Genomic DNA, 230,686 nt, shown 5'->3' with positions numbered 1-230,686 from the left:
TATTGCCGCTTCGTATGTGGCATACCAAGGCTCGAGGCAGAGCACCTCGTCGCCAGCTCCGGCAACGGTCATCAGGGCGGCGAAAAGAGCATTTTGTGCTCCACCGAATACAATGGCTTGTGCTGCACTCCAATCACGCCCATCGAACCGTTTTTGCGCGGCAGCAATGCTGCGACGAAGGCCCGGCGTGCCCGGAACCGGAGCGTAGTGCGTCCGACCGCCTCGGATGCTTTGAATGGCAGCTTCAGATATCCTCGTCGGCGTGTCGAACGAGGTATCCCCAAGGCAGAGGCTGACGACGTCTTCGCCTCGATCTACAGCATCCGCCGCCGCGTCCGCGATCGCCCAGCCTGCCGCTCCTTCACTGGCAATGGCCCGAGTGTGCTCCGAAAACCGTGGCAGCTCCTGATCAGTGTTAGTTCGCCGCAATGTTTCCATCGTTGCCTCCTCCCGAAAGCGCTGTGTGAGATAGTTACGCATCACTTTCCGAGTTGAAGGTAGATGCTTTTTGTTGTCAGGAATCCGTCGAGTTGTTCCGGTCCCATGTCCTTGCCAAAGCCCGAAGCTCCCACCCCACCGAATGGCATGGTCGGATCCAGCAGCCCATGTGCATTGATGTAAATGTTCCCGGCTTTGAGCCGCCGGGACAGCTGCACTGTTTCGTCGACATTGTCGGAATAGACAGCGGCAGCCAGCCCATAGATGCTCGCATTGGCCTTTTCCACCGCCTCATCAAAGGTCTCAAATCGTGCAACGCCCAGAACGGCGCCGAAGATTTCTTCGCGGAAAATTCCCATTCCTTCGGAGCATTCAGCGAAGATCGTCGGACGAAGAATGCCGTCCTCGCGACCCGTTCCGCCTGGCCCTTCGCCTGTAACGAGTAATGCGCCTTCCAAATGTGCGCTCTTGATATGCTCCAGGACGCGGCCCCGATGCGCCGCCGAGACGAGTGGGGTGATCCTGGAGATCGGATCCAAACCAGAACCAATTGCCAAACTCTCTGCACCATCCTTCAGCTTCTCGACCAATTCGTCGTGGACGCTGGCATGGGCATAGACGCGCGATTCCGCGTCGCAGACCTGGCCGGAATTCATGAATATTCCTGACAAAATTGCGTTCGCTGCGTTATCCAGGTTCGCCTGCCTCGTCACGATCACAGGCGATTTACCTCCGAGCTCAAGCGTCAGGCGCTTCATCGTATCGAGCGCGGTTTTCCCAACCGCCGTTCCCACGGCTGTCGAACCTGTAAACGAAAGTTTGTCGATACCCGGGTGGGCGGCCAACGCCTGGCCGATGATATGCCCAAAGCCATTTACGACGTTGATAACGCCGTCAGGAAAACCAACCTTGGTCGCGAGTTGGGCGACCCTCATTGCCGAGAGAGGCGTGAGCTCCGACGGTTTGCAGACGACCGTGCATCCGCAAGCAAGCGCGGCCGCAAGTTTCCACGAGAGGATCTGCAGTGGGAAATTCCACGGGATGATTGCCGCCACAACCCCGACCGGCTCCTTGATGGTGTAGGTCAGCGTCTCGCCAGGTAGGGAGACTGCGCTCGCTGTCCTGCCATCCAGCTTGCTTGTCCAGCCTGCAAAATAGTCGAAATTTGCGATCGAGCCGAAAACGTCGATCGACCTCGCGTCGGAAATCGCTTTCCCAACGTCGATGGTTTCCAGATGGGCCAGGAAATCTGCGTCGGCGTCGATCGCTTCAGCCAATCGCAGGATAAGCTTCTGTCGTTCCAGCGCCGGCATTCTGCCCCAATGGCCGTTGAGAGCCTTGCGGGACGAACGCACCGCGCGATCGACAACTTCAGCATTTCCGCTTGCCATTCCCGTCAATCTTTGACGAGTGAACGGTTCGATGACATCGATGACTTCGGCGGCTGAATCAACTTCCTTGCCGTCGATGAAATGGCCTATCGGACGGCAGACGAAGGAAATGACTTCGGACGGGACGGAGAACCGATTGAAGTAGCTGCCAATGTCCTGGTTCATGCTTTTGCTCTCTTACCTCCATCGGTGACGCATCGAAGAGCGCCTGCCGGCTATGGTGATCCTCAAAGATCCGACGCGCCGAAATCACCCAAGGTGGCGGTTCGGCTGGAAGCCGATCGAGCACCCCCTCGTCCCGTCCTGAGCTTTTGGTCTACGGGAAGCCCGGCTTCGCCGCATCGCTGCGCAGGAGAGGCCGAGACTCACCTGGCCTTGTTTAGATCACCGGGGGAAGTTCGAAATTATGTTGCACCAAACGAAGGTTTGATGATTGCGAACGTCAAAGCCTTCACGATGGCCATTGCCGCGACGAGAGCCGAATTGAGGACACTTCCGCAAATGGCACCCATTCCGCCACGCTTACCAGGCCTCGATCATCGGCTACGAAATACTCAAGCAGATGTATTGATGTTGATGTAGTCGTCGGCTCCGTATTTCGAGCCCTCCCGTCCCATCCCCGATTGCTTCACGCCGCCAAACGGAGCGACCTCGGTCGAGATCAGACCTGTGTTGATACCACCATCCCAGTTTCGGCAACGCGGAATATACGTGCGACATCTCGCGAGTAGAAATAGCCGGCAAGACCGAACTCGGTCTTGTTTGCCATCGCTACGACCTCCTCCTCTGTCTCGAAGGAGAACAGCGGAGCAAGGGGACCAAAGGTTTCCTCCGCCGCAACCTTCATCTTGGAGGTGACACCGAGGAGTACGGTCGGCGAGAAAAACTGTTTGCCCTGTTCACCGCTTGTCCCGCCTGTCGCTATATGCGCGCCGTGCGACAGCGCATCCTGCAGATGCTCATTGACCTTGTTGACTGCATTTTCATCGATCAGAGGGCCGATCTGTGCCCCTTCAGCAAAGCCATTGCCGACCTTCAGGTTGCGCACCCGGCCTGCGAGTTTCGACGCAAACTCCTCGTAGACTCCCGACTGCACATAGATGCGGTTTGCGCAGACGCAGGTCTGGCCCGCATTGCGGAATTTGGCAACGACCGCCCCTTCCACGGCCGCGTCGATATCGGCGTCGTTGAAAACGATGAACGGTGCATTGCCGCCAAGCTCAAGGCTGAGCTTCTTGATCTGGTCCGCACCTTGCCTCATCAGGATCCGTCCGACATTCGTCGAGCCTGTAAACGAGATCTTTCGAACTTTGTCGCTTGCGCAGAGCACCGAACCAACCATTGCTGCGTTGGTGGATGTGACGATGTTCAGCACGCCCGCCGGGATACCGGCCCTCTCCGCAAGTACCCCAAGGGCGAGCGCCGACAATGGTGTCTGCGCGGCCGGCTTGGCGACCACCGAACATCCCACCGCCAAAGCGGGCGCAAGTTTCCGGGCGAGCATCGCGCTTGGAAAGTTCCAGGGCGTAATTGCTCCAACCACACCAACCGGACTCTTCAGCACGAAAATGCGCTTGTCAGCCTGATGGCCGGGAATGACATCGCCGTAAATCCGTTTTGCTTCCTCGGCGAACCATTCGATGTAGGACGCCCCATAGAGAATTTCGGTCCGGGCTTCTTGCAGGGGCTTGCCCATTTCCGCGGTCAGAATGATCGCAAGATCTTCGACATTTTGAACGACGAGATCATACAGCTTTCGAAGGTATGATGCTCGCTCCTTTCCGGTCAGCTTCGCCCACTTCTTCTGTGCTTCGTGCGCGGCATCGATTGCCTCCCGGAGCTCCAGTTCGCCCATATCTGGGACTGAAAGGATGTGTTCGCCGGTGGCGGGTCGGTCACGGCGAAGACGGATCCTTCCCTGGCACCCACCCAGCGCCCGCCCACAAACGCCTTGTTTACCAGGAGAGTGTCGTCTTTCAATTTGGATGCAAGGTCGGAATTGGTCATGTAACTCCTCATAGTGCCGGTGGCTTTGCCTGGGACTGGTCCTGGCTTTGGCCGTGCTCGCTCCATCGGCCGAGGGCAGCATTGTGACGTCGCAGAGTGACTGCCGGGCGCCGCGGCGTCATTCGCTACCAGCCCACACTTGGCCGGCGGCTTGACGCTCACCTTCGGCGACACCGCAGGCTGTTTTCAGCAGACGGTCCAGATCGCTTTCGGCTCACCGCCAGATCGCAACGAGCACGTCCCACCGATCCCAGCTGCGATCCAATCGATGCCAAAAACGGAGATGACGCGCGATGAAACCCGCCTTCTCGGGGAATGTCGCAAAGCAGCTCTGGACGCGTATGAATTATTGGTGCGAGCAACGACCGAATCGGGTCCAGTCACGAGCTCCATTCTATTTGGGTTTTTATTGGCAACCATGAAGGTACAGCGGCTATCCCCTTGTCGTGGCTTCCACAAAAGAACGCACTCTGGAATTTTGAGACGCGTTGAAGAAGCAGTCGGGCGGCGTAAGCTCGACGATCTCCCCCATATCCATGAAGACGATCTGGTCGGCGATCTGCCTCGCAAATCGCATCTCATGCGTGACGATCATCATCGACATCCCTTCGTCGGCAAGACCCAGCATGACGTCGAGCACTTCGTTCACCAGTTCCGGATCGAGCGCCGAGGTCGGCTCGTCGAAGAGCATCACGGCAGGCTGCATCGTCAAAGCACGGGCGATTGCCACGCGTTGCTGCTGACCTCCTGATAGCTGAGACGGATACTTGTCCTTCAGTTGCTCCACGCGCACCTTTCTCAACTGCGCCATGGCAATTTCCTCCGCAGCAGCCCGTGTCATCTTCCTTACGCGCCGCGGGGCCAGGATGAGGTTTTCCATGACGGTCAGATGCGGGAAAAGATTGAATTGCTGGAAGACCATTCCGACGTCGCCGGCGAGTTGCCTTGCGTTCGCACAATCGGGATCGAGATCATGACCCGCTACCCTGATTGAGCCTGCGGATCTTCGCTCAAGACCGACGATGCAGCGTACAAGGGTCGACTTGCCCGATCCCGACGGACCGCAGACGACGAACCGTTTTCCGGCCGGCATCTGCAAGGTGATTGCGGTCAAAACCGGGTGTTGGCCAAATCGCTTGGACACTCCGGCGACATCGATCGCCGGATCGGTTGTGTGTCGTTCGGAATCCATGCTCTTGCTCCGAATGCTCATGGCTTCTTCGGAGAGATATCCATGCCAAAATACTTCTGGCTCAGTGTTTTGAACTCGCCGGAGTCCTGTACCGCCTTCAGGCCCGAAGCAAGCGCGGATGCCGTAGCCTTTTCGTTCTGGCGAATTCCAATGCCTGGGCCGATGCCGAAATGCTTGGTGTCCGACAGCGCCGGTCCGATAAACTCAAACTCCTTTCCTTCAGGCTTCTTCAAAAATCCCTCGGAGAGGGCGATCGCGTTGTCAAGGACGAGTTCGACGCGGTCGGCCGACAAGTCAAGAAGAGCATTGTCCAGGCTCGGATAGCTCGTGATTTTTGCTGTTGTCCCTGCAACGTCGCGAACGTAACTCTCGCTGATCGTTCCCGACGCTACACCGATGGTTCTGCCCTTAAGCCCCGCCGGGGTGACATCGGCAGACGATCCAGATTTGCCAACGAAGCGAGGCGGATCGACGTAATAGGGCCCGACGAACGTGATGACTTTCTTGCGTTCGTCGGTGATGTTCATCGAGGCGATGATCGCATCGATCTTCTTTGCCTTGAGTGCAGGAATAAGACCGTCGAACGCGATGGCGGTAAATGTGCAATTCAGCTTGGCCGCCTTGCAGATTGCATAACCGAGATCGACTTCGAACCCTTGCGGCTGGCCATTCGCGTCGACAAAATTGAAGGGAGGAAAGGCACCCTCCGTTCCGATTTTCACGTCTTGCTGTGCGTAAGCCGAGTTGACCGAACATACAGCCGCAAAGACGGCTGCCGTCGTAAGACGCTTCCAATTCATTGGTTCCTCCCAGAGGGGTATCGTTCGAATTTCATTGTCGACAGTCGGCAATCTATCGATGCGAAGATATCTGTCAATGGCTGTTCGGCAGATGCCGCCGAAACCGGCGATCGAGGACATTCCAGCTCAACCTGAGCACCTCAACGCAGCAGATGTAGATAAGCCCCGCCCAAAGATATGGGCTTAGTTCAAAGCTCCGCGCATAGACCAATCTGGCGGAACCCATCAGGTCATAGACGGCGACGATGGAGGCGACGGCGCTCGCCTTTACAAGAAGAACGAGTTCATTGCCGAGCGGTCTCACCGCGACGACCATCGCTTGCGGAATCAAGATGTCGACAAACGTGTTGTAGGGGGACAAACCGAGGGTCTGCGCCGCTTCGGTTTGCCCGCGCGCGACCAAGTTTATGGCGCCGCGGTAAATCTGGGCTTGATAGGCTGCGGTGTTCAGCGAAAACGTCAAGATCGTGCAGAAGAAGGGGTCTGCGAAGAGCCACCAGAGGCCGACATGGTCCAGGGCTGTGCGGAACTGGCCGCTTCCATAGTAGACCAGGAAAAGCTGTGCGAGCAGCGGCGTACCGCGGAAGAAGAGCAGGTATGAACTGGCTATGAGACGGATGGATGCACGACCACTGAGAAGCGCCATCGTCAGCGGAATCGCCGCAAGGAACCCCAGAAAGGCGGACACGGCCACGATCTTCAGGGTGACGGCAAAACCGGCCAGAAGCTGAGGGGCAAAATCGGGCAGGAACAAATTCAAGACGCGCTCCTGGCATATCCGCGAGAGAACCGTGCCTCGAGTACACCTGCGGTGCGTTCCGAGACCGTGGTCAACAGGAGATAGATGATGCAGGCGGCCCCGTAGAACGCGAACGGTTGCTTGGTGCTCGATACCGCCAGGCTGGTCGTCCGCATGAGGTCATTGAGCGCGATGATCGAGACCAATGATGTATCTTTCAACAATACAATCCACGTATTCGACAGGCCAGGCATCGCCGCCCGCAGCATCTGAGGTGCGATGACATCCTTGAATGTCTGAAAGCGATTAAGGCCGATCACCTGCGCGGCCTCGGCCTGGCCGCTGGCGATGGAGTTCAGCGCAGACCGGAAGACTTCCGCGGAGAAGGCTCCGAAAACGAGAGCCAGGGAGAATACGCCCGCTGCAAACGGGCTGATCTCGCCAAAGCCGTCAATCCCGATTTCGTCTGCGAACTGATTGAGCAGTTCCTGCGCTCCATAGTAGATCACGATCAGCGTCAGAAGCTCCGGCAAGCCGCGGAAGACTGTCGAGTAGACCGCCGCAACGGACCGCAGGCAAAGACTTTCCGACCTTGATGCCAAGGCCAGCACCAATCCAAGCAAGAGCCCTACCGGAAGCGTCGCAAGTGCCAGCCCAACGGTCAAAACCGTCCCCGACGCGATCTGTCCAGCCCAGTCCAATCTGAAACCTCATCTCACACGTCGCCGATATCTAGCATGGCGAACCTATTGTCCACTGTCGACAATATGGCTCTCAAACCCTTGTTTGAAAGTTTGACATCATGTGCCGTCCGATTGGGGTCTACTGGGAGCCCAAGTCTGGGGAACGTTCGTCTCGGCGGTTGGATGTATTGCAAGGACATATCGGCTTGCCTGGCTCACCTCTCATACTCCGCGGAATGCACAATGTTGGCGCGGCGGCCAACGGCATCCTCCCATTTGCCGGCTGACGGCGACGGCGGCTTCATCCTTCGGGCTAAGTCGCCGTCGCAGCCACTGGAACCAAAGGTCGAATGAAGGATGCCCTCCACAGACGCTATCGAGATCCTATCCAAGCTGGTGGGATTTAAGTCGCTATCGGGTCAATCCAACCACGACATCGCGGACTATGTCGAAACGTTCGCCAGATCCCTGGGGGCGACCATCCAAAGGTTCCCCTCAGCCGATGGCACCCGAACCAGCCTGCTCATGACGCTCGGACCAATGGTTCCGGGCGGAATTGTCCTGTCGGGCCATATGGACGTGGTTCCCGCGGGGAACCAGCCCTGGACTTCCGACCCATTCGCGTTGCGGCAGGCGGATAAACGCCTCTACGGGCGTGGTGCGGTGGACATGAAAGGCTTCCTCGCCCTTGCCCTCTCGCTTGCCGCGACCATGCCCATTGCCGAGCTCACCAAGCCGCTCCACCTTGCGTTTTCTTATGACGAAGAAATCTCCTGTGAAGGGGTAAAACCGATCGTGCGCCATATCGCCAAGTCGGTTCCGAAGCCTCTCGCGGTCATCGTCGGCGAACCCACCGAAATGCAGGTTGTAGGCGCGCACAAAGGCGCGCTCGATTGGACGATCGAGGTTCTCGGCAAGGCGGCCCACTCAAGTCTTCCGCATCTGGGCGCGAATGCCATTCACGCGGCCGCCCGCCTGGTTTGCGAGGTGGAGGAGATTGCCAGGGAGCTTGAGAAGCAGCCGTCACCGAATGCCGAGCTCTACGACGTGCCGCATCCCACTGTCACTGTCGGAGTCATCGAAGGAGGCACCGCTGGAAACGTCATCCCAGCGCGGTGCAGCTTCCAGATGGAGGCCCGAACAGTGGAGCAGGGCCAGGCTGCAACTATCCTTGCCCGGATTTCAAACCTTGCGCGCGATGTTGTGCTTCCTGGGCTGTGCGCGACTGCTCCCGGTTGTGAGATCAAGATCACGGAGCGTTTCGATATTCCGCCACTTGTCAGAGAGGCCTCCAGTGTTGCGGAACAGCTCGTCAGCCGCTTCAGTTCCTCGCCGGATGTGAAGGCCGTGTCGTATGCAACCGAAGCCGGCTTCTTCCAGGCCGCGGGGCTTTCCACAGTGGTCTTTGGGCCAGGGAGCATATCACAGGCTCATCAGGTCGACGAGTTTATCGACAAAGAGCAATTCAGGGAGGGAGAAAGAGTGCTGGCGCTGATCGCCAAAACCCTCTTCTGACGTGGTTCAATTCGCCTCCTGGTTTGCAAGTTGCCGCGACTCGCTGAGGAGATCATCTCGAAACGTCGAGACGAGGACAGAGGGAGCGTTGCTCTCCCGAGACACGATGTACACCGGCCAATCCACGCTGAATCGTTCCGGATTGATCTTTCGCAGTATGCCCAGGTCAACCCATGCCGCAGAGTACTGATCCGGAAGATAGCCGATATGGAGACCCGTCAAGATGAATTCGAGGGTCGCTTCGACGTGCATCGAAACGACGGTTGAGTTCCAATTGGTTTCAACCATTTCCTGTTGCCGCGTTACAAACCCTCGCCGGACGAAATCGACTTGACGAAGGTCATCATCGCTAAGCGCACTTGCCGAACGATCGAAAAGTGGATGCTTCGAACCACAGTAAAGCGATATTCTTTCGGAGTAGGCCTGCTCATACTTCAAGCCATTCAGCGGGCTTCGGCTTCCGGTAAGACCAAGATCGCAACGACCGTCATAGACACCCCGCTCGACATCGTTGGACGGCACAACATTCATGGTTATCTCAACGCCATTCGAACGCTCTCGAAATCGCCGAAGCGCACCAACCAAGGGGTTCAGCCGATCGCTGGCTATGTTTTCCATCTGCCATATCGTCAGTTCGCCCATGAGTTGCCCCTTGGAACCGGCAACCGTTGTTCTGAAACTGTTGATCTCGCTAAAGAGCCGCAGGGTGGCCTCATACACAACCTGTCCCTGTGGCGTCAGCGAGAACCCGCTAGGACCGCGAACACAAAGCTTCAGGCCAAAGCGCGTCTCCAAATCTGCTATGTGGATTGAGATCGTTGATCGACCCAGACCTAGCGTTTCCTCTGCGGCCGCGAAACCATTGCATTCGGTCACCGCCTTGAAGACCCGAAGGAGCCGGATATCAACCTTGTCCAGGGGTGGGATTTCTACGCGCATACTCCGCCTTTCGACCGTGCCTCCGCCGTTTCAGGATAATCCCGCACGACTTGATGGGGTGATGCCAGCCCCATAAATCACAGTTATCGCGAGAGGACCATTTCGCATTGACTAGATCGGACTTATGTGAGACGAAATATTGTCGACAGAAGACAGTCGTCAAAAAACAGCGATGGGGAACGTCAATGAAACTGCTTAAGGGACTCGCTCTCGCGGGCGTAATCGCCATGTCTGCAAGCTGGAACGCCGCTGATGCGGCGGAAAAAATTTCGGTCGCGCACTCGACCTGGATCGGTTACGGCGCGCTCTACATCGCCAAGGAAAAGGGCTTCTTTGAAAAGGCAGGACTGGATGTAAACCTGCAGATCATCGAGGCATCTTCAGACGCCATCGCCGCAATGCAGGGCGGTCAGATCAACATCGTCGCCTCGACGATGGACAACTTCGCGCTGTTTACCGGAAATGGAGCTGACCTCGAGGTTCTGACCGCGCTCGACGAGTCGGCCGGCGGCGACGGAATTGTCGCGAAGAAAGAGATAGCTACCGTCGCCGACCTGAAGGGCAAATCAGTCGGTGTCCAGAAAGGCTCGGTCTCGCAGTTCCTTCTCGCGCAGGCGCTTAACAAGGCCGGATTGAAGCTCGAAGACGTCCATGTCATCGACATGAAGTCGGGTGACGCCGGCGCAGCGTTCGTTGCGGGGAGCGTCGATGCAGCCGTGACGTGGCAGCCCTGGCTTTCCAAGGCCGCAGCCACCGACTTCGGCAAAATTCTGGCCGACACCAGCACGATGCCCGGCCTGATCGTCGACGCGCTCGCCGCGAAGTCAGACTATGCCAACGGGCACAAGACGGAGATGAAGGCTTTCGTCGACGCCTACTTCGAAGGCATCGCTTTCATGGGGACGAACCCGGCAGAGGCGCATGAGATCATTGCTCGAAATCTGAAAATGAGCACCGAGACACTCGAGGGCACGCTGAAGGACGTTCGCTTCTTTACCAAACAGGACAACGTGGCGTTCTTCTCCGGCGATCGCAGCCCGGCCTTTGCACTCGTGTCCCAGGCGGGCGGGTTCTATCAGAAAATCGGCGTGCTGCGCTCGACGCCGGACGCGGCAAAGGTCGTCGGCATCGCCGGCGAACTGGCAAAGTGAGCTTGGAGGGACGATGCGGACTTCCCAAGCGCTTCCAATGAAAAGCGAACTCAAAACGGCGGGCGTCTCTGAGATACGCCCAGGCTTCCTCACCAAGGTGCGGACATATTTGAGACCAAGGGCAATCCTGCCTGCAAGCGAGCGGATGACGATTTCCGTCGTTGGCGTACTGGCCTTTTTTCTGCTGTGGTTGCTTGTCACCGAGGCCGGTTGGATTCAACCCTTCTTCCTTCCCAGCCCCATCGCAGTCGCCAGTCGTCTGGCCAACATGGTCGTGAGCGGTGGCTATTTGGAGGATGTCTGGGCAAGCTCTTACCGTGTATTCGGCGGATTTTTTATCGCGGCGGTAGTGGCCGTGCCGATCGGCATCCTCATCGGGAATTTCCCGTTCTTCCGTTCGCTTCTCGAGCCGTTGCTCAGCACCGCGCGCTATTTGCCTGCAACGGCCTTCGTGCCGCTGATGATCATCTGGCTTGGGATCAACGAATCGCAGAAAATCTCGATCGTCTTCATGGGCACGTTCTTCCCGCTCGCCCTGTTCATCGCGAGCATTTCGGAAGGCGTCTCAAGTGACCTTATGAACAGTGCCTACTCGCTTGGAGCGAGTTCGCGACAGGTGTTTTTCAAGGTTCTGCTGCCCGCCTGCGTTCCGGCAATCGTGGATGCGCTGCGCATTACGGCGGGCATCGCCTGGACCTATGTCATCGTTGCGGAACTCGTCGGAGCAGACAAGGGAATGGGGATCGCCATCCTGCAATCCCAGCGCTTTCTTCTGACGGATCAGGTCATCGCCGGCATCGTGGCCGTCGGCATCCTGGGCGTCTTGACCGACCTCGCATTCCGCTATGCGCACCGCAAGTTTTTCCCCTACATTTACTGAGGACCACCATGACACGCGTTCTTGTCGACAACGTCAGCGTGGAATTCGCTCGGCATCGGGAAGCTCCGCAGATAGCGCTGACGAATACCAATCTGGAAATCGAGCAAGGCGAGTTCGTCTGCCTTCTCGGGCCATCCGGATGCGGAAAATCCACTTTGCTCAATGTTGTGGGCGGGCTGGTGGAAGCTTCGACTGGATCGATCAAGGTCGATGGACGACCCGTTGCCCAACCGGGCCCGGATCGCGGAATGGTCTTCCAGAACTATTCGCTCTATCCTTGGCTTACAGTGAGACAGAACATCGAGTTCGGCCCGAAACTAAATCGCTGGCCGAAGGCCAAGGTCTCTCAAATCGCCAATGAACTCATTGAGATTGTGGGTCTCAAGGAATACGCGGACCAGTTTCCAAAAGTCCTGTCGGGCGGCATGAAGCAACGCGTGGCGATCGCCCGCGCGCTGGCGATGGAGCCTGGCGTTCTGTTGATGGATGAGCCGTTCGGGGCGCTCGACGCGCAGACGCGCTCTCGGATGCAGGAACTGCTGCTCGACATCTGGTCTCGTAAGCGGACCACCGTGATCTTCGTGACCCATGACATCGAGGAAGCCGTCTATCTCGCGGATCGCGTGCTGGTCATGAGCGCACGCCCCGGCAGGATCATCGAAGACTTCAGGATTGAACTGCCGAGGCCGCGGGTCCCCGACATCGTCGCGAGCGAGGAATTCACCCGTTACCGCAAACACATGCTCCACCTGCTGAGGCATTGACGCGCTGATCTCAATTTGCGGCCGCTTGACCCCACTGGCCGACAAGAAAGGAATGAAATGTCGAACGAATTCAATCCCGTAGATTCATCCGTAACCCCGCGATACGCCGAGATCGCAACGTTCATGCGCGCCGCCCGGTCGGAAATTTCGCCTTCCATCGACATCGCTCTGGTCGGTGTCCCCCTGGATCTCGGTGCGACGTATCGGTCTGGTGCGAGACAGGGACCGGCGGGCGTTCGCGAAGCCTCGCGCCTGATCCGACAGGTCAATCCGACCACCGGCGTCGCGCCATACCGCATCGCGAATATCGCCGATATCGGCGACGCGCCAACCCATCCACTCAGCGTCGAGAAAAGCGTCGAGCACATCGAACAGTTCTTCCAGCGCGTCCACGAAGCTGGTGCCGTTCCGATCTCAGTGGGCGGAGACCACACGGTCCCGCTTCCAATTGTCAGGGCGATCGCGAAGGACGGCCCGGTCGGCCTGATCCAGATCGACTCGCATTCCGATACCTTCGACGAATTCATGGGAACGAAGTACAACCACGCCACCTTCGTCCGTCGTGCGGTGGAAGAAGGCCTTCTTGATCCCAAGCGGATCGTCCAGATCGGTCTGCGAGGCACCCGCTACGGCGACGACGACATCGTCTATGGTGGTCAGGTCGGCATCCGAATGATCACGATGGACGAGTACGAGACGATGGGCCGCGCAGCGGTCATCGAGGAGATCAAACGCGTAATCGGCGCCGGCCGGACTTACTTCTCGATCGACATCGACGGTCTGGACCCGAAGGACGCACCCGGCACGGGTGTCCCTGAGCCAGGCGGCATCATGATGCGGGACGCCCAAATGGTCCTGCGGTCGCTCAATGGCATCGATTTGATCGGCGGTGACATCTGCGAAGTCGTGCCGTCGCTGGATCCGACCGGGATCACCTGTATCAACGCCGCGAACCTGATGTTCGAGCTCACGTGCCTGGCGGCGGTAGCCCACTTGAACCGCACGACGAAACAGGCCTGATCGGCCCGAACAGAACAAACGTAAGGGAGGACATCATGTCAGGCCAAGCCGCGTTGCGCGAACTCGCAAACAAGTACTTCGACGCGCTGTATTTCGGGAAGGCGGACCTCTTCGCTGAGGTGTTTCATCCCGCAGCGATGCTCTACTGCTTCACGGAAGCGGAACCCGTAATCATGGGCGTAGACAAGTACCTCGAGATCGTGCGGGGCCGTGTTTCACCGGCTTCCCGCAACGATCCGAGGCGAGACGAGGTCGTTGCAATCGAGATCGCCAGCCTCACGACAGCTCATCTTCGGGTCAAGGAGATTTTCATTCCGAAGAACTTCGTGGACGAACTGACCTGCGTCAAAACCGCCGCCGGATGGAAGATCGTCTCGAAGGTTTGGCACTTCACTTTGGATGCGCAATGATTGCGAGAATGGAATAGCAAAATGACATCCGTGAACGACAAGGAACTTCACACAAGTGCCGAAATTTTCGACGCCTTCATCGAGCGGTCCTGGCGGTCGAATGCTGAGCGGCAGAAGGCGAAAGGCGCTGAATTCGTCATCGGCAAACGCGAAGGCGTTTACATGTGGGACATCGAAGGCAAGCGGCGTCTGATCGACTGCGGCACCGGCGGCGGCGTGCACGCCTTGGGACATCGCCATCCAGAGATCCTGGCTGCGCTGCGGCAGGCTCTCGACGACGGCCGGGACACCGGGCTTTGGTCGGTACCCAATGCCAAATATTTGGAACTCCAGGACAAGCTGGCGGCGCTCGCGCCCAAGGCCCATCTGAATCGGAGCGTGATTACGCTTTGCTCCACTCTTTCGGTCGATCTGGCCACAATGTTCGCGTTCCGCGTGACCAAGCGCCAGAAGATGCTTGCCTACAGATATGGATATCACGGCCATACAGGATTCGCGGCTATCGTCACGGGCTCGCCCGAAGAAGGGATCATCGACCACTATAATCTTCCCTCGCACGCGAACTTTCTCGAGCGGTTCGGCGATATCGAGGAACTCGACCGGCTTCTTACCTCCGAGATCGCGGCCTTCATCATCGAGCCGATGGACTACGAGACCTTCGAGGCGGCTTCCAAGGACTACTTCACCCAGGCGTCCCGCCTTTGCAAAGAGCGCGGAGTGTTGTTCGTCGTGGACGAAACACGCACCGGTTTGGGTCGATCGGGGACACTGTGGGCTTCGGAGCAGTATGACATCGATCCGGACATGATGATCACCGGCAAGGGCTTGTCGGGGGGCCTGTATCCAGCGAGTGCCGTATTGATGCGGGCGGAGATCTACGAGCAGTGCATGAATCAGCATCGGTTCGCGTATATCTCCAGCCTCGGCGGCAACGAGATTAGCTGTGTTGTCGCGGCGAAGGTGCTTGACGTCGCCTCCAGTCCGGCTTTGTTGGAGAACGTCCGCAAAGTTGGAGCGTACCTCCACAACGCCTTCCAAGCGCTCTGCTCGAAACACTCCGACGTTCTCAAGGGCGTTACATCCTTCGGGCTCGCCGTCTCGGTTCAAGTTGCCAACCGGGATGTGGGGCGTGAACTCTACAGGAAGATTCTCGCCGATGGCGTTTTATGCCACAGCGTCGCGGAGATCGATCCGCCCGGTCTGAAGTTCTTTCCTCCACTGGTGCTTACCGAAGCGGAGGCAGACCAGATCGTTGATGCTCTCGACCGCGCTGGCTCTTCACTGCGCAAGTCTGTGAAGTCTGCCGCGTAATCCGCCCACCCTCCCTGGCGAAGAGCCGGGGAGGTTCTCCACACTGGAAAACGGAGCGAATCAGTACTGTGCACGGTTTCGTATTCTTTTTCCGCAAGTTCCGCTAAGTTGCCTGCGCTGATGCTGGACCGAATTCGGTAGGCTGCGCCAACCATGAAGAGAGGCCCACCATGGGTGTCGTGAAACAAGATGAAACCAACGGTTTGGTGATCCAGCGTAATTCGGTTGCTGACCAGGTGTACTTCGACCTCCGTGCCAAACTTCTTTCAGGACAGATCGCCCAGGGGGAGCGCATCGTCGAAGCCAGCATCGCCAAATCTCTCGGCATCAGCCGCGCGCCGATCCGCGAAGCCGTCAACCGCCTGACCGAAGCCGGGCTTCTTGAGAGCCGCACCCATTACGGGACCTCGGTCATCCAGATGAGTGCGGAGAAAATTCGCGAATTGTATGTCGTGAGGAATGCCATCGAGGCGTTGGCGATCAGGGCGGTGGCCGAGCGCCATACTTCCGAAGACATCAAGAAGCTGCGCAAGCTCATCAAAACGATGTCGAATTTTGCGAAGAATCGCGATTTGCCTGGCTTGGTCGACGCAGAACTCGAATTCCACGAAGCTCTCTGGCGGATGGCCAAGAACCCGTACATCGAAAAGGTCGCCGGACTTCTGTTCGACCATCTTCGCCTCGCGCTTACGATCGACAATGCCGGTTACAAGAACCTCATGGACGTGGCGCAGGAGCACGAGCCTCTCGTGCAAGCGATAGAAAGCGGCGACCCAGATAAGGCGGCCGCAGCGCTCGCTGAGCACATAATGACTTCACTGGACGCCTTTGCTTCCACGAAATAGGTCAACGCGGCCGCACGGCAGCATCACGAGTTCAGCCCAAAACTTCCCCGTAATCCCGACATGAGGCCGTTCCTAAAGGCCGAAAATGTCGACAGTAGACAGAAGAGTACTTCATCATGCTCAGAAATTCAGTTGGTGCTGCTATTGACGAAGCGATCGACACTCCTGCGCTTATCGCGGCTTGCCAGAAGGTGGTACGGATCGAGAGCCTCACCGGCCAGGAGGCGAATGTCGCGAAGTTCGTCGCCGAAAAGATGATCGAGCTTTCCTTTGACGACGTGAAAATCGATGCGAACGGAAATGTCATCGGGACGGTTTTCGGTGACGGGACCGGGCCATCCGTCATGATCAACGGCCACATCGATCACGTCCCCGTTGGCGCTATGCAGAATCCGTTCTCCGGTGAGCTCGTGGACGCTTCCCGTTGGGGCGAAAGCGGTCAGGCCATTTTCGGCCGTGGATCGTGTGACATGAAGTGCAACGTCATGTCGGCCGTGTATGCGGTGGGTGCCCTGCAGCGCAGCGGCCTGAAGCCGGGCGGCGATGTGATCGTTGTCGCCGACGTCGAGGAAGAGACCGACTCTCCCAAGGGTGTGAAGTCCGTTATCGAAGGAGGCATTCGCGCGGACTACGGAATCTCCGTGGAATCGACGAGGGGACAGGTCTATCTCGGTCATCGCGGCAAGCTGGAGTTCGAGGTCTGCTTCCATGGGCGAACCTCCCACGCGTCGGAGCCGTCGAACGGCGTCAATGCGATCTACCTTTCGATGGCGTTCATCGGTGCTCTGGAGCAATACGCGTCAACACTGCCCGAAGACGACCTTCTTGGTCCTGCCACGGTTGTCGTGACCGGCATGCATTCCTTCCCGGACAATGGGACCGCCGTCGTACCAGACCTCGTGAAGATGAGGGTAGACCGTCGCTACATTCGGGGGAGGATGAAGAGAGCTGCCTTTCGGAAATCAGTCAAATCCTGACGGCTGCATACGGAGAAACCGATGGGGTCAAGTGGAGTGCGGAAGTCACCAACCACTATCCGTTGATGTTCACCCCACAAACCAGCCTGGTGGCTCAGGCTGCCATCGTCGCGGCGCTCGACGTCGACGACACCGCCCCGGCAATCTCGGCCTGGCGTTTCGGTGTGAACGGCACGTTCATGAACGCGGCCGGCATCCCCACGATCGGTCTTGGCCCCGGCGACGAGAAATGGGCGCACACACCGGAGGAACACATCGGGACGGCAGACCTCGTCAATTCCGCGCGCAAGATTGCCAGGACCGTCATGGCTCTGACCAAAGGCGGGGAGGCCTGATATGGGTGACGACAAGCAAGTCGTCGAGACGACGGTGGCCGACGCCATCCTTCGTCTCATGGAATCCTATGGGATCGACACGATTTTCTCCATTCCCGGAGTCCACACCGTCGACTTCTATAAATCTCTACCCGAACGGCGGATCAGGCACGTCACGCCTCGGCATGAGCAGGGTGGCGCGTTTATGGCGTACGGCTACGCGTTCGCGACCGGCCGGCCGGCTGCGTGCATGCTCATAACCGGCCCCGGCGTGCTCAATGCTGCCACCGGTATTGCCGAAGCCTATTCGGACTCCATTCCGGTGTTCGTGATCGCCGCGAACAACTTGCGCGGAGAAATCGGAGTGGGTCGCGGCGCCCTGCACGAGACCAAGTCGCAGTCCGCAGTCCAAGAGCAGATTGCTGCTTTCACGCATACTTTGCTCGAGCCTTCAAACATCGAGGAGGTTTTCCACCGGGCCATGTCGTCGATGGAGGTGTCGCGTCCGCGGCCGGCCTTGATCGAAGTTCCGAGAGACCTCCTCAGTTCGAAGGTGGCGGTGCCCGTTGAGCAAGCTCTCCAACTGTATAGGCCCGGGCCGCACCCGGATGTGATCAGCCGAGTCTCCTCGATGCTGGTGGGCGCCAAGCGCCCCATCATGATCGTCGGCGGAGGCGCTCGCAGCGCGAGCCGAGAAGTCCTGGCGCTCGCGGAGGAACTTGGCATTCCCGTGGTGACGACGAACACCGGTAAGGGAATCCTGCCGGAAACCCATCCCCTTTCCCTCGGCTCAAGCCTTCCTTTCCCTCCGATGCATCGCGCAATCGAGGATGCCGACGTCGTGCTGGCAGTCGGAACAGAACTCAGTGAGACGGATCTGCTCTACACCTGCAAGAGTTACCGGATAAATGGCGCGCTAATCAGGATCGACATCGATCCGCGGCAGTTGACCATGAACTATCTCCCACGCGTCGCCATGCTCTCCGACGCCAAGGTCGCGCTCCAGGCGATAATCGACGGATGCGGCGATGGCGACGCGGATCAGAGAGAAATCGCTCGGCGACGGGTCGCGGACATCCGGACGTCGGTGGAGAAAGACGCCGGTTGGTCCTCGGAGTCTCACAAGCACAAGCCGATCTTGGGAGCCATAGCGGCAGCGCTTGATCCGAATGCCGTCATCTGCGCCGACTCCACTCAACTTGCTTACACAGGCAATCATTTCTTCCCCTCGAAAGAGCCTGGCACATGGCTGTTCCCGAACGGGTACGGCACGCTCGGAAGCGCCCTTCCAGCCGCTATCGGAGCGAAGATTGGCTGCCCGGATCGTCAGGTGGTCGCGATCGTCGGCGACGGCAGCTTCCTCTACACGATCGAGGAACTCACCTCAGCAGTTGAGAATGAAGTCAGCCTTCCCGTTATTCTCTGGAACAACCGAGCATATGGCGAAATACGAGATGCCATGATTGCGTCGGACATCCCCACGGTGGGCGTAGATCTCTACACGCCCGACTTCCAGATGATTGCGACGGGTTTCGGATGCCATGCCGTTCAAATTGAATCACTCATACAGCTCACCCATGAACTCAAGGAAGCTTTCAAAAGAAACAGACCGACCCTGCTCCAGATAGACAATGACGCGGCAATGTTTTCAGGCGCAGGCGTGTCATGAACAACGAGACCCTTGAGGCTGGACTTCGGCAGGTCGTGGGCGAGTCGAATGTCATTGCCGGGCCGCCAGGTGGCCCAGCGCTTGTCGTCAGACCCGGGACCACCAAGGCAGTGGCGGAGTGCCTGAAGCTCTTTCATGAGCAACAGGCTCCAGTGGTTACGCTGGGCGGGCTCACCGGGCTCGTGCATGGCACCCACACCCCATCGCACTACTTCGGAATTTCCACCGAGAGGCTAAATCGGATCGAGAGCTTCGACCCGAGCACGCGCCTGGTTGTGGTGGGGCAGGAACGAAGTTGGAGGCGGTCCATGATTTCGCTGCGGACCACGATCTACGATATGGGGTCGATCTCGGCGCTCGGGGTAGCTGCACCATCGGCGGAAATATCGCCACGAACGCGGGCGGGAACTCCGTCATCCGCTTCGGCATGACCCGATCCAACGTTGTCGGCATTGAGGTGGTCCTTTCCGATGGGGCGATACTTACCGATCTGCGGGGTTTGCCTAAGAACAACGCAGGTTACGACCTGAAGCAGATATTCATCGGCTCCGAGGGAACTCTGGGTGTTGTGACCAAAGCGTTGCTGAAGCTCAGCCGTCGACCGGCCGGCACGGCAAGTGTTCTGTTGGCACTCAACCACCTGAACAGCGCCCTCGTGGTGATGGAGGCACTAGAGCGTGCCTGCTGCCATTCTTTATTGGCGTTGGAAATCATGTGGAACCGCTATTTCGAGAAAGTGAGCACCGCACTGTCGGCAGAGACGCCTCCGCTTCCACCGGGTCATCCCGTTTATTTGCTCGCCCAGGTCGAGGGCATGGATAGCAGCGAACAGGCAGTCGACAGTTTGGTCGGAGCTTTGGAGGGCATCGACGACATTATCGACAGCGCGTTGGCGACAACACCGGTCCAGGAGCGCCGTCTCTGGTCGATCCGTGATGGGTCCGATGTCATCGAGCGAGCCCATAAACATGTGCTTTCCTTCGACGTCAGCATGCGGCCACATAAGTATGCCGCTTACATCGCAGACGTCGAAGCGCGCCTCAAAGCCCGAATATCAGACGCCGTCGCCTACTATTTTGGGCATCTCGCGGACGGCAACATTCATTTCATGATCGGACACGACGGGTCTTTGTCCGACGCGACACGCCTTATCGAGGAATGCGTCTATGACGCCTTGGCGTCGTACGAACCGTCTTCGATTTCTGCCGAACATGGGATCGGCCGAGAGAAGGCGGCCCATCTTTGGCGATCGCGATCAACGGCCGAAATCGCAGCGATGAACCGCATCCGCGCTGCTCTCGATCCTGCAGGAATTCTAAACCCGCATATATCGTACGAACCCAAGTCTCTTGATGCTCAATACGCATCAGCTCGTTAACGGGAGCAACAGCGTACAATATGCGCGCTACAGCCTGATATTTTTCCCGGCACAACGTGCGGACTTCATCTTTTGGATCTGCTCATCCCCCAGTCGTGAGGCAATGAATGTCGAGCAGGTTGGATGCCCTAACGGATTGTGACGAAGCGCGTCCGACTGGCCGCCGGGCGCAGCATTCCTGGTCGTACGTTGGCGGCAAGAGACGCATCACTCTCAATTTCCGAATCAGGTTCCATGAGGACCTTGCCAAGTCAGTCGCTGCTGGCTGGGACACCAACGTTGCCAGTCGACCGGTAATCAACATACAGATGCGGCGCCAGCATCGCCCGGCGACATCGTTCAGGGTAAGGCCGATTTATCGAGACCCGGCCAAGCCCGGGCTGAGCTTAGCATCGGCATGCTGCTCATTTGCAGGTCGACAGCCCAAGATATTGATCCCATTCGCGTTTTGCAGGATCGTCGGGAATGCATCCATATTTTACATAGGTCGTGCGCAGAGGCAGGGATTGCTTTGATGAAACGAGGAACAACACCAATGTAAACATCCCACAAACAGCCCCCGCGAGGGCCACATACCAAAGCCTGCCCGGAACCCTCTGAGGACTAGCCACGCTTATACCTGGTGAAACCATGGTTGTCGGAGCTTGGCCGCGGTTGAATTGACATTCATCGTCGGACCGGTCTCGCTGAAAAGCTTCAGAATGGAACTCATGCCAATGATGTCGGCCACAAAGAAAAGCTTCCATGTCGAACTTAACCGGGGCAGCACGAAGATACCTAGATCGTACGTTCAAAATGCGCATCCCATGTCTCAAGTCGTCCAGCAATCAATTATCGGCGGACGCACAGGCGGCATCTTGTCTACGCTCACCCCAAATTTTCTAAAGTGATTTGAATGAAACGATGGTTTGACAGCATCAAACTTGGATATGCTTGATGAACGGGAGCTCAACCGTTCTCGCTTGGACGGGCGGCCGACGATCGAACTGAGTGAGAACGACTCATGCCGGCGACTTCGGCCAATTCTCCACCGTCAGCGCCTCCGCATAGGCCGCTCTGATAAGCGCGACGGCCGGCCCGAGGCGGCTTGCATGGCTGTCGGTGATTCCCGAGCGCGTGGATGCCTGCACCGTGGCGACCTGTCAGCAGCCAGTAGTGCATCTCACGAATAAGCTGGTTCTGCAGGATTGGGATTGACGCCGGACGATCGAGTAGTTTCATCAAACGCAATGCCAAAACCAGGGCGCCCGGACCAATCACATTGCCGAGAAAGAATCACGCTGTCCGGGAATAAAAAGCCGCTTGCCCTGGTCCTCCATGCATGAGCTGCTGATTGACCTTGAAGGGACGCCGCACTGCAAACCCACACATTGCCGAGCACGACGGTATCGGTCGACGCGTTCCAGGACCTCTGGAAGGCGATAGGTCGGCCGCCTGCGGCCGGCTGGCTCACCTGTCTGCCGAAGGTGCTGCCGCGGTCGGGATCGGGAAAGCTGAGGTGCCGCGCATGCGAAATGGGTCGTGAATTCGGCAATGCTTGTGCTCGAGAAGCATCCATCTGGATGCATGTTTGCGGTCCAGTGCGTGATTGACACCGATGCGACGTTTGCCCTCACATTCAACGCAGTTGGCGACCCGGGATGTTTCCTCTGGGTTCGATCGCAACGCAGAACCATTCTCGCCCCATGAGCACTCAAGGCGAGGCGCATGTGACGGTGTACCGATGCTAAGCAGCAATGCGCGAGCCGACCGCTTCGGCGAAGTGGTAATGCCCCATCTCGCCGACGCGCTTTCGCTCGCCCGCTGGCTGACCGGCAATGCCACCGACGCCGAGGATGTCGTGCAGGACGCCTGCATGAAGGCACACGCCAACATCGCAAGCTATGCCGGCGGCAATGCACGTGCCTGGCTGCTCACCATCGTTCGCAACTCGTGTTACACATGGCTGGCGCGCAATCGCCCGCGCAGCATCGTCTCGGTGGGCGACCTCGGTGATCTCGACGAGGTGAGCGCCGCTCACGCAGTCGATCCGACTGAGAGCGAAAGCCCGGAGGCGAGCCTGATTGCCAGGGCAGACGTGGCGGCCCTGGAGGCGGCGATCGCCGCTCTGCCGCAACCCTTTCGAGAAACGCTCGTGCTGCGCGACGTCAATGGCCTAGCCTACCGCGATATCGCAGCCATGCTGGGCGTGCCGATGGGCACGGTGATGTCGCGGCTGGCGCGGGCGCGTGGCCTGCTGATCTCTGACCTTGGGAGGGCGCAATGAGTGCGCACAACGATGGATTGCCCGAGGACGCCGCAGGCATGAACCTGATGCTGCACGCGCTGATAGATGGCGAGCTTGACGCCGCCGCGGCCATGGCTGTCGAGCGGCGCATCGCGGCCGATCCCAAGCTGGCGGCCGAACATGCCCGCATCATGGTCTTGCAAGGGGCTGTGGCCAGGCTTCCGAAGCCCCAGGTGAGCGACGAGTTCAGCGCGCGCATTGCAGCCATGGCAGCATCCGGCAGCGTCGAGGTGCTGCGGCCCAGAGCGCCGATACGGGCGAAGTCCGCTCGAACGTGGTGGTCGGCGCGCAACTTCGGATCATTCGACTGGCGCACCATGGCGGCCTCGATCATGATCAGCGCTGTTCTGGCCAGCGGCGCGACGCAATGGGCGATGCAGCCTAGCGTAGCCGATAGCTTTGCCGCAGGCGTGGCCAGCGGCCACCAACGCAGCCTGCTGGCGACCAGCCCCGTCGATGTAGTCTCGTCGGACCGGCACACCGTAAAGCCATGGCTCGATGCAAGGCTCGGCCTTTCGCCGCCGGCTCCTGATATGGTGAAAGACGGATTTGCGCTCATCGGTGGCAGGGTCGAGGTCATTGGCGGCCGGGCAGTGCCGGCGCTGGTTTATCGCCACCGCGAGCATTTGATCACCCTTGTCGCCGAGCCGCAAAATGCCGGGGCGGTGACCGACCCCGTCGATCTCTCGGAGGGCGGCTTCTCGCTGGTGCAATGGAGCGACGGCGCCTTCTCCTACTGGGCGATTTCCGACATGGAGCGGCCGGAGCTCGACGACTTCGTGGCGCGCTTCCGCGCCGCGGTCGTCCCCGGCTGATAACCGACCGTCGGCACTCCAACCGATATCGAGTGCCGACCTGCGCTAGCCTTGACGTTCCTGCCCGGGTGACAGACCACGGCAGCATGGCGCCGACGTCGAACGCGTCCTCGTGCAGCGTCGGCTCCAGTTCGGGGCGGACGCCGGCCCCTGTTTTCGGGAAATCTCAAAAGAATTTCGCGCCGCCCGGGAATAAAGGGATGTCCTGATGGGTCTTGTTGTTAGCGGGGCCAATTTCCCGGCACGCACCCAAGAAACGAAAAAAGGATCTACCGAAATGACCAAGCTCGCTCTCAGCGTGGCTGCCATGCTGCTTGCCTCAACCGCTGCCTTTGCCGGCAGCGACCATGGCGGCAACAACTCCAATCAGCCGGTCGCTACCGTTGACACCAATGCCACTGCTTCCATTTCCCCTCCCCGCGCCAAGCCGGCGTCGACACCATGGTGACGACCGGGCCGCGCCAGGGGTCGGTTCAGGACATCATCACCAGGCACAACAACGACGGCATCTGGGGCCGCTGAAGGCACCCTTCCGAACATCTTCTCTTACCACTCACGATGGAGAGCCAAACCTTTGGCTCTCCATCATCACCCCATAAGGCTGCAGGAGATCACCTATGTTCATGATGACACGTCGCACGTTGCTTGGAACCACGCTCGCCGCGACCGCCTTCGGTCTGGCCGGCAAGCTGGAATTCACCCGTCCCGCCTTCGCCGAAACGTCGGTCGAGCCGACCGTCGGCTTCTACAAATACAAGGTCGGTGATATCGAGGTCACCGCCATCTATGACGGCATCTGGCGCAAGCCGCACGACCCGGCCTTCATCAAGGATGTTTCCGTCGAGGACACCAAGGCAGCGCTTGCCAAGGCCGGCCTGACGACAGACTTCATGCCCATCCCGCTCACCGTCATCGTCCTCAAGATGAACGGCAGGCTGATCATGATGGATGCCGGATCGGGCGTCGGCCAATGGCAGACCAATGCCACCCATCTGCCGGCCAACATGGCCGCCGCCGGCATCGACTATAAGACGATCGACACCATCATGATCTCGCATTTCCACCCCGACCATGTCTGGGGCCTGATGGAAAAGGGGACCGATGCACCGGTGTTCCCCAATGCCGAGCTGATCGTCAACGCCACGGAATACAATTGGTGGACCGACCCCAGCCGGCTGGCCAAGCTGCCGGAAGGCCGCAAGCCGGCGGGCAAGCGCATCGCCGAAAACTTTCCGAAATGGAAGAACTGGAAGCTGGTCAATGACGGCGCCGAAGTCGCACCCGGCATCCAGATCATCGCTGCGCCCGGCCACACGCCGGGACATTCGGTCTACCTCGCCAACTCCGGCAAGGAACAGCTGATGATCTCGGCCGACACCATGTATGTGCCCGCCCTTCTGGCGCCGCATCCGGAGTGGCAGGGCAGTTACGACCAGGACGGGCCGATGGCGATCACCACGCGGCACAAGCTGATCGATCGCGTGATCGCCGACAACATCCGGATCTCGGGTTCGCATTTCCCGTTCCCCGGCACCGGCGTCTTCGTGAAAGACGGCAATGCCTATGGTTTCACCCCAGTTCAGATTTGAGCGCGAGCTCCCAACCCAAGCGAGAAAGATGATGAAGCAATCCTATCTGGGCAAGCACGCCCTGTTTGGCCTGCTCGGCGCCATTGCCGTGCTGACCGTCGTTCCCGTGGCCACTATCATGCCGGCCTATGCGGTCGACGACCTCGAAGGCACCGATGCACCCGACCTCACCGCCGTCCAGGCCAAGATCGCCGTCAAGGACTACAAGGGCGCGCTGGCCGATCTGCGTGATCTCGCGCAGGACAACCAGCAGGCCGACGTCTACAACCTGCTCGGCTTCACGCTGCGCAAGACGGGCGATTTCACCACGGCGCTGACCTACTACAACAAGGCGCTCGAGCTGAAGCCCGACCACAAGGCCGCCCGCGAATATCTGGGCGAACTCTATGTAGAGACCGGCGACATGGCCAAGGCCAACGAGCAGTTGGCGTCGCTGCAGAAGCTGTGTCCCGCCGGCTGTGAAGAACTCGAAGACCTCCACAAGGCCATCGACACCAAGGTGACAAAGTAAACCAGGCAGGTGCTGCAAGGCGCCTGCCCCTTTCCCATTGCCTGGAGCCCATCGTGACAACGACACAAACCGCCTGGAAACCACATCTCACCGACTTGACCCTGCTGACGGGTCGCCTGCTGCTCTCATTGCTCTTCGTGCATGAAGGCCTGGAGCTGGCGACGCATTTCGCCGGTGCAGCCAAGGCGATGACGGCGCTCGGCGTCAGCCTGCCGCTTTTAATAGCCACCATAGCGCTGCAGCTGGGAGCTGGCTTTTCGGTCGGCCTTGGTCTGCAGACGCGTCTGGGCGCGGTGGCGCTCGGACTGTTCTGTTTGGCAACGGCAGCTTTGTTCCACACCAATTTCGCCAACCAGAACGAATTGCTGCATCTCGAAAAGGATCTCGCCATAGCGGGCGGCATGTTCGTCCTGGCCGTAGCCGGCGCCGGGGCGATATCTCTCGATAGGGTGCTGAACGGCCTCGTGAAGCGCCGGCAACAGGACAGAGAGACGGTTGCGGCGCTCATAGCGGCCGGTAGGCCTCTCTCGGTGGGCGAAATCAAGCTTCCATTCTAAACCGGCCAACACGCCGGGCATCATACAACCCGCCCGCCCGGTCGGCGCCCGCAAACTGCCTCGGGGGGTGACGCAAGCCGTTCCTGGCGTGTCCTCCATTTTACGTCCGCTTATCGGCGCGGATAGTAATGCCCAGGAAGGACCTGCGACGATTCCGATCAGCAAGCCTCTTAATCGTTGTTGCAGTCGGCGATCTGCAGAGGTTCAAGGCATCCGTTGTTTGAATTACGTGCTCCCGCGCCGCGGATCATTCGCGGTTCTGGTATGCCAGAAGGCCAAGCATCGCGAGCGTCACTTTTCCGAGATTTGCATGGCTGTCAGAAAACGACACGTACCAACCCGCTCAAGATGATCCATATGCGCCGCGATGATAGATCAACGCTGGGCCAGGCTCTCCGCTCACCACATGTCGGACGGTGCCGAGGATCAGCGCATGGCTGTGACGAATGATGGTGTCCTCGACCGTGCAGTCTACCGCGGCAAGCGCACCTTCGAGTGCCAGTGCGCCGCTTGCAAGGGTGGACCAGCGCGCACCCTCGTAGCGCGCCTGCCCCTTGAGGCCGCCTCGGCCGGCAAAACGGTCGGCAATCGCGATCTGGTCGGCGCGTAGCACATTCACGCAGAAGTGCCCATGCCGGCTGATGGCTGCCCATGTCGACGAGCTCAGGTTGATGCTGACGACCATCACCTCCGGTTCGACCGACAAGGAATGGGCGGTGGTAATTGTTGCGCCCGTCCGCTCGTCGCCGATGCCTGCGGTGACCACGGACACGGCTCCGGCCAGGTGTCGCATCGCAAATTTCAGGGGGATCCGGGTTTCATCCGGCAGAATGCGTTCGGTTAGTGTCATCTGGATAGCCTCATCGTGTTTGCATCTTCACGACGCCCTGCGACGCAACGCCGTCTGGTAACCCAACCATTGGTGAATTTCAGTGGCGATGCTCTCGGCATGGGCGGTGACTTCAGGGATGCCCATCAGCTCGCCGACGCTGCCGCGCGCCAGGGGTCCGCTGATGAAAATATTGTCGGCCGGGTGACCTGACGCATCGACCGCGCGGCCGTGGCTGTCGGTGTCGAGACCAAGGCCGGTTGGGTCAAGACGGACCAGGCCCAGATGTCCAAGGGCGGCAATCGCCGTGTTGGTGCGAAGAATGTCGGCATGCGCCGGCCCGGTCGTCACGATCACGCTGTCGAACGTCTCGACGATGAGGTCGTGTCGGCGCCTTGACCGCTGCGTGACGCGGATATGCCCGTCGGCCTCATCGGCCTCGACAATCGATGCGGCGCGATAAGCGAGCGTCCCCTCGGCAAGGCGGCGATCCAGCACGACTGCTACCTGTGGCGCGATGCGGAAACGATGTACATCCCAGAGCGCGCGAAGATGGCGCACCACGCGGCGCTGCTCGGCGAGCGGCAAGGCCTGCCAGATCAACTGCCCCTGACGCCGGACAGCGTCGAGGACCGGATACCAGTCTCCGCCCTGTCGCCTCGCTGCCGCGATCGTGGCCCGGATGTGCCCGAGCAGCACCGTGGCGCTGCATAAAGGCAGGCTGGTGAAGTCGCCTATCGGGTCGCCCTGCGTCGCGGCCTGCACATGCGAGCGGTAGCCATGGCGCGACAGTGCCGTGATACGGCCGCGATGACCTCTACGGTCGAGGGTTGCAATGACGTCGGCCGAGGTCAGACCGGTGCCAACAATGAGAACACGGTCGTCGCGGCCGATCGCCTGCAGCCGTTCGAGATCGTAGGGATTGGCCACCAATCCGGCGACTGAGACCACGCTGCGCAGCGGCGCCGGGAGGGCCGGCAATGGATGCGTCGCCGCGATCACCACAGCATCGGCGGAAAGCGTTGCGCCATCGGACAGGACGAGCCGGTAGCCCTCGCCACTGCGCTCGACCCAAGCAACTTCGGCCCTGACATGGCGGATCGCCTTGCTTTGCAGGAAGGGCTGCAAGTGGGATTCGACATAGCGGCCGAAGACCCGACGCTGCGGGTAGATCGCGCCGCTGGCGGCGATGGCCTGCGTATCGTCCAGAATGGCGCCGGTCTGCTCCAGCCAGTCGGAAAAATGGCCCTCCTCACCTGAGATCAGCGTCATCCTGGACGCCCGCACGTTGATGCGGTGCGAGGGATCGGCCGTCGAATAGGCCAGACCATAGCCGAGCGCCTCGCGCGGTTCGACGACCCCTATATCGGCTGCATCGGCGGGCAGCAGCCGCGCCAGGTGAAACGCGGTTGCGGCGCCGGAAAAGCCGCCGCCAATGATGGCGACCGTCAGTTTCCCAGCCCTGCGGGAAGCGCTCAAGACTGGCTCGCGCGCAGCGCCGATGGTCGATGATCTCCGGCCACCGTTTCGCCGAACGGTCCCATGTTCACCGTCGTCGGCCGGGTCGAGATTTCGTGATCGAGCGGCAGCAGCGGCAGCACCAGTTCGCCGAAGCGATAGGCTTCCTCCAGATGCGGATAGCCGGACAGGATGAAGGTATCGATGCCAATCCTTCGGTATTCGTCGATCCGTTCCGCCACGGTCGCCGCATCACCGACCAAGGCGGTGCCGGCGCCGCCGCGCACAAGGCCAACGCCGGCCCAAAGGTTCGGGCTGATTTCGAGCTTGTCGCGGCTGCCGCCATGCAACCGGCTCATGCGCGACTGACCGACGGAGTCCATGCGGGCAAAAACCTTTTGCGCCTCGGCGATCGTCTTGTCGTCGAGGCGGCTGATCAGCCGGTCGGCATCGGCCCAGGCCTCGTCATTGGTCTCGCGAACGATGACATGCAATCGGATGCCGAAGCTCACTTCGCGGCCGGCCTTTTCGGCAAGGCCGCGCACATGCTCGACCTTGGCGGCGACGTCCGCCGGCGGCTCGCCCCAGGTGAGGTATTTGTCGATCTGCTCGGCGGCGACCGCATTGGCCGCGTCCGACGAGCCGCCGAAATAGAGCGGCGGGTGCGGCGTCTGCACCGGCGGGAACAGCAACCTGCCATCTTCGATGTGGAAATGCTTGCCTTCGAAGGCTACGGTTTCGCCGCTGAGCACGGCCTTGTAGATGTCGAGGAATTCCCGCGTCACCTCATAGCGCTCGTCATGGCTGAGGAATATGCCATCGCCCTTGTTCTCGACCGGATCGCCGCCCGTGACCACGTTGATCAGCAAGCGCCCGCCCGAAATGCGGTCGAGCGTCGAGGTCATGCGCGCGGCGAGCGTCGGCGACTGCAGCCCTGGACGGACCGCAACGAGAAAGCGAAGTCGTTGCGTCAGCGGCGCCAACGCCGACGCCACCACCCAGCTGTCTTCGCAACTGCGCCCGGTCGGCAGCAGCGCGCCATAATAGCCGATGGCGTCGGCCGCCTTGGCGACCTGAGTGAGATAGGGCAGGTCGACCGCCCTGCCGCCCTCGGAGGTGCCGAGATAGCGGCTGTCGCCATGGGTGGGCAAGAACCACAGGACCTTGATCCTGTCGGGGGTGGCAGTGCTCATGAATAGTCCTTTGTGACTTTACGGCGTTCCCGCTCAGCTCCAGGCGTGGAGGGGCGGGTTGACCTCGTTCAGGTAATAGTTGCCGAGGATCGCGTATTTCCAGCGGACGGGATCGTGCAGGGTGTGGGTGCGCGCATTGCGCCAGTGGCGGTCGAGATTGTGCTCGGCCAGCGTGGATCGCGTGCCGGCGAGTTCGAACAGTTTGTTGGTGGCGGTGATGGCGATCTCGGTGGTGAGGATCTTGGATTCGGCGACCGTGATCTGCGCCTCCGCGACCGTCTTCTCGTTAGGATCGGCCACGGCGCGGTCGACCGCAAGGCCGGCCTTTTCCAGAATAGCCTCGGCCGCATTGGCGCGCAGGCGAAGGTCGCCGATCGCCTGGATCGTATAGGGATCCTGCCAGGCATTATCGACGCCGCTGTCGATCCACGCGCGCGACCTGGTGCGCACGAAGCTGACCGTCTCGTCGATCGCCGCCTTGGCGATGCCGAGATCGACCGCCGCCTGGATGATCTGGAAGATGGGTCCGTCGGCTGTCGGTTTGTCGTACCCCTTGTAGCCGGGGACGAGATGCGTCTTCGCCACCTTCACATTGTCGAGCAGGACCGTGCCGGAGAGCGTCGTCTTCTGGCCGAAGCTCGACCAGTCATCGATGACGGTCAGTCCGGGCGCGCCGCGATCGGCGATGGCATACCAGGCGCGCCCCTCGTCATCGAGCGCCACAATCGGCACCAGATGGGCGAGCAGGGCGCCGCTTGAATAGAATTTCTGGCCGTTGACCACGACATGGTCACCGGCATCGACGAACTTGGTCTCGAAGTCGGCGGCACGCTTGGAGCCGAACTCGGAAAACGCGTTGCCAAAGCGCGTGCCGGACAGTGCCTCGGCGAAGAGCAGCTTTTTCTGCGCCTCGTCCGAAACCGTGCGGATGGCGGCGACCACGCCGAGATGGTTTTGCGGAATCTGGCCAAGCGAGGGATCAGCCGCCGAGATGATGGTGATCACCTTCGACAGCGTCACATAGGAAACCTCCGGCCCGCCATAGGCCTTCGGCACATTGATCGACCACAAGCCGCTCTGCGAAAATGCATCCAGCTCTTCCTTCGGCCAGATGCGCTCGCGATCCCGCTTCGAGGCTTCCCTGGTGAATTCAATGGCAAGTTTTTCGGCGATGGCGATCGCCTCGGCATCGGTCTTGATGATATGCGCCTTGGCCGAGGGGCGCTCGACCGGAGGCACGGCGACGCGCGCGTCGGACGGCTGCTTGGATTGGATGGTCATGCTGCTGTCTCCTGGGGAAAGTGTTGCAATGGGAGCGGCGCGCCGCCGAGATAATAGGTCTTGATGTCGTCGCGCTGGCGCAGGTCGGCAGCCGACCCTTCCAGCACGCTTTTTCCGTTTTCGAGCACGGTGGCACGATCAGCATATTTCAGCGCCACCGCCGAATTCTGCTCGGCGACAAGGATCGAAAGATCTTCGTCCCGATTGAGCCGCTTCAAGGCGCTGAAGATCTCGTCGACGATCAGCGGCGCGAGCCCCATCGAGGGCTCGTCGAGCACGAAGAGTTTCGGCCGCGACATCAGTCCGCGACCGATCGCCGTCATCTGCTGCTCGCCGCCGGAGGTGAGGCCGGACCGCGTGCGCCGTTTCTCGAGAAGCCTCGGAAACAGCGCGTAGACACGCTCAAGGTCGGCCTTCACGCCAACGCGCGAGGATGAACGCCCGAGCGCCCCGGTCAGAAGGTTCTCCTCGACCGTCAGCGAGCGGAAACAGTGCCGGCCCTCGAGAACCTGGACCAGGCCCTTGCGGACAAGGTGCGAGGGGCTTGCCCTTGAAACATCCTCGCCATCGAAAATGATCCGGCCGGCGGTAACGGCGCCGCGCTCTGCCGGCAGAAGATTGGATGCGGCTCGCAACAACGTCGTCTTGCCGGCGCCATTTGAGCCGAGCAGCGCAACGATCTCGCCCTTGCCGACCGAGAGGTCAACGCCATGCAAAGCGGCGATGGCGCCATTGTAGACGGCCTCGACGCGGCTGACCGACAGGATCGGATTTTCCGGGCTGGACATCGATAACTCCGCTGCGAAGATGGATGGCACGGCCGGCCCGCGGGCCGGCCGTGAGCTCTTCAAACTCAGTTGCTGACCACCGCATCGGCGTCTTCGGCCGTGCGGATCTTGAGGCCCTTTTCCTTGGCATAGGCCTCGGACGACTTCTCGATGATCGGGCGCAGCAGCTTCCAGTCCGGCGCGATCCAGTCGGACACGACGTTCCACTTCTTGCCGTCCCACTGCTGGAAGGTCACGTAGCCATCACCTTCGTGATTGTCCCAGGAGACGTTGATCGAGTGGAACAGGTCCTTGGCACCGAGCGCCTCGACGCGCGCCGGGTCGAGCTTGAGGTGTTCGAAGCCCCAGCGGACCTCATCGCCGGTCAGCGTGCGATTGCCGAATTTGGCCTGCGCGATGCGGATGGCTTCGACATTGAGGATGCCGTTGACGATGCCGAGATTGTGGTAGACCGAGCCGATGCGGCTCTTGTCCTCGAGATTGCCCTTGCCGGCGTCGTAGACCGTCTTGACGATCTCCTTGACGACCGGGTAGTCGGCGCCAGACGCCTGGGTGGTGATGGCGGTGTAGCCCGTGGCGGCGTCGCCGGCGGGGATGACGTCCTCTTCAGAGTTGGACCAGACATTGCCGACGATGTGATCGGCCGGGAAGCCGGTCTTCTGCGCGGTCTTCAGCGCAACCGGGTTCATCACGCCCCAGCCGCGCAGCACGACATAGTCGGGACGATCGCGACGGATCGTCAGCCACTGTGCCTGCTGCTCGTTGCCGGGGTGCGGGACCTCGATCTGCGACAGTTCGAAACCGTATTTCTGCGACAGCAGCTCATATATCGGGATCGTCTCCTTGCCGTAGGGCGAGCCGTGATAGAGCACGACGATCTTCTTGCCCTTGAGCTTGTCGAGGCCGCCTTCCTTGGAGGCGATGTAGTTCACGATGCCCGATGTTTCGCTGTAGGGGTTGAGCAGCAGCGGGAAGACGTAAGGGAATACCCGGCCGTCGGTGGTGTCGGTGCGGCCGTGATTGATGGTGATAAGCGGCACCTTGTCGTCGGTGATGCGGTCGATCATGGCGTAGGCGATGCCGACCGAGAGCGGGTTCCAGGCGGCGATGCCGGGATTGCTCTTCAACCGTTCGTAGACCTCGACGCCCTTCTCGACCTCATACTGGGTTTCGCCCTCGCTCCAGGTCAGCTTGACGCCATTGACGCCGCCGTCGCGGATGTTGATCAGGTTGAGATAGTCGATGAAGCCGCCGAAGAAGCCGGTGCCGCCCGCGGCATAGGGGCCGACGCGGTAGCTCTGCAGCGGGAAATATTGTTCGTCGGCATGGACGGCTGTCGCGCCGAGCACGAAAGCGGTGGCGATCGCCGCTTTCTTGAGGTGACTGAAGAAGGTCATGAGTTGCGTCTCCTGAGGTTTTGGGTCCGTGAGAGAATGTCGAGCGGCGCTCAGCTGGACCTTGAGCCGATCCGTCGTTTCAGGCGGTCGACGAGGGCCGACAGCCCGTTCGGTTCCGCGATGAGGAATATGATGATGAGGGCGCCAAGCACGATGCGCTGGCTCATATCGAGCACACCAGAATCGAACAGGCCGCCGAACACGAAGGCGCCGAGCCGAGACAGAACGAGCGGGAAGACGACGATGAATGCGGCGCCCAGAAACGCACCGCGTATCGAAGCCAGCCCGCCGATGATGATGATGAACAGGATCTGAAACGAGCGGTCGAGATTGAAGCCGGCCGGCTCGACCGTGCGCAGATAGGTGAAGGCCCACAGCACGCCGGCGACGCCGATGATGAAGGATGAGATGGCGAAGGCCAGCAGCTTGGTCCGCAGCACCGGCACGCCAATGACGCGCGCGGCGGTTTCATTGTCGCGCACGGCAATGAAGTTGCGGCCGGTCGCGCTGTTGACCAGCCGCCAAACCAGCGCCGTCAGCACGATGACGGTGGTGACGGAAAGTAAATAGCGTCCGGCGGCACCGTCGAGCGAAAACCCGGCGACGGCAAGGTGCGGCGCGGAAATCACCCCGGACGGATTGTCGTTGGAGAACCAGCCGAACTTGGTCAGCGCCCACTGCACGAAGAACTGAGCGGCGAGCGTCGAGACGGCGAGATAGAAGCCCCGCAGGCGCAGGCTCGGCAACCCGAAGATGACGCCGATGCCGGCGGCCGAAATCCCGGCCAGGATCATGGTCGCAGCCAGCGGCAGTCCTTCGACTCGCAGGTTGAAATTGTATGCGGCGAAGGCGCCTACCGCCATGAAAGCGGAGGAGCCAAGCGAAAGCTGGCCGCAATAGCCGGTCAAGAGGTTGAGGCCGACTGCCGCCAGGCTGAGCGCAAGGAACGGCAGCAGGATCGCCTCGACCAGATAGCTCGACGCAAAGGCCGGGACCAGGCCGTAGACGACGACGATCGCCACGGCCGGCAAAGCTAATTTCCGGGCGAACCTCAGCCAGTCGATTGGAGCCCTTGCGGCATCGAGCGCTTGCACGGCCATCGGTCAGACCCTTTCGACGATTTTCTGGCCAAACAGGCCGGAGGGGCGCACCAGTAGGACAACCAGCGCCAGCGCATAGGCGAACCAGCCTTCGATGCCGCCGCCGACGAAGGGTCCGAGATAGACCTCAGCGAGCTTTTCGCTGGCGCCGATGATGAGGCCGCCGACGATGGCGCCAAGGATGGAATCGAAGCCGCCAAGCACCAGCACCGGCAGCGCCTTCAACACGATCAGCGATAGCGAGAACTGGACGCCGAGGCGTGCGCCCCACAGCAGTCCCGCGACCAGCGCCACGAAGCCTGCAGCCGTCCACACCGTTCCCCAGATCCGCGGCAGCCGCAGCCCGACGGCAAGTGCCGCGAACTGATCGTCGGCGACGGCGCGAAAAGCCAGCCCGATCCGCGTCCAGTAGAAGAATGCGCTCAAGCCGGCCACCATCGCCGCGGCAATGCCGGCCGCGAGCAGATCGAAGGACGAGATGAGGATGCCGCCGACCTCGAAAGGCGTGTCGTCGATGCCGAGATCGAGCCCGTGCACCTGCGTTCCCCAGATCAGCTGGGCTGCACCCTCGATGATGTAGGACAGGCCAAGCGTGGCCATGAACAGCGTCATCGGCGAGCGGTTGACCAGCGGCCTGAGCACGGTTCGCTCGATGGTGAAACCGAGCGCGACCATGACCGCAAAGGTGATCAGCAGCGCAAGCGCAAACGGGATGCCGCGTTCGACCAGGCTGACAAAGGTGAGTGCCGCAAACAGCACCATCGACCCTTGCGCGAAGTTCAGCACACCCGACGTCTTGTAGATCAGCACGAAGCCGATGGCGACGAGCGAATACATGACTCCCGACAACAGGCCGCCGACCAGCACTTCGACAACGAAGAGAAAATCATAGTAGCTCATCAGATGCCCTCGCCATCCTCGCCCTCGGCGGCGCCGAGATAGGCCCGGATCACGTCCGGATCGGCGCGCACTTCGGCCGGCGTGCCGTCGGCGATCTTGCGGCCGTAATCGAGCACGGCGACGCGGTCGGACAGGCCCATGACGACCCCGATGTCGTGCTCGATCAGGATGATGGTGACGCCATGCCGGTCGCGCGCGGCGCGCACGAACGCGGCCATCTCGGCTTTCTCGGTCGCCGTCATGCCGGCCATCGGTTCGTCGAGCAGCAGGATCTTCGGCTCGGCAACCAGCGCTCGCGCCAGTTCGACCCGCTTCTGCAAGCCGTAGGGCAGCGTCGCGACCAGCTGATCGGCGACCGTTTCCAGATGCAGGAAGGCGATTGTCTGGTTGACCTTTTCGGCTATGCCCGCATCTTCGCGCCGGGCGCGTGGCAGACCCGCAATATGTTCGACGAAGCTGGCGCGCCTGGTGTGGACGCGGCCGGACGCGATGTTGTCGCGCACCGAAAGCCCGGGAAAGAGCGCCAGGTTCTGGAAGGTGCGCGCGACGCCCAGACGTGCCAGACGGCTCGCCGGCACACGGGAGAATGACTGGCCGGCGATCGCGATCTTGCCGTGGTCGGCGTGATAGAGGCCGCTGATGATGTTGATCAGCGAGGATTTGCCTGCGCCGTTGGGGCCGATCACGGCGCGGATTTCGCCGCTCTTGACCTCGAGGTCGACATCGCTCAGCGCCGTGACACCGCCAAAGGAAATGCCTACCCTGCTCAGGGCCAGGATTGCATCGAACTTTGCCGACAAGCGCGCCGGGCGCGCCTCCTCGACGGAAGCAGCGACAGCAGGAATGCCGGAAATTTCGGGCGCACGCTCGTATGCGGCTGCTCCCAGCGAAGCACCAATCATGACACGTTCCTGATTTTTGAAGGAGTGCGCGGTCCGAAGGCCGCGCCCTGACCTATTCGGCGGCGACAAGCTCCCTGTCGCGCGCCGCTTCCAATTCGCGCACCAGCGGGATGATGCGCTTGCCGAAGAACTCGACCTCTTCCTGGAAATGCAGGAAGCCGAGCAGGATCAGGTCGGCGCCGGCGTCCTTCAGCTTGAGGATGCGTTCGGCGATCTGTTCCGGCGTGCCAATCAGATTGCTGCGGAAGCCGTCATTGTATTGCACCAGATCCTCAAGGGACGATTTCGCCCAGTTGCCCTCGCCTTCCGGCGAGGCCTTGCCGGCGTTCTTGACCTGATCGGCGAAGCCCTGCACCGCTTCGGGATTGGCCTTGGCGACGATCTCGTCCAGCACCGCGCGCGCTTCTGCCTCGGTTTCGCGAGCAATGGCAAAGGCGTTGACGCCGATCTTCACCCTGTGGCCATTGGCCTTCGCCTTGGCCTGGATGTCGTCGACCTGCTTCCTGATCTCCTCGGGCGTGTTGCCGTTGGTGAAATACCAGTCGGACACCCGCGAAGCCATGTCACGCGCGGCGCGCGACGAGCCGCCCTGGAAGATCTCGGGCTGCGGATCGATCGGCTTAGGCTTCATCGAGTAGTTGGTGAAGCGATAGAAATCGCCCTTCAGCGTGAAATTGTCCTCGGTCCAGATGCCACGCAACGCGCGGATAAATTCCTCCGAACGGCGATAACGCTCGTCATGGTCGAGCCAAAGTTCGCCGATGGCGGCGAACTCGCCGCGGAACCAGCCGCTGACGACGTTGACGGCCACGCGGCCATTGGTCAGGTGGTTGATGGTGGCGATCTGCTTGGCGGCCAGCGCCGGGTTCCATGGACCGGGCAAGACGGCCGCAATCACTTTCAGCGTCGTGGTCGCGGCCAGCAGTGCGTGGCTGAACGACACGGATTCATGCTGGTTGTCGGCGCCGTAGCCGGCGGTGAAGCGGATCTGGCTCAGTGCGTAGTCGAAGCCGTTGGCCTCTGCGATCTGGGCGAGCTTGCGGTTGTAGTCGATGTCCCAACCGGTCCGCTGCTCGATGTTGGAGATGACCAGGCCGCCGGAGACGTTCGGAACCCAGTAGGCGAATTTCAGGCCGTCGGAATGAGACGTCATGTCGTTGTTCCCTTTTTGGTTGGCTCAGCCGACGCGCGCTGCGGCGGCCGTTGCACGATTGGAATTGAGCAGTGAAACCGCTTCGGATGCGGCCCGTGAAATGCGTTCGCGTATCGCCTCGCCGACGATTTCGGCGCCGATGAAATCGTCGGGCGCGCCATAGACGCCGGTCGGTACGGTGACGGCGCCGAAAAAGCCGAATAATGGCCGCAACTGATGTTCGAGAACCAGGCCATGGTATGGACTTCCGCCTGTCGCCGCGAGAAGCACGGTCCTGCCGGCGAGCGCGCGATAGTCGACGAGGTCGAACAGGTGCTTGAGGGCGCCGGTGTAGGAAGCCCGATAGACAGGCGTTCCGACCACGAGCAGATCGGCCTTCTCGACACGCTGGATAATCGCTTCGCCGGACGCGCCGAGGGCGCCACGGGACAGTCCGACAAAAAGCGAAGGCGCCGCCTCGGTGATTTCGATCAGGCCCGTGTCTGCCGGGACGCGCAGCGCCACGTCCTTGACCAGCGCGTTCACCACCGCGGTTGTGCGTGATGGCGTGCTTACGCCGCCGGATATTCCGAGAACCGATAGCCTTGCCAACTCATCAATCTCCCAGACCCTGCATGCGCATCGGTCATTTCCAAACCGGGGCAGACGATATTCGACAAAATCTATAGAGATAAGGAACGACGTTTCGATTTTTCGCCTTTGGCGAGAAAAATCCGGTTCTGCTAATGTGCGGTAGCAACGTCCATCTGGCGATGGCCGGGAAGGATCAAAACGGCTCGCAGTCATCTATCGACATTTTTGAAAGCGCCGATGCCTTTGGGCAATAAGGTTCGTTGCCATGATGCCTGGCGTCGCCGTCGCGCAATACTACGAAGTGGATTCCCTTGCCGGCGACATCACCAGTTTCTGGGTGCCCAATCGGGATTGTCTCTTTCCATGGTGCGCGACATTGGCTTTAGGATTAGCCGCAGCGACAGTTGGGACACACGCATCCTTGTGGACGCCTCGAGTGCGACAACGTCCAGCAGCGCTGGACGGCTGGACGGCGCCAGTTGCTCGCGATCGACACGGGCAAGCTCTATGGCGGGCGTGGGGATTTCCTGCCGGTGGCCGAGGCGATAGCCCAGCAGATCGTCCATCTCGGTAAGTCGACGAGATCGTCACCGCCTATCACCCACGGCGTCAATGACGGCCCAGGGATCTGGTGGGCTTTTCTGCTGGGTCAGGTGTTGAATGTGGGCCGATCGTACGGTCCGCGATCAATCCGCCGCAGCTCGGCGGCCTTGACCACCCGTTGCAGCCCGCCGACGTCACGAAATGACGGACGGGCACCAGGAAGTCCCACGGGTTGCCTCTTCACGCCAGCACGCCTGTGCCACCGTCGCTGCCTAAGAGGCGGCGACGGTGGCCGCTTGAAGCAGAACCCGCGCGCCGGTAACCGCGTGGGCAGGCTCCACATATTCCGCCTCGTTGTGGCTCAGCCCGTCACGGCACGGCACAAAGATCATCACGGCAGGCGCCACCCGGGCGAGGAACAGCGCGTCATGGAATGCACCCGAGATCATCTGTTTGTGCGGCAGCTTTAGGCTATTGGCGGCCTCCTCGACGGTTTTGACCATATCGGGAGAGAATGCCGCCCCCGGCATGTCGAACGACCGACTGATCGTTACCGTGCAATGCTGAGCTTCTGCCTCCGCCGCGCACACCTGGCGCAGTTCTGCTTCGATGGCATCGAGCCGCTCTACCCGCGGATGCCTGATATCGACGGCGAAGACCACAGACTGCGGTATGGCGTTGATCGATCCCGGCTGGGCGGTCACCCGGCCCACCGTCAGCCTTGCCCTGCTGTCGAACGGCATGATCGTCGTCTGGAGCCTGTGAATCGCGGCAACAGCCGCGACCATCGGATCCCTACGGTAGGCGAGGCCGGTTGTACCGGCGTGACCGGCGGCGCCCTCAAAGCAGACCTCCAGCCAGCGCGTACCTTGCACGGCTGTGACGATACCGATCGGCAACCGCTCCTTTTCCAGCGATGGTCCCTGTTCGATATGCAGCTCGATGTAGCCGGATATCGGCATGCCGAGGGGGCGAAGGGTTGCCTCTGGCAAGGCGGAGATCGTTGCCCCGAGCTCCTCTGCGAGGGACGCACCGTCGCTACCGACTATGGACCGCCATGCGCAAATGTCGGCTCCGGTGAAGGCCATGGAGCCCATGACACCCGGCGTAAACCGGCTGCCCTCTTCATTGGCCCAGGCGACGACCTCGATCGGCATCCGAGTCTCGGCCCTCGCGTCCTCCAGCGCTTCGAGCGCCTCGAAGGCGGAAAGCGTGCCCAGCGCTCCATCGAAGCGCCCGCCGGTCGGCTGGCTGTCGAGGTGGCTGCCGATCAGCAGCGGCGGCAGGGTGGCATCCGTGCCCTCGCGGCGGATGAAAAGGTTTGCCATGGCGTCCTGGAAAACCGCGAAGCCGCGCGCGAGCGCCAATTCCGCCAACAGGCGCCGGGCGCCGCGATCCTCGATGCTGAACGCCTGTCGGTTTACGCCACCGGCTGGCGTCGCGCCGATCCGGGCGAAGGCATCGAGCCGGCCCAGCAGCCGCTCGCCGTCGATCTCCGGCACTGAAGTCACCGCTTGAGGCCGCGGATGAAGGCCTTTACCCGTTGCGGATCGACCTGATTCCACCACACTCCATCATGTTTCAGCGAGCTGGCGACAATGACGCCGTCGACGATGTCCAAGATATCGTTGGCGTTGTCGGGTGTCACCCCGCTGCCGACAAGCGTCGGCAGTCCGGCGGCGTCCTTGATCATCCTGATGTAGCTGAGGTCGGCGGCGTGGCCAGTGCGCTGGCCGGTGGCGATCACCGCGTCGGCATCGAAGAACACGAGGTCCTTGACCTGCTCCTCGATCGGCCGGTCGCCGACGATCGCATGGGCGCCATGCTTGACATGCGCGTCGGCGAAGATGCGGATGCCGTTGGCCCGAAGTTTAGCGCGGAAACGCATGGCGCGCGCCGCTTCGCCTTCGATAAGGCCCTCATTGGCGACATAGGCGTTGGCCCATTGGTTGACGCGCACGAAGGCTGCACCGGAGGCACTGGCGATCGACAGCGCGGGAATGGAGGCATTGGCAAGCACATTGATGCCGATCGGCCGGCCGAGTTCGCGGCGGATGCGGTCGGAGACGACGGACATATAGGCTGAAGTCTCCGGCCCAATGTCATCCGGCTTAGCAAAAGGCACGTCGCCGTGGTTTTCGACGATCACGCCGTCGCAACCGCCATGCAGATAGGCTTTCGCATCGTCGAGGCCGCGTTGATATATGGCCTCGACCGCCTCGCCATCGTAGCGCGGCGCACCCGGCAAGGGTGCAAGGTGAACAACGCCGATCACCACCTTGCTCCTGCCGAAGATCGACTGCAGCACATCATCCGCGACCTGGCCAATGGGTTTGGAGTTAGGGGAATTTGTCATGCGGTTTTCGCTTCCGTCGTTTCCATAAGCACTTTCATTTCCCGTCTGTCGGGGCAGGAACCGAGGGTGCCGGCGCGCCCGACCGAGATGGCTGCGGCGCGGACCGCAATCCGCGCTGCCGCGGGGAGCTCCATGCCGGCCGCAAGGCAACCAGCGAGGCAACCGCAAAAGACGTCGCCCGCGCCGCTGGTGTCTAGCACGGCCACCCTGGGCGCCGCGATCCGGTCGATCCGTCCTTCGCCATCGGCGACAAGGCAGCCGAGTGCGCCAAGCGTCACGATGGCAGCGCCGGCGCCCTGACGGATCAAGTCGCGGGCCGCCATGGCAGGGTCGCCAGCCCCGGTCAGTTGCGCCGCTTCGCCCGCGTTGGCGATGACGACGCTGACGTCGCTCAAGCCCGGTGTGTGGTCGGCCGCAAGCGGGCTCGGATTGAAGATCGTCATCGCTCCCGCGCCGCGCGCCACCTTCAGGCAAGTGGCCGTCATATCCGGAGCCAGATTGCCCTGAAATACCACGATATCGCCGCGTTCGATCGCTCGGGTAAAACCGCTGTCGGCCATAGGATTGTACGCGGCGGCGCAACTGGCTCCGGTGACGATCAGGTTCTCGCCCCGCGCATCGACCATGATCGTTGACCGATCGCTGGGCAGTGGCAGCACCGCCAGATGGCTGGCATCGAGATCGCGGCTCAACTGCTCTGCGATCCAGGCTCCGGCGGGATCGTTGCCGATCGCGGCACGGAAGCGAACATCGGCTCCGGTGCGCGCCGCGGCCACCGCCTGGTTCGCACCCTTGCCGCCAAGTCCTTCAGCATGTTCCGATGCGTTCAGCGTCTCGCCTGCCGCCGGAAACCGGTCCAACCGAAAGGTTGTATCGACGCAAACATTGCCGACGACATGGACGCGCATGGCTAATCCCTGGCCGTTGCCCAGCCTAGCATCTGTTCGAACAACGTCTTGTAGCCATTCCAGGCGATGAAGCCCGGCGGCAGCCAGTGCGGGCCGACATCCGACGTCCAGGCGACGGTGCGGCCCTGGCCATATTTGCCGGTCACCAGCAGCGGCAGCGAACGGTAGTCGGAAGAGACGGTGGCGAGAACTTCCGCGCCGTCCTTGACCGTGACCTCGTTGAAGCCAAGCAGGATTGGCCAATCCTTGCCGAGGCCCTTGAGGATCGGATGGGTCTGCGGGCCAACGACGACCGGCGCATAGCCTTCTGGAACCTCGACACGGTCGTCCACCGGCAGGCAGATGACCGGCAAAACGTCCTCAACCGGCGTCTTGTGATAGCGCGCGCCGCCATTGATGCCCTGAAAGCTGTAATAGCCGCCGAACATCAACAGGCCGCCGCCATTGCCGACATAGTCGCGCAACAGGCGCAGCCGGTTCGGCGTCGGTTTGGAGTGGATCCAGGTATCGGGGTGAAGCAGCAGCGTGTTGGCCCCAAGATCGGAGAGCACGACCGCGTCATAGGCCGAAAGCGCTTCCATGGTCTGCGGGAAGTTCCGCTGTGCCTCATGCGCCGGCATGAAGGTGACGTCGAACAGGCTGTCCTTCAGCGCGGCCAGCAACTCATCGGCACCGGTGTGATATGTCACGGTGGGAAACTGATCGAAGCCTTTGATGTGGGTCGCGGTCGAGACCCAGGACTCGCCTGCGAGAAGAACCTTCTTCCTGGACATGTAGTCTCCCTATCTTGTTTTGGAGCCGCGGCTCAGAGGCCCTCGGCGAACACAGTCTTTGGATTGTCGATGAGCATCGTGTCGATTGCCGACTGCTCGACACCATGGCGTTTCAGTCTCGGCACGAAATGCTTGAGGATGAAGCCGTAGCCGAAACCGCCGAAGCGGGTCAGCATGATCTTGAGAAAGACGTCCTGCGACAGCAGAATCCTGTCGAGCAGTCCCATATCGATCAGCGAGCGGATCGCCCGCGCATTCTGCTCGTCGGACGGCGACTGCGCATCCTGGTCGGCATAGTAGAAATCCATGCCGATCATGTCGTATTCCAGGAAGGCGCCACGCGCGGCGAGGCTTTGCTGGTAGGCAAGATCGTTGTGGCTGGGGTTCATGTGGCAAAGCACCGTATGCCGGAGATCGGCGCCTTCTGCCTCGACCACGTCAAGCACATCATGCGCCAGCCGCTCCCAGCCGGGCAGATGAATCGTCAGCGGCACGCCGGTCATCTTGGCCGCACGGGCGGAGGCCCGCAGCGACTTGCGCTCCTCGTCGGTAAAATCCTTGCTGACGCCAACCTCACCGATAATGCCGGCAATGATTTCGGGCTGCGCCGACCCGCCGCCTACATCATTGACGAGGAATTCGGTGACGTCGTCAATGTCCATCGCTTTCAGCCAGACGGGATGGGTGTGCTGCAGGTAGAAGCCCGTCCCCATGACGATCCGCAGTCCAGAGGCGCGGGCGATGCGCGCCAGCTTCACCGGATCGCGGCCAATGCCAATGTTGGTCGCATCCACCACGGTATGGCCGCCGAGCGCCCGGTATTTCGCCAACTCCGAAAGGGCTAGGTCGCTGTCGTCGAGCGAGACGTTGTCGTGGTTCATGTAGGGGTTCATCCGCAACTCGCCGATGATCTCCATGCTGACCGGCTGCTCGGCGATCTTCTTCTCGTCGGGATGGCAAGGGCATTTCCACGACGTCGCGCCATCGAGCAGTATGTGTTCATGCATCAGCGTCACGCCCATATCGGCGATCGCAACCGGGCCAGTAACGGTCATCACCGTGCCGGAGCGAACACCGATCGGTGCCCGTTCCCTTGGCTTGTCGTCGAACAGATGATCCATGTCAGCGGCTCCGCGTTACGCCCTTGAACAGCCGGAAATTCAGCCAGATGGCAACGAGGATGATTGTGCCGGTAACGATCGGCGTCAGGAAGGGCGACATATGCGCAAGGATCAAGCCGTTGCCGATGACCGCGACGGTCAACCCGCCGAGCACAGTGCCGATGATCGTACCGCGCCCGCCGAACAGACTGGTGCCGCCAAGCACCACGGCGGCGATGACATCGAGCTCGAAACCCTGGCCGGCATTCGACGAGCCGGAACCGAGCCGGGCTGCGAGGATGATGCCGGCCACCGCCGCCGCCATGCCCGACAGGATGTAGACGAAGAGCGTCATGAAGCGCGTATCGACACCGGCTCGGCGCACGGCCTCTGTATTGGCGCCGATGCCGGTGACATAGCGGCCGAACGGCGTCTGGTTGAAGGCGAGATAGGCAATGATCAGCACGACAAGGGCGAGCAGCGCCGGTACCGGCACGCCGAGAAACCAGGCCCTGCCGATGTTGACGAAGAAGCTGGTCGGTTCGACCGGGATCGAATAGCCGCCGGTGATCAGCAACGCCACGCCGCGGATGACGGAGAGCCCGGCAAGGGTAACGATGAAGGGCGGTATCCGCTCGTAGGCGATGAAGAAGCCGTGCAAGGCGCCGATCGCAGCACCAAGCGCCAGCATGGCGATGACGACCAGCGGCCATGGCAGGTCGGCCTGCAGGAAAACCGCCGACAGCGTTGCCGTCAGCGCCAGCACGGAGCCGACCGAGAGGTCGATGCCGCCGGTGGTGATGACGAAGGTCATCGCGGCCGCAACGATCAGCAGCGGCGCCGACTGGCGCGCGATGTTGAGCAGATTGGGCGTCGTCAGGAAGGAACCGGTGATCAGCGAGAAGACCACGCAGACGACGATGAAGAACAGCGCAATCGAGACGACGCTGCCATTGGCTAACGCCACATCCTTCCACGTGCTGTTGTGAGCGCGTTTGGGCGAGGCGCCAACACCGGCGGAGGTAACGTTCATGGTTGGACCCCCTCATCGCGGCTTGCGCGGGCCGAGCGCGCGGTGAATTTGCGGCCGACGATCAGGTTGACGACCTCCTCGATGCTGGTCTCGCCGATCTTGCGCTCGGCGACATTGCGGCCTTCGTACATGACCTGGATACGATCGCAGACCAGGAACAGGTCCTGCAGGCGATGGGTGATGAGGATGACGCTGACACCACGGGCGCTGACGGCGCGGATGAGTTCCAGAACCGCCTCGACTTCCGCCACCGCAAGGGCGGCCGTCGGCTCGTCCATGATCAGCACCGAGGGGTCGAAAGAAGCGGCGCGGCCGATGGCGATCGACTGGCGCTGGCCGCCGGAGAGGTTTTCGACCTTGAGCTTGGTATCGGCAATGACGATGCCGAGCCGGTCGAGCATCTGGCGCGTCTCGCCATGCATGCGCTTGTTGTCGAGAAAGGGGACGCCGAGAACGCGGCGACGCGGTTCGCGGCCGAGGAAGAGATTGCCCGCCACATCCACCGTGTCGCAGAGCGAAAGGTCCTGGTAGACCATCTCCACCCGTGCGGCGCGGGCATCGGCCGGCGACGAGAAAGACACCGCCTTGCCATCGATCTCGATGGTGCCGGCATCAGGAATTACCGCACCGGACAGGACCTTGCTCAAGGTGGATTTGCCGGCGCCATTGTCGCCGACCAGGCCGAGCACTTCGCCAGGCTTCAGGTTCAGCGAGACATCGTCCAGCGTCTGGATAGGGCCGTACCGTTTGGAAATACCGGTCATCCTGACGCGGTAGGTCTCGCCATCGCTCATCATGGTTCCAATTCTCTGGGCGCGACATGTTCAATCGGTCGCCGGGCTGCGCAGGCAACCCTCGGGTCAATGCGCAGCCCAGCGGTCCGGGGAGGATACTACTTGAACATGTCCTTGAACTGGCCGACATTTTCCTTGGTCACGATGGTGATCGGAACGTTGATGATCGGGTCGATCTTCTCGCCCTTCTTGAGCTTGACGAAAGCTTCGATGGCAGCCTTGCCTTCACCGGCCGGATCCTGCTGGACGACAGCGACCACCCAGCCCTCTTCGAGACCCTGCACCGCCGACTTGGTCAGGTCCCAGCCGAACACCTTGACGTCGCCCGTACGGGCCTGGCTGGAGACGGCGGAAACCGCGCCGAGCAGAGCCGGCTCGCCGGTCGCGTAAAGCGTCGTCATGTCAGGATTGGCGGTCATCAGGTTTTCGGAGGCGGACAGGGCGACGTCCTGGACGTTCTGGCCGTCGACCGTGTCGAGGAAGGTGACCTTCTGGCCGCTGTCGGTGACAGCCTTCTTGAAGCCGTCGAGGCGCTGGTTCTGGATAAACGAATTGAGCGCGCCAACGACGCCGATCTTGGCGGTGCCGCTCAGCTTAGTCTTCACGTATTCGGCGTAGAACTTGCCGATATCCTCGCCTGCCTTGGTGTTGTCAACGCCGACGAAGGCGACGTTGTCGCCATTTGGGATCTGCGCGTCAATAGCAATGACCGGAATGCCGGCGGCTTTGGCCGCGGTGATGGCCGGCTTCACGCCGTTGACATCGATGGCGACGAGAATGATGCCGTCGACCTTCTGGGTGATGTAGTTCTCGATGGCGTCGTTCTGCGCGCTCGGTACATTGTTGGCGTTGAAGATGACGAGGTCGACGCCGGCAGCCTTTGCGGCAGCCGTTGCGCCGTCATTGATCTGGTTGAAGAACAGGGCCTGCTGGTTGATGGTCACCAGCGCATAGGTCTCGGCCATGGCGGAAGCAGAGCCGAGGGCGAGGGTCATGGCGATGGCTGCGGCGCAGCCTGAAAGGATCTTGGTAAGACGCATTCCGGTTCCCCTTGGTTTTCTCGAAAAGGCCCTTGATCGGGCTCAACTGGCGCTTGAGCGCAGAGCATATTTCAAGATGCTTGATTTCTTGTCAAGTGACTTGAATTGGCATCAACGAAGAGAAATGAGGGGCTCGCCCGATCAGAATGTCGCCGGCGTGTTGACCCAGAAAATGCTGGCGCGTTCGTCGCCGACATTGCGGTACCAGTGCGGCAGTTCGGAATTGAAGACGAAGGAATCGCCGGCCGACAGGCGAAACGTCTTTTCGCCGACCATCAATTCGATCGCACCTTCCAGGAGGTAGCCGACTTCCTCGCCAGCGTGCTGGATCGGGCCGGCGCTCTCACCTCCCGCCTCGATGTGATGGATGTTGCACTGCAGGAGATGGCCGGGCGAATACGGAATGACGCGCTCGAGCGAAATGCCTTCGCCGCGCCGAAGCGGATCGAGCGCGATCAACGGCCGCGATCCAGCCCGAAAGACGATGCCTTCCTCACCATCGGATTCCTCGAACATCCAGCCAATGTTGGTGCCAAGCACCTCGACAAGCCGGTGCAGCATGGGAAGCGAGGGCGAGACCTTGCCGTTCTCGACCTTGGAAAGCAGGCTTTCAGAGCAGTTCGCGGCGGCAGCTAGCGCCTTCAAGGTCAGCCCACGCGTCTGCCGGGAGAGTTTCAACCGTATGCCGAGCCGCAGAAGGCTGGTGGCGGTCGAGCGCTCGTCGCCGCCCTTGCTGTTTTGGGTGTCCATCTTGTTCATTTGGGGACGCGAACATCTCCGCTGGTTGGGCTGACTCGTAAAACTGATCCCAGGCGTTGTCCATCCTGTGAAAAACGGACGATGCATCCAATCGACTCGGCTGGGCTTTTCAAAACCATCATCCCCGACCAAACGCTACGACGCCTTCGGCGCATTTGCGAGTAACTGCCCGGAAGAATTATTCCTCTCAAGCCTCTTGGCTGGAAAGGGCTTTCGCAAGTTCAACAACAACGCGCAAAGCCCGTATTGGCTCACATCCAAACAATCGCACATAGTGCTCCCGCGCCATCTCGGTCGCGTTTTCGCATCTTGGGTGTGTGCGGCGCGTCTCGGCGAAGGGCTATGGAGAATTCGTATTTCGTTCCTTCGCCGCCTTGAATGAGACCAAGGATTTCATGGGTGTCAGAAAACGACACGTACCAACCCGCTCACGGAAATCCATAGGCGCCGTGATGATAGATCGGTGCCGGACTGGGCTCTCCGCTCACCACATGCCGGACGCTGCCGAGGATCAGCGCATGGCTGTGGCGAACTATGGTATCCTCGACGGTGCAATCGACCTCGGCAAGCGCACCTTCGAGCGCCAATGCGCCGCTTGCAAGGGTGGACCAGCGTGCACCCTCGTAGCGAGCCTGCCCCTTGAGGCCGCCTCGACCAGCAAAACGGTCGGCAATCGCGATCTGATCTGCGCGCAGCACATTCACGCAGAAGTGCCGATGCCGGTTGATGGCTGCCCATGTCGAGGAGCTCAGGTTGATGCTGACGACCATCACCTCCGGTTCGACCGACAAGGAATGGGCGGTGGTAATTGGACCTTCAAGGATGACGCCGAAGCGCTGGCAATCGCCAACGACACGCTGTACGGCCTCGGCGCCGGTGTCTGGACACGCGACAGCAACCGCGCCTACCGGTTCGGCCGCGCGATCCAGGCTGGCCGCGTCTGGACCAACTGCTACCACGCCTACCCCGCGCATGCGGCCTTCGGCGGCTACAAGCAGTCCGGCATCGGCCGTGAGACGCACAAGATGATGCTCGACCACTACCAGCAGACCAAGAACATGCTGGTCAGCTACAGCCCGAAGAAGCTGGGCTTCTTCTGATCGCGGCTTTGACTTACAGGCGCGGCTCCGCGAGGGGCCGCGCCACAGGCTGGAAATCGGAAAACACAATGCAGGCTAAGGTCGCGGCGGCACCGGCAGCCCTTGAACTGATCGCGCAGATCGTTGCCGAGCACGGTCCGGTGCTGTTCCATCAGTCCGAGCAAGGAAGGCGCCGCTGCAATCTCTACCTTCCAACGATGATCCTCAATCTCCTCATCGCACTCGTCATAAGTCTGACGGTTTTGATCCGCACGTTTGGTCTGATCGCGTCACGCACGCGACGGGACACCTGGTCGCGCGGTTTCGCATGCACGGACGCGGCAGCCGTATCGCCGCCATAATCAGCGTGGTGATGGGGCTCTTTGCCGTTATGACCGCGGATGTCTGGCTCTGGGCTGGCCTCTACCGGTTGCTTGATATCTTCGCTGATTTCGAACTGGGCTCTATTTTTCGACCATTACCTTTTCGACCGTCCACTACGGCGACATCGTGCCCGCCCATGCGTGGCGTGTCCTGGCGGCGCTGGAGGGCGTAAACGGGTTCTTGCTGATCGGCTGGTCGACCGCCTATCTGATCGCGGCAGGTACCCGCATCGGCCCGTTCAAGGCCGGCGAACATTTCTGACAGGAGCCAATGCTCAGACCGCCGCCGAATGCCTGGCTTTGCCGGTTTCGAAATATTTGTCGAACTTTGCCGCGATGCTTCTGACAAAGGGCCGACTTTCCGCCGGCACGACGAAACTGTCGCCATCAAGCTCAAGCAATCGCGCAGGATCGCGGAGGGCTGTGGAACTCGCCTTGACGAGAAGTCTTTGGCCGGCTTCGCCAAAGCGCTCCACCAGATCGAGCGCCGAGAAGCAGAAATCGCACATCAGGCGCTCTATGATCCAGCCGCGAACCCGGTCGTCATCGGAAAGCGCGATACCGCGGACCGCGGCCAGCCCGCCGTCCGCGACCATGCGCCCATATTCAGCGGTCGAAGGCATGTTCTGTGCATAGCCTTGCCGAAATTGGCTGACGGACGATGGGCCAAGGCCGATCAAGGTTTCGCAGCGATCCTCGGTATAGCCCTGAAAGTTCCGGTGCAAAGTCCCGGCGCTGGCCGCAAGCGCCAACGCGTCGCCCGGTTTGGCGAAATGGTCGAGCCCGATTGCCTCGTATCCCTGGTTCACGATCGCCCGTGCTGCCAGTTGCGACTGGGCAAATCGCTCCGCGGGACCCGGCAACCAGGCCTCGTCGATCATCGTCTGATGTTTCTTGAACCACGGTACATGCGCATAGCCAAACAGTGCGATCCGATCCGGTTCCAGGGTCAGTGCCTGCGTAACCGTGGAAGCGACGCTTTCCCTGGTCTGGTGCGGCAGACCGTAAAGCAGGTCCAGATTGACCGATTCGACGCCGCGCGAACGAACGCCGTCGACGACAGTCTTGGTCTGCAGGAAGCTCTGCTCGCGGTTGATCGCCTTCTGCACCTTCGGATCGAAATCCTGGACGCCGAGGCTCGCACGGGTCATGCCGATTTCTGCAAGCGCATCGAGGCGGGCATCGTCGATATCGTTGGGTTCGATTTCAACGCTGATCGTGGCGCTGGGAAGAAAGCCGAAGCCCTTGCGCAGGGCGGTTCCCAGCGCCACCATATCTTCGGGCTTGAGCATCGTCGGCGAACCACCGCCGAAATGGACGGCACGCACACGACCTTTGCCTGCAACAAGACCGGCGACGGTAGCGATCTCGGCATGCAGTGAGCGGAGATAGATCGTCACCGGTTCGTAATGGCGTGTCTGCTTGGTATGGCAGGCACAAAACCAGCAAAGCTTGTCGCAGTATGGGATGTGCAGATAGAGCGAGATTTCGTCGCCCTCGTTGAGCGCTTGCAGCCAGCCACCACAAACGGCAGCATCAACGCCTGGATGGAAATGCGGCGCGGTCGGATAGCTGGTGTAGCGTGGAACGTTCTCACCGAGCCTGGCAACTAATTCTGGCCGCATGTCGCTATCCGATCCCCTTTGCATGGCGCGACACTGATCACATTGGGCGCGAGCGGCCTTGATTTCGGTCAAGGCCGCCCGCGGACAAACTGCCGCAAGGTTCTTTTGTGCGCCAATGCTACCTTCTGGACAGATGGAATCTCTCGGACGATGAAGATGACCGTGCGCCAAGACGTTCACAGTTCCAGCATTCCAGTGCTTTGCCAGTCTTGCGAGGCACGGCACCGCGGCGTTTGCGGTGCGCTCGATCCCGACCAATTGGTAAGCCTGGCCAAAACCTCATCGAGGCATACCGTTGAACCGGGCACAGAACTGATTGGCGACGCCGAGACCGTCGACAGCTATTCGAACGTGCTTTCCGGCGTTGTGAAGCTGACCAAGAGCCTTTCGGACGGACGCCAGCAGATTGTCGGCCTCCAGTTCGCCCCCGATTTTCTGGGCAGGCCCTTCAAGGTGGAAAGCGCGATCAACGCTGAAGCCGCAACCGCGGTTTCCGTGTGTTCGTTTCCAAAGGCCGCCATCGAGCGGATGATGAAGGAATCTCCGGAAATCGAGCATCGTCTGCTCAAACAAGCGCTCAACGAACTCGACGAAGCCCGCGACTGGATGGTGACGCTCGGGCGCAAGAGTGCTTCGGAAAAGGTGGCGAGCTTTCTCCTGATGATCGCCAGGAACATCGATCCCACGCTGGACCCGGCGGCGCAGTCGACGACCTTCGACCTGCCTTTGACCCGCGCCGCTATCGCCGATTTTCTCGGCTTGACGATCGAGACGGTCAGCCGCCAACTGACCAGGCTGCGAACAGACAGCGTGATCCGGATCGACAATAATCGGCGCGTGACGGTGGACAACATGGGCCGGCTGGAACGCCGCTCCGGCGCCTAACCGCCATCGACCCCGATCATCGGCAAGACGTGCTCGCGTTCGAAGGCGATATGCCGGCGCAAACTTTCGAAGAAGCCGCGCAGCATGAAGCCGACAGCCTCGGCATTCTCAACACTCTCGCCATGGCCGATCGCTAACAGATTTTCAGTCACTTCGCCGGCAAAGCATTCATCCTCCACGTGTTCGGCGCGCAGTCGACGAGTTGAAGCAAGGTTGGCATCCCTGCCGGTCAAAACAGCCTCGTAGGCCGGAAAGATCACCGTCTCCTCATATTGATGAATGTTGCGCAACAGCGGAACGATCGCGTTTGCCGCAGCCAGGCATGCCAGGCTATCGACCCTGGGCAGGGTGTCGGCTATTTTTTCCAAGGCATCGCAGAGCTGCAGCTTTTCCAGATGCGCACGTTTCATGAGCGCAACCGGGACTGCTTCTCTGCCAGATCGAACTATCGGCATCGATCTGTCGCGGCTCGTTTCGAACAGCGACGATCGCAGCTCCCTCTCCCTGTTCAATGACAGCCTCCCGATCCTTTGCAAATCCAACGCTGCCCAATCCAAAATCAAATGGCTTTGACATGGATCAAGGCGCCAGCCGCGTGACTGCTGGATTGGTGTCAGGCGGATTGACGTCCGCGCACAGGAATCCGAAGTCGGGGACAGGTCATGAAGTTCGGCACGCAAGTCTTCGCTTTGGCCCTTTTTACCTTTGCCGCCCTGGTGGCCGCCGGTTTCGGAGTGGACGAGCCCTTCCGGCAGCATATGTGGGTGCTGTTTCTTGTGCTGCTCGGTTTTGTCGCCATCCTCCTCCGCAACACGAGTTTCGAAGCTGCCGCTCCGATCGACCCGTCCGCCTACATGGATGGTCCAATCCGCTACGGCGCCATCGCCACCATGTTCTGGGGTGTGGTTGGCATGCTGGTCGGGGTGGTCATCGCGCTGCAGCTTGCCTATCCCGATCTCAACATCCAGCCCTGGTTCAACTTCGGCCGCTTGCGGCCTCTGCACACCTCGGGCGTCGTCTTCGCCTTCGGCGGCAACGCGTTGCTTTGCACGTCTCTCTATGTCGTCCAACGCACATGCCGCGCCCGGCTGTTCGGTGGCGATCTCGCCTGGTTCGTGTTCTGGGGCTACCAGCTCTTCATCGTCATGGCCGCGACCGGTTATCTGCTCGGCATCACCGAGAGCCGCGAATATGCGGAACCCGAATGGTATGTCGACATCTGGCTGACCATCGTCTGGGTCGCCTACCTGATCCTGTTTCTGGGCACCATCCTGAAGCGCAAGGAACCGCACATCTACGTCGCCAACTGGTTCTACCTTTCCTTCATCGTGACCATCGCGATGCTGCATGTGATCAACAACCTATCGATGCCGGCCTCCTTTCTCGGCTCCAAGAGCTATTCTGCATTTTCCGGAGTTCAGGACGCCCTGACGCAATGGTGGTACGGCCACAATGCCGTCGGGTTCTTCCTCACAGCCGGCTTCCTCGGCATGATGTATTATTTCGTGCCCAAGCAGGCCAACCGGCCGGTCTATTCCTACCGCCTGTCGATCGTCCATTTCTGGGCAATCATCTTCCTCTACATCTGGGCCGGGCCCCATCACCTGCACTACACCGCCCTGCCCGATTGGGCGCAGACGCTCGGCATGGTGTTCTCGATCATGCTGTGGATGCCGTCATGGGGCGGCATGATCAACGGCCTGATGACGCTGTCGGGCGCCTGGGACAAGCTGCGCACCGATCCCATCATCCGCATGATGGTGATAGCCATCGCCTTCTACGGCATGTCGACCTTCGAAGGCCCGATGATGTCGATCAAGACGGTCAACTCGCTGTCGCATTATACCGACTGGACCATTGGCCACGTCCATTCCGGCGCACTCGGCTGGGTCGGCATGATCTCGTTTGGCGCAATCTACTTCATGGTGCCGAGACTCTGGAACCGTGAACGCCTCTATTCGCTCAGGCTCGTCACCTGGCATTTCTGGCTGGCGACGCTCGGCATCGTCGTCTACGCCGCGGTGATGTGGGTGTCCGGCATCATGCAGGGCCTGATGTGGCGCGAATACGACGAACAGGGCTTCCTGGTCTACTCCTTCGCCGAAACCGTGGCAGCCATGCATCCTTACTACATCATGCGTGCCATCGGCGGCGCCATGTATCTGGCCGGCGCCCTGCTCATGGCCTGGAACATCGCCATGACCATCCTCGGCTACCAGCGCGAAGAAGAACCTATGCCGGGCGCCCTGCCCGTCCTGCAGCCTGCCGAATAAGGAGCCAGACAATGGGCTTGATGGACAAACACGCGCTGATCGAGAAGAATGCCACGCTTCTGCTCATCGGTTCGCTTCTCGTGGTCACCGTGGGCGGTATCGTCGAGATCGCACCGCTCTTCTATCTCGATAATACGATCGAGAAGGTGGAAGGCATGCGGCCTTACTCGCCGCTCGAACTTGCTGGTCGAAACATCTATGTCCGCGAGGGCTGCTACCTCTGCCACAGCCAGATGATCCGCCCGTTCCGCGACGAGGTCGAGCGCTACGGCCACTACAGCCTGGCGGCCGAGTCGATGTACGACCACCCCTTCCAGTGGGGATCGAAGCGCACCGGACCTGATCTCGCCCGCGTCGGCGACCGCTATTCCAACCTGTGGCACGTGGATCACCTGACAGATCCACGGTCCGTGGTGCCGGAATCGATCATGCCGAGCTATGCCTTCCTGAAGGACAAGCCGATCGCGGTGAAGGACTTCTCGACGCATCTGGTCGCCAACAGGCGCGTCGGCGTCCCCTACTCCGACGACATGATCGCTAACGCCAATGCCGATTTGATGGCGCAGGCTGATCCCAACGCCGACACATCCGGCCTCGAGGCCCGCTACCCCAAGGCTAAGATCGGCGACTTCGACGGCAACCCGCAACAGGTCACCGAGATGGACGCGCTGGTCGCCTATCTCCAGATGCTCGGCACGTTGGTCGATTTCAAGAACTACGACGAAGCAGCCGGCTACCGCTGAGGAGGTTTGTCCATGGATTACAATTTGATGCGGGAGTTCGCTGACAGCTGGGGTCTGGTCGCCATGGCGCTGTTTTTTGTCGGCGCAATCATCTTTGCCCTGCGCCCCGGCAGCCGCAAGCTGGCCGACGAAGCTGCCCGGATTCCCCTTGAGGACGAGTGATCATGAGCGAGGAGCACATCGATGAAATCTCTGGTGTTTCAACCACCGGTCATGAGTGGGACGGCATCCGGGAGCTCAACAACCCGCTTCCGCGCTGGTGGGTCTGGACGTTCTACATCACCATAGTCTGGGCGATCGGGTACACGATCGTCTATCCGGCATGGCCTCTGCTGCACACGGCGACCAAGGGTGTGCTCGGCTATTCCAGCCGCAGCGATGTCGGGAACGAGTTGTCCAAGGCTGAAGCAGCCAAGGGCAAATATGTCGCCGCGATAGAAGCGAAAAGTGTTTCGGAGATCGCGGCGGACGACACGCTGCGCGAATTCGCCGTCGCCGCCGGCGGTGCCGCGTTCAAGCTCAACTGCGTCCAGTGCCATGGCTCCGGCGCCCAGGGCTCCAAGGGCTTCCCCAACCTCAACGACGACGACTGGCTGTGGGCGGCAAGGCGGACCAGATCCAGCAGACGGTTACACATGGCATTCGCTTCGCCTCCGATCCGGATACGCGCCTGTCCGAAATGCCGGCCTTTGGCGACATCATCACTGCCGATCAGATCAAACAGGTCAGCGCCTATATTGCCAGCCTGTCCCAAACCGTCAGCGATCAGGTGTTGGTGGCGCCCGGCGCCAAGGTCTTTGCCGAAAACTGCGTGGCCTGTCATGGCGACAATGCAAAGGGCAACAAGGAACTCGGCGCTCCTGATCTGACCGACGCCATCTGGCTCTACGGATCGGGCGAAGCCGCCATCGCCGCCCAGGTAACCGCACCGAAACAGGGCGTGATGCCGGCCTGGGGCGCGCGCCTGGGCGAAACCAGGGTCAAGGAACTTGCGGTTTACGTGCATTCGCTTGGCGGTGGGGAATAGGAACGGGGGCCTATTCCCTGCCCTTCACCGTCCAAGCGACGAGGCCCGGCTCTGCCGGGCCTCGATCTGTTTGCGTGTACCCGGCGATTGACCTGCATCAACGCGGCGCCATCCGGTCGGCGGCACAATCCGATCCACGCTGCATTTCGCTGACCTGACTGCACCAGCCAGGACATTTACCCCGGCGAAATCACGAGTTGCGCGACGGGAGAAACCAGTGCTGGACAATACGCAGGTAGAACGGCTCGAGGCTGAGGCGGTCAACTCCGCCAAGGTGCGCCAGCCAATGTATGCCGCGCGCAGGAAGATCTTCCCGAAGCGGGCCTCGGGCAGCTTTCGCCGATTTAAATGGATCGTGATGGCGATCACGCTGGGCATCTACTATCTGACGCCGTGGCTGCGCTGGGATCGGGGTCCGTTTGCCCCCGACCAGGCGGTGCTGCTTGATGTCGCCAACCGGCGCTTCTATTTCTTCTTCATCGAGATATGGCCCCAGGAATTCTACTATGTCGCCGGCCTTCTGGTCATGGCCGGCGTCGGTCTTTTCCTGATCACGTCAACCGTCGGCCGTGCATGGTGTGGCTACACATGCCCACAGACCGTATGGGTCGATCTGTTCCTGGTCGTCGAGCGCGCGATCGAGGGCGACCGCAACGCGCGCATGCGGCTCGATGCCGGTCCATGGACCACCCGCAAGCTCGTGCTGCGGGCATCGAAACACGTCATCTGGCTGGTCATAGCCGCAGCGACTGGTGGCGCATGGATCTTCTATTTCGCCGATGCGCCGACGCTGGTCGGCGAACTCTTCACCGGCACGGCAGCGCCTGTCGCCTACATCACCGTCGCGGTTCTGACGGCGACGACCTACACGTTTGGCGGGCTGATGCGCGAACAGGTCTGCACCTATATGTGCCCTTGGCCGCGCATCCAGGCAGCCATGCTCGACGAGAGCTCGCTCACCGTCACCTACAATGACTGGCGCGGCGAACCGCGCACCCGTCACGCCAAGAAGGTTCTTGCCGCAGGGCATCCCGTCGGCGATTGCGTCGACTGCAATGCCTGTGTCGCCGTCTGTCCGATGGGGATCGACATACGCGACGGTCAGCAACTCGAATGCATCACCTGCGCGCTCTGCATCGATGCCTGCGACGGCGTCATGGATAAACTCGGCAAGGAGCGAGGACTGATCTCCTACGCGACGCTCTCCGACTACAACGCCAACATGATGCTGGCCACCGCCGGCGGCGCCAGCTCGGTCGATCCGTCGCTGGTCAGGACGGATGACGGCGTGTTTTCGGACAGGGTGGCGCATTTCCATATCCACAAGATCTTTCGGCCACGAACCTATGTCTACATGGCCATGTGGTCGCTGATCGGGCTGGGCCTGCTCTTTTCGCTGCTGACGCGCGACCGGCTCGAAATCAATGTCCTGCACGACCGCAACCCGCAATTCGTGACGCTCTCGGACGGCTCGATCCGCAATGGCTATACCGTCAAGCTCTTGAACATGATCCCCGAACCGAGAACGATTATCGTCACCCTCGGGGTTTGCCAGGCGCGGAGATGAGCATCGTTGGCGTCGACCTCCCCGCCGATCGCTCCTTTGCGGTCCAGGTCGAACCCGACCGGCTGAAGATGCTGAAGGTTTTCGTGCGCCTGCCCGCCGATCAGATTAATCGCCAGGCGCAGACCTTCACATTCCGCGTCGAAGACAAGGTCAGCTTCGAGTCCAACGAATACACCGCCACCTTCAATGCGCCGGAGATCGCCAGATGAACGCCACCACGCGAAAACCCCGCGAGTTCACCGGCAGGCACATGTTGGCCACCGTCCTTGCCTTTTTCGGCGTGGTCATCGCGGTCAATCTCACGATGGCGACGCTTGCCAACACAAGCTGGACCGGCCTTGTCGTCGAAAATACCTATGTGGCGAGCCAGCAATTCAACAAGAAGGCCGAGGAAGGCCGTGCGCAGGCAGCGCTTGGCTGGACCGGCCAGTTGACCATCGCATGGGGCGAAGTCCGCTATCGCATCATCGACGCCGCGGGCAAACCGGTTTCCCTGCATGGCGTGAAGGTGCTGTTTCGCCATCCGGCTTACGAGAAAGAGGATGAGTCCGTCACGCTCGCCCTGGTCTCTGGCCAGGAGTTTGCAGCACAACACGTGCCAAGGGATGGTGTCTGGATCATCGAAATAGACGCCGATGCCGGCCTGGCAAAACCTTATCGCGACGTGCGCAGGGTCATGATTTCCCAAGGGGTGCTGAAATGAGCTGCTGCGCGCCGGGCGCTGAAATGGCGCTGGATCTGGTCAGCCCCGCTTCGGTCCTGCCGTCAAGCCAGGAGGTCAGGCTGGCGAGCCGGTCGCTGGGCGATGACCTTCATCAGACCGACCTGTCGGTACCGACGGTTCACTGCGGCGCCTGCATCCAGATGATCGAGACCGCGTTGGGAAAGCTCAATCACGTCCAGGCCGCCCGCGTCAACCTTTCAACGAAGCGGGTCTCGGTCCAGTGGCGCGGCGATGAGGTTCCACCATTGGTCGCAGTGCTCGGGCGCCTGGGCTACCAGGCACATCTGTTCGAAGCCGACACCGATGCGAAGGACAGGACGTTATCGGAGCTCATCCGCGCCGTCGCCGTTGCCGGCTTTGCGGCGGGCAACATCATGCTGCTCTCGGTGTCGGTCTGGTCCGGCGCCGAGGGCGCCACCCGCGACCTGTTCCACTGGGTCTCCGCGCTGATCGCCATTCCCGCCCTTGCCTTCGCCGGCGGTATCTTCTTCAAGTCGGCGTGGACTGCGCTGCGCCACGGCCGCATGAATATGGACGTGCCGATCGCTGTCGGCGTGTCGCTGGCCTACGCCATGAGCCTCTATGAGACGATCACCCATGGCGACCACGCCTATTTCGACGCGTCGGTATCGCTGCTGTTCTTCCAGTTGATCGGCCGCACGCTCGATCACGTGATGCGCGAGCGCGCCCGCACCGCGGTGAAGAGTCTGTCGCAGTTGGCCGCGCGCGGCGCCATGGTGTTGCGCGGCGACGGCGCACGCGACTATTTGCCGGTTGGCGAGATCGAACCAGGGATGCAGTTGCTTATTGCAGCCGGCGAAAGAATCCCTGTCGACGGCAGGATTGCGCGCGGGACATCCGACGTCGACTGCTCCCTGGTCTCCGGCGAGAGCACGCCCAGAAGCGTGGCGCCAGAAGATACTGTGCAGGCCGGCGTGCTCAACCTTACCGGTCCGCTGACGATCGAGGCCACAGCCGCCGCGAAGGATTCGTTCCTGGCAGAAATGGTTCGGCTGATGGAAGCCGCGGAGGGCGGTCGCGCCCACTATCGCCGGATCGCCGATCGTGTTTCAGCGCTCTATGCCCCGGTGGTTCATCTCACCGCCTTCGCGACATTCCTAGGCTGGATGGCGGTGACTGGCGACTGGCACCGGGCGATCACCATCGCTATTGCCGTTCTGATCATCACATGCCCATGTGCGCTCGGCCTCGCCGTGCCGATCGTCCAGGTGGTCGCGGCGCGGCGCCTGTTCGACCACGGCATCATGGTCAAGGATGGGTCGGCCATGGAGCGCCTGGCTACGGTCGATACGGCTGTGTTCGACAAGACCGGCACGCTCACGCTCGGACAGCCCCGGCTCGTCAACGCGGCCTCGATCGATCCGGCAATGTTGATGATTGCGGCCACCATGGCCGCACATTCGCGTCATCCGTTTTCAAAGGCCATCTCCGGTTTTGCCACTTCTAGCGGGCAACTCACATTCGATACCGTCAGCGAGCATGCAGGGTTCGGAATCGAAGCCACCCACGCCGGGACCACCTGGCGACTGGGTCGGCGCGGATGGGCGGGATGGAAAGCCCGGACCGGTGGCGAAGGCAAGCATGGCTATGGCGGAACGGTTTTGACCAGGAATGGGCTGATTGTTGCTACCGTCGCCTTCGAGGATGCGCTGCGTGCCGACGCCAGGGCTGCCGTCCAGCAATTGAACGACGCTGGAATAGCGGTGGAAATGCTGTCAGGCGATACCGCCCATGCCTGCCAGGATGTTGCGAAAATGCTGGGTGTCGGCGACTTCGTTCCGTGTCTGCTGCCATCCGGCAAGGTTGAACGCATCGAGTCCCTTAGACGCGATGGACATAAGGTCTTGATGGTCGGCGATGGCCTCAATGACACGCCGGCGCTGAGCGCGGCCCATGTCTCGATCGCACCGGCCACCGCCGCCGACATTGGCCGCAATGCAGCCGACTTCGTTTTCCTGCGCGAAAGCCTCATGGCGGTTCCGCTGGCGCTGGACGTTTCGCGCAACGCGGGAAACCTGATCCGCCAGAACATCGCGATCGCCATCGTCTACAATGCTGTCGCCGTGCCGATCGCCATTCTCGGGCACGTCACGCCATTGATAGCGGCGATTGCCATGTCGGCGTCATCGCTGCTTGTCATTGGCAATGCAATGCGTTTGCGGCGTTCCATGCCAGGTTCGCCGGCGAAAGTGGTTCGGACCTCCAGAGGATCCGGCGTCAACGAATTCTCGCGATCCTCATGACGACCCCTGCCTACCTCATCCCGGTCGCCCTCTTCCTTGGCGCGCTAGGCCTGGGCGGGTTCCTGTGGGCGTTGAGAAGCGGCCAGTACGATGATCTCGATGGCGCTGCGGAGCGCATTCTAATCGACCGCGACGACGGCGCGGAGAATGCTCCTCGCTCCAAGTGACTCAGATCAAAGCGCTGCGGGTCGGGATGTCCCATCGTCGGCCGACGTAAGATCAGGAGGGTAAGGATGCTAGCCGAAGCCATCATGACGAAAGCAGTCATCACGACGGATGCGAACGCGACGATCGCCGAAGCGGCCGAGCTCATGCTTTCAAACAAAGTCAGCTGCCTCCCGGTAACCGACAGCGACGGTGCCCTCGTTGGAATTGTAAGCAAAAGCGACTTCTTGCGCCGAGAAGAACTTGGGACCCAGCGTGTGCGTCCGCGCTGGCTGGAGTTTGATCTTGGCCCGGGCACAGTCGCCGAAGACTATGCGCGCTCGAACGGACGGATCATCCATGAGGTGATGACCACAGCCGTCATTTCGGCGTCTCCAGGCGCCTCAATTGCACAGATTGTCAACTTGATGATGCAACACCGCATCAACAATGTGCCGATTGTCGATCGGGACAGGGTCGTCGGCATCATCACGCGAACTGATTTGCTGCCTGTCCTGATCCGCGCCATGCCGAAACAGGGCACCACGCCACCCGATGACGACCTGATCCGCAAGGCCGTACTTGCCGAGCTGCAGGGACAATCGTGGGGCGGCGGTGACTTGATTGATGTAAGGGTCAGCGACGGCGTCGTCGAACTGACCGGGGCGATTGTCGACGAGCGTCAACGGAAAGCCGCGATCGTTGCGGCGGAGAACGTTGCCGGCGTCGGACAAGTCAAGGACAGCCTCTTCCTCCGTACAGATCCGCTCTCGGTGATGGTTTCATAGCTGCGGAAAAAAGCGGGGACGCCAAGCAGCGTCCCTTGGCGTTCTGCTCCCTTCCCACATCACTTAGACATGAGGCTGTCGGCGAGTTCCTCCAGCGTATAGCGCCCGTCATGGTTGGCGAGCACGCTGTCGGCAGCGAAGACGCCCGTCCATCGCCAAGCTCGAAACCGAGCGGGACTTGCTCGACCATTCTTGACGCACAAGATTGCCGCAGTCGAGGCTGTTTGTTGCTCCAATTAACACTCACCAATTTGCGCCAGCGCAAAGAAACGCTGCGTCAGGTCAGTTAGCTTCTGCTCATCCGCAACGGTTGAGATAGGAGATTGATATGATCACGCGACGCGAAGCCCTCTTCGGAGCAGCGATTGGCGCTGCCGCCGTGGCGGCACTGCCCGCACTGTCGGCAACGGTGACGAAAGCAGACATTCGAGGACTTCCCCGCGACAAGGTCAAGCTCGTGGCACCGCCTTTTGTGCATCCGCACGACCAGATCGCCAAAGGCGGTCCGAAGATCGTCGAATTCACCATCACGATCGAGGAGAAACCGATGGTCATCGACGCCGACGGGACGCAGCTCAATGCAATGACTTATAACGGCTCGATCCCGGGCCCGCTGATGGTCGTCCACCAAGACGATTATGTCGAGCTGACGCTCATCAATCCCGACACCAACTCGCTAGCCCACAACATCGATTTTCACGCAGCGACGGGTGCGCTGGGCGGCGGCGCCCTCACCTTGATCAATCCCGGCGAACAGGTGACGCTGCGCTTCAAGGCAACCCGAACGGGAACTTTCGTCTATCACTGTGCTCCCGGCGGACCGATGATCCCGTGGCACGTCGTCTCCGGCATGAATGGCGCCATCATGGTGCTGCCGCGCGACGGGCTCAGGAACGACAAGGGCGAGCCGGTCAAATACGACAAGATCTTCTATATCGGCGAGAGCGACTTCTATATTCCGCGCGATGAGAAGGGCAATTACAAGAGCTATGAATCGGCAGGCGACGGCTACGACGACATCGTCAAGGTCATGCGCGGGCTGATCCCGACGCATGTGGTGTTCAACGGCAGGGCCGGTTCGCTGACCGGCGACAACGCCATGAAGGCGAAGGTCGGCGAGACCGTGTTGATCGTCCATTCGCAGGCCAACCGCGATACGCGGCCGCATCTCATCGGTGGACACGGTGACTATGTCTGGGAACAAGGAAAATTCGCCAATCCGCCGGCCAAGGATCTGGAAACCTGGTTCATCCGCGGCGGCTCGGCAGGCTCGGCGCTCTATACGTTCCTGCAGCCCGGTGTCTACGCTTACGTCAACCACAATCTGATCGAAGCTGTGGAACTCGGGGCGACCGCTCACTTCATGGTGGAGGGCGAATGGGATGACGACCTGATGACGCAGGTCGAGGCGCCTAAACCCATCGCCACCAACTGACGGCACTCCAATTTGCCCGGACAGCGTCGCTGTCCGGGCATGGACAAAAGCCATGTCACCTCTCATCGTCAAGGTTGTCTCGGTCGCCATGGCGGCTGCATCGGTTCCGATGGGCTTGTCTGCCATCGGCCGGAACGGACATCGACAGTCCTACCCTGCCGCCACGACAGTTACCCTGGTCCCCGGTTCGATCACATATCCCCTGCCGGGCGAGTTCCTGAGGAATGGGCGCCCGCAAGCAAATCCGCGGCTCAGCCGACAGTTCAATAAACCTATCGAAATCATGACCTATCAGGTCAGCGCGTCAGACTATGCGAGCTGTGTGGCGGCTGGCGGCTGTCAGCCGGCACAGGAGACGCACGCGATCGCGCCCGATGCTCCCGCTACCGGAGTGAGCTATCTCGACGCCAATGCCTACGCCCAATGGTATTCGAAGGCGATAGGCGACGACTGGCGGCTGCCATCCGATGAGGAGTGGGCGTTTGCCGCGGCCGAGCGGTTTGCAGGGGAATTTGAGGGTGTCGAAAACGATACCAACAATCCCGCCAGGCGTTGGCTCACCAGCTACAAGGCCGAGGTGGACCTCAATCGCAAACCGGACCCCTTGCCCAGGAGCCGTGGCTCCTTTGGTGTGAATTCCTTAGGCCTCGCCGACTTTTCCGGCAACGTCTGGGAGTGGACTTCGACCTGCTATGTCCGCACCACGTTGGCTGCGGACGGGACCGATGTCGTGAGTTCGGTCGACAATTGCGGCGTCCACGTCCTTGAAGGGCTTCACAGGGCGTACATGTCGAACTTCGTCGGCGACGGGAAAAGCGGTGGCTGCGCCGTCGGAACCCCTCCCGACAACCTGGGGTTCAGGCTGGTCCGGGACTCGTCGGGCTGGGCGAACGATGTTCTCACCCATTTGGGCGTAATCTGACGGGAAACTCCCGTCAGATTCTGGCAACCCGATGTGCCTGCGTTGGCGGCGATTTGTTTGACAGGCCAGACCTATCGGCGGGGCGACAGCATCCGCCTAAGTGTGCCATCGCGAAGCCAGTACTGATGGAACAGTGCCGCGAAGGCATGGACGGAAATCAGGACCATAAATACTGGCTTGTTGAGCGAATGGATGTCGCCCCATGGGTCACCAACGTAGAAGGCGAGAAGTCCCACAATGGGCGTTGCGAGCAAGAGCAGATAGAAAAGGCCGTGCGAGATCCGCGCGGCGACCTGCATCCAGCCAGTGCCGCCTTCCGCACGCATGGGAGCACCCGTTACCAAGCGCATTATCAGCCGGACCGTGACGAGGGCCAGGATCGAAACCCCAACCCAGTAGTGGGTAGAGCCCAATGTCTGGTCGACTGGGGAGACGAGGGTTCCATCTTCGGCCGCGTCAACCACGTTCGTCATGCTCTCGCCAAAGAACAGCTGGAATAACACCAGCACTGCTATGATCCAATGAAGCGCAATTTGATAAGCTGAATATCCAAATCTGGTTTCTGCCATTTTGATTCCTCTTGCAATTCGAACAGCCTCGCAGTCGCGATACTGAATAACGAGGGACCTTGGCGTTATTCGGCTCAAATGCTCCCGGAATTGCGGCCGAAAGCTTACAGATTTGTAAGGCGCCAGGCGATGCGCAGCCGTAAGGGAATGGCGGCGCTATCCCGCCTTCGCTTGGCATGGAGTAGCCGTCAAACGGCATGAGCCTTCGGCGTCGTCAATGCGACGCCGTAAGTCAGAAGGAAGCCGGCGTATGCCAGTACCCATGCAGCACCGGCGAGATTAATGATGGCCTCATCGGGGACAAAAACGCCAAGGACGCGCGACAAGGCTGCGACCAGAATAGCTGCAAAGACAAAAGTTGTTAGTCGTCCAGCCCGCAATTGCCGGCCGGTATGTCCGAGCGTCGCTCGGGCCATTACGGCGAGCGTCATCGACCCGATCGCGCCGGCGCCCAACGCGTGGAGCCCAGCTGCGACCGGCACGATGCCAGGAAAAAAGAACGACGCCGAAAGCAGGGCAAGACCGAGCGGTACGAAGGCATAAGCCACGTGAAGGATGAGCACGAGCGGGTCCCGGAATGTGCGGTCGCCTGCCCACCGCGACACACGCCACGCTTGGCAGATTGCGGCGACGGCCATGAGCATCCCTGAGGCGCTGTTGCCGGGGGCGAACGTCCATGCTCCGAGGGCGATCGCCGAGATGGCTATCGAGGCGACGTCAAAACGGTCGAACGGCGCAGGCAGCCGCCCAGGATTTTCGCGGACGAGCCAGTTGCGGGTGAAGCTTGGAATGATGCGCCCCCCGATCAGTGAAATGAGCATGATCGCCGCGGCCATGCCGAGCCTTCGGCTGACGTCCGATGTGCCGTGAAGGTGCGCCTCGATGTGGAAGGCGCCGTTGGCGCCGGCCAGGACGGCAAGCGGCAGCAGCACCTTGAGATTGCGCCAGTTCCGCCCCGCGACGATTTCGCGTGCCGCCGCAGCACTGACCGCAAGCAGAAAAGAACCGTCGATCAACGCGGCTGCTTGCCAGCCAATATCGGCCGAGAAGAAGACAGCGGCACGACCGGCGAGCCACAGGACAACCAGCGCCAGCAGCGGCAGGCCTTGCACCGGCACCCGGCCGGTCCAGTTCGGGATGGCGGTCAGCAAGAACCCGGTAACGATCGCCGGCAGATAGCCGAACAACATTTCATGGATGTGCCAGTCGACCGGGAGAAACGCACTGTGGGCATCGAGTTCGCCGGCATAGATCGGCAGCCAAAGCAGAACGGACAGCGCAGCATACAGCGACCCGAGCAAAAAGAAGGGCCTGAACCCATAGGAAAGAAGTGCAGGCCCGGCGTAGGCCCGCAGGCGTGGAATTCCCATGATTTGTATCTCCAAATGAACAGCGCCGGATGAACCGCCGCCCTCGGTCCGTCCGGCCCGTGCCCGCCCTTTATGCGGCAGGCATGCCTGTATCGATTGCTCTCAGTTGGCAGGAACCTGGGTGAACAGGTCGGCGAACACCGTTTTTGCCTTCCCGGGATGCTTTACCGCCTTGGCGGTATCGAGATTGACCGGCTTGCCGACAACGATCAGCGCGACCATCCCCATGCCGTAGTGAGGCGCGCATTTGACGCCGTAGACACCCTCCTTTGTCAGCGTGACGGTGATTTCCTCGCTGGGCTTTCCCTTGAAAGGCTCAGCGCCATCCGGAAGCATGCCCTTGATCGACTCGGCGTCGTGGGTCTTGTCGGTCGGCACGAACTTGACGGTGTCGCCGGGCGCCGCCTTGACGAAAGCTGGCTGGAAAACCATGGCGCCTTTTTCGCCCTTGTTGAGCATTTGCACCACGTGCTCTTCCGCGCTGGCACCGCCGGCGAGCGCGAGGATCGAGATTGCGGCAGCGAGGATGGAGAGTTTCATCGGTTTGTCCTTGTTTCGTCTTCCCGGCGTTGCGCCGTTCCATGCCATTTAGCCTGATGCGGCCCAGGACAATTTGCGCTGGCGCAAACTCGGGATAAGAAAGGTCTTCCGCAAGACTGATGCGGAACCATAGAGCCGTGAGGGATCCGCTTGGCCGCGCTGGACCGATCGCTGATTTCGCCGCTGCCGCTCTTTCAGGGGCTGGCGCCGGACGAGCAGAGCGAGATCCTGCGAAATGCACGATCGTCTCGCTATGCCAAAGACTCAACGATCTTCGCGCAGGAAGCCGAAGCCCATTCCTTCTTCGTGCTGATCGCCGGGCACATACGGGTGGTCCGCACCACGCCGGACGGACAGCAGGTCATCGCCAGATACATCAGCGAAGGCGAGATCTTTGGCGTCGCCGCAGCCCTTGGCCGGACGACCTATCCCGCAAGTGCCGTCGCGGCTGTCGACTGCGTGGTGCTGGCCTGGCCCAACGCCCTGTGGCCTGATCTGTCCCGACGCTTCCCCGTGTTTGGGGCAGCCACCTACAAGACGGTTGGAAGCAGGCTGGAGGAGACGCAGACGCGGGTGGTGGAGATGTCCACGGAACAGGTGGAGCAGCGGGTTGCGCATGCGCTTCTGCGGCTGGTGAACCAGACCGGCCGAAAAACGGACAGCGGCATCGAAATCGATTTCCCGATTTCGAGGCAGGACATTGCCGAGATGACGGGAACGACGCTGCACACCGTCAGCCGGCTGCTCAGCAAATGGGAAGAGAACGGAATAATTGTCAGCGGGCGCCAGAGGGTCACGGTCAAAGATGCGCATCGCCTTGTGGTTCTGGCCGAGAACCGGGAAAAGGACTGACCGTCATCGTTCACCTCGAATGGCCAATTCGAGTTCGACCAGAAAGTCGCCCTCATCGACTTGATGTTCCCGGCACGCCTCGGTCACCGTATGGAAAGTGCCTATCGGACAGCCGACGCAGAGCATCTTGTGTCTCAACACCACAGCGACCGTTGCCGGCCATTTCCTCATGATTTCGTCGACGACCATATCGGGGTTGATCGAGCTGCACTGTTTCATGATGACGTCTCCGCGATTTGCGAAGCCCTCTTCATAAATCCGGCTCGGACTGCCTTCGTTGCGCTTACGCAATTTAGAAATGATTCAGATCAAGGCACAGCTCGCGCGGCCTCGATATGGATAGGAGTAACCATATGAGGAGGTTGGCATGCAAGCCGAAGCCATTATGAGCAAGCCGGTCGTCGGCATAGACCCGACCGCATCGATCGCCGACGCTGCCTGGTTGATGCTCACCAAAAAGATTAGCGGCTTTCCCGTCATTCGCGGCGACGGCACCCTGGTCGGGATCGTCAGCGAGGGCGATTTCCTGCGTCGCGGGGAACTGGGCACGCAGCGCAAGCGCTCACGCTGGCTGCAGTTTCTGGTCAGCCCCGGAACGGCCGCCGATGAATATGTCCACGCCAATGGGCGACGGGTTGAGGAGGTGATGTCACAAGATGTCGTCACGGCATTCCCCACCGCATCGCTCGACGAGGTCGTCGAGCTCATGACGCGTCACCATGTCAAACGCATCCCTGTCATCGACACCGGGAAAGTCGTCGGCATCATCACCCGCTCTGATCTTCTGCGGGCATTGATTAGCGCCCTTCCGGCTGCAGCCGCTGCAGCCATCGATGACGAACAGATCCGGCAGAACATCATGGCCGAGCTAGGGACACAGAAATGGGCTGGCAAGGACATGGTCAACGTGACTGTGAACAATGGCATGGTGAAACTGGGCGGGGCCATCTTCGACGAACGCGCGCGCCGGGCAGCCATTGTTGCGGCCGAAAACGTCGCCGGCGTCAAAGCTGTCGAGGATGGTCTCTTCTGCGCCGATCCAGTGTCCGTCCTCCTTGTTTCGTAGCAAGCGGCCGTGCCAGCTGATTTCAAGGTTGCATCCACGATAGGCCCGCTTTTCGCCCAGGCTTCGCCGCGTTCAGATCGTGACTAGAAGTATCAATGGCCGAAGGAGCAACAGGGCGAATGCAACGAGCGCCGCGCCCGCAATTCTTTCTGTCTTTTTGTTGCCTCCGCTGAAGCGCCGGCCAAGCAAAAGCCACACCGATCCGGTGGCAGCTGTTATCACCAGAAGCACAACCCAGAAGATCCCCAGAGCGCGCGGTTCGATGTTCATCGGCACGATAGCCAGGCAATAGATAAAGGCCTTCGGGTTCAGGGCACTGGTCACCGCAACAGAAATGGCGTCGCCATTTTTGGAAACGTTGATCCGCGCGCTGGTTATCAGATGCAGTCCAAGAACTACAAGCCATCCGGCTGCTACCAGCCTAAGTATTTGAATGGCCTCGGGTGACATGAAGGGGCGCAGGGAAAACCAGCACGCGGATGAGATCCCGTATCCGCATGCCTGAGCGGCCAAAAGCTTGACCACTTTCTCTCGCTTGACCGCCCCCGCCATCAAAAGAGCGTTGGTAGGCCCTGGTGCGACAAAGAGCACAAATGCTTCGAGAAAAAGTAAGTTGTCCAAGCTGCCTGGTCCTGTGGAATGCAGACTTATCAACCGCAAAAACTTGGTTTGCGTTGGCCCTCGTCAAAACACGGACGGCACGACCTCTCGTCGAGGCTGCCTGCTCGATGCCCTAGCGTTGCCCGGCCGCATGCTGCAGTCGAGCGATCAGGTCGCTGTTGCGGCAATAGTCTGGCGGGTTCTCGGATTGCTCATGTTCGTCGAGCCAGGTTGAGCATTCATCCTGGTGCCCGCAGGAACGGCAGCGGTCCACCGCCCGATTGGTGACTGCCGCATGGTCTGCCACGACTTTCAGATGTCTGTCGACCCCGAGCGACCGCATCATTCGACCCATTAGCGCCGTTCTGGCGTCGACCGAAATCAGGTAATCGAGAAAGGTCATGTTGATCACTCCTGCCTACCGGTCATCCTTGCCGCCGTTGGCGGCGGGTGGCGTTGATCTCGATCAACAGGCGGCATCATTGCCAACCCTGGGCCGTGACGGGGAGCATGAAGCCAAACGGAATGGCAGGTGGTCGAAGACGTCCGCTGACCGGCAGGCCGGTTGCTCGGGCCAGGTCTAGATCTGGCCGTTGTTCGCTTCGGAAAACAAATGAACGCAGCCGCTGCGTCGTGGGCACCCCCACCTTGAACATGTTGCTAGCACCGTCGCGGTGTCCCGAGGCTGAGGGTCTCCAGGCGCGCCGCAGGAGGTAACCTGCTCCGGCCGAGACAGGTTGCTGGTCAACTTCTCCTTCAATACGACATGAAACGGCTGATGCCGCTCTCTTCGATGAGCGTGCGAGTGACACCGCCAAATGCCCATTCCCGCAAGCGGCTATGGCCATAGGCGCCCGAGACGATCAGGTCCGCATGGATCGAGCGCGCGAAACTCAGCAACCGGTCGCCATCAGCCTTGCAGGCGATCAGCTCGGTTCGCGCCTTGATGCCATGGTGGTCAAGGAAAACGGCGACATCGTCGAGGCTGTCTCGACTGGTTTCGTTGCGGCTGGTGTCTATCGTGGCGACGATAACGTCGCTGGCCTTTTCCAGAAAAGGCAGTGCATCGGCTACCGCACGCCGTGCCTCCCTGGTGTCCTTCCAGGCAACCAGCACGGTTTTTGCGCGGATATGTTCCATATTACCTGCCGTGACCAAGACTGGCCGGCCGGCACCGAGCGTGAGGCTGCCGATATCAACAGCACGAAAGACATTGTCTCCATCGCCGCAGCCGGTGACGATAAGGTCGGCCGCCCTGGCCACAACGCTGAGGAACCGGGTCGGACTGCAGACGGACTGTGCCCATTCGCTTGTAACGGAAACCGGCACCATTCTTTCGAACACTGCACGCAATTCGGCGAGCCGCTTTTCGATCTCAGTTCGTTGGATCTGCATGATCTCACCTTCGTAGACCATCCCTTCGCCTGTCGCGACCAAAGGTGGGACATCGGCTGCCGCCAAGCCAACAAGATGCGCTCCAAATCGCTTGGCAAGTTCGATACCCACCTGAACAATGGGCGCAGGAGCCGCATCGATGGCGAGGTTCACGATGATTGACTTGTAGGCCATTGCGGGTGCCTTTCACTGGAGCGGCGCTATGCGTGATGGGTCGCATGCGCCAGCGCCCGATGCCTTGATGCACGTCAAAGACCCGCCAATTGCGCCCGCCAACTAAATCTCTTGCGGAAACGTGTCTCGATCTGTTTTGCCTGTGCGACGAGAAGTGATAGTTAGCCCGGTAGCACCATCTCGAACCTGGGAATTTGATTTGATCAAAGACGAAGCGCTCAGCTTATCGCCCGCTGGGACGACGCTGAAAGCCCTCTTGTCGCGGATGTTCGATCAGGCTCCGGGCTTCATCGCGCTCATGCGCGAGCCGGGTCACGTTTTCGAACTGACCAATGCCGCCTACCAGCGGTTGATCGGCAACAGGCAGGTGATTGGAAAGTCAGTCAGGGAAGCCTTTGCCGAGTTCGAAGGAGATGAGTTTTTCGGACATCTGGACCAGGTCTACACGACCGGCGAGCCATACAGAGGCCAGGGCGTAAAGGTCGGCCTTCGCAACAAGGCCGACGGGCCGCTCGAAGAGCGCATCCTTGATTTCGTCTATCAGCCCATCAAGTCCGACGATGGCCGTATCACCGCGATCTTCATCGAAGGCACGGATGTCAGCGAACTCTCCTTTGCAAACGCAGCTCTTCGGCTGCGTGAGGACCATTTGCGATCGATCCTGGCAACAGTGCCGGATGCAATGGTCGTCATCGATGAGCAAGGCGGGATCCAATCCTTCAGCACAGCCGCCGAAACATTGTTTGGCTATCAGTCAGGTGAGGTCATTGGCCAAAACGTGAAAATGCTGATGCCCCCGCCCTACCGCGACGAGCATGATGCCTATCTGCTTCGCTACCTGACCACCGGAGAGCGCCGGATTATCGGGCTCGGGCGCACCGTCACCGGGATGCGCAAGGATGGTTCGACCTTCCCGATGGAGCTTTCCGTCGGCGAGATGCATCCGGGAACCGGACGCTTCTTTACCGGCTTTTGCCGCGACCTGACCGAACGCCATCGGGCAGAAGCTAGAATCCAGGAGCAGCAGCAGGAGCTTCTCCATATGGCGCGGTTTACAGCACTTGGCGAAATGGCCTCGACCCTTGCTCACGAGATCAATCAGCCGCTGACGGCCATCACCAACTATCTGAAGGGCAGTCGTCGGCTGCTCGAGAAAAGCACCGAAGAGAATGCGCCCATCCTGCGGGATGCCGTGGAAAAGGCCGCTGAGCAGGCGCTGCGGGCTGGAAACGTCATTCGCCATCTCAGAGACTTCGTTGCAAGAGGCGAAAGCGAGCGTCAGGTCGAACGGCTGCCGGCGCTCATCGAAGAGGCCTCGTCGCTGGCCCTGGTCGGGGCAAGGGAGATAAATGTCCTTGTCAGCTACAAGCTCGATCCTGCTGCCGAACTGGTGTTAACCGATCGCATCCAGATCCAGCAGGTTCTGCTAAACCTAATGCGCAATGCTGTCGAAGCCATGCAAGACGCGCCGCGACGCGAACTGCTGGTCACGACTATTGCGCGCGCCGACGGGATGGCGGAGGTGAGCGTCATCGACACCGGGGCCGGTCTCGCGCCGGAGATTTCCGCCCAACTGTTCCAGCCATTCGTCACCACCAAAAAGCAGGGCATGGGCGTCGGCCTGTCTATTTGCCGCACCATAGTTGAATCGCATGGCGGTCACATATGGGCCGAGGCAATGCCGGCCGGCGGGACCGCTTTCAGGTTTACATTGCGCATCGTCGATAAGGATGAGGTCACCAATGGCCGCTAATGATCTGGTGCACGTGGTCGACGATGACCTGGACGTCCGCAAGTCGCTTGGATTTCTGTTGGGCACGGCAGACTTTGCGGTCCGCCTGTATGATTCCGCCACGGCCTTCCTGTCGACGGCGTCTGGCAGTCTCGAGGGCTGCATCGTCACCGATGTGCGCATGCCGGGCATAGACGGCATCGAGTTTCTGCGCCAGCTCAGAGCAGGCGGGCATGGAATTCCGGTCATCGTCATGACGGGCCATGCGGATGTGGCGCTAGCCGTTCAGGCAATGAAGGAAGGCGCTTGCGATTTCATCGAGAAGCCATTCGACGATGAAATGTTGATCGAGGCGATCCGCTCAGCGTTGGCCAACCGCAACCAGGTCAATGCATCCCACCCTCAGTCCGCGGATATTCGCGGGCGTCTGTCGACGTTGACAGATCGTGAGCGCCAGGTGCTGGACGGGCTTGTGTCGGGTTTGCCGAACAAGACGATCGCCTATGACCTTGGAATCAGCCCACGCACTGTTGAGATCCATCGCGCCAATGTCATGAGCAAGATGGGCGCCGGCAGTCTGTCACATCTTGTGCGCATGGCGTTGATCGTTGAATCCAAGCCCTAGGGATGGTCTCCAAAGGGATTGCCGTCGCGAGTTGGCACCCGGTGAGGCTCCCAGTCGCGCCAGTGGGTCGGACGGATGTCGACCCATGCGCCGGTGGCGACGTTCCTCCAGCCGTCCAGCTGCTTCCTGCAGGGAAACACGAGCGCATGCTCACCGTCCTCGTCGAAGACGGCCAGTTTGAGGTTGCGCCCAAACGGAGCGGTGAGGATTGGTTTCCACATCTCCTCATGATCCGCAGAAGCGCCAGCTCGCGCCTTGATCTGAATCATTTTCCGCAATTGCCGAATGCGCGAATGTTCGCTTTGCCGCCGTGAGCCAAGGCGAAAGCACCCGCATGGTCATGGTTCAACGCGGCAAGGCAAACAACACCTTGCGCTGGCTGTGAGAAATAGGAGATGGCTCCGATGATGGTCCGCACACTTTCTGCCTTGGAATGTACGAGATTGCTGACGGCCAATCGCGTTGGCCGGCTCGCATGCGCAAAGAATGGGCGGCCCTACATCGTGCCCCTGTACTACGCGCATGCGGACAATCACCTCTATGTATTTTCCATGCCGGGCAAGAAGATCGAATGGATGCGAGCCAATCCGCTGGTATCCGTCCAGGTTGATGAGCGCGGCCAAGGGCGAGGATGGCGAAGCGTTGTTGTCGATGGCCGCTATGAGGAACTGCCGGACCAACTTGGCCACAAGCGCGAGCGCGACCACGCATGGTCGGTGTTGAGCAAGCACGCTGACTGGTGGGAGCCCGGCGCCCTCAAGCCGGTCACACCTCCGGTGTCGGACAGCGCGCCCCACGTTTTCTTCCGTATCTTGATCGAGCAGGTGTCGGGCCGCGAAGCAAGTGAATAGGTGTTTTTACTGCGGCGGCCTGCGAAAGCGATGGCTGGCCCGGTGTAGGAGCAGCGGTTCTAGGTAGTTTCCCGTAGGGACATAACCGAATTTCGGCGCCGGCCGATTCACGCCATGCTGTGTAACGGATCAACCGGGAAAACAGCCATGTACGCCTACACCGCCTCCAGAATTTCGCTGCCGTCACGATCTACCCTGCCCAACCTGCCTGAGGCTTTCGAGCGCGCACCGCTGCAACCACTCAGCTTCTATTCCGCAGGTGCGGAAATCTACGCCCAGGGCGAGAAGGCCGGAGCCTTCTACCAGGTGGAGTTCGGCGCTGTCCGCGTCTATCGCCTGCTTGCTGACGGCCGCCGGCAGATCAGTGCCTTTCACCTAGCCGGAGAGACATTCGGCTTCGAAGCCGACACGACGCACCATTTCTTTGCTGAAGCCATCAACTCCACCGGTGTCCGCGTCTTCCGCCTCACTGCTGGAGCGGACATGTCCCATCAGTTGCTGCCCCTAGCGCTCCAGGGGTTGACCAGAGCCCAGGAACACCTGCTGGTCCTCGGTCGCCAGAGCGCCATCGAACGCGTCGCCGCGTTCCTGGTTGACATGGCCGAACGGCAAGGGGGGTTGCGGCAGGTCGAACTTCCGATGTCGCGCATGGACATCGGCGACTATCTCGGCCTCACCATCGAGACGGTATCGCGGATCTTCACCCGGCTGAAGGAGAAAGGCGTCATCCGCCTGGCTAGTCTGCGGTGCGTGGAAATCGTCAGGCACGACGCGCTTCAGAACATGAGCGAGTGAATGACAACATGCTCCGGGCCACGCGGAATGTAGCGCCCGCCGTCTTCGCCAAATAGCCGCGCCGATGCAGGCGCGAAATGGAACGTGATCTGATCGCCAGTCTTGGGCCGAAATGATCGCCGCTCGGCGACGATGGTCTCGCCGGTTGTCAGCGTCGAATGTACATAGGACGTAGATCCCAGCGCCTCGACGAATTCCACACTGGCCTGCATGGCAATCCCATCGCCCGCGTCGCGGTGTTCTGGCCTCAATCCAAGCTGCAGTCTGCGTCCGACCTCAAGCGGGGTGCGCACCGGGCTGAAAGTCCTGCGTTTTTGTCCATATCTCGTCGTACCAACGACAGAGATACATTGATGCCGAAATTCTTATCACCGGTGCTTCGTCGGGTTTCGGTCTCGCCACGGCAGAACTCTTCCTTGCTCGGGGTTGGGAGGTCGTCGCGACCATGCGCACCCCCACGCACACACACTTCAGCCTCGGCGAATGCGTTGGCGATGCTATTTCCAACGCTTTCCATAACCCGCGACCTGATCGTGAACGACCTCGTTTCGGATTCAGCCCTTGCGCTCCTGAAGGCTGTTGCCGCCGTCGACCACCAACAGGGCGCCGTTGACGTAACTCGCGCCTTCCGATGCCAGGAACACCACCGCTGCGGCAACCTCGTCCGGTCGCCCGGCCCGCGCCGGTGGCGTGTGCAGGGCAGCTTGCCGCTCCATTGCGCTAGACGAGCCCGTTTCGATCCAGCCGGGGGCCACGGCATTGGCCGTGATGCCGTTTTTTGCTACTTCGAGCGCCAGCGTGCGCGTCAGGCCGACCATGCCGGCCTTGGCGGCGGAATAGGCTGCTGTGCCTTCGAAAGACACCAGCGGCCCGGTAACCGACGCCACATTGACGATGCGCCCATAGCCTGCCTCTACCATCGCCGGCAAAAACGCGCGGGTGACCAGGAATACGGTCTTCAGGCTGACGTCGATCCCTTGGTCCCAGTCTGCCTCGGTCATGGCAAGAAACGCCTTATCGGACGAGGGCGATGCCAGCGAACCCATGCCGGCATTGTTGACCAGGATGTCGACAGCGCCGACATCAGCCCGCAGCCGCGCGACTTCGGCCGCGATGGTGAGATCGGCGACCGCAGCTTTGGCATTGATGCCCTCGGCGCAAAGTTCGGCGGCGCGATCGAGTACACGCGCGCTGGCACCGTTCAGGAAAACGGCATGACCGGCAAGACCGAGCTGCCGCGCTATGGCAAAGCCGATGCCGTCGGCAGCACCCGCCCCGGTGATCAGTGCTCGCTTGATGATAGAAGAAGGCATGGTCAAATCAGACTCCGCTGGTTGCTACGAGGATGAGCCCATAGGCCCAAGTATGCGAGATGGCCGGACAGTGGCCTCGACCTTTGTTCCTCGTCCAACACCTGTGTAGCGTTCTAAATGCCGATTGCGCAGCCGTCCTTGCGTGGGTCTGAACCGCCCTGCAGCGTTCCATTCATCCAGTCGATCATGATCGCTTGGGCGCCCCCGATCGGCTCTTCCGCCGGGACGATGCGGAATCCGCGACCGGCCAGTTCCTCCTGAACCGCGACTGGAAGCGTGCTCTCGACCTCCACGTCCATCGTGCCAGGAATTGGAAAGACGCGGGGCAGATCAATGGCTTGCTGAAGGTCGAGGCCAAAATCAAGAACTTTTGACAGGAAGTGCGCGTGACCCATGGCCTGATACGCTCCACCCATCACACCGAAAGGCATAACAACGCGCCCATCCTTCACCAGCATGCCCGGAATGATCGTGTTCAGCGGGCGCTTGCCTGGTTCGATAACGTTTGGGTGGTTGGGATCCAGCGAAAAACTTATACCGCGATTGTTGAGTATCACGCCCGAGCGCGCCGCGACGATGCCGGAGCCAAAACCATAATAGATCGAGTTGATGAAACTGACGGCGTTGCGATCCTTGTCGACGACGGAAATATAGACCGTGTCGCGATGCACCGGAATATCGAATGAAGGAAGATCCGCGCGCGCGCGGCCAAGATCAATCATCCTCGCCAGACGATCCGCCGTCGCGCTTGAAAGCAGTTGCTCGACCGGCACCGCCACCTTCGCCGGGTCGGCGAGCAAAGCATCGCGCGCCGCATAAGCAAGTCGCGTCGCCTCGATCTCGATGTGCAGCCGGTCGGCGGATTGAGGGTCACCCTTGGCCTCGAAGCGCGACAGGATATTGAGGATCATGAGCGCTATGACGCCTTGGCCATTTGGCGGACATTCGTAGACGTCGTGGCCGCGGAAACCTGTCTTTATCGGCGTCACATATTCGCCCCTGGCCCCCATGAAATCATCCAGTGTGTGCAAACCGCCGAGGCTTCGCAGGCGCGAAACCATGTCCTCGGCAACCTCCCCCCTGTAGAAGGCGTTGCGTCCATCCGTAGCTATCTTGCGGAATGTTGCGGCGAGTTCTGGTTGCCGGTGCACCTCGCCGATCCTCGGCGCCCGCCCCCCAGGGAGAAAGATGCGTTTTGCGCCAGGATCGGCGGAAAGCAGCGCCGCCTCCTGTTCCCAGTCGAAATGCACGCGTGGGGAGATGGCGTAGCCGCTTTCGGCGAACTCGATCGCAGGAGCGAAAAGCTTGCCCAGCGGCAGTTTTCCATGATCGGCGTTGAGCTGTGTCCAGGCGTCCACCGCTCCGGGAACCGTTACCGCATGCGGTGAGTGACGCTCGATTTCTGTGATGCCCTGAGATGCATACCAATCGGCTGTTGCAGCCGCAGGGGCACGGCCGGATCCGTTGTAGGCGATGATCTCGCTGGACCCTTCTTTCGACATTAGGACGAAACAGTCTCCGCCGATGCCGGTAGACCCCGGTTCGACCACGCACTGTACGGCGCTGGCGGCGATGGCCGCATCGAGTGCGTTGCCCCCCGCCTCCAGAATCCGAACGGCTGCAAGCGTGGCCGACGGATGGGACGTCGCAGCCATGCCATGCCGTGCGACCACGACCGAACGGCTTGGTTTCTCGAAATCTCTCATACGCGAAAAACTCCCTAGAACGATTGCAGTGAGCGCCAGCCGATCACGCTGGACTGGTCGCAAGGCCCGATGCCGGGCGCAGATGCCGTGACAGATTGTATTCGAGCCGGCCCAGTGTCCGGGTGATGATGAAATTGAGGATCAGGTAGATAGCGCCGGCGCAGACGAAAACTTCCATGGCCCGGTAGGTTTGCGAAATGATGCCCTGGGCGATGCCGGTGATTTCCATCAGCGTAACGATGGATGCAAGTGAGGTTCCCTTGACCATCAAAATGATTTCGTTGCCATAGCTTGGCAAAGCCTGGCGCAGTGCGATCGGCAGGACGATGCGGCGCAAGGTCATCAGTCGCGTCATGCCAAAGGCCTGCGCCGCCTCAATCTGGCCGGACGGGACCGACTGCATGGCGCCGCGGAGGATTTCACTGCCATAGGCTGCGGTGTTGAGGGTTAGCGCGAGGATGGCACACCAATAAGGTTCGCGGAAAAGGCCCCACAAACCAAGTTCCTGCAATGTCGGCCGAAACTGGCCAAGGCCGTAGTAAATCAGGAATATCTGGACCAACAGGGGCGTGCCGCGAAACACCGCGACGAAACCCTTGATTGGCCCGTCAATCAAGGGTTGGCGGAGGCGCTGGGCCAGCGCCAAAGCCAAGGCGAGGATGGCGCCGAGCAGGATGGACGTGCCGGCAAGCTCAAGCGTCAGCGGCAGGCCGGCAAGCAGCTTTGGCAATATTTCAGCGAAAAAGGCGAAATCCATTACACCCCCCGAATGCCCCGAAGCGCGCGGCGTTCAGCGCGCTTGAACAGCAATCCCGTCGCTGAGGCGATGGCCAGGTAGAGAGCGGCGGCAGCCATGTAGAAGAGAAACGGCTCGCGGGTCGATCCAGCCCCGATCTGTGCCTGGCGCATCAGTTCGACAAGCCCGATTACCGAAATCAGCGCTGAATCCTTGAGCACCAGTTGCCACACATTCCCTAGCCCCGGGATGGCGTGACGCATAAGCTGGGGTGCGATCACCCGGCGCAACATGAGCGCAGGCGGCATGCCATAGGCGCGCGCTGCTTCGATCTGACCGCGGTCGATGGCGATGTAGGCACCGCGGAATACCTCCGCCTGATAGGCACCCGAAATTATGCCGATTGCCGTTGTGCCTGTGGCGAAAGCCGGCAATCCAAGGAAGCCCTGGGCGCCAAACCAATGGCCAACCGCAGTCAGCGCCATGCTACCGCCGAAATACAGGAGATAGATGGTCAAGAGGTCGGGAACGCCCCTGAATACCGTGGAATAGGCATCGGCGAGCAAGCCGAGGGAGCGCGACCCGCTGACCCGGGCCGCAGCTGCCAAGGCGCCGATCACCGAGCCGACCATAAATCCGGCGACCGAAAGCAGAAGCGTTACGAACGCAGCGCTGAGCAGCGCCACCGCCCAACCGCCGTCGCCAAACCCTAGCAGACGAACGCTATCCAGCATCGGCTAGTTCGCGCTCCGGGAAGGGCTTCTCACTTGGGCGGCGTGACGTCGGCCTTCAGCCATTTCAGCGAAAGCTTTTTGATGGTGCCGTCGGCAATGGCTTCATCGATCGCCTTGTTGAACATCGCCTTGAGCACGGTATCCTGCTTGCGCAGCCCTGCCCCAGTGCCCCGTCCGAAAACCCCGCCGAGAAAGCCGGGACCAGCGACCGTGTAGCCTGAGAATTCCGGCTTGGCCAAGGTTGCCGCCAAAGCGGTCTGCTGTGCAAACAGGGCATCCACACGGCCGGCCGCGAGATCGAGGTCGTGCTGTTCCGTGGTTTTGTACTCGCGGATTTCGACGGCGCCGTCGAAATACTTTTTCAGGAACTCCAAGTTCGCCGTCGCAGCCTGGACGCCGACGATCTTGCCGGCGATCAGCGGCTTGATCTTGTCGATTGCCGCCTTGGCAGGGGCCTCGTCTTCCAGTTTTATCTTCTCGGTCGAACCGGCCAACGCAGCGAGCGCGCTGTCCTTCGCCACGGCGAACCCGGAAGGATCGATCGCATAGGGTTGAGTGAAGTCTATGACTTCAAGTCGTTTGTCGGTGATAAACATGCTCGCCATGATGACGTCGAACTTGCCAACTGTCAGCGCCGGGATGAGCCCATCCCAGTCCTGCGTAATGATGGTGCATTCAATTTTCATACGCTCACAGAGATTGCGCGCGAGCTCGACCTCCATGCCGTCAGGCTTTCCATCAGCGGTGGTAAAGTTCCAGGGCGCATAGGCGCCCTCCGTCGCTATGGTGATCTTCTTTGGCGCATCCTCGGCCGAAGCCGACAAAGCGGCAGCTAAGCTCAATCCGGCCGCAAGACATGCAATGGGCAATAGTTTCATGGTTCTGTTCCCCTTTTTTTCGGCCCTGCGAGGGCACTTTGTAGAAATCGAATATCCCTCTTGCCCGACTACCTCAACGTCGGCTCGGGCTCGCGAACTCGGCCAGCAGCGGCGCCGTGTCGAGAATGTGTCTGCGCATCACGGCTTCGGCAGCTTCGGCATCGCCGCCGCGTAGCGAATCGATCACTGCCGAATGCTCCTCCGCGGCGCTGAGCGGTTTTTCGACATAGTCGAACCAGATGCGCAGATAGGGTTCGATGGTCACATGAAGTGATGCGATTTGCCGAATAAGCTTCGGGCGGCCGCTTAGATTGCAAATGTAGCCGTGAAATTCCTGGTGCCGTGTCACCCAATCGGCGCCGCCGGCAGCGCCACTGCGCTCCATACGGGCCAAAAGGCGCTCAAGTTCGGCAATGGTTTCGGCGTTCATCCGAGGCATTGCCAGGCGAACGGCAAGCCCCTCAAGCACCGAGCGGATCTCGAACGTCTCGTAGATCTCGTTCAGCGTCAGGCCAGCGACGATACAGCCACGATTGGGGCGGATCACCACCAGCCCGTCGACTGCCAGCCGCTGGAAGGCCTCCCGCACAGGCATCCGGCTCATGCCGATCTCGGCCGCGATCTCTTCCGGGATGAGCCGGTCGCCTGCACGGTAACGCCCGAGGCGTATTGCAGATTGCAGATGCAGAAAAGCTTCCTGCTCCGCAGTGGCCGGCGTCTGGGCGTAGGGAATTGCCGAATGGCTCATCTGGGGATCTTTTTTGCTGAATTTTCTGATCAACGCAAAATTGGATTTTTGTATCCACAAATACAATAGAGTTCTGTGGCGCAGTCAAGGCAAATCGTCAAGAGCCCTTCGAGGCCGGCGCCCTGATACCGCCTCGTATCGCCCGCCCGAACTTGGCGCAAACGCGGCACGGCTTCTCATCGAAAGGATCAAGGGACGTACGAAAAGCGTGTTCGTGACGGTCGCGCTGAAAGTCGTGGCACGTGGCAACACAAAGATGCCTGGAGCGTTTCCCAAGGCCTCGCGCCAATATCCCTAGTCGAGTTCGATGATGCTGCAGCCATAGGCCGGGAGCGACAGCCTACCGCCGCGTACTTTGCCATCGCCGAGCAAATCCTTGCCCGCGGGGACATTGCCGATGCTTGCCGGCTCGCCCAGCGTGTTGAGGATGAACAGCAGGCGGCGGTCCTTGCTCTCGCGGATGGTCGCTTCGACGCCGGCCGGCATGTCTGCGATGAGCGGCACGATACCGGCGGGCGCCAGCACTTGATCGGCCAGCACCTCGACCAGAGCGTCGCTGAGGTACGTGCCGAGGTAGATCACCTTGCCCTTGCCGACTTTGCGCGAAGTTATCGCGGCTTGGCCCTCGGCGAAGCGGCTGGCCCAGCTGCCGATAACCTCCGTGCCGGGCGCGACGTTAAGCAGCTCATAAAGATGCGCCGCCGTCACCTGCGCATTCCCGATCTTGAGCTCGTATTGGCGGCTCGCCGACGTCGCTGGCAGCTTCTTGCGCACCGTATTGGCGCCGAAGCGGCCGCCATGCTCGAACAGGCCCTCGCCGCCGATCGGCGTCAGCAACCCGAACTCCTCGACCGTGATCCCGGCCAGCGCCGAGAGCGTCTTGCCCGGCGAGGTGTCGCGGATGACGTGGTTGTTAACGTCGCGTGATCCGGTGCGGCCGCCCAGGATTACCGTTCCACCCGCCTTGGCGAAGGCCTCGATCCGCGCCGTCCACGCATCGGTCCATTTCAGCCAATGCGGCACGTAGAGCGCCTTGAGCTTGCTGAGATCATCCTCGGGATGGATGAAGCCGCAGGCGATGTTGTGGCGGTAGCAATAGCGGTGCAGCAGCGTCGCATCGTCCTGCGGGCTCGGCATGCCGATGGGGCAGGAGCGGTGCATCTCCTGATTGTCGAAATCTGATCCGGCGATGCCCAAATCCATGCGCACATGCGTGCCGAGGATCTTGTCCTTGAGCGCCGTGACCTCGCCCGCAAACTGCTTGGCCTCGTCATAGCGCCGCCGCGGGATGTCGTCGTGATCGATGATGCCCATCCAATAGATCTCGGCGCCGAAATGCGCCGGCCGCCAGCGGAAGAACATCACGCCATCGGCGCCGCGCGCTACTGACGTATAGGCCATGCGGCGCATCTCGCCGGGTTCGGGCGTCAGCGTCGAGAAGTTCGGCTGCGCACCGAAACCCGATTGCTGCTCAGGCACGATGAAGTTGCCGGTGAAGCCGCGGCAGATGTCGAGACGCAGCGCCTGTACCTCGCCGACGCTGCCGACCCGCTGCATCTCGTCATCGAGATGCGGGTAGATGTCGAAGCCGAGAAAATCGAGATCGGTCGAGAACTCGCCGCGGAAGTCGATGTCGTCGATCCGCCCCAGATTGTGGAAGACGAACCAGTCTGGATTGGTCTCGCGCAGGATCAGCACCTGATCGTGCTGGAACCGCGCCGTGACGAAGGCGAGGAAGCGGTGATAGTCGACCACATGGGTCGGCCCGACCGGGGCAGGCGCGTAGTCGAGGGGCAGCACCACTTGATCGAAATCGTCGTAGGCGGTGGCCCAGAAATGCCCGCCCCACGCATCGTTGAGCGCGGCGATGGTCTCGTACTTGTCCTTGAGGAAGGCCTGGAACTCGGCCAGCGTCACCTGACCGTAGGACAGCGATCCAGAGGTATTGAGCTCATTGTCCGTCTGCCAGCCGATGATGTGCGAATTGCCGCGATAATGCTGGGCCATCGCTTTGGTGATGCGCTTCGAATGCTCGCGGAACACTCCGCTCGCAAGATTGCTGTGCTGGCGCGAGCCATGGCTCATGGCGCGGCCATTGGCATCGACGCGCAACACTTCGGGATAACGCGCCGTCAGCCAGCGCGGCGGCGTCGCCGTCGGCGTGCACATGATGGTCTTGATGCCAGCCTTGCCCAGCACATCTATGGCGCGGTCGAACAAAACGAAGTCGAACGTCCCCTCACGCGGCTCGATAATATGCCAGGCGAATTCCGCAAGTCGCACCGCGTTGAAGCCCGCGGCTGCCATGCGGTCGGCGTCGCGCTGCCAATAGCTCTCATCGACATGCTCCGGGTAATGCGGGGTACCGACGAGGAAAGTGTCGGTCGCGATCGGCCGCCAGACAGAGAGCGGCGCGGATTTCGAGGCAGTCGTCATAGTCGGAAAACTCCAGGCGATAGTCTACTTGATGGCGCCGGCGGTGAGGCCGCCCTGCCAGAACCGCTGCAGCAGCAGGAATACCACGATGACCGGGATGATGCTGACCAGAGCGCCGGTGATGATGATCGAGAACAGCACCTGTCCTCCGCCACCGCCCTGCTGCGCGAGCTGATACCAGGTCGCAAGGCCCACCGTGATCGGCTGATATTCCGGCGTGCGCAGCACGATGAGCGGCAGGAAGTAATTGTTCCAGGTCCCGACGAATGAGAGCAGCGCCACGGTCACCATGCCCGGTGCCACCAGCCGCAGCACGATGGCGCGGAAGATCACGAACTCGCCGGCGCCATCGAGACGCGCTGCGTCGAGCAGTTCGTCGTCGACGCCCTGCTCGATATAGACGCGCATCAGATAGACGCCGATCGGCGAGATCATCGAGGGCAGGATCACGCCCAGCGGGTTGTCGCTGAGTCCCGAAAGCGCCAGCAGCAGGAAGGTCGGCACGACGAGGGCCGTCTGCGGGATCATCACAGCGCCCAAGACCAGCGCAAACAGCAGATTGCGGCCGACGAATTTGAATTTGGCTAACGCATAGCCTGCCGCGGTAGCCAAGATCGCGGCACCGAGCCCGGCGACGCTCGAATAGAGCACGCTGTTGAACATCCAGCGCATGAAGACGCCGTTGTCGCGCGCCAGAAGATCGCTCAGATTCCGCCAGAGGTTGAACTCCGTGCCGAAGCCGAAGCCGAACGTGGTGAACAGGTCGCCATTCGTCTTCGTTGCCGACAGGACCAGATAGGCCAGCGGCATGAAGCTGTAGAGGAGGAACAGTGACAGCAGCAGCGTGAGCATGATTTGCGAGCGCCGCCTTTCGCGGGGCCGGCGCTTGGCAGCCTCGAAAGTGGCGATGTCGATGGTCGCAGTCATCATTGCTCCGACCGACGGCGGTTGGCGATCAGGGTGAAGATGTAGGAGGCACCGGCGATCACGATGCCAAGCACGAACGAAACGGCGGCCGCATAGCCATACTGCTGGTTCTTAGTCGCCAGAGAATAGGCATAGAGGTTCGGCGTGTAGCTCGAATTGATGGTGTTACTGGCGAGCGCGCGCATCAAATACGGCTCATTGAACAGCTGCAGTGTGCCGTTGATCGAAAAGATGATGGTGAGCAGGATCGCCGGCCACAGCAGCGGCAGCTGGATCAGCCGGGCAAATTGCCAGGGCGAGGCGCCGTCCATCCGCGCGGCCTCGGCGAGGTCCGACGGGATCGCCTTCAGCGCGGCGTAGTAGATCACCATATTGTAGCCGACATATTCCCACGTCACGATATTGGCCAATGAGAAGATCATCGCGCCCGGCGATAGGAAGTCCGGCGGCGGCAGGTTGAACGCCTTGGCAATCTGCGTGAACGGGCCGAAGGTGGGGCCGTAGAGATAACCCCAGATGATCGTCGCGATCACGCTCGGCACAGCATAGGGGAGGAAGAAGCCGAGCCGGAAGACGCCCTTGGCATAGACCTGGCCACGATCGAGCACGATGGCGAACAACAACGCCAGGGCCAGCATGATCGGCACCTGCACGATGCCGAACAAAACGAGGTTCCACACGCCGCCCCAGAATTTGGCGTCGTCCGCGACCTTGATGTAGCTGGCTGCACCCGCGAACTGCCGTCCGCCCACCAGCGTGTCGCGGTAGAGGCTCATGTAGAACGCATAGACCAGCGGCGCGACGATGAAGGCGATAAACAGCAGCATGAAGGGCGCCAGGAACAGATAGGGCGCCAGCTTTCGGGACGTTAAACCGCCCGATCGCGCTGGGCGCGTCGCTGCGGCTGGCGAGTTCGACAATGCCCTGGTCCCCATCCTGCAAGATAAAGAGATCGGGCGCGCCGATCAAGGCGCGCCCGGCCGGTGCCCGGGAGGAGTTAGGCCACGGTGAAGCCTTGGTCCTTCGCGTAGGTGACCACGGCATCCTGGACACGGTCGAACGCATCCGACAGCGTGCCGTTGCCGCTGATCGAAGCGCCGAATTCATCGGACATCGACTGGTAGAGGAAGCCCTGGAACGGGCTCCACTCAAACGGCGCCACGGCACTCGCTGATTTGGCAAACACTTTGTTCACCTCCTGGCCGCCAAAGAATTCCGGCTTGGCGCTCGCCCATTCCGGGCTCGACAGCAGCGCGTTGGTGCAGGGGAAGAAGTTTTGCTTGGTGGTGTAGAGCTTTGTGGCTTCGGGATTCGTATTCAGCCAGATCGCGACTTCGGCGGCCTCGGGCAGATGCTGGGTCGCTTTCATCACGGCCAGCGCTGAGCCACCCCAAGCGCCAGTCACGAACTTGCTCGCGTCCCACTGCGGCAGATCGGCGGCACGCCACTTGCCCACGCTGGTCTTGGCGACCGAGGTCAGGAACAGCGGACCCCAGCCCGCAGCGAGCCAGGTGGCATAGCGACCCGAGTCTAGGCCGCTGTACCACTCATTGTTGAAGCCCGGCTTGGTCTCGATAACACCCGCGGTGATAAGGTCCTGCCAATAGGCGGCGAAGTCCTTAGCAATCTTGTCGTTGATCCTGATCACGAGCTTGTCGCCATCGCGGCTGACCGGCTTCCACCCCATCGGCCACAACAGACCCAAGACCCAGTCGGCGTTGGCTCCGAACGGCGCGTCGGTCATGAACACATTCGGATCGGCCGCATGGATCTTCTTGCCCGCATCGGCAAACCCGGCCCAGGTGGTGGGCGGCGTGATCCCATGCTTGTCGAAGATGTCCTTGCGATAGAGCATCGCCATCGGACCGTAATCCTGCGGCGTGGCGTTGACCACATCGCCCATGGCGACCTGCGCCCATAGGCCTTCGGGGAACTCGCCCTGATGGGCATTGGCGTACTGGCCGATGTCTGCGAGGGCGTCGACCTGGCGGAAGCTCTCAAGGTGCTGGTATTCGATCTGGGCGACGTCCGGCAGGCCGCTGCCCGCCTGCAGGCCCGCGCGGAGCGCGTTATACAACGGGTCCCCCTGGCCGGGATTCACGAGTTCGATCTGGATGCCCGGATGCGCGGCGTTGAACATGTCTACCTCAAGCTGGAGATTCGGCACCCACGACCACACAAGCACCTTGACGGGCTCGGCACCGCGAACTGCCGCAGGCAGACCCGCTACCGCAACGCTCGCACCTGCAACTTTCAAGAAGTCACGACGCTGCATCATCCGCCCAAGCGGATTGAAAATCTTCGTCATTGAAGTCCTCCCACGAAAGATACGCTCCCACACGACGCAGGACGCGGTTTTTCTTTCAGTCAGAAACTTAATGCCGACATACAGTCGCTGTCAATCGCGATCGATTGATCTTTAATCGGCCATCACAAGGCTGTCAGCAGGGTTGAGCGTCGTCGAATCGAGCACAAGGCGCACCGCTCCAAGCACGATGTCGCGGTGCCCCAGCGCGCCTATCATGAGGCGCGGCGGGTCGTACACATTCCCCTTGAGGCGATGTCGCAGCACATCGAGCACCAGATCACCACCGCCGACGACCCGGCCCGCCAGTACGATGATTTCGGGGTTCATGAAGGCAGCAACACTGCCCACCGCCATCGTCGCATAGTCCAGCAACTCGGTGACAACCGGCGCGATTTTGTCCGCCTGCCGGTCGGTGACAGCGGCCAGGGTGAGCTTTCCCGCCGCATACTGGGTGTTGGCCTCTTCGAGCATCTTGGTCGCCTGTTCGGGGATGCCGAAAAAGCGCAGCGATTGCTTGTCGCCCAGATGTTCGAACGGCCGCCCGGTAAGGAGGGGGTCGTCGAGATACCAGCCGAGCTCGCCCGCCGCATGCGAATGCCCGCCATAGAGCTTGCCGTCGATCACGACGCCCGCGCCCGCGCCGGGCCCGATCGAAAGGCTCACGACGCTGTCGGCGCCACGCCCGGCCCCGAATCCCCATTCGCCCACGGCGGCGAGGTTGCGCCCGTTTTCGACGACGATAGGTATCTGAATATGCTCGCTGAGCCGCGCCCGCAACGGCATGTCGCGCCAGCCGAGCCCGAGCGTCAGCACCACTTCGCCCTCCGGCTGCCTGACGATCGAGGGCACGCCAATGCCGATGCCACGAATAGTCTGGCCGCGCGGGCGGGGGGCCGCCATAAGCCGGCGGATCAGGCCGACCAGCTTTTCGAAATTGCGCTCGCCATCATCGTCGGCGGTCTCGTGCATTTCTGTCTGCACGACGCCTTCGAGATTGGCCACGGCGCCGTAGAACTCGCCCTTGCCGGCCTCGATGCCAATGATCGCATGCGCCGCACCGCGGAACTTGATGCGCGCCCGCGGCCGGCCCCGGACATTGGCCTCGTCAAACCCGTCATACGCAACCAAATCCTCGGCAATCAGATCCTCGATCACCCGCATCACCGTCGGCAGGCTGATGTTCAGCCGCTCGGCGAGGCTGGATGGCGAAATCACTCCTTGGGTGCGGATCAAATCCACCACGGCCGAACGATTGAGTCGGCGTAACAGGCTCGACGTCGTGGGCTGGCGCTTCATTCATGGACCAGTTGCAAAAGGCCGGCGGACCGGCAACGAGCGTCGGCATAGACCAGAACCGTGCCAGAGTCCGCCTTTTTCTGATGACGCCGAACGTCAGTTGTCGCTCGGCAGGGAAAGCTACCGCGGTAGCCCGTTCGATGATTACGGCGCTCCGTGGCGGGCGCCCAAGCCCTCTGAAGTCACTGCGCTACTTGTGCAAATAACTGACGCCGGTCGCTTCAATCGGTTACGAGTTCGTCCGCCCAACATCAATGACCGCTTTTGGCGGCGGGTTCAACCGATCGCTCCGCTAGGGTCTGATAGAGCAAGGTCTTTCTGGGGCGTTCGTTGAGTTGCCGCGCGATGGCGCTGAGCTTTGCCTGGCTGTGCAGGGACAGGTCGGTGCCACGTGGCAGATATTGGCGCAGCAGTCGGTTGGTGTCTTCATTCGAGCCGCGCTGCCAGGGTGATCGAGGATCGCAGAAGTAGACCTCGACGTCCGTGGCCAGTGTCAATCGCTGGTGCTCGGCAAGCTCTTTGCCTCGGTCCCAGCGCTGCCATGAAAGGCGCTGTCTTTGTCCCGTGCTTTATCGATGCGTTTTATCCAGGACGGCATTGTGACGCTCGAATTGCTGTAGCGCCTGAGTCTCGACGTGGACTATCTGAAGAACAGACCTGCTGCGGTCAGCCGATGGCCAACAGCGGCGCGCACAAGGATGCGGCAGGGGCCGAGGCGGTCTTCGTCGCCAATTTTGCCGGCGACGATTATATAGTTGGACCTTCGGCGAGCTGCATCCACCATGTCCGCTCCCAGCCAGCGTTCTGGAATCGACAGATCAGGCTCTCGCTCGCGGGAAGATTGTCGGTCCCACACACGCGTGGTGGACACGAATCCGGCGAGCCCGGCGACGTCATTCATGGCCTCTATGAAATGCACCCTCGAGGTGTTCGATGAGGCGGAAGACGTCCCCCTTCCCGTCCGACAGCGGATCGAACCAACGCATCGCGCCGAAAGTTCATCGCTCGCGCGTGCTCTCCTTGACGTCGAGCGCGAATCCGGCGCGCTCGAGCACCGCTGCGCAGTGCACCTTGTCCTTCAGCTCTTCCAGCTCTGCTTTTTTCATCTTCGCCTGCGCCTCGTCGCGCTCCCTCCTTCGATTCCGCCCCGGATTTTTCAGTGCAGGAACCGGATGCCGCGAAGAGCAGGGCGGGCAAGGGCGCGGCCGGCAAGCCGGCGTTTGTGCCGGGTGGCGCGAACGATGCCCATGTCGGTCATCAAGCCGCGCCCCGCCGCTTCGCCGGCATGGCGGTTGCCCGCGACTATGACTGTCAGTCCCAAAAAGCTGGCACCTAGGGCCCGGTCGCTCTTGAGATAATCATCGCGCCGGCAACATGCCTGTTATCGCGTCGGCGACAAAGGCTGGATCTTCCCAATGCGGGTTGTGGCCGCAATCCTGCGCCCACACCAGACGCGATCCGACGAGTGCATCGGTCAGCGTGCGCTGGTGCGCCGCGCCGAAAAGCGGATCGCGCCCGCCGGCGATGATCAGCGTCGGGGCCTCCACCGCCCGCGCCGCGGCGGTCAGATCGGTGCGGCGGACTTCTTCGAGAATGGCGCGCCAGCGCGCAGCCGGGATCGCGGACGCGTCCTTCGCGAGGCCGGCGAGAAAAGCCCGCGGCACGCCCGGTCGACAGGCATGCCACCAGTCGTAGAACGGATCGGACGGCGAGATCGGGTCGCGCAAGGCTGCAACGCCGTCGATCACCTGATGATCCGATCCGAAATCGGGCTTCAGCGTGCTGGCCAGGATCACCAGCCCACCGATCAGCTCCGGACGACGCGCGGCCAGCATGATCGACACCATGCCGCCCAGCGAATGGCCGACAACGATCGGCCGGCCGAGCCGCAGGCGTTGGATCAGCCCGGCCATATCCTCGGCAAAATCGGCGGCGCGATAACCCTCGCCCGCCTGCGAACCGCCATGGCCACGCAGGTCCGGCATGATAAGCCGGCGCCCGGTAAGATGCGGCGCCAGCAGCAAAAACTGCGGCTGGTGTCGGTGAAGCCATGAACCAAGAGCAACGGCGGCTCCGAACCGGCGATCTCGACATAGGTAAGCTCGAGACTGCCGACATCGACGATGCGCTTACGTCCGGCCCAAGACGCCTGTTCGGCTTCCTGATCCGTCAGCTCCAAAGCCGGCCTCACAGTCCGAGCTTTTCCTTGACCGCGGCAAGGCCGGGTTTGCCATCGAAGGTGGCGACGCCGGCAAGCCAGGCATCGAGCCGATCCTTGTGCAGGGCGATCGACTTCAGAGCCCCGTCCTCCGGCTTCATGCCGTCGTTAATGAGGTAGCCCATGCCGACATTTTCCATGTCGATGTCGAAGGCGAGGTTTTTCAGGAACTGCGCCACATTCGGGCATTCCTGCAGAAAACCCTTGCGAACCTGCGTGGTCACGGTGGCGGCGCCGAAATTCGGACCGAAGAACTCGTCACCGCCAGTCAGGTACTTGAAGTCGTACATCGTGTTCATCGGGTGCGGCGCCCAGCCCTGGAAGACGATGAACTGCTTCTCCTTGATCTCGTAGCCGACCTCCGAGAGCATGCCGGCCTCGCTCGATTCGACCACCTGCCAGCCGTCGAGGCCGAAATTGGGATCGGCAATGGCGTCCATCATCAGCTGATTGGATCCGGGCTCGATGCCGTACATCTTCTTGCCGAACTTGTCGGCGAACTTGTGCAGGTCCGACAGGTCCTTGACGCCGGCGTCCCAGACATAGGTCGGCACGGCAAAGGTGTATTTGGCGCCGACCAGATTGACGCGCACATTCTCGATGGAGCCGTCCTTCTTGTAGGGCTCGTAATAGGTGACCATGGCCGGATCCCAGTAGCCGAGGAACAGGTCGAGGTCTTTGTTCTTCATCCCCTCGTAGATGACGTTGATGCCGAGCACCTCGCTCTGCGGCTCGTAGCCGAGCGCCTGAAGCAATACCTTGGCCACGCCGGTGGTGAAGGCGAGATCGTTCCAGCCGGGCTCGGCCATGCGGACCGTTTGCAGCTTTCGACCTCTGCGGCCCGGGCCGCCTGGGAAGCCAGCGTCAGGGCCGCGACACAGACGCCATTCGCAAGCATGCGCAACATTCCGGTTCTCCTCTTTCCGACTTTGACCTATTGGTCACTTTATTGTCCTATTGGTCAATTGTTGATCTGAACGGACGAAGATGTCAATATGGATTCGCAATGGATGGGTCGACCCAGTGAAGCTCACGCGTCTCAGCGACATACGCCGCAAGGAATTGCGCCAGGCGGCGTTCGCCGTTCTGGAGCGCGAAGGCATCGCCGGTGCGACGCTGGAAAAGGTCGCGGCCCAGGCCGGCGCCTCCAAGGGCATCGTGCTGCATTATTTCCGCAACAAGCAGGAGTTGTTCGAGCACGCCATGCGCGAGGCGAACGCCGTGCTCTGCCACGCCGTGGTCGCCCGGCTGCAGCGGGCGCGCACGCCGATGGAACGGCTGGACGCGGTGATCGAGGGCAATTTCGAGGAGCATCTGTTCCTGCCGCCGCTCTGCCATGCCTGGCTGTCGCTCTGCGCCGAAGTGCCCCGCGACGAGCAGCTGGCGCGCATCCAGAAGGTCATCCATGCGCGCATGCGCTCGAACCTCTTGTCCGGCCTGCGCGGCCTCGCTCCGCCGGAACTGGCCGACGAAATCGTTGTTGGCATCACCGCTTTGATCGACGGGCTATGGCTCAGGCTCGGTCTGCAGCCGGGCAGCGTCACGCGCGAGCAGGCTGTGCGCCAGGTCAAGGATTTCGTCGCGGGGCGGCTTTGCCCCGCGCCAGCCTAGGCCCGTCGGCCTTGCCTCGGTCGGATAAAGTTCATAGCCGGCGAGGTCGTACCCTTGACCGCCCAATTGCGGGAGCATGGCGATGCGACTCCAACGAAGCGGGCGCTGGTCACCCGTGGGTCGGACAGCATCGGCCTGGCAAATTTTCGGAAGCTTTCGCCCGCGAAGGCGCGGATGGCTGATCGTGGGGCGCGACCCCGGCAAGCTGGAAACCTTGTGCAACACGCCGCGGTCGAAACGCTGTCGACCGATCTCGCCACCAGCGAAAAGGAGATCAAGTTCACTTATCCCTTATCTGCATTTGGACAAAGTTGGGGGCACGACCACGGTAGAGAATCCTCGTTACCACTAACAGCCAGATTTCGATCCGACGCTAAACTAGTTCCCTGACAGAGGGAGCTCCGCGACGCATCAGGTCCGGCGGTAACCAACCCGGACCGTCGTTTCGAGACCGTGCCTCCTACATTGTCCAACTACAGGCTCGATCGAATGATTTCTGACGGAATCGGCAGGATCGCGATCACTCCTTGAAGCGGCAAACATGAGAGTGGAATAGTCGGGACTAAAGCGGCCTGTTTGGGATTCCCCGCGCTGTTAGAGCGTGCCACACTGCGTGATGTGTCGCTCTTCGAAACGTCGCGCGAAACGTCGGCTCGATCGCGGTCCAGGACTTGCTCGCCGAAGAGCTGTCCGAGATTCTCCTGCCGCTGCTTAGGCTCGGACCCGAGAAGCTAAACCCCGAGGCATGGTCGCGAACGGCCTTTTAATCGAGATCGCTCGCCGGCACGAGCTTATTATGCCCCTATTCCACGACGTGGAGGTGCCGTCTTCAAGAGCCAGCCCAAAGAGGCGATGACGCCGATAGTCTGCGGCAAAAGCTTGAGCCGCGGCTCCGTGTAATGCGTTTTGGCGGATTGCATGATCTTCCCGTTGTTCGGTCGAGCGCGTATCGACGACTGCGAAAGCTTTCTCCATCAATCCACGGCTCTAGGACCTGCCGCAACCCCCACGCGTCCGCGTACCTCTTCTGGATGGCGAAAGCTGCCATTCAGCATACAGCCCCGGTGTTTCCGAGCGCTCAGTGTCCTCTTGCCTCGACTTTTCATCGAAAGCAGACTGGTTGCATCCCCTTTGTTCGTTAGTCCAGCAATCCGAAAATGTCCGCTTTTAGGATGGCGAGAAGGTCCTTCGGACGCCCGAAATGAGGCGGTGGGTTCAACCGGTCGCCGCAACACCTTTAATCTGGGAGGATTGGGAGGTGTCGCATGGTGACGTCACGTATTTGGTTTACCCCGGAGCAGAAGGCCGAGCTTTGGGAGCGGTGGAAGCAGGGTCAGAGCATTTCATCGATCTCGCGGGCACTAGACCACCGGACCAAGGGCGGCGTTCAGCGGATCGTATCCTTACACGGCGGCATTGCTCCGTCAGCAAGGCGTAGAGCGGCCTCGGCGCTCGAGCTGGGGGAGCGCGAAGAGATCTCTCGCGGGATTGCGGCAGGTCTTGCCATCCGCGCTATTGCACGAAGTCTGGGGCGATCCCCATCAACGATCAGTCGCGAGATCTCGCGCAATGGCGGTGCCCAAGCGTATCGAGCAACCCGAGCCGACAAGCAGGCTTGGCACCGCGCGCTTCGCCCGAAGCAATGTCGCCTGGCATGCTCCGGACGGCTAAGGTGGCGGGTGGCGCAAAAGCTGGCACTGCAATGGTCGCCGGAGCAGATTGCGGGTTGGCTGAAGCGAGCGTACCCAGGCGATCCATGCCCTGGCTGACAAACTCGACTTGTACAAAGTCGCGCGCCAGTTCGATGCCTTGCGGCTGGCTGAGTTCACGCGGGAGCGCAAACTCCACCTCGCGGGCGAGCTGGGCATCCTTGCGGACCTCGAACGTTTCGACATCGTTCCACAGCCTCTCGCGGTCGCGCCAGGCCTCCGGTGCATCCTGCGGCAAGCGTTCGATGCGCTCATCGCGCAATCGCGACGCTGAACGGTAGGCGGCCGACGCGACGGCGCTTGAGCCTGCCTTGCGACCAATGACCTTGACGTGAAGATGATAGATCGCCATCGCGACCAGATCATTTGCACGTCAAAGCCTACGTCGGCACGACGTATAAGCGCGCCCTCCCTCGAAAAATTCTCGGGATGGACCAGCCCATCCCGGGCTGTCTCGGCAACGCTGAAGCCTTCTGGCGGACGCTCCACAATCAATGGAGACAGCCATGCGCAAACCACGAGACTTCGACGCGGACTCAAGACCCTGGAAGACAAGGCGCGCGAGCTCAAAACGCGAAAGGTGCAGCAGCTTGGCGAGCTGATGATCGCCACGGGGCCGATGCACTCAGCACCGACGAATTGGCCGGCGCGCTCGTCGCAATCGCCGAAACCAAAGACGCCGCGAAGCGTGAGGCATGGGCCAAGCGTGGCGTGATGTTTTTCGAGAGCCGGTCCCGGCGAACTGATCCGGCATCTCAACGCAACCCTCGCAGCGCTCCAGCGCAATCGGGCGGCCCGCAATCGCCGGCAGGCGGCACAGGCTCGCAATGACATGCGCACCTGGCAGGTCGAGCGTCGCCAGCGCACACGGCACCTCATCGAACTTGCGGTCTCGCCGTCAAGGCAGGCATTGTCGAGCTCACCAATGACGATCGCGCCACCATCTACGGCGCGCTGCTTTGGATCGCCGCCAAGCTGCAGAGCCATGAAGGCGAGCATGCGCGAAACCTATGGACCGCGAAGGGTAGGCAGGCGTTCGATGGTGAACGGCGTGAGGAGCAGATGGACCGGCGAACATAGCGATGGTTGTAAACGGCGGGCGGCGCAACAACGCAGCATATCGTGATCCATTCGCGATGCACCAACTTTCGACGCGCATTGAAAGTCATCGAATGTTTCGACCGGGGCCGTTTGCCATAAGCTGGCGTCAACAATTCGGGCGAGCATCGGCACCTTTCGCGAGTACGCGTCGTATTCTGGAAACGCGGCCAAGGACAAGACGCGTACTTCGTTCAACATCCGCCGGTATTGAATGGCAAAATTCACTGCGAGGAGCCAAGAATCGCGATCGTGTTACCCGGTGGGCACGACATTGGAACCAGCTCGCGAGTTCGGCGTTGCGAGCGGATGATCAGAAGTTTCGCTTACGCTCTTATCATCGTCCAGGTATCCATGGCGACCGCGCTGCTTACACAGGTCTTCCTTACGACCGGTGAGGAAGCCCGTAGCTCAAAACGCTGGATTGCCTTAACGCCAAAGGACGACGAGCGATGCGCCAAGGCGATGTGGCCCAATATTCCTGAAGGATGTTTGAAACGGGTCGAGCCGAAGGTGGTGACGCTCGTGCTTAGCCAAAGCAACTAATGGCGCATGGCTCTTTCTGCTGCCATTCGCGGCTGGCCGCGCTGCCGCAGGACCAGCAAAGGTCTGTTAAGCCTCGCTCAATCTCTGCAAGCTATCTTGTTGCCAGTTTGTCGAGGGTGACATGAAGCGCAAGTCGATAATGCTCTTTGCCTTCCCAGCTCTGATCCTGCTGATCCTGGCAGGGGAGCGCATGGCGACCTTCTTGCTGGGAGCTTATCCGGCCAGTCCTACAATGTGGCGGATCTGGCTTGAACTAAGGCCACTGTCGACGATGTTCTGGCAACAGGTCGATCTCTTTGTGGGCGCCTCGATGGTCCTCGATGCCTCCGTTCTGGCTGCCGCATCAATCGTTTGCTGGACGGCGTGCCGCACAAGAAAGTCGGCTGCCTTCTTCTTCCTTGCCAACCACATCGCCCTGCTTTTTGCCGGGTTGATGATCGCCGTCACCAGCCATTCCGAAACGGCGAGCACGATCGCTTCATTCGCCGTACCCGGGGTCTTCCATTCTCGCTAATGGTTGATTTTACCTTGAAGAACACCCTTGTGCTGTTTTTGGGTGTGACAGCATGCGCCTACTGTCATGTTGTCTTTCTCAGCGAAACCCGGCAGCGGTCCGGAGCGCTGGCCGCGAGGCTTGTTGCTTTGCAGCGAGATCTCTAAGGGTGCCCTATTTTTTCCGGCGTTAGTTGATCTTCCGGTAGTAAACCTTGCCGTCGGCCTGCTCTATGCGCTGGTAGTTGGAGCTTGGGGCAGGCGATGCGGCCGCGATCCTGTTTTTCGCTGGACGCGGCGCATCGACAACGTTGTGGTCGGTCGCGTCTTCACCATCGAGAACAGCAGGCGCCTCCGCCATGCTGCTGGTCGTGTCGACGGAAGGTTCCGCTGCGCTCGACGTGATTTCGTCATGGGCAATAGGCTGGCTCTGTTCCAGCCGGGCTATGCTCCGGTTGATTTCGCCAAAGCTGCTCTGCAGTTGACTGTCAAGTTTTTCAAATCGGCTCTGAAAACCGTTGTTGACCGTATCCAACCGGCCGCCGATTCGTTGTTCGAACGTCCCGAGTTGTTCCAGGCGCCCTTCCAGAAAGCGCATATCGCTGATGCCGCGGTAGAGATAAACCGCGGCTACCATATTCACCAAAGTGAGCAGGGACGTGCCGATGATGACCGCGCCGACAATGCTTCTGTCGCTCGGTTTCACAACGGCAGCTTGCTCTCCAATGTGGGTTGCTGTCCCAATCTCGATTGCCGGCATGTCCGGTTCGCTGATCATCGTCATTGAACCACCACCTTTGCGCCGATCGCGACGCGCCTGAAGAGATCGATCACATCGGTGTTGGTAAGGCGAAAACACCCCGATGTTCCATCAAAGCCAACCCCGGACGGATCGTTGGTTCCGTGTATCCGATAGAGCGTGTCACGCCCGTTCCGAAGCAGATAGAGCGCCCTGGCGCCAAGTGGATTGTAAGGACCGGCAGGCACCATTTGCGGCAGGTCCGGCTGGCGGGCGCGCATCTCGCGGGGTGGGCGCCATTCCGGCCATTCGGTCTTCGCCCCCACCTCGACCACTCCGGTCCAGCCAAATCCGTCGCGTCCGACGCTGATCTGATAGCGAAGCGCCTGGCCTTGTCGGGTCACCAGGTAAAGCGCTTTCTCGTCCTTGCGGATAACGATTGTTCCGGGCTGTTCTGTCGTCTCGAAGGCAACTGTCTTGCGCAGGCTGGGGCCCATTGCCGGCAGCGGCGGCCGATCCGAAAGTGCCGATCGTGCGCTGGCGAAATCCTGGACCAGCATCATCAGCGCAATGCTCATGACGGCCAATCCCGGGCCAATCCGATACCTACTTGGCCGCCCCCTATTTGGCAGCGTCATCGAGCCGCTCTTTGAACATCCGCTTGAGGTCCTTGTTGAAGCGCGCACGCCCATCCACCTCGGCAGGCAGGATAGCACGGTTCAACGCATCGGTGAGAAGCGCATTGTCCAGCGCGACCGACTTGATGTGCGGCGCCTTGAAGATCTTTTCCAGCTCGCTGCGCGAAAAGTGGTTGCCGAACCATTTGCGCTTGTGCTTGTTGGCCACCAGCGTGATGCTGACAGCATTGCCACGCAACTCACGGATCTTCTTGTAGAGCCGTTTGCCTTGCCGCAGCGAGGCGACGTTGAGTTCGAAGACGATGAAGATCTCATCGCTCGTCGACAGCACGGAATTGTGCCAAGGCGTCTCGATGTTCGGCAGGTCTATGACGATGTCGTCAAACCGGTAGGCGACAAGGTCCAGCAGCCGGAAGACAAAATCACTGCCCTGCGGTTCGAAAGGCAATTGCGGCCTCTCGAAGGAATAGAGCGTCAGCCCAGACGGGCGCGAGAGCTTGATGACATCCATCAGTTCGACGTCGAGCCTCTCCGGCTGGCCGATGATGCCGCCGAGGTCGAACTGGTTGAACTGGTTGAGATAGGCGCCGCAATTGGCGCTCTGGAAATCGAGGTCGACCAGGCAGGTGGAAGCCCCGCGTTCCTTCGATTTCGACGCCAGGAATTCGGCCGCCGACAAAGCGAGCGTCGTCGCGCCGGCGCCGCCGCTCGCACTGATGAAGGTGATGATGCGGCTTTTGGTTCCCTGGTTGCCGGTGTCGTGGAAGGTCACCGCGTTCAGCAATTCCTTGCCGTCGAGCGGCTTGTGCAGCCAGTCCGAAGCGTTCATGCGCACCAGCACACGCGTCTGCTCCGACGACAGTTCGTCGGAGACGGCGATCAGCGGCACGGTCGCCCACAGCGCGCGCGCTTCGATGATGCCCGGCCTGCCGAGCAACTCGCCATTGCCGAGGTCGAGGATGACGATACCGGGGCGCGTATCAGCGGGCGGCCCCCTAAGGAAGTCGCCGGTCTCGGAAACCCTGACGTCGTAGATCGCCAGCGCATCGAGGCGCGTCGCCACATCGCGTTTGAAATTCGCATCCGACGAGAACAGCGCCACCTGCTTTCGCTTGGTCGGCGTAACCTTGGTGTTGATGGCATTCATGACGCGGTACTCTTCAAGTCTTCGCCCGTGACCGTGCTCAGCATGGAGGGCATGTTGATGTCTGCGAAACCCATCAGTCCTTTCAGGAAGAAGAACTGGAAGGTCCTGTTCTGCAGGCTGACGCTGATTGTCGGCACTGGTCCGCCCAGCCGCGTCTGGAAACCGAGGCCGGTGGCGGAATAGGTGATGACAACGTTGCTGCGCAGCAGGCCCGGAAAGAAATGACACATCCCTGGCCGCTGGTTGGCGGCCAGCACGGGACAGACGTCGTCATTGGTGACAGCCGTGTCACCCCGGAAAACTCGGCTGAAATTGGCAGCGCTGAAGATGCCGCTGTTGGTGCAGGCACCGGTGGTTCCGGTATACGAGCATGCAAACGGACCATACACGCCTGAGACGACCGGAGCACCGGGCGTTGTGGTCGGTGCGGCGGCCGTCAGGTTGGTCGCAACCGGATCGGAAATTGAAGCCAACCGTGCACCGACCTGGACTGCCTTGGTTGCAGCGTTCCATTGATAAAACGCATAGCCGAAATCGACGAAGCCCAGGACAAGCGAGAACAGCAAGGTAGATACGATGGTCATTTCCACCATCGCCGCGCCGTCTTCCGATGTTGTGAAACGCCTAATCATGTTCAAAACCGGAGCAATCGCTCGTCGTGATAGCCGCGAAGCGTAATCGGCCCGATGCCGATAAACGAGAGCATCCCGACATCAGGGTACAGGTAGGTGCCGGATACACGGACGGTGCAGACCTGTGCCGTGGTCGAACGATATTTGGTAATGCCGGATTGTACGGCGTCGTAGCAGGTCGTGCTGGTCACCGTCACATTCGACGCCTGCCAATTGGCGATTCGCGGAACATCCGTCTGTGTTGCCGTCGGCTTGCCGAACACTGCTATGTTGGCCGCGATCGCGGCGCAGTCGATCGCGGCAAGCCCGGCGTCGGTATACATCTGGCTGTTGCAGCGCGCTGCATAGCGAGCCCCGTCCGAAAGCCCGGCCTCCATCAACAACTTGTCATGGATCAGATTGCCGAATTCGAACACGCCGGCCGACAAGATCAGCATCAGCGGCGTGATCAGCGTCATCTCGACGAGCACCGCGCCGCGGTGGTCGCGCCGAAATCGGTCGAGATGGCGGAGCAGCGTTTTCAGCATGGCCATCACCGGTAAAGCTGCGCTTCATCGCGGAGGAAGTTATCGAGCGTTCCCCGTCCGCCTTTGCCTGTGATATCGATCAGTTCGACGTAGATATCCTTGCTATCTTTGATAGGCTCGGTGATGAAGAAGCTCCCAAAGGCGCGCACGGGGATATTGTTGGCGCGACCGTTGAATCCGCTTATCGCGTTGCAGTCTATGATGGCCCCGAAGAGGATGCGCCGGTCCACCGTCGTGACGGGTGTCTGGCCGCAGGACGGATTACCGGTTTCTCCGCTTATCGCTGCATCCCCAGCGATGCTGTCGTTGGTCGCGGGGTTCCCGTCGGGGTTAAGCTCGTAGCGATACATTTCGTAGCGGGTGGCACCTACCAGCGATGAAGGCAAAGCGCCGCGTGTCGGATGATTGACAGTCCAATAGCGGCTGGCATTCCAATCGCCGGCGCCCATACGACCGCCCATCAGGCTGCATGTGCCGGTGATCTGGCAGGAGTCCCGTTCAAGCCCCACACCCTTTGTTGGATCGGTCTCAAAGTCAGTTTGGCCGTTGTTGCAGTTGATGTTTTTGAGCCCCATGCGGACATTGGCCGCTGGACCGGTGGACGTTCCAATGTAACTTTTGCTGATACCGAAGCGGGCATTCAGCCCGTCTTGCACGGGGCCGGTGCTCTGTCCCGGTTCGGTGTCAACGCCATCTTGAGCATAGCAGCCCACCGGCTTCACGCGGGCGAGCGACGCTTCCAAGGCGTTCGCGCCGTTGCCCTCCGGCGAAGCAAGAAAGGCGAAGTTACCAGGTTGGTAGTAGCCATTATCTCGCAGAAGGATCTGGCGACGGCGATACTGCTGCGAGTTTGCCGCCTGTTCAAGCGTTACGCCGCCTGTGAGGCTCGTATCCTCGTACGGATTACACATAAAGACCGGGGTATAGTCGCAGACGCTTGACTTGAAGCCGGCCACTGCCACCGCGCCAACATTGAAGGAATTGCTCGCGGAGTTGCCTGTCAAGAACGATGCCGGGAAGATCGCGGCAAAACCGACTGGGGTCACCGTCACCTCGACAAAGCGGGCATTTTTCGCATCGGTCACCTCATCGGTGATTACATTCGCAGCGACGATCGGCAGATTGTCGGTGGCCGGCAGGGATCGGAGATATCGTCGCGTCACGCCGGCAGCTGCTAGATCCTGGGGACCTGGCGTGGTCGTGAAATTGTACTGGTTGCGAACCAGTGTCGCCAGTGCGTAATCACCTCGCGTGATTGCGTCGGACGTGCCGTCGAGTTCTGCAGCTGTTGCGAGAGCGAATGCGTCCGCCCCCTTCTGCAAATCATTGTGCAAATTGTTGACCCGGCTCATGTCGATCACCAACAGGGAAAAGCCGATGATGGCCGGCAGCATGACGCTGACGAGTATCAGCGCTATTCCCCTTTGATCGTGCCAGAACGCGCGAATGGTTCGCAGCATGGCTTTACTCTTTGCTCCCCTGACGCCAGGTTTCCTCGTCGTGCCTGGCGCACTGAAACCGCATCCTTCTGTTCATTCCCCCGTGTTGGTTGCCGGCGTGCCGACATTGACCGTGATGGCCGGCGGAGGCGGCGGTGGGGGCGGAAATTTGTAGTTGTTTGCGATAGCGGCGGCACGCACGCCGTCACCTTCGATCCTCGTGTTCTTGGAGGCCGGATTGAGTGGATCGACGGTCTGCAGCAGCGAATTGAACTTCTGCGTGTCGCCGGCGGCCAGCGTCACCGAATCGTAGTGGTTCAGGTAATCCGCGGCGCAGCCCGAGGGCGCGCCGGCGCACAGAATAAGGATCAAGGCGCTATTTCTTGACATAGAGCATCTTGTCCTTCGATTTGAAGTCCAGCATGTGGCCATAAGGGCCGGTCACGCCATCGCCCGTTTCATATTGTCGGATCATGTCTTTGTTCACCTCGAGCTGACCGAGCACGAAGAATTCCGGATCGTTGGCCGGCCTCGTCTTGTCGAACGGCGTGGCCAGCTGTTCGCCGGGCTTCACCGGCCGCACGAGGTGCGGCGTGACGATGACGACCAGCTCGGTCTCTTCCTTCTGGTTGCTCGAATTGCGGAAAAGCGTCCCGATAACCGGCACCTGGCCGAGCCACGGCACCTGGTTCTGTAGCTTGGTGGTCTTGCTGGACAGAAGTCCGCCTACCGCGAAGCTCTGGCCGTCGCGCAACTCCACAACGGTCGATAGTTTTCGGTTGGTAAAGATCGGGTCGCCGGCGGTGGTGAAGCCGGTCAGATCGCTGACTTCCGGTGCCAGCCTCATATGAATCTTGTCGTCTTCAAGCACAACAGGTGTGAACTTTAGATTCACGCCGAATTGCTTAAAGTCGATCTGAATCTGGCCATCCTTGTCGAGGCTGCGGATGGGAACCTCACCGCCGGCATTGAAGCTGGCTTCCTCACCGGAAAGCGTGGTGAGATTGGGATTCGCGAGCGTGCGTACCACGCCCTTGGCCTCGAGCGCCTCAATGTACAAGTCGACTTTGATGTTGCTGTCGATGACGCGTGTGAGCAACGCTCCAAAGGGCGTCGAGTTGGACAGGAGGTTGCTGAGAAAACCTCCGGCGCCAAGCACCACGTCATCTTTGTCGACGGCGGTGATGCCGGTTCCGACTTTGGTCGTGCCGTCGCTGTTGTTGCCCTTGATCGACACGCCGAGATCGCGACCGGCGTTGCGCTTGGCCTCCAGCACCCGCACTTCGAGATTGACCTGCTGGCTGTCGTCGACAGTGACGGAATTGATGATGTCGTCGGGACCATATTGCTTTGCCACCTCCAGGATGGCCGCCAGAGTGGCGCCGTCCTTGACGTGGCCGCCAAGCCTGACCCTCCCATTGACCGACCCGACTTCGATGCGCGACCTTGGCGCCACCTGGCGGATCGCCTGCGCCATGTCGCTGACGTCGACGCCGACCTCGATCTGAAGGGCGCCGAGCGAACGCTTGTCGGTGGAGAACAGATTGACCGTGGTGGTGCCGGCGCCCTTGCCGATGACATAGAGCGTGCGGTCGGTCATCGGCTGGGCATCGGCGATCTTCTCATCGCCGACGACGATATCGCCCAGATTGGCGCTCACCTGGATCGTTACCGATTGCGATGCCGGCAGGAAAATACGGTGCACGCGAGGGGTCGACACGTCGATGAAGCGGTCGGCCGCAAGGGCCGCCAGGCTAGACAGAAGCAGCGCGGCCAGACAGGGCAACGCGGCCGCCGCCATCCTTAACCAAGACCCTTGCATCCCCGTATCCCCCATCGCTGCCGGTGGCAGCCCCGTTCCGTTTCGCCGCTCTTGGCTATTGTTGTCGCGGCACGTCGTAAGTCTCGAGCTTCACACCTCGGAAAACACCGACCGTCGCTCGCGTTGGTTGCTCCGGTTCTACATACTTGACCACTTCCTTGACGACCTGCTGCGGCGCGGGTGCCGCCACGATGACCGGAGCCGGCTTGACCTTGCTCAACTGGTCGATCTGGCTTCCAACCCGGTCCACCGCCCGGGCCAAACCGGCGATCTTGTCGTCCGCGCGCTGGCGCTCCGCTGCGGCCGCGGCGTCGGCTGCCGCCTGCTTGGCGAGGTCGGCTTGCCTCTTGGCGACATCGTCCGGCGTCTCGCCGGTCAAATCGGACAGCGTGACTCGTTCGGTCATCTCGCCCTTGCTCGCCGCTGCCTGGCGAAGCGCCAGTGACAATTGGCCGGCGCCTGCGGCCAAGGTCAGCTTCTGCGCATCCTTGGTGCTGACCTCGAGCGTCACCGACTTCACAACTGTCGGGCTGTCCTTGCTCTCGTCGGCGACCTGGTCGACGGCGAGCACCTTCATGCTCTGAAGCAGCACGTCGACAAAACTCTGATCCCCGCCTTCGGCATTGCGAACGGTGCGCGTCAAAAGCACGTCAACCCGATCGCCGGGATAGACAAATCCGGCAACGCCGAGCACGTCATTGACCCTGATGGAAACGGCTTTCATGCCTTCGCCGAGCACCGCCGAAAGCGTAGCGCGCTGGCCGGGGCCAGTAATTTTGGTGGCAAGGACAGGTTCGTTGACGCCGATCGACTGCAACGCCTGCTTGGTGCCGCCGCCGGCCGGGAGGTCTTTGGTAAGAAGGTCTTGTGTCGTCTTGTACGCGCCGGCCGGAACCGCACCCGACGGCCATTCGACCTCGCGCAACTTGTCGGCCGACAGGATGTCGCCGAACTTCAGCGCCACCGCGGCCACGACGACCGTGTCGCGCTGGACGTCGTCCGTACGTGCTATGGCGCTCCGCTGCCCGGCCAGCCAAATATTAGCAAGCACCACCGCGAGCACGCCGAACACGCCGGCGAGAACGATCATGATGACAGTGTTGGCGCGCATTTGCCCCCCAGATTGCTAGGCAAATCGACGTCGGGGAAAGCCCCGGCGTCGACAAACTAGGTGTCGGCGATCAAGGCAGCGTCGATGCCAAGGATGACCACCTGCCGCTGACCCAGCCGCCTACCGTAATGACGGATGCGATCACGGCGATAGTGATGATCCCGAGCAGGATCGTATATTCGACCATAGCAGCGCCGTTCTCGTCGTCGCGGAACTGCCGGGCCATCGTCGTTAGCTTCTTCACGCCAATCTCTCCCTTTGGAGTTGAACCCAGCGAGGCGAGCCAAGGTTGAAATCCATACCCAAGCATCCCCGCCGTCTTCCAGTCGAATGCCTTACCAATCATCGACGCCGAGGATGCCCGGCGTCGATGAGAAAGATGCCGGTTATGCAGCCGGCAAGGTCGATGCTAAGGATGACCACCTGCCGCTGACCCAGCCGCCGACAGTAATGACGGATGCGATCACCGCGATAGTGATGATCCCGAGCAGGATCGTATATTCGACCATAGCAGCGCCGTTTTCGTCGTCGCGGAACTGCCGGGTCATCGTCATGAGCTTCTTCATGCCAATTTCTCCCCTTGGAGTTTTGAACCCGACGAGACAGAGCCAAGGATGAACCCCATACCCAAGCATCCCCCGTCATCTCAATCCTAGGTCGCGCCAAAAAGCAGAGTCAAACGGATTAACAGATCCTTAACCTTCCAATACCTGATCGGAAGGCATTTAAATTTAAACAAGAGCTTGATTCCACTAATTTTTCAAGCGTCTTAACCATTCGTTAACATTTGTGCGGCTGAGCTCATTAAGCGCCACCTAATTTAGGCAGATAGCATATCCTTTTATATCTAAGGGTTTATAGCCAATTGTGGAGAACGTTCCTCGTCTCGGCACCCACAAGGGGCACCGGTCCCGTAAGCTTAATGCTTCAGTCATGTGTGGGAGTGCGAACGCAGGAAATAAAAACGAGATTTTTCGGGCGAACTCTTTAACTATGTTGAAAGTATCGGACGGACGTGGTGCCTTTGGCGCTTGTGCGCCGCTTGGTTAACGTTTAGTTTCCGCTGATATGGGCTAAAGGGGCATAAGGGGCTATGCTGGGTCGGTTTATCAAGGGACCAAGCGAGCAGCAGGCCGCGACAAGGGTCGAGCCGCAGACTGTGCTCCCTGCTGCTCCGGCCCTTTCGCCGGCCGCTGATATTGAATCGCACGGCGACGATTTTCTGACACTCAAGGTCGAACTTCACCGGCACCTCATTGATCGGTTCAATCTGACCGCTCTTGAAAATGCCACCAAGGACGAGATCCTGAATGAGATCCGCCCGATCGTGCGCGAGTTCGTTCGAAATCGAACCGTGCCCCTGAACGCGCGCGAGCTCGATCAGCTGACCAGCGACACCGCCGACGAGATGCTGGGGCTTGGTCCGATCGAGCCACTGCTCAAGGATGACTCGATTTCCGACATTCTGATCAACACGCACAATCGCGTTTTCGTAGAACGGCGCGGTGTGATCGAGGAGACGGCAATTCGATTCCGCGACGAGGCACACCTGCTGCGCGTCATCAACAAGATCGTCTCGGCGATCGGTCGCCGCGTTGATGAATCGGCGCCCATGGTCGACGCTCGACTAGCAGACGGCTCGCGCGTCAACATCGCGGTGCGTCCGATTTCCGTGGATGGTCCGCTAGTGTCGATCCGCAAGTTTTCGAAACATCCCTACTCGCTCGAGCGCTTGATGGCCTTCAATTCGATCCGCCAGCCGATGGTCGATTTGCTCCGGATCGCCGTGCAGGCGCGCAAATCGATCCTGGTTTCAGGCGGCACCGGCAGCGGCAAGACGACCTTGCTCAACGCTTTGTCCAGCTACATTCCGTCCAAGGAGCGCTTGGTGACGATCGAGGATGCGGCGGAGCTGCAATTGCAGCAGCCGCATGTCGGCCGTCTCGAAACGCGCCCGCCCAATGTCGAAGGCAAGGGCGAGGTGCGTCAGCGCGAATTGCTGAAGAATGCGCTTCGCATGCGGCCAGACCGCATCATCGTCGGCGAGGTTCGCGGCGAGGAAGCTTTCGACATGCTGCAGGCCATGAACACCGGCCATGAGGGTTCGATGACCACCATCCATGCCAACACGCCGCGCGACGCGATCTCGCGGCTGGAGCAGATGGTCGGCATGGCGGGCATGCCGATGACCAATGATTCCATCCGCGCGCAGATCGCTTCCGCCATAAACATCATCGTCCAGACGCAGCGCCTTTCGGACGGTGGGCGGCGAGTCGTTTCCATATCCGAACTGACAGGCATGGAAGGCAATGTGGTCCAGCTTCAGGAACTTTACCACTTCGTGCGGCGTGAAGTGACGGCGGACGGCCAGATCGTCGGAGAATTTCGCGCCACCGGCATTCGTCCACGCTTTGCCCAGGAAGCCGCGACGCTTGGCTTTCTGTTCGGCAAGGACGCATTCAATCCGCAGGTCCCGCTCTGATGCCGACTGGCCAGACTTTGCTTTACTTCATCTATGTGCTGGCGGCGGCGTCGGCTATCCTTGCGATCGAGGCTCTCTTTGTCACCTATTCCAAACGCCGCTCGCGGGTCAGCGCGATAAATCGTCGGCTGAAAAGGCTGGCTGATGAAGCTCCTGCAGAACAGACTCTGCAAGGATTGCTGCGCGAGCGTGGGCTTACCAATTCTGGCGATTTTCTTTTCAGCATGGTCGGGCTGAACAGACTGTACACCCAATCTGGCATTACCGGGAATCCGCTGTCGTTTGTTGCGATGTTCTTTCTTGCGGGATTGGCGCTGGCGCTGGTGTTTGCGTTTCTGCTGCATTTTTCCGCTATATTCGCGCTATTCGTCTTTTTGTTGATCGCCTCTATCCTGCCGCTTCTGGTTCTTCGCCGCGCCCGAGCTAAACGTATCCAGAAATTCGCCAAGCAGCTGCCGGACGCACTCGACATGATCGTTCGGTCGTTGCGTGCCGGTCATCCGACTTCTGTGGCGATCGGGCTCGTCGCCCGGGAAATGCCCGATCCGCTGGGCACCGAATTCGGTATCGTCTCCGACGAAATTACTTTTGGTCTCAGCCTCGAAAACGCGGTACGAAAACTCTCCCAACGCGTTGGTTTCGAAGGCCTTCAACTGCTGTCGGTGTCGCTGTCGATTCAAACAAAGACGGGCGGTAATCTGACCGAAATTCTGTCCAACCTTTCAGCGGTGCTGCGTGAAAGGCAAAAGCTCAGGCTGAAGATAAAGGCACTTTCCGCCGAGGGTCGAATGTCCGGATGGATCATTTCCCTGTTTCCGCTGTTCATGCTGGTTATCCTCATGACCATCACTCCAAGCTACTATGGCGATATATGGAACGACCCACTGGTCATGCCTGTGTTTACGGTCTTCGGGGTATGGGCTCTGCTTGGCGACTTCATCATGTATCGCATGGTCAATTTCGATTTCTGACTGGGAGCGAACCATAAATCTCTTTTCGAATACTCACGATGTGAGCCTCCTGATCTCCATTGCCGTTTTCCTGGCAGCGGTGGCCATTTTTCTGTTGGCTGCACTCATATTCCTGCCGGCGCTGCAGACGCGGAAGCTGGTTGCGCAAACCTTGATGGCAGAGGGCACTCCGAACCGCCGCTCGCTTGTTGGGCAGGAGGAGTTGGCAAGAATCTCTGCGCAGCAACCTGTCCAAGCATATTTTCGATCAATCGAGAAGGAACGCGACGAACCCAGTGCCCTGGACGCGAAACTCTTTCGCGCAGGCTTCTATCAGCCAAGCGCGCCGCTGATCTACACAGTATCGCGTCTGGCGGCGGTCTGTGTCGGCTTTGCTGTGACCTACGGACTCCTCTCGCGCATCTTGCCACCACAATTGCCCGGTCTTTTCGTCTTTGGAGGCTCAGCCTTGCTTGGCTTGGCATGCATTGTCATTCCAAGCATAGCGCTCGATCGCTTCGAAAACGGGCAAAAGCAGATCTATCGGCGTGGCTTTCCCGATTTCATGGACATGATGATCACCTGTGCCGACGCCGGCATGAGCCTGGAGGCGGCGGTCGAGCGTGTTGGCGCCGAACTGGCCGGCACACATAAATGGCTAGGCATCCAGCTTTCGATCATGAATCTGCAATTGCGCGCCGGCAAGCCGCTGCGGGAAGCTTTGCGCGAACTCGCCGATCGAATCGGGCTCGAGGAGGCGCGCGCTTTGGCCGTGCTGTTCCGGCAATCAGAGGAACTTGGGACGAGTCTGACGGACGCCCTGCGCGTGTATAGCGACGAAATGCGGGGACAAAGAATCTTTCGTGCCGAAGAGCGTGCCAACACTCTTCCGGTCAAGATGATGATCCCATTGGGGCTTTGCATCTTTCCAGTCGTGATGATGGTGGTCATGCTGCCCGTGATAATCCGCATGAAAGGCATTTTCTTCTGAACAGTCATATGCTTTGGTTCTAAAATAGGTCCGGGGACTTTGGGGAGACAAGATGAGAAGGCCAATGCGCCTCGCAGCCGCTGCCAGTTTGCTGGCCGTGCTGCTTGCCGGCTGCCAGACCGGGGCTGACAACACCGATGGGATCGTTCGCACCAACGAACCATCGAAAGGCGACGTGACGGCCTTTGGCGATGCTTTTGATGGTCTGAAGACGGTCGGCGATGTCGAATACTATGCCTCCGACCAAGCGGTGGCCGAAGCCACGAACCAGTTCCGTGCGGAAAACTATGGCAATGCCGGCGCGCTGTTCTACAAGGCGACGCAACTGGCTCCCAATGATGGTGGCGCCTGGATGGGCCTGGCCGCCTGCAGCGACCGCATCCACCGCTTCGATCTCGCAGATCGGGCTTACGCCCGGGCCTTCAAGCTGGTTGGCGCGTCGCCCGAATATTACAACAATGTCGGCTACTCTTACCTGCTGCGCGGCAGGCTGCAGGATGCACGCGCGAACTTCCTCAAGGCCTACGAACTGGCGCCCAACGATCCGACCGTGGTCAACAATCTGAAGCTTCTGTCATCCAGTGTGCAGAACGTCGAGCGTCAGTAGTCATGCTGCTTGCCGCATCGCTGCTGCTGAAGGTATTTGCTGTCCCTTTGCTCGCAAGGATAGCCTGGCTCGACTTCACCACCCAAAAAATATCCAACCGTGATGTGCTTCTGCTGCTGTGCCTCGGGTTGGGATCACTGCAGGCTGTATCAATTCTGGTCGGATCATGGTGGGACATGGGCCTGAGCGCGATTGCAGGCATCGTGCTGTTTCTTGCGCTCTTCCCGTTCTGGGCTCTGCGCAAGGTCGGTGCCGGCGATGTCAAGCTGATGGCAGTAATGCCATTCCTGACCGGCGGAAGCAGTCTGGCGGTGTTTTCCCTGCTGCTGCTGGTTTTTGCTCTTACCACGGCGCTGATCGTGAAAAATCCCTTCATGCTGCCGGAAGGCGCCTTCCGCCTTTATGTTCAGCATCTGGATCGCAAGGGGGTTGTTCCGTTCGGCGTGCCGATATCGATCGCGGCGATCTGCACGCTGGCGTTTCAGATCTACGCCAGCTTGATGGTTTCTGGCGGGCTATCGATCTGATGGTCGCGGGCCGTTTAGGTCCAAAACGACAACGACATGCGAAGGTGAGTGGGTGGGCTCCGAGGTGCGGAGGGGTTTCACAAACCGAGATCAGGGCTAAACATCAGGCGTCTGCTTGACCGCGCCGATCTCGACATTCCCCCGTTCTTTGGGTTTGGGCATAAACGGATATCCGAACTGGCCGAGGTAGCTTGCCGGGATAGGCTCATCGACTCCGTATTTCTCGGGCATTGCCGAGCCTGGAACGTGAAAAGTACCGAACAGCAGATCGATGATCGATAGTTGACTGGCAAAGTTCTTGTCATAGGCATCGCGATGATCGGCGTGGTGCCAATGATGGAATTGCGGGCTCGCGATCAGCCATTTCAAGGGCCCAAAATTGATCCTGACGTTGGCGTGCAGCAGTAGCGCGTGCCCGGTATAAACAAGGAAATAGATGGCGATCGCCTCTGTCGAAAAGCCAAGAAAGAACACTGGCATGAGGGAGACCGCCTTGGTGATGATCTGATCGACCGGGTGCGCTCTGAACGAGGCCACCCAGTCCAACTCTTCTATACCGTGATGAATCGAGTGAAATCGCCACAGCGCCGGAACCGCATGAAACGCGCGGTGTGCGGCGTACACCCCGAGATCGGCTAATATGATGATTTCGATTACCTGGAGCCATGTGGGCTGGCCGCCGATGGTATCCGATACGCGCTCGGGCACCAGCAATGCGGCCACGCTCATGACAATCGCTGCCATCGAGAAAATGCAAGCTCTTACAAGCGTGCCATTCAAGATTGCGTAGATGGCATCAATAGCGAGACCCTTGCGAAGAATCTTTTGAGGCGGCCGCAGGGTCAGGATTCGCTCCAGCGGGACGAAGATCAGGGCACAAATGAGCAGAGATTTCAGACCAAAGAGGTCCATTGGCCTATCCAAAAGTGGCAGTTATGGGAGGAGTGAACCACTTGCTGACCTATCAGACAAGACGATCGTTTCCGAACAGGTGGAGTAGAAGTTAACTCTTCGGAAACCATTTTCTTGCCGAGGCGCGAATGCAGTGCTTCAATGCTCCCCGAAGCGGGGAACTACAATGCTAACTGAGGATTTCCTTGGCCGAATTGCGATCGTCCTTGTTCTGACGGTCTTGGCGACGTTTGGCGTGATTTCAATTTTCGGCCATTTCAATCAGGACACTTCGGCGAGTTCGCTGGCGGTCATCACTCAGGCGGCCGCGACTGTGTTGTTGCTATTGCAGGTCGTTATGACAGTCAGCCGTCTTCCGGCTAAGGGAACGGCCCGAGGAATTGAGCCAAGGATTACCGCGTTAGTCGGATCTTTCCTTATGTTGGTGGCGATGTTTCTGACCCCGGCACTGGAAAGCGAAGCTGCGCAAATAGCGGCTCTTTGCTCAATATTCATCGGCACCGTCACTTCGATTTTTTGCCTATATTGGCTTGGCCGTTCCTTTTCCATCATGGCCACGGCTCGGCAACTTGTCGCCTCAGGCCCATATTCGCTTGTCCGGCATCCGCTGTACGTCTGTGAAGCAGTATTCGTCCTCGGGATGATCCTCTCACATCTTTCGGTATTGATGGTGATCGTCGGTGCGTTTCAGTTTCTTTTGCAGTATCGACGCGCGAGGAATGAGGAAGCCATCTTGCGGCAAACCTTTCCCGAGTATGATGAATATGCTCGGCGCGTCCCTATGTTCATACCGCGAATTTTTAGGGCAGCTATACCGTCGGTAGACAAGCCATAGCCGGCAGCCGTTTTGTACGCTGGCCATCGGCGGCATTCTGTTCCGGCTCGAAAGCCGCCTGCCACATATTTTCCCAGTCCATCATTGCCGCCACGCCGCATGACGACGATAGCAAAAGCACGTCTCCTCGATAGTGGTCTAACGAAGTAGCGGTCTCCCGCTACCAACGCCCAACGGCCGGTCCGAAAAGGCTGACAACACCGCCTATTTTGCACGCCGGGACCGCCATTTTCCGCTAAAGCCGAATGCACCCCTTCTGCACTGAAGGCCCGATTACGGCCAACGCATGCTGAGGTATCGACTTGTAGGATTCAGAAGTCGTGAAGCGGTGTTCGTTGACGTCACGTCCGGTGACCGCCGAGCGCATCGAGCGAGCGCTCGATCGCGTCGCGGAGATCATGGTGGCGCGAGGGGACCAAGGCGAGGCCTGGCTGCCGTTATATGAACATCTGGAACGTGCTCTGCGAGACCACAAGGCGAGGGAAAAGCGTATGGCGGCTGTGCGCGAGCGCGTCACACGATCGAGGGGTCAAAGGGAAGCACGATCTTCATAAGCTCTTCCTGCCACATCTTCATGTCGCCACCCTCGCCATATTTTGGCCGGTCGATCGTGTGGCCCATAAGCATACGCCGAAGTTCCTCGTCCAGCCTGCCGTTCTTCATACGGTCTTCGAACGAATGGCGCAGCGAATAGACCGTATGATCCTCGGTGGGAAACAATCCGTGGCTCTTGAAGTGCTTGTTAAGCAGGGCTGACAACGATGCCTCGCGGTCCTTGTACCGTGGGAAGCCCTTTGAATATTTCTTGAACACCTCAAGCGCCACGCCGACCAGTGGTATCTTGCGCACTGACGAGGCGGTCTTGATTTCTCGCGGATCGTCAGGGTCGTCGCGCGGTTCGACCGAGATGTGCGGGACATCGTGGTCAAGATTGATGACGCCGGCATGTAAATTCGCAAGCTCGCTCGGTCTCGCGCCTGTCTCCGCAAACGCAAGGACGATACTCCGCGCCTCCTCGTTGAGCGTTGTGAGCGCGCCCGGCGCAAAAATCTTGTCCCGGATCCAGTCGGTCGGGAATGGCGGCCGGCTGCGCTTTGACTTGTCGCTAAATGAGAGATCGGCGAAGGGGTTTTTCTGTTCGGGGAAACCGAGATGCCGGTAGTAGTCGGCGTAGAGGGTTCGCAGGTTCCCCATGTTTCGGTTGCCAGTAGACGCCGAACGGTCTGCCCTCCCTGTCTGGGGCGCGATACGATTCAGCCAGTAGTTATGCACCACTCGTGCGTCGTCGCGCGTGATCTCACCCATCGCCTTGTCGCCGACCAGGCCGATAAACACATCGACGCTCATCTCGCGTTTTGCCTTCCAGCGCTTCTTCTGATCGGGGCTTTTGGTGCGGATTTCGTCGCGGGTGATCTCGTCGAAATAAAGCTCCAGAGCCTCTGATATCTTGTCGTCAGGACGGGCAACGGTGCCGCCGACTGCGTCCACCGATGGTGATGTGGCGGGTGCTCCGATCGTGCTCTCTACTCTGCAGGATCGTGTCGAGCGGCTCGGCGACCAGAATCTCGGCAAGCGGCCGATAAACGAACCCCAACGATTCGGCGCGCTTGATCGCTTGGCGGTATCGGGCGCGCGCCGCCTGTGGATTTTCGCCCAGCATTAGTGACGCCCACAATGCATTGTCGGCTGCCTCGTGAAGATCTCTGGCTGTGCGCGCCTTTATTCGCTCAGTGGTATCGAGGGCACGGCGCACGAACTCACCCCGTTCGTCGAGGTGCCTGACCTCTTGTGGCACCCGGCGTCGGTAATGGAAGTGATCGCCCCTGAGTTGCAGGAGGCGGTCGGGATCATGCTCTTCGCGTCGTCTGCCCGCGTGTTCAACACGGCGTTTGTGTCACGATACGTATCACATTATGTATCACAAACGGCGCGAAAGCGCAACCTAGGCGAACCCTTTTCGCCGAAATTTGCCAATGAATTCAAATACTTATTCGGAGGGTCGGTGGTACCGTTGGCTGGGATCGAACCAGCGACCTCCGGATCCACAATCCGGCGCTCTAACCATCTGAGCTACAACGGCACGTTCGCCTGAGCCAGATCGTGGTGAAAATTCATTCTCCGAGATCCGCTCTGTCGTTCGGCGATGCGTCCAATACGGTCTATCAGAGACTAATTCAAGGCCTTTGATAAGGCAAAGCCGGTCTCCCAACAGACGCCCGTTTCTTCGGCAAAAGAAAAAGGCCGGCGGGAGGAGGTGCCGGCCTTTTCCTGTTACGAGCCAGCGGGAGGAGGTGCTGGCTGGTCACCCCGGAGAGCAGAGGGAGGAGGTTCCACTCGCCGGGTATTCATTTGGACAACTCTATCGCACACCTATTTGTCTGACGAAATGCGACGTTTTGATGCATCGCAGAGTTGTGCGCAATTATTAGGCGGCCTTGATGTCCTTCAGGGCCTTCTCGAAAGCGGTCTTGACCGGCTTGGAGACGTCTTCGGCAGCCTTCGAAGCAACAGCCTGGAAGTCCTTGGCCTGCTCGACGGTGGTCTCGACGCGCTTGCGCAGGAAGGCGGTCTGCAGTTCGACCACTTCCGACAGCGACTTGGCGCCGATGAGGGCCTCGAGATGCAAGAAGCCGGCTTCGGCATTGGCGCGCAGAGCGGCGATGGTCTTGAGCGACAGGTCGCTGGAAACGGTCTTGGCAGTCTCGAAGGTCGATTCCAGGACTTTCTGGGTCTCTTCGGCGCCGGTCTTCAGCTTGGAGTAGGCTTCCTTCGACTGCTCGACGCCCTTTTCGGCGAAAGCGCGGATCTGGTCGGTTGCCTTGGAAGCGTCGAAGCTCGGGAATTCGACGTTTTCGATGGTCTCAGCGGTCTTGGCCTTGGTCATTTTCCGTCCTTTCGGGGTAGCGGCTTTGACAAAAAGCCGTCTCGTTCATGTATGATGGCAATATAGCGGTTTTTTTGTGCGATGCAATATCTTTGTTGCAGTGCACCATAAATTTCTTCCCATGCGTCACCCAAGAGGTTATCCAGGGACATTCCGAGAGCTGTTAACCAAGTGGCCAGAGATTCCACCTGCTTCCCGCCATGGCTTGTGGACCTTCGCCGCGCGGGCTTTTATTAACAAAGCGTTAACTGCAAATTGCCCGCCTTGTAGGTTCGCCAAGAGGGGTTCGCCAAGAGGTTTCACCGAAAGGGTCCGCCAAGCGCATGCCTTCCGAGAACTACTCTTTCCTCGATGTCGCCGTGCTTGATGCGGTTCGCCAGCGCTTCGCCGCCGGCGACGCGATCGCGATTCTGTCGGCCGACCTCGAACAGGTGATCTGGGCCAACGGCCCGGGCGCTGCGGTGTTCGGCTATCCCGATATCGAGGCCATCATCGGCGCTTCGGCACAGCTGCCGCTGATCGCCAGGCGTCAGATCATGGCGACCGCGGGCTTCCCGCAGATCGGCAGCGACCGCGCCATTACCGTACGGCTGGCGACCGGCATCACCAGCCGCGCCGTCGGCTTCCTGGCCAGTGCGGTGACTATGCCGGACGGCGAAAGCGCCATTATGCTGGTGGTGCCGGCAGCGCAGGCCGGCTCGCGCAGTGCTGCCGACATTGCGGCCCGCGCGATCAGCGGCTTTACCGAAGACGGCCATTTCATCGCCTTTGTCGACGCCGCCGGCACTGTCGAAGCGGCTTCGGATGGCTTTGGCGCGCTCGCCATCCGGCCTGAGACGCTGGCCGCGCTTGTCGCCGACGTGGCGAGCCAGGACGACCGCATCGTCAAGCGGCTGGTCCCCGGCGGCGCCACGTCCTATCCGGCCGGCTTCGCGCGCCTGACCGAGTCCAGGCATCTGCTGGTGGTCATCGACGAGGATCAGCTCGGTGAGGAAAATCCTGTCGGCGAGCTGGATGCCGAACCTGCTGCAGCGCAGGTCGACGATGGCCCGGCGCAGGCCGCCGCGGAGAACGCGGTAACGGTGGATGCGGTGGCTGACCACCCCACCGCAAGCGGGAATCAGGGCGCCCCACTCGCGGCCGCACCTGATGTCGGGGAGACAGGTCCGGCTGCCACCAAGCATGATGCTTCGGCGTCAACCGATACAAAGGCGGACCATCGCGAGCAGACGACCTGCCGCGAGCAGGCGGCGAATGACAGCGCGCCGGCGCAACATGATCATTGGTACTTCCATGCCGGCGAAGAGCCGCAGGCGGGCGAGCCGGACAGTCCGGCGCAGGCCGAGCCGGACTCTGTTTCCCCGGCCGAGAGTGCGCAGTTGGACAGCAGTGCCGCTGCGCCCGCCCTGCCGTCTGACGCAGCCCCACCGGCTGCGCCTCCCGCCAAACGTGAGATCGACCGCTCGGCGCCGCCGCTGCGCTTCGTCTGGCGCACCGACGCCGAGGGCAAGTTCAGCGCGCTGTCGCCGGAATTCGGCGACATTGTCGGCAAAGCCGCCGCCGACGTGATCGGCCGCCGCTTCAAGGACGTCGCGACAATTTTCGGCCTCGACGCCTCGGGCGAGATCGCCGGCCTGCTTGAACGGCGCGACACCTGGTCGGGCCGCTCGGTACTGTGGCCGGTTGCCGGCTCCGACCTGAAGATACCGGTCGATCTGGCAGCACTGCCTGTCTACGGCCGCAGCCGCGCCTTCGAAGGTTTTCGTGGTTTCGGCGTCGCCCGCGCCGGCGATGCGGTGGTCGATCCGGAAGCAATCGGCATGGCGCTGGTCCCCAATGGCGCGCCAGCGGCAGCAGCCGAGCCGGCCCCGGAACAGCCCGTGGCGGAAGCTCCCAGGGCGGCCGATCCGTTCGAGGGCGAAGTGCCGGCACTGACCATCGTGCCGAAGCAGGAACGTCGTTTTGCCGACAAGGTCATCCGGCTGGCCGAGCATCGGCAGCCTGCCAACGACAAGCAGCCGACAAGCGAGAGGGGCCTGTCGACGCTGGAGCGCAGCGCTTTCCGCGAAATCGGCGAGCGGCTGAAGAAGGACAATCCCCCCCCGGAGCAGCCGGATGCCGGCAAGCAGGCCGAGCCGACCAGGACCAGTCAAACAACGCCGGACGAGGCCAGGCTGGAGCGGGCCAAGGGAGATCATCCCAAGCCGGATCATGTCGAGGCGGACCAGCCTGAAACAGCCGCGCCAGCCCGACAACCCGCCGAGGTCTCGAGTCCGGACGAAGCCGGCCCGGCTGCCGTGGCTGAACCATCGGCAGCCGCACCCGAAAGCGAAACGGCTGAGGCCGAACCGCCGGAAAGCGATGCCGAGGACGAAAAGGACCTGACGCGGCTTGACGGCGAGCAGCCGGACGACGGCCTTGCGGACAGCGAAGCAGGCGAGGCGAAGGCGCCGACAGTGTCGCGCTCCCTGCTCGACTATGCCGATCCCGAACCAGGCTCCGTCACCGAAGACAGTACGGAAGCAACGTCGTCCAACGACGAACTTGCGCCGGCTTCCGAACCGGATGATACGCAAGCCCAAGAGATCGTCGAGGCCGCAGAGCCACAGCCGGTTGTTGCCGAGACGCCGGCCAATGCCGGTGAAGACGACAGCATGACGTCGGCCGACTTCCGCGATGCCGAGGACAATGAGGATTGGGCGCCGTCCGACGAGGCGACCGATTCCGCCGTGGAAGACGGGGACAAGGCCGGCGATGCGGACACAGTGCCGGCAGAACCACAGCGCCTGAAAGTGCCGCCGCTCAAGCTTGAGGGGTTCATGCCTTCGGCATTCTCGGCCGGAGATGAACACAAGGCCCCTGACACGTCGATCCTCGGCAAGCTGCCGGTGCCGCTGCTCATCCATTCGGGCGACGAGCTTCATTACGCCAATGAGGAATTCCTCGGCCTGACCGGCTATGACACGCTTGAGGATCTGAGCGACGCCGGCGGGCTCGACGCGCTGTTTGCCGATCCCTATTCAGAAATGGCCGGCGAAAGCGACCACACACTCAAACTGAAGACGCGCGAGGGCCAGGAATTTCCGATCGAAGCCATTTTGCGTTCGGTGCCGTGGCGCGCCGGCAAGGCGCTGATGCTGGTGGTGCGACGTACCGGCGATAACGAGCCGCCGATGGTTGCGCATCTCGCAGCCGAGGAGCAGACGCAGCCCGATGTCTCCGAACTCAAAGCGCGCATTGCCGAGATGCGCACCATCATCGACACCGCGACCGATGGTGTGGTGTTGATCGGCCGCGACGGCGACATCCGCTCGATCAGCCGGCCGGCCGAGGCGCTGTTCGGCTTCGACAGCGACGACGTCACCGGTAAACCGTTCGCCTCGCTGTTTGCCATCGAAAGCCAGCGCGCGGCGCGCGACTATCTGAACGGCCTGTCCGAGCCCGGCGTGGCGAGTGTGATGAACGATGGCCGCGAGGTGATCGGGCGCGAGGCGCAAGGGCGCTTCATCCCGCTGTTCATGACCATCGGCAGGCTGCCCAATGACAGCGGCTTCTGCGCCGTGGTGCGCGACATCACGCAGTGGAAGCGGGCCGAAGAGGATCTGACCCAGGCGCGCGCGGTGGCCGAGCGCGCCTCCTCGCAGAAGACCGATTTCCTCGCCCGCATCAGCCACGAGATCCGCACGCCGCTCAACGCCATTATCGGCTTTTCCGAGCTGATGGTGGACGAGAAGTTCGGCCCGGTAGCCAATGACCGCTACCGCGACTATCTCAGAGACATCAACCGCTCGGGCAACCATGTGCTCGATCTCGTCAATGACCTCCTCGACATTTCGAAGATCGAGGCCGGCCAGCAGGAAATGGACTACGAGGCGGTGTCGCTCAACGATACGCTGGCCGAGACGGTGGCGATGATGCAGCCGCAGGCCAACCGCGAGCGTGTCATCATCCGCTCCAGCTTCGCCTCGCGACTGCCGGAAGTCGTCGCCGACCTCAGAAGCGTGCGCCAGATCGCGCTCAACATCCTGTCCAATGCCATTCGCTATACGCAAGCCGGCGGACAGGTGATCGTGTCGACCGCCTATGAAACCTCCGGCGACGTTGTCATGCGGGTGCGCGATACCGGCATTGGCATGAGCCATGCCGAGATCGAGCAGGCGCTGAAGCCGTTCAAGCAGATCAATGCGCTGAAGCGCGGGCGTGGCGACGGCACCGGTCTCGGCCTGCCGCTGACCAAGGCGATGGTGGAAGCCAACCGCGCCCGCTTCACCATCACCTCGACGCCGGGCGAAGGGACGCTGGTCGAGGTCGCCTTCCCGTCGACGCGGGTGCTGGCCGAATAGGCCGGCGATTTCCGGGCGAGAATCCCGGACAAAGAAAAGGCGTCCAACAGGACGCCTTAAATGGGATTTGCTGTCACAACGGGGCTTGAGCGATTCTGATCCTCAGGGGACGAGGAACGGGATTTCTCCCTCAAGTTACGTGCGACTATCGACGCCGGGCCTTAACAACTCCTTACCGGCCGTCCAAAAAATTTACGAATGTGTACCACTCATGAAATCTAGGTAAATTCGACCGACATATCTGGTTAACCATCCCGGCCGCGTCACTCAGCCAGCTGCGGCAGGTTCGTGAACAGCTCCAGCGCCTCTGGATTGGCCAACGCTTCCTTGTTCTTGATGGCGCGGCCATGCACCACGTCGCGCACTGCAAGCTCGGTGATCTTGCCCGATTTGGTGCGCGGAATGTCGCTGACGGCGACGATCCTTGCCGGCACGTGGCGCGGGCTGGCGCCGCTGCGGATCTTGGAACGAATGCGCTTTTCCAGATCCTCGTCCAGCGTCACGCCGGCGGCCAGCCGCACGAACAGCACGACGCGCACGTCATTGTCGAAATCCTGGCCGATGCACAGCGCCTCAAGGATTTCCGGCATCTGTTCGACCTGATTGTAGATCTCCGCCGTGCCGATGCGCACACCGCCCGGATTGAGCGTCGCGTCGGAACGGCCGTGGATGATCATGCCGCCATGCGCGGTCCATTCGGCGAAGTCGCCGTGGCACCAGACATTGTCGAAGCGCTCGAAATAGGCCGCATGGTATTTCTTGCCCTCAGGATCGTTCCAGAAGCCGATCGGCATCGACGGAAACGCCTTGGTGCAAACCAGCTCACCCTTTTGCTCGCGGATCGGCTTGCCGTCATCGTCCCATACATCGACAGCAAGGCCGAGGCCGGGACCCTGGATCTCGCCGGTCCAGACCGGTTGCGTCGGTACGCCGAGCACGAAACAGGAGACGATGTCGGTGCCGCCGGAAACCGAGGCCAGATGTACGTCCTTCTTGATGCCGTCAAAGACGAAGCGGAAATCCTCCGGCGACAACGGTGAGCCGGTCGAGGAAATCGCCCGCACACTCGACAGATCATGGCTGCGGATAGGCTTGAGCCCGGCCTTGCGCACGGAATCGATGAATTTGGCTGAGGTGCCGAAAAAGGTCATCTTCTCGGCATCGGCGAAGCTGAACAGCACATTGCCGTCGGGGTGGAAGGGTGAGCCGTCATAGAGCAGCAGCGTGGCGCCCGAGGCCAGGCCCGACACCAGCCAGTTCCACATCATCCAGCCGCAGGTGGTGAAGTAGAAGAAGCGGTCGCCTTCGATGAGTCCGGCATGCAGCCGGTGTTCCTTGACATGCTGGACCAGCGTGCCGCCGGCCGAATGGACGATGCATTTGGGAATGCCGGTGGTACCTGACGAGAACAGGATGTAGAGCGGGTGCGCGAACGGCAGCCGCTCGAACGTGACCGCTTTGGCGGTAAAGGGTAACAGCGCCTCTTCGAGCGCCACGGCCTTGTCGATGATCGCTGCGATATCGCGCGAGGTACCGAGATAGTCGACGATCAGGACCTTGCGGACGGTTTCGAGCTTCGCCGCAACGGCAGCGATCTTGTCGGCTACCTCGATTGCCTTGCCATTGTACCAATAGCCGTCCGGCGCAATGAATATGACCGGCTCGATCTGGCCGAAACGGTCGAGCACGCCCTGCTCGCCGAAATCGGGGGAACAGGACGACCAGACCGCGCCGATGGAGGCGGCCGCCAGCATGGCGGCGACGGTTTCCGGCATGTTGGGCATCATCGCCGCGATGCGGTCGCCCTTTTTAACCTTGAGCGACAGGAAAAGCTGCTGAAAGCGCGAGGTCAGCTGGTGCAGTTCGCTCCACGACAGCCGCCGCTCGATCTTGTCCTCGCCGCGAAAGACGATCGCGTCACCGGAACCGGTCTTCTTCAGCAGGTTCTCGGCGAAGTTCAGCGTCGCTTCGGGAAAGAACGATGCGCCGGGCATCTTGTCGCCATCGACGAGCACGGGCTCGCCCGCATCGGTCCCTTTGTCGCCGACAATGCCGCAAAAGTCCCACAGCAGGCTCCAGAAGCCCTCGCGATCCTCGACCGACCAGCGGTGCAGTTCGGCGTAGGAGGCGAAGGATGTGCCGCTTTTGGCCGCTGCTGCCTTCATGAACGCGGTCAGTGGTGCTGCGTCGATCTGGTCTTGCGTCGGAGTCCAGAGCGGTGCTTCGGCAGCCATGATCGATCCTCCTTGAAGCCCGTCGCGTCGCAAGATAGATATGCTTTTGTTTGATGCACGTCGTTGTCCCGGAACCGCTGCACTCTTCCGGGCGACATGCACTAGCCTCAGCTTTACAGGCGCCGCTGTCCCAAAAACGCCGCGCCTCGTAACAGGCTGAAGCTGCATCGCTTATGCCTACCACCGTGCGGCAGAGCAAGATTTTGTTCCGCTAAACTCGGCCATATGTGCGCAATTGCCATCGCCGGGCCATAAAGACTTGAAATGCCTCAGCCCTAAGTCGTAGTGACGGCTGGAAGGCGTGGTGACGACTGGCGGTTACACCCGTCAGGCGTTTATCGGAATGAAAGCAACCGGGGCAATATGCCATCACCTTTGATCCGGCGCGGAATATGGGCGATCGGCGTTGCCGTGCTCGTCATCGCGCTGGTCGTCGCCGCTCTGCCGCTGTTTGCCTCGACCCGGATCGTGCGCGATCGCATCGCCTGGGAGATGAGCGCGTGGAGCGGTTTCAGGGTCACCATCGCCGGTTCGCCGCGCATCGAGGTGTGGCCGAAGTTCCGCGCCATATTGAGCGACGTCACGCTGTCCCAGTGGACCGAGACCGACGCGCCGCCGGTGATCGAGGCCGAACGGGTCGAGGTCGACCTTTCGGCCATGGCGGCGCTGCAGGGCGATGTGGTGTTTTCGACGGCGCGGCTGGTGCGGCCGACGATCCGGGTCCAGCGCGCCGCAAACGGCATATTCCTGCCCGCCATACCAACGGGCGGACGCATCACCCGCTCCATCGACACGGCGCGCGGCGTGGTCAACGCCGATCCGACGAAGCCGGATCTGAGCAAGCTGCCCGCCGATCCGTTCGGCACCGTGGAATTCAGGGACGGCCGCATGGTCGCCTCCGTCGGCGGCAAGGACGTCGAATTGCTGACCAGCCTGTCCGGCCAGGCGAGCTGGGCAGCGATGAACAGCAACGCGACCTTGTCGGCGACCGGAATCTGGCGCGGCGAGAGCGTCACCGTCGATGCCGCCTCGCCCAAGCCGCTGGTGCTGTTTGCCGGCGGCGCCGCACCGGTCACGTTTTCGTTCAAGGCAGCGCCGGCCAGCTTCTCGTTCGACGGCACGGCCAGCATGTCGCAAAACGCCTATTTCGATGGCCAGGCGAAATTCGCCGCGCCCTCGCTGCGGCGCGTGCTGGAATGGTCGCAGGCCGGCATTGCTCCTGGTACGGCGATCGGTTCGGTCTCGATTTCGAGCAAGATCACGGCGACCGCCGGCCGCGTCAAATTCGAAAACACCGCGGTGACGCTCGACAACAACCCGGGAATGGGGGCGCTGGATTTTTCGTTCGGCGACGCCTTGCCGGTGATATCAGGCACACTCGCCTTCGATACGCTCGACCTCAGGTCGCTGTTTTCGGCCTTCACGCCGCTGGCACCGACCGGCGAGACCGGTCCCGGCGAAATCGACACCAGCTTCGCCGACCGGATCAATCTCGATCTGAGGCTGTCAGCGGCGCATGCCTCGGCCGGCGCAATCCAGCTTGCCGACGTCGCCGCCACGGCGCAGGTGAAGAACGGGCTTGCCGTCTTCGATATCTCCGATGCGTCGGCCTTTGGCGGCAACGTGCAAAGTAGCCTGCGTTTCGACCGCAAACCGGAGGGCTCGCAGGTCGAGATCCGGCTGCTCGCCTCCGACATTGACGGCGCCGCTTTCGGCACCGCGGCCGGAATGACGCGGCTGGTGCCGGCCAGCACCGGCACTGTCTCGGTCATTCTCAAAGGGCCGGGCAAATCCTGGGACTCGATCTTCGAGAACGCGGACGGCTCGGTCTCTGCGACGTTCGGGCCTGGCGCGCTGAGCGGGCTCAATTTGCCGGCATTTCTGAAGCACACGGAACAGGGCGGCTTCTTCGCGCTCGACGACGTCTCGGACGGGACACTGCCGATGGACGGCGCCGAGCTCAAGGCCACCATCTCGAAGGGTGTGGCAAGGCTGGACAAGGCCGAGGCCAATTCGGCGAAATACAAGGTCTGGCTGTCCGGCATCGCCTCTTACGGCGGACGCGGGCTGGCGCTTTCGGGGGGTGTCACCCAGGCCGACCCGGCAGCGGCACCGGTCAATGGCCAGCAGGGATCCAACCAGTCGTCATTCTTCGTCGGCGGCACCTGGAGCACGCCGTTCATCTCGCCGATCAGCCGCGGCGTCTCAGGCGAATAGGCGGACCCTTACCGGGATCGCCCTATCCCTCGTTTGACGCAATCAACCGCGCTGCGCGGCCTGTTCGTCGAGCTGGCGTTGCACCTCACGCCGCTTGTTGGCGACCGAAGCGATGATGACGCCTACCGCCACGACGGCGATCAGGATGGTGCAGGCGGCGTTGATTTCCGGCGTCACGCCGAGACGCACCTGGCTGTAGATCTTCATCGGCAGCGTGGTGGCGCCAGGCCCGGAGGTGAAGGAGGCGATGACCAGGTCGTCAAGCGACAGGGTGAAGGCCAGCATCCAGCCGGAGACGATGGCCGGCATGATGACCGGCAGCGTGATCTGAAAGAAGGTCTTTACCGGCGTTGCGCCGAGGTCCAAGGCAGCTTCTTCCAGCGAACGATCGAACGACACCAGGCGCGACTGCACGACGACAGCCACGAAGCACATGGTCAAGGTGATGTGAGCAAGCGTCACGGTCAGGAAGCCACGGTCGAGACCGACGGCAACGAACAGCAGCAACAGCGACAGGCCGGTGATGACTTCCGGCATGACCAGCGGCGCAAACACCATGCCGGAAAACAGGATGCGGCCGCGGAAGCGGGTGTAGCGGGTCAAGGTCAGTGCCGCCAGCGTGCCGAGCACGGTTGCCACAGTGGCGGAGATGACACCCACACGCGCGGTCACCCAGGTGGCGTCCATCAGCCCCTGATTGTGGAACAGCGAGGCATACCATTTGGTCGAGAAGCCGCCCCAGACGGTGACCAGCTTCGACTCGTTGAAGGAGAAGACGATGAGCAGCACGATCGGCAGATAGAGAAAGGCAAAGCCCAGCACGACCGAGGTGACGTTGAAGCGGCTCCAGGTGGCGTTCATTTGTCCTGCTCCTGGGCGCGTGCCTGGGCCTGCTGGAAGAGCATGATCGGCACGATCAGGAGCAGCAGCAGGATGACGGCGACGGCCGACGACACCGGCCAGTCACGGTTGGCGAAGAATTCATTCCACAAGGTCTTGCCGATCATCAGCGTCTGCGAGCCGCCGAGCAGATCGGGAATGACGAACTCGCCAACCGCTGGAATGAACACCAGCAGGCAGCCGGCGATGACCCCGGGCAGCGACAGCGGGAACGTGATCTTCCAGAAGGCTGATGTCGGCGGGCAGCCGAGATCCTTTGCCGCCTCGATCAGCGAGTAATCCATCTTTTCCAGCGACGAATAGAGCGGCAGCACCATGAATGGCAGGTAGGAATAGACGATGCCGATGAAGATCGCCGTGTAAGTGTTGAGGATGATCAGTGGCTGATTGATGATGTGCAGCGACAACAGCAGCTGATTGAGCAGACCCTCGGGCTTGAGGATGCCGATCCAGGCATAGACGCGGATCAGGAACGACGTCCAGAACGGCAGGATAACCAGCATCAGCAAGGTCGGACGGATCGTCGCCGGCGCGCGGCCATGCCGTAGGCGATCGGGAAGCCGACGAGCAAGGTCAGGATCGTCGAGACAGCAGCGATGATAACACTGGTCACGTAGGCTTTGAAGTAAAGCGCGTCCTGCGTTAGCCAGACATAATTGTCGACGCTGAGTTCGCGGAAGCGGACAAAGAACCCGGACATGCCGTCCCTGAAATCGAGCGCCGGCGTGTAGGGCGGCATGGCGATCGCCGACTGCGACAGCGAAATCTTGAAGACGATGATGAACGGGATGAAGAAGAAGAACAGCAGCCAGAGATAAGGCACGATGATGACGAGCCGGCTGACAAAGCCGGCACCGAGCCGCATCAGGAACGGTTTGGCCGCGGCCGATGGACCGGCGTCGGTGAGTGCAATGTTGGACATGGCCGCCCCCTACCGTGTCAGCACGACGCCGGCATCCGGCCGGAAGGAGACCCAGGCGCGGTCGTTCCAGGTCAGCGGGTCCTCGGTGACTCGCGCCGCGTTGAGCGCGCTTGCCCTGATGATCTGCCCGTCATCCAGCCGGATGTGGTAGACGGTCATGTCGCCGAGATAGGCAACGTCGTAGACCTCGCCCTCAAGCGCATTGACGGCGTCGGCCGGTTTCGTCGACGACACCTTGATCTTCTCCGGCCTGATGGCGAAGACGATGTCGGAACCGGCCTTTGTATCGGTGCTGTTTTCGACGACGATCTGGGCCCCTGTCGCGCCGGTGATGCGCGTGGTGTTTGCCGCACGCTCGGCGACCTTGCCCTCGAACATGTTCACATTGCCGACGAAGTGGGCAACGAAGCGCGAACTGGGGGCTTCATAGACTTCCGCCGGCGTCGCCACCTGCATCACCTCGCCCTTGTCGATGATGGCGATGCGGTCGGCCATGGTCATCGCCTCTTCCTGGTCGTGGGTGACGACGACGAAAGTGAGCCCGAGATTTTGCTGCAGGTCCATCAGCTCGAACTGCGTTTCCTCGCGCAGCTTCTTGTCGAGCGCGCCGAGCGGTTCGTCGAGCAGCAGCACTTTCGGCCGCTTGGCGACCGAGCGGGCGAGTGCGACGCGCTGGCGCTGCCCGCCGGAGAGCTGGTGCGGCTTGCGCTTGGCGAACTGCTCGAGCTTGACCAGCTTCAGCATCTCGGCGACGCGCTTTTCGATATCCGGTCCCGGCATGCCTTCCTGCTTGAGGCCGAAGGCAATGTTCTTTTCCACCGTCATATGCGGGAACAGCGCATAGGACTGGAACATCATGTTGACCGGGCGGCGATAGGGCGGGATGCCGCGCAAATCCTGGCCGTCGAGAAGGATACGGCCGGCGGTCGGCTCCTCAAAGCCGGCAAGCATCCTGAGCAAAGTCGACTTTCCGCAACCGGACGCGCCGAGCAGGGCGAAGAACTCGCGCTCGAAAATGGTCAGCGATAGATTGTTGACGGCTGTGAAGTCACCGAACTTCTTGGTGACGTTCTCGAACTGAATGTATGGCTTGGCATTCGGATCAGTCCAAGGCGCAAAATCCCTGCGGATGCTGCCAAGCGATTTCATGTCCCACTCCGTCCTGTTTTTTTGCTTCTTGCCCCAGAGAAGAATGGTCCCGGCAGATGACTGCCGGGACCAGTCGCGTTGCTTACTGGCCGGTGACGATCTTGGTCCAGCTGCGCGTGATCAGGCGCTGGGTCTTGGGATCGTAGGGCTGGACCGTATAGAGTTTCTTCAGGGTCTCGGCGTCCGGATAGACAGCCGGGTCATCCAACAGTGCCTTGTCGACGAACTGCTGCGAAGCCTTGTTGCCGTTGGCGTACAGCACATAGTTGGACGACTTGGCGATCACTTCCGGCTTCATCATGTAGTTGAGAAATTCGAGTGCCTCGGCGGCATGCGGCGCATCGGCGGGAATCGCCATCTGGTCGAACCACATCTGGGCGCCTTCCTTGGGCACGGAATAGCCGATCTCGACGCCTTGCTTGGCCTCGACCGCGCGGTTGCGCGCCTGGAAGACGTCACCCGACCAGCCGACCGCCAGGCAAATATCGCCGTTGGCGAGCGCGTTGATGTATTCGGACGAATGGAATTTGCGGATATACGGCCGCACCTTCAGCAACGTCTCCTCGGCCTTGGCGATGTCGTCAGGTGAGGTGCTGTTCGGATCGAGGCCGAGATATTTGAGCGCCGCCGGGATGATGTCGGCCGGCGAGTCCAGCACATAGACGCCGCAGTCCTTCAGCTTGGCCAGGCTGTCGGGATTGAAGAAAACATCCCAGCTGTCGATCTTGTCGGTGCCGAGTGCAGCCTGCACCTTCTTGATGTTGTAGCCGATGCCGACCGTGCCCCACATGTAGTTGATCGAGTATTCATTGCCCGGATCGTATTTGGCGGTGCGCTCCGAAACCGTGTCCCACATGTTGGAAATGTTGGGCAGCTTCGACTTGTCGAGCTTCTGGAACACGCCGGCCTGGATCTGGCGGGCCAGGAAGTTGCCGCTGGGCACGACGACGTCATAGCCGCTGCCGCCGGCAAGCAGCTTGGTCTCGAGGATTTCATTGGAATCGAAGGTGTCGTAGACGACCTTGATGCCGGTCTCCTTGGTGAAGTCGTCAATGATCGAACTGTCGATGTAATCCGACCAGTTGAAGACGTTGACGACGCGATCCTCGGCATGGCCGCCAACGGCGAAAAGCGTCAGAAATGCCGAGGTTGCCGAAAGCCAGAGCGCTTTGCGGATCATGCTGTTCTCCTTTGATGAGTGTTCCTTCGCCAAGTCGTCGCTGTTCGAGCGCGATTGGGCATTTGCTTCAGAGTATTGAGCTTTCCGGGCAGCCACAAGCATGAACTGCCAGCGCCGTCCGGGCGGTTCGACGAGCGGCAGATGATGGCTCTGTGTGCCCGCATGGCGGGCGCGCTGACGCCGTCAGAGGCTTTCGCCGCGGCGCGGGCAGGGATACGACGCTGTGGTCCGGTCTTGGTCCGACCGGCGGGGACACTTGGCAAGATAAGCCTGTCTTGTTGTTGCCGTGCCCCCAGCCTGCCCGTGCCGCAGCAAGGTTGTCAATGGCCCGCGCGGGGAAGCTCGGTCAATAGGGCGTGCGGCTTCGCTAATTGGGGAAAGACGGGCGTAATTAGGGAAGACGGGCTCAACCAAGGGAAAGGCGGGTCAATTAGGGGATGGCAGGCCGGTGGTCCCCGGCCGTGCAGGTCTCGCCTGGCGCTTGAATTCAAGCGCGATATGGACGAGCAGCGCGGCGACCACCACCGCGCCGCCGATGATGGTGCGCACCGAGGGCACCTCGCCATGAACGAGCCAGACCCAGATCGGTCCGAGGATCGGCTCGAACGTGCCGAGGAGTGCTGCGATCGCCGCCGGAACCAGCCTCGCGCCGGTGGCGAAGAAGGCAAGGCCCAGGCCGAGATTGATGACGCCGAAGGCAAACAGGAAAGCCATGTCGTGGGCCGACGTGGCAAACTGCGTGGCTTGCGATGCGGCGAAAGCCGCTGCCAGCATCGTGCCGAGGCACGTCGCCGGCGTCATGCGCACATGGGCGAAGCGCCGGGTGATGACGGTGGCAATCGAGAACATGACGGCGATCAGCAGCGACAGCCCGTCGCCGATGGGCGATACGGCGCCGTCGAGCGATTCCGACACCATGATGGCGACGCCGGCGATGACGGCGGCGATCGCCACCCAGGTCGCGACGGCGACGCGTTCGCGAAACAGCACCCAGGCAAGCAATGCCGCCAGCAGCGGCACACCGGCCTGCATCAACAGGATATTGGCAACGGTGGTGTAGGCGAGCGCGACAACGAAGCACGTCGACGCCGTGGCGAAACAGACGGCCACGGCAAGGCCGGGCAGGCCCATGTCGCGAAACAGCCGCAACATGCCGCGCCAGCCGTCGCGCCAGGCCATGAAGCAAATCAGGAACACAGCCGCCCACAGCGAGCGCCAGAACACCACCGTCCAACTGTCAGCGGTGTCGATGAAGCGGGCGATGGTGCCGCCAAAGCTCCACATCAGCGCCGACAGGAACACCAGCAGCAAGCCGACCCGCTCTTCGCGCGGCGAGACGATCGGCGATGCGGCGATTGGAGAAGATGCGGTATCGGTCATGGGGCGCGACTGTCGGCTATCTCGGGGCGGCATGATGCACAATGGACGACAGAAACGTGCCGCATTCTCTAGCGCATAGGCTACCGCCGGAGGTGATCCAGCCCGGCATTCCCTTTGGCGCACCGCCAACCGGCAGCCATACGGGCAAACACCGCCGTTTCTAGGACGTGCCCTTGTTGCCGCGGATAAAGCGCCAAAGACCGGCCAACGGTACCAGCAGCAGAATGCCGAACTTTTTCAGGGCGATGAGCGCGACCGCAATCAGGCCGGCCTTTGCCGCGAGTTTTCCGGCGATGAGGCCGCCAATGCCAACCGCGGCGACCGTGTCGGTGCCTGGCAGAAAATCGGTGTATTTCTTGCCGGTGTTGAAGTCCGCCACGCCCAGCACTTCGTCCAGGCTCTGCTTGATCTCCGGCAATTGTTCAACCGTAGCGATGTAGCTCATCACGAAGACGCCTTCCCGGCCGAGGAAACGGACGTCGTAATTGAGCGTGTGGACGGTATCGTCTCCGAACTGCAGTTCCTTGGCCCAGTGCAGCCGCTTGTGGACGAAATCATAGACCGGCGGCGAGGCCCAGCCGATCAGCTTGATCGGGGGAAAGCCGCCCTTCACCCGCTGATCGTTGGCCGACAATGTGTCCGCCTGCATGCTGCTCAGCAATTCGGTGTAGTCGATGGATGCGGCGTCGGCGTCATCGACATGGCCGATCTTTTCATAGCGCAATTCGATGCCCCAACCGTTGCCGGCGATGGGCTCGTACTTGGCCGGGAAGATCATGCCGATTGCTTCGGACGCGGTATCAGGCGGATTGCCCCAGGCCTCGGTCAGGACGGACGTCGCGTCCTTCTTGCCCAGAAAATAGAACTTGTCCTTGAGATCGAGATGGATGCCTTCGGGAAGGTCGACCGCGCCGGTCTTTGGATCGATTTTGTCCAGGAATGCCTTGCCGTCGTCACTATACTGTTGATAGTCCTTGAAGAATTCCGAGGATTTTTCTGCCAGAACAGGCCCCGCCAAAAGGGCAAGCGCCACGCCAAGCCACAAAGCTTTCCTGTTCATAAGCCATCCCCCCTTGGCTGCCCTGCAGCTCACCTTCGATAGCGCAGCGCCGATGCTTAATCAATATTTGGTTCGGCGACGGTTCGGGCAGCGCTCTATTGCTTAGCGCAAACAGCTGCGGTCTTCCGCGACCTCCAGCCCGAGAAGCATCACTGGAAATCGAAGGCGCTCAGGCCCGTCGCCATCTCGTCCAGGCCCAGCGGACGGGTCACCGGCGGCTCGGCGCGGGCGAGGCAGCCGATGCGTTCGCACAGCCGGCAAGCGGGACCGACCGGCGTGGCGGCGCCCTGTCCGGCCTTTGCCGGCAGCCCGGCGCCATAGACGCTCTCGTCGCGAAAGCCGATATCGCAGCCCAACAGCAGCGCGGTGCGGCGCGGGCGCTCGGAGAACGAACCCTGCGGCCCCTCGAGCGTGCGTGCGATGCAGAGGAACTCGGCGCCGTCGGGCATTTCCACCGCCTCGACCAGGATCTGGCCAGGCGAAGCGAAAGCGGCATGGACCGGCAGTTTCGGGCAGCCGCCGCCAAAGCGGCTTTGCGGAAAGCCCTGGCCGCCGGCCTTGCGGAAGCGGTTGCCGGCATTGTCGACCTCGAGCATGAAGAACGGCACTCCGGACAAGCCAGGACGCTGCAGCATGGTCAGGCGGTTCGCCGCCTGTTCGAAGGAGACGCCGAAACGCGAGCGCAGCACATCGATGTCGTAACGAGCCCGCACGGCGGCGGCATGAAATGCCTGATAGGGCATCATCAAGGCATTGGCGGCGTAGCGGCCGAACTCGAAGCGGGCGAGCCGACGGGCTTCGTCCGTACCGAGCTTCAGCGTCTGAATTTCGCCGGCGACAGCGACCGTCATGCGGATCAGGCAGGCCTCCATGGCGACTTCGCGCAACTGGTCGAACGGCGACAGCCGCTCCGATAGAAAAAGACGCTGCGAATGACGGTCATAACGGCGGCGCCAGTTCGGCATGGTGGCGACCGGCAGCACCTTGACGACGATGCCATACTCGCGCTTCAGCCACGCCTTCAGCGCGCCGAACAGATCGTCGCCGGGGTCGAGCACCGAGGTGAAGGCCTCGGCCTCCTCCTCGAGTGCTGCAAAATGGTTCGGCCGGCGCTCGAAAATCTCGTGCACTTCGTCGATCGGCAGCCGCGCACCGGACAGCGCCGTGGCGCGGCCCTCGCGCGCCAGAAGCTCGTTGAGATCGGACAGCCGCTCGGCCTGCTCGCGGTAAGCGCGAAACAGTTTTATCATCGCAGCCGATGCGTTGGGGGCGGCCTCGGCCAGTTCGATCAGTTCCTGGTCGCTCGGCAGCTCACCGGCAAGCAGCGGGTCGCCGAACACTTCCTTCAAGGCCGAGATCGACCCTCTCGCCTCACCCTGCAATTCATGCGGGTCGACCTTGTAGACAGAGGCCAGCCTCAGGATCAGCTGCACCGTCAGCGGCCGCTGGTTGCGCTCGATCAGGTTGAGATAGGACGGCGAGATGCCGAGCCCCTCGGCCATCGCCGTCTGGGTCAGGCCTTTGGCGATGCGGATGCGGCGGATGCGCGGCCCGGCGAATATCTTCTGGTCGGCCATCGGCTTTCCTTGACAGGAATTTACACGACTTGCGAGCGATGAACGGCGCACCATCTTTTTACAATCATGACAGATTTACAGCGTCAAGCAGTCACACACAACACAGGTTTTCTCTTATTTTCCACCGGAAATAGCGGTTTCCCTCGCTCTCGTCGCGGCGCAATGTAAATGATGTCACACACAGACGACGCACACTATCCCAGGGCGCGGCGTTTCAAGACACTGGCATCGATTGATCTGGAGTGACCAATGACTGATTTTTACAATCTTGTCCCATCCGCGCCCGAAGGCCGCTTCGACAGCATCGAACGAGCCTATTCGCCGGACGATGTGAAGCGGCTGCGCGGGTCGGTCCAGATACGCCAGAGTCTTGCCGAAATGGGCGCCAACCGGCTGTGGAAGCTCATCCACGAGGAAGACTTCGTCAATGCACTCGGCGCCATGTCGGGCAACCAGGCGATGCAGCAGGTGCGTGCCGGGCTGAAGGCAATCTATCTCTCGGGCTGGCAGGTCGCCGCCGACGCCAACACCGCGTCGGCCATGTATCCGGACCAGTCGCTCTATCCCGCCAATGCGGCTCCCGAACTGGTCAAGCGCATCAACCGCACGCTGCAGCGCGCCGATCAGATCGAGACCTCGGAAGGCAACGGCCTGTCGGTCGACACATGGTTCGCGCCGATCGTCGCCGATGCCGAGGCCGGCTTCGGCGGACCGCTCAACGCCTTCGAGATCATGAAGGCGTTCATCGAGGCGGGCGCTGCCGGCGTCCACTATGAGGACCAGCTGGCCTCTGAGAAGAAGTGCGGCCATCTCGGCGGCAAAGTGCTGATCCCGACCGCCGCGCATATCCGCAACCTCAACGCGGCGCGTCTGGCGGCCGACGTGATGGGCACGCCGACGCTAGTCGTGGCACGCACCGATGCGGAAGCGGCAAAGCTTCTGACCTCCGACATTGACGAGCGCGACCAGCCTTTCGTCGACTACGATGCCGGCCGCACGGCTGAAGGCTTCTACCAGGTCAGGAACGGCATCGAACCGTGCATCGCGCGCGCCGTTGCCTATGCGCCGCATGCCGACCTGATCTGGTGCGAAACATCCAAGCCCGATCTGGCGCAGGCCAAGAAATTCGCCGAAGGCGTGCGCAGGCATCATCCGGGCAAGCTGCTCGCCTATAATTGCTCGCCGTCGTTCAACTGGAAGAAGAACCTCGACGACGCGACGATCGCCAAGTTCCAGCGCGAGCTCGGCGCCATGGGCTACAAGTTCCAGTTCATCACGTTGGCCGGGTTCCACCAGCTCAACTTCGGCATGTTCGAGCTGGCCCGCGGCTACAAGGCGCGGCAGATGGCCGCCTATTCCGAGCTGCAGGAAGCCGAGTTCGCGGCCGAAGTCCACGGCTACACCGCGACCAAGCACCAGCGCGAGGTCGGCACCGGCTATTTCGACGCCGTCTCAATGGCGATCAGCGGCGGCCAGTCCTCGACCGCCGCCATGCATGAATCGACTGAGCACGCCCAGTTCAAGCCGGCAGCGGAATGAACCGATCGACATAACCAACAGAGGAAACGCCCGAAGGGCAAGGGAGAAGAAAATGGCATCCATAAGCCGCGTCAAGGAACGTGCAGAAGAGCAGTCCACCACGATGAGTGTCGACCAACAGGCGACCATCCGCATGCTGGCCAACGACCTGCACCGGCTCAATCAATCGGTGATGAAGGCAGTGGAGGCCGGCGTCTCGGTGGAACTGGTGCGCTCGGCCCGGCATCATGGCGGCGACGGCAATTGGGGCGACCTGCTGATCCCGGTGATCGTCACGCAGAAGAGTCACGGCTGATCTTCCCTAACGGAAGCTTTGTGCTTGTGGAACCTATGGGCCCCGCCGCTCACTGGCCGATTTCAACGTCACCCGCGGGTTTTCAGCGCGGGTGACTTTCGCTTTTGAGCGTAAACTTAACTACAGTTCGAAAACAGACCTTGTCTCCGGGTTTTAATATTTCCGGCTATATTTCGCAGGTCCGTCATTTCAGCTTGACATGGCGGGCGATCTCACGCCAATTGGCTCTCGGATTTCAACCCTGCATTGAAGCAGCGCCGAGTGCCCGCCCCGCCCATGTGCCCTGTGAACCGCGAGACCGACACCGCCAAACATCTGAATTCGTCAAGCAGGGATGCGAACTCCGAGATATCAACGGATTTCTCCCACGTGCTGGTCGTTGGAAAATCGCCGATCAACCGGGTGGTGGTGTCGAAGATCGTCGAGAAGTCCGGACTGAAGCCGATCTCCGAGTCGCCCGAAATGGCGGCCAAGACATTGCGAACCCTCATTCCGGGCGCCGTCGTTCTCGATGGCGGCCCCGACAACGAGGACTGCCGCGCGCTGATTGCGGCCATCGACGCCTTGCGGCGGACATCTGGGCGGTCGCTCCCCAAGGTGATCCTGCTTTCAACCAAGACCGGCACGCCCGACAGCCTGGGTCTGTCGAGCGTGGTCGATGTGGTGGTAACCAAGCCGATCACCACCGAAAGGCTGCAGCCGGTGGTCGACCGGCTGATCAGTCTCGGGCGCGGCTGATCGCAATCCGCCCGAACGCGTGCGGGCGGTCAGCCTTCCTTGCCGATGCTCTCGATCAAAGCCGGCAGTTCGCCAAGATCTACAAGCTGACGAAAACGCGGTGCCTCGACCGGCGGCTCGACGTGTTCGAGCACCCAGGTCAGCTCGTGCGGCACATACACACCCCAGCTGCCGGCCTCGATGGCCGGCACCACGTCCGACTTGAGCGAATTGCCGACCATCATGCTGGTCTGCGGGCTGCCGTGACGGCCAAAGATCCTGGCATAGGTGGCGGCGCTCTTGTCGCTGACGATCTCGACGGCATCGAACAGGTCGCCAAGGCCGGACGCCGCCAGCTTGCGCTCCTGGTCGAACAGATCGCCCTTGGTGATCAGCACCAGATGGTAGGCGCCGGCGAGCTTTTCGACTGTCTCGCGCGCATGCGGCAGCGCCTCGACAGGATGGCCGAGCATGTCCCGGCCGGCGGCAAGGATTTCGGCGATCGTCGAGGCCGGCACACGGCCCTCGGTCACTTCTATCGCCGTTTCGATCATCGACAAGGTAAAGCCCTTGATGCCGAAGCCGTAGACGGCAAGGTTGCGCTTCTCGGCCTCCAGCAGCCGTGCCGAAATGTGCTCGGCCTCGCCATGGTCGGCGAGCAGGGTTGCAAAATGCTTCTCGGTCAGGCGGAAGAACTGTTCGTTCTGCCATAGGGTATCGTCGGCGTCGAAGCCGATAGTGGTCAGGGGCATGGTCGACTGTCCCGTTCAAGTGAAGGCAATGATGTAGACGTTGTCGCCGCACACTGCTAGCTACGGCAAGGGAATGGTGGGAAGCAATGCCGGAATTGGGCGCCTGGAAGCGTGAACTGGAGCAAATTGTGGGCTCCTTGCCAGGGCGTACTCCGACTGAACTCATAAATGCCATCCGAGATCTTGGCATCGCCATGGGACACGATACCGGCGAGGCGTTGCTTGAAAACTACCCGGAGATCCTTTCGTACCGACCGGCGCTGACCGCCGCATTCGGCAAGATGGTGCAGGAGCAAGATACCGCCGAGATCAGGCACATGCTGGATCAGGATCTGAGCGGTCCGGCATCCTTCGGGCAGATCGCAGCGGGAAAAACAAGCATCGGCGTGCTGTCATCCAGGGATGCGTATAATCGCCTGAACGAAGTCTTCGATCACGTCGATTTCGGCAGCTGCTGCCGCGCTGTCATGGTCGGCTGCGGAGGGCGTCCGTTTACGATGTTCCGCATACACGACCAGACTGTCGTCCCCGAAATCATCGGTCTCGATATTGTGCCTGAAGCGGTCGAAACGGCAAACAGGCTTGCGGCCAAGCTCGGCTATGTGCGGATGCGGGCCGAGCTTTGCGACGGCCGCGACTATGACTATGGCGAGGCGCAGGTCGTTTACGTCGCCAGCATGGTATCGCCCAAGGCAGCGGTGGTTTCTCGCATAGCCGATACCGCGCCTCAAGGTGTGCAGATCGTCTTGTGGGAGCCGGTCTCGCTTGGCAGGCTGTGGGCGGAAAGCGTAGAAAGAACGCTTGATCCCCGGCTTGCGGTTACCGGCCGCACGAGCATCCATCGAAATATGACGCGGGACGTGTTCGTTGCACGCGGGAGTGTTCCCAGGCCAGCAAGCTGATCATGCCAGGGCTGCGGATGAGCGACCGCGTGCTGCTTACCCTGGTACAGGCATGGTGCCTTGTCCGCCATCCGATGATTTGCGCCCGCACCTTCAATCATAGCGGCGTGCTGCCCGATCCGGCAAGGCCCGCTTCCTATGCAGACAAGTTCCTGTGGCGCAAGATTTTCGACCACAATCCCTTCTTCACCACGGCTTGCGACAAGCTCGCCTCGAAAGCCTACGCTCTGTCCACCTGTCCAGAACTCAAGACCGCTGCGGTTCTGTGGTCCGGATATGACGCGGCAGAACTTCCGGCGGAGCTGCTCACCGGCAATGTCATGGTGAAGGCCAATCATGGCTGCCGCTGGAACATGATGGTGCGCAACGGTGAGGTAGACAGAGCTAGGCTGCGCCGGCGTACGGCACGCTGGATGCGCCACCGCTACGGCAGGAAGCTCGGCGAATGGGGCTACAAGCACGCCAGCAGGCGCATCCTCGTGGAAGAGATGCTCCTCGAGGACGGTCAGCCCGTTGCTTTGGAGTACAAATTCCACGTGTCTAACGGGACGACGGCCTATGTCTATGCCGCGCGTCGGGATGAGCACGGCAACGAACAGAAATGTCATTTCGACCGTGACGGAACCTACGCGCCGCCACCGCCAGGCAGCGGCCCCCAGTGGGTCCGGATCGACCTGCCGGCATCCTTCCCGCGCATGCTTGCCATCGCCGAGCGGCTGACCGCGCCGTTCGATCACATGCGATGCGATTTCTACGAAATCGAAGGCGCGATCTTCTTTTCCGAATTCTCGGTCTATCCGCTATCCGGCAAAGGCATCATCAACACAAGGCTCAGGGATCTGTGCGCAGACAGCTGGAACCTCAGCCAATCCTGGTTCCTGACCGCGCCGCAAAGCGGATGGCGCAGGCGCTATGCCGGTGCCTTGCGCAGATGGCTGGGCGCAAATGCGCCGCCCGGCAAGGCCGTCTGACATAGGCCGTTCAGCCTCGTTGCCGCACCTATCGGGCCGGCTCCCCTTCCCTTCCATCACCGGCAACGGCTATACTCCCAAATCCGCAACCCAAACTGGTGAATGATGCCGCCTGCGAAAAAGGAAGTCCGTCCGTCGACCCGCGGAGGACGCGTCCGAACGCCTGCCTTCGTGAAAATCAACGCGGCGTGAAGAACTGGAAGGAAGTCAGCGCTTGGCTGGAATGGCGCGGCATCGAAGACATAGAATGCATCACGCCTGATCAGGCTGGCGTCGCGCGCGGCAAGATGATGCCTTCGAAGAAATTCACTTCCAACACCTCGCTGGCGCTGCCATCGGCAGTGTTCATGACGACGATTTCGGGCGGCTATCCCGAGGATGGCAACGGTTTCCACTATCCGGAGGATGATGGCGACCTAAAGCTGATGCCGGATCTGTCGACGTTGACCGTCGTGCCGTGGGAAGAAGACCCGACGGCCGCCGTCATCTGCGACCTCGTCCATCAGGATGGCCGTTCGGTCGAGTTCACGCCGCGCAACGTCCTGAAGCGCGTGGTAGCAGCCTATGACAAGCGCGGGCTGAAGCCGGTGGTGGCGCCCGAGATCGAATTCTATCTGGTGCGCAAGAACCCCGACCCGGATTATCCGCTGACCCCACCCGTCGGGCGTTCCGGACGGGCAATCGGCGGCGGCGCCGGCTATTCGATCGCCGGCGTCAACGAGTTCGACGAACTGATCGACGACATCTACCATTTCTCCGAAAGCCAGGGCCTGGAGATCGACACGCTGATCCACGAGGAAGGCGCCGGCCAGCTCGAGATCAATCTGCGTCACGGCGATCCGGTCGAGCTCGCCGACCAGGTGTTCATGTTCAAACGCACCATCCGCGAGGCAGCGCTGAAGCATGAGATCTATGCCACCTTCATGGCCAAGCCGATCCAGGGCCAGCCAGGTTCTGCCATGCACATCCACCAGTCGATCATCGACAAGAAGACCGGGCTGAATATCTTTTCGGCGAAGGACGGCTCGGAAACCGACGACTTCTTCCATTTCATCGGCGGCATGCAGAAGCATGTGCCGAACGCGCTGGTGATGTTTGCCCCTTACGTCAATTCCTACCGCCGGCTGACGCAGTCGGCCTCGGCGCCGGTCAACAACAAATGGGGCTATGACAACCGCACCACGGCGTTCCGCGTGCCGCGCTCGGACCCGGCGGCGCGGCGTGTCGAAAACCGCATCCCGTCTTCCGACGCCAACCCCTATCTGGCGCTGGCGGCCTCACTTGCCTGCGGGCTGATCGGCATCACCAACAAGATCAAGGCCGAGCCTCCGGTGCTGACCACCGCAAACGCCGATGAGATCGACCTGCCACGCGGCCTGCTCGAAGCCGTCGATCTTTTCGAAGGCGACGAGGAACTATGCGCTCTTCTGGGCAAGTCCTTCGCCGCAACCTATGCAGCGATCAAGCGGGCGGAGTTCGAGACCTTCATGGAAGTGATCAGCCCGTGGGAGCGGGAGTATCTGTTGCTCAACGTGTGAGCGGCGACTTCGTCGTGTGAATGGTGAATAGTGAATGGTGAGTAGTTTCATATTGGATGGATGAGCGCAGACGTCGTGCGTCTCGCAGCCATTCACCATTCACCATTCACCATTGGCTGGTGTCCCCATGCCTTACCAATCACCTATCTCCCCCGGTCGCTCCTGGTACGAAGACACAGCCGGACCACGCCCTGAGTACCCTGCCCTGGACGGCGACCGCAGCTGCGACGTCGTCGTCGTCGGCGGTGGCTTCACCGGGCTGTCGGCGGCCGCTCATTTGGCGAAGGCGGGAGCCCACGTCGTTCTGATCGAGGCGCATCGCTTCGGCGACGGCGCTTCAGGGCGCAATGGCGGCCAGCTCGGCACGGGCCAGCGCGCCTGGGCCGAAGAGATGGAGGCCGAATACGGCTTCTCCCGCGCCAAGGCGCTGTTCGACCTTGCCGAGGAGGCGAAAGCGCACCTGCTCGAATTCGCCGCCGTCAACCAGATCGACATCGACTATATGCCCGGCCAGTTGTCCGTGGCGCACAAGCCGCGTTATCTCGACGACTACAAGGCGCATGCCGAGATCATGGCGGGCCGCTTCAATTATCCGCACATCGCCTTCATGGATGCCAGGGAAACGGCCGAACGGCTGGGCTCCACACGCTACTTCGGCGGCACCCGCGACACCGGCACCGGACACATCCACCCGATGAAGCTGGTGATCGGCACGGCAAAGGTGGCGGCAGCGGCCGGCGCGCACCTGTTCGAGCAGACACTATCGACCGGTGTCACCTCCAGCGGCGGCAAGGTCAGGGTGACGACTTCGAGAGGAACCATCACCGCCCAGAAATGCCTGATCGGTGTAAATGCCTATGGCGGCACGCTCGAGCCGGTGAGTGCCGCGCACATCATGCCCATCGGTTCCTTCATCGGCGCGACGGTGCCGCTGGGCGTCGATTCGAAAGTGCTGCCGGGCGGCGAGGCGGTCGACGATTCGCGTTTCGTCGTGCGTTATTTCCGCAAATCCACGGATGGAAGGCTGCTGTTCGGCGGGCGCGAGGTCTATGGCGTCAACGATCCGAAGGACATCCATGTCCATATCCGCCGGCAGATAGCCGAGCTTTATCCGGAACTGAGCGATGTCGAGATCACCCATGGCTGGGGCGGCTATGTCGGCATCACCATGCCCAGGAAACCGTTCGTGCGCGAGGTGATGCCCAATGTGATCTCGGCCGGAGGCTATTCCGGCCACGGCGTGATGCTGTCGAACTTCTTCGGCAAGCTCTATGCCCAGACCGTCGCCGGCAACCGCGACAGACTGAAGCTGATCGAGGACCTGAACATCCCGGCTTTTCCCGGCGGCCGGCGATTTAGAACGCCATTATTGTTCTTGGCACTGAACTGGTTTGCCCTGAGGGACCGAATATAGGGAAAGTATCTCATATCAGCCGTGGCTGGTACTGAGCTGATTCTATTGAGCTGTTGGTTGCCGCAGCGAGACGTTGCAGAATCCTTAGCAAGAGCGCACAATTCCCCTGAGGGCGCACTGATGCCACAATCAAGGGCAAAGGATGCCGGTTCTGGGCGATTGAACGGGGATTTCTGCGGGCCTGCCCGCTTTGTTGTTGGGACCGATGCCGATCGAATGCCGGGCTGCCGGCGCCGATCGAAAGAACACCGGCTCATCTTTTGGAGGTGGCAAGAGTGAACGAGCCCTTCAGTTTCGGCGCGCCGGAACGTCGGCGCTTCGCCATGCAATTCGGTTATGACATGCGGCCCTCCTTCTGGCAGGGGGTGCGCACGAATTCGCATCTGGTGATCGCCGCGGTCGGCACCGCAGCGCTGCTTGGCGTGGCGGGCATAGCGCTTTGGCTGGCATTGCCGGCCAACGACCGGCAAGCGATCGCCAGCACACAGCAGAACGTTCCGACTTTTCCGGTCAAGACGACCAAGATTGCCCCGGTCGCGGCGACGGCTACCGCGGTAGCGGCGCCACAAGCCGCGCCCAAGGGCGACGCGGTTTCAACGACGGTCGCTGTGGGTGGGGCTGCCATGCCGCCGCTGTCGGCCAACGATCCGCGCTGGACTGCGGCGCAATCCAACAGCGACCCTGCCGCGACGCCATCCGATCAGGCTCCTGCCGAGCAGGCTGCCGCCAAACCGTCCGATGCCGCGGCATTCGAAGAACCGGCGACGCAGAGCGACGCCACGACGCAGCTGTCAAAGGTCGCTGCTCCCGCCAATGACGACGACGCCGAGACCGCCGCCATACCGACGCCAAAACCGCAACTTCCAGACGAGCAATCTTCCGCCGCAACGGACGATACCCAGGCCAAGGCCAAGCCACAGAAGGTGGCTGCTGCCGCCGGCACCGGACGCATCCTCAGGGCGGTGACAATGCGCAGCGGTCCGCAGAAAAACGCCGCCGCCATGGGGACCGTGCCCGCCAAGTCGTCGGTGCAGGTGATGAGTTGCAAGAAATGGTGCCAGATCGTCTACAACGGCAAGCGCGGCTGGATCTACAAGAGCTACATCAAGACCGGGGATTGAGACAACGACGTCGTCGAGCCTGCCCAAGACGAAGCCGCCAAATTCTGGTCAGCCGCCGAGCAGCCATCTGAAACGGTGTCTTCTGCGAGCAAGTTTGCGCTTCGCCAGGAAATCCCGCTGTTCCTCGAACGGCACTTCGTAGAGGCCGCACATTTGGCAGCTTTCCGACTTGCGGCATATCGGGACCCAGCATTTGACGTCGTGTGTCCAGGCGAGCGCGATCCTTTCCAGATGAAGGTTGGACGAACTTTTCAGCAGAATCAGTTCTCCTGGGACTGCCGTCCGTTTGATATGATCCGAAACTTCCTTGGCAGTGCGAAGCTCAATGAAACGGCCGCTGTCGCGGTCGGCCTGGCTGGCGCGCGAGCGATGCGCATTGTCGCCGGTATAAATGACCTCATCGGCGATCTCGCGCGCGATGTTGTAGGCGGCGCCGTATTTCCTCGACGAGCCGGCGTAGTCGGATATCTGCCCCAGCACAATGCGCTTGCGAGCACCCTTGGCCTTTGCAATCATCTCCAGAGCAATGTTGAGCGAATGCCAGGGCGCTTTGGCCGTATCGACCAGGAATTTCGGACCCGCGGATACCTCTTGCACCGTAGAGCGGTTGGGCAGTGGTGCAAACGATGCCGTTCTCGCTACGACTTGCTCTGGCGGGACGCCAAGTTCCAAGGCGGCGGCAACAGCCGCTGCAGTCGGCAGCCAGAATTGCTCGCCGGGAAAAGGCGCTTGAATATTCAGGCTGCCATCGCGCCAATGAAGGGTGAACCGCAGCAATTCCGGATACGCGGCATGCACGTCACTCACGCGGTAGTCTGCCTCGCCGGACTGGCCGAAGGTCGCAATCTGGCATTTCGCGCCAGACGCCATGCCGATCACCAGTGGGTCATCGCAATTGAGAACCGCAAGTCCATCAGGTTGGAGTGCCCCGACCAGCGCCCGCTTCTCTCCCGCCACAGCTTCCAGAGTCTTGAACTTGCCGAAATGCTCCAGACGGATCATCGTAACCACCGCCACACTCGGCTTCAGCATCTGCGCCATGGCGCTGATCGTGCCGAAGTCGGAAGCGCCGGCTTCGAAAACGACGTAATCGACTTTGCCGGCCTTCCTCAGGCGCTTGTAAAGCGTTCGGATGAGCGCAGGCATTGTATTGGCCTGGGCCTGTAGATGCACCTTGCCTTGGGCGGCCAGTATGTGTGCAAGCAGGCTGGTGGATGTGGATTTGCCGGAGCTGCCGGTAATGCCGATGAACGTCGCCTTGTTACGCGCCCGCACCCAGCGCGCCTGCAGCCGTCGCAGCGCCCAGCGCAAGTCCTTGCGAATTTTCAGCAATTCCAGTTTCACACCCCGCCAGCTTTTAGCCCAGCCTAATATGCGTCGTGCCAAGTTCCAGAGTCAAACGGGCGCTGGCGTGCTTCAGCCAAAGATTCTAGCGGCCGAGGAGCCGCAGCAGTCTGTGCTTGCGGCGCTTCGATTTTCTCTGCGCCACAAACTCACGGTGCTGCTCAAACGGCACTTCATAGAGGCCGCATTGCTCGCATCCCTCGGTCTTGCCGCATACCGAAACCCAGCACTGGACGTCGTGGGTCCAGGCAAGAGCGACACGCTCGAGGTGCAGATTGGACGAGCTCTTGAGCAGGATCAACTCGTCAGGCTGCGCGGTTTGGGCGATGTAGTCCGACACTTCCCTGGCCGTGCGCAATTCGATGAAGCGGCCGCTGTCGCGATCTGCCTGGTTCGCCTTGGAGCGATGGGCATGATCGCCGGCATAAATCACCTGGTCTGCAATCTCGCGCGCGCTGCTGTAGGCTTGGGCATATCTGTTATTCGAGCCGGAAAAATCCGATAGCTGGCCAAGAACGATACGTTTTCGCCCGAATGTCGATCCGGCTACCATGTCGAAGGCAAGGCTCAGCGAATGCCAGGGCGCCTTTGCGGCATCCACGATGAAGTGGGGGCCGCCCGCGGGGACGAGCACCTGGCCGCGATTTTCCAGAGGCTGGAACGTCGCGGTTCTGTCCTTGACCATCTGCGCAGGCACGCCCAGTTCAAGAGCGGTTGCAACCGCCGCTGACGTCGGCAGCCAGAAATGCTGGCCGGGGAACGACGTCTCGATATCGAGCACACCGCCGCGCCAGTGGAGCGAGAACCGCAACGGCTTGGGATAGGCTGCCTCGATATCGCTGACGCGATAATCCGCCTGCTCCGATGTGCCGAATGTGACGGAACGGCAATAGCTCGCCGAGGCCATGCCCATCACAAGAGGGTCATCGGCATTGAGCATCGCGAAGCCGCCCGGCTCCAGCGCCGCGACTAGGGCGCTCTTTTCTCGAGCGACGTTTTCCACAGTCTTGAAACTGGCCCGATGCTCCAGCCGGACCATTGTGACAACAGCCACGTCGGGGCGAAGCAACTCGGCCATGGGCTTCATTGTATCCGGGCCGAATGCAGCAGCCTCGAAGACTACGTAGTCGGTTTTGCCGCCCTTTCCCATTCGCCTGGATAGGGTCGAGACCAACAGTTTCATAGTGTTGGCCAGAACCTGTGTGTGGACCGAACCCTGGCCAGCCAGGATGTGTCCAAGCAGGCTTCCCGCCGTCGTCTTGCCGGAGCTTCCGGTAACACCGATGAAAATTGCCTTGCTTCTCGCCCGCGCACGCTTGGCCAGGTAAAGCCGCAGCCGCCATCCCAGATCGTAGCGACTTTTCTGCTGCCTGATCTTCATCACCCGCCAACACTATCCACGATCCGTTATGCCTTTCGGGGGATCGAGAAGTCAAACTGGGGTCCGGCGTGACGACGTCAACTGTTCGTTCCTCGGCCGGCCGGCGCACCGATGCGAACTCTTGCCGACATTGCTCTGTCTGCCATGCATTGCGAACAGCGAGGTACTTCCCGAATTGCTCAAATGCAGCGGCCGCCGTCGACCTCCAGCGCCACACCGGTGATGAAGGCGGCTTCGTCCGACGCAAGCCAAAGCGCAGCGTTGGCGATATCGAGCGGCGTCGACAGACGGCCGAGCGGTATCGAGGCACGGAATTTCTCGCGGATCTCCGGCGTGTCAGTGCCCATGAATTTCTCCAGCATGCCGGTCTCGCCGGCGACCGGGCAAAGGCAGTTCACGCGGATGTTCTTGGGCGCGAGTTCGACCGCCATCGACTTGGTCGCGGTGATCGCCCAGCCCTTCGAGGCATTGTACCAGGTGAGCCCCGGCCGCGGCCGCAGACCGGCGGTCGAAGCCGTGGTCAGGATGACGCCGCCGCCCTGCCGCTCCATGATCGGCACCACGGCAAGTGCGGCGTGATAGATCGCCTTCATGTTGACTGAAGTGATCAGGTCGAAGGTCGCCTCGTCGACGTCGAGCATGTCGCCATTGCGATGGGTGTAGCCGGCATTGTTGACCATGATATCGATGCGGCCGAAGGCGCTTTTTGCGGCATAGACCATCTCGTCGAATTCGGAACGCTGCGAAACGTCGGTCTGGGTCCAGATCGCGGCCTGGCCGATCTCTGCTGCAACGCGCTCCGCGCCCTTGGCGTTGAGGTCGGCGACGACGACCTTGGCGCCCTCTTCGGCAAAGCGCCTGGCCATGCCTTCGCCGAAACCTGACGCAGCACCCGTGATGACGGCAACCTTGTTTTCCAGACGCATGCTTTTTCCGCTCATTGAAGACCCACCTCGCAAGCGCATTTTCCTTTTTGTTTGATGCGTGTCTGTCTCCCAGAACCGCTTCGCACTTCTGGGCGACACGCATTAGCTTTCGTCACATTCCCGCTTTATGTTGCAGGCGCGAAAGCCCCGGGACCATCGCTTGACGAAAAGCCTCCGGGTGGCAGCCAGTTGTCAAGGCACATTTGGAGCGAATCAATATGCAGTGATTTGGCCTCCACGTGACACCATGGCACTGGATAGTTTAAATCGATTAGATTATATCCTGCCGCGTCACAGCGAGCGGCGTCAAAGCGGACAGACCATGACCAGCCAGATCATTCCCGTCGAGCCTTTCGACTTCATCATTTTCGGTGGCACCGGCGACCTGTCGGAACGCAAGCTGCTGCCCTCGCTCTACCACCGCCAGCGCGACCACCAGTTTTCCGAGCCGACCCGCATCATCGGCACCTCGCGCTCCAAGATGAGCGACGAGGAATTCCAGGCTTTCGCCAAGCAGGCGATTTCCCAGCATGTTAAGCCGGCCGACATCGACGCCGAGGAACTCAAGACATTTCTTGCCCGGCTGTCCTACGTATCGGCCGACGCGACGACGGGTGCCGGCTTCGACAAGCTGAAAAAGGCGATCGGCGAAAGCGACCGCATTCGCGCTTTCTATCTGGCGGTTGCGCCGGCGCTGTTCGGCGACATCTCGCACCAGCTGAAAGCCCACAATCTCATCACGCCGAATTCGCGCATCGTGCTGGAGAAGCCGATCGGCCGCGACCTCGATTCGGCGCGCAAGCTCAACGACGTGGTTGGAGACGACTTCCACGAAAGCCAGATCTTCCGCATCGACCACTATCTCGGAAAGGAGACGGTGCAGAATCTGATGGCGCTGCGCTTTGCCAACGCACTCTATGAGCCGCTTTGGAATTCTGCCCATATCGACCATGTGCAGATCACGGTGGCCGAGACCGTCGGTCTTGAAGACCGCGTCACCTACTACGACAAGGCCGGCGCGCTGCGCGACATGGTGCAGAACCACATGCTGCAGCTGCTCTGCCTGGTTGCCATGGAGGCGCCATCGTCGATGGATGCCGATGCCGTGCGCGACGAGAAGCTGAAGGTGCTGCGGGCGCTGAAGCGCATCAACGGCAATGAGGCACCCAAGCACACCGTGCGCGGGCAGTACCGCGCCGGCGCCTCTGCAGGCGGCGCGGTGAAAGGCTATGTCGAAGAACTTGGCAAAGACAGCTCCACCGAGACTTTCGTCGCCATCAAGGCTGAGATCGGCAATTGGCGCTGGGCCGGCGTGCCATTCTATCTCAGGACCGGCAAAAGGCTGGCGACCCGCGTTTCGGAAATCGTCATCGAGTTCAAGCCGATCCCGCATTCGATCTTCGGCGACAGCGCCGGGCCGATCTCAGCCAACCAACTGGTGATCCGGCTGCAGCCCGACGAAGGCGTCAAGCAGTTCATCATGATCAAGGATCCAGGCCCGGGCGGCATGCGGCTGCGCCAGATTCCGCTCGACATGAGCTTTGCAACATCTTTCGACGGCCGCGCGCCGGACGCCTATGAACGGCTGATCATGGATGTTATCCGCGGCAACCAGACGCTGTTCATGCGCCGCGACGAGGTCGAGGCGGCATGGAAGTGGATCGACCCGATCCAGAACGCCTGGGAAAGCGCCAGGCAGGAGGCGCAAGGCTATACGGCCGGCACATGGGGTCCCTCGGCCTCGATTGCGCTGATCGAACGCGACGGGCGGACATGGCACGAAAGCAATTGAGCGAGCCCGTCTACAACTGGAACGGCTTTGCCGGGCGCCAGGATCTGGCGGCAACCCTTGCCGGCAATGTCGCGGCGCGCCTGACCAAGGCCATCGACGAGCGCGGCACGGCCCTGCTTGCCGTTTCCGGCGGCACCACGCCGGCAAAGTTCTTTGCAGCACTTTCGGCCATTCCGATCGCCTGGAACAAGGTGACGGTGACGCTGGTCGACGAACGGTTCGTGCCGGCCTCCTCGCCGCGCTCGAATGCGGGGCTGGTCGCGGCCAACCTGCTGCAGAACAAGGCGGCTGCCGCGCACTTCGTGCCGCTCTACCATGAGGCGGCAAGGATCGAGACCGCCGCGGCGGCCGACGATGCGGCGCTGAAGGCTCTGCCCTGGCCCCTCGATGTCGTCGTGCTCGGCATGGGCGGCGACGGCCACACCGCCTCGTTCTTTCCCGACGCCGAGAATCTACCCGCCTTGCTCGATCCAGCTTCGCGCAGGATCGTGCTGCCGGTGCATGCACCAAGCGGCGGCGAGCCGCGGCTGACTCTATCGATGGCGCGCATCGTCGCCGCCGGCTTCATCGCGCTGCATATCGAAGGCGAGGACAAGCGCACCGCTTTCGAGGATGCGATGGGACCGGGTGCGAAAAAGCCCATCCGCAAAGTCCTCGAAGCGGCACCCACCCCGGTAGAGGTGTTCTGGGCACCCTGATTTCACGCAAAGCAGTCCCGGCAGACGGTGGAGGACGTTCTTCCGGGGCTCGAAAGGACCGACCATGACAGCCAGACGCGACATCGAAGTCATCACGGAACGCATCCGCCAACGCTCGAAAGCCGGCCGCGAGCGCTATCTCGGCCGCATCGCCGAGGCCTCCAGCCGCACCGCCAACCGGGGCGTCCTGTCTTGCGGCAACCTCGCGCATGGCTTTGCCGTCTGCAGCCCGTCTGAAAAGCTGGCGCTCGGCGCCGACAAGGTGCCGAACCTCGGCATCATCACCTCCTACAATGACATGCTGTCGGCGCATCAGCCCTTCGAAACCTTCCCGGCGCTGATCAAGGAAGCCGCGAAGGAAGTTGGCGGCATCGCGCAAGTGGCCGGCGGCGTGCCCGCCATGTGCGACGGCGTGACCCAGGGACAGCCCGGCATGGAGCTGTCGCTGTTTTCGCGCGACGTCATCGCCATGTCCGCGGCGATCGGCCTGTCGCACAACATGTTCGACGCCGCCGTCTATCTCGGCGTCTGCGACAAGATCGTGCCGGGGCTGGTGATCGCGGCTCTCACCTTCGGCCATCTGCCGGCGGTGTTCGTGCCGGCCGGGCCGATGACGACGGGCCTGCCCAACGACGAGAAGGCCAAGGTTCGCCAGCTCTATGCCGAGGGCAAGGCCGGACGCGCAGAACTGCTCGAAGCGGAGTCCAAATCCTATCACGGGCCGGGCACCTGCACGTTCTATGGCACCGCCAATTCCAACCAGATGCTGATGGAGATCATGGGCCTGCATACGCCCGGCGCGTCCTTCGTCAATCCAGGCACGCCGCTGCGCGACGCGCTGACGCGCGAGGCGACCAGGCGAGCCCTGGCGATCACCGCGCTCGGCAACGCCTACACGCCGGTCGGCCGCATGATCGACGAGCGCTCTTTCGTCAATGGCGTCGTCGGCCTGCACACCACCGGCGGCTCTACCAACCACACCATCCATCTCATCGCCATGGCCGCGGCGGCCGGCATCACGCTTACCTGGCAGGACATTTCCGACCTGTCGGAAGCGGTGCCGCTTCTCGCGCGCGTCTATCCGAACGGGCTTGCCGACGTGAACCATTTCCATGCCGCCGGCGGGCTCGGCTTCCTGATCCGCGAATTGCTCGACGAAGGCATCCTGCATGAGGATGTGCAGACGGTATGGGGCGAAGGCCTGAGGCCCTATGCGGTCGAGGCCCGGCTCGGCGAAGATGGCGGCGTCGTGCGTGAAGCCTCGCCGCTGCAGAGCGGCGACGAGAAGGTGCTGGCGCCGTTCAAGAAGGCCTTCCAGCCGACCGGCGGCCTGAAAGTGCTCGCCGGCAATCTCGGCCACGCCGTCATCAAGACGTCCGCCGTGAAGCCGGAACGCCGCGTCATCGAGGCGCCGGCCAAGGTGTTCGACAGCCAGCAGGGACTGAACGAAGCCTTCAAGGCCGGCACGCTGACCGGCGACTTCATCGCCGTCATCCGCTTCCAGGGCCCGAAGGCAAACGGCATGCCGGAACTGCACAAGCTGACCACCGTGCTCGGCGTCCTGCAGGATCGTGGCCAGCGCGTCGCGCTGGTCACGGACGGGCGCATGTCTGGCGCTTCCGGCAAGGTGCCGGCGGCGATCCATGTAACGCCGGAAGCGGTCGAGGAAGGGCCGATCGCCAGGATCCATGACGGCGACATCATCCGGCTCGACGCCGATGCCGGCACGCTGGAAGTGCTGGTGCCGGGGCCCGAGCTCGCGCTGCGCCGCACGGCCGACATCGATCTCATCGGCAACGAGTTCGGTTTCGGCCGCGAGCTGTTCGCCGGTTTCCGCCAGCTGGTCGGCCGCGCCGACCATGGCGCCAGTGCTTTCGGAGCAGCCTGACCAGATTGCCTTATCCATGAAAAAGGGCGACTCGTGGCCGCCCTTTTTTGCGTTCGTCCATACGATCCTATTGCACCGTGAGCTCGGCTCGCTCGCCGGCCTTGACCGTTACGGTGCCTTCCTTCGAGCTGTTGTCCGACTTCTCCGAAACGACCACATAATCGCCGGTCGCTATCGCCGCCTGATACTTCTGGTCGTAAGCGTAGCCAAGCGACTTGCGATTGCCGTTGATGTCTTTCTTAGCCTCGAAAATCTCGATCTTTGAAGCGCCGGGCGCGGTGATTGCCAGCACGCCGGCGTTCATGGCGACCTTCACATCCTGGAATTCGCCGACCTTGACGGTGAACGGCCGCTCGACGACCGCGAGGTCGACCGTCGCAATCAACACATAGTCATCGGCCGGCAGATCGAACTTGCTGTCAGGGCCGTAGGAGTAGGTCACCTCTTCCCTGGTCCCGTCGATCTTCTTTTTCGCCTTGAAGACCTTGAAGCCGATGCCTGAACCATCGGCCTTGTCGCCGCCGGCGACATAGTAGGCGTTGGCCACGACATGCCCGACGCCGACGATGATGTCCTTTTCGACCGTCTTGCCGGCAGCGAGCGGAATCGTCTCGGTAGCCACGCCCTGGCCCATGGTGACAGTCACTTTCTCGTCGCCGGCCGGCAACACCACCTTGGTGGTGCCATAGTAGGTCGCGGGGTTATCGGCGCCCGGATAGTCGATCACGACAGCCGCGCCATCGACAACATCCGCCCCCACGCTTGGTCGCGGATGAATGATGAGCGTGCCGGCATTCAGGGTGAAGAGCGGCTTGTAGATCTGGCTTGCCTCGACCTTGAGCTTTTGTTCGGTCTTGGCCTCCCCGTCGCGCGCGACGATGATGTAGTCGCCCGGCTCCAGATTGCCCTTGTAGGCGCCGTATTCGGTGGTGACGTTGTCGCCACGCGTGCCATCAGGCTTGGCCTTGTAGACCTCCCAGGCATTGCCGTCGGTGATCGGATCGCCGCCTTCCGCCATGACCACGGTCGGGATGAAATTGAATTCGGGCTTTGCCGCTTCAGGGGCAGGCGCCGGAGCGGGTTCGGGTGCCGGCGCCGGAGCCGGCGCGGCGACGGTTTCGACCAGTGCTTCCTGCAGCGCCTTCTCGTCCGAGGCCTGGATATATTTGCCGCCGGTGTTGTCGGCAAGGCAGGCGATCTGCTTGCCCTCGTCAGCGGTCAGGCCGAAGCCGACGACGTCGACGGTGAAATCGACGCCTGAGGCCTCCAGTTCCTTGCCCAGCGCGCACGGGTCACCTTCACAGGTTTCAAGCCCATCGGTGATGAGAACCACGGTCGCCTTGTCCTCGGTGTATTTCAGAGCTTCGGCCGCCTGCTTGACGGCTGCGGTCAGCGGCGTCTTGCCGAGGAATTTCAGGCTGTCGGCAGCGGCCGAAATGGCGCTAGCCGAGCCGGCTTGCGGCGGCACGATCAGCTCGATGTCGTCGCAGCTGCCCTTTTCGCGGTGGCCATAGGCCATTAAGCCGATCTCGTCGTCGCCCGGGACCGACTGCAGTACGGTCCTCAGCGATTCGCGCGCGATCTCGAGCTTCGGCTTGCCGTCGATCTGGGCCCACATCGAGCCTGAAGCGTCAAGAATGATGATAACCTTATTGGCGGCAAAGCCGAGCGAAGTCATCGACAAAAGGAGCAGCGCCGCAGCGACGCTCCGCAAAAGTCCCGCCATCGAAATCTCCTTGAGGCCGCCCTCTGATCCGCGCCGGAAGCTATTTGACAGCGCGTCCGGACACAAGCCTGGAGCGGGTTACTAGATCATGATGAGATTTGGATGAAATCTCATCATGATCTAACCCTTTGTTGGAGCACGATCTTTTCCAAAAACCGGCACCCACTTTTTGGGATCATGCTTCTAACGGTTGCAGTGTAACAGGATCGGCGCCGGCAGAGCTGGTAACACGAAATCAGTAGGTGGTGCGCCGCTCTTCGGAAGGCGGACGGCCGAACTGCAGCCGATAGCTCTGCGCGAAATAGGAGTGCGAGGTAAAGCCGGTGGCAATGGCCACGTCGAGGATCGGCATGTTGGTCTGGCGCAGCAGTTCGCGCGCTCGCTCAAGCCTGAGCCGCATGTAGTAACGACCGGGCGTGACGCTCAAATGGCGCAGGAACAAGCGCTCGACCTGGCGCACCGACAGGCCCGCCGATTTAGCAAGCTGCACGGCTGATAGCGGCTCGTCGAGATGGTCGGCCATCAGTTCGACGATGCGCCTTAGCTTCTCCGACTTGCCGGTCAGGTCGCGCTCCGGCCCGACGCGCTGGCGGTCGCCGGCGGAGCGGATGCGCTCATGCTGGAACTGGTTGGCAACGCCGTTGGCGAGGTTCGAGCCGAAGTCGCCACGCACGATCTCCAGCATCAGGTCGATCGAGGTGGTGCCGCCGGCGCAGGTGTAGCGCTTGCGGTCGATCTCGAAGACGTTGCCGGTGCAATTGATGTCGGGAAAGCGCTCGACGAAGCCGGCGCGGTTTTCCCAATGGATGGTGCAGCGATAACCTTCGAGCTGACCGGCTTCGGCCAGGAGGTAAGAGCCCACCGACAGCGCGCCGAGCGCATTGCCGCGCCGGCCCCAGCTGCGCAGCGCCGCCAGCACCTTGCTCTTGCCGGGGAACTCGACCGACAGGCCCACCGACACGAACAGGATATCGACCGGCGGCAAATCGGCGACGGCATAGTCGATCTTGAGCGGCAGGCCGTTGGAGGCCATGACGGGATCGCCGTCGGCCGAGACCGTGGTCCAACCATAGAAATCGCGGCCGAGCAGGCGGTTGGCCGAGCGGAAGGTATCGATCGCCGCTGCCAACGAAAACATCGAAAACTTGTCGACCAGCAAGAACGCGAATTGCCGGCCCCCTTGAACGGGATCATCCGGCCGTTCAGAGGGTATAGTAAGGTTCGGCAAAGAAGCTGCTTTCTGGGTCAGAAGGAAGGCCGCTTCAAGCCGGCCGCAAGGTAGGCTGAGGCTAACGTATTGGCCATCAGCATGGCAATGGTCATCGGTCCGACACCGCCGGGCACGGGGGTGATGGCGCCGGCGGCCTTGGCGGCTTCGGCATAGGCTACATCGCCGACGAGGCGGGTTTTGCCTTCGCCCTTCTCGGGTGCGGCAATGCGGTTAATCCCGACATCGATCACGGTGGCGCCGGGCTTGACCCAGTCGCCCTTGATCATTTCGGGCCGGCCGACGGCGGCAACCAGAATGTCGGCTGTGCGGGCCAGCGCCGGCAGATCCTTGGTGCGGCTGTGGGCGATGGTGACGGTGCAGTTGGCGGCAAGCAACAGATTTGCCATCGGCTTGCCGACGATGTTGGAGCGGCCGACGACGACCGCGTTGAGGCCGGAAAGATCCTTGCCGCGCACGCGTTCGATCAAAAGCATGGAGCCGGCCGGCGTGCAGGGCACGAAGGCTGTTTCGAGTTCGCCGGTGCCGAGCTTGCCGACATTGATGAAATGAAAGCCGTCGACATCCTTTTGCGGTGCGATGGCCTGGATGATCTTGCCGGCATCGATATGGGCGGGAAGCGGCAGCTGCACCAGAATGCCGTTGATGGCCGGATCGGCGTTGAGTTCGCCGATGATCTTCAGCAGTGCCGCTTCGGACGTGTCGGCCGGCAGCGTGTGCTGCAGCGAATGAAAGCCGCATTCCTTGGCGGTGCGCGACTTCGACGCGACATAGACCTGGCTTGCCGGATCCTCGCCGACGATGACCACCGCCAAGCCGGGCTGGGCCTTTCCCTTGGCGACCAGGTCCTCGGTCAAGGCCTTGACCTTCTGAACCACGTCTGCGGCGACGATCTTTCCGTCAATCACTTCGGCCATGAACCATCCTCGACATCATTCCAGCCAAGGCGCGGCGCGCGCCTTGAACGTTGCTTCGTGCATGTCGTTGTTCCAAACGTTCCGCCCATTCGGGTAAAGCCCGACGGCAGCGCTTTTTGGGCGCCATGCTGCGCGGCATTGTCACGAAATTTGGCCTAAGCAATCCCGTCAAAGCGCCGTCACATGCCGTAAACTCGAAACCGGCAGCTTTTATTCTGTGCTGACGGGCTCAGAGCGACTCATCCTTTCACGGAAAGGCTGAACCGCTCTATATTCTTGTTTTGACGCAATTCCCAAGGGAAAGCGCGCTACGCGCTTTTCCCGGGAAAACCGTTTCACACTTTTCCTGGAATTGCTCAGAAATAGCGGCGGTGCGAACGGCTTTCGGTGAGTTCGCGCACCGCTTCGCGAAATTCGCGCAGGCTGGCGCGGATATCGTCGATTTGCGCCTGCTGGTCTTCCGGCGCCGCCCCAGCGGGCTGCGGAGAAGACCACGGCCCGGACGCCGCGGGCAGCGGCTGAGCCTGCGAATAGGCATAGTCAGCCGGCTGACGAGGCTGCGCGTAGCCAGGCTGCTGCGCAGGGGAATTGGCGTGCGGAACCTCGTTCCGGAAGTCCGGCTGGCGATAGCCCACAGGCTCCTGCACCGGCCTTGTATATTCGGCGGCTGGTTGGGCGCGGTAGGTCTCGACGGGTTCGCCTGACCTCCCGCTACCCGGCGCGGCTTTGCGCATCGCCGAGAACAGTCCGTCGAACAGACCTGGGCTCCGGGCGGGAACGGCCGCGGTCGGCAACACCGGAGGTGCTGCCGGTGGCGGCGCCACAGGCAGCGGCGCGCGATAGACCTTGTCCTCGACCGGAGGGCGGCGCTCGTCCATTCTGCCGCGCGAACGCGAATTGGCAGCGCCGCGCAGGCTGGCAAAGGCGCCGCGCATGGCGCCGACACCGATGCCCGAAGCAAGCCCGAGCAGCAGGCCGGCCAGCGCTATTACAGCCCGCGACGGTCCGTTGGGTTCGAGCGGCGGTTGCGCGGGGGTCATCAGATTGATGTTGGTGGTGTTGATGTTTTGCTGTTCGCCGGTCTCCTTGGCGCGCAGAAGGTACTGTTCGTAGACGGAGCGTTTGGCGGTGGCATCGCGCTCCAGTTCGCGCAGGCTGACCAGATCGCTGTTGACGTCGCCGCTCTGGACCTTTGCCTGAGCCAGGCGGGAAGCGAGATCCTGCTCGAGCTGGACCGAGCGCTTCAAATCGACCTGTAGCGACGAGGCGATGCGGCGCAGTTCGCCTGCGATGCGCTCGCGCGAGCCGTTGAGCTGGGCACTGAGCGCCTGGTATTCGGGATGACGCGGTCCCAGACGCACGGCGGCGCGGTCGGCCTCCTGCTTCAAAACTGCATATTGCGCGCGCAGTTCGCTCATCGTGTTGGAATTGATTTCTTCCGGCAAGGTGCCGTTGATGACCGAATTGACGTCCAGCGAACGCGCCGACGCGGCCCGGGCATTGAGTTCCAGCGTACGGGCCCGGGTGACTGAGAGCTGCTCGTTGAGCTTCAGCATCTGGTCGTCGCTGATCAGATGGCCCTGCGCGTCGACGAGATCATGCGTGGCCCTGAAATCCTCGACCTTGCGCTCCGCTGTCTCGACATTCTTACGCAGGTCATCGAGCTTGGCCGTCAGCTGGTCCGTCGCGCGCCCGGCCATCCCGAACTGGTATTGGGCCGCCTCCTGCTGGAAAACGTCCCTGGTCCTATTGGCTATCTCGGCCGATTTGTCGGCGCTTTGAGTGGTGGCGCTGATGGAAACGACAAAGCTCTTGCCGCTGCGCTCAACCGACAGGCTCTTGGCCAGATTGCCGACCGCCAGCGCCTGGCGGCGCACTTCACCGCCGCCGCCAGGGCCATCCTGGCGCGACAGTATCGAGCGAATGAGCGACAGGACGCCAAGGCCGCCAGAGCCCTGTCCGTTGAATTCCGGATCGTCGACGAGATTGAGATCGGCCACGACCTTGTCGAGGACCTTGCCGGATGTCACCATCTTGATGCGGGTTTCGACAACAGCCAGCGCCGCATCGGGCTGCCCGACCGGTTGGGTGAGATCGTTGTCGGAAAGCTTCAGGTCGCCTGGCTCGATGACCATCTGTGTGGTGGCTTCGTATTTCTTCGGTGTCGAAACGGCGACGGCGACGCCGAGCACCGTCCCCAATATCGTCGTCGAGACGATCAGCAACTTGGAACGAGTAATGCCGCGGACGACCTGGAGCGGATCGATCAGCGGCTTCCATTCCTGCCCGTCATCGTCGTCGCGGTCCGGTTGCTGCTCGTGGAAAGAGCGGGGCTCATAGGCCGCGCGGGAGCTAGGCTCCTGACGCCGGCCGGAAACAGGCTCCTCACGCGCGCTGGCGGCCGAAACGGGTTCGCCGTCGGCCTGGAACTGCGGCGGCTCGGGCGGTGACGTTGGCGCCGGATTCGACCGCGCCTCGCGTTGCGATCGGGCTATGCGGTGACGCGTGGCGGCATCCTCGCGCCATGACGGATCCACCCGGTCACCGATCGAGACCGCCGACGCATCCGCCGCCTCATCGCCGCGCACAGCTTTGCCGAGCGCCAGGAGGGAGCGCTCGCGCCTCCAGTCTTCACGGTTTTCCCTGTCGACCATTGTCTCGAAACTTTACCTTCGACGGCGCGGGAGCGGCGGTCGGCCAATCGTTAAGTCACGCTAAACAGGCATGGGAAACAAAAGGTTAATTTCCGAAGTCTGCAAGTGAAAGTTTCTCGCTTCGCCACGCATTGCCGGGATCTGTAAAATGGGGTCAGAACCGCACGTTAAGCTTTCCGGCTTACGGCTTTCCTCGATATGACGCAGGCCAGCGACATACCGCAAAGGCGGACACTCGCCCGCATCGGCACCTTCCTTGCCGAAAGACGGGGGCTGGTTCGCGACTATCTTTCAGCCATCAGCGGCGCCGGCGGGCGGCTGGTGTTCTCGCTTGCCTATTTCATCGCACTTGCCAACACGCTGTCGATTGCCGAGTTCGGCATGTTCGCCACCGCCTCGGCGGCCGGCGTCATGCTGTCGCGCATCCTCGCTTTCGGCTTCATCTCGGCGCTTTACCGCACAGCCACCATCCGCCCCAATCTGATCGGCACCTTCACCGCCGGCTTCCTTTTGCTTGGCGCCGTGTCCTTACCACTGCTGGCGGCGGCCTCCTGGGGCGTCTACCTGATCTTCTTCGCCAGCACCGTGCCTCTGGCCGTCTTTGCCGCAATCGTCTTTGCCGAAGCGCTTTTGTGGCGGCCGGTCGAGGTGGTGCTGATCGTCAACAACGGGCTCGGCAAATTCGGCCGCGCCGCGGTGCTGTCGATCGTGACCACGGCGTTCCGTGCGCTGGGCGCCGTGCTGTTCATGCTGTCGGGGCAGCACAGCGTCTGGATCTGGTCGTTGTTCTACATCGGCGCCAACGCCGCCTCGCTGCTGCTGGCCTTCGGCTTCTATTATCCACGCCAGCGGCTGAGGCTGCGCACCGAGCTCTATCTCAGGCGGCTTGCCGATTCGATCTATGTTGCAGGAGCCGAAGTGCTGTTCTACCTGCAGTCGGAATTCGACAAGCTGCTCGTGCTGGCGATCGGCGGGCCGCATCTGGCCGGCATCTATGCCATCATCATGCGGCTGGTCGACCTGACGGCAATACCGATCCGCACCTTCTCGATGATGCTGGTGCAGAGGATGATGCGGGCGCCGGAGCTGTTGTCGCGACTGCGGGTCAAGAGCGGTATCGAAGCCGGCGTGTTCCTGGTGTCGACATTGGCACTGGCCGCACTCGGCATCGTGCTGCATTTCTTCCCCAATGCACTTGGCCGGAATGTCGCCGAGGCGGCGCCCTTGGTGGCGTTGGCAATCGGCGTGCCGGGACTGCGCAACCTGGTCGAATACCAGGCCGAGCTGCTGTTCGCGCGCGGCCAGACCGCGCTCAGGGCGCTCAACCTCGGCCTGCTGGCGGGGCTGAAGGCGGTGCTGTTGACCTATGTGCTGACCACGATTGCCGACACGCCCAGGCTTGTCGTATCGCTCAATGTCGTCTTCCTGCTGCTCTATCTCGCCTCGGCGCTGCTGACCTATTCGGCGCTGCGCAAGCCCGCCAAGGCAATCTAAGCCAATCCGATCAGGCGGCGGATGCGGCCGATATCGGTGCCGATGAAGGATTGCATGCCGATCGCCACCTGCCCCGGTGCCATAGCGGCGACGAAGCTGCGGAATTCGTCATCCGACAGCGCCTCCCCGGTCCAGTGCACGCGGCAGAATTCCTCCGAGCCGTGGAAATGGCCGGCGCCCCCCAGCACATCGTCGACATAGCGGCCATAGATCATGCATTCGGAGAACCGGCGCACTGAAGCGATGACCTCGACCCAGCCGCGCGCGTGCACCTTCTCGATCTCGGCGCACATCGCCGTCACGGTCTGACGGCGCCAGGCGATCAGCGTCGAAATATAGTCGTGGTTCGAAACCTCGGATGCATCGATACCAATCGCCGAGGCCGCATTGCGCGACCAGATGCGATGCTCGTCGTGACCGTCGCTCGACAGCACGCCGTCGCGCCGGAACAGCCGCACCTTGCCGTCGCGCCAGAAGGCGCTCAGATCGAATGGCTTGAGGAAGGCGACGTCGGAATCGCAGAAGACCAGCACGTCTTCTCCAGCATGCGCAGCGATGGCGATGCGGCGCAGCTGCTGCACATGCCAGCCGCGCAGCGGCTGGGTCTTGAGACTGAGCCAGATGCGACGGCGAAAGAGGCTCATCGGATCGTCGAACACACGCAGCCAGCGCGGCAGCAGGTCGCGCTCGTCGACAACGCTGCGGCGGTCGTTTTCCAACTGGCGAAACAGCGCCACGTCGCGGTGCTCGACCAGAATGTAATGATGCGCCAAGCCGGAGACATGGCGGTCGAGGGTCTCGCACAACAGGCGGCAGCGTTCGAAATCCGGCGCATAGCTGGCGGTCACCACCGCCGCCGTCGGCGTTTGCGGCAGGGCACCGGTCTCGGCTGCAGGGCTCGGCACGACGCGGCTGTTCACCGCAACTCTCCGGCGGGCTCGGGCCGACGCGAGAATTTCTGCCTGACGACACGCAGCAGGAACACCGGATTGCCGACGACGTAGCGGCGCCACAGCCGGCCGGGCTCGATGCACAGACGGAACAACCATTCGAGCCTCAGCTGGCGCATCCACAGAGGCGCCCGCGGCACCGTGCCGGAGAGAAAATCGAGCAGCGCGCCGACGGCGATCGGCAGCGTGCAGTGGCGGGCATCGATATGACGGGCGATCCACAATTCCTGGCGCGGCACGCCCATGGCCACAAGCAGCACGTCGGGCCGCAATACCTCGATGCGATCGACGATCGCCTGCTCTTCGGCGGGGGAGAAATAGCCGTCATGGATGACGACGAATTCGTGCTGCACCGCCAGAGCGGCTAGCCTGACCGACGCCGCCTCGGCGTTGGCGCGGGTGGCGCCAAGCAACCCGACGGTCAGCGGCCTCGCCGATGCCTGCAGAAAGGCCGGAATGAGATCAGTGCCGTTGAGATTGTCCGGGAACGGCGCGCCGTAGAGCAGCTTTGCCGCCAGATCGACGCCAACGCCGTCAGGCAGGATGAGGAAATCGTCGAGCGCCTCGGCAAAGACCGGATCGGTAGAGGCGATGTTGGCGTTGTGAGCGTTGAGAAAACTGACCTTGGTGAAGCGCCGCTCGGCAATCAGACGAGCGAGCAGCGCGATCGCGTCATCCCAGCCGATGGCAAGGACCGAAATGCCAAGGATCGTCTTCAGCGTATCGAGCCCGAAGGCGGCGCGGGCGGTGTGCATGTTCATGCAAACACCTCCTCCCCCACCGACCCGAGCTTTTCCAGGCCGAGCCTGATGGCGGCATCCAGTGCCTTGATCTGCCGGCGGTGAAAGGCGCTGCCATCGACATCCTTGACATCGGCCGCCGCTGCCTCCAGCGCGCCGGCGAAGGCGGCCGGATCGTCGGTGACGAAGCAATTTGCCGGGCGATGATCGATGCCGCGCAGCGAACGGCTGGTGGCGACCGACGGCAGGCCGAGCTCGAAGGTTTCGATGGTCTTGAGCTGAACGCCGCTGCCCGCGGTGCTGATCAGTGGAATGACGGCGGCGCCGCGCACGAAATTCTGGGCGTCGGACACGCGGCCGACAAATTCGACACCGGGATGGGCAGAGGTGATATCCGACGGCATGTTGCCGGCGACCCTGATGCGAAAGCTCCGGCGAAGATGCGGCACGACTTTTTCCAGGAACCAGTCGAGGCCGATGCGGTTCGGCTGCCAGGTCCAAGTGCCGATCAGCGCCGCGTCGCAATCGATGCGGCGCGGCTTGACCGGCTTTGGCGCCGTGGCAGTGGTCACCAGCGGCAGCACCGCCGAGCGGTCGTCGCTGGCAACGCCGAGTGCGGCGCGGTCTTCCTCGGCCAGCGTGAAGACGAAGCGAGCCCGGCGGCAGAGCCGCTCCTCCATGGTCTTGAGCAGCCTGGCCTCGCGGGCAAACAGCAGGCGCTGGAAGCGACTGTTTGCTGCTGCCGCATTCTCTTTGGCCGAACCATGTTCGACATTGTGGGCGACGAAAATCGAGGGACGGTCGGCGAACAGTTTTTCAAAGGCGCCGGCGAACTGCACCGAATTCAGGACATAGCCGTCGAAGGGACCGGCGCGCTCGATCGCGGCACTGACTTCGCTGTCGGAAACCGCGCGCAGCTTCACGGAAGCGAAGGTGAGCCCTGACAGCACCGCCTTGCCAAGCCAGGCGAGCTTCTGCCGCGCCGAGGCGCTTTCCGTGCGCACGTCGACGGCGCCGAGCACGATGGTGTTTTCGGGGTCGCTGGGCGCCTTGCCCGGCCAGATGAAGCCGATGACGGTGAGGCGCACGCCGGCGCGCCGCAAGGCGGCGATGATCGCAGCGTTGGCGATCTCATAGCCCGAAGCGAGAGCGCCGTCGGGCACGATCGATGTGGCGAACAGCAGATGCATCTCACCTATCCAAGCGTCAGCCACTAGCAAAGCTGGGTGAACCCTTGATTAAATCATGCGACGCAACGGCTGAAAGGCGCGGACCGGCAGGCGCCGCTGCGAAAGGTGATTAACGAAACGTTATCGTCGCGGTGTTATCAAAAAGCCAGATTTAAAACATGCGGCTGGAGCGGATGATCCCTTTGCCATCGGACGGTTCGGTATCGATTGCGGGACGCTCTCCGGGGCTCGCCGCAGAGACGATCGAAGCCGTCGTCACGCTGCCGACCTTCATGCGGCCACAACTGCTGCTGGAAACGCTGGCGTCGCTGAAGGCACAGCAAACCAGCCGGCGCTTCGCCGTCATCGTCATCGAAAACGAAGCCAAGGCGCGTGAGGGCGCCAAGGCGGCCGTGCCGCTGTTCGAACGCGACGATATGAAAGGCATGGTCATCATCGCGCACGAGCGGGGCAATTGCAGTGCCTACAATGCCGGCTGGCAGACGGCGATCCTGCATTTTCCGGATTTCCGCCACCTGCTGGTCATCGACGATGACGAGATCGCCGACGCGGACTGGCTGGAGCGCATGTGCAAGACGGCGGAGACGCTTGGCGCCGACATTGTCGGTGGCCCGCAAGTGCCAGTGTTTACCGATCCTGCTCACGCCAAATGGGCCGAGCACCCCGTGTTTGCGCCGCCCTATCGCCAGACTGGACGCGTGGCCGCACTCTATTCCTCTGGCAACCTTCTGGTCGGGCGCAATGTGCTCACCATCATGGGGCCACCCTTCCTCGACCTGCGGTTCAACTTCATGGGCGGCGGCGATTCCGACTTCCTCAGCCGCTCGGCGCAGAAAGGTTTCGTGCTTGGCTGGTGCGCCGAGGCAAAGGTGCGCGAAGGCGTTCCAGCCCGGCGCGTCGAGGCTGACTGGATCCGCGCCCGATCCTTACGCAACGGTGTAATCTCGACGCTGGTCGAAAAGAAGAAGCGCGCCGGCACGCCATTCGCCGGCGCCAAGGTGTTTGCAAAAAGCCTGGCGCTGCTGATAGCCTCGCCCGTGCGCGGCGCAATCAAATTGGCGCGGACAGGATCGCTGTCGACGGCGCTTTACCCCGTCTATGTCTCGCTCGGCCGCGTGCTTGCCGAATTCGGATACGCCAATGAGCAATACAGGCAGCCTGAGAAGAACTGACGAGCTGCTGCTGGGCGGCATCGTCACCCGCGACGGCGTGGCGACGGCGATTGCCGCGCTGTTGTTTGCCGTCGTCATCGTGTCGTTCCGGCCGTTTCAACCGGCAGGCGCGGAACTGACCGGCGACGGCGGCGACATCGTCAACCAGCTCGGCTTCAGTTCGCTCGGCGCCATTTCGATCTTCTCACTGCTGACGTTCGCCGACCCCAAGGTGGTGCGCTCGCTGCTCAGCCCGTCCTGGATTCTGATGCTCGGCTTTTTCATGCTTTCGGTCATCAACGCGACCGACCCGTCCTCGGCCATGCGCGCGGCCTTCTTCACGCTGCTTGGCGTTCTGACGATAGCGACGGTCCTGGTGCTGCCGCGCGATGCCGACAGTTTTTCGAAAGTCATCATATTCTGCGCGATCGTCGTTATCGGCCTGTCCTATATCGGCCTCATCGTCTTTCCGCATGAGGCCCTGCATACGGCCGATTCGCAGGAGCCCGAACATGCCGGCCTGTGGCGTGGTGTGTTCGCCCACAAGAACATTGCCGGACCAATCATGGCCTGCTTCAGCTTCGCCGGCCTCTATCTCTTCCGGCGCGGCCAGAAATTCTGGGGCGTGGCGATCTTCGGCGCGGCGATGATCTTCATGCTGCACACCGGATCCAAGACGACGGCCGGCCTAGTGCCGTTCTCGATCCTGATCGTCGTGCTGCCGGGCCTGATCGGCATGCGGTTCGGCACGCCGATCCTGTTTGCACTGGCGATCATTGCGACGGCCATCGGTACCTTAGGCATCGTCTTCATCCCCCCGGTGAAAGAACTGGCGGCCACCTATTTCCCCGACCTCACCTATACCGGGCGCACGACGCTGTGGGAGTTCTCCGGCGAGATGCTGGCGAAGAAGCCCTGGACCGGCTACGGCTATGAAAGCTTCTGGGGCACGCCGCTGCTGCTGAGCCAGGACCAGCCTTTCGACCGGGCCTGGGACATCCGGACCATCGTGCATGGCCATGACGGCTATCTCGACATTGCGGTGCTGATGGGCATCCCGGCGCTGTGCGTTGCCGTCTACACTTTCGTGATCGCGCCGCTGCGCGACTACATGCGCATCCCGCCGCGCAAGGAGAACATCTATCTCGGTGACTTCTTCATGATGGTGGTGCTGTTCACGGCGCTGAACGCTTTCCTCGAAAGCTTCTTCTTCCACCGCGGCGACCCGGTGTGGCTGTTCTTCGTGCTCGGCGCGCTTGGCCTGCGGCAAGTGTCGCTGCGGCCGATCGCGGTGCGCCGGCGACCTTGACCGGCTGGCCTGATCCAGCACCCCTTGAGGGGCTTTCCCGTCTGCCCGCTAGCGTCTAAGGAGAACCCTTGTCTCGGAGGGCTCTCAATGACGATCAGGCTTGTTCTCGCCGGTTGCGGCAATATGGGTTACGCCATGCTTGCGGGCTGGCTGAAATCCGGCAAGCTTGCCCCGCAAGCCGTGTTCGTGGTCGAGCCCACTGCCGAATTGCGCAAGCGCGCCGAGCACCTCGGTTGCAGTGTCGCCGCGGACGCGAACGGGATCCCCGCCGACGCAGAGCCCGACCTCGTCGTCATCGCCGTCAAGCCGCAGGTGATCCGCGACGTCACCGCCGCCTACAAGCGCTTCGGCGACGGCAGGACCACCTTCGTCAGCATCGCCGCGGGCACGCCGGTCGCCACCTTCGAGCACATACTCGGCCATCTCGCGCCTGTTATCCGCTGCATGCCCAACACGCCGGCCGCGATCGGCAAGGGCATGATGGTGGTCTATTCCAACCCGCTGGTGACCGACGACATCAGGCGTTTCGTTGCCGAGCTGCTGTCGGCGAGCGGTGTGGTGACGACGGTCGACGACGAAGGCCTGATGGACGCGGTGACGGCGGTTTCGGGGTCCGGTCCGGCCTACATCTTCCATTTCATCGAGGCGCTTACGGTTGCAGCCGAGAACGCCGGGCTGCCGACCGAGACCGCCAGGCTGCTTGCCATGCAGACCGTCTATGGCGCTGCTGCACTCGCTGCCGAAAGCGGCGAGGAGCCTGGCGTCCTGCGCCAGCAGGTGACCAGCCCCAACGGAACCACGGCAGCAGCCCTTGCCGTGCTGATGGGCGAGGATCGGCTGACGAAGCTGCTGACCGAGGCGGTGGAAGCCGCGCGGCTGCGGTCGGTGGAATTGGGGAAGTAGCCCAGACGCTCGCGGGGCCGTATCAGCCCCACTTCATCTCACCCTTGGCGACCTTTGCGCCCAGTTCCAGGGACGAGACGTCCAGAAGATCGGGATAGCGCCGCTTCATCGCTGCAATCAGCTCGACGCTGGATTTCGCTTTTTCGGCTTCCTTATTGAAAGCTTCGAGGTAGGCGCGGGTGAATTCCACGGCCGCCAGACCGTCCGGTGCACCGGCTACCTGATGGGACGGCACCACGATGTTGGGTTTGCGGGACGCGATTTCGTTGAGCGCGGCAATCCATTTCTTGCGGTCGTCTACGGTTGGCTCGTCGGCAACCCAGACATGTACGCCGGACGAGATCAGCACGCCGCCGAACACCGCTTCAAGGCTGGGCACCCAGAGATACCGCCGGTCTTTCAGATCGGCGACGGTGACGATCTCGATCTTGTTTCCTTCGATTTCAAGTGAGGTAATATCGGAAGCCTCGGGAATGACGACATCCGCCAGGACCTTCGGTCCATTGTCCTTGAGCTGCGGGCTCCAGACCTCGAGCTTGCCTTGAACATTGGCTTTGATCGCCGCCACCGTTGCGCCGGCTGCGATGATCTTGGCGCCGGGGAATGCATCCGCGACGGGACGCAGGCCGAAATAATAGTCAGGGTCGCTGCAGCTGACGTAGATCGTGGTCAGAGTCTTGCCCGTCGCCTTGATCGCATCCGCGACCGCACGGCCATCGGACAGGGTAAATCCGCCGTCGAGGAGGATGGCTTCTTTTTCCCCGGTCAGCAGCACCGGCGTGCGGCGGAAACCATTCTCGTCAGCCTGAAAATAGGTCCATTCCAGCTTGGCGGCGGCCCTGGCTGCAAAAGCCAGAGGCTGAAGCATGGCAACCATGCCCGTTGCCAGAAGGGTTTTCATCGTCTCGCGTCTTGTCCAAATGGTTTGCAAGATTTCAATCCTCAATGGGGGTTCAACTGATCGTTCGGAGATTGGCATCTCGGCATCGTTTGAAAAACCCGGATCAAAGAGACAGACTGTATGAATAGATCATACAATGGCAGCCGATGGGTCTGCGCCGTCAGCACGAGCGCAATGACCAGGCGTGTTGCGCGAGCAGGTCAAAAGCCCCATGGCGCGACCGCGGCAGCATTTGGCCTGCTGGGCGGGAGCGGCTGACGAAGCTGCTGACCGAACCGTGGAACTGGGGGAGTAGGATCAGGCCAGATCGGTGTGGGAAAAGTCTTTCCCTTTGTAGAGCAAGGGCATCCCACGGCTTTTTGCCGAGGCATATGACAGGCAGTCAGCGAGATTGAGCTGAGCCGGGTGGCCGCGACCTTTGCCATAGTTCGAAAAAGCCTGGATCGCGAGCTTGGCATCACCCATTTCGATCGGAACCACCTCGATCGCGGCCTCACGCAGGAAGTCCTCTATCGCCTTTTCGGCGAAGAGCGGCTCCACCACCAACTTCGATGAAAGCCGCATCGCCGCTTCGAGCACGACCAGCGGAGATGTGATCCGTATCGAGGCCTGCCCGATCCGGCGGCTCCAATCGGCGGCGTCTTCCTCTCCGGCGAGGACAGCGATCACCACCGAGGTGTCGATGAACATCAGGAATGTCCCCACATCTCGTCGATCTCATCCTTAGTCAAATCCCTGCCGCCGCTTCCCGCCTTGGCCTTCAGATCGTTCGATATGGCGGCCAGCCGCTCAGCCAGCGGAACCTGTTCACGTTCGCGCTGAAGCTCGGATTCGAGCGCTTCGATCACCGCTTCGGTCAAGGAAATCTTTCGCTTTTCGGCAAGCTGCCGGGCGAGGTCACGGGCGCGCGGGTCTCTGATCTGGAGATTCATTCTGGAAGCCTCCGTTCGCTGTCACTACAATATAGTGATCTTGTCATGACAAAGCCAGAGAGCTGGCCTGTTCATGCCATCTCAGCCCCGTAGAGCATATCATCCTGCAGCTTCCGCAAAGCGAACAGCCTCGTCGTGCGGTCGGGCGTAGCATTGTCGGCGGTGAGCAGTTCGCCCTTCCTCACCGGTTTCAGCACCTTGCCGCCTTCGAGCAGGCCGACCGGCACTGCGCGATTGGCGCGCGCCTCTTCGACGGTCATGGTCCATGAGCGGTAGCAAGTCTCGCCGATGGCATCGAAGGTCTCGCCCATGGCGAGATCGCGCTTGGCCACCGCGCAGACCTCGGCGACCGGCCTCGGCAGCGGCACCATGTCTGGCCGGCCATAGAGCATGATGCGCGCCGCGGTCAGCGGCACTTCCAGCGAGGTCAGGTGATACGGCCGGAAGAAGCTGTAGTAGGGGCCGTGGCCTATGTGCAGATCGTCCATGCGCTCGACGATGCGCGGATGCGTCGCCTCGACGATGACGAACACGCCGGGCGCCACGCCCTTGCCGATGGTGTAGTCGACAACGCCCTTCTTCGACAGGATGCCGCCATCCGCCTTCGGGATGAGCACATTGGCCAGCTGATCGCGGTCGGCCTTTGGGCCGTGCATGCCGGGAACGTCTGGGACCAGCCCGGTGGCGTTGGCGATGGCGCACATCTCGACCATGGTTTTGGAACCGTCGACGAATTCGACCAGCATGCGCGGGTTCATGTTGCGGCGGATCGCTTCCTCGCGATAGTCGTCCGGAACGGCATCGTGGTTGAGCGGGTTGTTCTTGCCCTTGCCAGCCGAGACGATGGTGTAGCCGAGCGCCGACGCAAATTCGATCAGCTCCATGCAGCTCGACGGCTCGTCGCCGGCGCCGACCGAATAGACGACGCCGAGCCGGTCTGCCTGCTGCTTGAGGTAGCAGCCGATCGTGACGTCGGCCTCGACATTCATCATCACCAGGTGCTTGCCGTGCTCCATCGCCTTCAAGTCGAAATCGGCGGCGACACCAGGCTTGCCGGTGGCGTCGATGACGACGTCGATCAGCGGATTGGTGACCAGCATCTCGTTCGTGGTAATGGCGATTTTGCCCGCCTCGATCGCCGCGGTGACTTTCGAGCCCCTGTCCGCCTCGACCGCCATCGCCTCGTCGCCATAGGCGATGCGGATGGCGTCACGCGCCGTGTGCGGACGCCGCGTCGAGATGGCCGCGACCGAGATGCCGGGCATCAGCATGCCTTGCGTGACCAGGTCGGTGCCCATTTCGCCGGAGCCGATGACGCCGATGCGCACCGGGCGTCCCTCGGCGGCGCGCCTGGCGAGATCGCGGGCCAGTCCGGTCAGGGCGACATTGGTCATGCAAGCGTGTCCACGGCTTCTTGATTTGCAGGCGGGAATAGCAGGGAACGGCGCCGCTTTGCCAACGAAACCGGCGAACACCGGCAATTTCTCCGGCAACAGGCCCGGCCGGTGAGGCCAACCCCGGTAGAGGCTGATTGACCCGCCTCGGCGTCAAACCACCCTGATATAGCTCGTCATGCCGGTTTTCTGATGTTCGATGATGTGGCAGTGCAGCAGCCAGTCGCCGGGATTGTCGGCGACGAAACCGAGCTGAACCTTCTCGTTGGGCTGCATGAGATAGGTGTCGGAGATGACCGGCTGAACCTGGCGTGTCGACGACGACAGCACCTTGAAGCTCATGCCGTGCAGATGCATCGGATGCGCTTGCGGCGTCAAATTCTCCATGTCGATGACATAATTTTTGCCGAGCTTCAGCTCGGCCAAAGGCGCGGTCGGGTCCGGCGTGTCGCCCGGCCACGGTACCTTGTTGATGGCCCAGAAGGAGTAGCCTAGCGTGCCGCATATGCTGTCGCTCGGCACGTTTTCCGCCGTGGCGCTGAGCGAGAGCGCGATGTGTTTCGCGCTGGCGAGATCCACCTCCGGCACCGGGTTCGCTTCCAGCGGTGCGAGGTCTCGCAAATCGCGCTTGAGCGAGCTGCCGGTGGCGCGCAAGGTGGCGAGGACCTTGGGTTTGGTGCCTCTGATGTCGCCCAGGCTTACGATCGCGCCCTCCTGGTCAGGCATGCGGATGGCGAGCTCCATGCGCTGCCCCGGTCCGAGCAGCAAAGCATCGGGCGCAAAACGCTGCGGCACCGGATTGCCGTCCAGCGCGATGACCGCGGCCTCCCCACCCTCGACGCGAAAGGCGTAGATGCGGGTGACATCGGTGATGGCGACCCGCAGCCGCATCAACCCGCCGGCCGGCGCGTCGAATTGCGGCTGGTCGAGCCAGTTGGCGGTGCGCACCGTGCCATAGGTTCCGGTTTTTGCGGCATCGCGCGGCCGGAATTGCTGGATGAACTGCGCGTCGTCGCCGAGGCGCCAGTCGCGCAGATTGACGATTGCCTCGGCGTCGAATTTGGGATCGTTGGGGTTTTCGACCACGATCACGCCGGTGAGGCCATGGCCCATCTGCTCCAGCGTGTTGCAATGCGGGTGATACCAGAACGTGCCGGCGTCGGGCGGCGTGAAGGCGTAGTCGAAATGATCGCCGGTGTAGACGTAGGGCTGAACCAGGAAGGGGACGCCGTCCATCTTGTTTGGAACGCGAATGCCGTGCCAGTGGATCGTCGTCGGATCGTCGATGCCGTTGACGAGGCGGGCGGCGAAAGGCTCGCCCTTTTTCATCCTGAGCACCGGCGGCATTCCGGCCTCTCCATAAGTCAGCACATCGCGGGTCTGGCCGATATCCATGAACCTGGCCTGGATCTTTGCCGTCTTGAGAACCACCGGCTCGGGCGCGGCTGCGGCCCAGCCACTGAGCCTGGCCATCGCTGCAAGGCCAACCCCGCCAACGCCGGCAAGCGCGGCTGTTTTCAAAACCCTGCGGCGGGTGAGTGAGGTCATCTGGCGCTCCAACGGAATATGATTACCTGCCGCCCTGAATGACGGGCGGCGAAAGGCGCACAAGCCGATACTGCCACATCGCATCTCTGTCACGCCATGGCGAGCCGATGACGTTTGCTTGCGCAACAGCGTGAACGCTGGCGTGCCCACCATTCGCCCGCATCCGGGAGCGCGGGCTCGGATTAATGCAACTCGGCCAGCAACGCCTGTGCCTCGGCGAGGTTCTTTTCGGAACCGGCGGCGAGATCGTCCATCTTACGCTCGCGGAAGACAACGAGCGCGTCCTGGCATGCGGCGATCGCTTCCTGTGCCATCGCCTTGTCCTTGTGGGCGGCGCCCAGATCGGCCAGCACGTCGCACAGGCTGTCCTGCGTGAAGGCGACAGCCGGCACCGAATTGATCTTCTTTTGCACCACGATCGCCTCGCGCAGGACCAACACCGCCTCCTCGAAATGCGCGACATTGTTTTCGGCGCGGCCGGCCATGGTCAAGGCATAGCCCATCTCGTTGCGCGCATTGGCCCAACGTTCGGGATCGCGGTCGCGACCGAGCTGCTCGGCAAGCGCCCGGTTGACGACAATCGCCTCCTCGTACAATTCAGCCGAAGGCTCGCGGGCCGCGATCATGCTCAGCGTCTGCGCGAGACTGGTCTGGTTGGTGATCCAGAGATCGGGATCGCGGGCGATCGTTCGCACCGTGGCGAGGTCGCGGTAGATCTGAGCGGCTCGTTTCAGCTTGCCGACATCGTTCGCCCAGTAACCAAGACTCGACAGCCCGCCGGCGAGATTGTTCTGATTGTTCTCCCAGACAGCCAGCGCATTCTCGCGCGTTACCACGCTGAGCGCTGCGTCATAGGCGGCAATCGCGCGGGTGAGCAACTCGACGTCCTTGCCGTCCGCGGCCATCAGCAAGGCATTGCCGATATCGCCCTTGGTGCGCGCCCATTGCATGCGGTTGGGAAAACCGTCGTAGATCCGCGCTGCCGTCTCGAAGCTCTGCACGGCCTTGGCGTAGAACGTGGCGTCGCCACCAATCCGGCCCTGGCTGTAGACGGCAAAGCCGAGGTCGTAATTGATATTGGCCCACTCCTCCGGGTCGGCGTCCTTGGAGTAGGCGGGGAGCGCGGCTTCCAGCATGTCGGCTGCTTGCGCCAGCAAGTCCAGGTTGGATGTATCGTCGCCCAGGATCGACAGGGTCTGGCCGAGCACGCGCCGCGTCTGGCCGATCTCCGTGACATCACCGCCTTTCGTCTGCCCGTCGAGCGCCGCCCGCAGCGCGTCGACCGATTGCTGCAGCAGTTGATCGTCAGAGGCCAGCTTGCCTGACATCATCAACGCGCAGCCGAGGCGGAATTCCGTCTTGGCCCAATTGGCTGGGTCCTTGTCGCGGGTGCGAACCCTGAGCACCTGACCGTAGACATCGATCGCCTGCCGCAGGGTCGAGATGTCCCCCGCGCGTTCGCCCCAGTTCGATAGCGTGCCTGCAAGGCTGTAACCAATCGAAGCGAACTCGCCCGGCGCGGCGGTTGCGGTATAGACCTCCCATGCCTGACGATACGCGGTCACCGCCTGAATGTAGTAATCGGTTCCCGTATCGAGATCGCCGAGCGTGTCGTTGACCGATCCCAGATTCTGCTGCAGCGAAGCCCAGTCAAGCGGCAGTTTCTCACGCGGATATTCGGACAGAGCGGCCTGGTACGCGGTGGCTGCCTGCAGCAGCAGTTCCTTGTTCTTCTGCTTGGCGCCGAGGCGCTGCAAGGCGTTGCCCAGCGTCAGCTGGCCGTTCGCCCAGCTCGCCGCGGCGTGCTCGCGCGTCCAAACCGTAAGCGATGCCAGGGCGGCGTCGCGCGCCTGCTCAAGCGTGGCGACATCGCCGTTAATGGTTCCGATCGATTCCAGCGCCGTGCTCAGATTATTCTGGATTGTCGCCCATTGCGCCGGCGCGCGTTCCCTGGTCATTTCGCCGGTCGCCGCCTGATAGGCAGCAACCGCCTGCTGCATGGTCGCGATATCCTTTTCGCGCTCACCAAGGCGATAGAGCGCTGCCCCCAGATTGACCTGGCTCAGCGCCCAGTCGAGCGGTACGCGCTCCCTGCTGTATTCCGTCAATGCCGCACGATGCGCCTCGATCGCCGCGCGGAAACTGTCCGATGTGGTCTGGCGGTCGCCGATTTCGGACAGCACGATGCCGAGATTGTTCTGCGTCGCCGCCCATTCCAGCGGCAGTTTCTTCAACGACTGCACCTCGAGCGCCGAGCGGAAGGCCGCGACAGCCCGCTCCAGAAGCGCCGTCCCGTTCTCGCGCTGGCCGAGCCGCCAGTAGACCGTGCCCAGATTGCCATAGGTCGATGCCCAGTCGTCGGGGTAGGCGTCATGCGTATAGACGGTCAGCGCCTGCTCATAGGCGGCAGCTGCCTTGTCGAGGTTTTCGCGGCCGGCTTCCCGTTCGCCCAACGTAGCAAGCGTGGCGCCCATATTGTTCTGGGTGGCCGCCCAAAGCAGCGGCAACTTTTCGCGGGTGACATAGGTCAATGCCTGTTCATAGGCTGTCAGGGCCTGGGCGAGATACGCATTGTCGCCGGAGAAGTCCCCTTGTTCCGACAGAGCGTTGGCCTCTGCCGCCTTGTAGTAGAACGCGTCTTCGTCGCTCCATTTGGCAGCCTGCTCGAAGGCCTTGGCGTAATCTTGCGCCGCCTCCTTGAAGTTGAAGGAGATTTCATAAGTCCTGGCACTGCTGGCGAAGACCTTTGCGAATTCCAGCCGCTTTGCCTTCAGCTCGGCCTCGGCCTGGTCGACCGTAGACGAAAGTTCGCCGATGCGGGCCTTGGCCTGTTCGTTGAATTTCTGCGCCGCTTCAAGCGCGCCTTCCTGAACCGCCTGTTCGGCGAGTTTCGATAGCCTGGCAATTTCGGGGTCCGGGTTTTTCAAAGTCTCGCGTTCAGCCAACACGTGTTTCAGCCGTTCGGTCTGGCCACGCAGCAGCTTGTCGAGCTCAGCCGGATCCTTGGGTATGTCGACCCCGAGCGCCTTCAGCATGGCGTAGAGCCCATCCATCGGCACCTTGCCGTCACGCGATATGGTTTCGATCTGGCGGCGCTCCGGATCGGGTAGCGTCGAGATGGTCAGCAGGAGCTGGCGTCGCTCCCTGAGGATTTCGCCCTCATCACCTTTCGGCGCCTCGGCGGGGGTGCCGAAATAGAGCAGCCGGCGCAGGCTCTCATTGACCCAGGGCCGCTGCTGGCCGTTGGTCTTGAGATAGACCTCCTCGCCGATCATGCGCAGAACGGTGCCGAATTCCTCGCCGCCCACCGTGTCGATGTGGCGCAGGATCGCTGCCGCATAGGGGCTGTTGCCATCGGCCGGACCGTCCAGCGCAACCTTGCCGGGCTCGGCGGCAAAGGCGATGACCTGGCCGAGGCTGTCGTCGACCGAGCCCTTGGCCTCGGCGCCGCCTTTCAGGGAAACCACGCCGCGCGTTTCGCCGAGACCGCCGGCGCCGATCGGCTTGCCTTCGTCGCCCTGCGCCAGCTTCAAGAGCGTGCCCGGCGGGAACGGATCGTTGCGGCAGGCGTCCAGCAGAACGATGGTGACCGGCACCTTGGCCTTCAGTTCGGCGACGATGGACGACAGCGGCACCAACTTTTCGCCGGCATTGTCGAGTGCCGAAATATCGGCATCGACAGGGACCAGATAATTCTCGCCGCCGGCTTCGATGCCGTGGCCGGAATAGTAGATGATGGCGACATCGGCGCCCTCGGCATCGTCGACGAAGCCTTCGAGATCGCGCCGCAATTTGCGTGCGTCGCGATTGGTGGCGACATTTGTCTCGAAGCCGAGCTTGTCGAACATCTCCTCGATGGCGCGGGCGTCGTTTTCCGGATTGGGCAGTTTGCCGACATGCTGGTAGTCGGACTGACCGATGATGAGCGCGACGCCTTTCAGCGCCTTCGGCTCTTCAGCCAAAGCGGGGCCAAACGCGCATAGGCACACCAGTGCCGCGGCAAGTGCCGCGCACATGCGCCCTGTCGCACCTGCCGTTCGCCCAAAGAGCATTCTCTACCCCAAAACCCAACGCTATCTTCCGCAGGCGAGATGGCATCATGATGGCCGGCCGATGGCAAGTCCTTGGGCGAGCTGTGTTCTTGTCGTGGATATGCGTACGAGGCGGCTGGCTTTCAGCGTGCGAGCGGTAGTGTTCAGCATGCCGGATACGGCCAGTCCGGCCTGTTCATGAGTTGACAGGTCCGGACTTGTTGAGCAGTCGTCCGGCCCCGTAGAGCCTCTTTCTCTCAATGTTTCCGGGCGAGGGGGCCACGGCTGGATGCGCGGGATTGGCACTTTTACGTCAGCCGGCTTTTTTGGTCCGCAACGAGACCCCGACTTCGCGACTGCATCTTTTTAAAATCAAAGGAATGAACTGGTGCTGCGAGAGAGGATTGAACTCTCGACCTCTCCCTTACCAAGGGAGTGCTCTACCACTGAGCTACCGCAGCCGCTGATGGCGGGGCTTCTGCCATATAGAACCGGCAAGCGCAAGGCGTCTGTGAAAGGCTTTGCCAGACAAGTTTCGCTGACATGGCGGCGCCACAATGCTAGCTATCCCTTGAACAGCAGGCCCTGCCAGTTGCGGGCGGGACGGAACGATGGACGAGAAGACAATTCCACCGAAAAAGGCTGATCCGGCAAAAAAGGGCGGGACCACCCGCAAGGATCGGCTGGCCGAGCAGTTGCGCGCCAATCTCATGAAGCGCAAGACGCAAGCGCGTTCGCGGCGCACCGGTGACGCTGACCAGCGCCCGGAAGGCCTGGCGGCTGCTGAAAAAATGCACAAGGACTGACCGATATCGGCCACACTGGCCGGCCAACTTGGCCAACGGGCTCAGGAATCTTGAACCAAGCCGGCCAATGGTCTAGACGGGCCGATACGCAAACTGACGAAAACCGGCCTTTCGGGCCGAGGGGACATTCTCTCATGGATCGCATCAGAATTGTCGGCGGCAACAAGCTCGCCGGAAGCATTCCGATTTCGGGCGCGAAAAATGCCGCTTTGCCGCTGATGATCGCGTCGCTGCTCACCGACGACACGCTGACGCTGGAAAACGTGCCGCATCTGGCCGATGTAGAGCAGCTGATCCGCATTCTTGGCAATCACGGCGTCGACTATTCGGTCAACGGCCGCCGCGAGAAGCAGAATGAGGGGTATTCGCGCACCATCAACTTCTCGGCCCGAAACATCGTCGACACGACCGCGCCCTACGAGCTGGTGTCGAAGATGCGGGCGTCGTTCTGGGTGATCGGCCCGCTGCTGGCCCGCATGGGCGAGGCCAAAGTGTCGCTGCCGGGCGGTTGCGCCATCGGCACGCGCCCGGTCGACCTGTTCCTCGAGGGCTTGCAGGCGCTGGGCGCCGACATTGATGTCGACACTGGTTATGTGCTGGCCAAGACCAGGAACGGCCGCCTTGTCGGCAATCGCTATGTGTTCCCGAAAGTCTCCGTCGGCGCCACCCATGTGCTGATGATGGCGGCGGCGCTGGCCAAGGGTGAGACGGTACTCGAAAACGCCGCCTGCGAGCCCGAGATCGTCAACCTCGCCGAATGCCTCAACGCCATGGGCGCAAAAATTTCCGGCGCCGGCACTCCAACCATCACCGTCGACGGCGTCGACTCGCTGTCGGGCGCGCGCGTGCGCGTCATCCCCGACCGCATCGAGACGGGCACCTATGCCATGGCTGTGGCCATGACCGGCGGCGATGTCGTGCTCGAAGGCGCCCGCCCCGAGCTGCTGCAGACCGCGTTGGACGTGATTGCCCAGACCGGTACCGAGATCACGCCGACCAATTCCGGCATTCGCGTCCGGCGCAACGGCGCCGGCATTTCGCCGGTCGACGTAACGACGGCGCCGTTCCCGGCCTTCCCGACCGATCTGCAGGCGCAGTTCATGGGCCTGATGACCATGGCCAAGGGCAAGTCGCGCATCACCGAGACCATCTTTGAAAACCGCTTCATGCATGTGCAGGAACTGGCCCGGCTCGGCGCCCACATCACGCTGTCCGGCCAAACGGCGATCGTCGACGGCGTCTCCAAGCTGAAGGGCGCGCCCGTGATGGCGACCGATCTGCGCGCCTCGGTGTCGCTGGTCATCGCCGGTCTGGCGGCCGAAGGCGAAACGACGGTCAACCGCGTCTACCACCTCGACCGCGGTTTTGAGCGGCTGGAAGAAAAGCTGTCCAATTGCGGCGCGGTGATCGAGCGGATTTCGGCTTGACCGCACGGCAGTTGCTTCAGACAGACAGGCGTCTGGTGCTGCCTTCATTCGCTACCAACACTTCAAACCCGAGGCGCTAGCCTCGGGTTGAGTTTGTGTCGCGGTTGCACGGACCGGAAAGACCGCCTAACAGAAGGCTGAAACCAACTTTCAGGTGTGCATTCGGCATGGCAGCCCTCAAACTCATTGCGCTCGACGATCAGGATCTGAGCATCGTCTCGGCTCACGTCCAGGACGCCGTGATGAAGGTCTCGGATCTCGAATACCTGCCTTCGGCCAAGCGTTTCATATTGACCATGAACCGCTTCGTCTGGGAGGCGAAGTCCGGGCTGTTCAGCCAGCACAATGAGCGGCGCCAGGCGGTGTTGCATTTCGACCGCGTGCTCGGCGCCAAGACCAGCGGCATTGCCCGCGATCGGCCGGCCGAGGTGCTGTCGCTGCTGGCAATCAGCTTTATCGAAATCAGCAAGCCGGCCGGCATCGTCGAGTTGGTCTTTTCCGGCGGCGGCGCGATCATGCTCGACGTCGAATGCATCGAGGCACGGCTTGCCGACATAGGCGGCGCCTGGGAAGCCACCTCGCGTCCGGTGCACAGGGTCTAGAGCATGATCCCAAAAAGTGGGTGCCGGTTTTTGTTGGACAAAACGGGAATCGTTTGTCCAGAGATCATGCTCCAACAAAGGGCTAGATCATGATGAGATTTCAAGCAAATCTCACCATGATCTAGACGCAGCCGATGGCCATTACGCTTATCCAATCCGATGCCGGTTTCGCGCAGCGTTTCGCCGCCTTCCTGACCACCAAGCGGGAAGTATCGGAGGACGTCGACACTGCCGTGCGCGCCATCATTGCGCGGGTTCGTGCCGAGGGCGACGCTGCCCTGGTCGACTACACGCTGAAATTCGACAAGGCCGACCTCAATAGCCTCGGCATCGCCGTGTCGAAGGACGACATCGCGCAGGCCTACAAAGACGCCGATCCGCAGACGGTCGAAGCGCTCAAATTTGCCCGCGACCGCATCCGATCCCATCACGAGCGACAAATGCCCAAGGACGATCGCTATACCGATGCCGCCGGGGTCGAGTTGGGTTCGCGCTGGACGGCGATCGAGGCGGTCGGGCTCTATGTGCCGGGCGGCACGGCAAGCTATCCAAGCTCGGTGCTGATGAACGCCGTGCCGGCCAGGGTGGCGGGCGTCGAGCGCATCGTCATCGTCGTGCCGGCGCCGGGCGGCATCATCAATCCGCTGGTGCTGGTGGCCGCCGATATATCAGGCGTTTCGGAGATTTACCGCGTCGGCGGCGCGCAGGCGATTGCCGCCCTTGCCTATGGCACCGAAACGATCCGGCCGGTCGCCAAGATCGTCGGGCCCGGCAATGCCTATGTCGCCGCCGCCAAGCGCCAGGTCTTCGGCACGGTCGGCATCGACATGATCGCCGGACCGTCTGAAGTGCTGGTGGTGGCCGACGGCAGCAACGATCCCGACTGGATCGCCGCCGATCTTCTGGCGCAGGCCGAGCACGACGTGTCGGCGCAATCGATCCTGATCACCAACGATCCTGCGTTCGGAAAAGCAGTCGAACAGGCGGTCGAGCGCCAATTGCTGAGCCTGCCGCGCGCCGAGACGGCGGCTGCCAGCTGGCGCGATTTCGGCGCGGTGATCCTGGTGGAGACCATCGAAGCCGCGCTGCCGCTGGTCGACCGCATCGCCGCCGAACATGTGGAACTCGCCATCGACGATGCCGAGGGCTTCCTGGCCAGGATGCGCAATGCGGGTGCTGTGTTTCTGGGACGCCATACGCCCGAAGTCATCGGCGACTATGTCGGCGGCTCCAACCACGTGCTGCCGACGGCGCGTTCGGCGCGCTTCTCTTCGGGCCTGTCGGTGCTCGATTTCGTCAAGCGCACCTCGATCCTGAAGCTCGGGCCGGAGCAGCTGAGAGCACTTGCGCCGGCGGCGATTGCGCTGGCCAAGGCGGAAGGCCTCGACGCGCATGGCCGCTCCGTCGCCATCCGGCTGAACATGTAGGCGGCGATGGCGGACGGCGATCAAACCCGCGCAAGGCTGATCGATGTCGAGCTCGACGAGTCGATCGGCCGTTCGACGCCCGATGTCGAACATGAGCGCGCGGTGGCGATCTTCGACCTGATCGAAGAAAACAGCTTTCAGCCGGTCAATGATGACGGCGCCGGGCCTTATCGGCTGAAGCTCTCGCTGGCCGAATCCCGGCTGGTGTTTGCGGTCGCCCGCGAGGATGGTGCTGATGTCGTCACCCATATCCTGTCGCTGACGCCGCTCAGGCGCATCGTCAAGGACTACTACCTGATCTGCGAAAGCTACTACGACGCCATCCGCTCCTCGACACCGAGCCATATCGAGGCGATCGACATGGGCCGGCGCGGGCTGCACAATGAAGGCTCGCAGACGTTGATGGACCGGCTGGCCGGCAAGATCGACATCGACTTCGACACGGCGCGGCGGCTGTTCACGCTGGTCTGCGTGCTGCACTGGCGGGGTTAGACCTGACTGGGGCGCCCCGCTCGATACTGTTTTTGTGCGGCATGAACGCCGTGCGCTCGCCGATGGCCGAGCAGCTGGCGCGGCGCATGCTGCCGCCGGCCACTTTCGTCGCCTCTGCCGGCGTGCACAGGGGCGAGCGCGATCCGTTCGTCGACGCGGTGCTGGCCGAAGAGGGCCTGACGCTGGGCGAGCGCCAGCCGCGCTCGATGGACGATCTCGAGGACGATTATTTCGACCTGATCGTCACCCTGGCGCCGGAAGCCCACCACGCCGCGCTCGAACTCACCCGCTCGCTTGCCGTCGACGTCGAATACTGGCCGATGCCGGATCCGACCGATGTCGGCGGCAGGCGCGAGCAGATCATGGCCAGCTATCGCGACGTGAGAGAACGGCTGAAAGCGCGCATCAGCCGACGTTTTCTGCTTCCGGAGGTAAAAAACGCGGCGGATTGATGCATGTCGCTCAAAAGCGGTCCCGGTTTTGAGACAACGACATGCATAAAACGAAAGCTTGGAGCGCGTCGCATATGACGCGATCTAAGCGTGTTCACAAGCGCACGATTATCATATAGGTTCCGCCGAAATTCCGGCCTGGGCGCTCCAGGGCGCAGGAACTGCAATCCAAGCAAAGGTATCGAATGCCGAAGGAAGAAGTCCTCGAGTTTCCGGGTGTCGTGACGGAATTGTTGCCCAACGCGATGTTCCGGGTGAAGCTCGAAAACGAACACGAGATCATCGCCCATACGGCTGGCCGCATGCGCAAGAACCGCATCCGTGTGCTGACCGGCGACAAGGTCCTGGTCGAGATGACGCCCTATGACCTGACCAAGGGCCGCATCACCTACCGTTTCAAGTAACAGTCCGGCGCGAACCGCGATGAGCATCCTGCAGAAGCTCGTGCTTGCCTCTGGTTCGCCGCGCCGGATCGAACTGTTGCAACAGGCCGGCATCGAGCCGGACCGCGTGCTGCCGGCCGATGTCGACGAAACGCCGCTGCGCGCCGAACATCCGCGCTCGCTGGCCAAGCGGCTGTCGAAGGAAAAGGCGGAGAAGGCGCTGGCGTCGCTGAAAAGCGAGGAAGATTATGCGCCAAGCTTCGTGCTGGCCGCCGATACGGTGGTCGCGGTCGGACGCCGCATCCTGCCCAAGACCGAGACGCTGGATGACGCCGCCAATTGCCTCGGCCTCTTGTCCGGCCGTTCGCACCGGGTCTATTCCGGCATCTGCCTGATTACGCCGGGCGGCAAGCTGCGCCAAAGGCTGGTTGAATCCAGGGTACGCTTCAAGCGGCTGCCGCGCGAGGAGATCGACGCCTATGTCGCCTCCGGCGAATGGCGCGGCAAGGCCGGCGGCTATGCCGTCCAGGGTCTCGCCGGTTCGTTCGTCGTCAAGCTGGTCGGCTCCTACACCAACATTGTCGGCCTGCCGCTCTACGAGACGGTGGCGCTGCTTTCGGGCGAAGGCTTCAAGGTCCACACCAGCTGGCATACCGCGCGGCCATGAGCCTGGACGATAAGGTCACACCACTGCGCCCGAAGCGCCCCTGCCCCGAATGCGGCAAGCCGTCGGCGCGCGAGACCTATCCGTTCTGCTCGAAGCGCTGCAAGGACATCGACCTCAACCGCTGGCTGAAGGGCGCCTATGTCATCACCGCGCGGGATGACGAGGACGAGAGCGACGAGCCGAAGTAGGGTTTGGGCGGTGCCGGCCGCGCAATTCCACTTCGCCGACCTTACGCAATTGCTGCTTTGCCGGCGTCGGTATTGTCTGCGACAATTGCCCCGGAAATCAGCGCTTAGGCGCTGGACAGGCCGGATTCCCGTGCTATAACCCACGCGCTTTCAAGGGGTGCCCCACGGCGCTTTCCTGAAATCCGGTCAGGCGATGTCTCGTTTGCCGGCGAGGCCCAGATAGCTCAGTTGGTAGAGCAGCGGACTGAAAATCCGCGTGTCGGTGGTTCGAATCCGCCTCTGGGCACCATCCCCCCTTCTCCCGGCACTCCTTTTCACCGAACCTTCTACGCTGCAGCTTTTGCAACCGCTTGGAATTGTTGGTCTTATGCAGTCGCATTGCGCGGTTAAGCGGGACACGGAGCGCTTCAGGAGCATTTGGTCCAACGAGGCGGGGGGATGGTATTTCCGTTGGTATTCGACATCCTGATGGTATCGAAACAGCCAAGGGAGACCTGACGAATGCCCCTCTCCGACGTGAAATGTCGAAATGCCCGCCCTGCTTCCAAGCTCGTGAAATTATCTGATGGGGGCGGGCTGCAGCTATGGGTACAGCCCACGGGCTCTCGCCTCTGGCGGCTCGCCTACCGCTTTGACGGCAAGCAGAAACTGCTCGCGCTGGGCAGCTATCCCCTTATCTCTCTCGCCGAGGCACGGGAGGCGCGCGATGACGCTAAAAGGCTTCTGCTAGCTGGCGTCGACCCTGGAAAGGAACGCAGCTTGCGGAAGGCCGATTCGGCAAAGGACTCCTTTCGCTCAATCGCGGACGAATATGTTGACAAACTAAAGAAGGAGGGACGTGCCGACCGGACGATCAGCAAGGTCAAATGGCTGCTCGACTTTGCCTATCCGATAATTGGCGACAAATGCATTCGGGAGATCGACCCGGCCACCATCCTTACTGCCCTCCGCCGCGTGGAGGTTCGCGGTCGATACGAGTCGGCCAGGCGACTGCGCTCCACGATCGGCAGCGTGTTTCGATACGCAATCGCGACCGCACGCGCCGAGACAGATCCGACCTTCGCCCTCAGAGGCGCACTCATCAGTCCGACGGTAACGTCTCGCGCCGCGATTACCGATCCGAAGGCCTTGGGCGGTTTGTTGAGGGCGATCGATGCATTTGAAGGACAGCCTACAACCCGGGCCGGCCTGATGCTGATTGCGCTGCTGTTTCCCCGCCCCGGGGAGCTTCGCGTCGCTGAATGGGAAGAGTTCGATTTTGAAAGCTCGGTGTGGACCATCCCTGAAGCACGCATGAAAATGCGACGGCCGCACCGCATACCCCTATCAAAGCAGGCGATCAGCGTCCTGACTTCACTCAGGGAAATTTCTGGTGGTGGATCGCTGCTGTTTCCTAGTGTTCGATCGGCTTCGCGTCCGATTTCCGACAATACGCTAAACGCCGCACTGCGTCGTATGGGTTACGGCAAGGAAGAAGCTACCGCGCACGGCTTTCGAGCAACGGCATCAACTTTGCTGAACGAATGCGGCGAGTGGCATCCGGACGCGATAGAGCGGCAGCTGGCCCACATTGAGAACAACGACGTTCGGCGCGCCTATGCCCGGGCAGAGCACTGGGAGGAGCGCATCAACATGATGCAGTGGTGGGCCGATTATCTGGATGAACTCAAGAGCAAAAACCCGCGGGTGAACTCAACCGAGGGACGCCGCAAGCCTGCTGTCCAGGTAGCGTGCTGAGAGTTCTGCAAATTCGCTGAGAGAGGGCGGTCATGGCAGGCTGGTGATGTTCAACGTCACCGATTCCCTGGAAGGAACGCCACCATGACCAAGACAGAAGGTAAATCGACCAGCGCTGCCGTCAAAGACATTCTGCTTTCGAACCCGGAGGGGCTGCACGAAGTGATCCGTGCGGTAGGTAATGCAGGAGGTTCTCGAGGCCGAGATGGAGGAGGCGCTGGGTGCTTCGAAGGGCGAACGCACGCCTGAGCGCCTTGGGCATCGCTCGGGTTACTACGGCCGCACCCTGGTCACCCGGGTGGGCAAGCTTGAGCTGCGGGTTCCACAGGACCGGGCGGGTCACTTCTCCACCGAGCTGTTCGAGCGCTACCAGCGTTCCGAGCGGGCCTTGGTTGCGACGCTTGCGGAGATGTATGTGCAGGGCGTGTCGACCCGCAAGGTCAAGGCGATCACGGAAGAGCTGTGCGGTCATGCGTTCTCGGCTTCGTCGATCTCGGCCATCAACAAGCGCTTGGACGAGAGCCTGAAGGCGTTTGCCGAACGACCGCTTCAGGAGCCATTCCCCTACCTCATTCTCGATGCCCGCTACGAGAAAGTGCGCGAAGCCGGCATCGTGATGAGCCAGGCGGTGCTGATCGCGGTCGGCATCGACTGGGACGGGCGCCGGCAGATCCTGGCCGTGGAGATGGCCAATCGCGAGAGCCGCTCGGCCTGGAAGGACTTCCTCGTCGGCTTGAAACGACGCGGTCTCAAGGGCGTCGAACTGGCCGTGTCCGACGACCATGCCGACCTGGTCGCGGCGATCGGCGAGGTGATCCCGGAAGCAGCATGGCAGCGCTGCTACGTCCACTTCCTCAGGAACGCGCTCGATCACCTGCCCAGGAAGCACGGCGACGATTGTCTGCAAGAACTGCGCTGGCTCTACGACCGGCGCGATCTCGCCGAGGCCAAGGCCGATCTCGCCGCGTGGCTGTCCAAATGGTCCGCCCGCTACCCGCGGCTGACCACCTGGGCGGAAGAAGCCATAGAACAGACGCTGACTTTCTTCCGGCTGCCGCGTCAGCATCACAAGCACCTCAAGTCCACCAACATGCTTGAACGGCTCAACGAGGAAATCCGCCGGCGCACCTATGTCGTGCGCATCTTCCCGAACGCCGAAAGCTGCCTGCGCCTGGTCAGGGCGCTGGCCGTCGAAACCAACGAAAACTGGATGGAGGCCAACCGCTATATCAACATGGATGATCTGCGCGAGCACAAGAAGCTCGCTCTACGCCAAGCCGCATGACCAGTTTCATGATCGCCCATTTTGCAGAACTTGACGCACACAACCGCTGTCCATACAATAACGAGACCATCCACTTTGAACCCAACAGCGGCCGTTCATCAAAGGCCGATACAAATCTCCAACCCCCGGAAATCATACTGACCGTCGAAAAACGCCGAAACTCGTCGCCAAGTCGGATGATTGGTTTGGGCCGGGAGGGGACTGTCCCATTTGCCTGGAAATGCAGGAAAGCGGCCGGCCAACCCAGCGTGGGATGTGACGAGAGACCAGGCCGATCTGCGCAACTGATAGGTAGTCCGAAGGGCAATCATGCCTCCCATTCCTCGTCCTCCCAACCCGACCTTTTCAGCTTGGCTGAGAGGGCTCGGGGCAAATCTCCATCCTCTGTCCATCCGTCATCCACATCGATGCCATCGAGAAGCGTCCTTACGATTTTCGCGCGGCGAAGAGCCTGAGCTCTCCAAGCGAGTTCTTCGAAGAAGGACCTTTCGAATTCATTGGCTACTCGAGGCTCCAGCCACGCGTCGAACATTGGGGCGAAGGTCACAAGTCGCGAGTGGCGCTCCACATATCCGGCGTTCGTGAGGTTGCGTGTTCGCCAGCAAGGAAGCGAGCGAATGATCCATCTCGGTCCTTGATGGGTTTCGGCTTGATGTCGAGTTCCCCGAGGTAGCGGTCCATGGAACTAACGTAGTTTTGGAATCCCTCCATCGCGTTTTGCTTTACCTTAGATGTTTAGTCCCAAGGTTTGATGGGTTGGATCGAGCCTTAATCGTTCGGGCTCTTTTGTCCAGATTTGCAGATGTATTCAAAGGGCGTGGGCCCTTGAGGGTCTTCAGTCGACGGCCGAAATTATAGGCTAAGACGAAATCGGCGAGATGCTGGCGCAGTTGGTCATGGCTCTCGTAGTAGAAGCGTTTGACGGTCGCATCCTTGATCGTGCGGTTCATGCGTTCGACCTGGCCGTTGGTCCATGGGTGCCTTGGCTTTGTCGTTCGGTGGTCGATATCGGCCTTGGCGCAAGTATGTTCGAAGGCGTGCGCCCATATGATTTCTCCCGCCGCCATGGCCTCCTTGATCAGCGGAACGGCCGAGCCGCCGGCACCTGGGGTCGTGAACTGAATGCCGTTGTCGGTAAGCACTGTGTGGATCTTGTAAGGGACAGCATCAAGAAGATGGCGCAGGAAATCGGCGGAGACCGCTGTCGTTGCCTTCTCGTGCAGCTCGACGAAAGCGAACTTCGAGGTCCGATCTATGGCCACGAACATATGCAGTTGCCCTGCTCGGTTCGGACCTCGGCGACGTCGATATGGAAGTAGCCGATTGGATAGGCCTTGAACTTCTTCCTTGCCGGCTTGTCGCCCTCGACATCCGGCAACCTGCCTATCCCGTGACGCTGCAGGCAGCGATGCAAGGATGACCGCGACAGATGCGGGATCGTCGGTTGGAGAGCATAGAGGCAATCGTCCAGTGGCAGCAGCGTATAACGCCGAAAGGCGACGATGACCGCCTCTTCCTCAGTCGATAGCACTGTCGACTTCGGATCTCTGGGGCCAGTCGGAAGATCGGCGGCCGACGTCCGGTTCCTCCACTTCCTAACCGTCTTCTGATTGATGCCGTAGCGCTTCGCCAGCGCCCTCAGGCTCTCTTGACTATGCTGTATCGCTCGACGGATCGCCTCTGTCGTCGTGGCGCTCCCATGAAGAACCTGGCCCATAGCGCATTCTTTGATTCGGACGAAAAGTATGCGCCATCAAAGTCTGGGATCAAACATCTAGGGTCGGACAGTTTCGCACCGATAACCGAAAGTCGGTTTCCTAAACTTCTCCGTTGATCCCGGATCGACGTTTCCACCTCAGCGGCGTAGGTACGCGGCAACCAGAGGCCGAACACAGTATCTAAGCCGTAGTCGCGCATCCGTGTACGGATGGCCGTCTCATCCTCATCGAGAAAACTGCCAACCTCCATGCCATTGCGCTTAGAAGTCCGCACCCGAACCCGCTCGTTGAGGGTTTCGCGTGGTCGACGCCACTGCCCTCGCCGATTCGCGCGTTGATCTTGCTACGATCCTCCGGAGATAGCCTATAGGCGTCGAATACGAAAAGCCGCTGTGCGGGCGGCTTGTGACAGAGCACGCCGTCGAGAAAGAAATCCTGGGGGCTCCCGCTGAGGCGGTCTTTCGGTGACCGACAGTGCCCCGTCGAATACCGCCTCGACATATTGAGACAATCCTTTGTGGCGTCCGACGAGCGTCATCATTAGTTCGTGTCGGTCGCTGCCAGGGTTTGCGGAACCGATGAACCAGGAAGGTTGCGTCGTTTTAAGAAATCGGAAGAGCTTTGTATGAAAATGAACGGGGCGTCGGCCGACGACGCATACCTGCGGGTTTTGGTATCCAAGCTTGAGAAGATGCGCCCTAACGGCACGCATGTCCTCCCAAACTAAAGGCAGTGTAACCGTCGCGTCCGATCCCACGGCGATCCTAACCCGACAATAGCGCCGACGGCTGCGAGGAAGCCTCTTGAACAGTTCAATGAGCCAGCTTCGACTATAGTATCCGCCGAGGATCGTTATCTCGGTCGCATCGCCGGCTGCTTCCTGCAGTGATTTACCAGATCTAATACGGTGTGCGCCCTCGGATCTGGGTTGGCCTCTAACTCATCGAGAAGAAGGCCAATCGCATCGGCCTTCGCTACATACACGGCCTCCTTATGCGCCAATGGTGGGTCCTCCAGTACTTGTTGACTACCGCGGTCGAATGCAATTGGGAAATAGCGTCCTGACGTCCGCTAGATCCAGCACGAACTATTGGCCAGAATGCAAACGATCTCTTTGCTTGGACCCAACATCTGGTATGGAGCCGGAGGTTCGGCAGTTGGGGCGCGAGCAAACGGTCGACTTGGACTCCGTTACATCAAGAGTGGACTTCAGATCGGCGTAGGGCGGCCTTCGACCAAACCGTTGGAACAATAATGACATTTGCTTGGCGACCCAATCAGTAGGAGGTGCTGATTCATCTTGGACCTCGGCGACCACAATGGAGACGACGCTGCGGCACCTCGGAATCCTTCTGAGTGACAACGCCTACCGTCTTCCAAAGAACATCAAAAAAGGCTGGTGGATTCGGTCCAGCCGCCAGCATCTTACTCGGACCACCGGGGTCGGCGCGATCATGGCCAAGTGGCGCAAACACGGCGTTGTCATCCAGCACGGCCGCCGCCCGAAGCGCATTGTCCGACAAAAGCAGGTTAAATAGCTCCTGGGGTCAACATCCGAAGACCGGGGGCCTTGTTTATCGACTCGGGCGAACCCCACTCGGCGATGCGGCAGACCGAACAAAAGCACTTGCAGGAATGAATCCGTCGGACCCCTGCTCGAAGGCGTCGACTGGCGAATGCACCTTTATTTCAAGGACAACTTCACCCTGCCTGAAACGTCGCAATCCAGTATCTACGAGGAACCAAGCGACACCGCCAATGCGCGTGAGCGCCAGAACGGCGCTTGCCTCCACCGCATTTCCCGCCCGTAGACGTCGTGGCGCGCCGCCAGGAGACGGCGGAATTTTTCCGCGCTTGCTACCGCATATTGGCGCAATGGACGTGAGGACTTGGATTGGAATGCCTTGACGATAGCGTCCGCCGCCGCGGTGCCCGAGTCAACGGCTCGTTCGATGCCGTCTCCGGACAGTGGGTCGAGCGTCCAGGCCGCGTCCCCAGCAACGATCCATTTCCCACGCCAAAGTAAAGTGCGGATTGAAGTGCGGGCATCTCGGACGCCGACGCCGGAAGTGCCGTCAACTCGTGTAAGCCCCGCCAGGAGCGATGAGCTTGCGAGCATCTGCCGGAGAAAGCTGGCGTCTGGCCGGGCAGTCAGCAGATCTGCATCGGTGAAGAAGCAGAGCACGTGGCGCCCCTCGAACGGCACTACATAGAACCATCCGGTCGGCACCGCCTCGACGATAGCGGACGCAGTCATTCGGGCCGGGAGATCGACCAGAACTGAGGCACACACCAGTCCATCGACAAAGTAGCGGCTGGCGTCGGGGTGCACGACCGAGCGGGTACGGCGGCCAGAAGCTTCGATGATGAACTCGGCCACGCATGTGGCTGATCGTCCGACGTGGCGTAGATGGATACAAAACCGGTCTGCTTCGCAGATGACCCCAGCGGCGCTGACATTCCGAAACACCGTCGCCCCCACCTCGGCTGCGGCGTCCTGCAAATGTCGGTCGAACACCGGTCGCGGCAACGACCTGCCCCCCGTCGCATGCCAGAACACTTCGTCGCGCACCGCTTCGTCCGCGCTGCCCCAGACCGAGTGAAATCGCTCGACCGGCCAACCAATGTCGCGCCGCAGCGAAATCCCGGATCGGTCCATTGTGCGGGTCAGCCGGGGTCCGCCGGTTTCGCCGACTCGAGCGCCCGGCTCATCGGCAATCAGCGCGACCGGATACCCGAGCCGCGCCAGCCGAAGGGCGCAGGCGCTGCCGGCGGGACCGCCACCGATCACCGCTGCGAAGTAAGTTGCGGAAGTCTCGTCCACGATCCTCTACGCGACGAATGGGGTCGCACGCTCACTTTCAATGTAGACCTCGTCGTCTCCCTGCTTCAGAATGAAACCGAGAAGTTGGAACTTCTCCACCATGTCGCTTTGCGAGTTCACATCGCGGACCCACTCTTTCGTGTCGTCGAAATCGTCGGACTGTGGCGCTTCGTCCGGACGCTGCGCAGGCCACCAACTGCCTGCGCAATCGTAGAAATCCGCCTGCCACGGCTGCGCCATCAAGGCTGTCAGATCGCCCGCCGCGATCTCTCCATGATCGATGCGATAATCGAAAGGTTCGAGGTAGATGGATCTGTCTTCAACCAATATGCCTGCCTCAATACCGGGGCAGAAACCTTGCCCGACGGCTCCTTCGAGGGAAGCGCGGGTAAGTCCCGAGCCGCTTAGGGCGGGGATATCCAGAGGTGACATATTGAAATCGCCCTGAACCCAGGCGTCTAGCATCGCCTTCTGGCCCGTGGTCAGTTGGAACGGCGGGCCGTTCTCGTCGATGTGCCCATCAAGGATCTTTTCGGCTTCCTTGATGATCTCAAGTGCATTCGCGCGCGCTGTCTTGTGTGCGGCCGCATTGTTGCCGAGGTTAGGAACGTCGATGTCGCTATGTGACCAATTGGATTTTCCATTCACCCAACGATGGCGTCGCGTCCGCTGGATGATGGGCAATATCTCTGCCGCGAAGGAAGGAACTTCTGGGATCGGGGCATTTCCCTTTTCGCGCACAATGTCGAACAGGGTTACTATCCCGCCGATATTCGGCGCGTAGTCCGGCGGACCGATGATGACCCAAGCCCCGCCTTCAGCATCCTGTGTCGCGCCACCCGCAAGCATGACCTTTGCGGTCACGGGTCCATCCGCTACGTCGTCGAACCATTTCTCGTTGTTGTAGAAGCTCGGTCCGACCGCCATACCTGCCGGTGCGCCTGATATCCCGTCGCCACCAGTCACGATCAGGCGACCTTGATCGTCGGTACGCAGTTGGCCAAGCTTCACCTCGACGATGAATGGTTGACCGGTAGGGCCAATTGTTACAAACACACCGCCAAGCGCTGCACTGGACTGTCCGGCGCCGGTGATCGTGGTCTTCGCGGAGACGATCGCCATGCCCTCACTTCCGGCGGCCATCACCGGACGGGTCGCCTTGATGGGAGGCACAGACGGCCGTTCGGCGGCAGCCTTAGTATTGGCCAGAACGACCGACCATTCGACCGTCGCGCCGATAGGCAGTTTTGCCGGTGTCCAGGCCACACCGTCCGTTGATTCGAACAAATGAAACCGCGCACCCTGCTTCCGGATCAACTTGCCGTCGGCGCTCTTGAAACGCGTCGCCTTGGCGCCCGAAGCCGGTTCTATAGGACCTTCCCCTACCCGTTCCGGTCCTAGGAAGAAATCCTCGTCGCCGCCGATCCGTGCAATGCCGATGGCTGGAAATATTCTGTAGCTAACCAATCTATCCTCCCTGCCCTGCTCAATCAGCCGATGCCGGGGCCTGACGGCAGGAAATCGAACAGTTTCTTGTGTTTCTGGTCGGTCTTGCGAAGGTCTTTCAGTACGGTCCCATGGTCTTTATTCTCGGGCTTCACGAACTCCGGCGACGCCTCCACCTGACCGTAGAGATTCTCGAGCCGGGCTAGGATGTCGAGATGGCGCTCGGCCAGTGTGAAAGTGTCCGCCGACTCCAGAAGCGACGTATCCAGATCGTAACACGAGCCTGCGAGAACACCGCCGGGAATGTCGATGGGTTGCGCGGTCAGGATGTCGGAGAGCGGTTGAAGCGTTTCGCGCATTCCCACACGCACGGCCCGCCTGGCCAGTGCCTCGCGCAACTCCGCATCTCCCGCTACATCGCGGCTTAGCGACATTGCGTGAAGAATGCTCAGCGCAACGAGCGTGTACTGCAGGCTCTGCACTCCTGCCCAGAGCCGCGTGTAGCTGTTCAAGATCGCCTGCGGTTTCTCGCCGCCTTGACCCGGCGCAAGCGTCGGCGATGTCGCAATCGCCTTGACGGAGATGCTGCCCGCTTCGAGTGCAGTGACCAGTTTGATGAACTGCTCAAAATGAGTGTCGCTTTCATCGGAGGTATTGAACCCCTCGCCCTGCTCGGTGATGACGTCGATCGCCTTCACCGCCGTCTCGCGTGTCGTTGCCGTCTCCAACAGGAATGAATCGAAGTGGTCGCCCCATTCGGTGGACGTCGCCTGATGAGCCAGGACCACGTCGCTCGGCTGCAGATCCTGGTCGGTCACATGCGTATTGCCCGGCAGATCGACCATTGCGGTTAGATCCATCCAAGCCGTTGCCTCATCCTCGTCCAGAAGGAACCACCGCACCATCGCATAGATCGCCCCGACACGATTGGGCTCGATACCGGCATCCGTCGCGGCGATTTTCTGAAGTCGACTGACCAAAGCCTCCAGTCCATCGGGGACCTTGGCCGGCTGCTCGGCAACCGTGTACTTTGCCAGCGACTCCAGCCGCACCGGCTCCAGGACGAAAGGAATCGGATTGTATTCGCTCAACTTACGCAGGACATCTCGCTGCATGTGCAAAGCCGCCGGTCCGCCAAGCAGAAGCAGCAGATTTTGCACCGTCGCCAGATGTCCCATCTCCTGGATGGCGATGTTGCGCAGCATTTTCGCATAGGAAGGAGGCCCTTCGCCGTCGAGGATCGAGTCCGCGGCATAGAGATACTGAACCAGCAGCGCGTGCTCGACCTCGGCCGCGACCTTCAGCAAGCCGATCGCTTGGTCCTTGGCAGTCTTAGCGTCTGCAACGAGCGGCACTCCGACTGTTTCTAGGAGAGCGCGCTGCTGCTGCAACGGAGGAAGGTTTTGCAAGCCTTCCTGCGAAATACCATCGTAGGTCCGCGCCGCGGGCCTATGCCACCTGAGAACCGGACGCTTCATGCCCTAATCCGCAAATAAGAAGGGAATTTCTGAAAGAGTTCAATAGCGGCTGACGTCGAAGACAAATCAAGAGTAAACTTATATCGTTCTTAGGGCCGAGCACCACAGAATAAGTGATTTTCCTAGGGACGTAAACTCGTCGAATTAGCTGGAGTCCCTATTCGTCGGTCGCCTCTTCTGTATTCCCGGGACCGCGGCTAATGTCCGGCGTGATATCAACGGCCACAGCTTCTCTTTGCTCAACAATTCAACACGATCGAGCGCGTCGAACTCTGGTAGACACCGAAAGAGTGGCGTTCGGTCTCGACACGATGCGCGTCGTACCCATAGGTGTTGGGCGCGCCGGGCGGCTTGCGGACCCGAGGCGATCATGCCAGTGACCCTCATGGGAGCGAGGGTCGGAACCCCCAGACGACCGCATCCAAGTCACTACCACCAACGGTTCCAGAAGCCGCGTCCTCGGGAACCGCTAATGTCCTGCGGCGGCAAGCCCACTTGGTTCGCCGATCGCGGGCTCGGCGACCCCAATGGCTGCGCGGGCGATGTCATCGTGTTGAGTCCAATAGCCGACGCGTAGACGAGGCACCCGTTCAATAGGGCGACGAAGTATGCACTGACATCCGTCGCACCCGCGAAAAAGGCGACCGCGACGATGATAAGCTCCGCGATCACAAGTGAGAGCCACTTGGCGCCGTAGTTGGCGACTGATTGTATCGTATTACCGACAATCACAGTTGCTCCGGTTGCTCCAGCCAAGGTTCCCAGCGTGGCTAGGGTGAAAAGCTCTTGCGGCATTTTGTTGCCTCCAATTTTGGATTCAAACACTTCTGCTGTAACTGCTGATGATCAACTGCAGTCATTATTACTGCGTAGACTGCCGATGCGACTAGACCCCTGAAACGATCCGGCAACGTTTGACGATAGCCGAGCCGCTCAAATGTCCCTGTAGTCGGCCACGCTGGATATCACCACACCACCTTGGGCGAAATCGGAAGCAGATCGGATACCCGCCTCGGCGGGATCGATAAAGTCGGGTGGCGCAGCTCCAGGTTCGCTGAGTTCCCAGTCGGCGTCGAAGAGCTTCGCAAAATAGCTGGCGATGCCAGAATGCTCCACGAGCAGGCTGGCTTCGCGGTTGGAAAGCAACCCGGTTGTCGACCAGTTTTGCGAGCCAAGCAACACCTTCTCATCGTCAACCACGATGAGCTTGTTGTGACAATGGACGAAATGACGGGTCGAGAGATATCGATAGTTTGTATCGAACGCTAAGTCGAAATCGTCCATCGCCTTCACGAATTTCTGTTTCTGGCCCGTATTCAAATATTTTTTCGAGACGATGATCCGCACGTCAAGATCAGGGTGATCCGCGCGTGCATCTGCGATCTCTTGCAGGAGTGCCTCGACCGCGGGCTGCCCGCCGCGGAGGTATTGCTGCTCAATGCGAACGCTGCGCCTGGCGGACCTGAGCAAGAGGCTGAGCGTCGGATGAAAATTTTCCGGTGTGATGACCGGAGTGACGCTGATCGGTGACTCCGGCGTGACGGTGATGCTGGAAAACAGTCTCGTCGGAATCGCTGGCGGCGCTGCTTCGAAGAAGATATCGCTGGCTGGCGAAGCAGCCGCAAGCACACCGGGCGGAACTGCGTCCGGCGGCTGCCCTTGCGACAGCCGCATGTCGCGGGCGACCAGATCGGAGAAGAAGGCTGCCAGTTCGCGCGATTCAACTGCCATCCCCATATCGCGATTGCCGGGTTCGAAACTCCCTATTACCACCCCGTCGCCCTCGTTGAAGGGGATGCTATTTTCCGACCAATTGCCGCTTTGAATCATCGCGATCTCGCCGTCGACCACGATTATCTTCTCGTGTGCGTTGCCAAAGTAGGCCACGGGATTCCCGGCCGAGCTGGATGGCGCCTTGACGCAGTTCGCACCGAGCGCCGCCAATTCATCCAGCACGCTCCGCTCCTCGATGGAATTTGTGTCTAGCATCAGAGATAGAGAGACGCCGCGCCGCATCGCGCGCTTCAGATGTTCTTTCATGTATTCCGCGCTAAAGTCATAGATGCCGATCACGAGTGAGCGGGTCGAGCTATCGATCAGCTTCTTCGTGACGGCGTAGGTTGAATCCGGCGAGGCATAGGCCATGATCCTGCCGGCAACAGAACGGGGAACAAAGTTCGAATCCGGCAGCCGGGGATAGGGCAGCAATGCTGGCGGCGAGGCAGCGTCGTCGGCCGCGTCGGCTTGGTCGAGGCTCTGGCGAAGCACCTGCGGCAGTGCTTCGAAGACGGTGCGTTCGGCGACCGTCTGGTCAGAAAGCGCTTCGTATGCTGCGCTTCGGCCGGGACGCCGGGTCGGCAAAGCAAGCGCATCCGCCGCTTCAGAGGCGACGACCGCAGGCGGCGCACCAGCCTCTCCCCAGCATCCCTCGAAAGAGGCAACCGTACTCTGCCCGATGCGAGTAGCCATGCCCTCCAGCTTGATGGTGATGAAGTCCGCGATCTGTGCGCCGAACTGGATAGGCCGGCCGTCGATCTTGATGTCGCCCACGACATAGCCGCGCCCAGGTGGAACTTCGTAGGTCGCGCGCACGAAATGATCGTTGCTGCCGCGCGTGAAGCGCCAGAAGTTCATTGCATTCTCGCCGTCGGGCGTCACCCAACCCACTGGGTTAAACTGATGAAGATAAAGCCCCACAGGGTTGTTCAGCGTGATATCCGCCAGCCTCCTGGCGAGGGCGTTGACCTGATCGCCGATGAACGGGTCGCTGTTGCGGTTCGGCTCGCCATAACGCGAGCACTGTATCAACGCCTGGGCGTCGGTGATGTCCTGTCCGGCCCGCCTGCGGCGAATGGTTGCGGCAGCGCCCAGCCAGATCTCCGCCCTAAGCGTATTGGAGTCCTGGATCAGATGCACGATGCCGTTGCTGGTCGAGTTGTTGAAGCGGTTCCTGGGCTCGTAGACACCGCCGACAAAGAGGTCTTCGCGCTGGACCGAGGGCGAAACAAGTTCCCGATAGAGCGACACGACCTTTTCCGGGTCCTGGCCAGCCAAGAACTGCCAGTATTCGGGGCCTTCGCAAGTGAAATCGACACGCATGATCTTGCCGCTGGCCGGATCGCGCGCCGCGCTCCATTCGCAATATTCGTCCTGGACACTGCGCGCCGCGTCGGCCCGACGCCAGCGTTGCATATCACTCAGGGAATTGAGGCGCACCTGGCGAGGAAACGCGTTCCACGAGATCACGGCAACCTGCGCGTCCGCGGCTGGCGGATTGGTCAGCGGATTGAAGAACTGATCGCGCGGCCCGTCATTGCGGGCAGGATCTCCTTCGCGGGCGTTGTCGAGCCAGGCAGAGACCTGCTGGCTCCAGGCCTGCTTGCCGGCTGCATCGAGGTCATCGAGAAATCCAGGCGGATCGAAGCGGGGCATTAAGTCTCTCCCTGAGGTGGTTGGGGCTCGTCTGTTTCGGCAGTCCGGACAGGCTCGACACGGCCAAACTCGGTCATCCGCAAGGGAGCGGCCGTCAGCGGTATGTTGGTCCGCGGGGTGGTCAGCGCGAATTCGGCGAGTGGCCTACGGCGAAACCGCCGTCGTCGATACTCCGCTAGACGGAACCAGCCGTCGACGGTCTCGGGATCGGTCATGCCCGCCCTCAACAACGCGAAGTACCGCGCGATGCGCTCCCTGGAGGCGGCTTCGAATCCACCGTCTCGAAGTTCGAGAGGAACTCCCGCTCCGGACTGTTGGCGCCATTGCCTTGCTGACCTGTAGTGGCACGGATCTCCTCCAGAAATTCCCGTTCCATTGCTTCTCCGGCGTTTGGGCCTTTGGCGACCGTCGGCACATGGCGAAGCAGGGCCGCCCGGCGCGCCGAAAAGACTGGATTTGGGAAATCAGTCATCGTTAGCGCCGCGACGAAGCGCCTGGTCAACAGGCTGGCCAGCACGAGGGCATCGATCAGCTGCGTATCCTCGAAAGCCGGCTCGGGCGTCAGAAAGGCAAAATGCGAGTCGCCCTCGATGCGCAGCAAGCCGTCGGACAGATGAACGTCGTAATCGGCCAGACACCGCCGATAGACCAGTCCCGGGATCACGATGTCGGCATCTGCCGGGTCGTCGGGCTCGAGGCCCAAGGTTGTGAACAGCGTATCGCGGTTGAGAAAGAACGACAGCGGTAGCTTAAGTGGAGTCTGCTCCCCAATCAGGCGGCTCGCCGTTTCCGACGTGGCTAGGTTCACCGTGGTGTCCGTCACAGCCTGGCGCAGGAAGTGGCGAACGTCGTTCCAGCTGCCGTCGGCGTCGACCGCCCGGGCGATACGCGCCGCATTCCAGCGCCGAATGCCAGGTCGCGCAACCTCGGTCTCCATGCGTTCAGCGGTTACGCGGCCAATGAATAGAGGATCGTTCCGCAGTGGATCGTCAGGCGCCAGCGCGTTTTCGTTGATGCCTGCCTGCGGCGCGTGCCAATGAATCCAGGGCGATCGCAGCTCCTTCATGACCGTCGCACCGTTCACATGGCTGTCGAAAGGGCCTTTGCCGCGTGTGGCGGCCTGTAATGCGTGGGACGACATCCCAGCCCAGAAGTAGGCACCAGCCAGCCGCTCGTAGAAATGAAACACCTTGTGCGTATCGTCCCAGCCGATGATCTGCAGAAACGCATCGTCCGCGGCGGAATCGGGTAATGTGCTTGAGGAAACGAGCAACGTGAAGTCGGCTTTTCCACGAACGATCACGAAACGGAATGCGCGCTGGAGCCGATCGGTTTGCGGTGTCCACGGAATATGTCCGCCATCTGCGACCAAAAAGACCAGCTGTCGCGGCAGCGCATCCGGTGTCCCGCCGAGTACGTCGAAGGCTGCAATCAGGCTCCGCGCCGTCAGCGGAAACGGATTGCCGGAGCGCAGCAGTCGGCCAAGAGGGTCATCTAGCTTGGCGAGTTCCTCGGCATCCATCGGCCGTGGGTCGGTATCGATCCCGCCGACTCGACGATAGAGCACATTCGCTTCGGGCGGCACTGCGTCGGCAGGCGCGGCCAGGCACGCACCACCCTTCCGGTAGGGATAGTTGCGCGTCGGGAAACGCTGTTGCTCCCGAGAGATTGTCAAGCCCAACTCCTCTCCATTCGTCAGGCGGCGTCAGCGCCGCATCGAGAATTGACCCTGCTGTCCGAGTCGGATGACCGCCGCCTCCTCTACGCCACGTTCCCGCGATGGACCGCGACAGCCACAAGATCGTTCGGCTTGATGAATCCGGCCAGGTTGATGTTCGACCCGGCTTTCATGGGCAGCGTCAGCGTGGCCTTGCCCGCGGTGTCCGGATTGAGACTGACGTTTCCCTCCGGCTTGCCCTCGACGTAGAAATCCAGCCTCGTCAGTCCGACCGTATTGATGCTCACAAGGCGAAAGCCCGGCTTGGCCGGATCGGAGGCGCCTATTGTGACGCTGATCTCTCGACGAGGTTCCTTCGAGAGGAGTTCTGCGGCACGAGCAAGCAACTCTCGATCACCTTCCATCACATCGGCGCGGGTGGGTCTGTGTATCTCGTCAGGGACGACGCCGAAGTCTTCAAGCAATGCTCCGGCGCGCGGTCCAACTCTCAGGCACTGGCGTATGGCCACGCGCATGCTGGCGTTGTTCGGTAACGGCTTCAGCCCCCATCCCGTCGGAAGGACAAGGTTCAGGAGCCAGTGCTCCCAGACATTCGCTCCGCCGGCGCCAGTGTTACTGGCGACGCCAAGGATCTTGCCTATCCGGTGGTCCTGGAAACCTGCGGCAAACATGTCGGTTGCAGAGTAGCAGTTGCCGTCAACCACCAGCACAACAGGGCCATAATAGCGCTGCCCGATCGAGTTGCAACTGACCGGGTCGGTCAGCGGGAAGGCATGAGAATACAGAGAGCCCGTCTCGACTGCCTCCTCAAGCGATGGGCGCCATTGATCAAGGGGAATCTGGGAACCGACCGGGTTGTTACGTGATAGATCGAGTGTACCCGGCGTGACGACGAACTGCATACGTTCAGGTTCGATTCTCGTCGCGGTAAGTGTCTGGAGCAGTCGCTCGGCAGCCAGGATGCTGCCGCCTCCATTGCCACGCACGTCTAGGATCAGACCATTTGGTGGAGTGCTCCCGAGCAGCCGGACGAATTCCGCAACGAAGCCGTCAGCGTCTTCAACATGAAATGTTCGGATCTGGATGTGGCCATAGGTTACGCCGCCAATGTCGATGGTCCTGGCCCGGAACGCAGCGTTCCAGGGCACCATGACGCTGATCTCCGTGCCGGTCGGATTTTCCTCCAGCGAGTCAGGCGATGCGCTAGCGAAAAAGCCCGAGACTTGCTCACCGAAATTAGCGCTTTGCAGGTTCCGCAAGGCGCCGGAATCGAAGATGAGCTGGCGCGCCTCCCGCACCGCATCCGCCGCGTTATCGAGGCCGAGCACCGCGGCCTGCCCGAGATTTCGTGACAGCAACGCCGCGGGAACGGCAGCTGCCGGCTGCGCCGCCTCCGCCGGAGGCACGATCTTGGCCGGTTGATCGAAGATGACACTCGCCGACCGCGCCATGCTGTGTCGGCTAAAATCCACCGACACATTCGCCGCGAAGGAGATATCCGCCGGAGGCGCCTGCGGAGGTTGCGGCTGAATTTGCGCAAGGGGCGCCGACACGGCCGTCTTGTCGGAGCCGCCCGACGTGGTCGGCGCATAGCGGACGAACCATTGCTGCCGCATCTGTCGCCGCTGAGACAGATTCTTCGGATCGCCGTGTCGCGGCAGAAATTCCAGGTCGACGAAATCGGCATCCGGCGGCAGAGCTGTATTCATGGGCCGGATTGTCAGAGAACTGACGCCTCGCGCGTGGCGCGCCGCGTCGTTACTTCCGGCGGTCTGCTCGGCATTCGCACGCACGGCGCGCTCGATCGCCATCCCGTTCCAGTAGAACAGTTCGCTGCCCGACCCAAATTCGGGAGCGGGGAATTGATGGCCGGTCAACACACGCGTTACAACGTACCTCCGAACTCCGTTCTCATAGAACGGAGCCACCTCGAAAGGCAGGTAGGCGATGTAATCGCGATAAGGCTGCGGAAGCTGATAATTCGTATGAAGGTCGCGTACCGAGTTGAAAACTTGAGTTAGCGTATTGTGAAACGCCAGTTCGTCCCGTTCACCGGCAGGAATATTGCTCTCCTGCATCAGCCGGCGCTGGAGCACGCGAAGTCGCTGGATCGGGCGCACCGCATGGATCGCTTCCTTTAACGGGCGATGGACATAGAAATTGTCGAGCATCTGGATTGCCTGGCCCACGATTAGAATACGATCCTGTTGCGTAAGAGTACCCTCGACGCTTTCGCGAAAGCTCCGAAGCGTCTTGTCGCCAGCCGGAAGCTGTTCGCCGGAGGCCGCGTCGGCAACAATCGGCGTTTCGGCCACCGTCTCCCAGCTGATCGGCCCGCCGGTATTCCTGGGCAGCACCAATTGGCTCTGGCGACGATTGATGCCATGGACCGACTTCGTTTTCGGCGGCTCGGCCACCTCCATCCCGGCCGGCGTGCGCAGTGCCTCTGTAGGCTGGCTTAAGCTGCGGCGACGCAGGGCCTCGGCCACCGCGGCCTCGGCGTTCAGGAACGTGCCGATCGGCTTGCCGGGATCTTCAACCAGCGTGGAGCCCGTTCCGGAAAGGATGTCCCGGACGTCGCCATGTGTCAGGTCCGGGTTCACCGACAGCATCAACGCGACGGTGCCAGCGACCTTAGGGGTCGCACCGGACGTGCCGCCGAAGCCGTTGCGGTAAGAGGAGTCCGACGCATGACCGCAGGTCAGGTCGTGGTTCAGGTCGCCTGGTGCCGAAACCACGACACGGCCGCCGTAGTTGCTGAAAAAGGCGCGTTTGTTCAAGTTGGCGTCGTATGCGGTCGCTCCGACGAGAATCGAGCCGGTTGGATCGAACGGCTCATCGGAATCGGTCCTGTCGGCCGGTCGATTGCCGTTGCCTGAAGCCACACAGACGACGCAGCCGTCGGCAATCGCAGCACGGATCGCACGATGCACGGATGGGATTTGCTCGAAATTGCCGCCGAGCGTAGTCTGAACCTCTACGATCACGACCTTGCGTCGGTTCGCTGAATTGGTGCGACGAACGAAGTCGACCGCCTCGGCCCACGGCTCTTCGAAGACGGGTGCGTTCGGGCCACTGTCCCCTTGGACCGCCCAAAGCGAAGCCTCCGGCGCATATCCGGCCATGCCAACGCCGTCTGCGCGCGCTCCGGCGATGCCGAGCACCGCAGTCCCATGCGCCGCGTGCGATCCTTGCGTCACATCGGCACCGCCATCGACCGCATTGTAGCAGCGATCGATGGAAGCCCGAAATTCCTGGTGAGATGTGCGGCAACCCCAGTCGATATCTGCGACCACAACGTTCGCGCCACGCGAATACTGCCAAGCCTGCGGCACGCGGGTGCGATGAAGATACCACTGCGATTCCAGTCCAGTTGCGGGGTCTGACGTGAGCGGTCCGTCGCCGATCTGCGGATCGGTAGGATCGGGCTCCGACAAGGCGAGCATTGGCGGCGCCGCCTTGGGCACGATAACCGCTTTGGTGACCTCCGGCAGTTGCTTGAGCGCTGTCGTCACCTCGGACGGAGGCGTACCCCCCGGAAAGCGCAGCCGCATGAAGCTGGACAGCGGCGGAAGGCGCTCCAGTGCACTTGCCTGTTCAACCGATGCAGATCCGATTGCGGTCGCGGCCCGAAGCGCATCGAGCCGCGCCTGTTCCGCCTGAACCTGCCCCTCTGTGAACACCGATCGCGCCTCAAGCAACCCATAGCGGCGCAAGACGCCGCGCAATGCCACGTCCGGCGGCGCGGCGCCGGCGCCTTCTGCGAGATAGCCCGCAATGTTGCTCGAGAGCGCAGAGCCAATTGCACTTGCGCTCGGTGCCAATTCAACTTCGACGACGAGGTCTTCTTCCGGTGTGGGCGGCTGACTTGCGGCTACACCCGACGATCCTTCGCCTGTTCCAACCGGTATGAACGGCGACCCCGTGGCCGTAGGGTCCAGCATCATAGCATCTTGCGCCTTGATCGGCTTGGGCGCCGTTTCCGAGGAATTGCGTTTTCTGGCCATCGGTTTGCGGCACCCAACCTCTAAGACATTGCTAATACTTCCGTTTTCACTTTTATCCCGACGCCAGCTTTTGGATACAATACTATCGATCAAATAAATTCAACTAGGAATTGATTTAGAGCGACACGCCGGCGTTCTGAATGGTTGGTAGTACGGAAGTTACTACGACCGCGCCCCTTGACCGGGCGATCGGAGACAACCGCCCGATGGCTAATCACAGGCTACCACCTAAAGCCCACGTCGTGCCGGCTCCTGTGTCATCTCAACTTCAACGAGCTCCGAAAGCTTGCGCCCAACGGCTTCAGTGTCGGCGCCTTCCGTCAATTCGACGTAACCCATTCGAGCTGTTTCAGCGCGCTTCGCCGTAGGATTCAGATATTGCGCAGCTTTTACTTCGGCCCACCCTTCGATCGTCGCCAGCAACTCATCCCGACGGAGTCTGGGGACATCCGGCTTAAAGTTGAACAGCAGTACATCCGGCTGGGGCAAACACACAGTCTCCTGCCGTTGCTAACTAAGCAATTTTGCCAAGTTCAGCCGGCCGGCGCCATAGTCGGGATGGAATGCAGCACCACCCATACCAGGCACAAGATCAGCCGAGTTCATCAACGCAGTTCTCACGTCATGCCCAGGCATCTTACCCTTGTTCGCGAGCACTAGCGCCGCCGCTGCCGCAACGTGCGGGCTGGCCATGGACGTTCCCTGCCAGGAGGCGTAGTTCGTGTCCCGCGACTTCGGCGCCCCCGGGATCGATGTTCCATCTGGTCTTGTCGCCGCTACGAAGCCCGTCTGACCAGGATAGGTCGGTAGCGTTGACCAGATGCCAACGCCAGGAGCGGCGATTGAGATGTGCCCCCCTCTGTTCGAAAAATCGGCGACCCTGTCATTAATTGTCGTCGCACCAACGCCGATCACACCTGGTATTGCTGCAGGGTAGGAAATTGGACTACCCAAACTGCGTTCATTTCCCATGGCTGCAACAACCGTCACACCGTCGGCCACCAACAGGTCGAACAACTGCCTTTCCTGCGGGTCAGGTTCACCCGGCCCACCGATGCTTAGATTGACGACATCAACTTTCGCGTCCAGGCACTCGCTTAGCGCACGACGATACATCACAGGATCCACATAATAGACGTACTCGTCTGGTCCTAGCAGCACCCGAAGGAGATCCGGCTCGTCATCAAAGATCTTCCAAGCCAGCAGTGCACAAGAGGCAATACCGCGTACTCCGAAAACGTTATCGAAATTTGCACAGATCGTTCCAGCGACATGAGTACCGTGTCCAATCACATCTTCGGGACCGGATGGCGCGGATACGCCTGCATAGCTATGCACATAACCAGCTATCCGACCAACCAAATCCGGATGCTGTTCGTCAATTCCAGTATCAAGAACGGCCACCTTTATTTTCATTGCATCCTGGAAACCAGGCAATCCCCGCGCTTCGCTCCAACCAATCCGCGCCAGGTTCCACATATCGCCGGCGGGAGGAATTGCCGCCGGCGTCGCACCTGTAACCTTGCTCCGGCGAGGGCGACGAACTGAGGCGTAGCGGACGGGGACGCGCGCGGCAAATGTGACATCCGGGTCGTTAGCAAGCTCGTCACGTAAGCGATTTTCGTCGCCCTCCGAGTCCAGCTCAACAATGCAAACACCCGCGTTTGCATCCTTGCTGCGTTTCTGGCTCGCGGTGGCGCCAAGCGTTGCAGCAACACGGCCCCCGCCCCCGCCGTATCTTGCTTGGGAACCGGCTATGGTTGCAGCCGAGCTAGCTAGAACCGGAACCAACCCGTCCCCTGGGCTCGCCGACGACAACGGGATAACCCGCTTGATCATGCCTCGCCGCGAAAGCCCCACCATCGCCGAAATGGCCGGGGAATCAAGCGACGCGGCAACGACACCCGGGGTCGCTCCCGGCCAGAACCGACCCATTGACGGTTGAAGACCCACGACGAGCATACCTTTGTGATACTCCGGCAATCCACGAACCGAAAACGACATGATGGTCACGTCCTCCGAACTGTTGTCGCGTGGGATAGCTGGTTTCAATCGGCGATGCTTCACCGCCCCGGATTCCAGCGCTACTTGCGGGAATTTGCGCGCCGTAGGGCGAAAACGAAATCCTGCTGAAAGAACTGCAGATCTCCATTGGCATCGACGAACATATTTGTCTGGTCGGCGACCGGCAGCGACGTGTCATGTCCAGGAGGCCCTATAGGGGTGAGCCCCTGGCCTGCTCCGTCTACACCAAAGAAGAACGGCATTTCATCTCGTACGTCATCAACTTTGGTTCGAATGGCCGCGTGGGCATGACAGCTAATGCAGGAAGAATGCTCAAAACCGCCCTCTATTATCGGATCAGAAAGGATATTTGGGCGTCCCATTGAATCGACGAAATCCGATTCGACACCGCTGAGTTCATAGTTCTGCCAAACCGTTCCATTGAGAGCAGCCGGTCGACCAACAGGATCAGGTTGTGGAAATGCTGGCGTTGGCCCGTCAACTTGTCGGAACGAGGTCCAGAACCAGTTCGGAACCTCTTTAGTAAGAATATGCAACGCGGCGAGACCCCAGAGCACACCGTTCTCGTCGCGGTGCGTGTAATAACGACCAGAGATCTCAGGCTTCTCCTCGGCCACAGCAAATTTCCTCCACGAGGCTTTCACCTCAATCGACTCAAGTGGAAATGACATCTTCTGCGCCGCGGCCAACATGGCCTGCATGAATTCTTCTTGTCCCTCGACGGAATAGAGTCCGTTGTCACGGATAAAATCGAATGTTGGCTTGTTCATTCGTGTTTCGTTGGTCGGCTCGCCGGGATCGAGCTGAATGCCGATGCCGTTCTTGCCTTTCAACAGCTCCGCGACCAAGACCGACGATTTTGGCGGATCAACAATCTTCGCAGTATTGCTGGGCGGCGTCTCCCATGTCTCAGGTTTCGTGGCTGGGTCCAAGAACACTTCGGTCCGGGCTAATTTCCACGTCTCCCAGACCACCTGCCCGGCATCGCCGATCTTCTTCGAAGGATCAGCAATTCCACGCCCTTGGGAAAGGTCGGCGGGATGATTGACTGCCAAGAAAAGATCCCAGGCGTGCTTGTGAGGCTGATTGATTGCATCTGCAGGATTGGGCCGCAGTACAGGGGCTCCACTCTGCCCTTGTAAGGACGCTGGAAAGATTGTGCTGAGGACTAAAAGTGCAGCGGCACAGCCGCTCATGCGTGCAATCAAGTTCATTTTCGTTTTCCTCCTGGATCAGGCTGGCGCTCCAGCCTCAAGCCATGCACGAACACGATCGATCTGATCCTGAGAAACAACGGGGCGCCCCGCTGGCATTCTCCTGAACGTTGCTCCGGCAACTCCAACGTCGCGCCCGAAAGGCTGGCGCGCTTCGAGCGCCTTGACAAGGTTTGACTCTACCGGGTCAAACCCATTGCCCACCTTGGACGGCGCAATCAGTGCCACGCTGCCAAATACCTTGTATGCGACAAATTCATCGCGCGTCAGCGTACGCCAGAAATTCTTATGTGCGCCAATGTCATCTGATGACACAGCGCCCTCGAGGATGCCTACTATATCCGCATATCTATCAATCATCACATAGATCCGAGAGCGCACAGCGAATAACACTTTTTCAGCGAAAACCTGCTTACGCTGCTGTGTTTTTCTAACCTAAATTCATCATGGGTAAATACGCATACTCTGATAAACTTTGTCTAGATTATTTCTTGTTGGGACAGCCTTTCTCGGGGTCAGGTTTTTAATTAGGCGGCCTTCAGAAGATTCCCTGCTGGCACGTATCTACATCATCCGGTTATGTTGCGGCAAGTTACTGCCACCGGCTCCGGGCTGGCTTGCGTGATGTTGTAGAGTTTGTCGCCTGCTTTCATCATGACGCAGCCCGCCTCAACACTGGCTTGCGCATCCGGAGGCTGTGACCTGCAGGCCTGTGTGCCGGATGCAAGCCCAACGACGATAGTTGCAGCGATGAAGATGGCCTCCGTTCTCATGCTTCCTCCTGATGCCGATTGTTACTATGCAGGCACGCGCAGCAGGTTCTTGCTGCTTTCGAGGAATGGCCGTTGAATGCCGCGACGAACCAGCAGCGAATGGCCTATGCCCAGGATCTTCCGAACACTTGCCAGTGCCGCCTCATTCACTTCTATATAGGCGACAATGTACCACTCACCGCTTTCTTCCCTCGCCATGCCCATCGGCTCGGCCCGCCATTTGAGCGCGCCGTGGTGGGGCATGAAGTAGGTTTCCTGGATGCCGCCAACGGCGCTGAGACCCTCATCGAGTGCGTATTCCATCACCGCGCAGCACAGCTGAGTCAGCGTGCCCCGCAGACCGGTCGAGCGTTTGTCGGGCACGACGAAAGTGCGTGTCCATTCGGCCCAATCGGGACGCCTGGGCACGCCCGATTTTCGCACATGTGAGAAAAGACCTCCGAGACCATGTGCGGCTCGCTCGTTGGAATCAATCGAGCCGAGGTCACCACGCGACCGTCTTCGATACCCAGCAGATAGGTTGCCGCTTCCGTATCGAACTGGTCCAACTCGCGACCATCCGGGCTCGCAGGTCGCCAATGTTTCTGGTGCACGAAAAAGTCGTGCCGCCGGCGCAAAAACTCTTCGAATTCGTTTTCGTAAAGATGTTTGTTATGCGCGTTGACGACATGCGCAGCTATCATTGCGCGATCCCCCGATCGTTCTTCGGGGAATAGTTGCAGTCTCGCTAAAGTACGTCACCTGTCCGATCGGACAGTTGACACGTTCAGGGATGGATTAGACGCCTGCGAACTGCTTCGACGACGGCTTGCGTGGTCGAAGCGACGCCAAAAGCCTCACGGGCCCGCGTAGCGTGCCATTTGACAGTGCGCTCCGTCACGCCAAGGATCTGGGATGTTTCCGACGAAGTCTTGCCTGCCGCAGCCCACAAAAGCACCTCCTTTTCGCGATCCGACAGCATACCTTCATCGCCGTCGTCGTCATTTGACAGAGCCTGGATCGACATGCCGGCGTATACCGCCATCGTCACCAGTTGCACCTGCTGTCGCGGAGAGAGCGTGCAGGACTTGGCAGAGGAGGCGAATGACAAGACAGACTGCCAATGATGGACGCTGAGCATTGGCACGGCAAAACCGCTCAGGATGCCGAACTCTGTCGCTTCGCTTGCAACGCGTCGCGAACCTTCCGTATCGGACCATTTGGCGGGGACGTCGGCCCAAAGGAACGGCTTCAGGGTTTTCGCCGAGTATATGCAGACGCCATCAACGGCGGCATGCTCGGCCTCGACATAACGTTGGAACCAGCCTGCGGGCCAGCCATTCAGTTCAACCATCGGCGCCAGCTTTTGCCCTCCAAGTGGCACACCACTCAGGATGAGATGTTCGAAGCCGAGATTTCTGACCGTTTCAAGAAGATCATTTAGCAACGGCCCGGTTGCCGTGTGCTTCCTGCAGCGTTCGACAAAATCAAACACGTCTGAATCAATCATGTCAGCGACACCGCCCACACTCGCTGAAACAAGTATATCGGAAAATTAGAGGCTTGGAATGTATTCTGACAAGCCAGCGCTGGCTCGACAGCGGGCTGAGTGCGGGCCTTGCTTCGATATGGGGAGTTCCCTGCCGGCCTCAAGAATCTAGAGGTGGACGGCGGCCATAAATTCCTCGGTTGAGCGGGTTAGGACGCTTGCTGAAACTGCAACCGACTCCGCAGTTCTTGGCGCACCTCTGTGCGATGCAAGGCCAAGGCTCTCGCCGCGCCGTGGAGGACGAGGCCACAAAGGCCAAGGCCTTCCCGTATTATCTCGTATGGTTCCGCCTCCACTCACATCAATGCGTGCTTTGCACCAGAAACCGACATTTCCGGCGAGGCTCCTGAACTGACAACATTGCCCTTCGCCCACAATGCGTGGATGCCAGAGTTGGCCGACTGTCGACCGTCGGGGCTCCTAGCTGATCTTCAATCCATTGCTCGGCGCGCCTGTTCAAGGCTTCGCGGACCTCGGCGCCGAAGCCACCTTCGGCCACGGCGACAGGCTCGCGAGCGATCGCCTGGCGGTCGAGCCAGGTCGCACCCAATGCGCCAACTTGTTCATTCACACCAAGATCGGAGCGCACTGCCAGCACTGCCCGGCGTTGACCGCGAGCATCATCGAATTTGCGCAACTCGACAATCGATCCCGGTGCGCTGTCGCCAGTGGCTTCCAGATCGGGAAGCTTGATGTGATGGGTGCGCCCGTCGCTGCCATCGACCACGGCATAGGTGTTTAGTCCCGGCATCTGCTGGATAGGATCGAGCGTGAATCGTTTTGGCTCTTTTGTCCAGATTTTGCAGATGAACTCTTATGGCGTGAGGCCCTTCAGGATCTTTAGCCTGCGTCCGAAATTGTAGGCGCTGATGAAGTCGGCGAGATGGGCTTCGAGCTGCTGGTGGCTGTCGTAGTGGAAGCGTCGGACGGTGGCTTCCTTGATGGTACGGTTCATCCTTTCGACCTGTCCGTTGGTCCAGGATGCTTCACCTTGGTCGTGCGATGCTCGATGCCGTCTTCCCGGCAGGTGCGCCCGAAGATGTGCTCCATGGCCGTGCGGTCCTGCTCGCGGTTTGTGAACTGGATGTCGGTGAGGGACGTGTGGATTTTGTAGGGAACCGCCGGGATGAGGTGGCGCAAGAGCTCGGCTGCGATCATCTTGGTGGCCCACTTTTGCAGTTCGACATAGGCGAACTTGCTCGTCTGATCGATGGCCACGAAGAGCTACAGCTTGCCTTCAGCCGTCTGCACCTCGGCGACGTCGATATGGAAGTAGCCGATTGGATAGGCCTTGAACTTCTTCCTTGCCGGCTTGTCGCCCTCGACATCCGGCAACCTGCCTATCCCGTGACGCCGCAGGCACCGATGCAAGGATGACCGCGACAGATGCGGGATCGTCGGTTGGAGAGCATAGAGGCAATCGTCCAGTGGCAGCAGCGTATAACGCCGAAAGGCGACGATGACCGCCTCTTCCTCAGTCGATAGCACTGTCGACTTCGGATCTCTGGGGCCAGTCGGAAGATCGGCGGCCGACGTCCGGTTCCTCCACTTCCTAACCGTCTTCTGATTGATGCCGTAGCGCTTCGCCAGCGCTCTCAGGCTCTCTTGACTATTTTGTATTGCTCGACGGACTGCCTCTGTCGTCGTGGTGCTGTCGTGTAGAACCTGGCCCATAGTGCCTCCTTCCATTCGAAAGAAAACAATGCACCATCAAAGCTCGGGATCAAACACATAGGCTGCGCCACTCAACTCGTCGTCAAGCCCGCGTTCGATCAGACGGCCGATGATGGGCGCGTTAAGACTTTCCGCCGCCAGAACGCAACTCGTTGATCCGCGCTCGACGCTTGAGCACCCAGCGCACGGTTCATGCGCTTGATGATGTCGCCACGCTCGCCGAGTTCGCGCAGTGTGACCTCGGCTTTGTCCTCAATCACCCATTGGCCAGGCCCGATCTGATCGGCCAGACCAAAGGTTTCGAGCTTGCGCAGACGGCCGATCTTCAGCGCGTGATAGTCGTCCGGTCGGTTATGAGGACGGGGGCTAGATCGATGACACCGGTCTCGCGGCTGTCGCGAAGCAGTTGGCGATCGAGTTGCGTCCAACGTTCGGACTGGATCTGTCTTTCGAGCGAGCGGCGGATGTCGAGATCGCTGCGCGGCCCCAGTTCCTGGGTGATCCGGTCGCGAGCCCGGTCGCGCATTCCTTCCTTGATGTAGTCGCGCGAGATGATGACCAGGTACTGGCCGTCGTCGCGCACACCGCGTACGATCAGATGGACAGGCGGATGCTCGGTGTTCCAGTGATCGACGGCGACCCAGTCGAGCCGTGTTGCGAGATCCTTCTCCATCTGCCCGGCCAGATCTCGGGTGAAGGATTTCAGGTCCGGCATTTCAAGGGCGTCGTCTGGCGAGACGATAAAGCGGAAGTGATGCCGGTCGTACTGGGTCGTGAGGCGAAGGCCTCTCCATCGGTATTCTCGGTCCCCGACCCGAACAGCCGCGCCCTATCCCCGTCCCGGGTCACGCCGTTGCGCCGCAGATACATGAGATGTGCACCAAGCGGGGTAGCGCGCACGGAATGACGAACGACGCGGGCCTTGATAACGGCGCCGCGCGAACGCGAGGTAATGAAGCGATTGGCCTGGATGCTGGCGCGCTGACCGTGACCAAACCGAGAGCGATTGCCGTGAAAAATCCGGCCCGAGCGCGAATGCCGCCCCCTGCTTTTTTCGCCGCCGCCAATGCCTGTGCGATAAACGGCCGGACCTGCTGGGCACGGGTCGAGCGAATGCGACCGGGCCGAATGCGAAACTCGCGCTCATCGTCCATGGCGCGATCTTGCAATGTGGGAAAGAGAACGCAGATACAACGGCTTGGGCGTTCCGCACACATTGCGCTGCTGTCTTGCAATGTGCCAACGCACCAGAAAATCCAGCAATAACAACCACAAAACCGAGGCGCAATGTGCGCCCTTTTATCTTGCCATCTCAATCGGTTGTGTTTTGCGATACTTTGTAACCATCGTCGTCCATCCTTACATCTACGATAATATGCGAATCTATTCTCTGCGCTACGATTCCGCTTTTGACCGTTGAGTTCCGATACGCCGTGCAATCTTCCGCGCTCTGCGACGGTGTGGTTCGGCTGCATGGTTGCAGCGCTCGAACCGTCGTGGCGCATTTTTCCATCGGAGTGACGGAGCAGCGTCACAGGCAATCCGGCGCGGTTCGGCCGACTGTTCGTCAGCGCGGCCGCAGGCAAGATAACGTGCGTTTCGTCGCTCCTGGTCTGCATCGGTTCTCATCCGCCGGGGCGGATCTCGTTGTGTCAGATGGCGTCTGTTAGCGTGAGGGCGCCATGCGTTTCAACCGCCGTCGCGCCGCTCATCGATGCGCTCCGAGCAGGCGCCGATCCTTGATGTGGGCGCGTTGCGCGGCGTCGGCCTCGCCCGCAGCCGGATCGCCGACATAGAACGTGCCGTCGCTCAGATCGCATGCATGATCACCACCAGCTTGCGCGCCACCGCGACACAAGCCTTGCGGTGGCAGGAGCGTTTGGCGACCTCCTGGCCCCAAGTCTTGACCTTGTCCCTACCCTTGAAGCGCGTCATCAAACCTGACGCCGCCTCGTAGAGCGCGTGCCGCACGTCCGCGTCACAGGCCTTGGAGATCCATCCCTGAATGTCGATCGTTGAGCTGGACTGCCAGCGCCGCGACGTCAGCCCGAAGTAGGCCGCGACGTCGCGCGAGCGGCGAAAGCGCGACGGATCGTCGATAGCCGTCATGAAGGAAAGTGCCGTCACCGGGCCGCCGCCGAGGATCGCCATGAAGCGTCGACACAGCTCGCTGCGCGCCACCATTTCACAACGAGATCGTGCAGCCGGCATCGCCGCGCGTGCCGACAGCATGGCGTCCATCAGTTTGGCCGACAGCGGATCGTCGGCCACAGCTTGGCGAACCGTCTGCTCGAAAGCGCGCGTCCGACCTTGCCAAGGGGATGCCGAATGCCTTCAGCGAGTGCCCGATGGCGTTCTCCAGGTCGAAAAACTTGGCCTTCAGATTGCGCCGGCTCATCAGCAGAAGCTTCGTCCGGTAGCAGCTCTCTGACTTGATGTAGGCTTGGCGGAACTAGCCGGTGCACATGATGTGGGCGATGCCGAGTCCATCAGCCCTGTCAGTCTTGTTGCGCTGCGCCGACATCGCACCGCGCACGTGCTGCGTCTCCAGGCAGATCGCCGGCAGGCCGAGTTTCTTCAGTTCCGGATGCAGACCGGCGACAGTGATCCTGCCTCGTGGCCAACGCGGCGCAGGCTCGGCAGAAACGGCTTCAGCACCGCAAACAGCGCATCGAGATCCGTGACCGCCGTCGTCACAGTTGCACCACGCCATGATCGTCGACGACGCATAGCGCTCTCTCATCCATCGCCACGTCCAGTCCACAAAAGAGCTCCATCGTTCGCCTCCCGCGTTGCTTCACAGGAGCAGATTTGCCGCCAAGTCGCCGGCGACAGGCGGGAAGGCCGCTAGGCGTTGCGGTCTATTTAGGGTCGGTTTGATATTCACGACTGGGATCATGCCAGAGAATCGGTTGAGGGTGTCTCGTCCTGGCATGACGTCGTCGGCTCTCGAGAGACGCGACCACAATGTCGCGCAGCACAAAGAATAATGGATCAAATCCGCCATAACCGCCGCGCTTCTCCCCGGTGGAGTGCGAGCGCTGCCGCAGGCGCGATGACGATCTTGAGCGGGAGCGGCGCTTCGTCTCCTACGTCACCGTGACCGGCAAGGACAGCGACACTTCGTAGCTACCCCCGCTGTTGCCATCGAAATCAAACTCATAAAGCGTGAGTGGTCCGATAGCGGTCGCGCGCTGGCCCAGGAAGAATGAAAAGGCCCCCGGTACAGCCATGAACAAATGAATCCTTTGCCCCGGCGCAGTGTCACGGAGAGCCTTAATCTTGGCGACCAGAGACTCGGCCAGCTCGAATGCGTGACGGCCGCAGCTGACGGCGCGGGCCCCAGGCGTCGTCGCGATCCGCGCGTCAAGCGTCGCGCGCGCTGCGGGCAGCGACACGGCCGCGTATCTGGACACCGCGGCGGCTACGTCATGAGTGAGACTCACGGTGACGATTATCCCGCCTCCCTCCGGCTTGCCGTCGTGCTCACTGAAGGCCCATCCCGGCCAGGCGTTATCGAGAGGCTGGTCATCAGGAGCCCAGATCGCGCGGCCCGTCGTGCGTTGCTCCAGCTCGATGAGGCGCCCCGATTTGATGTTGAGGACCGAACCTGCCGCGAATGAAAGCGTCAGATGGGCGTCGAGGACAAGCCTGATCCGTTCGCTCTCGCGCGCAGCTTCAAGAAGAAAGGTCTTCAGCGCCGGATACAGCGTCCCCTGCCAGTCCGAGTCCGGCCGTATCTGGCGATCGGCAAAACCCGGCACAAGGTTGAGCACTTTGGAGCAGCGGTCTTCCAGACGGTCGGTTGCATGCTCGAATGACTTGACGCCGTAAACCCGCGGACGCCCCTCGCCGGGCTCGCCGATCAGGCTTTCTTTCTCGCAGTGGCCACGGAAATTCGCGCGCGTGAATTCCAGGCGGCCCTGCGCAGCCCACTGATAGACCACTTCATCATAGATGAAGGCGCTCTCGTTCAGGGGGCTACGTTTCAGCCCCACTGCCCGGAAATGCAAGTCGAGAAGCTCGCGCAGCCCGTCCAGCGATTCCGACGTTTCCGAAAAAGCGAGAGTCCGCGCGAGGATGCGCAGTTCGTCGTCCGTGACACCGAGGTGTTCTCGCCAAAGCTTGCGCACCCGACCCATGCCGCTGTTGTCGGTGGCGGTTCCGAAAAGCATGCCGACACGAAGGGTGTGCGACCGCTCGTTGACGAGCGCGCGCAGCGGGTCGGCGCGATCAATACGCCAGTTGCTAGCGAGCCGGAAGCGCGTGCCCATGCCATCAGGCGCGTGGTCGCGCTGCGCCTTGATGGCGCGCTGCAAATGAGACCGCGCCGTCGCACCGAGAAATGCCGGATCAACCAAGCTGGCATGGCCGTAGCTGTCGGGGCTGACGTGCCATTTGCATTGGACATGTTCCCGGCGTAGCGGGTGCCCTTCCTGATCGAGAAGAGCCGGGTCGTACTCGACCCACATGTCATCAAACCCGTTCGCGCCGCTTTCGAAGCCGACCTTTACGACGGGGCCGTGGGGATCGAGAAGCAGCGCCGCCTTCTGCCAGAAAAGGCGGGCTTGATAGGCCGCTCCATCGCGGGCGACGATAACAGCTTGGGTCAAGACTGGTCCTCCGTAAAAGCTGCGGTCACGTCGTCTTGCCGTCGCGGAAGCGCGGCGTGGCCTTCATGGCCTGCATGATCTCAAGGGCTCGCTCGAACCGGACAGGCCGGTCGGGATAGGCATCGAGTATGAGTGTGGGCAGCAGGCGCTGCGTCAGGTCGGAGAATGTGTAACCAACGGTGTCTTTTTCGCCGCCGGTCAGCTTCACGATCTGATCGATCTGCGCCTTGTTGAAACCCAGCTCTGTCAACGGGTCTTCGATGACGGCGCGGCGCTGCTTGTCGCCGGGCCTGTCGAAATCGAAAATCTCCGCAGCGCGCCGCTGCACGGCCGGGTCAATGGCCGACAAACGGTTGGTGCAAAGAACGACGGCCACCGGCAACTGCTTCTCGGCAAGCCGGTCCACGCCGCGGATAAACGCGTTAACGCCCGCCCGGTCCTCGTGGTGCATCTGGGCGCTTTCACGGCTCTGCGTAACGGCATCGGCCTCATCGACCAGAAAGATGATCCCGCCCGATGCCTTCCCGGACGAACGCTTGAGTTTTTCCGCCGCAAGGAGCGTGGCATCGAAAGCCGCCGACAGCAGCTTCGTCATTTCGCCCACTTTGCCGCTGCCCCTCGTTGCAAGGGACAAGGGGTAGAGCGTGACGCCGATCTTCTCCTGTCGTGCGACCGCGTCGCCGACGGTTTCAGAGAGCGCTGTTTTTCCCGTTCCCACGTCGCCGGCCAGAATGACAAGTGGCGGGCGCCGCTCCAGATAGTCGAGCGCGACGGACGCGCCCTTATGGTGCTTTTCGGCCCACTCGCGCGGCCCGGCAGGATTGACGAGAACGCCGAGAACCTTGGCGAGGCGCGTCTTCGCTTCATCTATGCCGACAAGCCGGGCAAGCCGCCGCGCGGCCCCATGTCGGGGAAATCGAGACGGCGGTCGAAAAGGTCGTCAATTGAAATGGCGTCGCTCATATCTTCCTCACTGTGCTGCGGCCGAGGCCACGACCGCCGGCAATGTAGTTGAGATCGTCGGTCCAATAACCCGATTCGAGCGGCGGCTCAGTGCCCGACGACCGCTGAAAGGGGCAGGCGTTCTCGATCGCCTGACGTTCGGCGGCGGTCTTGTTCGACCAGTTGCTGTTGTGGACGAGGAAGGACGTGAAGGTGCCGCCGGCGACGTCAAGACGCGGTCTGATCTTGCCCGGATCATCGTCGGAGACAAGGATGCCGCCAGCCAGTGCGCGATAGCGCACGGCGGCCTCGGTCCACTTGCCGTCACGCTTGAAGCCGTATGTCACGGACTCGACGACGTCGTGCCGGAGATACTCGACGATCTCCTTCTCGTAGTTGTCGATCAAGGCCGTCGACGGCACGCCGTTATACAGCGACTGGAACCGCAGCAGGTCGGTGGCAACCTTCGATGCGATCCGCCGGGCATGGGCGATCGTGAAGGCTTCGGTATCGGTGATGGAATAGGAGCTCATACTGCCTCACACATTGAACGTCGGGCCAAAAATCTTCTGCCAGTAGCGCACGGTCTCGCCCTTGGTGATCGCGCGCAGCGCCGAGTCGATCGCGTCACCCGCATCAAGAGCGGCTTCGACGATCTTCTCCTTGTTCTGCTGGGTGTAGAGGGCGCTGACGTTGTTCTTGTTGTTGACAGGGTCCCAGATTCGGACGGGCGCGCCCGTCGCCGCGCAAATTGCCGGGTTGTAGTAATCGGAGAAGGCGATGGCCGTTTCGAAGTCGCCGTTGGCTATGAAGGCGAAGACCTTCCCCAGCGCCGACGGATAGTCGTTCAACGCAAGGCCGCGGTCGGCGAGATAGGCGACGATCAGCTCGATCATGAAGGACTTGAACCGGAAATTTTCGTCCTGCTGCTTGATAAGCTGGCTCCAAAACTTCACGAACCGCACGACCTGCGCGAAATGCTTGTCGTTGGCGGATTTGCGTTTGCGGATGAATTCGAGGTGCATCGGCACGCTCGTCATCAGCTTTTCGCCCGTGTCCTGCGAAACAAGGTCGCCGCGCCACTGCGGATCGCCCGCATAGAGAATGGGGACGATGTCAACTTCGTTGCCGGTGGTGATGAAATGGACCCCGACGGAATAGGTCTTGCGCTTGATCTGCTCGGGTCTGAAGTTCGGGAACGCCGTTTCAAGCTTCTTTGCCAGCCAGTCGATCAGGTCTGAGATTTTGTCCGGGGCCGAGTCGGAAGAAACGTAGCAGCCCACGTCGATATCGCTGATCGACTTCAGCGCCGTGCCCTTGGCGAGGCTTCCGGACAGCATCATCTTGCGCAGTGCAAAGTCAGGGTGGTCTGCCAGATAAGTCTCCAGGCGGTCCCGCAACCGGTTCGCCTGAGCGCGCAAATCCGCCGCATCATCGCGCTTAAGGTTCACCCGTTCGTCGGCAAAACGAACCAGGTCCGCGTGACTTACGTGGTCGCGGCTCATGCTACGCACTCCTCTTAATTGACGATTCTTTATGCTTGGGTTAAGTTACTATACGGATCGTGTTTGGCTGTCAATATAGTTTCTATCCCCATCGGCGAGGCTTGCAATGAATAATGAAGTGACCGGCATCCGGTGGGGCGTCGAACAAAGGCTGGAATTCATAGAATTCCGCCTGTTCTGGGAGGGCGGCGTCCGCCGGAAGGACATCATCGATATGTTCGGCGTGTCGGTGCCGCAGGCGTCCAAGGACTTGACGCTCTATCAAGAACGGGCGCCGGGAAATGTGGACTACGACAAGAGCGCCAAGCGCTATGTCGCGTCGCTCAATTTCAAGCCGAAGTTTTTGCAACCCGATTCGGATGCTTATCTGTCGCGCCTGCGCTCGCTTGCGGAGGGATTGGCGAAGCCAGCGGAATCATGGATCGGCTACCGCCCAGATACGGACATAGCCCTCACTCCGCACCGGGAGGTCGAGCCCATTGGGTTGCGCGCTGTGCTCGATGCCATGCGCGGGGGAAAATCGATAGAGGTACTTTACCAATCCATGAGCGACATCCGGACCGATCCGGTATGGCGGCGGATGTCTCCCCATGCCTTCGGTTATGACGGGTTTCGTTGGCACGCGCGTGCCTACTGCCATATCGATGAAAAATTCAAAGACTTCCTGCTGCCGCGCATTCTTGACGTGCGGTCCCCCGGACCAAGCGGAGCGAGTGGGCAAGACGACGTTCTGTGGCAAGAGCACGTTACAGTGGAGATCACGCCGCATCCGCAGCTGACCGAAAGCCAGAAGGCTGTGGTCGCGAAAGACTACGGCATGCAAGGTGGCAAAGCCGGCCTGTCGGTTCGCTTAGCGATGTTGTTTTACGTCTTAAAAAGACTTGGCTTGCTTCGTGATCCGGAGAATGAGAAGCCACGCGCCCAGCATATTGTTTTGCTCAACAAGGATTATGTGATGGCGGCCCAAAAGCGTGCGGAGTTTTACGATGTCGGTATCACCAGCGCTCCTCTCTCATAGTCAGGGCGGCCCTCGACCTCGGCCCGGATCACGCTCGGATCACTTGTTTCTCAGAGGCTCCCAACTCGGCCCTCCGCCACGAGGCCCGAAGGACCGAGCTACCAAAAAAGCAATTTTAGATCCCACACGTCCTGTGCCGGTGTTCCTGTACGCGGAAGCACCTCACGTTTCGCGATAGTCCCCATCTGACCTGCGAATAGCGCAAAGGTTCCAGGGTACGCCTGCCCGTTCGATCATAACCTGGAATGCTCCACTGGGTCTGCCGTTGATCGACCCTACTCTCGAGCGACATGGCCGTCGAAAGTGCGTCAATCGAGCTGCAAGTCTTGACCAGGAAGGCGGCGGACGACCTCGGCAAATACCAGCTCTGGGCGTCGCTGGCCCTCGAGCCACTCAGCAAGGCGTTCTTGGCTGGCAAGCAACCCAGCCTGGCTATCGATCCAACCCATTGGCAGTCGAGCTCTTCGCCACTGCTGGCATCCGCGTCTGGACGGATTTAGCGCGTCTGGACAGAATTAGGTTCGTCGATCGAGAACGGTCACATTCGGCAGGCCATCACCCGCCAGGATGTCACCAAGTTCTCCGAGCAGGAGGTTGGTGTGGCCCTCGATGAGGCCTTTCTTTTCCAGACGCCAACCGCCATCGCGCAGCTTCTCCGCAATCGGGCGATCGATGAGCACGTAGTCGACGGCGATGTCGGCCGGGACCAAGGTGGCGTTGAGTAGACGGTCGTTGCGTCTGAGGTTGGTGGCGTCGATCACCACGCTGTTCCCTGCGGCGAGTGCAAGTCTTGCACGTTGCCGCACCGTGTTGAACACGGCCTCCTGGCCTCCGGTCATATTGTGGCTGCCATAGAGCTCTTCGCGGATCGCATCGGCGGATATCACCAGCTCGGTCGAGTAGTTGGCCGCGGCATAGGAGCTCTTGCCCGCCCCGGACGGACCGACCAGCAGGACGAGGCGTTGACCGCAGCGCGGCCAATCCCAACCGACGCCGCCGGCGAAGCCCTCGGTATCCCCAAGCATCATCTGCCAGCTCCTGGATGCCCTGACGATGAGCGAAGCGTCGCCGGGCTCCATATGTGCCATCGATGTCCTCAGCGTCTTGAGGTCTCGGAGAAGGTTCGCTTCGAGCGGCGGGATCTCATCCTTCAGATGATAGAAGACGTCATTGATCTCAAGCTCGAGGGGATGGTGGTACGTTCGCTCCGTGTTGTTCTGGAAGGTCTTGGTGACGGGCAGGATCGAGGTGAGCTTGCCGAAGTACCTTTCCACGAACGCCTGGCGGATCTGTTCAATCGCGGGGAAGATGGTCGCGACGTGTGCCCGCCATACCCGTCGTGCCAAGAGCTCCCTGGAGCCCAGGAGCGCCAGAGTGTGCATGTGCGGGGCTCCGTCCATCAGGTCGACGAGCCCGTTCGACCAAGAGGGCGTTCCAAGCTTGAGTTCCAGTGCGCTGAGGAGCTGACGCGGGTCGATCTGGTCCCCTATAGGGTGTTCAGTGAGTTGAAGCGCAATCCCAGGGTCCCAGCATGCGACTTCCGCGACAGTCGCTACGGCTGCCCGCTCCGCGAGACGACCGGACCGTCCGAGCCGCGACTCGACGAAGAGGTGCATATCCGCTCGGGAGACAACGTCTCGCCATTTCACCTCGGATGAACCAAAAACCGCTTCGACCTCATCGAGAGGGAGAGCCAGCGGTGTAAGCACCCCCAGGCTGGGGGCCGAGATCCTTCCGGACCGGGTTCGCTCATTGCGGAAGGTGCGGAAGAAGAGGCTCCACTGGTTCCACTGCTCGACACCCAGCTCGTCGATGAGGAACACGGCGTTAGCAAGGGCGGCCGACTCGATGAAGTCATTGGTGGATCGGATGCTTCCGGGTGGCGCCCCAGCAGCTGCGGCCAAGGCGTGAGCAGGCGATCGGGCGCCGCTCGCGTTCCGGGCGTCTACCAGGATTGCACGAAGCCCTCGCCCCTGCTCCAAAGCGGATACGAGGGCTAGGATCAGGCCGGTTGGCCGTCGTGTTGGGAAGGAGAGCCCGATCAAGCCGCCGTCGTCGGAAGCCAGCCGGTCGACGGCACGTCCTAGAAACGCTGATGGTCCTGGTAGATCCCACCAGTCCACGCTGCCCCAGTCGATGGTCACTACGAACCTCCGGCCCCGAGCAACGATCTGGCGAGCGCGTTCAAACGGTACGGCCGGCTGTCCTCGTCGCGAGCCGACCCTGCTCCCTGTGCCTCGAGCAGACCCATCATCACTCCGAAATCGACGACCTGCTGCCCCGCGAGGTTGGCACCAAGCTCCGCAACCGGTCCCTCACCTATCTCATAGGCGGTGATATCGCCCTCCGTGTATACCGCTACGGCCTTGAATATGTCGTACATCGCCCCTGCCAGGCCCAGTTCGCCCGGCAACGCTGGATCGCGGCGACGTCGAACTGCCGTATTCTCGAGCCTCGTCGCTAGGGATTTGGCGTTCACAGTTCCTCCCGTGGTGAACAATTGCTGCATCAGCCGGTTGAATCCGCCGGTTGCGGCCTGCAACGAAGCCCTGAAGTGCATCGGATCGAGATGCTCCTGATGCAGGAAATGGTCCGCTAGAGTTGTGGACCAGGTCTGCAAGGGCACGATCTTCACCTCCTTGGACAGTGCTTTGCTGCTCGGGTCGCGGACCCAATCCAGGGCGTGTTCCGGTTGCCCCACGAAGATCAATCGAACCTTCCCCTCGCGGACCGATCTGGCGCGGAGTGCCCCCTCGACCCACGCGGCGTTCCATGGACTGGCGTCATGAACGACGAGAAGCGCAGCGGGCTCTCCGGGCAACGGCCCCTTGAGGTCCTTGAGCATGGCATCCATCGACTGGAACGACCGGGCCGTGACGTGCCCGGTACCGCGCTTGTCCTCCCGGGAGCTCGAGGCGGAGGAGAGGGCGCCTGTGACCATCCCGATGTCGGAGAGCGCATTGCCGAAGATCAGTGTGGCAGGAGCCCTGTCCCGCAGCATGTCGTGCTCCTGACCCAAGGTGAGCGGACTGATCCCGCCCTCCTGTATGCGCATGGCCGCATTTGCTTTAAGCTTTCGGCGCATCGACCGCGGGTCGAAGACCGGTGGGGCATTGCGATCCATGAATTCGCCGAGCTTGGCCGCGATCTTGTCGTCGTTGCCAAGGAGCCGGAGGATCGTCGGCGAACGAAGCGCCCAGCGATCGGGCTGCACGCGACGCAGCACTCCCAATCCCTCCATCTCGTCAAGCAGATCCTCTGCCACCGAGAGGCGATTGGCCTCCCCGAAGGCCGCTGGCCACCAGGACGCGGCGGCGTCGCGGACCTCCACTGCGGTCATGCCTTCACCCACTCGGCCGTCCGCGGCATCGCGCAGGGCTCGCTCGGCGACGATGTTCGCGATGAGGGAGTACCGGTCCTCGATCTTGCTGATCGTGAAATCGAAGGTCTCGCCGATCTCCTTCGCTATCGTCTCGTTTTCCAGCGCCAGGCGAACGTGGTCCGACGTGATCCCGGTTATGGGCCGTCGCTTCTTCAACGTTTCCTTGACCAGTTCCCGAACCAGGCCCTCGCAGAATTTCTGCACCAGGACCGGGTAGTAGTTGCAGTAGCTGAGGATGCGCCAGACGTCCTCACGGTTCTCGAACTCATAACCCATGCCCGCGAGTGGGCGCTTGACCAATGCCTCGGCATCCCCGAGCTCGTCGTCCATGAGCGGCCCGATACGCTGGGGATCGGATGCGATATGCTTGAGGGGCGGGTTCTCGGTGTGCACGAGCCGCGTCACGTTGTGCAGACCCGCGAGCACGAACTTGAACCGTCGGTTCGTATCGTCCATTAGCCTTTGCAGACGAATGAACTGGACAAAATCCTTGGTTGCATCGGCCTGGATAAACCTATCGGACTCGTCCAGGAGCACCAGCACCCGCCGCTTGCTGTCCCCCGCCAGCCAGCGCCGTATCGTCTCGCTGAACCGATCGCTCTGCTCGACCGGTTTCGAGAAGATCGGCTTCAGCTCGCGGGACATCGATTCCCATATCTGCTCTTCGCCAGCATTGGTCCCGATGTCGTTGATGTTCACGTACGCCACCGCTGTGCCGGCTCCGGGGTCATCCTCCTGGGATTGCAGATGACGTAGGAGCGCGGTCTTGCCCAGGCGTCGCCCGCCGTAGACGATGCAACTGCCATGGGGCTCAAGAAGCTTTCTGCGCTCCTCGGCGCGCCCGAAGAACATCTCTCTCGGCACGGCCTGATTGCCATAGTCGCGGTAAGGATCCGCGAAGGAGAAGGGCTGAGCCAATTCGAACAAGGTCAGTCCGCGCGATTCGGGCTCGGAGAGCGTGAAATAGACGATGGACTCGTCGATCGCGAGCAACCGCCTTGATTTCTCGAGACTGGACAGGTGCTGCTGCCGCCGGCGCTCGGACGGAACTACATCGATCACGACGAAGACTAGCCGGAGGGCTCCTGCATCGGCCTCGATGCCGGCAACCTCGCTATCGGTGGGCATCTTGGGGCCGATGCAGAAGCGATACTCTCCCCCCGTAAGACTGCCGAAGTCTGGAAGAAGTACCGAGGCGCTGTCCGGCAACAGGTCCACGTGCATGTCCATGGTGTAGAACTTGCGATTGCCGCGCGGATTCGGTGACCGCAGCACGACATTCAGTCCAAAGCCTTCGAGCAACCGCACGAGGCGGCCTGCGACGTCTGCTTCTTGTCGCAACGAGGCGACCGCTCGCTTGAGCTCGTTCCACTCCTCCAGCACGTTCACCACATCAGCGCGACGATCCGCAGCGATCCGTCCGAAGTTCAGACCGGCGAACTCGCCGCCCCCTTCGATCACTGAAAGTATGCGATCCTGCTCGGTGCGAGACATCTCCGCCAACGCATCGGGCACCTTCGGGAAGTACGCTCTGTATCGAGGGTTGGGCGAGGTGGTCTCAGGCAGCCCGCGACCGTTCTCGAGGAACTCTACGTATTCGGTCGCCGTCAAGAGATCGTCGCGTTGCACCAATCCACGCACCGTATCCAGATCACCAGCAGCGGCCGTCCTCCTGGACTCCAACACCCCCAGTCTAGCCAGCAGCTGTTCGCGGGGACGGGTGAGAAGGACGTCGACCTTGCTCCTGACGTCCGCGACTAACCCGTACGCCGCCCTGAAGTCGAGTATCTGCTCGTCCTCCTCCGTTGCTTCCGTTCGTGCCTCCAAGGGCACGATCTCGGGCAATGCCCTGGGTTCGATTCGATCCAGCAGGGAGAGAAGCGACTGCGCTTCGTCGATGGAACCGACACCTCCCATTCGTTGGACGCGGTCGACCATCAACCTTGCGTCACGAAGATCCGCCTCGAGCGAATCCCTCTTCGTCTCCTCATCTGCAAGGCGAAGTTCGGACAGGCCTTCGGGATCGAAGTCGGCAACCCCGAACGATACCGCCATTTCGATCATCATCGACGCTGCGATGTGCGATCCGACAGCCAGTCGCTTCCGGATCGCGGTATCGAAGGCAGCCCCATCGGCGGCGCCATGGATTTGGTCCGAGCCCGCTCCGACGAGCGCGCTCGTGACCGTTTCTGGCGCGTACGGCGCCGGATACCAACCGCGGCCGAAGTTGAGCGCCGATACCCATAGGAGCTGCCCATGCAGAGCAACCAGATGATCGACTGGGCTAGGGGTAGATTCCCCGCCGTTCAGCGTTTTTTTGAAGCTGTCGAAGGCTTCTCGTGCGAACTTGACGGCGGATGCCTCCAGCGCGGTGGCCGCTGGAAACTGCGCGAGCGCGCCATCCAGGGTATCGACCGCGTCGGTGATGCCGGACCTCGCCTTCTGAATATTGGCCCTCATGCCTTTCATCACTGGCGCAGCGTCGGCGGAATCGACGTATTCCGCGCAGAGTTGCGCCAGCGACTGGATGAGACCGACGAGCTTCTCTCTTGCGATGCCATCGATGCCTGTGAGCTTGTATGTTGCGACCCGCTTCTCCGTCTCCTCGAGGAGGTGGATGACAGAGCTACGGTCGTTGTACTGGGCAGCGAACTTTCGGGCGGCGTCCAACGCCGACTGCCCGCCTCGTTCGACCCGCTCCCCAAGGTTGCCTAAGGCGCCATCACGGTTGGTAAGGGCACCACGAAGCTTGTTCCCCAACTGGAACTTGTAGCGCTTGGCCCCGAATTCCTCCAAGGCATGCTTGATCTTGTCAGCAAGGATGCGCGTGTACTCGTCGTCCTGTGCATCCTCGCGCGCCAGCCGAAGCAGGGAAGGAGTGAGCGAGATCCCGGATCTGAGCGGAGCTGCCAAGGCCTCCCTCAGCCCATGGACTGCTTTCCCAAGGCCCGGCCCCACCTGACGCAGGGACTCAAGGGCGGCCTTGGCGTCGGACTCGCCATGGAAGATCGCGAATGGTGCGAGCGAAGCCAGTCCCATGATCCGCCTTGCCGTGGTCGTTGATTGCTCGTCATCGAGGCTCTCGAACACCAGCGCGGCCTCGGTCATCAGGTCGTGGACCACGGAGCTGCCCTGGTGGGCAGCGTGGTTGAAGCGGCCCGCGAAGGCAGCAAGCTTCAATTCCGGCAGGGAAACGGCGAAATCCTGGTGCAGGCCAGCTCGACGCGCCGCCTCGGACAAGTGGAATGCAAGCCCGAACCTCTGTGTGACGACGAATTCCTCGAATCGCTCTTCGAGCTTCGCCACCATCGGATCCGGACCGGACGCCAATGCATCTTCGATCTCGTCCGGCTCGGTTGCGAACCGATCGAGGACGAGATCGGCATCCTGGACGGGCGGGAATTCATCCAGCTCATAGGAGGAATCCCAATCGCGCTTCGAAGAGATTTCGCCGACATCGTCCAGCGGTGTCGAGAAGGTCTCGTCGGCTTCCGTCGCGTCCGCTGAGAGAGAAGGCGGCTCGTCCAACGCGGGCGGTTCGGCTGAATCACCCGAAGCCTCGAACTGCCTGTCCCCGGGGGGCGGCGGGACCGGCGCCAATCGCTGCAGCACCTCGATCGCGGAGGCGATCACGCTGCGACCTGCTTCGATCGCTTGTATCCTCAGAGCGGAGGCTTCGTCCAGTCGAGTCATCAACATCTGCCGGAGGATGCGTTGCGCCTTGTCGATCTTCTCCCGCGCAAGGCTCCCAATTTCCTCCGCCGACGCAAGCGTCTCTTCGATCGAGGCCGCTGCTTCGAGATCGATCGTCGCGCTGAAGGATCCGGTCGGAACGCTACCGAAATCCTCGTTCTCGACCCCGGCATCGACTAGAACTGCCTTGGCGTGTTCGAGTATCGCTTGGGACCGTTCCAACAAGGCTTGAGCGGACACAGCCTTCTTTTTGGACGCATCGTATCGAACAAGCGCCTGCCGCGCGGCTTCGAGCTGCTCCTCGATCTTGGCTAGGACGCCTTCGTCAGGCCCCGCGTCGAGGTCCGCAAATCGTAGGATGCTGCCCATGGCGCTGCGCCAAGCGGCTTCACCGTCGATCGACGTCGTCTCATCGGGTGCGTCGGACGCCATGTCAATTTCCGTTCCCATGTCCAGGGCAGGTGCTGAATGGCCAACTGCATTGGTGCCAATCATGGGGACACGCTCCGTTTGGGTTTGACGGGCCGTGTTGATGGATGGCCCTTCGGGTTCGGCGAACTCGGCTTGAGTGGGTTGCACCTCACCCACGCCAGTCGGCTTGGGTGGGAAGCGCCGAATGTCGCCAGACCATTCGTAGTCGGAACGAAAAAGGTGCTCGGCGGCGTCGGTCGCGAACTCGCGAACGTCCCCGAGCCGCCCATCGTTCTTGATCGTGCCGATGATCGCTGCGTCGAACGGGTGCTCATAGGCGCCAAGCACGACTTGAGCCTTGGCGAGTCGGACCGCGTTGCCCTTCAACAGGATATCGAGGAAATTCCAGAAGGTGTCGGGTCTGGAGAGGGACGCATCGGACCGGACCGTGGATTTCGCCGCCGTGATCGCTTGGCGCCAGAGAGGGTTGAAGGGGCTCCACTGCTTAGCCTTGTTCGAAGCCATGCTTCGTTTGGCGATCTGACAGATCGCGGCGGCGAATCGTGGATACCTCAGTCCATTTAACAGGATCGGCACGAAGTCGTTCTGGTCGGGCCGGAGGTCCGGCCAGCCATCGAAGCCGGTCAATGTCGCCAGTTCCAATCGAGACTGATGAATGGCCCTGAGCTGTGCATTCGGAATCTGCACAAACTCGGAGAGCCATTCCTCGGTCACGAAGTCCGGGAGACGGATGACTCCCGCAAGTTCCGACCAAGTAGGCGCTTCTTCATCGCCGTCGTCGTTTCGCCGCTCCCTATCCACCTTCGGCGCTTGATGAAACATGTGCACAGCGGTCTCAGACCCATCGCTGTGCTTGAAGATGGGCGCGCCGGCGTCCCTAGGCCATAGCGGAGCATTGAGGACCGTCACCCCCGGTTTACTAGCAAGTATGCCGTCCCAGGCCTGCTTGTCGGATGCCCCACCGCCAGCACCGGCATCATCCGGCGCGCCGTCGTCGGCATACGTGCCGTCGTCGACCGCTGGTCCTTGCCCGACTTCGGCGGCCTCGTCGTCCTCCTCCGGAGTCAGATCAAGGGCGAAGCGCGTCATGTAATCTCGCGCCTTGGACTCGAACGATAGTGGGGCGGGCAAGGACGTGGCGGACGCGGTATGCCCATAGCCGTACCTGAGGCTGGCGACGAGGTGGGCAATGCGATCCGGATCGTCCCCTCCCGTGTGCTGGCGACGGTGATCTCGATCGGGTTCGGGAGCCGGTAGCTCACGTCAAAGATCGGTATCTCGACCGGCGCAAAGAGCTTCTCCATGGGTTGAGGAGCGTCCTTGAACGCCTTGGCCACGTGAACCAGTGAGACCAGACGCCGATAGACGCTCAGTCCTCTTGGCAGCGACATCTGGAAATATCCCGCTGTCGCCCAGTAATGAGCGCCAGTGCGCGACGACGAGAGCTTGACCGTCCTCGCGACTATGGTGGGGCAGTACCGGCGGAGCATCTCACCGGTCTCGGCTCCCGTGTCGGTGGTAACTGCGACATAGTCAGCGGTCTTGCGCTCCGCGATCCGAGCCGCATTGCCCAAGCGCACGCGAACCAATCTGGCGCCGGGCCATCGACGAGAGGCGTCCAGGCGTTCCGAACCAAGAGTGATCTCGCCGGAGATTTGACCGTCCCTAAGCCAGGGCCACAGGGAGGCTGCCCCAGTGCTGTCGATCATGACGAGGGGACGGTCGCCAACTTCAACGCAATCGTCCAAGATCTCGCGCACGAACGCCTGGAAACTGGCGCGTTCGGTCGCAAGGCCGCTCCCCAATGACGCCTTGATCGAAGGGCTTGCGATCCGCTTCAAGGCTTTGAACAGCGGCTCCCATCTCGCGGACCACTTCATCTCGCCGTCGTACCAGCCCACCCGTGCCGTGGTCCGACCGTTCTGGCAATCGACCCGGGTCGCGATGCAGAGCTTGCCGCCCTTGCCTGCCAGTCGGGTGCGCGCCTGAGTGAGGACGGATATCCCGATCAACGATGTTGGCTCGTCCGTGCTGTCCCGGAACGCATCGGCGACCACGTTCGCGACATCGGAGACCAGTCCTGCATGACCGAATATCAGATCGTACGTCGCCGCTTGTATCCGGTGGAGGTAGTTCGCGAATCCTCTATGACCCGACGCCCTAGGTCGCAGATATTGCACGTTCGCGTTGGCCTCCGCGGCGAGTGCGTACCGACCGGCCGGCTTGTTGACTGGATCGTCTGGTCGTCCATCATACCAGTCGGTCGCCTGCACCAGCGCGTGACAGCCGCCATCGATCTGGTTAAGCAGCTCGGCAAGAGGTCGCCATGCGGCGACACGAGCCTCGAAGCGTTGACCATTCTTCGCTTCGGACAGCGGAAGGGTCGCGCGTGATCCGTGCACATCGCTGGGCAGCGGACGAGTGCTCACCTCGATACTTGTCCCGAATAGGGTTCGCAGGACAGATTCGAGCAGGCGGCGCTCGTTCTCGCTACGAGCAATCGCCACCACCGATGGCTTCCTCTCACCGAAAGCTCTGGACACCCGTTGGGCGTTGGCGGTTCTGACCTCCAGCAGCTTCTCGCGGGCCTTGGACGCGGCCGTGGCGCTTATGATCGGACCATTCTCGCCAAGATCCAGGGAGTCCCACGCGGCTCGGATGGATGCATCGTCCGCAAGATCGTTTCGCCCTACTGCAACGGCGATGTCGGACAGCAGCGCCTCGGTCTCCAATGCCTTGTGGAGTTCTTCGGCCCGCTTCGGCACCTGCTTGGTCGTGGTTGTTTCCTCGAACGGTATCGCGACGAATCCGAGGCCGTCCATAATCTGCCGCACGACATCGAAGAGATCGGTCTGATCTCTCGTGGAAACGCCCGCGCCGATGGGATGGGAACCGAAACGCGGCGAGTAAGGGATGCCGAAGAAGTGGGAAGAACTGGCACCCCTCTCCACCTGCTCGGCCATGCTGCTGCCGATGTCGGCGCCCATGCCGAGCAGGTGCCCGAGGAATTCAGGCGAGATCGGGTCTTGAACCTGCTGCGATCGCACCGGCGCTGGTACTTCCAAGCACACTTTCGCACCGTTCTGGGCCATGAGCGTAAGGCTCACGTTGCTCTGACCGATGAGGACTCGACCGGTTGGAATCTCCTGCATCCAGCGCCGACGGGACGCGCGCACTGTGGCGATCGGCTTTTCGGAGAACGGAACGGTCTCGACCGTGATCGTGGCCACCATCGAATAGAGTGCTTCGTCGTGCCGCCTCGGCCAGGTGACGAAGTCGATCTGATTGGACGAACTGCGACCCCGAACAATCCGCCGAACCGGCCCCATGCCCTCGAAGAGTACTTTGCCTTCGAGTCCACGCGCGAAGGTGTGGATGATGGCATCCCGCGCCTCCACGAAACTGTCGGACGTCAAAGCTCCTCCAAGAACGACCGAGCGGCGTTGCCCGGAAAAGGCGTTCGAGGCCAAGACATCGATCGCGTCCACGAGCTGCTCGGGCGCACCGACTCTTGTAGCCCATGGGCGCAATGCCGACCCTACCCAGAGTGTGAGCGCCCTTCCCAGTCTTTCCTTGAGATCGCCGCTGCTCGGCACATCCATCAATGCTCTCGGCTGGTCTGACCAAGGCGCACCGAGGTCGCGCTCCAGGACCAATGCTTCTGGCACCTGCGACGCGATCGACGCCCGCAGGGAAGCGTATGGCAACGCGTGCCCCCCTTCCTTCTCGGAAGCATCACCCGCCTGACCGAGCTCCCTCATCAATGCCGCAGCGCGCGTTGTCCACGTGACGCGTTCAGCCTCCACGGGATCGCCGGCCTCGCCGTCGAACTGCAGCGCAGAGACGACGGTTTCCCTTCCTCCAGACCGACTGCCTTTCACGCCGCGGTACAGGATGTCTGGCAGTCGGTCACTCATCTAGTGGTCCATCCGAGAATGCTACGCCCGCGCAGCGACACAGCGGATCGTAGAAGGGCGAGTAGAGAGCCCCATAGATTTCGGCATCGACGGCGTCATCGTCGTGAATACGATTGCGCAGGATGTCCCGCATCGCCACCAACATGCTGCTCCGGAAGTTGTCCTGAGCACCTGCCGCGGAGCGAGGTGCCCATGCAGCGTCCACGAAGATCGCCCGTGCGGCTGCTCCATTGCGCATCGCTCTGCCGATGGTCTGGAGCACGTCGACCATTATGTCCGCCGTGAAGGGTATCGCGAGCTCGCCTAGTCGGCTGGCCTGCAGTGGGAACCGCAACAGGCGTCGTGTGACTGATGAAAGCTCGCGACGCGCGTGGCGCCAAGCGGTCGCCAAGTCCTCGTATCCTTCCTCGTCGCGGAAATGCCGCATGTCGAATGCCAATGACTGCTGACCGGCAATGCCCGCGACGAGGTCCAGGCTCTCCGATGCCGGATGCGGACGAATTAGGAACACTAGGGTCCCGAGCAATGCATCGCGGACCCTAGGCCCCGATTCGAAGACGATGTTCACCCCTCTTGCCAGCGCCTTCATCGGGAAGAGGAGGACGTCCCAATTGTCCCGAGCGCTCAGGCGCTCGACCTGTGCGGCACTGATCCAATCCCCATCGTTCTGATCGGGCGGCCTGTTCGCCACGCCGATCACGCGCCCCGCCAGGTCTGGCCTTATCCTCTTGATATGGGCCTTGACCTTCATCACCTGCTCATAGCTGTTCACCACCATGCCGACCTTGCGGCCAGGATCGAAGTCGGTCACCATTTGCATCGCCAATGGGTGTTCGCCGAGGAAGTAGTGCTCGACCATCTTCTTGAGCACTCTGTCTTGCTCGGTGGTCGACGAGCCGCTGAACCGCAGCATCCGGCTTGGGTTCGATGTGTCTGGTATCGGCGCGAACACGTACTTAGACTGCCGCGACCCCACGTCCCGCCCGGTGCGACGCAGGACGATGTCAGGCCCGACGGGGATATGGAAAGTTGGACTCTCCGCCAAGTACGATGTTGCACTCGCAAGCAGGACATTGGGGCCCCTTACACGGCCTTGATGCCTCAACAACCTGCCAAGACGATACAGCAGCACCCTGGGAGCGCCGCGGAACGACACGTATTGTAAGCGAACCTTGGACCGGAGGCCTTCGTCCTCATAGCGGAACCGGACTCCGGAGAGCCGACCGATCAGCGCCTCCGGAACCAGCCGCCCGAGGTCCTCCGAAATACCTTGCTGGAACAGCGGCTCCTTGTGAACGCCCTCGGCCACCATGGCCTGCTGAGCAGGGATTAGCGCAAGAAACTGCATGACGACGGTGGTCACGCCGACGAGAAAACGGAAGAGCTCGACGACCTCGTCACGCCCCAGATGAGCGCCAGGTTCGACGAGCTTGAAGAATTCGCTGCGCACCTGCTCCAAGTACTGATCGCGCTGCGCAGCCAGCGGCTCCGAGATCCAGTCGCGCGTCAGCCCCGCTATGGCCGTTGCGGTCGCCGACACCTCGCCCTTGCTCCTGCCGAGGTCGATGGCGATGCGCTCGGGATCGAAGCCGTATCCGTCGACGTCCTGGTCCTCGTCCGTGCGGCGCATTAGGGCCGCGCGGATGCAGCCGTCCCAGAACGCCCGGATGGCGTTGAAGCGCCTTTCTTCGCTCTCGCGTTGGAGGCCCGACAGGATGGAGATGTCCTCTGGGCTGAAGATGGCCGTGAGGATGTTGTTGCCGGTGACGAAGGTATCCTCGAACCGCGATAGCGGCGTCTCCACTCCGCTTCGGAGCCTCAGGTTCTGAAGGTGCCCGACCAGGCTGTGATTCAAGCTGCGGAAGTCGGACGCTGCTCGACCGTACTGCTGGATGCTGCCTGCCGCTACATCGGTTCGCCCGGTCGACAGCGGAACGAAGAGATCTCGATTGAGCGCGTGCTCGTAACTGGACTCGCTGCCGGTCAGATCGAGCGACGCCACGGCCTTGCGGTCGAGGACGGCTTGCGCTCCGTCCGCCTCATCAACCATGACCAGATCGGAATTCATGGCCACCGCTTCGAAATGTCGAATCCGATCATCGCTGAAGTGCGGGCTGATCCGGGTGTCCATCGACAGTACATGGCCCAACCAGATGTTGTGATCGGTAAGTTCCCTCGGCGCTCTTAGGCGGCCGCAGTGCGCCGACAGTGGACAGAGATGGGCCGTTTCAGTTGGTCGCAGCGAGCCATCCGCCTTGGTCGAGCGCTGAAGCACGGACGTGCACGGGGGCGACAGGTGAGGAAACTCGCGTTCTGGTTGAGCATCCTGTTCGAAGCCGCCCAAGGCGCAGTTCAGTGCCAACAATTCCGCGCCCTCCGCCGTTGCGCCGAACCCTTTGGTCTCGGTTGCGCCAATGCGATCGGCAAGTTTTCGAGCGTGGTCTATGCGGGTCTGCGGCGATTGGCCCATCAGCAAACCGACATCAGCGCCGTAGTTGCGCAGGTCGCCAAGCAGGTTCAACGATGTCTCAATAGATGGCAGCAGGACGACGACGCGGTAGTCCCGTGCGCTCAGCCACATGAGCAACAGCACGATCAACGTGGTTTTGCCAGTGCCAGGGAGACCGATCAGGTGCCGCAGCCCGTCTAGCCGAATGGTGTCCTTCGCGACCAGGCGACCAGTGGCCCTATCGGGTGAGAGCATCTCCACCTTCAGAGCGCCATTCGCCTCGCGCATCCGGGCCGCCCAGTTGCCGGGCGGTCGCCCCGGCCGCCGCCGATCCATCTCGTCGAGTTCCTCGGCGACGAGGATCAGTTCAGATACCGGTACTTCGATGGCACCACGCGGCTCCCTGGTGAAATCGAAACGCGGCGGAGCATCTGGAAGGAAGCTTTCGAGATCAACGGAGATCCTCTCGCTCGATCCTGAGGGACCCACCTCGACTATCATAGATCGAGTCGGATCGGCCGAAGCGAGCGACCATGATCTAAACGCCAAAGGGTTCTTGAGCGCCGCCATCATCGCGACCAGTTCTGGGTCGTCGTCCGGGACTCGCCTGCGAAATGGGAACCGAGGATCTGATGCATCGATCCTGTACGGCGGCTCCCTGTAATCCGGCAGGTGGCGGTGGTCCTCCTCCCAGCTAAGCGCCGAGTAGACCAGCTGACGCAGCTGGATCTCCGATGCAGCCACGACGCCGAGCAGACGAAGGGCCGTGGCCGCTTCCGCGAAGCCCTTAAGCGTTGCGCTGTCCAGCACCGAGCCGAAGCCCGACATCAATGCTGGGGCATCGCGAAGATGCTTCGCCCCAAGGATGGTGTCCATGGCCGCGCACAACCATTGCGCCCCCAGGGCTCCCACAAAGTCCTTCGGCTGCGCCCTCATGCCGAGAATTCCGCGATGACGGAGGCAACCGTCATGAACTCCAAGTCTTCTGCACCTACGTATGATGCTCGGAGATCGTCGATGTAGCGGGGGTTCAGCCGCACCTTGTAGTCTGGGACGACGATGATCTTCCGACCAAAGATAGTGAGACGCCCAACGCCTCTTGACAATCGAGCGCCGAGGACGAGCGGGCTCGCATAGTTTTTCACGTCTAGACCAACCTCCAGCCCGTCGAGCCCGACATCCGCAGCATCGGACATGGGGTAGAGGGAAACGGATCGGCCTTGGCCAGCAAGGTGGTCATGCAACGCCACCTCGTCGAGCCCGGGTCCCACCCAGAAGGCCAGAACGGCACCCGTGGCGAGCCGAAACAACGAAGGATCAGCGATGCCGTAGCCCACGATCGTTTCCCCACGGATGGCGCACCGACGCACTCTGCATCGTCCATTGGGGAACGCGGGATCGCTGGTCGGCCAGAGCAGAGACCCGCAACGTCCGCACAGCCGGGCGGAGCCATTTGCCATCGCAGTCTGAGGAATTGGCCGGTAAAGGGAAGCGATCGCGCGCGCGCCATGCAGGTGACCGTTCGTGATAAACCTGTGCAGGGCGTCCAGACTGCAAACCGGCTGCCGCACCACGAATTCCCTGATGGAGGTGTAAGCCCGATTCCGCTGAGCAGCCGGGTAGCTCTGGACCGCGACCCTCAACTGCTCATGATGGATGTCCTCGATGGCATCGATCTCGCTTCCGCCCAGCCGCGCCAGTTCCCTGCAGTCGGCGGTCGGAACGCCCGAGGCGTCGTCCACCAACTCCACGTCGCTGTACTTGAAGTCTCCGGCGAAGCTGGGGATGCCCCAAAACCCCATCGCCCGCGACGCGGCCCCCATCACCAGGTGGATGCTCGACCCCAAGTCATCGACTCCTTCGGTTAGGCAATGCCGCGACAGACGGGCCAGCGCCCTTCGAGCGATCGGTGGCATCGAAGCCCCTTGGTGAACGATCTCGCCTTCCTGGGCGATGCGGTCGTAGATCTCGCAGAGCCCACGCGCCAACAAGACCGCCGTGACTACAGGTTCGGAGTCCTCGATCAACGCGACGACCCCAAGGTCGATCCGAATAGGCACTCTGCAAGCAGCAACACTTCTCCTCCTTCTGTCAGGCTACCGCGTCATTATTCGCCTGATCCACAAGTCTTTCGAACTTTGACCGGATACTCACAGGAAACAAGGGGCTGTTCTTGATGGTCAATGCAGTTTTCGGTCTACCCCAACTACAAGCCCGGAGCACACACATCCAGGGACAGGAACAACGTGTGGGTTGATACTGCTCGCGGGGCAAGATGGCAGGGCGGACGTGGGCCGCCCTGCGTTAAGGATGTCCCGCGCTCCGCTACCAGCCTTTCACGCGGTCCTCCTCCGGAGGAATAGATCATCGGTGGCTGGACGTCGAATGTTTCGTACCATGCATCGAAGTTACGCACGATCCACGTCCGCTGCACCGCGGGCGCAAGCGGATCCGTCAGCAGGGCATGCTGAAGGACCGGGGCGCAATAGTTCCCGCTCCAGTTCTGGGCAAAACCCAAGAAGAACCGCTGGTTTCCCGACAGGTCGTCCAACACATGCGCGTCCTGTCCTGCAAGCGCAACGCCCGGGACTGGAACGCACCTCGACATCGCATCAATGTAGTTCAGGGCGCATTCTAGCATCGGCCTGTCGAAGTGTGGCCCGATCATCATCGGCCTGATGACGACTTCCGGGTATGACCCCGGGCAAGCGGCCGCCGCTGCGGGGGAGCGGCCGGTAATTAACGCGCTTGCGAAGCCAAGGCTGAATGAAATTCCGGCCGGTTCGAGAATCGCCACTGCTTGATCGCCTGATGCTTGGCGAGAGGCAAAAGATGTCCCATGTTTGATCTCCACGAGACGCAGAATGTTTGCTGAGGGTAGACCTTAGGACCATGCAAGCGCCTGACTATTGGCCAAAGGTGCCAGGCCAATGTCGGCTTTTGTAAGCGCGCTATTCTAGCTACTTGCGCATGTCCGCTTTTGGGAGTGGGTCGCCGGGCGCTGAACGACCAAGATTGGGCGCAAAGCTGCCTTGGTCAAGTGAGGCTCTCAGCAGAGCAGCCTCCAGTGATCCACAACACAGCCCAACTAATTTTAAGCCAACTGTGCACCGTGCGGCATTCATCGCCGCCGCAGCGCGATACCGCCCTGTTGCCGACCTTCACAAGCAGACCTTCCTTGGCCTCGATGTCGGTTCCCCCCTCGCCGCCAACAACATCGCGCATTGGCCGGCATCAATCATCTCCTGTGCGGCGCGGCACAGCCGACAGGTCTTGCCTTGTCCGGAACCGAAAGTGGGGCTTCGATCGACGCCGGCACGCCCCGCACATCCAATGGTCCGATCATATCTCGCCACCTGCAGGGCGTCTCGATTTGAGGGCGAAGAATCCACGGTATGCGCCGCGCCAAGGTCAGCCGCGCAGGATGAGATCGACCGCTTGAAGCAGGGCGTTTGCGGAAAGCGACACGCCTACCCCGTGCCTAAGCCGAGGAGCTGCGCCACAAACGCCTTGCGCTTGGCGGAGATCTCCTCGCGCTCATCGACGAGTTCGGCCAGCATAGTATCGATCTCATCGGTGATTGCTGCCTCCGACCAGCCCGCCACTATGAGGGTCGCCAGAAAACGCCACACTTCAGGAGCGTCCAAGGTCTCGACGATGTGGCTGAACAGACCTTCCGGTGATATTCTTTCCGTCCGCCAGCGAAAGCGCAGCTCTAAGGTATCGAGATCCGCTGGACCTTTGCCATTTCGATGCGCGTTGCCGATTGACTCGACGAACTTTGCGAACGCATCCGTCCCATCGAGATTGTGATGAACCGGAATTCGGTTGGCTGTGCACCATTGCCCGCGGCCTGAAACAGATCTGGCAGCACCTCTTCAACGATCGTGCGCGAAGTCCAAGGCGCCATTCCCCGGCGGATCTTGATTTAGTCGACCCTGCGGACCACAGGTTGGAGCGTCTGGGCATCGCCGCCTCTCGCGCGCTCGACGACGATGCGGACGCTGGCACCGTCGCGGTTGGCTACCACTTATTCGATCATTGCGGTGAGGCCGGCCTTCAACGTTGCAAGCAACTGGTAGAGGACACCGGAAAAGTTCCATTGCCCGCCCGTCAATGCTCCGCCATCGCGCTGGTTCGCCATGCAAACGTCATATCGCGACGCCCTCGAACCCAATCCCTAAGCCGAATTATACCGGCGCGATCCGATTGAAATGGCGACTGACGCGTATGGCTTTTTGAACGCCGTCGAGTACAACTCTCGCTATGGGGATCTCGCTCTATCGACAGTTCCGGAAAACCTTAAAGGGGACGCCGCTGACCGGGCGCTATATGCCCTACAATTGGTCGAACTTGCCCAATCCGATTGGCGTCCAATGGATGGCGTATTCGTGGATGCTCGACGAATTTGGGCGTGAGCTCGCCAATACCATCAATAGATTTACCAACGACGTCCATAGCCTGACAGCTTGGTCAAGGGTGATCCAGTCGCTAACGCAGAAGAAACAATTTGACGCGACCCATGAATTCATCGACACACTCGCCACCAACGCCTTGAACTCTCCCTATGTAGTCAAGGGGCGCTTCGGCTTCGCCGCCGCCCATCTGTGCCATCAGGCGAATATGCTCAAGCGGCCCGCCACCTGGAGCGACGACCTGCCGCTCGACTCCGACATCTATCCCCACGTGGCTGACAAGTATGGCAAGTCTTGGGGATGCTACAAAGGACTTAAGCGCGCGCTTGACGCCATTGGCGCAAGTGCCTTCCGCGGTGGCACCGACGATTTCCGCAATGCCTACAATCATCGTTTCTCGCCGCGGTTTGTGGTTGGAATGACGCAACTCGTAACGCGGATCGTCAACGAGAAGACGGGCCAGGTCCGTTACGGGTTCGGCGGACGTGAGCCGCTCGACCTTGCCAAGATTGTGACCTTGCTGGAGCGAGAACAGATGCTGTTCTACGTCGCGTTCGCTAGCTTCCAAGAACTCGTACGCGAACACGAAGCGGCAATCCGAGAACAAGCCCAATGCTAGTCAGCGAATGTTCCGTGGCGCAGGGGGAGTGCGCCGATCTGAGGGGTGCATTCAATATCTGCGTCTAGAAACTGCCGTCCGGTGCGGGCAACAATTCTGTCTGAAATCAGATCCTGGACAGAGTCGTTCTTCTATTGCCGGCAACAAAGCGCAATGCGGGACAGAAAGATTGGTTGGAATGATGGATTGGCTCCGGAGGGGCCGGCGGTCTCTTGTCGCCGTCGTCAGCGCATTGGATTCATCGGCCATGACGAGTGGTGAATCTAGGCTGGCTGGTTTTCTGTCTTGATTGCTATCACCCCTTTTTCTCCCACAACTGACGGAACGTGCCTTGCTTCGTCAAGCTCCCTTTGGATATAAGCCACACAAGGTCGACCTTGGGAGGAATGTAACGTGCGAAAAGTTGAGACGGCGCTCAAGCTGCTTTCGATGACTTCAGGCAACGGTCCCGACTTTGCCGGACATTGGAAAAACGAGCTTGGTTCGAAGATGTTTCTTGCCGTTGTGGGGAACAAAGTGTCCGGTTCATATACGACCGCGAAAAGCGGGAGCGGGAAGTCCTTGACCGGAGACGTGGCCGGATTTGTAAATGGCGATCTAATCTCGTTTGTCGTCGCCTGGCCGGTAGCAGCGATAACTGC

General features: G+C 61.1%; 195 protein-coding genes, 3 tRNA genes and 20 pseudogenes (2 of these 218 running past the window's edge). 87 read left to right on the top strand and 131 right to left on the bottom strand.

Features of this window, described 5'->3' with window-relative positions; genetic code table 11:
• The 7 genes and pseudogenes from NLY44_RS30170 to NLY44_RS30140 form a co-directional block, all read right to left on the bottom strand.
• A protein-coding gene (locus NLY44_RS30170) for a pyridoxal phosphate-dependent aminotransferase (protein WP_198025437.1) crosses the window boundary here: on the bottom strand, nt 1-438 show its 5' portion. The gene continues 777 nt to the left of window position 1, outside the view; only the first 438 of its 1,215 coding nucleotides appear in the window; the start codon lies at nt 436-438; its stop codon lies beyond the left edge, outside the window.
• 41 nt (nt 439-479) lie between these two features.
• The gene (locus NLY44_RS30165) at nt 480-1,994 is read right to left on the bottom strand and encodes an aldehyde dehydrogenase family protein (protein ID WP_023804508.1); all 1,515 of its coding nucleotides are present in this window, start codon (nt 1,992-1,994) and stop codon (nt 480-482) included.
• 378 nt (nt 1,995-2,372) lie between these two features.
• Nucleotides 2,373-3,836: pseudogene (locus NLY44_RS30160) on the bottom strand (NAD-dependent succinate-semialdehyde dehydrogenase).
• Nucleotides 3,837-4,269: 433 nt separating this feature from the next.
• Complete coding sequence (locus NLY44_RS30155) at nt 4,270-5,028, bottom strand: amino acid ABC transporter ATP-binding protein (RefSeq protein WP_023686792.1); 759 nt, start codon at nt 5,026-5,028, stop codon at nt 4,270-4,272.
• 17 nt (nt 5,029-5,045) lie between these two features.
• Nucleotides 5,046-5,828, bottom strand: coding sequence for a transporter substrate-binding domain-containing protein (locus tag NLY44_RS30150; RefSeq protein ID WP_023686791.1), 783 nt, complete (start codon nt 5,826-5,828; stop codon nt 5,046-5,048).
• Between the two features lie 73 nt (nt 5,829-5,901).
• Complete coding sequence (locus tag NLY44_RS30145; RefSeq protein ID WP_023670591.1) at nt 5,902-6,588, bottom strand: ABC transporter permease; 687 nt, start codon at nt 6,586-6,588, stop codon at nt 5,902-5,904.
• Nucleotides 6,585-7,268: an ABC transporter permease gene (locus tag NLY44_RS30140; protein ID WP_023723365.1), complete on the bottom strand. Its 684-nt coding sequence runs from the start codon at nt 7,266-7,268 to the stop codon at nt 6,585-6,587. The genes NLY44_RS30145 and NLY44_RS30140 overlap by 4 nt, the downstream gene beginning before the upstream one ends.
• A gap of 339 nt (nt 7,269-7,607) precedes the next feature.
• Here NLY44_RS30140 and argE point away from each other — a divergent pair, with 339 nt between their 5' ends.
• Complete coding sequence (gene argE / locus NLY44_RS30135; RefSeq protein WP_023686789.1) at nt 7,608-8,765, top strand: acetylornithine deacetylase; 1,158 nt, start codon at nt 7,608-7,610, stop codon at nt 8,763-8,765.
• Nucleotides 8,766-8,771: 6 nt separating this feature from the next.
• On the opposite strand, the gene NLY44_RS30130 is transcribed toward argE, so the two are convergent.
• Entirely contained in the window at nt 8,772-9,704 is a 933-nt protein-coding gene (locus NLY44_RS30130) for a LysR family transcriptional regulator (RefSeq protein WP_023710153.1), read from the bottom strand.
• Between the two features lie 185 nt (nt 9,705-9,889).
• On the opposite strand from NLY44_RS30130, the gene NLY44_RS30125 reads away from it, so the two are divergent.
• The 12 genes and pseudogenes from NLY44_RS30125 to NLY44_RS30075 all read left to right on the top strand — a co-directional run bounded on the left by NLY44_RS30125 (nt 9,890) and on the right by NLY44_RS30075 (nt 20,423).
• Nucleotides 9,890-10,855: an ABC transporter substrate-binding protein gene (locus tag NLY44_RS30125; RefSeq protein WP_050587398.1), complete on the top strand. Its 966-nt coding sequence runs from the start codon at nt 9,890-9,892 to the stop codon at nt 10,853-10,855.
• Between the two features lie 37 nt (nt 10,856-10,892).
• Nucleotides 10,893-11,735: an ABC transporter permease gene (locus NLY44_RS30120; RefSeq protein ID WP_245262520.1), complete on the top strand. Its 843-nt coding sequence runs from the start codon at nt 10,893-10,895 to the stop codon at nt 11,733-11,735.
• Nucleotides 11,736-11,743: 8 nt separating this feature from the next.
• Complete coding sequence (locus NLY44_RS30115) at nt 11,744-12,499, top strand: ABC transporter ATP-binding protein (RefSeq protein ID WP_023686785.1); 756 nt, start codon at nt 11,744-11,746, stop codon at nt 12,497-12,499.
• A 57-nt stretch (nt 12,500-12,556) separates the two neighbouring features.
• Nucleotides 12,557-13,519 carry an agmatinase gene (locus tag NLY44_RS30110; RefSeq protein WP_023804510.1) on the top strand — a complete coding sequence of 321 codons (963 nt, stop codon included), beginning with the start codon at nt 12,557-12,559 and terminating at the stop codon, nt 13,517-13,519.
• 35 nt (nt 13,520-13,554) lie between these two features.
• Nucleotides 13,555-13,929, top strand: a complete 375-nt coding sequence (locus tag NLY44_RS30105) for a nuclear transport factor 2 family protein (protein ID WP_023686783.1) — start codon at nt 13,555-13,557, stop codon at nt 13,927-13,929.
• A gap of 21 nt (nt 13,930-13,950) precedes the next feature.
• On the top strand, nt 13,951-15,240 hold the full coding sequence (locus tag NLY44_RS30100) for a class-III pyridoxal-phosphate-dependent aminotransferase (RefSeq protein ID WP_023804511.1): 1,290 nt from the start codon (nt 13,951-13,953) through the stop codon (nt 15,238-15,240).
• 170 nt (nt 15,241-15,410) lie between these two features.
• Nucleotides 15,411-16,085 (top strand): GntR family transcriptional regulator, encoded by a 675-nt coding sequence (locus NLY44_RS30095; protein WP_023686781.1) that lies wholly within the window; start codon nt 15,411-15,413, stop codon nt 16,083-16,085.
• A 116-nt stretch (nt 16,086-16,201) separates the two neighbouring features.
• Nucleotides 16,202-17,062 carry a M20 family metallopeptidase gene (locus NLY44_RS30090; RefSeq protein WP_286456219.1) on the top strand — a complete coding sequence of 287 codons (861 nt, stop codon included), beginning with the start codon at nt 16,202-16,204 and terminating at the stop codon, nt 17,060-17,062.
• Between the two features lie 62 nt (nt 17,063-17,124).
• A complete protein-coding gene (locus NLY44_RS30085; protein WP_286456217.1) occupies nt 17,125-17,397 on the top strand; it encodes a hypothetical protein in 273 nt (90 codons plus the stop codon).
• Between the two features lies 1 nt (nt 17,398).
• Entirely contained in the window at nt 17,399-19,045 is a 1,647-nt protein-coding gene (locus NLY44_RS30080; protein ID WP_023686779.1) for a 5-guanidino-2-oxopentanoate decarboxylase, read from the top strand.
• A pseudogene (locus NLY44_RS33135) lies at nt 19,042-19,472 on the top strand (FAD-binding oxidoreductase); the annotation flags it as partial. The gene NLY44_RS30080 and the pseudogene NLY44_RS33135, both read left to right, overlap by 4 nt.
• A complete protein-coding gene (locus NLY44_RS30075) occupies nt 19,473-20,423 on the top strand; it encodes an FAD-binding oxidoreductase (RefSeq protein ID WP_353654473.1) in 951 nt (316 codons plus the stop codon).
• 948 nt (nt 20,424-21,371) lie between these two features.
• Here NLY44_RS30075 and NLY44_RS30070 read toward each other — a convergent pair.
• Entirely contained in the window at nt 21,372-21,683 is a 312-nt protein-coding gene (locus NLY44_RS30070; RefSeq protein ID WP_460221688.1) for an AraC family transcriptional regulator N-terminal domain-containing protein, read from the bottom strand.
• A 463-nt stretch (nt 21,684-22,146) separates the two neighbouring features.
• On the opposite strand from NLY44_RS30070, the gene NLY44_RS30065 reads away from it, so the two are divergent.
• The 6 genes from NLY44_RS30065 to NLY44_RS30040 all read left to right on the top strand — a co-directional run bounded on the left by NLY44_RS30065 (nt 22,147) and on the right by NLY44_RS30040 (nt 26,182).
• Nucleotides 22,147-22,689 carry a sigma-70 family RNA polymerase sigma factor gene (locus NLY44_RS30065; protein ID WP_023670608.1) on the top strand — a complete coding sequence of 181 codons (543 nt, stop codon included), beginning with the start codon at nt 22,147-22,149 and terminating at the stop codon, nt 22,687-22,689.
• Nucleotides 22,686-23,525 (top strand): anti-sigma factor family protein, encoded by an 840-nt coding sequence (locus NLY44_RS30060; protein WP_023723369.1) that lies wholly within the window; start codon nt 22,686-22,688, stop codon nt 23,523-23,525. Before NLY44_RS30065 ends, NLY44_RS30060 begins: the two co-directional genes overlap by 4 nt.
• A 277-nt stretch (nt 23,526-23,802) precedes the next feature.
• On the top strand, nt 23,803-23,973 hold the full coding sequence (locus NLY44_RS30055) for a DUF680 domain-containing protein (RefSeq protein WP_023804513.1): 171 nt from the start codon (nt 23,803-23,805) through the stop codon (nt 23,971-23,973).
• 169 nt (nt 23,974-24,142) lie between these two features.
• A complete protein-coding gene (locus tag NLY44_RS30050; RefSeq protein WP_023670611.1) occupies nt 24,143-25,114 on the top strand; it encodes an MBL fold metallo-hydrolase in 972 nt (323 codons plus the stop codon).
• A 31-nt stretch (nt 25,115-25,145) separates the two neighbouring features.
• Nucleotides 25,146-25,625 carry a tetratricopeptide repeat protein gene (locus NLY44_RS30045; protein WP_023670612.1) on the top strand — a complete coding sequence of 160 codons (480 nt, stop codon included), beginning with the start codon at nt 25,146-25,148 and terminating at the stop codon, nt 25,623-25,625.
• Nucleotides 25,626-25,678: 53 nt separating this feature from the next.
• Entirely contained in the window at nt 25,679-26,182 is a 504-nt protein-coding gene (locus NLY44_RS30040; RefSeq protein WP_023686775.1) for a DoxX family protein, read from the top strand.
• A gap of 343 nt (nt 26,183-26,525) precedes the next feature.
• On the opposite strand, the gene NLY44_RS30035 is transcribed toward NLY44_RS30040, so the two are convergent.
• From NLY44_RS30035 to NLY44_RS29930, 22 genes are all read right to left on the bottom strand, one after another.
• The gene (locus NLY44_RS30035) at nt 26,526-27,032 is read right to left on the bottom strand and encodes a flavin reductase family protein (protein WP_050587397.1); all 507 of its coding nucleotides are present in this window, start codon (nt 27,030-27,032) and stop codon (nt 26,526-26,528) included.
• Between the two features lie 27 nt (nt 27,033-27,059).
• Nucleotides 27,060-28,490 carry an FAD/NAD(P)-binding protein gene (locus NLY44_RS30030; protein WP_023686774.1) on the bottom strand — a complete coding sequence of 477 codons (1,431 nt, stop codon included), beginning with the start codon at nt 28,488-28,490 and terminating at the stop codon, nt 27,060-27,062.
• The gene (ssuD, locus tag NLY44_RS30025; RefSeq protein ID WP_023686773.1) at nt 28,487-29,662 is read right to left on the bottom strand and encodes an FMNH2-dependent alkanesulfonate monooxygenase; all 1,176 of its coding nucleotides are present in this window, start codon (nt 29,660-29,662) and stop codon (nt 28,487-28,489) included. Before ssuD ends, NLY44_RS30030 begins: the two co-directional genes overlap by 4 nt.
• Before the next feature lie 33 nt (nt 29,663-29,695).
• Nucleotides 29,696-30,943, bottom strand: a complete 1,248-nt coding sequence (locus NLY44_RS30020; protein WP_023686772.1) for an SfnB family sulfur acquisition oxidoreductase — start codon at nt 30,941-30,943, stop codon at nt 29,696-29,698.
• The gene (locus tag NLY44_RS30015) at nt 30,940-31,731 is read right to left on the bottom strand and encodes an ABC transporter ATP-binding protein (protein ID WP_032905207.1); all 792 of its coding nucleotides are present in this window, start codon (nt 31,729-31,731) and stop codon (nt 30,940-30,942) included. Before NLY44_RS30015 ends, NLY44_RS30020 begins: the two co-directional genes overlap by 4 nt.
• A gap of 65 nt (nt 31,732-31,796) precedes the next feature.
• A complete protein-coding gene (locus NLY44_RS30010; protein ID WP_023686770.1) occupies nt 31,797-33,128 on the bottom strand; it encodes an ABC transporter substrate-binding protein in 1,332 nt (443 codons plus the stop codon).
• A gap of 50 nt (nt 33,129-33,178) precedes the next feature.
• Entirely contained in the window at nt 33,179-34,228 is a 1,050-nt protein-coding gene (locus NLY44_RS30005; protein WP_023686769.1) for a branched-chain amino acid ABC transporter permease, read from the bottom strand.
• Nucleotides 34,229-34,231: 3 nt separating this feature from the next.
• The gene (locus tag NLY44_RS30000; protein WP_023686768.1) at nt 34,232-35,128 is read right to left on the bottom strand and encodes a branched-chain amino acid ABC transporter permease; all 897 of its coding nucleotides are present in this window, start codon (nt 35,126-35,128) and stop codon (nt 34,232-34,234) included.
• Nucleotides 35,128-36,030: an ABC transporter ATP-binding protein gene (locus NLY44_RS29995; protein WP_050588940.1), complete on the bottom strand. Its 903-nt coding sequence runs from the start codon at nt 36,028-36,030 to the stop codon at nt 35,128-35,130. The genes NLY44_RS30000 and NLY44_RS29995 overlap by 1 nt, the downstream gene beginning before the upstream one ends.
• Nucleotides 36,031-36,082: 52 nt before the next feature.
• On the bottom strand, nt 36,083-37,183 hold the full coding sequence (sfnG, locus tag NLY44_RS29990) for a dimethylsulfone monooxygenase SfnG (RefSeq protein ID WP_023686766.1): 1,101 nt from the start codon (nt 37,181-37,183) through the stop codon (nt 36,083-36,085).
• A gap of 24 nt (nt 37,184-37,207) precedes the next feature.
• On the bottom strand, nt 37,208-37,774 hold the full coding sequence (msuE, locus tag NLY44_RS29985) for an FMN reductase (protein ID WP_023710165.1): 567 nt from the start codon (nt 37,772-37,774) through the stop codon (nt 37,208-37,210).
• A gap of 305 nt (nt 37,775-38,079) precedes the next feature.
• The gene (locus NLY44_RS29980; RefSeq protein ID WP_023701792.1) at nt 38,080-38,322 is read right to left on the bottom strand and encodes a hypothetical protein; all 243 of its coding nucleotides are present in this window, start codon (nt 38,320-38,322) and stop codon (nt 38,080-38,082) included.
• A 249-nt stretch (nt 38,323-38,571) separates the two neighbouring features.
• On the bottom strand, nt 38,572-39,810 hold the full coding sequence (locus NLY44_RS29975; RefSeq protein WP_023686762.1) for a Zn-dependent hydrolase: 1,239 nt from the start codon (nt 39,808-39,810) through the stop codon (nt 38,572-38,574).
• Nucleotides 39,807-40,655, bottom strand: coding sequence for a BtpA/SgcQ family protein (locus NLY44_RS29970; RefSeq protein WP_023686761.1), 849 nt, complete (start codon nt 40,653-40,655; stop codon nt 39,807-39,809). Before NLY44_RS29970 ends, NLY44_RS29975 begins: the two co-directional genes overlap by 4 nt.
• A complete protein-coding gene (locus NLY44_RS29965) occupies nt 40,652-41,563 on the bottom strand; it encodes a ribokinase (protein WP_023713120.1) in 912 nt (303 codons plus the stop codon). Before NLY44_RS29965 ends, NLY44_RS29970 begins: the two co-directional genes overlap by 4 nt.
• A gap of 2 nt (nt 41,564-41,565) precedes the next feature.
• Nucleotides 41,566-42,336, bottom strand: a complete 771-nt coding sequence (locus tag NLY44_RS29960; protein ID WP_023686759.1) for a glutamine amidotransferase — start codon at nt 42,334-42,336, stop codon at nt 41,566-41,568.
• A 32-nt stretch (nt 42,337-42,368) separates the two neighbouring features.
• Nucleotides 42,369-43,457: a phosphotriesterase family protein gene (locus NLY44_RS29955; RefSeq protein ID WP_023686758.1), complete on the bottom strand. Its 1,089-nt coding sequence runs from the start codon at nt 43,455-43,457 to the stop codon at nt 42,369-42,371.
• Between the two features lies 1 nt (nt 43,458).
• Nucleotides 43,459-44,469: an ABC transporter permease gene (locus NLY44_RS29950; RefSeq protein WP_023686757.1), complete on the bottom strand. Its 1,011-nt coding sequence runs from the start codon at nt 44,467-44,469 to the stop codon at nt 43,459-43,461.
• Nucleotides 44,466-45,266: an ATP-binding cassette domain-containing protein gene (locus NLY44_RS29945; protein ID WP_023713118.1), complete on the bottom strand. Its 801-nt coding sequence runs from the start codon at nt 45,264-45,266 to the stop codon at nt 44,466-44,468. Before NLY44_RS29945 ends, NLY44_RS29950 begins: the two co-directional genes overlap by 4 nt.
• Nucleotides 45,267-45,361: 95 nt before the next feature.
• A complete protein-coding gene (locus NLY44_RS29940) occupies nt 45,362-46,303 on the bottom strand; it encodes an ABC transporter substrate-binding protein (RefSeq protein WP_023701800.1) in 942 nt (313 codons plus the stop codon).
• 141 nt (nt 46,304-46,444) lie between these two features.
• Nucleotides 46,445-47,062: a cupin domain-containing protein gene (locus tag NLY44_RS29935; RefSeq protein ID WP_023672469.1), complete on the bottom strand. Its 618-nt coding sequence runs from the start codon at nt 47,060-47,062 to the stop codon at nt 46,445-46,447.
• A 428-nt stretch (nt 47,063-47,490) separates the two neighbouring features.
• Nucleotides 47,491-47,832 carry a flavin reductase family protein gene (locus tag NLY44_RS29930; RefSeq protein ID WP_348524392.1) on the bottom strand — a complete coding sequence of 114 codons (342 nt, stop codon included), beginning with the start codon at nt 47,830-47,832 and terminating at the stop codon, nt 47,491-47,493.
• Nucleotides 47,833-47,874: 42 nt separating this feature from the next.
• On the opposite strand from NLY44_RS29930, the pseudogene NLY44_RS29925 reads away from it, so the two are divergent.
• The 3 genes and pseudogenes from NLY44_RS29925 to NLY44_RS29915 all read left to right on the top strand — a co-directional run.
• A pseudogene (locus tag NLY44_RS29925) lies at nt 47,875-48,162 on the top strand (aldehyde dehydrogenase family protein); the annotation flags it as partial.
• Between the two features lie 68 nt (nt 48,163-48,230).
• The gene (locus tag NLY44_RS29920) at nt 48,231-48,503 is read left to right on the top strand and encodes a hypothetical protein (RefSeq protein WP_023670846.1); all 273 of its coding nucleotides are present in this window, start codon (nt 48,231-48,233) and stop codon (nt 48,501-48,503) included.
• A gap of 148 nt (nt 48,504-48,651) precedes the next feature.
• Nucleotides 48,652-48,786 (top strand): hypothetical protein, encoded by a 135-nt coding sequence (locus tag NLY44_RS29915; RefSeq protein WP_023670845.1) that lies wholly within the window; start codon nt 48,652-48,654, stop codon nt 48,784-48,786.
• 13 nt (nt 48,787-48,799) lie between these two features.
• On the opposite strand, the gene hemN is transcribed toward NLY44_RS29915, so the two are convergent.
• Nucleotides 48,800-50,149, bottom strand: a complete 1,350-nt coding sequence (gene hemN / locus NLY44_RS29910; RefSeq protein ID WP_023806442.1) for an oxygen-independent coproporphyrinogen III oxidase — start codon at nt 50,147-50,149, stop codon at nt 48,800-48,802.
• A 156-nt stretch (nt 50,150-50,305) separates the two neighbouring features.
• Between hemN and NLY44_RS29905 the strand changes: the two genes are divergently transcribed.
• Complete coding sequence (locus tag NLY44_RS29905) at nt 50,306-51,034, top strand: Crp/Fnr family transcriptional regulator (RefSeq protein WP_023686751.1); 729 nt, start codon at nt 50,306-50,308, stop codon at nt 51,032-51,034.
• Here the strand turns inward: NLY44_RS29905 and NLY44_RS29900 are convergent.
• Nucleotides 51,031-51,444, bottom strand: coding sequence for a hemerythrin domain-containing protein (locus tag NLY44_RS29900; RefSeq protein WP_023686750.1), 414 nt, complete (start codon nt 51,442-51,444; stop codon nt 51,031-51,033). The two genes, NLY44_RS29905 and NLY44_RS29900, sit on opposite strands and share 4 nt — an antisense overlap.
• Before the next feature lie 252 nt (nt 51,445-51,696).
• On the opposite strand from NLY44_RS29900, the gene ccoN reads away from it, so the two are divergent.
• The 11 genes and pseudogenes from ccoN (at nt 51,697) to NLY44_RS29845 (ending at nt 62,921) form a co-directional block, all read left to right on the top strand.
• Nucleotides 51,697-53,307: a cytochrome-c oxidase, cbb3-type subunit I gene (gene ccoN, locus NLY44_RS29895; protein ID WP_286456209.1), complete on the top strand. Its 1,611-nt coding sequence runs from the start codon at nt 51,697-51,699 to the stop codon at nt 53,305-53,307.
• 11 nt (nt 53,308-53,318) lie between these two features.
• Nucleotides 53,319-54,050: a cytochrome-c oxidase, cbb3-type subunit II gene (gene ccoO, locus NLY44_RS29890; RefSeq protein ID WP_031215651.1), complete on the top strand. Its 732-nt coding sequence runs from the start codon at nt 53,319-53,321 to the stop codon at nt 54,048-54,050.
• A 12-nt stretch (nt 54,051-54,062) separates the two neighbouring features.
• The gene (locus tag NLY44_RS29885) at nt 54,063-54,212 is read left to right on the top strand and encodes a CcoQ/FixQ family Cbb3-type cytochrome c oxidase assembly chaperone (RefSeq protein ID WP_023673929.1); all 150 of its coding nucleotides are present in this window, start codon (nt 54,063-54,065) and stop codon (nt 54,210-54,212) included.
• Between the two features lie 2 nt (nt 54,213-54,214).
• Nucleotides 54,215-55,077 (top strand): annotated as a pseudogene (gene ccoP, locus NLY44_RS29880) (cytochrome-c oxidase, cbb3-type subunit III).
• Nucleotides 55,078-55,294: 217 nt separating this feature from the next.
• Nucleotides 55,295-56,853: pseudogene (ccoG, locus tag NLY44_RS29875) on the top strand (cytochrome c oxidase accessory protein CcoG).
• On the top strand, nt 56,850-57,347 hold the full coding sequence (locus tag NLY44_RS29870) for a FixH family protein (RefSeq protein WP_023685548.1): 498 nt from the start codon (nt 56,850-56,852) through the stop codon (nt 57,345-57,347). The pseudogene ccoG and the gene NLY44_RS29870 overlap by 4 nt, the downstream one beginning before the upstream one ends.
• Complete coding sequence (locus tag NLY44_RS29865; RefSeq protein WP_286456207.1) at nt 57,344-59,632, top strand: heavy metal translocating P-type ATPase; 2,289 nt, start codon at nt 57,344-57,346, stop codon at nt 59,630-59,632. The genes NLY44_RS29870 and NLY44_RS29865 overlap by 4 nt, the downstream gene beginning before the upstream one ends.
• Nucleotides 59,629-59,799, top strand: a complete 171-nt coding sequence (gene ccoS, locus NLY44_RS29860; protein WP_023806649.1) for a cbb3-type cytochrome oxidase assembly protein CcoS — start codon at nt 59,629-59,631, stop codon at nt 59,797-59,799. The genes NLY44_RS29865 and ccoS overlap by 4 nt, the downstream gene beginning before the upstream one ends.
• A 66-nt stretch (nt 59,800-59,865) precedes the next feature.
• Entirely contained in the window at nt 59,866-60,564 is a 699-nt protein-coding gene (locus NLY44_RS29855; RefSeq protein WP_023689267.1) for a CBS domain-containing protein, read from the top strand.
• 328 nt (nt 60,565-60,892) lie between these two features.
• Nucleotides 60,893-61,999 (top strand): copper-containing nitrite reductase, encoded by a 1,107-nt coding sequence (gene nirK, locus NLY44_RS29850; protein ID WP_023689268.1) that lies wholly within the window; start codon nt 60,893-60,895, stop codon nt 61,997-61,999.
• 52 nt (nt 62,000-62,051) lie between these two features.
• On the top strand, nt 62,052-62,921 hold the full coding sequence (locus tag NLY44_RS29845) for an SUMF1/EgtB/PvdO family nonheme iron enzyme (RefSeq protein WP_023806648.1): 870 nt from the start codon (nt 62,052-62,054) through the stop codon (nt 62,919-62,921).
• A gap of 71 nt (nt 62,922-62,992) precedes the next feature.
• Here the strand turns inward: NLY44_RS29845 and NLY44_RS29840 are convergent, their stop codons facing one another.
• The 3 genes from NLY44_RS29840 to NLY44_RS29830 form a co-directional block, all read right to left on the bottom strand.
• Nucleotides 62,993-63,490: a cytochrome b gene (locus tag NLY44_RS29840; RefSeq protein WP_023673750.1), complete on the bottom strand. Its 498-nt coding sequence runs from the start codon at nt 63,488-63,490 to the stop codon at nt 62,993-62,995.
• A gap of 188 nt (nt 63,491-63,678) precedes the next feature.
• On the bottom strand, nt 63,679-64,860 hold the full coding sequence (locus NLY44_RS29835) for an NnrS family protein (protein WP_023712982.1): 1,182 nt from the start codon (nt 64,858-64,860) through the stop codon (nt 63,679-63,681).
• A gap of 102 nt (nt 64,861-64,962) precedes the next feature.
• Nucleotides 64,963-65,400, bottom strand: a complete 438-nt coding sequence (locus NLY44_RS29830; RefSeq protein WP_023689271.1) for a pseudoazurin — start codon at nt 65,398-65,400, stop codon at nt 64,963-64,965.
• A 150-nt stretch (nt 65,401-65,550) separates the two neighbouring features.
• On the opposite strand from NLY44_RS29830, the gene NLY44_RS29825 reads away from it, so the two are divergent.
• Nucleotides 65,551-66,252 carry a Crp/Fnr family transcriptional regulator gene (locus NLY44_RS29825; protein ID WP_023806647.1) on the top strand — a complete coding sequence of 234 codons (702 nt, stop codon included), beginning with the start codon at nt 65,551-65,553 and terminating at the stop codon, nt 66,250-66,252.
• 3 nt (nt 66,253-66,255) lie between these two features.
• Here NLY44_RS29825 and NLY44_RS29820 read toward each other — a convergent pair whose 3' ends face one another.
• Nucleotides 66,256-66,471, bottom strand: coding sequence for a DUF1858 domain-containing protein (locus tag NLY44_RS29820; RefSeq protein ID WP_023712984.1), 216 nt, complete (start codon nt 66,469-66,471; stop codon nt 66,256-66,258).
• 148 nt (nt 66,472-66,619) lie between these two features.
• Between NLY44_RS29820 and NLY44_RS29815 the strand changes: the two genes are divergently transcribed.
• Complete coding sequence (locus NLY44_RS29815; protein ID WP_023689274.1) at nt 66,620-67,318, top strand: CBS domain-containing protein; 699 nt, start codon at nt 66,620-66,622, stop codon at nt 67,316-67,318.
• Nucleotides 67,319-67,390: 72 nt separating this feature from the next.
• Here NLY44_RS29815 and NLY44_RS29810 read toward each other — a convergent pair whose 3' ends face one another.
• The 3 genes from NLY44_RS29810 to NLY44_RS29800 form a co-directional block, all read right to left on the bottom strand.
• A complete protein-coding gene (locus tag NLY44_RS29810; RefSeq protein ID WP_023689275.1) occupies nt 67,391-67,939 on the bottom strand; it encodes a hypothetical protein in 549 nt (182 codons plus the stop codon).
• Nucleotides 67,940-68,051: 112 nt separating this feature from the next.
• The gene (locus tag NLY44_RS29805; RefSeq protein WP_023806646.1) at nt 68,052-68,321 is read right to left on the bottom strand and encodes a DUF6455 family protein; all 270 of its coding nucleotides are present in this window, start codon (nt 68,319-68,321) and stop codon (nt 68,052-68,054) included.
• A 353-nt stretch (nt 68,322-68,674) separates the two neighbouring features.
• A complete protein-coding gene (locus NLY44_RS29800) occupies nt 68,675-69,487 on the bottom strand; it encodes a putative universal stress family protein (protein WP_023689277.1) in 813 nt (270 codons plus the stop codon).
• 199 nt (nt 69,488-69,686) lie between these two features.
• On the opposite strand from NLY44_RS29800, the gene NLY44_RS29795 reads away from it, so the two are divergent.
• Together NLY44_RS29795 and fixJ are read left to right on the top strand one after the other, a co-directional pair.
• Entirely contained in the window at nt 69,687-71,240 is a 1,554-nt protein-coding gene (locus NLY44_RS29795; protein WP_023806645.1) for a PAS domain S-box protein, read from the top strand.
• Nucleotides 71,230-71,844: a response regulator FixJ gene (gene fixJ, locus NLY44_RS29790; protein WP_023689279.1), complete on the top strand. Its 615-nt coding sequence runs from the start codon at nt 71,230-71,232 to the stop codon at nt 71,842-71,844. The genes NLY44_RS29795 and fixJ overlap by 11 nt, the downstream gene beginning before the upstream one ends.
• On the opposite strand, the gene NLY44_RS29785 is transcribed toward fixJ, so the two are convergent.
• On the bottom strand, nt 71,841-72,113 hold the full coding sequence (locus tag NLY44_RS29785) for a hypothetical protein (protein WP_348524400.1): 273 nt from the start codon (nt 72,111-72,113) through the stop codon (nt 71,841-71,843). The two genes, fixJ and NLY44_RS29785, sit on opposite strands and share 4 nt — an antisense overlap.
• 135 nt (nt 72,114-72,248) lie before the next feature.
• On the opposite strand from NLY44_RS29785, the gene NLY44_RS29780 reads away from it, so the two are divergent.
• Both NLY44_RS29780 and NLY44_RS29775 read left to right on the top strand, forming a co-directional pair.
• Nucleotides 72,249-72,695, top strand: coding sequence for a pyridoxamine 5'-phosphate oxidase family protein (locus NLY44_RS29780; protein ID WP_023689281.1), 447 nt, complete (start codon nt 72,249-72,251; stop codon nt 72,693-72,695).
• Between the two features lie 147 nt (nt 72,696-72,842).
• Nucleotides 72,843-73,490, top strand: coding sequence for a helix-turn-helix domain-containing protein (locus NLY44_RS29775; RefSeq protein ID WP_023689282.1), 648 nt, complete (start codon nt 72,843-72,845; stop codon nt 73,488-73,490).
• On the opposite strand, the gene NLY44_RS29770 is transcribed toward NLY44_RS29775, so the two are convergent.
• The gene (locus tag NLY44_RS29770) at nt 73,472-73,783 is read right to left on the bottom strand and encodes a TOBE domain-containing protein (RefSeq protein WP_156935593.1); all 312 of its coding nucleotides are present in this window, start codon (nt 73,781-73,783) and stop codon (nt 73,472-73,474) included. The genes NLY44_RS29775 and NLY44_RS29770 overlap by 19 nt on opposite strands.
• Before the next feature lie 56 nt (nt 73,784-73,839).
• Here NLY44_RS29770 and NLY44_RS29765 point away from each other — a divergent pair.
• Nucleotides 73,840-73,947, top strand: a pseudogene (locus NLY44_RS29765) (SDR family NAD(P)-dependent oxidoreductase); the annotation flags it as partial.
• A 97-nt stretch (nt 73,948-74,044) separates the two neighbouring features.
• Here NLY44_RS29765 and NLY44_RS29760 read toward each other — a convergent pair.
• From NLY44_RS29760 to NLY44_RS29705, 12 genes and pseudogenes are all read right to left on the bottom strand, one after another.
• Complete coding sequence (locus NLY44_RS29760) at nt 74,045-74,803, bottom strand: SDR family NAD(P)-dependent oxidoreductase (protein ID WP_023806644.1); 759 nt, start codon at nt 74,801-74,803, stop codon at nt 74,045-74,047.
• 113 nt (nt 74,804-74,916) lie between these two features.
• Entirely contained in the window at nt 74,917-76,509 is a 1,593-nt protein-coding gene (gene ggt, locus NLY44_RS29755) for a gamma-glutamyltransferase (protein WP_023712991.1), read from the bottom strand.
• 43 nt (nt 76,510-76,552) lie between these two features.
• Nucleotides 76,553-77,266: an ABC transporter permease gene (locus NLY44_RS29750; protein ID WP_023712992.1), complete on the bottom strand. Its 714-nt coding sequence runs from the start codon at nt 77,264-77,266 to the stop codon at nt 76,553-76,555.
• On the bottom strand, nt 77,266-77,979 hold the full coding sequence (locus NLY44_RS29745; protein WP_023669344.1) for an ABC transporter permease: 714 nt from the start codon (nt 77,977-77,979) through the stop codon (nt 77,266-77,268). Before NLY44_RS29745 ends, NLY44_RS29750 begins: the two co-directional genes overlap by 1 nt.
• 29 nt (nt 77,980-78,008) lie before the next feature.
• On the bottom strand, nt 78,009-78,857 hold the full coding sequence (locus tag NLY44_RS29740; RefSeq protein WP_023806643.1) for a transporter substrate-binding domain-containing protein: 849 nt from the start codon (nt 78,855-78,857) through the stop codon (nt 78,009-78,011).
• Between the two features lie 73 nt (nt 78,858-78,930).
• Nucleotides 78,931-79,638 (bottom strand): GntR family transcriptional regulator, encoded by a 708-nt coding sequence (locus tag NLY44_RS29735; RefSeq protein ID WP_245263879.1) that lies wholly within the window; start codon nt 79,636-79,638, stop codon nt 78,931-78,933.
• A 261-nt stretch (nt 79,639-79,899) separates the two neighbouring features.
• A complete protein-coding gene (locus NLY44_RS29730; protein ID WP_023806641.1) occupies nt 79,900-82,041 on the bottom strand; it encodes a beta-galactosidase in 2,142 nt (713 codons plus the stop codon).
• A 24-nt stretch (nt 82,042-82,065) separates the two neighbouring features.
• Nucleotides 82,066-82,968, bottom strand: coding sequence for a carbohydrate ABC transporter permease (locus NLY44_RS29725; protein WP_198029015.1), 903 nt, complete (start codon nt 82,966-82,968; stop codon nt 82,066-82,068).
• Entirely contained in the window at nt 82,968-83,795 is an 828-nt protein-coding gene (locus NLY44_RS29720; protein ID WP_023712997.1) for a carbohydrate ABC transporter permease, read from the bottom strand. Before NLY44_RS29720 ends, NLY44_RS29725 begins: the two co-directional genes overlap by 1 nt.
• 170 nt (nt 83,796-83,965) lie before the next feature.
• Nucleotides 83,966-85,276 (bottom strand): ABC transporter substrate-binding protein, encoded by a 1,311-nt coding sequence (locus NLY44_RS29715; protein ID WP_023689294.1) that lies wholly within the window; start codon nt 85,274-85,276, stop codon nt 83,966-83,968.
• Nucleotides 85,277-85,387: 111 nt separating this feature from the next.
• Nucleotides 85,388-86,572, bottom strand: a complete 1,185-nt coding sequence (locus NLY44_RS29710; protein ID WP_023806638.1) for an ROK family transcriptional regulator — start codon at nt 86,570-86,572, stop codon at nt 85,388-85,390.
• Between the two features lie 251 nt (nt 86,573-86,823).
• A pseudogene (locus NLY44_RS29705) lies at nt 86,824-87,105 on the bottom strand (IS30 family transposase); the annotation flags it as partial.
• 8 nt (nt 87,106-87,113) lie between these two features.
• Between NLY44_RS29705 and NLY44_RS33130 the strand changes: the two are divergent.
• Entirely contained in the window at nt 87,114-87,509 is a 396-nt protein-coding gene (locus NLY44_RS33130; RefSeq protein ID WP_084013077.1) for a heterodisulfide reductase-related iron-sulfur binding cluster, read from the top strand.
• Nucleotides 87,510-87,728: 219 nt separating this feature from the next.
• Here NLY44_RS33130 and NLY44_RS29695 read toward each other — a convergent pair whose 3' ends face one another.
• The 3 genes and pseudogenes from NLY44_RS29695 to choX form a co-directional block, all read right to left on the bottom strand.
• On the bottom strand, nt 87,729-87,893 hold the full coding sequence (locus tag NLY44_RS29695; protein ID WP_156941065.1) for a hypothetical protein: 165 nt from the start codon (nt 87,891-87,893) through the stop codon (nt 87,729-87,731).
• A 37-nt stretch (nt 87,894-87,930) separates the two neighbouring features.
• Complete coding sequence (locus NLY44_RS29690; RefSeq protein WP_286456200.1) at nt 87,931-88,596, bottom strand: alpha/beta fold hydrolase; 666 nt, start codon at nt 88,594-88,596, stop codon at nt 87,931-87,933.
• A 163-nt stretch (nt 88,597-88,759) separates the two neighbouring features.
• Nucleotides 88,760-89,697: pseudogene (gene choX, locus NLY44_RS29685) on the bottom strand (choline ABC transporter substrate-binding protein).
• Nucleotides 89,698-89,813: 116 nt separating this feature from the next.
• Between choX and betI the strand changes: the two are divergent.
• The gene (betI, locus tag NLY44_RS29680) at nt 89,814-90,401 is read left to right on the top strand and encodes a choline-binding transcriptional repressor BetI (protein ID WP_023806634.1); all 588 of its coding nucleotides are present in this window, start codon (nt 89,814-89,816) and stop codon (nt 90,399-90,401) included.
• Nucleotides 90,402-91,666: 1,265 nt separating this feature from the next.
• Nucleotides 91,667-92,158, top strand: a pseudogene (locus NLY44_RS33125) (transposase); the annotation flags it as partial.
• Here NLY44_RS33125 and NLY44_RS33120 read toward each other — a convergent pair.
• Nucleotides 92,157-92,462: pseudogene (locus NLY44_RS33120) on the bottom strand (MobA/MobL family protein); the annotation flags it as partial. The pseudogenes NLY44_RS33125 and NLY44_RS33120 overlap by 2 nt on opposite strands.
• 154 nt (nt 92,463-92,616) lie before the next feature.
• Between NLY44_RS33120 and NLY44_RS29670 the strand changes: the two are divergent.
• From NLY44_RS29670 to NLY44_RS29655, 4 genes and pseudogenes are all read left to right on the top strand, one after another.
• Nucleotides 92,617-92,941 (top strand): annotated as a pseudogene (locus NLY44_RS29670) (conjugal transfer protein TraD).
• A gap of 1 nt (nt 92,942) precedes the next feature.
• Nucleotides 92,943-93,190 (top strand): annotated as a pseudogene (locus tag NLY44_RS29665) (conjugal transfer protein TraD).
• A gap of 372 nt (nt 93,191-93,562) precedes the next feature.
• Nucleotides 93,563-93,754, top strand: a complete 192-nt coding sequence (locus NLY44_RS29660) for a hypothetical protein (protein ID WP_156941064.1) — start codon at nt 93,563-93,565, stop codon at nt 93,752-93,754.
• A 121-nt stretch (nt 93,755-93,875) separates the two neighbouring features.
• On the top strand, nt 93,876-94,268 hold the full coding sequence (locus NLY44_RS29655) for a hypothetical protein (RefSeq protein WP_286456198.1): 393 nt from the start codon (nt 93,876-93,878) through the stop codon (nt 94,266-94,268).
• 168 nt (nt 94,269-94,436) lie between these two features.
• Here the strand turns inward: NLY44_RS29655 and NLY44_RS29650 are convergent, their stop codons facing one another.
• From NLY44_RS29650 to NLY44_RS29600, 11 genes are all read right to left on the bottom strand, one after another.
• Nucleotides 94,437-95,030, bottom strand: a complete 594-nt coding sequence (locus NLY44_RS29650; protein ID WP_023806631.1) for a hypothetical protein — start codon at nt 95,028-95,030, stop codon at nt 94,437-94,439.
• Nucleotides 95,027-95,623, bottom strand: coding sequence for a L,D-transpeptidase (locus tag NLY44_RS29645; RefSeq protein WP_023806630.1), 597 nt, complete (start codon nt 95,621-95,623; stop codon nt 95,027-95,029). Before NLY44_RS29645 ends, NLY44_RS29650 begins: the two co-directional genes overlap by 4 nt.
• Complete coding sequence (locus NLY44_RS29640; RefSeq protein WP_023806629.1) at nt 95,607-96,770, bottom strand: CpaE/TadZ family protein; 1,164 nt, start codon at nt 96,768-96,770, stop codon at nt 95,607-95,609. The genes NLY44_RS29645 and NLY44_RS29640 overlap by 17 nt, the downstream gene beginning before the upstream one ends.
• The gene (locus tag NLY44_RS29635; RefSeq protein WP_245263877.1) at nt 96,767-97,363 is read right to left on the bottom strand and encodes a TadE family protein; all 597 of its coding nucleotides are present in this window, start codon (nt 97,361-97,363) and stop codon (nt 96,767-96,769) included. Before NLY44_RS29635 ends, NLY44_RS29640 begins: the two co-directional genes overlap by 4 nt.
• Before the next feature lie 41 nt (nt 97,364-97,404).
• Nucleotides 97,405-97,929 carry a TadE/TadG family type IV pilus assembly protein gene (locus NLY44_RS29630; protein WP_245260226.1) on the bottom strand — a complete coding sequence of 175 codons (525 nt, stop codon included), beginning with the start codon at nt 97,927-97,929 and terminating at the stop codon, nt 97,405-97,407.
• A 5-nt stretch (nt 97,930-97,934) separates the two neighbouring features.
• On the bottom strand, nt 97,935-99,389 hold the full coding sequence (locus tag NLY44_RS29625; RefSeq protein ID WP_023806628.1) for a pilus assembly protein TadG-related protein: 1,455 nt from the start codon (nt 99,387-99,389) through the stop codon (nt 97,935-97,937).
• 72 nt (nt 99,390-99,461) lie between these two features.
• Complete coding sequence (locus tag NLY44_RS29620; protein WP_245262707.1) at nt 99,462-99,740, bottom strand: hypothetical protein; 279 nt, start codon at nt 99,738-99,740, stop codon at nt 99,462-99,464.
• 4 nt (nt 99,741-99,744) lie between these two features.
• On the bottom strand, nt 99,745-101,190 hold the full coding sequence (locus NLY44_RS29615) for a type II and III secretion system protein family protein (protein WP_023689308.1): 1,446 nt from the start codon (nt 101,188-101,190) through the stop codon (nt 99,745-99,747).
• Nucleotides 101,191-101,245: 55 nt separating this feature from the next.
• Nucleotides 101,246-102,301: a Flp pilus assembly protein CpaB gene (gene cpaB, locus NLY44_RS29610; RefSeq protein WP_023689309.1), complete on the bottom strand. Its 1,056-nt coding sequence runs from the start codon at nt 102,299-102,301 to the stop codon at nt 101,246-101,248.
• A gap of 70 nt (nt 102,302-102,371) precedes the next feature.
• The gene (locus NLY44_RS29605; protein ID WP_286456193.1) at nt 102,372-102,647 is read right to left on the bottom strand and encodes a Flp family type IVb pilin; all 276 of its coding nucleotides are present in this window, start codon (nt 102,645-102,647) and stop codon (nt 102,372-102,374) included.
• 40 nt (nt 102,648-102,687) lie between these two features.
• The gene (locus NLY44_RS29600; protein ID WP_023689311.1) at nt 102,688-102,867 is read right to left on the bottom strand and encodes a Flp family type IVb pilin; all 180 of its coding nucleotides are present in this window, start codon (nt 102,865-102,867) and stop codon (nt 102,688-102,690) included.
• A 527-nt stretch (nt 102,868-103,394) separates the two neighbouring features.
• On the opposite strand from NLY44_RS29600, the gene NLY44_RS29595 reads away from it, so the two are divergent.
• From NLY44_RS29595 to NLY44_RS29575, 5 genes are read left to right on the top strand one after another with little or no spacing between them, the layout of a single operon-like run.
• Complete coding sequence (locus NLY44_RS29595) at nt 103,395-104,783, top strand: TadA family conjugal transfer-associated ATPase (RefSeq protein WP_023689312.1); 1,389 nt, start codon at nt 103,395-103,397, stop codon at nt 104,781-104,783.
• On the top strand, nt 104,783-105,754 hold the full coding sequence (locus NLY44_RS29590) for a type II secretion system F family protein (protein WP_023689313.1): 972 nt from the start codon (nt 104,783-104,785) through the stop codon (nt 105,752-105,754). Before NLY44_RS29595 ends, NLY44_RS29590 begins: the two co-directional genes overlap by 1 nt.
• Before the next feature lie 40 nt (nt 105,755-105,794).
• On the top strand, nt 105,795-106,724 hold the full coding sequence (locus NLY44_RS29585; RefSeq protein ID WP_023681000.1) for a type II secretion system F family protein: 930 nt from the start codon (nt 105,795-105,797) through the stop codon (nt 106,722-106,724).
• Nucleotides 106,725-106,776: 52 nt separating this feature from the next.
• Nucleotides 106,777-107,331 carry a tetratricopeptide repeat protein gene (locus NLY44_RS29580; protein ID WP_023689314.1) on the top strand — a complete coding sequence of 185 codons (555 nt, stop codon included), beginning with the start codon at nt 106,777-106,779 and terminating at the stop codon, nt 107,329-107,331.
• Nucleotides 107,332-107,333: 2 nt separating this feature from the next.
• On the top strand, nt 107,334-107,858 hold the full coding sequence (locus NLY44_RS29575) for a prepilin peptidase (RefSeq protein WP_023680998.1): 525 nt from the start codon (nt 107,334-107,336) through the stop codon (nt 107,856-107,858).
• A 96-nt stretch (nt 107,859-107,954) separates the two neighbouring features.
• Here NLY44_RS29575 and NLY44_RS29570 read toward each other — a convergent pair whose 3' ends face one another.
• Nucleotides 107,955-108,770 carry a sterol desaturase family protein gene (locus tag NLY44_RS29570; protein ID WP_023689315.1) on the bottom strand — a complete coding sequence of 272 codons (816 nt, stop codon included), beginning with the start codon at nt 108,768-108,770 and terminating at the stop codon, nt 107,955-107,957.
• 166 nt (nt 108,771-108,936) lie between these two features.
• On the opposite strand from NLY44_RS29570, the gene NLY44_RS29565 reads away from it, so the two are divergent.
• The gene (locus NLY44_RS29565; protein ID WP_023689316.1) at nt 108,937-109,605 is read left to right on the top strand and encodes a methyltransferase family protein; all 669 of its coding nucleotides are present in this window, start codon (nt 108,937-108,939) and stop codon (nt 109,603-109,605) included.
• A gap of 513 nt (nt 109,606-110,118) precedes the next feature.
• Here the strand turns inward: NLY44_RS29565 and NLY44_RS29560 are convergent.
• The 4 genes from NLY44_RS29560 to NLY44_RS29545 all read right to left on the bottom strand — a co-directional run bounded on the left by NLY44_RS29560 (nt 110,119) and on the right by NLY44_RS29545 (nt 112,489).
• Complete coding sequence (locus tag NLY44_RS29560) at nt 110,119-110,952, bottom strand: site-specific integrase (protein WP_245263876.1); 834 nt, start codon at nt 110,950-110,952, stop codon at nt 110,119-110,121.
• Between the two features lie 106 nt (nt 110,953-111,058).
• The gene (locus tag NLY44_RS33275) at nt 111,059-111,400 is read right to left on the bottom strand and encodes a hypothetical protein (protein WP_502882022.1); all 342 of its coding nucleotides are present in this window, start codon (nt 111,398-111,400) and stop codon (nt 111,059-111,061) included.
• A gap of 208 nt (nt 111,401-111,608) precedes the next feature.
• A tRNA-His gene (locus NLY44_RS29550) sits at nt 111,609-111,685 on the bottom strand.
• A gap of 345 nt (nt 111,686-112,030) precedes the next feature.
• Nucleotides 112,031-112,489, bottom strand: a complete 459-nt coding sequence (locus NLY44_RS29545; protein WP_023806626.1) for a phasin — start codon at nt 112,487-112,489, stop codon at nt 112,031-112,033.
• Nucleotides 112,490-112,812: 323 nt separating this feature from the next.
• Here NLY44_RS29545 and NLY44_RS29540 point away from each other — a divergent pair, with 323 nt between their 5' ends.
• Entirely contained in the window at nt 112,813-116,832 is a 4,020-nt protein-coding gene (locus NLY44_RS29540; protein ID WP_023806625.1) for a PAS domain S-box protein, read from the top strand.
• A 263-nt stretch (nt 116,833-117,095) separates the two neighbouring features.
• Here NLY44_RS29540 and NLY44_RS29535 read toward each other — a convergent pair whose 3' ends face one another.
• Nucleotides 117,096-119,066 carry an acetoacetate--CoA ligase gene (locus NLY44_RS29535; protein WP_023806624.1) on the bottom strand — a complete coding sequence of 657 codons (1,971 nt, stop codon included), beginning with the start codon at nt 119,064-119,066 and terminating at the stop codon, nt 117,096-117,098.
• Between the two features lie 363 nt (nt 119,067-119,429).
• On the opposite strand from NLY44_RS29535, the gene NLY44_RS29530 reads away from it, so the two are divergent.
• A complete protein-coding gene (locus NLY44_RS29530) occupies nt 119,430-121,283 on the top strand; it encodes an AsmA family protein (RefSeq protein ID WP_023753890.1) in 1,854 nt (617 codons plus the stop codon).
• A 42-nt stretch (nt 121,284-121,325) separates the two neighbouring features.
• On the opposite strand, the gene NLY44_RS29525 is transcribed toward NLY44_RS29530, so the two are convergent.
• The 7 genes and pseudogenes from NLY44_RS29525 to NLY44_RS29495 all read right to left on the bottom strand — a co-directional run bounded on the left by NLY44_RS29525 (nt 121,326) and on the right by NLY44_RS29495 (nt 129,451).
• Nucleotides 121,326-122,144, bottom strand: a complete 819-nt coding sequence (locus NLY44_RS29525; protein ID WP_023669326.1) for an ABC transporter permease — start codon at nt 122,142-122,144, stop codon at nt 121,326-121,328.
• Nucleotides 122,141-123,105: pseudogene (locus NLY44_RS29520) on the bottom strand (ABC transporter permease subunit). Before NLY44_RS29520 ends, NLY44_RS29525 begins: the two are co-directional and overlap by 4 nt.
• Before the next feature lie 9 nt (nt 123,106-123,114).
• Nucleotides 123,115-124,254 carry an ABC transporter ATP-binding protein gene (locus tag NLY44_RS29515; protein ID WP_023729070.1) on the bottom strand — a complete coding sequence of 380 codons (1,140 nt, stop codon included), beginning with the start codon at nt 124,252-124,254 and terminating at the stop codon, nt 123,115-123,117.
• 82 nt (nt 124,255-124,336) lie between these two features.
• Nucleotides 124,337-125,434: a polyamine ABC transporter substrate-binding protein gene (locus NLY44_RS29510; RefSeq protein ID WP_023669323.1), complete on the bottom strand. Its 1,098-nt coding sequence runs from the start codon at nt 125,432-125,434 to the stop codon at nt 124,337-124,339.
• Nucleotides 125,435-125,860: 426 nt separating this feature from the next.
• Complete coding sequence (locus tag NLY44_RS29505) at nt 125,861-126,814, bottom strand: DMT family transporter (RefSeq protein ID WP_023689324.1); 954 nt, start codon at nt 126,812-126,814, stop codon at nt 125,861-125,863.
• A gap of 160 nt (nt 126,815-126,974) precedes the next feature.
• Complete coding sequence (locus NLY44_RS29500; protein WP_031261879.1) at nt 126,975-127,874, bottom strand: DUF2167 domain-containing protein; 900 nt, start codon at nt 127,872-127,874, stop codon at nt 126,975-126,977.
• 149 nt (nt 127,875-128,023) lie between these two features.
• Entirely contained in the window at nt 128,024-129,451 is a 1,428-nt protein-coding gene (locus NLY44_RS29495) for a helix-turn-helix domain-containing protein (protein WP_023806623.1), read from the bottom strand.
• A gap of 249 nt (nt 129,452-129,700) precedes the next feature.
• On the opposite strand from NLY44_RS29495, the gene aceA reads away from it, so the two are divergent.
• The 3 genes from aceA (at nt 129,701) to NLY44_RS29480 (ending at nt 132,023) form a co-directional block, all read left to right on the top strand.
• Complete coding sequence (aceA, locus tag NLY44_RS29490) at nt 129,701-130,990, top strand: isocitrate lyase (protein WP_023806622.1); 1,290 nt, start codon at nt 129,701-129,703, stop codon at nt 130,988-130,990.
• Between the two features lie 52 nt (nt 130,991-131,042).
• The gene (locus NLY44_RS29485) at nt 131,043-131,285 is read left to right on the top strand and encodes an SMc00767 family acetate metabolism repressor (protein WP_023669318.1); all 243 of its coding nucleotides are present in this window, start codon (nt 131,043-131,045) and stop codon (nt 131,283-131,285) included.
• A 276-nt stretch (nt 131,286-131,561) separates the two neighbouring features.
• Nucleotides 131,562-132,023, top strand: coding sequence for a response regulator (locus NLY44_RS29480; RefSeq protein ID WP_023751977.1), 462 nt, complete (start codon nt 131,562-131,564; stop codon nt 132,021-132,023).
• A 29-nt stretch (nt 132,024-132,052) separates the two neighbouring features.
• On the opposite strand, the gene NLY44_RS29475 is transcribed toward NLY44_RS29480, so the two are convergent.
• A complete protein-coding gene (locus tag NLY44_RS29475) occupies nt 132,053-132,754 on the bottom strand; it encodes an HAD family hydrolase (RefSeq protein WP_031196692.1) in 702 nt (233 codons plus the stop codon).
• 86 nt (nt 132,755-132,840) lie between these two features.
• Here NLY44_RS29475 and NLY44_RS29470 point away from each other — a divergent pair, with 86 nt between their 5' ends.
• From NLY44_RS29470 to NLY44_RS29450, 5 genes and pseudogenes are all read left to right on the top strand, one after another.
• On the top strand, nt 132,841-133,656 hold the full coding sequence (locus NLY44_RS29470) for a class I SAM-dependent methyltransferase (protein WP_155923548.1): 816 nt from the start codon (nt 132,841-132,843) through the stop codon (nt 133,654-133,656).
• Nucleotides 133,657-133,658: 2 nt separating this feature from the next.
• Nucleotides 133,659-134,627 (top strand): ATP-grasp fold amidoligase family protein, encoded by a 969-nt coding sequence (locus tag NLY44_RS29465; RefSeq protein ID WP_050588078.1) that lies wholly within the window; start codon nt 133,659-133,661, stop codon nt 134,625-134,627.
• Nucleotides 134,628-134,729: 102 nt separating this feature from the next.
• Nucleotides 134,730-136,165, top strand: a pseudogene (locus NLY44_RS29460) (glutamine synthetase family protein).
• 127 nt (nt 136,166-136,292) lie between these two features.
• Nucleotides 136,293-137,579 carry an NAD(P)/FAD-dependent oxidoreductase gene (locus NLY44_RS29455; RefSeq protein WP_023806620.1) on the top strand — a complete coding sequence of 429 codons (1,287 nt, stop codon included), beginning with the start codon at nt 136,293-136,295 and terminating at the stop codon, nt 137,577-137,579.
• A gap of 275 nt (nt 137,580-137,854) precedes the next feature.
• Nucleotides 137,855-138,700 carry an SH3 domain-containing protein gene (locus NLY44_RS29450; protein ID WP_023806619.1) on the top strand — a complete coding sequence of 282 codons (846 nt, stop codon included), beginning with the start codon at nt 137,855-137,857 and terminating at the stop codon, nt 138,698-138,700.
• 48 nt (nt 138,701-138,748) lie between these two features.
• On the opposite strand, the gene NLY44_RS29445 is transcribed toward NLY44_RS29450, so the two are convergent.
• From NLY44_RS29445 to NLY44_RS29435, 3 genes are all read right to left on the bottom strand, one after another.
• A complete protein-coding gene (locus NLY44_RS29445; protein WP_023806618.1) occupies nt 138,749-140,044 on the bottom strand; it encodes a Mur ligase family protein in 1,296 nt (431 codons plus the stop codon).
• Nucleotides 140,045-140,129: 85 nt separating this feature from the next.
• Complete coding sequence (locus NLY44_RS29440; protein WP_023704507.1) at nt 140,130-141,425, bottom strand: Mur ligase family protein; 1,296 nt, start codon at nt 141,423-141,425, stop codon at nt 140,130-140,132.
• Nucleotides 141,426-141,604: 179 nt separating this feature from the next.
• Entirely contained in the window at nt 141,605-142,351 is a 747-nt protein-coding gene (locus NLY44_RS29435) for an SDR family oxidoreductase (protein ID WP_027049416.1), read from the bottom strand.
• Nucleotides 142,352-142,673: 322 nt separating this feature from the next.
• Here NLY44_RS29435 and zwf point away from each other — a divergent pair, with 322 nt between their 5' ends.
• The 3 genes from zwf (at nt 142,674) to edd (ending at nt 146,729) form a co-directional block, all read left to right on the top strand.
• The gene (gene zwf, locus NLY44_RS29430; protein ID WP_023669307.1) at nt 142,674-144,143 is read left to right on the top strand and encodes a glucose-6-phosphate dehydrogenase; all 1,470 of its coding nucleotides are present in this window, start codon (nt 142,674-142,676) and stop codon (nt 144,141-144,143) included.
• Entirely contained in the window at nt 144,125-144,841 is a 717-nt protein-coding gene (gene pgl / locus NLY44_RS29425) for a 6-phosphogluconolactonase (protein ID WP_023697310.1), read from the top strand. The genes zwf and pgl overlap by 19 nt, the downstream gene beginning before the upstream one ends.
• Before the next feature lie 64 nt (nt 144,842-144,905).
• Nucleotides 144,906-146,729: a phosphogluconate dehydratase gene (gene edd, locus NLY44_RS29420; RefSeq protein ID WP_023711782.1), complete on the top strand. Its 1,824-nt coding sequence runs from the start codon at nt 144,906-144,908 to the stop codon at nt 146,727-146,729.
• A 67-nt stretch (nt 146,730-146,796) separates the two neighbouring features.
• On the opposite strand, the gene NLY44_RS29415 is transcribed toward edd, so the two are convergent.
• From NLY44_RS29415 to NLY44_RS29400, 4 genes are all read right to left on the bottom strand, one after another.
• Nucleotides 146,797-148,455, bottom strand: coding sequence for a vWA domain-containing protein (locus NLY44_RS29415; RefSeq protein WP_286456188.1), 1,659 nt, complete (start codon nt 148,453-148,455; stop codon nt 146,797-146,799).
• Between the two features lie 235 nt (nt 148,456-148,690).
• Nucleotides 148,691-149,683 (bottom strand): GlxA family transcriptional regulator, encoded by a 993-nt coding sequence (locus NLY44_RS29410; RefSeq protein WP_032905230.1) that lies wholly within the window; start codon nt 149,681-149,683, stop codon nt 148,691-148,693.
• Between the two features lie 17 nt (nt 149,684-149,700).
• Entirely contained in the window at nt 149,701-150,600 is a 900-nt protein-coding gene (gene folD, locus NLY44_RS29405; protein WP_023669302.1) for a bifunctional methylenetetrahydrofolate dehydrogenase/methenyltetrahydrofolate cyclohydrolase FolD, read from the bottom strand.
• 356 nt (nt 150,601-150,956) lie between these two features.
• Entirely contained in the window at nt 150,957-153,254 is a 2,298-nt protein-coding gene (locus NLY44_RS29400; protein ID WP_023806617.1) for a GumC family protein, read from the bottom strand.
• 198 nt (nt 153,255-153,452) lie between these two features.
• Between NLY44_RS29400 and NLY44_RS29395 the strand changes: the two genes are divergently transcribed.
• The gene (locus NLY44_RS29395) at nt 153,453-154,748 is read left to right on the top strand and encodes a lipopolysaccharide biosynthesis protein (RefSeq protein WP_023689338.1); all 1,296 of its coding nucleotides are present in this window, start codon (nt 153,453-153,455) and stop codon (nt 154,746-154,748) included.
• Here the strand turns inward: NLY44_RS29395 and NLY44_RS29390 are convergent.
• Genes NLY44_RS29390 through NLY44_RS29380 form a run of 3 tightly spaced genes read right to left on the bottom strand, consistent with a single transcriptional unit; the run spans nt 154,745 to nt 157,628 of the window.
• Nucleotides 154,745-155,668: a DUF6492 family protein gene (locus NLY44_RS29390; protein ID WP_023669299.1), complete on the bottom strand. Its 924-nt coding sequence runs from the start codon at nt 155,666-155,668 to the stop codon at nt 154,745-154,747. The two genes, NLY44_RS29395 and NLY44_RS29390, sit on opposite strands and share 4 nt — an antisense overlap.
• Nucleotides 155,665-156,459 carry a WecB/TagA/CpsF family glycosyltransferase gene (locus tag NLY44_RS29385; protein ID WP_023806616.1) on the bottom strand — a complete coding sequence of 265 codons (795 nt, stop codon included), beginning with the start codon at nt 156,457-156,459 and terminating at the stop codon, nt 155,665-155,667. Before NLY44_RS29385 ends, NLY44_RS29390 begins: the two co-directional genes overlap by 4 nt.
• Nucleotides 156,456-157,628, bottom strand: a complete 1,173-nt coding sequence (locus NLY44_RS29380; protein WP_023806615.1) for a glycosyltransferase family 4 protein — start codon at nt 157,626-157,628, stop codon at nt 156,456-156,458. The genes NLY44_RS29385 and NLY44_RS29380 overlap by 4 nt, the downstream gene beginning before the upstream one ends.
• 173 nt (nt 157,629-157,801) lie before the next feature.
• Between NLY44_RS29380 and NLY44_RS29375 the strand changes: the two genes are divergently transcribed.
• From NLY44_RS29375 to proC, 3 genes are all read left to right on the top strand, one after another.
• Nucleotides 157,802-158,800: a glycosyltransferase family 2 protein gene (locus NLY44_RS29375; protein WP_023735748.1), complete on the top strand. Its 999-nt coding sequence runs from the start codon at nt 157,802-157,804 to the stop codon at nt 158,798-158,800.
• The gene (locus tag NLY44_RS29370; RefSeq protein WP_023753876.1) at nt 158,769-160,088 is read left to right on the top strand and encodes an O-antigen ligase family protein; all 1,320 of its coding nucleotides are present in this window, start codon (nt 158,769-158,771) and stop codon (nt 160,086-160,088) included. The genes NLY44_RS29375 and NLY44_RS29370 overlap by 32 nt, the downstream gene beginning before the upstream one ends.
• An 87-nt stretch (nt 160,089-160,175) precedes the next feature.
• On the top strand, nt 160,176-160,991 hold the full coding sequence (gene proC / locus NLY44_RS29365; RefSeq protein WP_023753875.1) for a pyrroline-5-carboxylate reductase: 816 nt from the start codon (nt 160,176-160,178) through the stop codon (nt 160,989-160,991).
• A 22-nt stretch (nt 160,992-161,013) separates the two neighbouring features.
• Here proC and NLY44_RS29360 read toward each other — a convergent pair whose 3' ends face one another.
• The 7 genes from NLY44_RS29360 to NLY44_RS29330 all read right to left on the bottom strand — a co-directional run bounded on the left by NLY44_RS29360 (nt 161,014) and on the right by NLY44_RS29330 (nt 170,258).
• Nucleotides 161,014-161,913, bottom strand: a complete 900-nt coding sequence (locus tag NLY44_RS29360) for an MBL fold metallo-hydrolase (protein WP_023753874.1) — start codon at nt 161,911-161,913, stop codon at nt 161,014-161,016.
• A 276-nt stretch (nt 161,914-162,189) separates the two neighbouring features.
• Nucleotides 162,190-162,582: a type II toxin-antitoxin system VapC family toxin gene (locus tag NLY44_RS29355; RefSeq protein ID WP_023806614.1), complete on the bottom strand. Its 393-nt coding sequence runs from the start codon at nt 162,580-162,582 to the stop codon at nt 162,190-162,192.
• Nucleotides 162,582-162,824: a type II toxin-antitoxin system VapB family antitoxin gene (locus NLY44_RS29350; RefSeq protein WP_023704520.1), complete on the bottom strand. Its 243-nt coding sequence runs from the start codon at nt 162,822-162,824 to the stop codon at nt 162,582-162,584. The genes NLY44_RS29355 and NLY44_RS29350 overlap by 1 nt, the downstream gene beginning before the upstream one ends.
• Nucleotides 162,825-162,895: 71 nt before the next feature.
• A complete protein-coding gene (locus NLY44_RS29345) occupies nt 162,896-164,218 on the bottom strand; it encodes an NAD(P)H-dependent oxidoreductase (RefSeq protein WP_023704521.1) in 1,323 nt (440 codons plus the stop codon).
• A 153-nt stretch (nt 164,219-164,371) separates the two neighbouring features.
• Nucleotides 164,372-165,766 carry a multicopper oxidase family protein gene (locus NLY44_RS29340; RefSeq protein ID WP_023707967.1) on the bottom strand — a complete coding sequence of 465 codons (1,395 nt, stop codon included), beginning with the start codon at nt 165,764-165,766 and terminating at the stop codon, nt 164,372-164,374.
• Nucleotides 165,767-165,948: 182 nt separating this feature from the next.
• Nucleotides 165,949-169,818, bottom strand: coding sequence for a caspase family protein (locus NLY44_RS29335; RefSeq protein WP_084013073.1), 3,870 nt, complete (start codon nt 169,816-169,818; stop codon nt 165,949-165,951).
• 365 nt (nt 169,819-170,183) lie between these two features.
• Nucleotides 170,184-170,258: transfer RNA gene (locus NLY44_RS29330), tRNA-Thr, on the bottom strand.
• Nucleotides 170,259-170,408: 150 nt separating this feature from the next.
• Here NLY44_RS29330 and NLY44_RS29325 point away from each other — a divergent pair.
• From NLY44_RS29325 to NLY44_RS29270, 12 genes and pseudogenes are all read left to right on the top strand, one after another.
• Entirely contained in the window at nt 170,409-170,603 is a 195-nt protein-coding gene (locus tag NLY44_RS29325) for a hypothetical protein (RefSeq protein ID WP_023701829.1), read from the top strand.
• A gap of 134 nt (nt 170,604-170,737) precedes the next feature.
• Complete coding sequence (gene murA, locus NLY44_RS29320; protein ID WP_023753869.1) at nt 170,738-172,030, top strand: UDP-N-acetylglucosamine 1-carboxyvinyltransferase; 1,293 nt, start codon at nt 170,738-170,740, stop codon at nt 172,028-172,030.
• Nucleotides 172,031-172,197: 167 nt separating this feature from the next.
• Nucleotides 172,198-172,632 carry a DUF2948 family protein gene (locus NLY44_RS29315; RefSeq protein WP_023692404.1) on the top strand — a complete coding sequence of 145 codons (435 nt, stop codon included), beginning with the start codon at nt 172,198-172,200 and terminating at the stop codon, nt 172,630-172,632.
• 134 nt (nt 172,633-172,766) lie between these two features.
• Entirely contained in the window at nt 172,767-174,059 is a 1,293-nt protein-coding gene (gene hisD, locus NLY44_RS29310) for a histidinol dehydrogenase (RefSeq protein ID WP_023669284.1), read from the top strand.
• A gap of 6 nt (nt 174,060-174,065) precedes the next feature.
• A complete protein-coding gene (locus NLY44_RS29305) occupies nt 174,066-174,551 on the top strand; it encodes a UPF0262 family protein (RefSeq protein ID WP_023669283.1) in 486 nt (161 codons plus the stop codon).
• A complete protein-coding gene (locus NLY44_RS29300; RefSeq protein ID WP_081725519.1) occupies nt 174,539-175,003 on the top strand; it encodes an arsenate-mycothiol transferase ArsC in 465 nt (154 codons plus the stop codon). Before NLY44_RS29305 ends, NLY44_RS29300 begins: the two co-directional genes overlap by 13 nt.
• A 185-nt stretch (nt 175,004-175,188) precedes the next feature.
• Nucleotides 175,189-175,407, top strand: a complete 219-nt coding sequence (gene infA, locus NLY44_RS29295) for a translation initiation factor IF-1 (protein ID WP_006200926.1) — start codon at nt 175,189-175,191, stop codon at nt 175,405-175,407.
• A 19-nt stretch (nt 175,408-175,426) separates the two neighbouring features.
• On the top strand, nt 175,427-176,053 hold the full coding sequence (locus tag NLY44_RS29290; RefSeq protein WP_023806612.1) for a Maf-like protein: 627 nt from the start codon (nt 175,427-175,429) through the stop codon (nt 176,051-176,053).
• Nucleotides 176,050-176,241 (top strand): DNA gyrase inhibitor YacG, encoded by a 192-nt coding sequence (gene yacG, locus NLY44_RS29285; protein ID WP_023669280.1) that lies wholly within the window; start codon nt 176,050-176,052, stop codon nt 176,239-176,241. The genes NLY44_RS29290 and yacG overlap by 4 nt, the downstream gene beginning before the upstream one ends.
• 213 nt (nt 176,242-176,454) lie before the next feature.
• Nucleotides 176,455-176,530 (top strand) — tRNA-Phe (locus tag NLY44_RS29280).
• A gap of 212 nt (nt 176,531-176,742) precedes the next feature.
• Nucleotides 176,743-177,978, top strand: a complete 1,236-nt coding sequence (locus NLY44_RS29275; protein ID WP_023806611.1) for a tyrosine-type recombinase/integrase — start codon at nt 176,743-176,745, stop codon at nt 177,976-177,978.
• Nucleotides 177,979-178,062: 84 nt separating this feature from the next.
• Nucleotides 178,063-179,263: pseudogene (locus NLY44_RS29270) on the top strand (IS256 family transposase).
• 727 nt (nt 179,264-179,990) lie between these two features.
• Here NLY44_RS29270 and NLY44_RS29265 read toward each other — a convergent pair.
• A pseudogene (locus NLY44_RS29265) lies at nt 179,991-180,980 on the bottom strand (IS481 family transposase).
• A gap of 1,320 nt (nt 180,981-182,300) precedes the next feature.
• On the opposite strand from NLY44_RS29265, the gene NLY44_RS29260 reads away from it, so the two are divergent.
• Nucleotides 182,301-182,519 (top strand): hypothetical protein, encoded by a 219-nt coding sequence (locus NLY44_RS29260; RefSeq protein WP_023806607.1) that lies wholly within the window; start codon nt 182,301-182,303, stop codon nt 182,517-182,519.
• A 194-nt stretch (nt 182,520-182,713) separates the two neighbouring features.
• On the opposite strand, the gene NLY44_RS29255 is transcribed toward NLY44_RS29260, so the two are convergent.
• The 23 genes and pseudogenes from NLY44_RS29255 to NLY44_RS29145 all read right to left on the bottom strand — a co-directional run bounded on the left by NLY44_RS29255 (nt 182,714) and on the right by NLY44_RS29145 (nt 210,120).
• Nucleotides 182,714-183,805 carry an NAD(P)/FAD-dependent oxidoreductase gene (locus tag NLY44_RS29255; RefSeq protein WP_023806606.1) on the bottom strand — a complete coding sequence of 364 codons (1,092 nt, stop codon included), beginning with the start codon at nt 183,803-183,805 and terminating at the stop codon, nt 182,714-182,716.
• A gap of 6 nt (nt 183,806-183,811) precedes the next feature.
• Complete coding sequence (locus tag NLY44_RS29250) at nt 183,812-185,272, bottom strand: LodA/GoxA family CTQ-dependent oxidase (RefSeq protein ID WP_023806605.1); 1,461 nt, start codon at nt 185,270-185,272, stop codon at nt 183,812-183,814.
• A 23-nt stretch (nt 185,273-185,295) separates the two neighbouring features.
• The gene (locus NLY44_RS29245) at nt 185,296-186,729 is read right to left on the bottom strand and encodes a ferritin-like domain-containing protein (RefSeq protein WP_081731215.1); all 1,434 of its coding nucleotides are present in this window, start codon (nt 186,727-186,729) and stop codon (nt 185,296-185,298) included.
• 429 nt (nt 186,730-187,158) lie between these two features.
• Nucleotides 187,159-187,524, bottom strand: a complete 366-nt coding sequence (locus NLY44_RS29240) for a hypothetical protein (protein WP_023806603.1) — start codon at nt 187,522-187,524, stop codon at nt 187,159-187,161.
• A gap of 138 nt (nt 187,525-187,662) precedes the next feature.
• Complete coding sequence (locus NLY44_RS29235) at nt 187,663-190,161, bottom strand: phospholipase D-like domain-containing protein (protein ID WP_023806602.1); 2,499 nt, start codon at nt 190,159-190,161, stop codon at nt 187,663-187,665.
• 223 nt (nt 190,162-190,384) lie between these two features.
• Nucleotides 190,385-191,842, bottom strand: coding sequence for a hypothetical protein (locus NLY44_RS29230; RefSeq protein WP_286456182.1), 1,458 nt, complete (start codon nt 191,840-191,842; stop codon nt 190,385-190,387).
• A gap of 80 nt (nt 191,843-191,922) precedes the next feature.
• Nucleotides 191,923-195,846: a S8 family serine peptidase gene (locus NLY44_RS29225; RefSeq protein ID WP_023806600.1), complete on the bottom strand. Its 3,924-nt coding sequence runs from the start codon at nt 195,844-195,846 to the stop codon at nt 191,923-191,925.
• A 228-nt stretch (nt 195,847-196,074) separates the two neighbouring features.
• Nucleotides 196,075-196,335, bottom strand: a complete 261-nt coding sequence (locus NLY44_RS29220; protein ID WP_023806599.1) for a hypothetical protein — start codon at nt 196,333-196,335, stop codon at nt 196,075-196,077.
• Between the two features lie 21 nt (nt 196,336-196,356).
• A complete protein-coding gene (locus tag NLY44_RS29215; RefSeq protein ID WP_023806598.1) occupies nt 196,357-197,850 on the bottom strand; it encodes a S8 family peptidase in 1,494 nt (497 codons plus the stop codon).
• An 80-nt stretch (nt 197,851-197,930) separates the two neighbouring features.
• Complete coding sequence (locus tag NLY44_RS29210) at nt 197,931-199,085, bottom strand: hypothetical protein (protein WP_031197827.1); 1,155 nt, start codon at nt 199,083-199,085, stop codon at nt 197,931-197,933.
• 18 nt (nt 199,086-199,103) lie between these two features.
• Entirely contained in the window at nt 199,104-199,445 is a 342-nt protein-coding gene (locus tag NLY44_RS29205; protein ID WP_050588946.1) for a hypothetical protein, read from the bottom strand.
• Nucleotides 199,446-199,654: 209 nt separating this feature from the next.
• Complete coding sequence (locus NLY44_RS29200; RefSeq protein WP_023806595.1) at nt 199,655-199,858, bottom strand: hypothetical protein; 204 nt, start codon at nt 199,856-199,858, stop codon at nt 199,655-199,657.
• Between the two features lie 24 nt (nt 199,859-199,882).
• Nucleotides 199,883-200,266, bottom strand: coding sequence for a hypothetical protein (locus tag NLY44_RS29195; protein ID WP_286457924.1), 384 nt, complete (start codon nt 200,264-200,266; stop codon nt 199,883-199,885).
• Nucleotides 200,182-200,541: an acyl-homoserine-lactone synthase gene (locus NLY44_RS29190; RefSeq protein ID WP_286456180.1), complete on the bottom strand. Its 360-nt coding sequence runs from the start codon at nt 200,539-200,541 to the stop codon at nt 200,182-200,184. Before NLY44_RS29190 ends, NLY44_RS29195 begins: the two co-directional genes overlap by 85 nt.
• A gap of 83 nt (nt 200,542-200,624) precedes the next feature.
• A complete protein-coding gene (locus tag NLY44_RS29185) occupies nt 200,625-201,347 on the bottom strand; it encodes a LuxR family transcriptional regulator (RefSeq protein ID WP_023806593.1) in 723 nt (240 codons plus the stop codon).
• A 406-nt stretch (nt 201,348-201,753) separates the two neighbouring features.
• Nucleotides 201,754-202,119 (bottom strand): annotated as a pseudogene (locus NLY44_RS29180) (DUF3363 domain-containing protein); the annotation flags it as partial.
• Nucleotides 202,120-203,060, bottom strand: a pseudogene (locus NLY44_RS29175) (IS481 family transposase); the annotation flags it as partial.
• Between the two features lie 57 nt (nt 203,061-203,117).
• Nucleotides 203,118-204,214: pseudogene (locus tag NLY44_RS29170) on the bottom strand (DUF3363 domain-containing protein); the annotation flags it as partial.
• A gap of 554 nt (nt 204,215-204,768) precedes the next feature.
• Nucleotides 204,769-205,837 (bottom strand): annotated as a pseudogene (locus NLY44_RS29165) (IS110 family RNA-guided transposase).
• Nucleotides 205,838-206,149: 312 nt separating this feature from the next.
• Nucleotides 206,150-207,673 (bottom strand): SAVED domain-containing protein, encoded by a 1,524-nt coding sequence (locus NLY44_RS29160; protein WP_023806714.1) that lies wholly within the window; start codon nt 207,671-207,673, stop codon nt 206,150-206,152.
• Between the two features lie 25 nt (nt 207,674-207,698).
• Nucleotides 207,699-208,391: an AAA family ATPase gene (locus NLY44_RS29155; protein ID WP_286456179.1), complete on the bottom strand. Its 693-nt coding sequence runs from the start codon at nt 208,389-208,391 to the stop codon at nt 207,699-207,701.
• A gap of 241 nt (nt 208,392-208,632) precedes the next feature.
• A complete protein-coding gene (locus tag NLY44_RS29150) occupies nt 208,633-209,148 on the bottom strand; it encodes an HORMA-1 domain-containing protein (RefSeq protein WP_023806712.1) in 516 nt (171 codons plus the stop codon).
• 6 nt (nt 209,149-209,154) lie between these two features.
• Nucleotides 209,155-210,120: a CBASS oligonucleotide cyclase gene (locus tag NLY44_RS29145; RefSeq protein ID WP_023806711.1), complete on the bottom strand. Its 966-nt coding sequence runs from the start codon at nt 210,118-210,120 to the stop codon at nt 209,155-209,157.
• Between the two features lie 106 nt (nt 210,121-210,226).
• Between NLY44_RS29145 and NLY44_RS29140 the strand changes: the two genes are divergently transcribed.
• Nucleotides 210,227-211,138 carry a BrxR family helix-turn-helix transcriptional regulator gene (locus tag NLY44_RS29140; protein ID WP_023806710.1) on the top strand — a complete coding sequence of 304 codons (912 nt, stop codon included), beginning with the start codon at nt 210,227-210,229 and terminating at the stop codon, nt 211,136-211,138.
• Nucleotides 211,139-211,653: 515 nt separating this feature from the next.
• Here the strand turns inward: NLY44_RS29140 and NLY44_RS29135 are convergent.
• The 7 genes from NLY44_RS29135 to NLY44_RS29110 form a co-directional block, all read right to left on the bottom strand.
• Entirely contained in the window at nt 211,654-213,282 is a 1,629-nt protein-coding gene (locus NLY44_RS29135; RefSeq protein ID WP_023806708.1) for an AAA family ATPase, read from the bottom strand.
• Complete coding sequence (locus NLY44_RS29130) at nt 213,282-219,836, bottom strand: hypothetical protein (RefSeq protein WP_353654472.1); 6,555 nt, start codon at nt 219,834-219,836, stop codon at nt 213,282-213,284. Before NLY44_RS29130 ends, NLY44_RS29135 begins: the two co-directional genes overlap by 1 nt.
• Nucleotides 219,731-222,562 (bottom strand): RNaseH domain-containing protein, encoded by a 2,832-nt coding sequence (locus NLY44_RS29125; RefSeq protein ID WP_286456175.1) that lies wholly within the window; start codon nt 222,560-222,562, stop codon nt 219,731-219,733. The genes NLY44_RS29130 and NLY44_RS29125 overlap by 106 nt, the downstream gene beginning before the upstream one ends.
• Entirely contained in the window at nt 222,555-225,947 is a 3,393-nt protein-coding gene (locus NLY44_RS29120; RefSeq protein WP_023806706.1) for a hypothetical protein, read from the bottom strand. Before NLY44_RS29120 ends, NLY44_RS29125 begins: the two co-directional genes overlap by 8 nt.
• On the bottom strand, nt 225,944-227,038 hold the full coding sequence (locus NLY44_RS29115; protein ID WP_155921536.1) for a restriction endonuclease-related protein: 1,095 nt from the start codon (nt 227,036-227,038) through the stop codon (nt 225,944-225,946). The genes NLY44_RS29120 and NLY44_RS29115 overlap by 4 nt, the downstream gene beginning before the upstream one ends.
• Nucleotides 227,039-227,217: 179 nt before the next feature.
• A complete protein-coding gene (locus tag NLY44_RS33110) occupies nt 227,218-227,619 on the bottom strand; it encodes a M13-type metalloendopeptidase (protein ID WP_353654471.1) in 402 nt (133 codons plus the stop codon).
• 862 nt (nt 227,620-228,481) lie between these two features.
• Entirely contained in the window at nt 228,482-228,658 is a 177-nt protein-coding gene (locus NLY44_RS29110; protein ID WP_155921535.1) for a hypothetical protein, read from the bottom strand.
• 619 nt (nt 228,659-229,277) lie between these two features.
• Here NLY44_RS29110 and NLY44_RS29105 point away from each other — a divergent pair.
• Both NLY44_RS29105 and NLY44_RS29100 read left to right on the top strand, forming a co-directional pair.
• Nucleotides 229,278-230,045: a hypothetical protein gene (locus tag NLY44_RS29105; protein WP_023806699.1), complete on the top strand. Its 768-nt coding sequence runs from the start codon at nt 229,278-229,280 to the stop codon at nt 230,043-230,045.
• Nucleotides 230,046-230,438: 393 nt separating this feature from the next.
• On the top strand, nt 230,439-230,686 hold the 5' portion of the coding sequence (locus NLY44_RS29100) for an avidin/streptavidin family protein (protein ID WP_023711810.1). It continues 148 nt past the right edge of the window; only the first 248 of its 396 coding nucleotides appear in the window; its start codon is at nt 230,439-230,441; the stop codon falls past the right edge of the window.

The organism is Mesorhizobium sp. C089B, from assembly GCF_030323125.1.
GTDB lineage: Bacteria > Pseudomonadota > Alphaproteobacteria > Rhizobiales > Rhizobiaceae > Mesorhizobium.
The sequence above is the reverse complement of the archived record's forward strand: the minus strand, read 5'-3'. Positions and strand labels throughout refer to the sequence as shown.

Bases quoted from the DNA above. Each gene is read 5' to 3' on its own strand.
- NLY44_RS30165 (WP_023804508.1), bottom strand. From the start codon at position 1,994: ATGAACCAGGACATTGGCAGCTACTTCAATCGGTTCTCCGTCCCGTCC.
- NLY44_RS30155 (WP_023686792.1), bottom strand. From the start codon at position 5,028: ATGGATTCCGAACGACACACAACCGATCCGGCGATCGATGTCGCCGGA.
- NLY44_RS30150 (WP_023686791.1), bottom strand. From the start codon at position 5,828: ATGAATTGGAAGCGTCTTACGACGGCAGCCGTCTTTGCGGCTGTATGT.
- argE (WP_023686789.1), top strand. From the start codon at position 7,608: ATGCCCTCCACAGACGCTATCGAGATCCTATCCAAGCTGGTGGGATTT.
- NLY44_RS30130 (WP_023710153.1), bottom strand. From the start codon at position 9,704: ATGCGCGTAGAAATCCCACCCCTGGACAAGGTTGATATCCGGCTCCTT.
- NLY44_RS30125 (WP_050587398.1), top strand. From the start codon at position 9,890: ATGAAACTGCTTAAGGGACTCGCTCTCGCGGGCGTAATCGCCATGTCT.
- NLY44_RS30120 (WP_245262520.1), top strand. From the start codon at position 10,893: ATGAAAAGCGAACTCAAAACGGCGGGCGTCTCTGAGATACGCCCAGGC.
- NLY44_RS30115 (WP_023686785.1), top strand. From the start codon at position 11,744: ATGACACGCGTTCTTGTCGACAACGTCAGCGTGGAATTCGCTCGGCAT.
- NLY44_RS30110 (WP_023804510.1), top strand. From the start codon at position 12,557: ATGTCGAACGAATTCAATCCCGTAGATTCATCCGTAACCCCGCGATAC.
- NLY44_RS30105 (WP_023686783.1), top strand. From the start codon at position 13,555: ATGTCAGGCCAAGCCGCGTTGCGCGAACTCGCAAACAAGTACTTCGAC.
- NLY44_RS30100 (WP_023804511.1), top strand. From the start codon at position 13,951: ATGACATCCGTGAACGACAAGGAACTTCACACAAGTGCCGAAATTTTC.
- NLY44_RS30095 (WP_023686781.1), top strand. From the start codon at position 15,411: ATGGGTGTCGTGAAACAAGATGAAACCAACGGTTTGGTGATCCAGCGT.
- NLY44_RS30090 (WP_286456219.1), top strand. From the start codon at position 16,202: ATGCTCAGAAATTCAGTTGGTGCTGCTATTGACGAAGCGATCGACACT.
- NLY44_RS30080 (WP_023686779.1), top strand. From the start codon at position 17,399: ATGGGTGACGACAAGCAAGTCGTCGAGACGACGGTGGCCGACGCCATC.
- NLY44_RS30075 (WP_353654473.1), top strand. From the start codon at position 19,473: ATGACCCGATCCAACGTTGTCGGCATTGAGGTGGTCCTTTCCGATGGG.
- NLY44_RS30065 (WP_023670608.1), top strand. From the start codon at position 22,147: ATGCTAAGCAGCAATGCGCGAGCCGACCGCTTCGGCGAAGTGGTAATG.
- NLY44_RS30060 (WP_023723369.1), top strand. From the start codon at position 22,686: ATGAGTGCGCACAACGATGGATTGCCCGAGGACGCCGCAGGCATGAAC.
- NLY44_RS30055 (WP_023804513.1), top strand. From the start codon at position 23,803: ATGACCAAGCTCGCTCTCAGCGTGGCTGCCATGCTGCTTGCCTCAACC.
- NLY44_RS30050 (WP_023670611.1), top strand. From the start codon at position 24,143: ATGTTCATGATGACACGTCGCACGTTGCTTGGAACCACGCTCGCCGCG.
- NLY44_RS30045 (WP_023670612.1), top strand. From the start codon at position 25,146: ATGAAGCAATCCTATCTGGGCAAGCACGCCCTGTTTGGCCTGCTCGGC.
- NLY44_RS30035 (WP_050587397.1), bottom strand. From the start codon at position 27,032: ATGACACTAACCGAACGCATTCTGCCGGATGAAACCCGGATCCCCCTG.
- ssuD (WP_023686773.1), bottom strand. From the start codon at position 29,662: ATGAGCACTGCCACCCCCGACAGGATCAAGGTCCTGTGGTTCTTGCCC.
- NLY44_RS30020 (WP_023686772.1), bottom strand. From the start codon at position 30,943: ATGACCATCCAATCCAAGCAGCCGTCCGACGCGCGCGTCGCCGTGCCT.
- NLY44_RS30015 (WP_032905207.1), bottom strand. From the start codon at position 31,731: ATGTCCAGCCCGGAAAATCCGATCCTGTCGGTCAGCCGCGTCGAGGCC.
- NLY44_RS30010 (WP_023686770.1), bottom strand. From the start codon at position 33,128: ATGACCTTCTTCAGTCACCTCAAGAAAGCGGCGATCGCCACCGCTTTC.
- NLY44_RS30005 (WP_023686769.1), bottom strand. From the start codon at position 34,228: ATGGCCGTGCAAGCGCTCGATGCCGCAAGGGCTCCAATCGACTGGCTG.
- NLY44_RS30000 (WP_023686768.1), bottom strand. From the start codon at position 35,128: ATGAGCTACTATGATTTTCTCTTCGTTGTCGAAGTGCTGGTCGGCGGC.
- NLY44_RS29995 (WP_050588940.1), bottom strand. From the start codon at position 36,030: ATGATTGGTGCTTCGCTGGGAGCAGCCGCATACGAGCGTGCGCCCGAA.
- sfnG (WP_023686766.1), bottom strand. From the start codon at position 37,183: ATGACGTCTCATTCCGACGGCCTGAAATTCGCCTACTGGGTTCCGAAC.
- NLY44_RS29980 (WP_023701792.1), bottom strand. From the start codon at position 38,322: ATGGACGATCTGCTGGGCTATCGCCTCGGCCACCGGCAGGAAATCCCC.
- NLY44_RS29970 (WP_023686761.1), bottom strand. From the start codon at position 40,655: ATGACAAATTCCCCTAACTCCAAACCCATTGGCCAGGTCGCGGATGAT.
- NLY44_RS29965 (WP_023713120.1), bottom strand. From the start codon at position 41,563: ATGCGCGTCCATGTCGTCGGCAATGTTTGCGTCGATACAACCTTTCGG.
- NLY44_RS29960 (WP_023686759.1), bottom strand. From the start codon at position 42,336: ATGTCCAGGAAGAAGGTTCTTCTCGCAGGCGAGTCCTGGGTCTCGACC.
- NLY44_RS29955 (WP_023686758.1), bottom strand. From the start codon at position 43,457: ATGGATCATCTGTTCGACGACAAGCCAAGGGAACGGGCACCGATCGGT.
- NLY44_RS29950 (WP_023686757.1), bottom strand. From the start codon at position 44,469: ATGAACGTTACCTCCGCCGGTGTTGGCGCCTCGCCCAAACGCGCTCAC.
- NLY44_RS29945 (WP_023713118.1), bottom strand. From the start codon at position 45,266: ATGATGAGCGATGGCGAGACCTACCGCGTCAGGATGACCGGTATTTCC.
- NLY44_RS29940 (WP_023701800.1), bottom strand. From the start codon at position 46,303: ATGCGTCTTACCAAGATCCTTTCAGGCTGCGCCGCAGCCATCGCCATG.
- NLY44_RS29935 (WP_023672469.1), bottom strand. From the start codon at position 47,062: ATGAACAAGATGGACACCCAAAACAGCAAGGGCGGCGACGAGCGCTCG.
- NLY44_RS29930 (WP_348524392.1), bottom strand. From the start codon at position 47,832: ATGGTCGTCAGCATCAACCTGAGCTCCTCGACATGGGCAGCCATCAAC.
- NLY44_RS29920 (WP_023670846.1), top strand. From the start codon at position 48,231: ATGCAGGCTAAGGTCGCGGCGGCACCGGCAGCCCTTGAACTGATCGCG.
- hemN (WP_023806442.1), bottom strand. From the start codon at position 50,149: ATGCGGCCAGAATTAGTTGCCAGGCTCGGTGAGAACGTTCCACGCTAC.
- NLY44_RS29905 (WP_023686751.1), top strand. From the start codon at position 50,306: ATGACCGTGCGCCAAGACGTTCACAGTTCCAGCATTCCAGTGCTTTGC.
- NLY44_RS29900 (WP_023686750.1), bottom strand. From the start codon at position 51,444: ATGAAACGTGCGCATCTGGAAAAGCTGCAGCTCTGCGATGCCTTGGAA.
- ccoN (WP_286456209.1), top strand. From the start codon at position 51,697: ATGAAGTTCGGCACGCAAGTCTTCGCTTTGGCCCTTTTTACCTTTGCC.
- ccoO (WP_031215651.1), top strand. From the start codon at position 53,319: ATGGGCTTGATGGACAAACACGCGCTGATCGAGAAGAATGCCACGCTT.
- NLY44_RS29885 (WP_023673929.1), top strand. From the start codon at position 54,063: ATGGATTACAATTTGATGCGGGAGTTCGCTGACAGCTGGGGTCTGGTC.
- NLY44_RS29870 (WP_023685548.1), top strand. From the start codon at position 56,850: ATGAACGCCACCACGCGAAAACCCCGCGAGTTCACCGGCAGGCACATG.
- NLY44_RS29865 (WP_286456207.1), top strand. From the start codon at position 57,344: ATGAGCTGCTGCGCGCCGGGCGCTGAAATGGCGCTGGATCTGGTCAGC.
- ccoS (WP_023806649.1), top strand. From the start codon at position 59,629: ATGACGACCCCTGCCTACCTCATCCCGGTCGCCCTCTTCCTTGGCGCG.
- NLY44_RS29855 (WP_023689267.1), top strand. From the start codon at position 59,866: ATGCTAGCCGAAGCCATCATGACGAAAGCAGTCATCACGACGGATGCG.
- nirK (WP_023689268.1), top strand. From the start codon at position 60,893: ATGATCACGCGACGCGAAGCCCTCTTCGGAGCAGCGATTGGCGCTGCC.
- NLY44_RS29845 (WP_023806648.1), top strand. From the start codon at position 62,052: ATGTCACCTCTCATCGTCAAGGTTGTCTCGGTCGCCATGGCGGCTGCA.
- NLY44_RS29840 (WP_023673750.1), bottom strand. From the start codon at position 63,490: ATGGCAGAAACCAGATTTGGATATTCAGCTTATCAAATTGCGCTTCAT.
- NLY44_RS29835 (WP_023712982.1), bottom strand. From the start codon at position 64,860: ATGGGAATTCCACGCCTGCGGGCCTACGCCGGGCCTGCACTTCTTTCC.
- NLY44_RS29830 (WP_023689271.1), bottom strand. From the start codon at position 65,400: ATGAAACTCTCCATCCTCGCTGCCGCAATCTCGATCCTCGCGCTCGCC.
- NLY44_RS29820 (WP_023712984.1), bottom strand. From the start codon at position 66,471: ATGAAACAGTGCAGCTCGATCAACCCCGATATGGTCGTCGACGAAATC.
- NLY44_RS29815 (WP_023689274.1), top strand. From the start codon at position 66,620: ATGCAAGCCGAAGCCATTATGAGCAAGCCGGTCGTCGGCATAGACCCG.
- NLY44_RS29805 (WP_023806646.1), bottom strand. From the start codon at position 68,321: ATGACCTTTCTCGATTACCTGATTTCGGTCGACGCCAGAACGGCGCTA.
- NLY44_RS29800 (WP_023689277.1), bottom strand. From the start codon at position 69,487: ATGGCCTACAAGTCAATCATCGTGAACCTCGCCATCGATGCGGCTCCT.
- fixJ (WP_023689279.1), top strand. From the start codon at position 71,230: ATGGCCGCTAATGATCTGGTGCACGTGGTCGACGATGACCTGGACGTC.
- NLY44_RS29785 (WP_348524400.1), bottom strand. From the start codon at position 72,113: ATGATTCAGATCAAGGCGCGAGCTGGCGCTTCTGCGGATCATGAGGAG.
- NLY44_RS29780 (WP_023689281.1), top strand. From the start codon at position 72,249: ATGATGGTCCGCACACTTTCTGCCTTGGAATGTACGAGATTGCTGACG.
- NLY44_RS29775 (WP_023689282.1), top strand. From the start codon at position 72,843: ATGTACGCCTACACCGCCTCCAGAATTTCGCTGCCGTCACGATCTACC.
- NLY44_RS29760 (WP_023806644.1), bottom strand. From the start codon at position 74,803: ATGCCTTCTTCTATCATCAAGCGAGCACTGATCACCGGGGCGGGTGCT.
- ggt (WP_023712991.1), bottom strand. From the start codon at position 76,509: ATGAGAGATTTCGAGAAACCAAGCCGTTCGGTCGTGGTCGCACGGCAT.
- NLY44_RS29750 (WP_023712992.1), bottom strand. From the start codon at position 77,266: ATGGATTTCGCCTTTTTCGCTGAAATATTGCCAAAGCTGCTTGCCGGC.
- NLY44_RS29745 (WP_023669344.1), bottom strand. From the start codon at position 77,979: ATGCTGGATAGCGTTCGTCTGCTAGGGTTTGGCGACGGCGGTTGGGCG.
- NLY44_RS29740 (WP_023806643.1), bottom strand. From the start codon at position 78,857: ATGAAACTATTGCCCATTGCATGTCTTGCGGCCGGATTGAGCTTAGCT.
- NLY44_RS29730 (WP_023806641.1), bottom strand. From the start codon at position 82,041: ATGACGACTGCCTCGAAATCCGCGCCGCTCTCTGTCTGGCGGCCGATC.
- NLY44_RS29725 (WP_198029015.1), bottom strand. From the start codon at position 82,968: ATGACTGCGACCATCGACATCGCCACTTTCGAGGCTGCCAAGCGCCGG.
- NLY44_RS29720 (WP_023712997.1), bottom strand. From the start codon at position 83,795: ATGCTGCTGTTTATCGCCTTCATCGTCGCGCCGCTGGTCTATGCGTTC.
- NLY44_RS29715 (WP_023689294.1), bottom strand. From the start codon at position 85,276: ATGACGAAGATTTTCAATCCGCTTGGGCGGATGATGCAGCGTCGTGAC.
- NLY44_RS29710 (WP_023806638.1), bottom strand. From the start codon at position 86,572: ATGAAGCGCCAGCCCACGACGTCGAGCCTGTTACGCCGACTCAATCGT.
- NLY44_RS33130 (WP_084013077.1), top strand. From the start codon at position 87,114: ATGAAAGGCGCTGTCTTTGTCCCGTGCTTTATCGATGCGTTTTATCCA.
- NLY44_RS29660 (WP_156941064.1), top strand. From the start codon at position 93,563: ATGGCGACCGCGCTGCTTACACAGGTCTTCCTTACGACCGGTGAGGAA.
- NLY44_RS29655 (WP_286456198.1), top strand. From the start codon at position 93,876: ATGAAGCGCAAGTCGATAATGCTCTTTGCCTTCCCAGCTCTGATCCTG.
- NLY44_RS29650 (WP_023806631.1), bottom strand. From the start codon at position 95,030: ATGACGATGATCAGCGAACCGGACATGCCGGCAATCGAGATTGGGACA.
- NLY44_RS29645 (WP_023806630.1), bottom strand. From the start codon at position 95,623: ATGACGCTGCCAAATAGGGGGCGGCCAAGTAGGTATCGGATTGGCCCG.
- NLY44_RS29640 (WP_023806629.1), bottom strand. From the start codon at position 96,770: ATGAATGCCATCAACACCAAGGTTACGCCGACCAAGCGAAAGCAGGTG.
- NLY44_RS29635 (WP_245263877.1), bottom strand. From the start codon at position 97,363: ATGGTGGAAATGACCATCGTATCTACCTTGCTGTTCTCGCTTGTCCTG.
- NLY44_RS29630 (WP_245260226.1), bottom strand. From the start codon at position 97,929: ATGCTGAAAACGCTGCTCCGCCATCTCGACCGATTTCGGCGCGACCAC.
- NLY44_RS29625 (WP_023806628.1), bottom strand. From the start codon at position 99,389: ATGCTGCGAACCATTCGCGCGTTCTGGCACGATCAAAGGGGAATAGCG.
- NLY44_RS29615 (WP_023689308.1), bottom strand. From the start codon at position 101,190: ATGCAAGGGTCTTGGTTAAGGATGGCGGCGGCCGCGTTGCCCTGTCTG.
- cpaB (WP_023689309.1), bottom strand. From the start codon at position 102,301: ATGCGCGCCAACACTGTCATCATGATCGTTCTCGCCGGCGTGTTCGGC.
- NLY44_RS29605 (WP_286456193.1), bottom strand. From the start codon at position 102,647: ATGATTGGTAAGGCATTCGACTGGAAGACGGCGGGGATGCTTGGGTAT.
- NLY44_RS29600 (WP_023689311.1), bottom strand. From the start codon at position 102,867: ATGAAGAAGCTCATGACGATGACCCGGCAGTTCCGCGACGACGAAAAC.
- NLY44_RS29595 (WP_023689312.1), top strand. From the start codon at position 103,395: ATGCTGGGTCGGTTTATCAAGGGACCAAGCGAGCAGCAGGCCGCGACA.
- NLY44_RS29590 (WP_023689313.1), top strand. From the start codon at position 104,783: ATGCCGACTGGCCAGACTTTGCTTTACTTCATCTATGTGCTGGCGGCG.
- NLY44_RS29580 (WP_023689314.1), top strand. From the start codon at position 106,777: ATGAGAAGGCCAATGCGCCTCGCAGCCGCTGCCAGTTTGCTGGCCGTG.
- NLY44_RS29575 (WP_023680998.1), top strand. From the start codon at position 107,334: ATGCTGCTTGCCGCATCGCTGCTGCTGAAGGTATTTGCTGTCCCTTTG.
- NLY44_RS29570 (WP_023689315.1), bottom strand. From the start codon at position 108,770: ATGGACCTCTTTGGTCTGAAATCTCTGCTCATTTGTGCCCTGATCTTC.
- NLY44_RS29565 (WP_023689316.1), top strand. From the start codon at position 108,937: ATGCTAACTGAGGATTTCCTTGGCCGAATTGCGATCGTCCTTGTTCTG.
- NLY44_RS29560 (WP_245263876.1), bottom strand. From the start codon at position 110,952: ATGAGCGTCGATGTGTTTATCGGCCTGGTCGGCGACAAGGCGATGGGT.
- NLY44_RS29545 (WP_023806626.1), bottom strand. From the start codon at position 112,489: ATGACCAAGGCCAAGACCGCTGAGACCATCGAAAACGTCGAATTCCCG.
- NLY44_RS29540 (WP_023806625.1), top strand. From the start codon at position 112,813: ATGCCTTCCGAGAACTACTCTTTCCTCGATGTCGCCGTGCTTGATGCG.
- NLY44_RS29535 (WP_023806624.1), bottom strand. From the start codon at position 119,066: ATGGCTGCCGAAGCACCGCTCTGGACTCCGACGCAAGACCAGATCGAC.
- NLY44_RS29530 (WP_023753890.1), top strand. From the start codon at position 119,430: ATGCCATCACCTTTGATCCGGCGCGGAATATGGGCGATCGGCGTTGCC.
- NLY44_RS29525 (WP_023669326.1), bottom strand. From the start codon at position 122,144: ATGAACGCCACCTGGAGCCGCTTCAACGTCACCTCGGTCGTGCTGGGC.
- NLY44_RS29515 (WP_023729070.1), bottom strand. From the start codon at position 124,254: ATGAAATCGCTTGGCAGCATCCGCAGGGATTTTGCGCCTTGGACTGAT.
- NLY44_RS29510 (WP_023669323.1), bottom strand. From the start codon at position 125,434: ATGATCCGCAAAGCGCTCTGGCTTTCGGCAACCTCGGCATTTCTGACG.
- NLY44_RS29505 (WP_023689324.1), bottom strand. From the start codon at position 126,814: ATGACCGATACCGCATCTTCTCCAATCGCCGCATCGCCGATCGTCTCG.
- NLY44_RS29500 (WP_031261879.1), bottom strand. From the start codon at position 127,874: ATGAACAGGAAAGCTTTGTGGCTTGGCGTGGCGCTTGCCCTTTTGGCG.
- NLY44_RS29495 (WP_023806623.1), bottom strand. From the start codon at position 129,451: ATGGCCGACCAGAAGATATTCGCCGGGCCGCGCATCCGCCGCATCCGC.
- aceA (WP_023806622.1), top strand. From the start codon at position 129,701: ATGACTGATTTTTACAATCTTGTCCCATCCGCGCCCGAAGGCCGCTTC.
- NLY44_RS29485 (WP_023669318.1), top strand. From the start codon at position 131,043: ATGGCATCCATAAGCCGCGTCAAGGAACGTGCAGAAGAGCAGTCCACC.
- NLY44_RS29480 (WP_023751977.1), top strand. From the start codon at position 131,562: ATGTGCCCTGTGAACCGCGAGACCGACACCGCCAAACATCTGAATTCG.
- NLY44_RS29475 (WP_031196692.1), bottom strand. From the start codon at position 132,754: ATGCCCCTGACCACTATCGGCTTCGACGCCGACGATACCCTATGGCAG.
- NLY44_RS29470 (WP_155923548.1), top strand. From the start codon at position 132,841: ATGCCGGAATTGGGCGCCTGGAAGCGTGAACTGGAGCAAATTGTGGGC.
- NLY44_RS29465 (WP_050588078.1), top strand. From the start codon at position 133,659: ATGCCAGGGCTGCGGATGAGCGACCGCGTGCTGCTTACCCTGGTACAG.
- NLY44_RS29455 (WP_023806620.1), top strand. From the start codon at position 136,293: ATGCCTTACCAATCACCTATCTCCCCCGGTCGCTCCTGGTACGAAGAC.
- NLY44_RS29440 (WP_023704507.1), bottom strand. From the start codon at position 141,425: ATGAAGATCAGGCAGCAGAAAAGTCGCTACGATCTGGGATGGCGGCTG.
- NLY44_RS29435 (WP_027049416.1), bottom strand. From the start codon at position 142,351: ATGCGTCTGGAAAACAAGGTTGCCGTCATCACGGGTGCTGCGTCAGGT.
- zwf (WP_023669307.1), top strand. From the start codon at position 142,674: ATGACCAGCCAGATCATTCCCGTCGAGCCTTTCGACTTCATCATTTTC.
- pgl (WP_023697310.1), top strand. From the start codon at position 144,125: ATGGCACGAAAGCAATTGAGCGAGCCCGTCTACAACTGGAACGGCTTT.
- edd (WP_023711782.1), top strand. From the start codon at position 144,906: ATGACAGCCAGACGCGACATCGAAGTCATCACGGAACGCATCCGCCAA.
- NLY44_RS29415 (WP_286456188.1), bottom strand. From the start codon at position 148,455: ATGGCGGGACTTTTGCGGAGCGTCGCTGCGGCGCTGCTCCTTTTGTCG.
- folD (WP_023669302.1), bottom strand. From the start codon at position 150,600: ATGGCCGAAGTGATTGACGGAAAGATCGTCGCCGCAGACGTGGTTCAG.
- NLY44_RS29400 (WP_023806617.1), bottom strand. From the start codon at position 153,254: ATGGTCGACAGGGAAAACCGTGAAGACTGGAGGCGCGAGCGCTCCCTC.
- NLY44_RS29395 (WP_023689338.1), top strand. From the start codon at position 153,453: ATGACGCAGGCCAGCGACATACCGCAAAGGCGGACACTCGCCCGCATC.
- NLY44_RS29385 (WP_023806616.1), bottom strand. From the start codon at position 156,459: ATGAACATGCACACCGCCCGCGCCGCCTTCGGGCTCGATACGCTGAAG.
- NLY44_RS29380 (WP_023806615.1), bottom strand. From the start codon at position 157,628: ATGCATCTGCTGTTCGCCACATCGATCGTGCCCGACGGCGCTCTCGCT.
- NLY44_RS29375 (WP_023735748.1), top strand. From the start codon at position 157,802: ATGATCCCTTTGCCATCGGACGGTTCGGTATCGATTGCGGGACGCTCT.
- NLY44_RS29370 (WP_023753876.1), top strand. From the start codon at position 158,769: ATGAGCAATACAGGCAGCCTGAGAAGAACTGACGAGCTGCTGCTGGGC.
- proC (WP_023753875.1), top strand. From the start codon at position 160,176: ATGACGATCAGGCTTGTTCTCGCCGGTTGCGGCAATATGGGTTACGCC.
- NLY44_RS29355 (WP_023806614.1), bottom strand. From the start codon at position 162,582: ATGTTCATCGACACCTCGGTGGTGATCGCTGTCCTCGCCGGAGAGGAA.
- NLY44_RS29350 (WP_023704520.1), bottom strand. From the start codon at position 162,824: ATGAATCTCCAGATCAGAGACCCGCGCGCCCGTGACCTCGCCCGGCAG.
- NLY44_RS29345 (WP_023704521.1), bottom strand. From the start codon at position 164,218: ATGACCAATGTCGCCCTGACCGGACTGGCCCGCGATCTCGCCAGGCGC.
- NLY44_RS29340 (WP_023707967.1), bottom strand. From the start codon at position 165,766: ATGACCTCACTCACCCGCCGCAGGGTTTTGAAAACAGCCGCGCTTGCC.
- NLY44_RS29335 (WP_084013073.1), bottom strand. From the start codon at position 169,818: ATGCTCTTTGGGCGAACGGCAGGTGCGACAGGGCGCATGTGCGCGGCA.
- NLY44_RS29325 (WP_023701829.1), top strand. From the start codon at position 170,409: ATGGACGAGAAGACAATTCCACCGAAAAAGGCTGATCCGGCAAAAAAG.
- murA (WP_023753869.1), top strand. From the start codon at position 170,738: ATGGATCGCATCAGAATTGTCGGCGGCAACAAGCTCGCCGGAAGCATT.
- NLY44_RS29315 (WP_023692404.1), top strand. From the start codon at position 172,198: ATGGCAGCCCTCAAACTCATTGCGCTCGACGATCAGGATCTGAGCATC.
- hisD (WP_023669284.1), top strand. From the start codon at position 172,767: ATGGCCATTACGCTTATCCAATCCGATGCCGGTTTCGCGCAGCGTTTC.
- NLY44_RS29305 (WP_023669283.1), top strand. From the start codon at position 174,066: ATGGCGGACGGCGATCAAACCCGCGCAAGGCTGATCGATGTCGAGCTC.
- infA (WP_006200926.1), top strand. From the start codon at position 175,189: ATGCCGAAGGAAGAAGTCCTCGAGTTTCCGGGTGTCGTGACGGAATTG.
- NLY44_RS29290 (WP_023806612.1), top strand. From the start codon at position 175,427: ATGAGCATCCTGCAGAAGCTCGTGCTTGCCTCTGGTTCGCCGCGCCGG.
- yacG (WP_023669280.1), top strand. From the start codon at position 176,050: ATGAGCCTGGACGATAAGGTCACACCACTGCGCCCGAAGCGCCCCTGC.
- NLY44_RS29275 (WP_023806611.1), top strand. From the start codon at position 176,743: ATGCCCCTCTCCGACGTGAAATGTCGAAATGCCCGCCCTGCTTCCAAG.
- NLY44_RS29260 (WP_023806607.1), top strand. From the start codon at position 182,301: ATGGAGACGACGCTGCGGCACCTCGGAATCCTTCTGAGTGACAACGCC.
- NLY44_RS29245 (WP_081731215.1), bottom strand. From the start codon at position 186,729: ATGAAGCGTCCGGTTCTCAGGTGGCATAGGCCCGCGGCGCGGACCTAC.
- NLY44_RS29240 (WP_023806603.1), bottom strand. From the start codon at position 187,524: ATGCCGCAAGAGCTTTTCACCCTAGCCACGCTGGGAACCTTGGCTGGA.
- NLY44_RS29235 (WP_023806602.1), bottom strand. From the start codon at position 190,161: ATGCCCCGCTTCGATCCGCCTGGATTTCTCGATGACCTCGATGCAGCC.
- NLY44_RS29225 (WP_023806600.1), bottom strand. From the start codon at position 195,846: ATGGCCAGAAAACGCAATTCCTCGGAAACGGCGCCCAAGCCGATCAAG.
- NLY44_RS29215 (WP_023806598.1), bottom strand. From the start codon at position 197,850: ATGTCGTTTTCGGTTCGTGGATTGCCGGAGTATCACAAAGGTATGCTC.
- NLY44_RS29210 (WP_031197827.1), bottom strand. From the start codon at position 199,085: ATGAACTTGATTGCACGCATGAGCGGCTGTGCCGCTGCACTTTTAGTC.
- NLY44_RS29205 (WP_050588946.1), bottom strand. From the start codon at position 199,445: ATGATTGATAGATATGCGGATATAGTAGGCATCCTCGAGGGCGCTGTG.
- NLY44_RS29200 (WP_023806595.1), bottom strand. From the start codon at position 199,858: ATGAGAACGGAGGCCATCTTCATCGCTGCAACTATCGTCGTTGGGCTT.
- NLY44_RS29190 (WP_286456180.1), bottom strand. From the start codon at position 200,541: ATGATAGCTGCGCATGTCGTCAACGCGCATAACAAACATCTTTACGAA.
- NLY44_RS29185 (WP_023806593.1), bottom strand. From the start codon at position 201,347: ATGATTGATTCAGACGTGTTTGATTTTGTCGAACGCTGCAGGAAGCAC.
- NLY44_RS29150 (WP_023806712.1), bottom strand. From the start codon at position 209,148: ATGAGCTCCTATTCCATCACCGATACCGAAGCCTTCACGATCGCCCAT.
- NLY44_RS29145 (WP_023806711.1), bottom strand. From the start codon at position 210,120: ATGAGCCGCGACCACGTAAGTCACGCGGACCTGGTTCGTTTTGCCGAC.
- NLY44_RS29140 (WP_023806710.1), top strand. From the start codon at position 210,227: ATGAATAATGAAGTGACCGGCATCCGGTGGGGCGTCGAACAAAGGCTG.
- NLY44_RS29125 (WP_286456175.1), bottom strand. From the start codon at position 222,562: ATGAGTGACCGACTGCCAGACATCCTGTACCGCGGCGTGAAAGGCAGT.
- NLY44_RS29120 (WP_023806706.1), bottom strand. From the start codon at position 225,947: ATGAGGGCGCAGCCGAAGGACTTTGTGGGAGCCCTGGGGGCGCAATGG.
- NLY44_RS33110 (WP_353654471.1), bottom strand. From the start codon at position 227,619: ATGTCGAGGTGCGTTCCAGTCCCGGGCGTTGCGCTTGCAGGACAGGAC.
- NLY44_RS29105 (WP_023806699.1), top strand. From the start codon at position 229,278: ATGGGGATCTCGCTCTATCGACAGTTCCGGAAAACCTTAAAGGGGACG.